This window comes from Dyella lipolytica (genome assembly GCF_030160075.1).
Lineage (GTDB): Bacteria > Pseudomonadota > Gammaproteobacteria > Xanthomonadales > Rhodanobacteraceae > Dyella_B > Dyella_B lipolytica.
This window is the reverse complement of record NZ_BSNQ01000003.1, coordinates 1-230,686: the sequence shown is the minus strand read 5'-3', so window position 1 is coordinate 230,686 and position 230,686 is coordinate 1. Positions and strand designations below refer to the sequence as shown.

Genomic DNA, 230,686 nt, shown 5'->3' with positions numbered 1-230,686 from the left:
CTTGTTTGTCTACGCCCGCGCTGAAAACGGACCGCCCATGCCGCTTGCCGTGACACGACTCGACGCCGGCCAGTTACCGGCCACGGTCACGTTGACCGATGCGATGAGCATGATGCCGTCGATGAAGCTATCGTCAGTGCCACGCGTATTCGTCGGCGCGCGAATTACCCACCATGGCGAGGCCATGGCACAGGCCGGCGATCTGGAAGGCAATGCCGGCGTGATCGACGTGAACAGCAAGACGCCGATCAGCATTCTGATCGACAAAGTGCACGACTAAGGAGCGGTAATGAGCGACGCACGTCAGTACTTCTCCCTGCCTTCACCTTTCGCGATGAAGCGCGGCGGTATGCTGCACGGCGCACACGTCGCTTATGAAACCTGGGGCACGCTGAACACGGCCCGCGACAACGCGATGCTGATTTTTACCGGCTTGTCACCCAGTGCGCACGCGGCGTCCAATCAGGATGATCCTGCACCGGGTTGGTGGGAAGGCATGCTGGGGCCCGGCAAGGCGATCGATACCACGCGCTGGTTCGTGATCTGCATGAACTCGCTAGGCAGCGACAAAGGCTCCACCTGCCCCGCGTCGATCGACGCCGCCACCGGCGAACCCTATCGCCTCAGCTTTCCCGATCTATCACTGGAAGACGTCGCCAACGCCGCCCATGCCTTGGTGACCCGTTTGCAGATCGAAAAGCTCGCCTGCCTGATCGGCTGCTCGATGGGCGGCATGAGCGCGCTGGCCTATATGCTGCTGCATCCCGGCAGCGTGCGTGCGCATATCAGCGTGGACACCGCGCCGCAGGCTCAGCCCTTCGCGATCGCCATTCGTTCGCTGCAACGCGAGGCGATTCGGCTCGATCCCCATTGGAACAACGGCGACTACGACATCCATGTCGAACACGGCGGACGCTACCCCGACATCGGTATGAGCATCGCGCGCAAGCTCGGCGTCATCACCTACCGCTCGGCGATGGAATGGAACGGCCGCTTCGCACGCATCCGGCTCGATCCGGAGGAACGCGAAGACCAACCGTTCGGTTTCGAATTCCAAGTGGAGTCCTACCTCGAAAGTCATGCGCAACGCTTCGTGCGCACCTTCGACCCCAACAGTTACCTTTATCTTTCCCGCGCCAGCGACTGGTTCGATATTTCCGAGTACGGTCAGGGCAGCGTGCTGGAAGGTTTGAAGCACATTCGCATCGAGCGGGCGCTGGTGATCGGGGTAAGCACCGACATCCTGTTTCCGCTGGAGCAGCAGGAACAGATCGCCGAAGGGCTGGAAGCGGCCGGCGCCCAGGTGGAGTTCGTCGCGCTGGACTCTCCGCAGGGGCACGATGCGTTTCTGGTCGATATCGAGAACTACAGCCGGGCCATCGGCGGCTTCCTCACTCGACTCTGAACGGCCGTCCGCAGACCGGCGTCCACACTGCTAAAATGCCGCCGGCACAACGATTTTCGAGAACACCCATGCTGACTATGGAATTTCCCGGCTGCGACAAGCTGATCGACGCGATCGATGCCGCCGTGTCCAAAAGCACCACACCGGCCATCACCGACAGCTTGCGCAACAGCCTATGCAAGTTGATCCGCAGCAAGGAAATCACCCTGCCCGAGTGCGTGTTCGAAACCGCCGAGAATCGCTACGCCCGCCGCGAGCTCTACCACAGCGACGACCACGGCTACTGCGTCGTGGCCATGACCTGGGGCCCCGGCCAAGGCACACCGATCCACGACCACTGCGGCATGTGGTGCGTCGAAGGCGTGTGGAGCGGCTCGCTGGAAGTCGTCCAATACGAGCGCCTGGCCGACAAGGGTGACCTGTGCCAGTTCCAGCCCGTCGGCTCGATCCAGGCCGGCCCCGGCTCCGCCGGCAGCCTGATTCCGCCCCACGAGTACCACACCATCCGCAACCCCAGCGACGACACCGTGGCCGTGAGCCTGCACATCTATTCCGGCAACATGACCCACTGCGCCACCTTCCAGCCCAAGGGCCAGGACGATTGCTACGAACGCACCGACCGCCAACTGAGTCTCGACCCGGTGCATTAAAATCGGCATAATGGGCGTTCGCTCACGGGCCGGTGTGGCGGAATGGTAGACGCGGTGGACTCAAAATCCACTGGCAGCGATGTCGTGTAGGTTCGAGTCCTATCACCGGTACCACTTTAGAAACCCGCACCTTGCGGGTTTTTATTTGCCCGAAGGGGTCGAAATCCAGCTCGCTATTTTGGATTTACTCCGCCACCGCATCGAAAGCTGGCTTGCGGCACCCAATGAGAATTCTGCAGAACCAGCAGTGAAAGACGATCGCATCGCGTGACGAGCGCACCGCCTTTCAAGATGCGCCGCTCAACCTCTTGCCCAACCAGCCGTGCCGTTTCGTCGCTTAACTTCCGGCCGATCGTGACGTGCGGTACGTATGGGCGTGGACGCTCCCGATCCTCACGGGTAAAGACCGCGCGAATCCTGCGCTCCAACTCGTGAAGTGGGAGTGCGGGCTCCGGCGAAAGATAGACCACTCCATGAAAGTAACCGACATGCCGCAGCGTGATGTCGATCGGTGCTGTCGTCGCTACCAACTCCGCCAGACAGGACAAATCAGCTTCCGAGACTTGATCCGCAGGCTTCCAGTCGAACCAGATCGTGATGTGCGCGCCTAGCGAGCGTCGCGCAGAGGGATCGTGTTTATCCCGCAGATCGCCGATGAGCAGATCTGCTTCGGGAAGGCGTAGCGCCAGCAGTGTGTGCGTGGTGTTCATGCTTCACAACGTGCCCATGAGCCATCCTGGCGTTTTGCCGACGTATAACAAGATGTTTTGCTCCAATACGGTACTCAACTGCAATCCCCGGCACCAGAAAGGCCACTCGTTGTAAGGTTGGCACACCGTCATTCGGGGGGCTTTCCGTGCGTCAAATCCTCGTACCCTTCTTCGCTCTGTTGCCAGCGCTTGCCTTCGCTAGTCATAGCGATAACCCCGTCGAACCCCTTGAACAACCTTCCCTGCATGCGCTCGCCAGCGCACCGAGCGAAGCCGAGTTGCATGCGACGATCGAGAAGCTGGTCAGCTTCGGCACACGTCACACGCTGTCTGATACGAAGTCTGATACGCGTGGCATCGGTGCCGCACGGCGCTGGGTGAAAGCTCGCTTCGAGGCGATCTCGCGCGACTGCGGCGGCTGTATCGAAGTCGTCACGCCATCGCAGATGGTCACCGGCAAGCGCATTCCGCAACCCACCGAAATCATGGATGTGGTTGCGATCAAACGCGGCAGCAGCGATCCCAAGCGCGTGATTGTGATGACCGGCCATATAGATTCGCGCGTCACCGACGTGATGAACGCGACCAGCGACGCTCCCGGCGCCAATGACGATGCTTCTGGCGTCGCTGCATTGATCGAGGCCGCGCGCCTACTGTCGAAACAGGATAACCGAGCCACGCTGGTGTTCGCCGCACTCTCGGGCGAGGAACAAGGTCTGTACGGCGGCAAGGTGCTGGCCGACTACGCCGCCGCACAGGGCTGGCAAGTTCAGGTCGATCTCAACAACGATATCATCGGTAATAGCCACGGTCAGAACGGCGTGCTCGACAACACGACGGTGCGAGTGTTCTCAGAAGGCACCAAGAGCAATGAGACCGCCGAGCAGGCGGCATACCGCCGCTATCACGGCGGCGAAGTCGACTCGCCCTCGCGCAATATCGCCCGCTACATGGCAAAGACGGCGGAACAATACCTGCCAGATTTGCGAGTGCGCATGGTTTATCGCACCGATCGCTACTCACGCGGCGGAGACCAGGTGCCCTTTCTCGAAGCCGGCTATCCTGCAGTGCGCGTCAGCGAGGGCCATGAGGACTACACGCACGAGCATCAGGATCTGCGCACTGAGCATGGCATCCACTACGGCGACACTATCGACGGTGTGGATTTCCGCTACCTCGCTCGCGTCACCGCACTGAACACCGTGACGATGGCCGCGCTCAGCCGCGCGCCCGTGCCGCCTACCGGCGTGGATACCGAAGGCGCGGTGGCTACCGATACTACCCTGCACTGGAAGAAAGTACCCGACGCGGCCGGCTATCGCGTGCATTGGCGCGACACCACCGCACCGCAATGGCAATTCAGCAACGCCGTTGGCGACGTCGACCACGCCGTGATCAAGGATGTGGTGATCGACGATTGGTTCTTTGGCGTCTCGTCCGTTTCTGCCGATGGTTATGAGAGCCCGGTGGTGTATCCGGGTGATGCTGGCAGTTTTCAGCGCACACCGCCGGGTAAAGAGGATGGTGGTAGATAGAGATCCCTCCCTCTTCGTGAAAGCGCGCATACATTCCCAAGGCGCAATGTGTATTAAGGTATTTCCAGCGTAAGTCAGGGGTCCTGCAGATATCATGACGGTGCTGCTTGCAATCGGGTTCATCCTCTTGCACGCCGTGCTCATTCTGCTTATGCCCACGCACGCCATGGCCGCATCGTATGCGTTCCTGGTCACCGCTCCACTGCTTGCGGCCGCCTCTGCACTGCGGCGTGGCCTGATAGCGGGTCTCTCGCCAGCCCATGGATGGAGCCTGGCAGCACTTAGCTTGCTGCTATGGACGCTGGGCATGATCAGCAGCCTTCGTCTAGATCTTTTCGCCGGCAATAGCAACGAAGCGCCCGGCGAAACCATGTTGCTTTACATCCTTTACGGCGTGCCTATTTCCTACGCCGTCGCGACAGTGGGTGCGGAGAGCAGCAGCCGCGTGCAACGTGGCATCGACGCCATTCTCGCGATATCGCTGGGTTATCTCTATTTCGCGCTGATGTTCTCGTGGACTACCTTGCACGGCGCATCGAGCGCTCGGTCCGCGGAAATGATCACCTATATGTTCGATATCGAGAACGCGTTCCTCGTTGTCGCCACAGCGATTCGCTTGCTCGCCGCCGACGCGTTAAAGACACGCCACTTATTCGGTGTGTTGACCGCCTTTACCATGCTGTACGCCCTGGCTGCGGCGTACTACAACCATCACGTCGCCATGGATGTCGCGCCCAATATCGGGAGCCTCTACGACCTGATCATCGACGTGCCGTTTCTGGTGTTCGTGATCCTGGCGTGGCGTGCGCCGCCACGTGTGGTGCAAGGCTTGAATCCGTCCGTCGCCCTGGTGCGTTTTGTTCGCATCGGCAGTCCGCTATTGCTGGCCTTGTCGGTGCTGGCTATCGCGTTGCTACTGCTTCGGCAACGCTTCAGTCTCGGTGTCGCAGGCGTGATTCTGGCGGTGATCGGATACGGTCTGCGCAGCATTCTGAGTCAAGTTCGCCAAATCGAGGCGCAGGACGTATTGCGCCATGACCGTACGGCGCTGACCGAGCTCGCCTTTCGCGACGATCTGACCGGCGTGCCGAATCGGCGCGCATTCGATGCGGCGATGGAGCGGGAATGGCGCATAGCGCAGCGTACGCAACGCGCCATCGCTTTGCTGCTGATCGATGTCGACATGTTCAAGTTGTTCAACGATCGCTACGGGCATCCCGCAGGCGACGCCTGTCTTCGCGAAGTGGCCACGGTGCTGCGCCAGGCCGTGCAACGCCCTGCCGATCTTCTTGCTCGCTATGGCGGCGAAGAATTCGCTTTGATTCTGCCTGACACACCTCTTGCCGGTGCATACGAAGTGGCCGCGCGACTATGTGCATCCGTCAGACACATAAACCTGCAACACGGCGACAGCCCTCTGGGTCGCGTCACCGTGAGCATCGGCGTGGCAAGCATCGTACCGACAATCGATACGACACCACAGAAACTTGTCGCCTCGGCCGATCGTGCGCTTTACGAGGCCAAACGCAACGGGCGCAATCGCGTGGAGCTGGCCGTCTGAATTGCTTTTCCTTGCCAGATGTTTTCGACGTATCCGTGCCGGAATTGCCAATCGATGATGCCCTGACGACGCGCTCAGGCCTGCGTCGGAGAGCGCAGACCGAACAGGATCAGCAACACCGCGCCCACGCAGATGGCGCAATCGGCCACGTTGAACGTGGGGTAATACCAATCGCGGTAATACACCTGGATAAAGTCGGTAACTTGCGACGCATGCAGGCGGTCGATGAGATTGCCCAGCGCACCGCCGATCACCAGCGCAAGCGGCAACGCCGTGCGCCATTCGCGCCGCGCGGTGCGTGCAAGCCACACTACCAGCGCCACACTGATCGCCACCGCAAGCAGCACGAAGAACCACCGCTGCCATCCGCCACCTTGGGCAAGAAAACTGAAAGCTGCGCCCGTGTTGAAGGCCAACGTCCAGTTGAGGAAGCCGGGAATCACTGGATGCGGCGTACCGACCGGCTGCAGCGCCGACAGCGCCCAGAGTTTGCTGAGCTGATCGAGTGCAATGACCAGCACCGAGACCAGCAACCAGGGCAACGCATTGGATGGATTTCGCATGGTCATGCTCAGAACCAGCGCCGGTTTTCGCCCGGCCCCTCCACGTTACTGACACAACGGCTGCAAAGCTCCGGATGTGCGGGGTTGCTACCCACGTCATCGCGGCGATGCCAGCAGCGAACGCATTTGGCGGCGTCGCTTACGCTGGCGGCAACATGCACTTCGCCGTCCTCCAAGGTCAGCGCGGCCACTTCATTCGGATCGGCCTGCAGCGGTGCGAAACTCAGTTCGGAAGTGATGAAAAAGAAACGCAGCTCATCCGCGGTCGCCGCGTAACGGGCGGTCGTTGCCGGATCGGCGTGCAGCACCAGCTTGGCTTCCAATGCCGCACCGATACGTTCGGCCTTGCGCATGTCTTCGAGCACGCGCGATGCGGTGTCGCGAATCGCCAGCAGATCGGCCCAGTAGCGGCGTTGTTCCGGTGCGCCTTGCGTATTCACCAGGCCGTCGTACCAGGTTTCGAACAGCACGGTTTCGCCGCGCTCGCCCGGCATGTGCTGCCAGATTTCTTCGGCAGTGAACGACAGCACCGGAGCCAACCAGCGCACCAGCGCTTCCAGGATGCGGTACATCGCACTCTGCGCGCTGCGCCGGCCGAGGCTTTCGGTCGGCATGGTGTAGAGGCGGTCCTTGGTGATGTCGAGGTACAAAGCACCCATTTCGTTGGTGCAGAAGTTCTGCACGCGCTGGATGATCTCGGGGAAGTCGTAGCGCTCATAGGCAGCGACTACCGCTTGCTGCACTTCGAACGCCTGCCCTACCGCCCACTGGTCGAGGAGCACGCTCTTATCAACGGGCACGAGATGCTTCACGGGATCGAAACCGTCGAGATTACCGAGCAGGAAGCGCGCGGTGTTGCGGATGCGCCGATACGCATCGGCCACACGCTTCAGGATCTCGTCGGATACCGACATCTCGTTGCGGTAATCGGCGGAAGACACCCACAGACGCAGAATGTCCGCACCCAGCGTATCCATCACCTTCTGCGGCGCGACCACGTTGCCCTGCGACTTGGACATCTTGCGGCCCTGCCCGTCCACGGTGAAGCCGTGCGTAAGCAGCGCTTTGTACGGCGGCTGACCATCGAGCATCGATGCAGTAAGCAGCGAAGAGTGGAACCAGCCGCGATGCTGGTCGGAACCTTCCAGATACAGGTCGGCAGGGAACGTGGATACGTCTACGTGCGAACCGCGCAATACGTGCCAATGCGTGGTGCCCGAATCGAACCACACGTCAAGCGTGTCGCGATTCTTCTCGTAGAGCGCGGCATCTTGCTCGCTCAGGAAATCACTGGGCTCGATGCTTTGCCACGCTTCGATACCATCCTTCTCGATGCGCTTGGCAACTTCCTCCAGCAACTCCGGCGTGCGCGGGTGCAGCTCGCCGGTTTCACGGTGGACGAAAAACGCCATCGGCACGCCCCACTGGCGCTGGCGTGACAGAGTCCAGTCCGGGCGATTGACGATCATCGAGTGCAGACGCTGCTTGCCCCACGCAGGATAGAAGCGCGTGGCTTCGATGCCATCCAGCGCGGTTTCGCGCAACGTCTTGCCGCCGTCTTTCGGTGTGATATCCATGCCCGCAAACCACTGCGACGTGGCGCGGTAGATGATCGGCGTCTTGTGTCGCCAGCAGTGCATGTAACTGTGCACGTACTTGTGATGGTGCAGCAGCGAGCCGGCCTGCTCCAGTGCTTCGACGATCTTGGGATTGGCCTTCCACAGGAACATGCCACCGAACAGCGGCAGTGTGGAGGCGTAGTGGCCGTCGCCCATCACCGGACTGATGATGTCGGCATCCTTCATGCCGTGCGCCTTGCACGACAGGAAATCTTCCACGCCATAGGCCGGTGAGGAATGGACGATGCCGGTACCGGTGTCGAGCGTCACGTAGTCGCCGAAATACACCGGCGCCAGGCGCCCGTAGCCCGGATCGACCGCGTAGAGCGGATGACGGAAGCTCAGCTCGCCCAGTGCAGTACCTGGTACGGACGCGATGATGTGGCCTTCCAAACCGTACGTCTTCAGGCACTCTTCCACGCGTTCGGTAGCGAGGATCAGCAAGCCCTTCGGCGTATCGACCAGGCTGTAGCTGAATTCCGGGTGCAGGTTGAGCGCCTGGTTGGCGGGAATCGTCCAGGGCGTGGTGGTCCAGATCACGATCTGGCCGTTGGGCTTGGGCAGCTTGTCGAGACCGAACGCTTTGGCCACAGCCGCGGGATCGTCGAAGGCGAAGCCCACGTCGATGGCGATGTCCGTCTTGTCTTCGTATTCGACCTCCGCTTCGGCCAGCGCCGAGCCGCAGTCGAAGCACCAGTTCACCGGTTTCAGGCCGCGATAGATGTAGCCCTTGCGCAGCATCTCCGACAGCGCGCGGATCTCGGATGCCTCGTTGGTGTGATCCATCGTGAGATACGGACGATCCCAATCGCCCAGCACACCGAGGCGCTTGAAGTCGGCCTTCTGCGTTTGGATCTGCTCGGCCGCATAGGCGCGCGCCTTGCGCTGCACTTCGGCGGGCGGCAGGTTCTTGCCGAACTGTTTTTCGACCTGGATTTCGATCGGCATGCCGTGGCAATCCCAGCCCGGCACGTAGGGCGCGTGGAAGCCGGACAGCAGCTTCGATTTGACGACGATGTCCTTGAGGATCTTATTGACCGCATGGCCGATATGGATGGCGCCGTTCGCATACGGCGGACCGTCGTGCAGCACGAACATCGGGCGGCCGGTCGTCTTGGCCTGGATCTGGTGGTAACGCCCCGCCTTTTCCCATTCGGCCAGCCAGCCCGGCTCGCGCTTGGGCAGGTCGCCGCGCATGGGGAAAGTGGTCTGCGGCAGGTTGATGGTGTTCTTGTAGTCCTGGGTCATCGCTCGGGTGCCGTCTGAGGGATGCCATCACTACGACGGCATCACCGGTTCGTTCCGCTTCGATGCCAGGGGGAACCGAAGCCTCGTGCTTGTTGCTCGCCGCGCGCGGCGGCAAGCGCACGCGCTTCGGCGGGTGCTTCAAATAATAATGATCGCCACGGCCGCTTTCGCGGACGTACTGCGGATGGCTGGCATGTAATGGGAACTCATGTCGTTGCCTTTCACGCGTTGATCAGGGCGGGGTTCATGCCCAGGATCTCCCGGGCCGAGCGCGCATCATGACTCATTTGGGCCTTTAATGCGTCCAAATCGTCGAATTTCATCTCCTCGCGCAGCTTGGCCACGAACTCGACCGCCATGCGCTGACCGTACAGATCGCCGTCGAAATCGAACAGGTGGACTTCCAGCAACGGCTCGGGGACTTCGTTGACGGTCGGCCGCGTACCCAGGCTGGCCACGCCCGGCCAGCTGCACGCGCTTTCACCCAGACCCACGCGCACGGCAAAGATGCCATGCACCGGCGTCGCCCGTTCGCGCAGGTGGATATTGGCGGTCGGGAACCCGAGCGTGCGGCCGAGCTGCTTGCCGTATTCCACCTTGCCTTCGATCACGAAGGGCCGTCCGAGCAGCGGCGCAGCGGCGCCGAAATTGCCAGCTGCCAGCAAGGCCCGCACCCGACTGGCGGAGACGCGTTCACCATCCAGCGAAACGGCAGGCATGGTATGCGCGGCAAATCCGCGTTCCGCGCCCATCCGTTCCAGCATGGCGACATCGCCGGCGCGCTTGTGGCCGAAGCGGAAATCCGCGCCCACCCAGACTTCGCGCACGTTGAGCCGCTCGATCAGCACGCGCTGCACGAAATCCTCGGCTGACATCGCCGTCAGTGCTTTGTTGAAACGCAACAGCAGCGCGTGTTGCATGCTCGCGGCTGCGAAGCCACGCAGCTTCTCGCGCACGCTGGACAGACGCGGTACCGGCTCGGTCGAGAAATAAGCGCGCGGCAGCGGCTCGAAGCTCACCACGACGGGCATGCAGCCGAGAGCCTGCGCACGTTCGCGCACTTCGCTCAGCAGGGCTTGGTGACCGCGGTGCAGGCCGTCGAAAGCACCGACCGCAATCACACTGCCGCCGGGGGCCACGCACGGCCCCGCAACGTCCCGGGACAGTTTCATCATCGGGCAAGTATAACGTTCAAGCGTGGTGCAATTCGCGTAGACGAAAGCCGGTGGCGAACAGGACGGCCACGTACGTCGCACCACCGGTGCAGACCAGCAGCGCCAGTCGCCACACGCGACCGATCACCTGCATCTGCGTCCAGTCCGGCCAGTACCAGCGCCCGCACAGCAGGACCGCCGTCATCGCCGCGCAAGCCACCGCCAGACGCGCAAGATGGCGGCCCCATCCCGGTTGGCGCTGGTAGATATCCGCCTGCCGCAACCAGCGCCATAGCAACAGTAGGTTGATGTAGCTGGCGAGCGCGCTGGCCATGCCCAAGGCCAGGTGCAATCCAGGCACCTTGGACAAACCATCCAGCAACGGCCCCGCTTTCAATTCGGATGGCGCCCACATCGCGTACAACATCAGCAGGAATACCGCGTTGAGCAGCATGTTGGTGAGCAGTGAAGCCACGCCAGCGCGGACCGGCGTACGCGTATCTTTTCGTGCGTAGAACGCGGGCAGCAGTACTTTCACCAGCGCATAGGCGGGTACGCCAAAACTCAATGCTGTGACAGACAGCGTCGCCATGCGCGTATCGAACGGTCGGAACTGGCCGTTCTGAAACAGCGTGGCCACCAGCGGTTCGGCCAGCAACATCAATCCGAACATCGCCGGCACGGCGATCAACAGCGTGGTGCGCAGACCCCAATCCAGCGCCTTGGAGAAACCCTCGTGGTCGGTGGCGACGTGATGCCGCGACAGTGATGGAAGAATCACCGTGCCAAGCGCAACACCGAATACGCCCAAGGGCAGTTCCAGAAAACGATCCGCTTGCGACAGCCACGTCTGCGAACCGGAAATCAGCAACGAGGCGATGACCGTGTCGAACAGCAGATTGATCTGCGATACCGACGAGCCGAACAAAGTCGGCACCATCTGGCGCATGATCCGGCGCACATCGGGATGGTTCCATCCCCAACGCGGCCATGCCAGCAGATCGAGCTGGCGCAACGCCGGCACTTGAAACAGCACCTGCAGAATGCCCGCGGCGAAGACCGCCCAGCCCAGCGCAAGGATCGGCGTCTGCAAACGCCTCGACAGCCACCATGCGCCGGCGATCATGCACAGATTGAGGATCACCGGCGTCAGCGCCGGCAGCCCGAAGCGATGGAAACTGTTGAGCGCGCCGCCGGACAGCGCCGTCAGCGAAACGAATAGCAGGAAGGGAAACGTAAGACGCAACAATTCGACGGTCAGTGCGAATTTGTGCGGCTCGCCCAGCGCGCCCGGCGTGAACAACGTTGCCACCTGCGGCGCGAACAGCACGCCGAGCGCAGCGACCACCAGCAAGACGCCGCCCAAGGTGCCGGAAACGCGAGCCATCAGCTCCTTCAGATCATCGTGGCTGCCCTTCTCCTTCACCTCGGTGAAGACCGGCACGAAGGCGGTAGCGAATGCGCCTTCCGCAAACATCCTGCGCATGAAGTTCGGAATGCGGAACGCGACCCAGAACGCGTCGGTGGCGACGTTGGCGCCGAACACGTGGCTGATCGAGATATCCCGCAGCAGCCCGAGCACGCGCGACACCATGGTCATGCTGCTGAACGAAAGCAGCCCGCGTAACATGCTGGGAGATTTCATGCCCTTGCCGACACCTGGATTGAGAAAAGCGGCGACTGGCGCCGGCACAGGGAAGGTAGTTTGACAGCCACCAGAGGCCTTGGGACAGCACGCCGGAGGCGGTGCGATGGCAAAAAGCCGATGTTCCTGGTCAAAACCTTGTAGAATCAGCGGCTCACACCGTCCAAAAACGGCCAACCGCTTGACCTAGCGGCAAATTGACGTCACAATTGTCGCCTTTTTCCAACCCAAGCAATTCATTTCCGGAGTTCTACCTTGGCTAACATCAAGTCCGCGAAGAAGCGTGCGCGCCAGTCCGAGCAGCGCCGCCTGCGCAATGTCAGCGCCCGTTCCATGGTGCGCAGCGCCCTGAAGAAGGTCGTCAAGGCCATTGAGGCCAAGGACAAGGCTGCCGCCACGGCCGCTTTCACAGCTGCCCAGCCGGTGATGGATCGTTACGCCGCCCGCGGCCTGATCCACAAGAACAAAGCCGCCCGTCACAAGAGCCGCCTGAACGCGAAGATTCGCGAACTGGCTTAAGCTCCAAACGTTCGATCGGGTTGGCGAGAAGCCGGCGGAAACGCCGGCTTTTTCGTTTGCACCCTTATCCCCCCGCTCCCTTGGGAAGATGAGCTAGCGCTTTGAGCCGCTCTTTCATCGCGCGCACTTCAGCGACGCTGGTCCGCTCCGTATCCGGCGACAAATCCTGCAGCGCCGGATTGCGATAGCGCATCAGCGAGCGATGGACCGCACGCGCCGAGCCGTGGACTTCATCCACTCCGCTACGCCTCACTACCTCGGCCAGATTCGTCGAGCGAATTCCCGCGCCGGCCATGATGGTGATGCGACCCGCCGCTTGCTGCACCAGACCGGCGATCACCTTGGAACCCTGCAAGGCATTCGCGCATCCGCCCGACGTCAACACGCGCTCGCACCCTATGGCGATCGCCTCGTCCAGCGCGCGGGGCAAGCTCGCGCTGGCATCAAAGGCGCGGTGAAACGTGACACCCAAGGTGCCTGCCGCGGACACCAGCTCTCGACAGCGCGGATCGACCGAACCATCGGCATTCAGCGCGCCGATGACCACGCCATCACAGCCCAGATGCACGCAGGTTTCGATATCGCGCTGCATGATCTCGAACTCGGCGTCTTCGTAAAGGAAGTCGCCGCCACGCGGCCTGATCAGCACGTAGATCGGTATACGAACACGATCGCGCACCAACGCAATCACGCCGCATGAAGGCGTGATGCCACCCTCGGCCAGACTCCCGCAAAGCTCCACGCGATCTGCGCCGCCTTCCTGCGCCGCCAGCGCCGACGCGAGCGAACCGGCCGCAACCTCGAGCAATGTTTGTCGTGGCATCAGGTAAACGTCGTCTGGTAGACGCTGGGCGAAGCCAGCAGGAGGTCCTGTTTGCGCACATCGCAAACGGCGTAGGTGAAACCCTTCTGGATGGCATAGGCGCCGCATTCGCCATCGCGGCGCAAGGCAAGGAAGCCGACCTGTATTTCCTTCGCACCGTCGGGATGCTTTTTCACGATGCGCCGCACGGCTTCCTCGCAAGCTTCCTGCGGACTGCGCCCCTGGCGCATCAGCTCGACGACTAGAAAACTGCCGGCATTGCGGATCACTTCTTCGCCTACGCCTGTGGAAGTCGCGCCGCCCACCTCGTTGTCGACGTACAAGCCCGCGCCGATGATCGGGCTGTCGCCCACGCGGCCGTGTAGCTTCCACGCCATGCCGCTGGTCGTGCAGGCACCGGCGAGGCGGCCGTTGGCATCGACGGCCAGCATGCCGATGGTGTCGTGATTGTTCTTGCCTCCGGGCATGCCGGGGGCCGGCAGGCTGCGGTGGTAGTCGAGATTCTCGCTGTTGGCTACCGGCTTGTACTTCGCTTGCTTGAGCCACTCGTGCCACGCTTTCTCGGACTCCGGCGTCAGCAGGTTTTCCCGGGTGAAGCCTTGCTGTAGCGCGAACTCCAGCGCACCGTCGCCGACCAGCAGCACGTGCGGCGTGTCTTCCATCACCTTGCGCGCCACCTTGATCGGGTGCCCGATGTGTTCGAGCGCCGCCACCGCGCCGCAACGGCCGTCACCGTCCATGATGCTGGCGTCGAGCGTGACCTTGCCGTCGCGGTCGGGATAACCGGCCCTCCCGACGCTGTGGTTAGACAGATCCGATTCGGGTATCTGCGCACCCGCCTCGACGGCGTCCAGCGGCTTCCCACCTTTGCCCAGTACGGCCCACGCCGCCTGATTCGCAGGTACGCCGAAATCCCAGGTGGAAACGACCCGCGCACCGGCACCGCCGGGAACACTGCCCGATAGCGACGCGGCGCTGCGCGATACGTTTGGCAAAGCCAGCGCGGATGTCGCCAGCAGCGTAGTCTTCAGAAAATCGCGGCGATTGCTCATCAAGGCCTCCGAACGGCGGCCCTCGGCCGCGAAGCCACAATGATGAACGATGGGCCGCGCTCACGCGACCCTGCTTGTCGACCTACGCCTGATCGTCGCCGCGCAGACGTACATCGCCCGGCAACATGTCGCTGCCTTCCTCGCGCGCCTGCCGCTGCGATTCGAAGAAGCGCTGCACTTGCTGGCATACCGAGAGAGTGTTTTCGCGCGCGATCGCGGAAACCAGAAACCAGGGCTGCGTCCAACCGAGACGCGTGACGATGTCTTCGGCAATCGCCTGACGTTCATCCTCGGGCAGCACGTCGGCCTTGTTCAACACCAACCAGCGCGGACGCTGCAGAAGTTCGGGGTTGAACTTCTCTAACTCGTGCTCGATCGCATGCACCTGCTCGACGACATCGGAGCCGTCGATCGGCGCGACGTCCACCAGATGCAGCAACAGGCGCGTGCGCGTCAGGTGGCGCAGGAATTGGATACCCAGACCCGCGCCTTCTGCCGCGCCTTCGATCAGGCCCGGGATATCGGCGATCACGAAGCTTTGATCGGTACCCAGACTTACCACGCCCAGATTCGGATGCAGCGTGGTGAACGGATAGTCGGCCACACGCGGAGTCGCAGCGGAAACGGCCCGGATAAAGGTGGACTTGCCTGCGTTGGGAAAGCCGAGCAGGCCCACATCGGCCAGCAATTTCAATTCAAGCTTCAGCTCGCGCACGTCGCCGGGTGTGCCGGGCGTGGACTTGCGCGGCGCACGGTTCACCGAACTCTTGAAGTGGATATTCCCCAAACCGCCTTTGCCGCCCTGCGCTACCAAAAGGCGCTGGCCGTGTACCGTGAGGTCGCCGATGGCTTCATCGGTATCGACGTTGGTGACCACGGTGCCGATCGGTACGCGAATGGTGGTGTCTTCGCCGCCCTTGCCATACATATCGCTGCCCATGCCGTTCTGGCCGCGCTGGGCTTTGAAATTGCGCTGGTGACGAAAATCGATCAGCGTATTGAGGCCTTCGTCGGCAATAAGCCAGACCGAGCCCCCGCTACCGCCGTCGCCGCCATCAGGACCGCCGAAGGGAATGAATTTCTCGCGGCGGAAACTGATACAGCCGTTGCCACCGTCCCCGGCCTGGACTTTGATGATCGCTTCGTCGACGAATTTCATGGGGTTAGAGCCAGAGTGAGGGGATCGTGGCGGATAAGCGATCTTGCCATACCGGAAAAAAGCAAAGGCCCCGCCAAGGCGGGGCCCTGCGCTACACCATCAGGAAGGGATCAACCCTTGATGACGTTGACGAACTTGCGGTTGTTCTCGCCGCGGGTCTTGAACTCGACGGTACCGTCGACCAGCGCGAACAGGGTGTGGTCACGGCCCAGACCCACGCCCGTACCGGCATGGAACTTGGTGCCGCGCTGACGCACGATGATGTTGCCGGCCTCGATGGCCTGGCCACCGTAGATCTTCACACCCAGGTATTTCGGGTTCGAATCGCGACCGTTGCGGGATGAACCTACGCCTTTTTTATGTGCCATGACTGTCTACTCCGGCTGAATCAGGCGTTGATGCCCGTGATCTCGACTTCGGTGAAATGCTGACGATGTCCCTGCTGCTTCTTGTGGTGCTTGCGGCGGCGGAACTTGATGATGCGGACCTTATCGGCGCGGCCATGCTTGCGCACGGTGGCGCTCACAGTGGCACCGGCCACGGTCGGTGCACCAACGGTGATCGACTCACCGGCGCCGACCAGCAGCACCTCGTCGAACTTCACGCTGGCGCCTTCTTCGGCGTTCAGCAGCTCCACGCGCAGGACATCGCCCTGCTGCACGCGGTACTGCTTGCCACCGGTTTTGATGACTGCATAACTCATGGGAAAGCCCTTCTGTCGTTATTCTCTTGGGTTCGCTGCCACCGATTCCGGCGCAGCGAACTGGGGATTATAACGATCGAGCAGTTTGCTGGTCAACAAGTGACCAGCCCGCCCGCGGTCCGCCGAATGGCCGCCCTATGACCCGTTTACTGGCCGGAACCGCCCCCGGGAGGCGTCGCGGCACCGCCACCGTCTGAACCGGTGCCCGGGCAACGGCCCTGGGAGTCCAGCTTGCCCTCTTTCTGCAGCGCCGAGAACATGTCCGTGGTGCGCTGGCGCCCCCACTGCTGGCCGCTCTGGGCGGCTTCGGCCATGGTCGCCGGCATCTCGGTGACCAGCCTCTGGCCCAGGGGGGAGCGGTAGAACTTGATCAGCCCGTCGACTTCGTCGGCGGTGAAATGGTGCTGATAGGCCGGAATCATGGCCTTGGTGAGCTGGTCCACGCCGTTCTTGTCGATGTAGGTCTGCCAGTAGCTGGCCGGCACGCAGGGCAGCTGCTGGCTCATCATGGCTGCCATCTGGTTATTCATGACGGCGAACTGGCCAGGCACATTCATTACTTGCATCAGTTCCCGCACCTGCGCCTCGCTCGGCTGGGCCGCGAAGGCGGAACCGGTCGCCAGCGCCACGCACACCCCTACGCATACCGCCCACTTGCCAACCGTCATGTCGCACCCTCCGCATTCGCCGGGAATCGGGAAATAGCAACCGAGCATATTCGTCCCGCTCGCCGCTGCCTAGATAGGCTGTTAACGCGGCTGCTGACACCACGTTGTCAGCAGGTTTTTGCGGGCACACCACAGACTTCCCGCGTCGGCTTGCTATAGTGAATGATTCCCCAAATATCAAAGCGTCATGGACACCATACGCATCCGCGGCGCACGCACGCACAATCTGAAGAACATCGACCTGGACCTGCCACGCGACCGGCTGATCGTGATCACCGGCTTGTCAGGTTCAGGCAAATCCTCGCTGGCGTTCGACACGATTTACGCCGAGGGGCAGCGCCGCTACGTCGAATCGCTGTCGGCGTATGCACGGCAATTCCTGTCGATGATGGAGAAGCCGGACGTCGACCACATCGAGGGTTTGTCGCCGGCGATCTCGATCGAACAGAAATCCACCTCGCACAACCCGCGCTCGACCGTGGGCACGATCACCGAGGTCTACGACTACCTGCGCCTGCTCTATGCGCGCGTCGGCACGCCGCGCTGCCCCGACCACGGTATTCCGCTGGAAGCGCAGACGGTCAGCCAGATGGTCGACAGCACGCTGGCGCTGGATCCGGAAAAGCGCTTCATGCTGTTGGCGCCGGTGATCCGCGAGCGCAAGGGCGAGCATGTGCAGGTGTTCGAGCAGCTGCGCGCGCAAGGCTTCGTGCGGGCTCGTGTCGATGGCGCGGTTTACGATCTCGATGCAGTGCCACCACTTACGCTGCGCCAGAAACACACCATCGAGGCGGTGATCGATCGCTTCCGCCCGCGCGATGACATCAAGCAGCGCTTGGCCGAGTCGTTCGAGACCGCGCTCCGCCTGGGCGACGGCTTGGTGATCGTCGTCGATATGGACGACCCGAAAGCGAACGAACAATTATTTTCCTCGCGCTATTCCTGCCCCGTCTGCGATTACTCGCTACCGGAACTGGAACCGCGCCTGTTCTCCTTCAACTCGCCGGTGGGTGCCTGTCCCGGCTGCGACGGCTTAGGCGTCACCCAGGTGTTCTCGCCCGATCGCGTAGTCGGCCATCCGGAACTATCCCTGGCGGGCGGTGCCGTGCGCGGATGGGATCGGCGCAATGCGCACTACTTCCAGCTGATCCTCTCGCTGGCCAACCATTACGGCTTCGATGTCGATACGCCGTGGCAGAAGTTGCCGAATGCCGTGCAACAAGCCGTGTTGTACGGCAGCGGCAAAGAGAAGATCGCTTTTCGCTATCTCACCGAACGCGGTGGCAAGGTTACGCGCGAGCATGCCTTCGAAGGCATCTTGCCGAATTTGGAACGACGCTACAAAGAAACCGAATCGCCAGCCGTACGCGAAGAACTGGCGAAATACATCAGCGATCATCCCTGCCCTGATTGCCGCGGCCAGCGCTTGAACCGTTCGGCGCGTAACGTGTTCGTGGCCGATCAAGCCTTGCCCGTACTCACGGTACGTGCCATCGACGATGCGCTCGCCTTCTTCGACACGTTAAAGCTTTCCGGCTGGCGTGGCGACATTGCGGTGAAGATCGTCAAGGAAATCCGCGAACGGCTGAGCTTCCTCAACGATGTGGGCTTGAATTACCTCACGCTCGACCGCCAAGCCGATAGCTTGTCCGGTGGCGAAGCGCAGCGTATTCGCCTGGCCTCGCAAATCGGCGCCGGCCTGGTCGGCGTGATGTACGTGCTGGACGAACCTTCGATTGGCTTGCATCAACGCGACAACGAACGCTTGCTTGGTACGCTCACCCGCCTGCGTGACCTGGGCAACACCGTGATCGTGGTCGAGCACGACGAAGATGCGATCCGCGCTGCCGACCATATCCTGGACATCGGTCCCGGCGCGGGCGTGCATGGTGGCGAGATCGTTGCGCAGGGCACATTGAAAGACGTCCTTTCCTCTTCGCGCTCGCTCACCGGTCAATACTTGTCCGGCAAACGCGAGATCAAGGTTCCTACGGAGCGCCGCGAGCAACTCGACAAGGATTCGTGGCTGCATCTGAAAGGCGCCAGCGGCAACAACCTCAAGCATGTGGATCTGGCCATACCGGCTGGGCTATTTACCTGCGTAACCGGTGTATCGGGATCGGGCAAATCCACCTTGATCAACGACACGCTGTTCTCGCTGGCCGCCGCCGAATTGAATGGCTCCAGCACACAGCCGGCACCGTACAAATCGATCGAAGGTCTGGATCTGTTCGACAAGGTCGTCGATATCGACCAATCGCCGATCGGACGCACGCCGCGTTCGAATCCCGCCACATACACCGGCCTGTTTACACCGCTGCGTGAACTGTTCGCACAGGTGCCGGAAGCGCGCTCGCGCGGCTACACGCCGGGCCGCTTCAGCTTCAATGTACGCGGTGGTCGATGCGAGGCCTGCGAAGGTGACGGCATGATCAAGGTGGAGATGCACTTTCTGCCGGACGTGTACGTGCCTTGCGACGTCTGCCAGGCCAAGCGCTACAACCGCGAGACGCTGGAAATTCTCTACAAGGGTCACACCATCGCCGATGTGCTCGGCATGACGGTGGAAGACGCATCCAAGCTGTTCGAGAACGTGCCGACCATCGCGCGCAAGCTCGATACGTTGCGTGCGGTAGGTCTCGATTACATCAAGCTCGGCCAGAGCGCGACCACGCTGTCCGGTGGCGAAGCGCAGCGCGTGAAGCTTTCCAAGGAATTGTCCAAGCGCGACACCGGACGCACGCTGTACATCCTCGACGAGCCGACCACCGGCCTGCACTTCCACGACATCGAACAGTTGCTGGACGTACTGCATCAGCTGGTCGAGCAGGGCAACACCGTCGTGGTGATCGAACATAATCTCGATGTGATCAAGACGGCCGATTGGATCGTCGATCTCGGTCCGGAAGGTGGTTCAGGCGGCGGCCGCATTCTAGTGACCGGCACACCCGAAACAGTCGCCGCTACGCCTGGCTCGCACACCGGTCACTTTCTCGCGCCGCATCTGAAACCCGCGAAAGCCGCACGCCCGAAAGCCGACAACGGCAAGATCAAACCCAAGCGTAAAGTGGCTTCATGACCATCGTTTCCACAGATTCTCAGCGCGACGCCGTGTCGCTTTATACCGCTTCGATCAGCGTGCGCTGGCGCGATCTCGACGCGTTCAACCACGTCAATAACTCGAACTACCTCACGTTCCTCGAAGAATCGCGTTTGCAATGGCTGCAGCAGATACCAGGCCCGTGGTTTACCGAGCAGGCCATGCCCGTGATGGCGGCGAGCGAACTCAACTATCGTCGACCGATCGCGTGGCCCTCGCAATTACATGTCGAGCTGTTCTGCGCGCGGCTGGGCAATAGCTCCATAACCATCGCCCACCGCATCGTCGATGCCGCGGACAGCGAACTGCTGTATTGCGACGGGCACGTCGTGCTGGTCTGGATGGACCCCGCCACCGGTAAATCGGTGCCGTTGCCGCAAGCCGTTCGTGACGCCGGAGAGGCAGCCTAACGGCGTTCACCTGCGCTCGTTATGATGGCGGCGAATCCCCGACGATGGAGCGCCCCATGACGATTCAGCACCGAACCGCCTTAGCCCTCGCCTGCGCCGTTTTTTGCAGCGCATCGCAAGTCGAGGCTGCCGACAACGCGTCGATAACGCTGTATCGCAGTGATAGTCCGGGGCTCTATGCGAGCAACGGCAACGGCGCGGACAATGAGGGCTATGCCGTCGTGCGCGAACAGCGCAGTGTCACTTTGCAGGCAGGCGTGCATGACGTGGTACTCGGCGACTTGCCGAACAATCTCGATGCCGAGGCCATGGCGCTAGGATTCCCTGGTGGGGAGGCCAAAGTCATTTCACAGCGACTGCTGCTCGGCCAAGGCGCCAATGCGGCACTAACCGGCCTGACTGACAGCACCATCAACGTCCTTGGCGAAAACGGCCAGCCTTTGGCCAGCGGTACCTTGCTGCGCGCTGGCGATGATGGCTTGGTTGTACGCGGCGGCAACGGCGGAACCACACTTATCCGCAACTACGCGGCGGTGAGCACCGAGAGCGGTCATTTTCCCACCGGATCCAGTTTGCGTTTGCGTGTCGATGCAGCGCGTGCGGGCGCCACCGACGCCGTATTGAGTTATCCCACCTCAGGTATCGGCTGGCGCGCAGCTTACGTGGCTACGCTGCAGCCCGGTAATGCGTGCAGCATGCAGTTCGAGTCGCGCGCCAGCATTGCCAACCGCAGCGGCCGCGATTGGCGCGACGCCAAAGTCAATTTGATCGCGGGAGAACCGAATTTCGCCAAATCCACTGGGCCGCGCCCCATGATGATGCGCGCCATGGCCGCACCCGCTGCCGCGGAGGCGACGCCCGTGCAATCGTCGCTTGCGGACTATCGCAGCTACGCCCTACCCGCGCCGGTCGACCTGCCCGACGGCAGCATTAGCCAGGTGCCTCTCTACGCTACCCATACGCTTGGCTGCGAACGCACCGCACTTTACGAAAACGGTGGCAACTGGCTACCGCCGCAACCGATGCTCAATACCGATTTCAATTCGGATGGCAATAGTTCCATCACCAGCACACTTCGCATGACTGCGTTCGACAGCCTGCCCGCCGGCTATCTGCGCGTGCTGACCATAGACCGCAACGGCGTACCGCAATTCATCGGTGAAGGCCGTATCAACGACACACCCAAAGGCAGCGACGCCACCATCACGCTGGGTACCGCGTTCGACCTGCGCGGCAGCCGCGAACGCACCAGTTTTCATGTGGACAAAGCTGGCCGCACCATGGACGAGGCTTTCCGCATCACACTGACCAATGCCGGCGACACCGCGCGCACGGTGACGGTACGCGAACATCCGAATCGCTGGCGGCAATGGACGGTAACCTCGTCGAGCGCAAAACCCAGCCACCAAACGACAGATACGCTCGAGTTTCGGATCGACGTACCTGCCAACGGCAAGGCCGTGCTCGACTACGGCGTGCATTACACCTGGACGGCCGACGACCAACCACAATCCTGACCTACTTTATGGAACCCGCCATGCTCAATCTCGTCAAGCACGACGCCATCACCGAAGTCCAGCTGGCGCGGCCACCGGTCAATGCGCTCAACCTGGAGTTACTGCGCGCATTGCAAGCCGCCCTCACGGACGCCGTAAAGGACGGAGCGCGCGGCATCGTACTGTCGGGCACGCAGGGCATGTTTTCCGCCGGTGTGGATGTGCCGGCCTTGCTCACTCGCGACCGCGCCGGCGTGCGTGAATACTGGCGCGAATTCTTTCTGACCTGCGCCGCGCTGGCGCATTCGACGGTGCCGGTAGTGGCCGCGATCACGGGTCACAGCCCCGCTGGCGGCGCCGTGCTTTCGCTGTTCTGCGATTACCGCATCATGGCGCAAGGGGCCTATCGCATTGGTTTGAATGAAGTGCAGGTGGGACTGATTGCGCCGGACTGCATCCAAATGGCGCTGCGCCGTGTGGTGGGTGCGTATCGCGCGGAACGTCTGCTGGTTTCCGGTGCGCTGATCGATGCAGAACAAGCCCTGGCATGCGGTTTCGTGGACGAGCTCACTACCGTCGAGCAGGTCACTACGCGCGCGCTGCACTGGCTGGGCGAAGTGCTGGCGCTGCCTGCACACGCCATGCTGGAAACTCGCCTGATCGCGCGTGCGGATCTGATCGATGCATACGCCGATGTCGATGCGTTGCCGATCGATACCTTTGTCGATGCGTTTTTTCATCCGCAGACGCAGGCTACGTTGCAACAGTTAGTCGCGCGCCTCAAGAAGAAAGACTGAAGCGGTTCGCGCCGCGATCACGAGTCGCCGGTTACCCCGGCGCTCGTTTCTACCGGGCGCGACGGATCGCTGACCCAACCGCTCCACGATGGCGCATAAAGACGCGAACCGGCGAGTCCGGCGTGCTCCATCGCCAACAAGTTATGACATGCGGTAACGCCCGACCCGCACATATGAACGACTTGGTTGGGTGCGTACTCGCCGATCACGGCCACAAACTCCTGCCGCAAAACAGCGGCAGGTTTGAATCGGCCATCGGCTTGCAGGTTTTCGGAAAACGGACGATTCGCTGCACCCGGCACATGGCCGGCGGCGCGATCGAGCGGCTCCACCTCGCCGCGATAGCGCGGCGTCGCGCGGGCGTCGAGCAGCAATTCGTGTTGCAGGTTACCGGCGGCAGCGTGATCGAGCAGAACCTGGCTAGCGTCGTAGTGCAACGTCACCTGCGTCGCTTTGCGCTGCGGCGCTTCTTGCGACACAGGCTGGGCCGCCGCTTTCCATGCTGCATAACCGCCGTCGAGTACAGCGACCTCGCGCACTCCGGTCAATCGCAACAGCCACCACAATCTCGCCGCAGCCAGCGCGCCATTGCCTGCGTCGTAGCAAACCACTTGCAGCCCGGGACGCCAGCCCCACTTGCCGAGTGCCGCCGAAAAAGCCTCTTCCGAAGGCAACGGATGCCGTCCCAGACCGAGATGTATGCGACTGAGATCCGACAAGTCGTGATCGAGGCTGGCGAAGACAGCTCCGGGAATATGTTCTGCAAGGTAATCGCGCTCGCCCTTGCCTGCGTCGGAGAGGTCATGGCGACAGTCGACAATCAGCACGTCATCCGGCGACAGTGCGGCCAACTCGGCGGCGGAAATCAGCGTGGTTTTCATGAGCGCTCCATCCTCTGCAACAGGTTCTGCAGCATCGCGGCCGTGGCGCCCCAGATGCGATGACCGTCATGCTCGAATTCCACCATTTCGCGTTGATGGCCACGGTATTCCATGACATAACGCTTCAGGTTGCCCGGTTCAAGGAAGAAAGCCAGCGGCACTTCGAACACTTCGGCCACTTCGTTGGGTGCCGGATGAAAACGTGCCTCGGATGCGATACGCGCGACCACTGGGGTAATGCAAAAGCCACTGACGGTTTCGAAACAATCCAGATAGCCCAGCGGCGTGACCAGCGATCGATCCAGGCCGATCTCTTCTTCGCTCTCGCGCAGCGCCGTGGTTAGCGCATTGCCATCTGCAGGATCCGTGCGACCGCCCGGGAAAGAAACCTGCCCCGCATGCGAGCTCAGATGATCGGTGCGCACCGTAAACACCATGCGCGGCTGCGCGTCATCGCGCAAACCGATCAGCACTGCGGCGGGAAGTCGCGGGGTGTCGCCAAGCAGCTCGGTCATCTGCATGTGGTTCCAGCCCGGCGCCGTCGGCGGCTGCGACAACGGACGCAGTGCGCGCTGCAAGGCCTCCATCGCCATCACGCGGACTCGCGTGCGGGAAGCACCACATCCATGAAATGGGAGCGCTCGGTCTCACTCATGCTGCGCCAGCGGGCGATTTCATCGCCCGTGCGATAACAGCCAAGACAATAGCCGTGCGGATCGAGTCGGCAAATGCCGACGCACGGGCTCAAAATAGCTTGAAGGGGAAGCTGGGAATCGTTCGACATGCACCTACCATGATAACGCAGGTAGGTCAGGGGCCGGCGGCCTGCGGATTCGGCGGTTTGATGTCCAGCAGCTCAATATCGAACACCAGTGCCTGATTCGGACCGATCCGCGGCAACGCCCCGTGCTCGCCGTAGGCCAGCTGGGGCGGAATCACCACTTTCCAGCGATCGCCGACGTGCATACGCGGAATCACGTATTGCCAGCCGCGGATGACCTTGTCCACGGTGAAGCTCACCGGTGCACCGTGCGCCCAGGTGCTGTCGAACTCAGTGCCGTCGATCAGCATGCCGCGGTAGTTCACCGTCACCAGGCTGTCGATACCTGGACTGGCAGTACCGTCGCCCTTCTTGAGCACCGAATACTGGATACCCGAGGGTAGTTGCACCACACCTGGCAGCGTAGCGTTGTGCGTCAGGTACTCGGCGCTCTTGCGTGCATTGTCGACGGCGATGCGGTTGTACTCGGCCATCGCCTGCTCGTGCATGCGCTCGCCCAGACTGACCAGTTGATCGACCATCTCTTCCTTAGGTACGGCGGGCGGGCGCTTGGCGTAGGCGTCCTCGATCGCCCGTTGCAGCACGGCCATGTCCACCGGGAAATCGCCTTCGGAGAACTGGGTGCCGATGCGATAGCCGATCGCGTAGGAAAGCTTGTGCTTATCCAGTTTGGCCGGCGGCGGTTGCGGCGGACTGGGTGCAGTCGGTCCCTGTGCCTGTGCCGCGAACACGGCAAGCAGCATCAATCCTGGGACCAGCCAACGCAGTTGTGCCATTCGTTTCTCCATGGCGGCAAGCATACGGCGAAAGCCGCCATCCTAAGCGGTCTGACCGTTTCGCGCAGCTGCCGACCATTCGACGTGTCGTAAGAGTCTGTTTGAGAACACCTGGGGCAGCAAAGGTTCCCACTGCTAAAATCGGTGCTTTATGTTCAATACGGAGTCCGCCATGGCGTACCGCAACCTTGAAATCGGCAATCGCGATGCTGTACGTACGATCACCGTCAACCGGCCGGACAAGCTCAACGCGCTGAATCGCGACACTTTGAACGAGCTGACGCTGGCTTTCACTCAGGCTGCACAGGACGACGCCGTTCGCGCGGTGGTACTGGCCGGTGCAGGCGAAAAAGCCTTCGTGGCCGGGGCGGATATCAGCGAAATGCACGGCTACACCTCGGTCCAGGCGCAAAACTTCTCGCGCACCGGGCAGCGGCTGATGAGCACCATCGAGCGGCTCGGAAAACCCGTGATCGCGCGCATTCAAGGGTTTGCATTGGGCGGCGGCATGGAGCTGGCCATGGCCTGCCATCTGCGCATCGCCAGCGAAAAAGCCAAGTTCGGCCAACCCGAGATCAATCTCGGTCTCGTCCCTGGTTTCGGCGGCACTCAGCGTTTGCTGCGCTTGGCCGGCCGTAGCGCGGCACTGGAGCTTTGCCTAACCGGCAGCCTGATCACGGCACAGCGTGCTTACGAACTGGGTGCGATCAATCGTGTCGTGGCACCGGAGGCACTGGACGAAACGGTCAACACGCTCGCCGATCAGCTGGCCCATGCTGCTCCGCTGGCCGCTGCCGGCATTCTTGACGCCGTGCTGCAGGGCGGCGAGATGTCCATTGATCAAGGCCTGGAATTTGAGACGCAGGCGTTTGCTTTAGCGTTTGCAACGGAGGACATGCAGGAAGGTACTAGCGCATTCCTGGAGAAGCGCAAAGCCGTCTTCAAAGGGAAATGAACATCCCATGGGCGGGCTACTCTTTCAGCTCGCCCGTTCCGATGTGCTCGTCAATGATCGCCGCGATACTTCTTCTCGCCCGCGGTGATACGCAGATCCAGTCGATTTTCCGGCGGTGCCAAAGGACAGGTCGCGAACGAAGTGAACGCGCAAGGCGGGTTATAGGCCTTGTTGAAATCCAGCACGACTTTACCGTTCACTGGCAGCGCGGCGTATAGGAATCGCGCCGCGCCATAGGTTTCATGGCCCGACGTGCGATCAGCAAGCACGAAGAACAGTTCACCGCCCGGTTCTTCCTGATACGGCAAGAGTTCGTAGGTGTGTCCGTCACGCACGAACACCGCCTTGCCTGGCACTTTCACTGTATCGATCGTGCCAATCACCGTGCCCATCTGCAGATCGTGCGGTGGGTTGAACGGTACCCAGTCGGCAACGATGTGCCAGGATGGATCGATCGGAAAATAGTCGATGCCGAGAAAATGCTGCCGGGTGGTGGCGGTTGTGTCCTTCACGCGCAAGCCCTTGCGGCCCTCGCGGTCGATCACATAGAAATTGGCCGTGCCGAAGGCAACGGTGGTTGGCGCCGCATCGCCGGTGACATGTACATCGTCGATCAGCACCGCTTCGTGTGCCGGCTTGCCGTCGACTGTCGCTCCACTTCCATCGGCGAGCGTGATATGCAGCTGCCCTGCTTTGTCGAGAGTTACGACGCCCAAATGCGCAGGCCCGGCCTGCAACACGACGTTGTTATCCGAGGCTGTGCCGATTTTATTGGAACCTTCCTGCAACCATTCCAGTCCGATCAAACTCAGCCAGCCGTCGGGCGCAGTCAACCGTGCGACGCGCTCAGCACGCCACTGCTCGATGCTTTGCTGGTAGGCGTCGGATGACGTGGCTTGTTTGGGGGTATCAGCATGCACGAGGGCTACTCCAGTACTCAGAATCAGTCCGGCCAGGACATTGCGCCACATGGGGTCCGCTCCGCTCGATGCAAGGAGGCCCAGTATGGACGTCTATTCGAAAGCGACACAAGCGCCGCTTAACGACCACGCAGAAATAGCTTATCCAGTTCGTTCATATTGATTTGCACCCAGGTCGGGCGGCCGTGGTTGCATTGACCGGAACGCTCAGTCGCTTCCATCTCGCGCAGCAACGCATTCATTTCCGGCAGCGTGAGGCGCCTTCCAGCGCGCACCGAACCGTGGCAAGCCATGGTGGACAGCAGTTCGTTTTCCAGTTCCTGCAATTGACGCGAACTGCCGTGCTGCGCCAGTTCGCCCAGGACGTTCCGCGTAAGTTCGGCGACATCCGCGCCTTCGAGCAGGGCCGGAATGCGCCGTACCACCACAGCAGATGGACCGCTGCGCGAAAGTTCCAACCCCCACTCGGCCAATGCCTCGCCGTGTTCCTCGGCGGCGGCGGCCTCTTTCGCGCTGACCGCTACCGACAGCGGCACGAGCAGGATTTGTGAACGAAGATTGCTGCAAACCCGTGCCGACTTGAGCTTTTCGTAAGTGATGCGCTCGTGCGCAGCGTGCATGTCGACTAGTACGAGGCCGTGTGTATTCTCGGCCAGAATATAAATCGTCTTCAGCTGTGCGATGGCATAACCCAGCGGTGGCGCATCGCCATCATTGACCGATGATGTGTGCGGCAGCAGATCGGTGTGGTTGCTGGCGACTTCGCCCATTAAGGCGGCGTATCCGGCCAACGGTTCCTCACGTACGCCGAGATGCAAACGGCTTTGGGCGAACCCGCTTTGCCAGCCTGTCGTCTGCCCGCCTATCGCGTGCGCAGCGGGCGACGCTACGCCGGGAGCGGCCGCCCATGCTGTGCTCTCCGGTTGCACGCTCTGCCCGGCGCGTGTTTCCGCCAGTGCTTCGTGCAATGTGCGAAACAGGAAATCGTGGACCAGCCGTTGCTCGCGAAAGCGCACTTCATGCTTGGCCGGATGTACGTTGACGTCCACACCGGCGGGATCCAGATCCAGATAGAGCACGAACGCCGGATATCGGCCATGGAACAGCACATCGGCGTAGGCCTGACGCACCGCGTGCGAGACCACTCGGTCGCGCACCAAACGACCGTTGACGTAGAAATATTGCGCATCCGCCTGCGAACGCGATGCGGTCGGCAAACCGACCCAACCCGACAGACGCATGCCGGCCGTGGCGTGATCGATACGCAGGCTTTGCTGAGGAAACTCGTCACCCAGCACTTCCGCCACACGCGTCAGCATCGCCTGCTCGTCGCGCGCTGCTTTCCACACGCGCACGGATTTGCCGTTGTGGCTCAAACGAAATTCGACGCCGCTGCGTGCGAGCGCGAGCGATTTGAGCAGGTCGTCGATATGCGCAAACTCGGTACGTTCGGCGCGGAGGAATTTGCGCCGCGCCGGAACGTTGTAGAAGAGATCACGCACTTCCACACTGGTACCTTGCGGATGCTGCGCGGGCCGCGCGGCCTGCATGCGGCCGCTATCGACCTCGATGCGGAACGCGCTATCCAATCCCTTCAGGCGCGATGTAATGGCAAACCGCGCCACCGACGACATCGACGCGAGCGCTTCGCCGCGGAAGCCCATGCTCGCCACGTGCTCTAGATCGTCGAAGCTGCCGATCTTGCTGGTTGCGTGCGAGGCGACTGCCAGCGGCAAATCGTCGGCCGCAATGCCATCGCCATCGTCACGCACGCGGATCAGCCGCGCTCCGCCGAGTTCGATATCGACTTCGATGCGCGTAGCACCAGCGTCAATGCTGTTTTCGACCAACTCCTTGACGACCGACGACGGCCGTTCGATCACTTCGCCGGCAGCAATCTGGTTGATGAGTTCGGGGGGAAGCGGGCGGATCCGGGACATAAGGCAAGCTTAACAGCGCTTGCCCAGAATCAACTATCCGGAATCTCCAGCATCATGCCGGCGTGGACGCTGTTGCTGCTAATGCCATTGATGCTTTTCAGCGAATCGACGCTCACACCGTATTGCTTGGCGATGCTGCGCAGGCTCTCGCCTTGGGTAACGCGGTGCATGTCGCGCACGTCTGAATCGGCCGGCGTCGGCGCGCTTGCCACGGCGACCTTGTTCGTCGATTTGACGGTGGCAGCCAGATCGCTGTCATTACCGATCATGACGCCCTTCCGGCGTGCAGCTTCAGCGGCGAACCATGTTCCAGGCGGCGGTTCATTCATGAAATAGCTTTTCACGCCATCCATGATCGCTGTCGCCAACTGTTCTTGATGATCGGAATCGCGCAGCTTGCGCTCTTCGACCGGATTGCTGATGAAGGCTGTCTCGACCAGGATCGAAGGCACATCCGGTGAGCGGAGCACCACGAAGTTGGCTTGTTCCACATATCCGCGGTGGGTCGGCCCAAGCGCCGACAAGGCATTGAGCACGTTTTGGGCGACCGTTTGGCTCGCCTGCACCGCCCAACCCTGCTGCATGTCCAGCAACACAGAGGCAAGACTGTCGTTTTCAGCGGCAAGCGACACGCCGCCGATCAGATCGGAACTGTTTTCGCGATCGGCCAGCATCTGCGCAGCCACCGAACTCTTGCCACGCGAGGACAACACCCAGACCGATGCCCCCTTGGCATCGCTGCCGGGATACGAGTCGGCGTGGATCGCGACGAACAGATCGGCCTGGTTCTGCCGGGCGATCTCGTAACGCTGCTTCAGCGGGATGAAGTAGTCGCCATCGCGGGTAAGGATGGCCTTCATGCCGGGCTGGCGGTTGATCTGGGCGGCCAGGTCGCGCGCGACCGCCAGGGTCACGTTCTTTTCCAACGTGCCGTCCGGGCCGTGGGCGCCTTGGTCCTTGCCACCATGACCTGCATCGACCGCCACGATGACCTGGCGCTGGCTGTTCAACAGCACCGCGGCCTGACGGGTCGTCACACCTTTGCGGGAGGTCAGTTTGCTGCTCGCATTGACGGTGACGGGGGCTGGAGGCGGCGCGTCCGCGGTGTCATCCGACGTCGTGGTGTCTGACGGGCTGTCCGCTGTCGCCGTGGCGACGGGGGTGGACTTGCCGGACGTCGATGCATTCGCCGTCGCAGGATAAAGATCCAGCACGAGCCGATAACCGGACTGTCCCGAGGGACCCAGCAGGAAGCTCTTGGGCTGGCTATGGGGCGCAACGGAAGCGGTGAGGCGCACGGAACTACCCTGGCGCGTGCTATCGAGGCCCTTGAAGAGCCCCTGCGCAGCCGGCGTATCAAACTGACCGGCAACGCGGCTATCGCTCAGATCCAGCACGATCCGGTCGCCTTGCTGGCTAAGCGTGTACTTCGTAGGGCCTGACAGGTCGAAAACGACCCGGGTGTATTCGGGACCGGCCCAGACTCGGGCGTTCTTCACGTCGGCGGCATGCAGCGCGCCATAGGGCACCGCGGTGATGATCGCGGTACCAGCCAGCCAGACAGCGCGAGTAAGGAGTCCCCTCATAGCGCGAATTGAAGCGCAGCGTCTTCCTGAATGCAAGAGTTTTTCCTTTGAATTTCCATAACCTGCAGGGTATTTGTCAGACAAGCTCAAGCTATTGCCCATAAGCCACGCATTTCGCAGGCAAGCTCACCCGGCCCGATCCGTTCAGTTTTCCCATACGGGACGAATACTTAGCGCAATCCAGAGACTTACCGGCGCCTCACCGCAAACGGGCCAGTACACGCTCCCCGCGTGGCGTGCGTGGTCGCAACCTTGCGCTGCGACCAGACCCTTCGTAGGCCAGTTCGAGTTCCAGATCGGGTGCCGGCAAGGCACCGCGCCCCCGCTCCGGCCATTCCACCAAGATCAGAGCCGCCGGATCGGATAGCGCATCCAGGCCAAGCCATTCGAGCTCGCCCGGATCGGCGATGCGGTAAAGATCCAGATGCCAAGCCGGCCGACCGTGCGCCTGATAACCCTCGACCAGGCTGTAGGTTGGACTCTTGATGCGCTCGCCGACACCTAGGGCGGTGAGCATGGCGCGCGCGAAGCTGGTCTTGCCGGCGCCTAACTCGCCGCGCAGATACACCACCAGTCCGCCATCCAGCGCTTCGGCGAGCCTGGCGCCGAATGCGCGCGTGGCGTCCTCGTCGGCAAGCTCCCACTGTTGCTCAGACATGCTCAAGTCCGTTGCCGAGAAGACGCAAGGGCTCCAGTAAATCACTCGCCAACAATCCACGCTCACCATGGCGCGCAGCCACATCGCCGGCACGCGCATGCAAGCCGACACCGAGGCGAGCCGCCTCCCACGCGGAGCAACCCTGCGCCAACAATGCGGCGATCACACCTGTCAGAAGATCGCCCATGCCGCCACTGGCCATGCCTGGATTCCCCCATATACAGACGTCTAGACGTCCATCGGGATTTGCAATAAGGCTGCCCGAACCTTTCAGGACTACAACCGCGCCGTAACGTTGTGCCAGCGCACGCGCTGCGTCGAATCGATCCAGCCCGATCTCTGCGACCGTCTTGTCGAGCAATCGTGCCGCCTCACCCGGGTGCGGCGTCAGTACGGCCGGCGTCGCAAAGCGGCGGGGTTCACGTGCGAGCAGATTGAGCCCATCGGCATCCAACACCAACGGTTTCCCGCTATCGAGCGCCGTCAGCCACAACGCATGCCCCCATGCGCCCTGCCCCAACCCGGGGCCCACCGCGAGTACATCGGCACGCTCCAACAACGGTTGCAGTTCCTGCGGGCCGTGGACGCCATGCGCCATCAGTTCCGGCCGTGCGCTGTTCAAAGCAAGCAGATGGTCGGCACGCGTCGCGACACTGACCAGACCTGCACCGCTGCGCAAGGTCGCCTCTCCGCACAAGCGGATGGCTCCTGCGGTGCCATGATCGCCACCGATGGCGAGCACGTGGCCGCAATCGCCCTTGTGCGCGTCGCGTGCGCGCGGCGGCAAATGGGTTGCTTCGAGCAAGGCCGAATCATGGGGCATACCCTGCCAGAGAATATCCGGCAGGCCGAGCGTATCGATATGCAACACGCCAACTTTAGAGAGCGCCTGCCCGGTGTACATCCCACGCTTGGCGGCGATGAAGCTGACCGTGAGCTGCGCATCTATGGCCGCACCCGGACAATGGCCCGTATCTGCATTCAGTCCTGAAGGCACGTCTAGCGCTAGTACCGGCACGCCAGACGCATTGATGCGTTCTATCAGCGCAGCCACGCTTGCCTCCGGCGCGCGATTCAAACCCGTGCCATAGAGCGCATCGACGTAGACATCCGCCGGTGGTAGCGATGACTCCTGCCTCCAGCGATGCGTGATGCCCGCGCCTCGCTGCCAGGTATCACGCGCGGCAGCGGCATCGCCGAGGGATGCATCACTCAGTTCGATCACTTCCACCGCCACGCCCGCACCATGCGCGAGGCGGGCAAGTAAATACCCATCACCACCGTTATTGCCTGGACCACAGAACACCACGATTCGCCGTGCCTGCGGCCAGTGTCGGCACAAACAGGCGAATGCGGCGGTGGCCGCCCGGCTCATCAGCTCGAAGCCGCTGATGCCGAGGTCGTCGATGGCCCGTCGATCGAGGGCGCGTACCTGCTCGACGGTGTAAAGATCGCGGTGATGCGTGGTCGCATGCATCGGCCGATTATAGGCAGCGATTACAATAGACGCATGTCCACACATGCGCAGCCGGATTACGCCTCGCTCGCCAGCGATATCAAACGCTGGGCGCGCGAGCTCGGCTTTGCCGAGACGGGCATCAGCGGCGTCGCGCTGGGTCAGGACGAACAGCACCTGCAGCGCTGGCTGGAAGACGGTTATCACGGCGAGATGGCCTACATGGCGCGCCACGGCAGCAAGCGCAGCCGGCCGGACGAACTCGAACCCGGCACACAACGAGTGATCTCGGTACGCATGGACTACATGCCGCCCGGCACACAGCATGCCTGGGACGTGATTCGCGATACCGAAACGGGATATGTGGCGCGTTACGCGCTGGGTCGCGATTACCACAAGCTGATGCGCAACCGTTTGCAGAAACTCGCCGAACGCATCCGCGATGCCGTCGGCAATTTCGGTTATCGCGCTTATGTCGATTCGGCGCCGGTGCTGGAGAAGGCGTTGGCACGCAATGCGGGGCTCGGTTGGATCGGCAAGCACACGGTGCTGATCAATCGTGATGCGGGTTCGTATTTCTTCCTTGGCGAGCTTTACACCGACCTGCCGCTGCCTGTCGACGAACCGGCAAGCGCGCACTGCGGCACGTGCCGTAAGTGCATCGATATATGCCCGACCCAAGCCATCGTCGGCCCTTACCGGCTCGATGCACGCCGCTGCATTTCCTATCTCACTATCGAGCTGAAAGGCTCGATTCCCGAAGAACTGCGCGTACCGATGGGCAACCGCATCTTCGGCTGCGACGACTGCCAGTTGATTTGTCCGTGGAACAAATTCGCGCAGGAAGCCGCCGAGCCGGATTTCGCGCCAAGGCATAGCCTCGATGGCGCGAAATTGGTGGAATTGTTCGGATGGAGCGAAGCCGAATTTCTTCAGCGCACCGAAGGCATGGCGATTCGCCGTACCGGTTACGAGGGCTGGTTACGCAACATCGCCGTGGCGCTGGGCAATGCGCCACACTCGGAACAGGTTCGTGACGCGCTTAGGGCACGCAGCGATCATCCATCGGAAGTCGTCCGCGAGCACGTCGCTTGGGCGCTGGCGCAACAGCAGGCGACCGCACCGGCCGCCTGAACGAACGACTTAGGCCACAGCCATCTGCTTGGGGATCGAGCGATTGGTGTGGGTCATGCGATTGTCCTTGTCCACATACACCATCGTCGGCTGGAACTGTTCCAGTTCGGCCTCGTTCAAATGTGCGAACGACGCGATGATGATGAGGTTGCCCGGCTGCGCACGGTGCGCGGCACTGCCGTTCACCGAGATGATGCCGGAACCTTCCTCAGCGCGCAGCGCATAGGTGACGAAGCGCTTACCGTTGTCGATATTCCACGCGTGGATCTGCTCGTACTCGCGGATGCCCGATGCATCGAGCAGCAAGCCGTCGATGGCGATCGAACCCTCGTAGTGCAGCTCCGCGTGGGTCACGGTGACGCGGTGGATCTTCGCCTTCAGCATGTTGAGTTGCATGACTTCACCCAGCAGGAACTGCCTGCATAGCACGCTATTATCGAACTGCCGGCGCTGCGTCGCAACATCGGCTCCGAGCCGGTAAATAGGGGTGGCTCAGTCGAATAGCAAGTTGTCGATCAGGCGGGTGGTGCCGAGCCGGGCGGCGATCAGGGCGACCAGGCCCTCGTGCTCGCTGTCGGCAGGTTCGGAAAGGTCCTCGGCACGCCGGATCGCGGCGTAATCGGGGACGAAGCCAGCACGTTCCAGCTTGGACGCGGCAGCCTGTTCCACCACCTTCCGGGCATGCCCCTTGGCGATCAGATCGCGCATCTGCTGCAGAGTCTGGTAGATCTGCACCGCTTCGGCCCGTTCAGCGGGCGAGAGGTATTGGTTGCGGGAGCTCAGGGCCAGGCCATCCTCGGCACGCAGGGTCGGCGCCCCCATCACTTTCACCGGCAGGGAGAGATCGCGCACCATCCGCTCGATCACCTTTAGCTGCTGGAAATCTTTTTGACCGAACAGGGCCGTATCGGGCTGCACCAGATTGAACAGCTTGCAGACCACGGTCGCGACACCATCGAAATGACCCGGGCGATGGGCGCCTTCCAGAGTGTCGGTGATGTCGGGGACATGCAGGCTCACGCTACTGACGGCACCGAACGGGTATACCGTCGCCACATCCGGCGCGAACAGGAGATCGCAACCGGATTCGGCCAGGCCGGCCTGATCCTGCGCAAGCGTGCGTGGGTAACGCTCGAAATCCTCATTCGGCCCGAACTGGGTCGGATTGACGAACACGCTGGCCACCACGCGATCCGTGCGCTCCCTCGCCAGTTTGACTAGCGAATAGTGGCCCGCGTGCAAATTGCCCAGGGTCGGCACGAAACCGACCGTATGCCCTTGCGAGCGCCAACCACGGATCGTGGCTCGCAGACTTGCTGCGTCTTGCACCGTTTGCATGAAAATCCGCTCTAGTTGAAACCGTGTTCTGCCGCGGGAAAGGTGCCGTTACGCACATCGGCTACATAGGCTTCGATCGCATCGCCGATCGAAGCACGCCCAGCGAGAAAATCCTTGCTGAACTTCGGACGCTTGCCAGGCGTAATACCAAGCATGTCATAGATCACCAGCACCTGGCCGTCGCAATGCGGGCCTGCGCCGATGCCGATCACCGGGATATGAAGCGCCTTGGTAACGCGTTCGCCCAGCGTCGTGGGAACACCTTCCAGCACCAGCAGATCGGCACCCGCCTGCTGCACCGCCAAGGCCTCGCTCACCACGCGATCGGCGGCATCCTGGGCACGACCCTGGATCTTGAAGCCGCCGAACTTGTGCACGGATTGCGGCGTCAGCCCAAGATGCGCACACACCGGTATCGCACGCTCGGTCAATGCGTGGATCGATTCGAGGATATGCGGCGCAGCACCTTCGATCTTGATCATCGCGGCGCCGGCCTCGCCCACCAGCCTCGCGCCTGCCTCCAGCGCATAGGCGACGTCGCGATCGGCCATGAACGGCATATCGGTTATCAGCAAAGTCGCCGACAAACCGCGCGCCACTGCGCTGGTGTGATAGGCCATCTGGTCGAGCGTCACCGGCAACGTGCTGCGATGACCCTGAATCACCATGCCGAGCGAATCGCCGACCAGCGCGATATCGACACCCGCCTGTTCGACCTGGACGGCGAAACTGGCGTCGTACGCGGTGAGCATGACGATCTTGCGCCCTTCGGCTTTCATCGTATGCAAACCCGGTACGGTGACCGGCTTGCGGGCGGAAGCCTTGGTGTTGTCCACGTACACGGCTATTCCTTCAATGCTGCGGTGAACAATTATCCGGCCTGGGGTGGCAAAGGCTCAAGCCAATACCTCGCAGCCTTGTGTATCAACGGCTCGCAGAAGATCAGCCACATTCCCCTGCCCTGGAATCTCCAGGTCAGGCGCCACGTCGCTCAACGGCAACAGCACGAAGGCGCGCTCGGCGATGTGCGGATGCGGCAAGGTCAGCCGCTCGTCGCTGACTGTTTTGCCGGCCACATGCAATAGGTCCAGATCGAGCGTGCGAGGGCCCCAGCGTTCGCCGCCGCGCTCGCGGCCGGCATGACGCTCGATCTCCAGTAACGCATCTAGCAGGTCGTGCGGCGGTAGCGGCGTTTCCAGCACGGCCACCGCGTTCAGAAAATCAGGCTGATCATGCATGCCCCAGGGCGGTGTGCGGTAAAACCGGGAATGCGCGAGCACACGGGTATCCGGCAAGCGCGCCAATGCTTCGAGGGCATGGAGCAGTTGCTGTCGGGAATCGCCAAGGTTGCTGCCCAGCGCAACGTATGCGCGCATCAGGTCGCCCCGGATTTACCGGCCGGTTTGCGTCGACGTTTGCGCTTGCGTGGTGCGGTACCGCTGCGAACGGGTTCGGCAACATCGATCGCCGTCCCTGCATGATGCAACGGCAGGGCAGCTGCCAGCGTTTCGTGCGGCAGCTGCTGGGCATGCTCCCACCATTGACCGAGTTCACCCATCGCCGGCGACTCGGCGGCGCGCAGCAAAAGGAAGTCGAAGGCCGCGCGGAAACGCGGATGCGTCAGCAAGCGGAACACCTTCTTGCGTTGAATCTGCTCGAAGCGCGGTTGCAACGACCAGATTTCTTCCATCGTGATCGTAAAGCGCCGCGGGATGGCCACGCGCTGGCATTGTTCGGCCACCACGTGGGTGGCCGCGCGCGCCCAGGATTCGTTGGCGTCTTTGCCTTGCGTCGTCCAGGTGTGGGCAAGATCGCGCACTTCACCCCATAGCAGCACGGCGAACAAGAAGGCTGGTGTAACCGACTTGCCTTCCGAAACACGGGCATCGGTATTTTCCAAGCCGCGTTCGATCAACGAGCGCAAAGCCTTGTCGCCGCGCTTGAGCGCACGCGCCGTGGCAGGAAATATGAACTTGAGCAGGCCGCATTGTTCCAGCATGCGGAAGCTTTTCAGGCCGTGCCCGGTCAGAAACATCTTGAGCGATTCGTCGAACAGACGCGCCGGCGCGACGCCGCTCAGCAACGGCCCCAACTCGGCGAACGGCGCGACGCCTGCCGGGTCGATGCGAAAATCGAGCTTCGCCGCCAGCCTTGCAGCGCGCAGCATGCGTACCGGATCCTCACGGTAACGCGTGACCGGATCGCCGATCAGGCGCAGCACGCGATCATGCAGGTCCTGCACACCGCCCACGTAATCGCGCACCGAGAAATCGCTGACGTCGTAGTACATCGCGTTGACGCGGAAATCGCGGCGCAGCGCATCTTCTTCGATGGTGCCCCATACGTTGTCGCGCACTATGCGTCCGTCCACGACATGGCGATCGCCGTCGCCCTCTTCCTCGCCGGTGCCGCGGAAGGTCGCTACCTCGATGATCTCGTCGCCGTACACCACGTGGGCAAGACGAAAACGGCGGCCGATCAGGCGGCAATTGCGGAACAGCTTCTTGACTTCATCGGGCGTCGCATTGGTCGCCACGTCGAAATCTTTCGGATGTCCGCCCAGCAGCAGATCGCGCACCGCCCCGCCGACGAGGTATGCGTTGTAGCCGGCCTCATTCAGGCGATAGAGCACGCGCAAGGCTGCCTTGCTGATGTTTTTGCGCGAGATCGTGTGCTGCTCACGCGGAATGATGCGCAGCACTGGCTTGGCGTCGTTCCTGGCTTTGGGATTCAAGCGATCGAAATCCTTGCGGGTATCCAACTTCCGATGGCACGTACGAATACTGCGAACATGCCCAGGCTCCATCAATATCGGCCAAAAGCACTGTCCTGCAAGCGTTTTGGCCCAGTAGGCTGCCGTCCGCGGGCGTTGCCGGACGAAGCAATTCAGCTATACTACCGCGCCTCGCAACAATACGCTCCCATCGTCTAGTGGCCTAGGACACCGCCCTCTCAAGGCGGGAACACGAGTTCGAACCTCGTTGGGAGCGCCATCACCCAGTATTATCGGCTCCCAATCCACAGCAGGCACACGACAGCATGACCTTTGTCGTCACCGATAACTGCATCAAATGCAAATACACCGATTGCGTTGAAGTCTGTCCCGTCGACGCATTCCACGAAGGCCCCAACTTCCTGGTGATCGATCCGGACGAGTGCATCGACTGCACCCTGTGCGAGCCCGAGTGCCCGATCAACGCGATCTATCCGGAAGACGATGTACCCGCCGGCCAGGAAGGCTTTACGCCGCTGAACAAGGAATTGGCCAAGGCGTGGCCGGTCATCACCGTGCGCAAAGACGCGCTGGCCGATGCGAAAGAATGGGAAAACAAGCCCGATAAGCTCAATCTGCTCGAACGCTGAGCAAGTCGGCCCAAACAAAAACGCCGCCCCATGGGCGGCGTTTTTGTTTGTTTGAGCCCTTGCGAGGCTGAGCAGTTGCTCAGCCCTTGCCGCCCAGGCGGGACTTCAGGCTGTCGACCACTTTCGCGACGGCAGCGGCTTCACCCTGCGCGCGCACTTCGCTCGAGCCCTGGCCACTCGTGTTGATGGTGACCAACACCTGGCGCGGCGCGACATTGGGGCCGCTCGAACTGCTGCTGCCGCGACCGAACATACGGCCCAGGAAACTCGCCTTTTCCACCGGTTGGTCGGAAGCAAGCACGTTGAGGGTGTAGGTGTGTGCGGCGTCGTCGTGGCCCTGCAGCGAACCGATCTCGCCATTGCTCAAGGCCTCGCCTACGCGACGATAGGTGTCGTCCACGCTATCGGCCAGGATAAAGCCATCGGTAATCATGCCCGGTGTGCTACCGACCCGTGCGGTGGCGCCATTCGGAGACGGCTGGTTGCTGCCGGGCGGCGGGATCACCAGCGCGGCGCTAGCCGAAGGCGTATCCAGGCCCGGCGGGATTTCCAGCGGCGACTGCTGCTTGGCGTTCTGCCACGCTCGCTCGGAACGGAACATGCCGCAGCCCGAAAGCAGCAGGCCAGAGAGAGCCAGGGCCGGCAGGGCAACGGCGAGGGAAGATTTCTTCATGTAGTGAGATTCCGTAGATGTTCCGAAGTTGAGTCGAGCCGTCGACCGGGTCAGGCGGCATCCGCCAAGGATGCCAGAGTCGCCAAGGCCTTGCGCAACTGCTCGCGCGCCGGCCCTTGTTCCAGTTCCACCAGCGGCAGCCGCGGCGTCGCCGTTCCCAACCCCAGTTCCGGCAGGCCTGCCTTTACTGCGATCGGGTTCGGCGCACAGTTGAGCGCCTGCACCAAGGGATCGAGCACCGCATGACAGCGTGCAGTGGCCCCGCGATCACCTGCGGTGGCCGCATCGCACAATGCACGAAAAGCCCTGGGTGCAAGGTTGGCCACCACCGAAATGACGCCAGCCGCACCTGCCAGCATGGCATCACCTCCGCTGGCATCGTCGCCGGACAGATAGACGAAATCCGGGCGCACAAGTTCCGCAGTGCGCCGAATACGCTCGGCATCGCCTCGCGCTTCCTTGATACCGACGATGGCAGGATGGTCGCGCAAGGCCGCCGTCGTCTCGGGCGCCAGGTCGCAGGCCGTGCGGGATGGCACGTTATACAGCAGCACCGGCAGGCCGCCGTGTTCGGCAACCTCGAGGAAATGCCGACGCAACCCTTCCTGTGTGGGCCGCACGTAATAAGGTGCGACGACCAGCGCGGCATCCGCGCCGAGAGATCGGGCACGCTTCGTAGCGGCTACCGTTTTGGCGGTGCCTGCCTCGCCCGTGCCGGCGATCACCGGAACGCGGCCAGCCACATGCTCGACCGCGTAGGCCAGCAAGCGATCGTACTCATCATGCTCAAGCATGTGCGCCTCACCGGTGGAGCCGGCAACGACCACAGCCTGGGTACCGCCCGCGATCTGGAAGTCGAGCAGGCGACCGAATGCCGCCACATCGAGCACCCCATCCGACCCGAACGGGGTAACCAGTGCGCAGATGCTTCCGCGAATGTCCATGACGCAACCCGCATAAAACCAAGCTTTGCATGTTACTTGCGGCCCTGCAGGACGGGCAAGTAAGCTGGCATATCGTTCGTCGTCATCCCGCACGACGCGGGATCGCCATCGTCCATGTCTACGACTCCCTTTTCCGCGCGATCCAGCACCGATCATCAGCTGCTGATCCAGACGCTGACACCTGCCGCGCGCACGCCACTGCTGGCGCTGGCCCGGCGCATTGCCGATGCGGGCTGCAATCTATCCGACGCGCGGGTCTCGACCATCGGCACGGATACGTCGCTGACCCTGCTCGCCACCGGCGCATGGGACGCCGTCGCCAAGCTCGAAACGGCGCTGACCAAACTGGCGCGTGAGGAAGAGCTTCGCCTGACCCACTACCGCACCAGCCCGCGTGAACCGAGCGGCCACCTGCTGCCCTATCTGGTGGAAGTGGTGTCGTCCGACCGCCCGGGCATCCTGGTCAAGATCGTGGACTTCTTCAGCCGCCACGACATCAGCGTGGAACAGCTCAGCTCGATGCGTTATCAGGCCATGCAGACCGGCGCCTCGATGTTCCAGGCGCAGTTCACGATCGGCGTGCCGGATAAATTGCACATCGCCGCTTTGCGCGACGACTTTCTGGAGTTCTGCGACGGGTTGAATCTCGACGCGATCATGGATCCGGTGAAGTTCTAGGATGCTCCGCCCGGAGTGATCTGACAAGGCTGTTTTCCACTGCCCGACACGCGCTAGTCTCCGCCCAGGCAAGCGCAAAACTCAGTCAGGCTTCCGGAGAACTCATGCCCGACCTCGGCAAGAAAGCCCCCAAGCTGCAAGGCATCACCGGCGACGGCAGCACGCTGAAACTCGATTCACTGAAGGGCCAATGGGTGGTCGTGTATTTCTACCCCAAGGACAGCACGCCCGGTTGCACCAACGAGGCGAACGACTTCCGCGACCTCTATCCGAAATTCCGCAAGCGCCATGCTGAAATCGTCGGCGTTTCGCGCGACTCCGCAAAATCCCACGCCAACTTCGCCAGCAAGCAGGAACTGCCCTTCCCGCTGGTTTCCGACGCCGACGAAACCTGGTGCAACGCCTTCGATGTGATCCATGAAAAGGTGTTGTACGGGAAACGTCACATGGGCGTGGTACGCAGTACCTTTCTGATCGACCCCGACGGCAAGCTCGCCGCGGAGTGGCGGGGCGTGAAAGTGCCCGGCCATGCCCAGGCGGTGCTCGACGCCATACTTGCTCGGTGATTTCCACGTCACACAACGTCGCAAACGTGCTCCGTCCCTTCCACCTCCTGCCTCATGAGGTTCCTTCCGCATGACCGGAAGCAAGCGCATCTACGCCCTCGATACCAACGTGCTGTTGCATGACCCCACCTCGCTGTTCCGTTTCGAGGAACACGACATCTTCATCCCGATGACTGTGCTGGAGGAGCTGGACGAAAAGAAGAAAGGCGCATCGGAAGTCTCGCGCAACGGCCGCCAGGTCAGCCGTTTTCTCAACGAATTGATCGAACGCGGCAACGGCCACGGCATCAGCAATGGTCTTGAGCTGACGAACCCCGAAGGTGTGACGCTCAAGCGCGGCGGCGCGGTAGGCCGGCTGTATTTCCAGCAGCGCACCAGCAACGGTCACGGCAAGGCGGACAACCAGATCCTCTCCTCGGTGATCGAACTGCGCGATCAGAATAAGGATCGCGCCGTCATCCTGGTCACCAAAGACATCAATCTGCGCATCAAGGCCAAAATCTACGGCATCGATGCGGAGGACTACGAAAACGATCGCGCCCTCGACGACTTCGCGCTGCTTTATACCGGCTCCACCGAGCTGCCCGAAACCTTCTGGGACAAGCACCCGGAAGTTCAATCGTGGAACGAGCGCGGCCGCACCTTCTACAAGCTCGATCGCCATGATGATGAAGACTGGTATCCCAACCAGTGTCTGTTCCTGCCCGGCGACAACAGCGTGGAGTTGCGTGTGCTGCATGTCGATGAGCAGCGTGCGACGCTGGTGCTGCTGGACGACCACAGCCACAGCAATCACGCCGTGTGGGGCATTGCCGCGCGCAACCGCGAGCAGAACTTCGCACTCAACGTGCTGATGGATCCGGATGTCGATTTCGTTACCCTGCTCGGCACTGCTGGCACCGGCAAGACGCTGCTGGCGCTCGCAGCAGGGCTTGCCCAGGTGATGGATCAGCAGCGTTATCGCGAAATCATCATGACGCGCGCCACGGTATCCGTCGGCGAAGACATCGGCTTCCTGCCCGGTACCGAGGAAGAAAAGATGACGCCGTGGATGGGCGCGCTCACCGACAATCTCGAAGTGCTCGCCAATCCGGAAGAAGGTGGTAGTTGGGGGCGTCAGGCCACCAATGATTTGCTGGCCTCGCGCATCAAGATCCGCTCGCTCAACTTTATGCGTGGACGCACCTTCCTCTCGCGCTATCTGATCATCGATGAAGCGCAAAACCTCACGCCAAAGCAGATGAAAACGCTGATCACGCGCGCCGGCCCCGGCACCAAGATCGTGTGTCTGGGCAACGTCGAGCAGATCGACACGCCTTACTTGACGGAAACGACCTCGGGTCTCACCTACGCCGTCGATCGCTTCAAGCATTGGTCGCATTCGGCGCATATCACGCTGCGTCGTGGCGAACGCTCGCGTTTGGCCGACTTTGCATCGGAGGCTTTGTAGCCTCCGCCGATATGCCGAGCAACCGCGTGGCGCAGCCGACTACGCCTCCTATCGCCCTCACCATCGCCGGTTCCGACTCCGGCGGTGGTGCCGGCGTCCAGGCGGACCTGAAAACGTTCCATGCACACGGTGTGCATGGACTATCGGTGATTGCGGCGGTGACTTCGCAAAACACGCGGGGAGTGAGCGCGATACATGCTGTACCGCTCACGCACATCCGCCGTCAGATCGAAGCGGTGTTCGATGATTTCCCGATCGCCGCCGTCAAAACAGGCATGCTCGGAAACGCCGCTACAGTGCGCCTGGTTGCGCGAGAGTTGCGCAAACGCAAGCCTGCGTGGCTGGTTGTCGACCCGGTGATGATTGCCACCAGCGGCGCGCGCCTGCTCGACGAGGACGCCATCGATGCCATGATCAACGAATTGATTCCGCTGGCCGATGTGCTGACGCCGAACCTGCCAGAAGCCGAAGCTTTGCTCGGCTGTCCGCTCAGAACATCCACGCGACTTGCCAGCGCTGGCGAAGCACTGCTCGCCCTCGGTGCCGGCAGCGTGCTGTTGAAAGGAGGGCATGCTCGCGGCGATGAAGTCGTGGACCGCTACTTCGACGATCGCGGCTCGATGGAGGTCCGTCATGTCCGCCTGCCGCGCGAAGGTCACGGCACCGGTTGCACCCTTGCGTCGGCCATCGCGGCAGAACTCGCCACGGGCCAAACGCCCCGCTCCGCCGTGCGCCGCGCCAGCGCCTACGTGCATCGCGCGCTGAAACAGGGTTATCGGCCAGGCGGCGGCTCCACGTACGTACTCCGTCACTGAGCCCGGAATAGCCGCAAAATCCTTGACTTGCGGCCATCCGGCCACATACTCCGGGATTGTCCCTGGCGCCATTCGAGCCGCTTTTTACGATGGATTTCCTCAGCCCCCGCTTCATTGCTCTCTACGTGCTGCTGGCCTTCGTGCTGTGCGTGCTGCTGGTGCATCTGCGCGGACGTGCGCGTCTGCGCTTCGATCGCCAACTGGTCGATCATTCGGCAATCTTCGCGCCATACAACTTGCTGATGTATGCCTTCTCGGCCGTTCCTGCCAAACCGATCCTCGATCGCCGCGGCTTCCCGCAACTGGATCTGCTGCAGGCGAACTGGAAGACCATTCGCGATGAAGCGCTGCAGTTGTTCGACGAAGGGCACATCCGCGCAGCGGAGAAACACAACGACGCAAGCTTCAATAGCTTCTTCAAGCAGGGCTGGAAACGCTTCTATCTGAAGTGGTACGGCGAGCCCCTGAGTTCGGCGGAAACCTTATGCCCGCAGACGGTCTCGTTGCTGAAATCCATTCCCAGCGTGAAGGCGGCGATGTTTGCCACGCTTGCGCCGCATAGCAAACTCAATCCGCACCGCGATCCGTTTGCCGGTTCGTTGCGTTACCACCTGGGCCTTATTACGCCCAACTCGCGCGATTGCCGCATCTTTGTCGATGGCGAGGAACACGCGTGGGGCGACGGCAAGGATGTCGTGTTCGACGAGACTTTTGTGCACTGGGTGGAAAACAAGACCGATCAGACCCGTGTCATCCTGTTCGCCGACGTCGAGCGTCCGCTGCGCACAGGCCTGATGAATGCCATCAACCATCGCGTAGGTGCTTTCATGGGCAAGATCACGGCTTCACCGAATACCGAATCACCGGAAGAGAAAACCGGTTTCGTCAATCGCATGTTCGCGCTGAACCAGCGCAGCCGCGAACGCAACCGTGCATTCAAAAAGAAATTTCCGAAGTTGTTCCGCACCGTGAAATACATCGGCATGCTCATCTTTATCTGGCTGGTGTTCCTGGCACCCTGGCCCTTCGTGCGCTAGGCACTGTCACGTTTCCGGTCATCCGCGCGTCCTGGCCACAAGCTCTCAACGGAAAGCGCTATGGACCCGCACACCGACCTCTTCCAGCGACACCGCTCCCGCCTGCTGGGACTCGCCTATCGCATGCTCGGCACCCCGGCGGATGCCGAGGACGTACTGCACGATGCCTGGCTGCGCTGGCATGCCCAGGACAAAACCTGCCTTGACGATCCGGAGGCATGGCTGGTTACCGTGACCACTCGGCTAGCACTAGATCGACTGCGCCACGCCAAGGTCGAACGCGAGCATTACACCGGCCCGTGGTTACCCGAGCCGCTGATCGAATCGGAAGATCAACCGGATACGCAAGCCGAACAGGCCGAAACGCTGACGATGTCCTTCTTGCTGATGCTCGAACGGCTCAGCGCGGAAGAACGTGCCGCCTTTCTTTTGCACGAAGTCTTCGACTACAGCCATGCCGAAGCCGCAACCATTCTCGACATCACTGAAGACGCCTGCCGCCAGCGCGTACATCGCGCCAAACAGCGCGTGCGCGACGAACGCACACGCTTCACCGTCAATGCGCAAACTCAACGCCGGCTGCTGGAACGCTTTGCACAGGCGCTGGATCAACCGACCAACGAAAACCTGCACGCACTGTTCGCCGAAGACGCCATGCACATCTCCGACGGCGGTGGCTTAGCCACAGCCACCCTGCGCCCGTTGCTAGGCGCCACGCGTATCACACATCTCTACCTGCAAGTTGCCAAGCACGAGCAAGACCATCACGTGCAACGGCGACTGCACACGCTCAACGACGCGCCCGTGCTGCTGACCTGGGTGGATGGTCAGCTAACCACCGCCACCTGGATCGAATGCGACGGTGAGCGCATTGTCGCGCTGCATGCCTTGCGCAACCCCGAAAAGCTGGCTCGGCTAGCCGCTGTCACGAAAGCGGAAGATGGGACGTCCTTGCATTGAACGGCCGATGCGGCCGCCCTGCACGAGGACCCTACCATGTCACCCCGTTTTTCTTACCAAAACTACCCTGAAGCCCTGAAACCACTATTCGCCATGAAGGCGCACATCGACCGCTCCGGACTCGAGAAGAGCCTGACCAACCTGGTCATGCTGCGTGCCTCGCAACTCAACGGCTGCGCGTACTGCATCGACATGCATAGCAAAGACGCACGTGCAGACGGTGAAACCGAGCAACGCCTTTACCTGCTTCAGGCATGGCGTGAAGCACCGCTCTACAGCGCACGCGAACGCGCAGCGCTGGCCTGGTGCGAAGCCGTCACGCGGCTCAATCCCGTACATGGCGTGCCGGATGAGATCTATGAGCAGACACGCGCCGAATTCAACGAACGCGAACTGCTGGACCTGAATCTGCTGGTGATCCTGATCAACAGCTGGAACCGCATCGCGGCACCTTCACGCACGGAAGCCGGCAACTATCAGCCCGCAGTGCATAAGGCCGCCTGAGTTAACGCGACCGGCAGATACAAAAAGGCCGCCTCGAAAGGCGGCCTTTTTTGAAACACTGCAGCGTTGTTAGGCCTTCACGCGCTTGGCGATCGCCTCGCCGAAGCTCTGGGTGTTGCCCTTGCCACCCAGATCCGGCGTCACGTGATCGCGATCGTTCGCCATCGTGTCGCGGATCGCATGGCGCAGCTTGGTGCCCTTCTCGACCATGCCGAGGTGATCGAGCATGTCGGCCGCGGCCAGCAGCAGAGCGCAAGGGTTGGCGACGCCTTTGCCTGCGATATCCGGTGCCGAACCGTGCACCGCTTCGAAGATCGCCGCGTGCTCGCCGATGTTGTCGCCCGGCGCCAGACCCAGACCGCCAACCAGGCCGGCGCACAGGTCGGAAAGAATGTCGCCGAACAGGTTGGTCGTGACGATCACGTCGAACTGCTCGGGGCGCATCACCAATTGCATGCAGGTGTTGTCCACGATCATCTCGTTGAACTCGATCTGCGGGTATTCCTTGGCGATTTCGCGCGCCACGTTGAGGAACAGGCCCGACGCGGTCTTGATGATGTTGGCCTTGTGCACCGCCGTGACTTTCTTGCGGCCTTTCTTCACCGCCATCTCGAACGCGTAACGCACAATGCGCGAGCTGCCCTTGCGGGTGTTGCGGATCATCGAAATAGCGATTTCACCATCTTCCGACAGCGTCTGGCCTTCGGCCAGGTACGCACCTTCGGTGTTCTCGCGAACGGTGATGATGTCGATATGTTCGTAACGCGCTTTCGTGCCCGGGAAACTGATCGCCGGACGCACGTTCGCGTACAGGTCGAAGTGACGGCGCAGCGTGACGTTGATGGACGTAAAGCCACCGCCTACCGGCGTCGTCAGCGGGCCTTTCAACGCCACCTTGTGCTTGGCGATGGTGTCGAGCGTGGCCTTGGGCAGCAGATCGCCGTGCTTCTCGAGCGCGATCATTCCGGCTTCGACCGTATCGTAAGTAAGGCCGCAATCCAGCGCGTCGAGCACGCGCAACGTGGCGGTCATGATCTCCGGGCCGATACCGTCGCCCGGGATCACCGCAATGGTCTTGCTCATGGGGAAACTCCTTGGATTGAAGCGGGGAGCCGGCGCGCGGGGGGAGGCGCCTGGCTGAAAGCCCGTCAATTATCCCCGACTGGCGTGTCGGCGAACAGTCCGAAACCGCCGCGGGACGTTGCAAATCCTCGCATGGAGCGTTGCAAGAACTCGCATAAGCGTGGCTCTTTGCATTCGCCCCTCCCCCTTTTGGGAGGGGGAGCAAAAGCAATCAAGCGTGATCTTTGCAGTTTTCGCTCTGGTCTGCAGTGTCGCCCGACTCAAGTCGATCCAGGAAATCCACCGCGCGGCGCAGATGCGGGATCACGATCGAACCGCCCACAACCAGTCCCACGCTGAACACCTCGAAGAACTCCTCGCGGCTGACGCCCGCTTCCTTGCACTGCGCCACGTGGTAGCTGATGCAGTCGTCACAACGCAGCACCATGGACGCCACCAGGCCGAGCAACTCCTTGGTCTTCACGTCCAGCGCGCCGGCTTTGTAGGTCTGCGTGTCCAGCGCGAAGAAGCGCCGTACGACCTGATTGTCTTCGGCCAAGATGCGCTCGTTCATGCGCTGACGGAACGCCGTGAATTCGGCAACGCGATCCTTTTCGTTGCTCATGCGGCTTCGCCGATCAGTTGCGCCAACTTGCCGCTGCGGTCGGCCGCGACCAGGTCGTCATAACCGCCGACGAGCTGATCGTTGACAAAGATCTGCGGCACCGTGCGGCGACCGCCGCTGCGCTGGAGCATCGCGTCGCGCTGCACAGGGTCGGTATCCACGCGCACCTCCTCCCACGTCAGGCCCTTGGCCTTCAGTAGGTTCTTGGCCGCCACGCAATAGGGGCATACCGCGGTGGAATAGACTTCGATCTTGGGCATTGCAAAACTCCGAAATTACCTGCGCAATAAATGGCGGTGACGACCATCGAAAACAAGCCGTTTGCTGCTGAACTGCAACGCCGCCGAAAGGTCTCAAGTGGTATTGTCATTCATCTATGACCATGGCACCACGACATCTCCATAAACGATGGCTGACCGCGCTGGTCATGGCCGGCGTAACCTTCGTCGCCGGTGCCCAGGATAAGCCCGACGATGTGCGCCTGCCGGACCTGGGCAGCTCGGCCAATGCGCTGATTTCGCCACAGGAAGCGCAGGATTACGGCGCGATGATGCTCCAGCAGATGCGCGCACTGGATATGGTGGTGGATGATCCGCTGGCGGACGACTACCTCAACAACCTCGGCTTCCGCCTGGTGGCCAACTCGGCCAAGCCCAAGGACCATTTCGCGTTTTTCATCGCCAAGGATCCGGTGATCAATGCGTTCTCGGCGCCTGGCGGTTATGTCGGCATCAATTCCGGGCTGATCATCATCACGCGCAGCGAAGACGAACTGGCGGCGGTGATGGCGCACGAAATCGGCCACATCACGCAAAACCATCTGCAGCGCGCCTACGAATCGGCGAAAAAGGACACGCCGTTGATGGCATTGGTCGCCCTTGGCGCGATTGCCGCTGGCGGCGCGGCGGGCGGCCAGGCTGCCGCGGCAGCGCTGCTGGGTGGCCAGGGCGTGCTGATGCAGAAGGAAATCAACTTCACCCGCAAGGACGAGGCGGAAGCCGACCGCACCGGCATCCAGACGCTCGCCAAGGCGGGCTACGATCCGAACGCCATGGCCGGCTTTTTCCAGCGCATGGAAGACGTGATGAGCACCGACGCCGGCGGCATCAACGTGCCCTCGCTCTTACTTGACCACCCGGTCACGGCGCAGCGCATCAGCGATGCCAAAGCACGCGCCACCACGTTGATCGCGGCACAGAAACAGCAGATCAGCGGCAACCCGCTCGACAAATCCAGCTGGATGCAGAAAACCGCACCTATCGCCTACGTGAAAGACCCCACTTCGTTGCTGGCCACGAATACGGATAATCAAGGTCCCAACACCTATCTGCTGATGCGCGAACGTGTGCGCGTGCTGTCTGACGACGCCTATCGCATGAGCAACTACTACGGCGCACTGATCGGCCATCAATCCGGTTATGACACGCCGGAAAATCGCTACGGCTACGCACTGGCGCTCACCCGCAGCGGCCAGGGCGGCAAGGCCATCACCCAGCTGCAGCCACTACTAGGCAAATACCCCGACAGCCTGATCCTGCGTTTGGCGATGGCCGACGCCCGCCTGCAGGCTGGCCAGCGCGCCGCGGCGCTGGATATCTACGTCGCACTCAATACCCAATCTCCGCGGAACCGGGCTATCGGCTTGGCTTACGCCAACGCGCTGACCCAGGGCGGCACCACCGCGCAGGCGGCGCAGGCCGCCGATATGCTGCGCCCTATGCTGGATAACACCGACGAGCCGGGTATCTTCACCGCCTATGCCCGCGCCAGTGAGAAAGCAGGCGACACGGTTCGTGCCGGCGAGGCCTATGCCCAGGCCAGCTATCTCTCGGGGCGTCCCTTCGACGCGATGGAGCAGCTGAAAACCCTGCTCAAGCGCACTGACCTGGATTATTACGCCAGAGCCCGCATTCAGGCCCGCGTCGCCGATCTGACCCCACTGGTGCTGGAGCTACGCAAGCGGCGTGTGTCTACGGATGACAATCCGGACGGTAATGATCAGACACAACAACAACTCGGAACCACCGCGCCTTGCAGCGGTAGGCTATGCTTCAGCATGGGCAACGGCCGACCCTAAATGCAGTCCGATTCTGGCCTTTGCGACAGTGTTTTCACACACTGTCATCGGCACGTAACATTGCACAGCTGCAATATTTGCGTCATAGGCCAACCCCAATCGGACTCAGCGTGCACAAACGCATCCTTATCGTCGAAGACGAAGCTTCCATCCGCGACATGGTCGCTTTCGCCCTGCGCAAAGCCGGTATGGACACCGCACAGGCCGCTGACGCACGCACGGCACAGATGTCCATCGCCGAGCAAGTTCCGGATCTGATCCTGCTCGACTGGATGCTTCCCGGCACCAGCGGCCTGGATCTGGCCCGTCGTCTGCGCAAGGAAGAACTCAGCCGCGAAGTGCCGATCATCATGCTCACCGCGCGCGGCGAGGAGATGGACCGCGTCAACGGCCTGGAAGCCGGCGTGGACGACTATGTGGTCAAGCCTTTCTCCACGCGCGAGCTGATCGCCCGCATCAAGGCCGTGCTTCGCCGTAGTCAGGGCGACGACGGTTCTGGCATGGTCGAGCTGGGCCGCCTGCGCATCGATGGCCCGGCGCACCGCGTCTTCGCCGTCGACGAACCGGTGCCGATCGGGCCCACCGAATACCGTCTGCTGTATTTCTTCATGACGCACCCGGAACGCGTCTATTCGCGCGCCCAGTTGCTCGATCACGTTTGGGGCGGCAGCGTGTACGTGGAAGAGCGTACCGTCGACGTGCACATCCGCCGCCTGCGCAAGACACTCGAGCCGTGGAAGCTTGAAGACATGGTGCAGACGGTGCGGGGCGCCGGCTATCGATTCTCGGCAAGCCCCTGACGCGCCCGCACCCATGAATCGCCCGTTCGACAGCGCCTGGAAACTCCCCCTCGCGCTGATCGGCGGGTTGGCCGTGGGTGGTTTGGTTGGCTGGTTTGCGGGCGGCCATGTGGCAACTGGCGTGGCCGTTGTCGCCATAGTAGAGATTGTCTTGCTCTTGACGCACTTGCGTCACATTGCTCAGCCCATGATGAGCTCGCTCTCCCCCACGTCCAACATCGACTCCGATCAACCCCGGCACGACCGATTCATGATGCGCTCCCGACGCCTAGCCGCCAATTTGCATGATCTGCGCCGTGCCGCTGGCAACTTGCCGGACGCCATCGTGCTGCTCGATCAAGACCAGCATGTGCGCTGGTTCAACCATGCAGCGGAAAGCCTGCTGGGCCTGCGTCGTCCGCAAGATCGCGGTGTCGTGCTGCGTGACAAACTGCACAATTCTGAGCTCGCCGGCTGGCTGGAAGAGCCCTCGCCGGAACCGCTGAACGATGTCAGCGCACCGGGTCAGCCCAGCCGCCATATCAACGTGACGCTGCTGCCGTTCGGTCAACGCCAACGCCTGCTGCTGGCGCGCGATATCAGTCACATGTCGCGGCTCGAACAGATCCGACGCGATTTCGTGGCCAATGTGTCGCACGAACTACGTACGCCGCTGACGGTGATCCACGGCTATCTTGAGCTGCTCGATCCGGAAGACGTGCCGCACTTGGCTCCTGTGCTCGGCGAAATGCGCGCGCAGTCCAAGCGCATGGGGCAGATCGTGGAAGACCTGCTCACCTTGTCCCGCCTAGAGACGCAGGACCACGTCAACGAGGAGCGCGTGCCGATGGCGCCGCTGCTCGCTACCCTGCGCAAGGAAGCCGAGGCGCTGAGCCAGGGACGCCACAGCATCACCGTCGAATCCACTGCCGAACTCGATTTACTCGGTTCCCCCAAGGATTTGCACAGCGCGCTATCCAACCTGGTGAGCAACGCGGTGCGGTATACACCCACCGGCGGGCGCATATCGGTGCGCTGGGAGCGCACTGCCGACGGCGCCAACTATTCGGTGACCGATACCGGCTACGGTATTCCGGCCGATCACCTCTCCCGTCTTACCGAACGCTTCTATCGCGTCTCCTCGAGCCGCTCGCGCGACAGCGGCGGCACGGGCCTGGGTCTGTCCATCGTCAAACACGTGCTGGGCCTGCACCAGGCACGCCTGGACATCCGCAGCACGCCGGGACAGGGTTCGACGTTCACGTGCTGCTTCGGCCCCGAGCGTCTGCTGACGCCCGAGGTGCACGACAGCAAAAGTCTTGACGGCAACTGAGCAGGTTTCAAAAGGCGCGTAGGCGCGACGCCGCTTCATGCGCCAGAATGTGCGGATGCCTCGTCGCCAAGCCACCCAGCCCGTCGTCAAAGAAACGCCCCAGCCCGAACTGTTCCTGAGTCGCGAGCTGGCTGCCCTCGAATTCAATTTCCGCGTGCTCTCGCAAGCGCGCGATACCGGCATACCGCTGCTGGAACGCCTGCGCTATCTCAGCATCGTCGCCAACAACCTCGACGAATTCTTCGAGGTTCGGGTGGCTATGCTCAAGCATCACCATCAGTTCGGGTCGGCCGCTCCGGGGCCCGACGGCATCGCTTCCGGTGAACTGCTGACGCGCATCCGCCAGCGCGTACTCGACCTCGTCAGCGCGCAATACACCACCTGGCAGGATGAGCTTGGACCGGCGCTTGCCGCCGAGGACATCCATTTCCTCACGCGCAAGCAATGGACGGCGCGCCAGCGCCGCTGGCTGCAAGGTTATTTCGAGAACGAAGTGCTGCCGGTGCTTTCGCCGCTGGGCCTCGATCCGGCGCACCCGTTCCCGCGCATCCTCAACAAGACCCTCAATATCGCGGTGGTATTGCAAGGTCGCGATGCGTTTGGCCATGAAGGCCATATGGCGCTGGTGCGCGCACCGCGCTCGCTGCCACGCATCATCCGCGTTCCTGACGAGGTAGCCGGCAAGGGTGATCACTACGTCTTCCTGGCCGAACTGTTGCAGGCCTTCGTCGACATGATGTTCCCCGGCTTCAAAGTCGCCGGCTCGTACCAGTTCCGCGTCACCCGCAACAGCGAGCTGGTCGTCGAAGAAGAAATCGAGAACCTTGCCCACGCGCTGACCGAGGAATTGATCGGCCGAGGCTATGCGCGCCCGGTACGGCTGGAGATCGGCAGTGATTGCCCGCCATCCATCGTGTCGATGCTGATCTCCAATTTCGAGCTGGAAGAGACCGACGTCTACCGTTGCAACGGCCCGGTCAACATCATCCGCGCGGGACTGGTATATGACGATCTCGATCGCCCTGCCCTGAAATTCCCGCGCTTCACGCCAGCCATGCCCGCCGCACTAGGTACGGCGAAAAAGATGTTCGATGTGCTCGGCCAGCGAGACATCTTGCTGCACCATCCTTACGAGTCGTTCAATGCCGTGATCGACCTGTTGCGCGAAGCCGTGCAAGACCCCGACGTGCTGGCGATCAAGCAGACGCTGTATCGCGCCGGCAAGGACACGCCCCTCGTCGATCTGCTGGTGGAGGCCGCGCGCAACGGCAAGGACGTCACGGTAGTTATCGAACTGCGGGCGCGTTTTGACGAAGAAGCAAACATCCGACTCGCCACTCGCTTGCAGGAAGCGGGCGTGCAAGTGGTGTACGGCGTCGTCGGCTTCAAGACCCACGCTAAAATGATGCTGATCGTGCGGCGCGAAAACGGCCATCTGCGCCGCTACGTGCATCTGTCGACCGGCAACTATCATCAGACTAACAGCCGGCTCTACACCGACATCGGCTTGATGACCTCTCACCCGGAAATCGCCGAAGACTTGCACAAGGTCTTCCAGCAGCTCTCGGGTTTGGGTCCCATGATTAACCTCAAGCGACTGTTGCATTCGCCGTTCACGCTGTACAAGAGCGTGGTCGAGAAGATCGAGCGCGAGACGGCCCATGCACGCAACGGCCGTCCGGCGCGCATCGTGGCAAAGCTCAATGCCCTGAACGAATCGCATGTGATCGAAGCGCTCTATGCCGCGGCGCAGGCGGGTGTCGAAATCGATCTGATCGTGCGCGGCGCGTGTACGCTGCGTCCAGGTTTGCCCGGCATTTCCGAACGCATTCGCGTGCGCTCCATCGTCGGGCGGTTCCTTGAGCACAGCCGTGTCTATTGGTTCGCCAACGACGGTGCGCCGGAGATCTATTGCGCCAGCGCCGACTGGATGGAACGCAACTTGATGCGGCGCATCGAGGTGGCGTTTCCGATCCTCGATCCGGAACTGGCCGCACGCGTCTATGACGAGACGCTAGCCAACTACCTTGCCGACAATACTCAAGCGTGGCTGCTGGACAGCGATGGGCACTACACTCGCGCCACGCCTGGAACCCATACACCGCACACGGCACAAGAGATGTTGCTGGAACGCCTATGCGGCACAGCTCCTTCCACCTGACACCGCAGCGCGTCTTGCTGGCAGCACACGCGACCATGCGAGAATCCCTTCAAGTCCCGATCAGGAGCCATGAGTGAGTCTCGGCGACCAGATGCAGATCAAGGATGGAGAGCTGATGGCAGCCGTCGATATTGGCTCCAATAGCTTTCACATGGTGGTAGCACGCATGGAGCACGGCGAGCCGCGCGTGATCGATCGCTTGCGTGACAGTGTGCGTATGGCCGCAGGCCTGCGCGCCGACGGCACATTGGATGCCGAGCACCGCGCCCGTGCGCTGAACTGCCTGGCCAAGTTCGGCCAGCGCATCGCCGGCATTCCCAGGGTTCGGGTGCGCGCTGTGGCGACCAATACGGTGCGGCGACTGGCTGCGCCGCAAGCCTTTCTTACCGCCGCGGAAGCGGCACTCGGGCACCCGGTGGAAGTCGTTTCGGGCCGCGAGGAAGGCCGATTGATCTTTCTCGGCGTGGCCCACGACCTGTCCGCCTCGCGCGAACCGCGCCTGGTGATCGACATCGGCGGCGGTAGTACCGAATTCATCATCGGCCGCGGGCTCGCGCCGCTACATACGGAGAGCGTGCAGGTCGGCTGCATTGCATCGACCGTGCGTTTCTTTCCGGGCGGCAAGCTCACCCGCAAGCGTTGGCAACGTGCGCGCGGCGAAATCGGCGTGCTGCTGCAGCAGTTCTCCGAGGAATATCTAGAGGCCGGCTGGACGGATGCCTACGGATCTTCCGGCAGCGCCAAAGCGATCGGCGCAGTGGTCCAGGCCATGAAATTGTCCGACCACGGGGTGACGCCCACATCACTGGCGTCACTGCGCGACGCCATGCTCGAACAGGGCCAGATCGGCACGCTCAAGCTGCCGGGATTGGCCGATGAACGCGCCCCAGTGTTTGCCGGTGCCGTGGTGATCTTCGAGGCAGCGTTCGCCGCGCTCGGCATCCAGCGCATGCAAGTATGCGAAAGCTCGATGCGCGAGGGATTGCTGTGGGATCTGATCGGCCGCGCTGGCGGTAGCGACCCGCGCACAGCCAGCATCGATGCCCTGGCCAACCGCTACGGCGTCGACCGCGCCCAGGCGCGCCGCGTGGAATCCACTGCACTGACGCTGTTCGATCAGGTCGCCGCCAGCTGGAAGCTCGACGCCGAAGCCCGCGAATGGCTCTCTTGGGCCGCCCGCGTGCATGAGATCGGACTGGCCATCGCGCATAGCCAGTACCATCATCATGGCGCCTATATCCTCCGCAACGCCGACCTGGCCGGCTTCTCGCGGCAGGAGCAGCACCTGCTCGCCGCCATCACCCAGGCGCATCGCCGTAAGCCGGACAAGACGACGTTCTCCGCCCTGCCCCAGCGTTATCGCCAGCTGGCAAAGCACATTACCGCCCTGTTGCGCCTGGCTGTGCTGTTCCGCCGCGCACGTCGAGCGGAATCCCTGCCGCCACTACGCCTCGCCGCCACCAGCCAACGTCTTAGCCTTCAGCTTCCTGCGGCATGGCTGGAGCAACATCCGCTGAGCGAAGCAGACCTGCAGCAGGAAATCACGCCGATGGCCGAGCTGGGGCTCACGCTGACGTTGTCGACATATTGAGCTCATTCTGATTCCTCGCCCCGGAGAGGAATCAGGCCATTCAGGACGATTGAGCCACAGCCGCTCGCAGCCGCGTATCATGGGGGAATATTTCTGCCGCCCCGATCGTCATGCCCAAGCATCTGCTGACAGCCCTCTTCCTGCTTGTTACTCCGCTCGCCCTAGCGCAGACGGCCAAACCGGCCGCCGCGACAGCCATTCCGCCGGCAGCCAGTCCGACCGTCGTGCTGCATACCTCGCAGGGCGATATCACCTTGGAACTGTTTGCGGACAAATCGCCCAAGAGCGTCGCCAATTTTCTGCGCTACGTGCATGAGGGCTTTTACGCGGGAACGGTTTTCCATCGCGCGATCCCCGGTTATCTGGTTCAAGGCGGGCTCTACACCAAAGAACTGCAGCCGCGCCGCACGCATTCGCCGGTGCCCAGCGAAGCAGATAATGGCCTCTCCAATCTGCGCGGCACGATTGCGGTAGCACGCGGCGCCGACCCGAACTCGGGCACCTCGCAGTTCTTCATCAACCTGGTCGACGATCGCCGTCTCGACTATGTCGGCAACCAGAGCGGGTTGACCTGGGGCTACACGGTGTTCGGCAAGGTAGTGAAAGGCATGGATGTGGTGGACAAGATCGCCAATCTGCCCACGCATGGCCAGGGGCCGTTCGCTGCCGATGTGCCCGATCCGCTGGTGCTGATCGAAGGCGCCAGCGTCGTGGGCGAAGAAGCGCCAGCCGCCTCCAGCTCTACGGCAGCATCGTCCGGTGGCGCCGCGCGCAAATCCAAATGAGCACGTTGTTCATTGCCGACCTGCATCTCGACGACAGTCGTCCGCAGATCACCTCGCTATTCGAACAGTACCTGGCCAGCGATGAAGTTCGCCGCGCCGATGCGCTGTATATCCTCGGCGACTTGGTCGAAGCGTGGATCGGCGACGATGACGATGCCGAACTTCCGCAACGCATCGCCCGCGCCACGCGCGCTGTGCGCGATGCAGGCGTGCCGGCGTACTTCATGGTTGGCAATCGCGACTTCCTGCTCGGCGAAGCCTTCGCCGAGCGTGCCGGCTTCACGCTACTGGAAGACGGTACGGTGCACGACCTCTACGGCACACCCACGTTGTTGATGCACGGCGATGTACTCTGCACGGACGATGTCGCGTATCAAGCCGTGCGTCGCAGCGTCCGCACGCCGGAGTGGAAAGCGCAGGTGCTAGCTATGCCGTTGGAAGCTCGCCGCGCGCTCGCCGCCAAAGCACGTGCGGAAAGTCGCGCACATACCAACAGTACGCAAGAAACCATCATGGATGTCAGCGCCGACACCGTGAGTCAGGTCATGCGCCATGCAGGTGTAACGCATCTGATTCATGGCCACACGCATCGTCCTGCAGTCCATCACTTCGAATTGGACAGCCATACAGCCGAGCGCATCGTATTGGGCGACTGGTACGAACAAGGGTCAGTGTTGCGCGTGACGTCCGACTCGCGCCAATTGCGCGCGCTGTAGAAATAGATCTTGCCAGAAATCACTGGCACTGATCGGCGCATCTGCGCCTGGTGAACTTCGTCGTGAGACGTAGCGAGTCACCCCAGTTTTCTCCACGATCTTTTTTACGTCGCGCAGGCGCAACGTAACCATCCAATCGTCGATGCAACGACTCCACTCCGCAACATAGTGTGGGAATGGGACGTCCGTTCTGAAGGTCCATTCGTCGCCTTTCTTCAGGCTTGCCTGATAGATCCGACTTTATTCACCTAATTAGCATACCGGCGAATTAACAGCATCCGAAAGCCGCCGATCATCGGTAACGAAACCATCTCATGGACGAGCTTTCCAGCATTTTTTCGACTCTCGCGGATCCCACGCGCCGCATGATTATCGCCGCCAGGTTCGTCCCCCTCACTTCCATGGCCCCTGAGACATCATGAAACTTTACTGTGTTGCAGCCTCTCCCAATGCCCGCAAAACCATCGCCATCGCCAAAGAACTCGGCGTGCCGCTGGAAATCGTTGCACTGAATGTGCCTGCTGGCGATACCAAGACGCCCCAATATCTGGCGATCAATCCGAACGGCAAGTTCCCCGCACTCACCGATGGCGATTTCGCGCTGTGGGAATCGAACGCCATCATGAAATACGTCGCCTCCAAGAAGCCCAACAACTTGTGGCCGAGCGATGCACGCATGCAGGCAGATGTCGATCGTTGGTTGTTCTGGGAATCGGCCCACCTGACGCCCGCATGCAACCCGCTCATCTTCGAGAACTTCGTCAAAGCCGTCATCTTCAATCGTGGCCCGGCCGATCCGGATGTGCTCGCCAAAGCGGAGCCCACCTTCCATCAGTATGTGCAGGTGCTGGAACACCACTTTGCCAAACACGATTACTTAGTGGGCAATAGCCTCACACTTGCAGATCTTGCTGTCTTTCCTGTGATGGACTATGCGGAGATGTGCAAGTATCCGATGGCTAACTATCCGAGCACGATGCGGTGGTTGAACCGCGTGCGCCAGACCTCGCTTTATGCGAACAGCAAGGCAGCGTAAGTCGGTACACGCCACGCTTATTGATTTTGTAAATACAAACGGCCATCCAAATGGATGGCCGTTTGCGCGCTTTCCAAAACCGATGGATTACTTTTTCGCGAACAAGTGCTCAACGCCAGCGCGCTCTTCGCGCAGTTCTTTCTCCGTGGCATCCATCCGACCGCGCGAGAAATCGTTGATATCCAAGCCTTGCACGATTTCGTACTTGCCGCCCTTCACCGTGACCGGATAGCCGTAGATCACACCCGGCTCGATGCCGTAGGAGCCGTCGGACGGAATACCCATCGACACCCAGTCGCCCTCGGCCGTACCCAGCGCCCAGGTGCGCATGTGATCGATCGCTGCAGAGGCAGCCGACGCGGCGGACGATGCGCCGCGCGCCTTGATGATCGCGGCGCCGCGCTGCTGCACGGTCGGGATGAAATCCTTCTCGTACCAGCTCTGATCGACCAGGCTTAGCGCAGCTTTGCCGCCTACCGTAGCGTGGTGCAGATCGGGATATTGCGTGGAGCTATGGTTGCCCCAGATGGTGACCTTCTTGATCTCGGTGGTGTGCTTGCCGGTCTTCTCGGCCAGCTGCGACAGCGCACGGTTGTGGTCCAGGCGCACCATCGCGGTGAAGCACTTCGGATCCAGGCTCGGCGCGTTCTGCTGCGCGATCAGCGCATTGGTGTTCGCAGGATTGCCGACTACCAGCACCTTCACGTCACGCTTGGCGTGATCGTTCAGCGCCTTGCCCTGCGGCGAGAAGATCGCGCCGTTGGCTTCCAGCAGATCCTTGCGCTCCATGCCCGGACCGCGCGGACGCGCGCCGACCAGCAGCGCGTAATCGACATCCTTGAAGGCCACGTTCACGTCGTCAGTGGCGACCACACCGGCCAACGTCGGGAACGCGCAATCGTTGAGTTCCATCACCACGCCCTGCAACGCAGGCAGCGCCGGGGTGATTTCGAGCAGGTGCAGGATCACCGGCTGGTCCGGACCGAGCATGTCGCCGGCAGCAATGCGGAACAGCAGGGCGTAACCAATCTGGCCGGCAGCGCCGGTCACGGCAACACGAACGGGGGCTTTCATCGTGGCAACTCCTTCAGGTGCATAAAACATGGCCCGCATCGTTCGACGCGGGCCGGTAAAGGGATCAACTCAGTTCGGCGAAGAACTCGGTGATGCGTGCGAGTCCAGGCTCGAGCTGAGCGGTGGGACAGGTGTAGGAAATGCGCATCGCGCGCGGCTCGCCAAAGGCCGAACCCGGAACACAGGCCACGCCCTTGGCGTTCAGCAGCGCCGCGCAGAAATCGATGTCGTTCTCGATGCGCGTGCCGTCGTGACTCTTGCCGAACGCGACCGAGATATCGGGGAACGCATAGAACGCGCCCTGCGGGCGCGGGCACACCACGCCGGGAATCGCCTTGAGCGCGGCGACCACGATGTCGCGCTTCGCAGCAAATTCCTTGCACTTGGCTTGCGGTACATCCTGCGGACCGCTGAAGGCAGCGATGGCCGCAGCAGTAATCACTTCCGGCACGCTGGTGATGTGATTGGAATTGAGCGTAGTGACCGCTTTCGCCACCGATTCCGGGCCAGCGATCAAACCAACGCGCCAACCCGGCATACCGTATGTCTTGGATACTGAGTCGACGAAAATCAGCCGCTCGCGCAATTCGGGCCGAGCGAACACGAAGTTGTGATAGCCGATACCGTCGAACACCATCGAGTTGTAGATGTCGTCGGTGACGATCCAGGTATCCGGATACCGCGCCAGCACGTCCGCCAGCGCGGCGATTTCCTCGCGCGTGTAGACCATGCCGGTAGGGTTCGAAGGATTGTTGAACAGAAACACCTTCGGCTTGCGCGCCAGCGCGGTGTCGAGCTGCGCGGGCGTGAGCTTGTAGTTCTGTACCGGGCCGCAATGCAGCACGTTGGCCTTGGCGCCGACGATATCCGCGATGTCGTGGTACGTAGTCCAGTACGGCGCCGCGAAGCAGATTTCGTCGCCTTCGTTGAGCAACGCCTCGGCCAGGTTGTACAGCACCTGCTTGGCGCCAATACCGATCGAAAGATTCATGCGCCCGTAGCCGGTAAAGCCGAGCGCTTCGATGTGCTTCAGGAACGCATCCAGCAAGGCATCGGAACCGCGGTTGCTGCCGTACTGGCCACTATCGTGCGACAGCGCCTCGCGGGCCGCGGCGTAAACGTGCTCGCCGGGCAGGAAGTTCGGTACGCCGATGGAGAAACTGATGATGTCGCGGCCGGCAGCCTTGAGCTGCTTTGCCTTCTCGGCAATGACCATGATCGCGCTGGGTTTGGCGCGGCCGACACGCTGGGCAAGCTGGGGCATGGCGTCCTCGGGTGGGGGGGCGAAAACAGCAAACCCGCGGATTTTAGCATGCGGCGGTGCGTCATCCAGGGGCGCCAGGGACGAAAAAACTCCTATTGCGTCGCCGCTGTCCGCTGGCATCATGCAGGGGCCGCCTCAAGACCGGGCGGAGAACGTCGTCCGACCAGCCAAGACACAGACTCACTCAAGGAGTTGATGCCTATGTTCAGTATCATCTGGTACATCATCGTTGGTTTCTTCGTCGGTCTCATCGCACGGTGGATCGTGCCGGGCGCCGCCCACTATGGGTTCATCATGACCACCGTGGTGGGTATCGTGGGCTCCATCGTCGGCGGATTCATCGCCACCCTGTTCAACAAGCCGGCGCCGGGCTCCAAATTCCATACGGCCGGTTTCCTGATGTCGATCGTGGGTGCTGTGATCTTGTTGTTCCTGATGCGCCTGATCGAGCACTGAGACAATCTGGTCGCTCCAGTACGCAAAAAAGCACGGCAGGTCGCCCCGCCGTGCTTTTTTGTGAATGCGAAACGCGTTTAGGCGGTCTTCGACGCCAGCAGCTTGCCGGCCAGACCTTCCAGCATAGAAAGATCAAAGCCACCGCCACCCGCGGGCACCTGGCCATTCGGCGTCAGATGATCCACTGCATGCGGCAACACCTGCGCCAGCTGGCCCAGCAATTGGTTCTGATCCACACCCAGTCTGCCCGCCGCATCGGCGACTACCGAACCGAGGCCACTGCCCTGCAGCGCCTGGCTGAGCTGACCACTGGAAATGGCCTGATTCGCGCCGCTGCCGATCCAGGACTGGACTGCATCGCCCAGGCCGTGCTGCTGCAGCGTGCTCGCTAATCCTTGCACGCCACCTGCCTGCTGGATCAATTGTCCTGCCACCGACACCAGCGAAGAGGCACCCGCCGCATCGTTCTGGCCACCACCGAACAGACTGCTCAAACTATCGAGTAAGGACATCACAGCACTCCTTTGAATGGGGGATCCAACCGTTTGATTCTATGTCGCCGTCGGCTACACGTAGGTAACAAAGTCGTGAAAAAAGCCGCCAGGGCATACCGTGGCGGCTTTGATTCAAGCATTTAGCAAGCAGCTCAGCCTTTTTGGTCGAGCACCTGGTTCCATTCCGTCACGCGCTCGGCCTGCTTGGCCAGCAGCGCATCCACATCGCCTTCCACGATGACTTTCTCGATCGTGTCGCCCTGCTTGATGGCATCGACCACGGCCTGATCGTCCGCCGACACCACTTCGCCGAACACGCTGTGCTTGCCGTCCAGCCACGGTGTCGCGCCGTGGGTGATGAAAAACTGGCTGCCATTGGTGCGCGGACCGGCGTTGGCCATCGACAGCACGCCCGGCTTGTCGTGGCGCAGCGAGCCGTGGAATTCGTCCTCGAAACGATAGCCCGGGCCGCCACGGCCGCTACCTTCCGGGCAACCGCCCTGGACCATGAAATCGGGGATCACGCGATGGAACGACAAACCATCGTAATAGCCGCGACGCGCCAGGTTGACGAAGCTCGCCACGGTGACGGGTGTCTTGTCGTCATGCAGGCGCAAATGGATCGGGCCGCGGTTGGTGGTGATCGTGACGTTGATGGCCATGGGTATTCCTTAGTCGGTATTCGAACGGGACGCCCGGGAGGCCGGGCGGCTAATCGGTAAGAATACCGCCATGAAAGGATCAATGCAGGCCCAGCATCTCCGGCCGTAGAGCGCCCGCGCCGCGTGGGGTGACGGCCGGGGTCGGCAAGTCGGTCGGCCAGGCTTGTCCCTGGTAGAGATGGGCCCAGAGCCGATCCAGCGCGACATAGCCGTAAGGCAGCAGCGGTAGATGCTTTTCGCCGAAGCCCGGCAAGGCCAGGAAGGCGTCGAAGTGCTGCGCGTGGGGCACTTTCCAGTACAAGGGCTGGCGTCCTTCGGTACGCAACCACGCCACATAAGGCTCGGAAGTCAAAGCCGTCGGCAACAGGCCGTCGTCGGCACCATGCAGCACCCATAGCGGAAGATCTTTGCGCGGCAATCGCGCGGCGAGTGCCCGGACGGACGCATGCAGTGCGCGGGCATCCGCATCGTCGCCCGTCCAGAGACGACGCAGGCATGCGATGCCGACGAGCTGCGGATCGGCGCTGCTGTCGGTACCGCCGAATAATCCAACACCATTGCCAGGGGGAATGCCCGACGCATCCGCCCACCAGCTCGCGCGCGTCGCATCATCGGCCACACCGGGTTTGCCATGGGTGCCGGTGGCTTGGTAACGGTAGCCGCAAGGCATGTCGTCAACACCTCGACGCAGATACGCCGAGGCATTCGCCGAACCGATGGCACGCCATAAATCGAACGCCGTAGACAATGCCGCGGCGGCCATCGCCTGCTCGGTCCAGCCGGTACTGCGCAGATGTTCGTAGGCTTCCACGGCTTGCCCATCGAGTGTGGTCGCCTTCAGTTGGCCTTGCGCATGGAGGCTTGCGCAGCGAGCGGTCCACGCCGCGTGAGGTGCTCCGTGCGCATCGCGCGCGAAGGGTGTGGAGGCGAAGCGTGCATCTACCAGAGCGCAGGGCAGCCACACCGCTCCTTCGGTCGCATAGTCGTACAAGGCACGACCGCTACCGGGCGTATGCACGTTCGGTTCGAGCGCCACCACGCCAGCCAGCATGTGCTGCTCATCGAGGCCCGCCGCCTGCAACACCGCGCCGCCGCCATTGGATAAACCGGTCGCAATGATTTTTGTATTCTGCGGCGTGAAAGGTGCCTGATCCGGAAATGCGCGATCCAGCATCGCCAACCCGAACTGCGCAGCCTGCAACACATGCCGACCCCAATCAGCCTCAGGGTTGTCGCCGGAATGCGCATGCTTGACCGCGATGCCTTCGCCTTTCGATGCCAAGGGTTCGAATTCCAGCATCGCGGTGCCGCGCTTTGCACGCCGCCCATCCAACGCCACGCCGCTGTCGTCGGAGACATCGAAGTAGCCTGATCCCATGCCCTTGTCCGTATAGGCGACCGCACAACCGCGCGGCAAACCCCACGCGCCAGCAAGCGCAATCGCGCCATAGATACCGCGCGAGCCAGACGATGCCGTTACCACCAGGCAACGTCGCGCCATGTCGAAGTGATCGGGCACTTGCAGCAACACACGATGCGGCGCGTGTGCATTGGGGATTTTCGCAAGCGCCTGGTATTCCCGTCCGGGCACATCCGGAACTGCACCGTAGACCGTACCGTAGCCACCGAGCGCCCCCAGATCGGCGATGCCCTTCCAGCTAGTTTGGATCGCTCGCCGGCGCAAGTCCTGCACGGTGGGATGCCGTGCGTCCACAAATGGCGCCGCCGCACCCTTTAATCCCGCCAGGCCCAGTCCTGCGCTGAGCAGGTCATCATGATCGCGATGCGCGGTGACGCTCACCTCGCCCTGCACGAAATCGATCCTTTGCATCGAAGACTCCGTCAAAGACGTCCGTACCGCACAGACGACCAGCACTAACGCACAACCCTATCGGACTTGTACGGATATTCATCACCTACCCTAGCAAGCCTGCTGCGCCGGGCTATCGTACGAAAGTACAACATACCCTTTTCAACCTCGTCGTTCTTTCATCGCGACGCAATGACCGACTGCCGCTATGGCCCACTCGATGACCCGCTTGCTGATCGCTGACGACCATCCCTTATTCCGCGCCGCGCTGCGCCAGGCCGCCAGCGAACATCTCGATGCCTGCGATGTGCTGGAAGCCAGCGACCTGCCTGGCGTACTCCACGCACTTTCCACCGATCCCGATATCGACCTGGTATTGCTGGACTTGCACATGCCCGGCAGCCATGGCCTTTCCGGTCTGGCCACACTGCGCGGACAGCATCCCGGCGTCGCCGTACTAGTGGTGTCGGCGCACGACGAACCGCAGGTAGTAAGGCGCGTACTTGATCACGGCGCTGCGGGTTTTATTCCGAAAAGCGCTGCTCCTGGCGAGATCAGCGAGGCGGTGGCCGCGGTACTGAACTGCGGCAACTGGTCGCCGCCAGCGCTGGCGCGCAGTATCGCCGCACCACCCAGCAATCCGGCCGATGCGGATCTCACGGCGCGACTCGCGCGACTGACTCAACAGCAATATCGTGTGCTCGGCCTGCTGGCCGAAGGCTTGATGAACAAGCAGATCGCCGATCGACTCAGCATCCAAGAACGCACGGTGAAGGCGCATGCCACCGCCATCTTCGAGAAACTCGAAGTACGTAACCGCACACAGGCTAGTGTGTTGTTGCGGTCACTGGACTTGAGCGAAGCGGGACGGATTCCATCGTTCCGCGCCGATTAGAACGCAGCGCTATAAATTGCCAACGCATCAGCCTCGGTAACAGACCGAGGGTTGTTCATCAGAAGCCGCGTCTGCAACATCGCGTCGCTCGCCATCCTTTTTAGCCCGCTACGTTCGATGCCGACATCGCGCAACCGAACCGGGATCTCGGTCGCGGCAATCATCAGTTCGAGCCGTTCGATTAACGTCAGCGTCTTGCTTCGGGCACTGCCCGTCATACCGGGCACGATCACGTCCGCGAGTTCCGCGTACAGGTGCGCCGCTGCCTCAGCGTTGAACCGCAACACATGCGGCAGCACGAGCGCATTTGAGAGGCCGTGCGGGACGTGATAAATGCCGCCGATCGGATACGCAAGCGCATGCACGGCGGCCACCGGCGAATTGGCGAACGCCTGGCCGGCGAACGCCGCGCCAAGCAACATCGCTTCGCGCGCCTCGCGATTCTGGCCGTTCTCGCACGCGGGCAACAAATTACGCCACAGCAGTTCCAGCGCCTTGACCGCCAGCATGTCGGACACGGGATTTTTCAAATGCGCGGACGTGTACGCCTCGATCGCGTGAACCATCGCGTCGATGCCGGTTGCCGCGGTCGCAACGACAGGCAGCCCGAGCGTGAGTTCCGCATCGAGAACCGCCAGATCGGCGACCAGTTGCGGCGCGACCACGCCCAACTTCTTCGCCTCGCCCACCGTTACGATCGACACGGCCGTGACTTCGGAGCCGGTGCCTGCAGTGGTCGGCATCTGCACGAGCGGCAGGCGTGACACGGTGACTTTGTTCACACCGTACATCTCGCTGAGTGCTTGCTGATCCTGTGGAGCCAGCACGGCGATCAGCTTCGCCACGTCCATCGACGAACCGCCGCCGAGTCCCAGCACGATCTCCGCACTGGCCTCACGCGCCCGCGATGTCGCGTCGAGCACGATGTGCTCGGGTGGATCGGCGACCACGTCGTCGATCACCGTGGCATTCCAGCCATGCGCCGAGAGATCGGCAAGCGCCTGATCCAACAGTCCACTCTTATGAAGAAAACCATCCGTCACCACACACAGGCGCGTGAGCGACGGAAATTGCGTGCGCAACAAAGCACCGAGACGGCGCGCAGCGCCAAACTCGACAACCATGGTGGGTACTGTTTGAAACCGGAATGCGTTCATCCTGCCAACTGCGAGTGAGCACTAGCCATCGATGACTCCAACAAGATCGGCACTTCGACACCGCTTGCTAGAACTGGTAACGCAAACCAGTCACCGTGGCGAGGGTTGACCTATTCAGGAATCCGCTTGCCAAGCCATTCGATACTTTCGAGTTCTGCAGGCCTGCGTAGACGTCGAAGCGCTTGGTAAAGCGGTAGTCCAGGCGCACCGAATAAACATTCTCCGCACCACTGCAATTGGCAGCGCTGTCATTCGAACATTTCACCACGCCATAAGCGTTCTGGTCGTAGTGGTACCAGGCGCCGGTGATATCGAAATCATTCGTGAAATTGTATTTCGCGCCTAGCCAGTACACCTGCAACACCTTGGGTTTCGGAAACGCGGTGTTGTTGGTGACGCCAACCCAATAGCCACCCAAACCGGCAAAACCCGCCGCAAGCGGATTCGATGGATTTTCGTACTTGATGTGCTCGTAACCTCCAGACACTTTGAAGGGGCCGGTGGCATAGCTTGCATCCAGCGTGTACGAGGTGTTGTCGGAAATCGTCGCCGCCAGTGAGTTGGTAGGCAGTGTCACGACCTGAGCCGCGCTGAGTGACGCCAATGATATGGCGGTGTTCTTGTGCCCATACACGGCGTCGGCCGAGAAGCCGCCGTAGTCAAGGCCAACGTTGGCTTGGTATGCCTTACCCGGACTGGTATCGGCGTTGCCGAACTGGTACAGCGCTCCGACGCGAAACATGTCGTACTTGTAGGTGTACTTGACCGAGTCGTCGAGGCGCGCATTTTCCGTGCTGCCCATACCCGACGTCACACCCGAATACCCGATGAGCGAAAGCGCGTAGGAACCGTTCATCGGGTCGTACTTGACGATATTGTCGAGGAGAACGGTGGTGTTGCGGCCGAATACGACGGTACCGTAATCCTTTGAACTGAACCCCGCGACCGCTTGACCATTGAAGATCTGACCGGCGCGACTCCCATCGCCCGCCGATCTCTGATTCTCCAGCGCCACGCCATTGTTTTTCGTCAAAGACCCAGGAGCATCGGCAAGTGCGCCTGACGTCGGGTCAAATCCCATTTCCACATTGAAAACGAACGAGAACTGGTCGTTCAACGGTTCGAGGCCGCGCAGACCAAGCCTCGATTGACTCATGGGGTTCGACACAATCGACGTGATCGACTTGTTGCTGTTCTTGGAGATCACCCACTCCGCGCTCGGATAAAATTCAGCGGTCGTTGGAGTGCCGTGGGTTTGGTGTGCCAATCCGACGTCGACAACGCCGTAAAGCGTGATGCCATTCCAGGTCAAGCTGGTGTCTTCGGCAGCCATGGCGTTACCGGCGAAGCCGGTTGCCGACAAGCCGGCAACGACAGCTAGCATCGCCTTGCACGTTGAAGAGATGGTGGGCTTGCCGGCGGAACAAGTCCGAGGCACATAGGAATGACTCATCGATCTCATCCTTGAGTTTGATGTTGGGATTAGAGATATGAAGCGACGCGTTGAACTCTCGCAATCGCACTAATCATCCAACGATGAAGCGTTATGCGTTGGTACGACGATAGTCATCGTACGGACTATTCCGCACAGTCCCTATTGGGCTTAAGTCCAATATCGCCCCCACCGGATTTGCATACCATCCGGCTAGCTGCCACTGGGTTACGAAAGAGTTGCTGGCATTTTTGGCGGCATGCCTTTTCACGTAAGCGACTACGTGCCCGAGCGCGCGGATTCTCGTGGCGTGCGCAACCACCTCTAATCTATTTCGAAGCGGGTACCCTTAATGAGTTTCCTGGTCTGCCTTGCCGCACTCGCTTTTCTCATGTTTGTGGCCTATCGCGGCTACAGTGTGATTCTGTTCGCGCCCCTTGCCGCTCTGCTCGCGGTGCTGTTAACCGACCCGTCCGCTGTGGCGCCGATTTTCTCCGGCCTGTTCATGGACAAGATGGTCGGCTTCGTCAAAAACTATTTCCCCGTCTTCTTGCTCGGCGCAGTGTTTGGCAAGGTGATCGAACTGTCGGGGTTCTCCAAATCGATCGTCTCGGCGGTCATCGGCCTGGTCGGCCGAAAGCGCGCGATCATCGCGACTGTCTTGGTTTGCGGTCTACTCACGTACGGCGGCGTTTCGCTATTCGTCGTCGTATTTGCGATGTATCCGGTCGCCTGCGAAATGTTCAAGCAAAGCGACATCCCGAAACGTCTGATACCGGGCACGCTTGCGCTCGGCGCGCTTACCTTCACCATGGATTCGCTGCCGGGCACCCCGCAGATCCAGAACATCATTCCAACCGTGCACTTCAAGACCACCGTATACGCGGCGCCATGGCTCGGTACGATCGGCGGCTTGTTTATCTTTATCGCCGGCACCGCCTATCTGGAATGGCGTCGGCGTCAAGCCATCGCCGCGAACGAAGGCTATGGCACCGGACACAGCAACGAGCCGGAGCCGAAGTCGCAAGAGCGTCCGGTCAATCCATGGATCGCGATCCTTCCGCTCGTGGCAGTGAGCGTGTTCAATTATCTTTTCACTGAATTGATCAAGGCCCACTACGGCAAAGAAAGTTACGACGTCGCGCTGCCGGGGCTCGCAAAACCCTTGAGTATCGACATGTCGCCAGTGATCGCCATCTGGGCGGTCGAAGGCGCCCTGCTCGTAGGCATTCTTCTGGTCTTTGTGTTCGGCTTCAACACACTCCGGACGAAGTTCGCCGAAGGTAGCAAGGCAGCGATCGCTGGTGCGCTGCTGGCCTCGATGAATACCGCATCCGAATACGGCTTCGGCGCCGTGATTGCCGCGTTACCCGGTTTTGTGGTGATTCGTGATGCGCTCAAGGCGATTCCCAATCCGCTCGTCAATGAGGCGGTTACGGTCACCACACTCGCTGGTATCACCGGCTCCGCTTCCGGCGGCTTGTCGATCGCGCTCGCGGCCATGGCGAACGATTTCATTGCGGCTGCTCACACCGCGGGCATCTCGCCCGAAGTGCTGCATCGTGTCGCCTCGATGGCGTCGGGCGGCATGGATACCTTGCCTCACAACGGTGCGGTCATCACCCTGCTTGCCGTCTGCGGACTTACACACAAACAATCGTATAAAGACATTTTTGCGATCACCTGTCTGAAGACGCTTGCGGTATTTTTGGTCATCGCGGTGTTCTATCTGACCGGAATCGTCTAATCGCTTGGGGGGCGCGATTCTGGTCCTCTCCCTGACCTTCCCCTGCTCCGTAGATGGGCGCAGGGTGAGCTTTTGCTAAGAGCCCCCTTCCCACGTCCCCCGCTTGCTGGTGGAACTGGGTCAAAAGTGCCCCCTCTGCTCGCCGGGGATAGGTAGAAAACCGACGGCCTGAGGCTTTCACGGTCTTAAGGACTGAACCGACTTAAGGCGACGTCAAGCAAGCTGTCACATAAGTCCGTATAATCTGCAGGTTAACCCTACCGAAATCTGCACGGCGGCCTTATAGCTCGCCCGAGCCTCTTACCTCATGTCCATCGAAAACCTGCGCAATATCGCCATCGTCGCCCACGTCGACCATGGCAAAACCACCCTCGTCGATCAGCTGCTGAAGCAGTCGGGCACCCTGTCCGAACGCACCGTGCTGGCCGAACGCGTGATGGACAGCAACGACCAGGAAAAGGAGCGCGGCATCACCATTCTGGCGAAGAACACCGCCATCAAATGGAAAGAAAACCGCATCAACATCGTCGACACCCCAGGCCACGCCGACTTCGGTGGCGAGGTGGAGCGCGTGCTGTCGATGGTCGATACCGTGCTGATCCTGGTCGACGCGATGGACGGCCCGATGCCGCAGACCCGCTTCGTGACGCAGAAGGCGTTCGCGATGGGTTTCAAGCCGATCGTCGTTATCAACAAGATCGACCGCCCGGGCGCCCGTCCGCAGTGGGTCGTCGACCAAGTGTGGGACCTGTTCGATCGCCTCGGCGCCACCGCCGAGCAGATGGACTTCCCGATCGTTTACGCCTCGGCGCTGAACGGCTATGCAAGCCTCGATGACTCGGCCCGCGAAGGTGACATGACGCCGCTATACCAGGCCATCATGGACCACGCGCCGAAGCCGGAAGTCGACCCCGACGGCCCGTTCCAGATGCGCATCAGCCAGCTGGACTACAACAACTTCGTCGGCGTGATCGGCATTGGCCGCATCCAGCGCGGCGCGTTGAAGAAGAACATGCCGGTCGCCGTGATCAACCGCGAAGGCAAGAAGCGCCAGGGCAAGGTGCTGCAGGTGCTCGGCTTCATGGGCCTGGAGCGCATCGAGCAAGACAGCGCCGAAGCGGGCGACATCGTCGCCATCTCCGGCATCCAGGATCTGACCATCTCCGACACCATCTGCGCGCTGGACACCCCGGAAGCGCTGCCAGCGCTGACCGTCGACGAGCCGATGATCAGCATGACCTTCCAGGTCAACAACTCGCCGTTCGCCGGCAGCAAGGATCTCTCGGGCGGCAAGTTCCTGACCAGCCGCCAGCTCAAGGATCGTCTGGACCGCGAACAGGTGCACAACGTGGCCCTGAAGGTCGAGCAAGGCTCCGATGCCGACAAATTCCTCGTCTCCGGTCGCGGTGAATTGCATCTGTCAGTGCTGATCGAGAACATGCGCCGCGAAGGCTACGAGCTCGCCGTGTCGCGTCCGGAAGTGATCATCAAAGAGATCGACGGCCAGAAGATGGAGCCGATCGAACAACTCGTGGTCGACGTCGAGGAAATTCACCAGGGACCGGTGATGGAGCGCCTTGGCATCCGCAAGGGCCAACTGAAGAACATGGAGTCGGACGGCAAGGGTCGCGTGCGCCTCGAATACCAGATCCCGGCGCGCGGCCTGATCGGCTTCCAGAACCAGTTCAAGACGCTCACCCAGGGCTCGGGCCTGCTGTTCCACGTGTTCGACCACTACGGTCCGAAGGAAGATGGCCAGATCGCCAAGCGCCTCAACGGCGTGATGATCGCCAACGCCGGCGGTACCACCCCGGCCTACTCGCTCGGCCCGCTGCAAGATCGCGGCAAGCTGTTCGCGGCGGAAGGCGACTCGGTCTATGAAGGCCAGCTGGTTGGCATCCATGCGAAGGACAACGATCTCACCGTCAACGCGATCAAGCCCAAGCCGCTGACCAACATGCGCGCCTCGGGCAAGGACGACGCGATCCAGCTGACCCCGGCGATCAAGTTCTCGCTGGAACAGGCGCTGGATTTCATCGACGACGACGAGCTGGTGGAGATCACGCCCAAGGAAATCCGCTTGCGCAAGAAGCATCTCACAGAGAACGATCGCAAGAAGGCCTCGCGCGGCGCCTGATGGCTTCTGCATGAAGAAATCGAAAGGCCACCGCAAGGTGGCCTTTTTATTGCCGCACGAAGCGCGGAAGGCGTTGACAGTTCGGCGTGCGGCCTGCAGCATCCTGTATGCACTGGCGATCGGGACGTCAATCCTTCCAACTCATGCGTAGTACGTCTCAACGCCGAATCTATCGCAAGATTTTGACGTGCTTGCTGATGACAGCACTGTCACCGATCGCTTACGCAGATAGCACTGATAGCGCGCCCCTGTTCGTGCCGCAGTGGCTCGGCGCGCAATACACCTTCGTCGACCAGAACCAGTCGCGCATCCATTCGCCGTATAGCGGGCCGCTCAGTCTCCATCCCGACGGCTCCACCGCGCGTTCGCACACGTTCGGCGCGTACTTCGGCGTCGCCTTGCCCTGGCATCTGCAGTACTACTTCGACGTGGAGATGTTCAAGGGCGAAGGCGTAAGCAATGCCACCGGACTCGCCGGCCTCACCAACGGCGACATCATTCGCTCGGGCGTCGCCAGTTTGGGAAAGCGGCCTTACGTAGCGCGCGACTATTTACGCTGGAGCTTTCCGCTCGGCGGTGATGTCGTTCCTGTCGAACGCGGACAAGACCAGCTACCCGGCGAAGAAGCTACGCGGCATATCGAAGTGAAGATCGGCTTCATGGCCGTCAACGACGACTTCGACAAGAACCGCTACGCCAACTCCACTCGCACGCAATTCATGAATTGGTCGTTGTGGAACAACACGACCTGGGATTTCGCCGCCGACACGCGCGGCTATACCGACGGCCTGATGATCGGCTGGATCATGTCCGGCTGGAGCTTGCGCTATGGCATCTATCGCATGCCCGTCGAGGCCAACGGTCAGGCGCTGGAAAAATCGTTGAGTGCTGCCAACGGCCAACAACTTGAATTGACCCTGCAACCCAAACCCGATGGTTGGGCCTTACGCTTCCTCAGTTTCTACAACACCGGAAACCTGGGCATCTACCAGCAGGCCATCGATATCGCCCAAGCCACAGGCCAACCGCCCGACATTCACGCCGACGACCAACCCGGCCGACATAAATTCGGCTTCGGCATCAATGGCGAACTGCCATTGGCCGACAACGGCGACACCGGCCTCTTCATGCGCGCCGGATGGAACGACGGTCACACCGAATCCTTCATCTTCACCGAGGTCGACCGCCTGCTGAGTGGCGGCTTCCAATTGTCCGGATCGCACTGGAATCGATCAGACGATCGACTTGGCGTGGGTATCGCTATCGACGGACTCTCGCGCATCCATAGTCAGTACCTAGCCATGGGCGGCGACGGTTTCCTGCTGGGCGACGGCACACTGCATTACGGACCGGAACAGATCGCCGAGGTGTACTACAGCATCGCAGTGATCAACCACCTCACCATCACGCCGGATCTGCAGTTCATTCGCAACCCCGGCTATAACCGCGATCGCGGTCCTGCGCGCTTTGCCGGGTTGCGTGCGCACGTCGAATTCTGATTAGCCAGCGTATCCAGCCCCAGCACTACATATCCTTGGCGCGCCGGCCGTCCGTGCCACTGGAGAAACCCAGGATTCGCCCGAAGCTGGAGATTTGAACGCCAGCTCTCCATGTGTTGAGCCTTACCGTGTCGGCGCCTGCTGCGCGTGCGCATTGACGTGCGCGCTCTGCGTCCGAATCTCGCTCATCCTCTGCGCCTTCTGCTGGTCGAACTGCTGCACGTGTTGCATGGTCTGCTGCACGGTTGGTGGGGGTTGCGTGGTGTCGATCGTGGCACTTAGGGCGAACAGCGAGTTGGACATGAACATGATCTTTTCGCCATTGCCGTAGATGTCTCCCAAATCGTCGGGCTGCTTGATTCCTGACATGTAGCAGGCGGCCGTGGCACAGGCGAGCCATGCCGGCGTCGTATCCGATGGAAATCCTGCTTTGAGGGTGTTGTACAGCGCGTTTTGCGGGTGGCTGGAGTCGCTGAAATCGCGCAGTTGCGGATTGGTATTGGTATCCGGCGCGATGCCTCTGCTCGCCTGCCCAGTGATAAGCATGTGGCTCTGCGTTGGGGATGGCGCCGGACCGGTGGGCGTGACTGTGGCGGCCGGTTCCGTCGCGTACACGCGGCTGAAGATGACCGAACCCTCCACTCGCGCACGTTGACGACCGTCCAGCTCCGGCGCCAAGGCAGAAATGTCGTTGATTAACTGGCGCTGCCCGTGAATAGCTTCGAGAGTGTGCCTGCCGGCAACGCCATCGCTGAGCAAGCCATGGTCGCTCTGGAATGCATAGACGGCAGCTCCGGTGTTGGGACCGTAGTGACCATCAGGCTGCAAAGCGTGGCCTCGGTTGTCGGTGTAACCAAGTGCCGCTAAGTCGGCTTGCATTGCGCGGACAGCATCTCCATGCGCACCTTGGCGGAGAGGGCCTGTTGAATGTTGCGGATTGGCTTGCGTTTGAGATGGCCCTGAGTCAGTAACTGCCTGCCACGCCGCGTCCGACGTCAAGCCGCGGTCGATACTAGCCTTGTACTGAGCTCGCATCTGATTCAATGCATCAGCAGATTGCTCTAACGTAATGCTCGATTTGTTGGGTGACGGATAGTGGCTATGTCCACTATTGTCCGGATCGCCAAAACTCCCCCATTCTTTCGCCATACCTCGTTGTGCATCCTCCAGCGTCACGCCTGGCTTTCCAATGATGTAGTCATGGACATCCGGACGCTTATCGACAATTAGGTAATCGGAAAAAATTTTGTCTTGTAGTTCCGGTGTAAATAGTTGGTCGCGATCTAGGTCCAGCTTATTGATTGCGTCATCCATTGTTTTCGGAATGACCTGGTACTTGCCTACGGCAAGCAACCTTTTCGGGTCATCGTGCCCGAGATGCTGCATATCCTGCACTTGTCCCAGCGTGAGGCTAGAAAAATCGATGGGCTCGTTTGCGGGCCGGATATGTGGCTTGCCTTGCGCATCGATATACGTGCCACGATTGTAGGCATTATAACCGTCGACTCCGGATTCACCGTGTGAGATCAGGTCCAACAACGGATTGCTCATAAAGGTTTCCTTTCCTATGAACTGTTATTCAGCGGGAAGCTGCCGGTGTAATGCTCCAGCCGGTAACTAAAATTCGTGACTCTCCTCCGTGAACGTTCCAATCATCAGTATCTCCGTAGGTGCCGACTTCCAGATTTTTGTTGTTGTTCGCATTGTGGAACCGCGTTAGGCAAACCCCGTCAGCACCGCATGAACTCAATTCAGGTATCACGTCGCATGCATTGCATGTGGAGTCTGGATGGGTTGCGCACGACGTTTTGTAATCCCCGCCGACCACATTCGCCTTGCATTGCTTGTCCACCACAGGCACCCAGCCCTGAGCAAGAAGCGCATTATGGAAGTCTGCGTAAGTCATGCCCTCCTTCAGCCCATCACCGAGCAGTGTCGATGCGGCTACGGAAGATGTTGTTTGTTGTGCAGGTTGTTGAACCAACGCCTGGATAGGCTGCGCCGAATCACCGGCACCGCATGCAGTAGACAATTGACACAACGCGATTAAGAAGGCGAGACGAATGCGATTCATTATGTTCCTATGCAAATAGATCGTTCCACAAATGAAACTTATACATTCCGAACGTTTGTCGACAATTGGATACTTAATCATTCTCCTGAATCACGGGTACTCAGTTGAGCCATATGTCGCAGCTCGAACTCGACGGGACTGAGTCGGCAATGAATCTTTCTTTGTCATCCATGACTCCATCTCCTTACGGGTTGTGATGCTGTGAAACATTTACAGAAAAACGAGAAGGCTCTTTTTTGGAGGCATTGTCTCTGTCGGAAATGAATTCATAGCGCCCCCTAACAACCAAGTCATTTCCATCGGGAAGAAAATTCTTATCTCCCTTCTCCACCCACGTCGTATGTGCTGCTGAAATATTCGGCACGTCGATGCTTTTCGAACCAAGAACCGCACCACTCTTCCTGTCCAACTCGACTACTTGCAGCAAGGTTTGCGACAAAGATTGCTGTGGTTGTGTGTCTGATTGAACAAGAACAAACAATGTTCGTGCTGATGCAACGCAGTGCGTTGCCCTTCCTTGGTAGGTATCAGTGGGTATCGACAAGGACACTTCCCACGAAAATCCTCCCTTCGCATTGCTCAGATAAGCCACGGGCTTTTCATTCATGCCATCTTCGTCGGTCCTGGCACCGACTATGCACCTCTGCCCGGCACCTACGTCTCTGGTTGCGTAGATTTCGACCTCGCGAGGAATTTCTGGGGAAGCAGCGGCACTTTTTGCTGGCCCAGCCGATGATGAAGCTTGCGCAGGCAACGCAGTCTTCTCTGACAACGTGCTAACGACATCGCTCGACGCTCCCCGTGATGTGCTCGTCTGACATACAACCAGCAACATAGCGGCGGCAAGCAGCCCTTTGGCCTTGCGCATTCGCAGATCTCCATCGAAGTTTTCGAACTTCGATGGATTGTCTTCAGGGGCACCCGGTGTTCGATGCCGGCTTACGCCGAATTGCTCGACCACTATGACCCTGAACTGCGTATGCCTGTGCCTACACGGCAGCGTGGCAGTGTTCTATATCGCCGTGGAGCACAAAATCGAAGGAATGACTCAACCTTTCAGGCGATCACTACTTCGAATAGGCGTCGCGCTTACGCGATGCATATCGAACACCATCAACTCGTTGTGACCGCGCACGAACCACGACGCCGGGCAATACAGCCGCTGTTGCGGCCCAATGCGCCAATAGCGTCCAAGCAATTGCCGGTTCACCCACAGATAGCCTTTGTCCCAGGCACTCATGTCGATGTAGCAATCGCCCAGTTCCTCCAACTTGATGGTGGCTTTGAAGAACATGCCGGGGCGGATCGTCGATGTATCCGTCATCGGAGGCAGACCGTCGAGATATTGCTCGTCCAGCGGCAGGCTGTGTGCCTGCCATTCCATCATTTCGTCCCCATCGAGCGTGGCCGCACCGACGATGCCTTTGAAGTCGTAGATGGCTTGTCCGTAACCGACATGACCGAAGCTGTCGACCAGAATATCCAGCACGGCTCCTGCGCCATTGGCCGGCGGGGGAATATCGACATGCTGTGTGACGTGCAAGCCGGGCTTGTTGACCCGTGACAGATAGTCGAGATACTTGCCGTTGCTGAATACCGTGCCGTAATCGCGCAGGCCTTCGATGTGCAGCATGCCACCGGTCTGCAAGGTCTTTCGATACATCACCATGCCGTGATCCTGTGCGAACAGGATCTCGTTGGGATCAGGTTTCTTCACCAACTTGGCGGGCGGCAAGTTGTCCCAGATCGACGCGTAGGGCTTTGCATCGACATCGGCGAAGCGCATCGTGGCTGGTGCAGGTGGCGGCTCGGGCAGGCGATGGGTTACATGCGGGGCTATCAGTGCCCTGAACGCGTAGTAATTCGGTGTTGCCTCACCACGCTCGTTGATCGGCGCGCCGTAGTCGTAGCTGGTGATGACCGGTTCGAAACCGGAATAGTCGTTGTTCGCATTGGCGCCCGCGGTGAAACCGAAATTGGTTCCGCCGTGCACTACGTACAGATTGAACGAACGCCCTTCGGCCAGCAGCCTTCGCAACGTAGCGGCGTAGTCGCCCGTCTGGAAATCCGGATCGCCCCAGTGCGTCAGCCAACCCGGATAACCCTCGCCTACCCATACCGGCGCTTCACCGGCAATCAGCTGGCCGCCGGCAAAATCGGTGTCGCCATCCAGACCTAGTGCCGCACCTGGCACGTAGGTCTTCTCTTTTTGAATTTGCGAAAGTCCATCGGAAATCGAAAACGGACCTTCGATGCCGTGCTGCTGCCACATCGCACGCAAGCGCAACAAGTAATCGAGATCATGACCGAATGACGCATATTCGTTTTCGATCTGCATCATCAGGATCGGGCCACCACGGCTGGCCATCAGCGGCGCCAGCTTTGGCGCCACCGCATCCATATAACGTTGGACGGCCTGCATGTAGCGCGGATCATCCTTGGTGCGAACACGGATGGACGGATCGCGCAACAAATAGGGCGGCAGGCCGCCGAAATCCCATTCCGCGCAAACATAAGGGCCGGGACGCAGATAGACCCACATGCCCTCCTGCTTGCACAGTTCGATAAAACGCGCGAAATCGCGACTCCCGGTGCTGAGATCGAATACGCCCGGTTCGCTCTCGAAGCTGTTCCACATCAGGTAGACCGCGATGGTGTTGAGGCCCATCGCCTTGGCCATGCGGATGCGATGGAGCCAATACTCGGCGGGGATGCGCGCGGGGTGCATCTCGCCGCTGCGGATCTGAAAAGGCGCGCCGTCAAGCAGAAACTGTCGATGGCTTAGCTCGAAACGGTGATGTTTACCGTCAGGTACGGGCTCAACGCTCGGGCCTTTTTCCGTCGCGCCGCGCGCCAACGGCGTCGCGGCGGCGATGGGAGTGAGGATTGCAAATCGAAGGAAATCTCGTCGCTGCATGATGCCATTCCCTTTAAAATCTCGTTCGGCGGATAGCGCGGCACGCGCTCCGCCCACCACCCCGGCGCAGGCCGGAGTGGCGGAACGTACCTCATGGCGTCAATTCAAGGGTCAAAACTTCAAATGGCGCGAGTGTGATCGTGCTCACATGATCGGCATCCAGATGCTGCGGGACATCGCCCCCGGTCTTCCACACATCGCGCACGCTGAAACGGCGCGATGCACCCTGGGGTAGCTCCAACTGTTGCTGCAAGTCGATCACCGCCGTCTGTGAATGGGAACCCGGATTGCGCAGAGTGATGATCGACTTGGTCGACGACCACGATGCCCAGCCGTAAACATCCAGCCTGCCCGGATCGCCGCCGATCCAATGCGTGTCGCGCAGTACGTCCGCATTCGCCTGCGACCACTTCGCCGCATCGGCCAGCGTGTTCCAATCGTCCTTGCTCAACAGCGACGGCGTGATGTACATCTCCTGCAACTGAGTTCCAGTGGCGAAGTACGAGTGCACCTCGTTGGCGAAGTCATGGCCCGGGTCGGTATTGAGGCGGTTGTTCTTCTGCGCGTAGATGATGCCGTGGAGCATCAGCGAGTTGATCGGGAACAACGGCCCCTGGATCACGATGTTCTCGTAGGTCTGCTGGTCGCGATAGGTGATCCATTGCTCGCGCTCGGTACCGACACCGGCATGCCAGTCGTCCTCGCCGCCGCGCCAGATCGAATCGGCATAACGCAGCCAGAATGGCGAAGCCCAGGTGCCGGTGGTGAGGTTGATATAGGTATCCGGCTTGGCTTTACGGATATCCTCGATCAGCTGAATCGCCGCGGCGAAGTCGCTGGTGAAACGGCTGCCGGGAAACACGCTGCTGACATTGCCGGTACCGTCGAACTTGAATTGATTGATGCCATCCTTGTCCAGCAGCTCCATCACGGCGTCATGGAAACGCTGGTAGTACTTGGGGCCGGACAACGCGAAGCCGCCGTCGATGATCTCGTAACCGGCCGCCTTGCCGTTCGTTATCCGTTCCTCTTTGGGCGAACTGTAGCCGCCCCACGGCGATAGCCATACGCCGGGCGCCGCACCGTACTTGGCCGCCGCCTCTCGCAATGGCACGAAGCCGTGCGGAAAGTCCTTGCTGAAATGCCAGCTGCCGCTGCGATCGTCCCAACCATCGTCGAACAGAAACGAATTGAGTTTCACACCGCGCTTCACGCTCAGCTCCTGGCCGAAGGCGTTGATGCGATCCACCGCTTCCGCTTCGGTGTACGGCGTAAAATAGCCAATGTCGTACCACGAGTTGTAATGCAGAAATGGCCGGTAGGGATGCGCCCGCTCGCGTTCAACGTAGGCCGCGAAGTCGCGCCGCAATTGATCGTCGTGGGTGACGCCAGCCACCGCGGAATAAGTCACGGACTGCCCTTTCGGCAAAGGCAGCCCCTCGTCCATCCACAAGTGGATCTGCGTGCCGCGCACTTCGCTGCTGGACAAGGGTTGCTCGAAACCGACATAGTCGTGCCCCGCAACCACCGGCGAACCCTGCACCGTGCCGATCACTTCAGCGTGATCCGCCCTGAGCTGCAGCAGGTCGATGCGCGAAATATCCTCGCTCTTCTTCAGTGCCGTGACAGTGACGATCTCGCGCATGTAGTCGCTGCCTTCACGCTGTACCCATTGCCAATCCACGCGGATGCGGCCGTCCGCGTCGCCGAAACTCGCCTTGATGGCGTGCCCAGGCAAGCGTTCGGCTTCGCGCGAAGCACGCGGATCGGCCTTCAGCACTACCTCCGTGACCGGGGTCAACAGTGACAATTGCGACGCATCCAATTTTTTGCCACTACGCAAGGCCAATGCGAATGGAGAGACGACTGGAATGTCGCGCTGATTGACATGATCCGTAAGCACCATGTTCTGCACGTGACCACCGACCCGTTGCCAGCGCACCGATATCGCTGCGTTGCCAAACGAATGGGAATCAGGAGCTGGCTCGGCGAACGAGCGCGGAACAATGGCCGCGACACCGGCCGATGCCGCGAACATGCCAAGGACAAACAACTTGCGTCGAACCGCGGCGCGATCGCGACGATGCAACTTCGATGGATTGGGCATATCACTAAGTCTCGAGGAGTTGATCCAACGCCCGAAGGCTGCGGCAGCTACCGCAGCCTTCGAACGTGGGAGCATGGGCAAGATCAATAATCGTACGTCACGCCGAATCGCACGTACCGCGGTGTCTGCAGCAGCATCGCCGTTCCATAGAGCGGATTCGGCGCGGCCGGCACAGTTCCCGTGTTGTATTCCGGGTATTCATTGAGCGGCACCTGGCCATTGAACAGGTTGACCACATCCAGACTGAAGCCCAGCTTGTGTGCGGCGAATGCCGGTCGATAGCGGACGCCCACATCGACCTGCTTCATCCACGGTAGACGACCGGCAGCACCGGGCGGTGACGGCTGACCGCCGCACCACTGATAAAGCGAACCGTAACCCACCGGGTCGGTTTGGTTCGGACCGTACAGACCCAGACAATACTTGGGACCGCCCGAGACCAAACTCAGATTTGCCGAGACCTGCCATTCCGGCGTGAGCTGGTAGTAGCCGTAGGCTTTCAGCTGGTGCGTGTGGTCTTCACCCTGTGGACCGATACCGTATTGCATCAACTGCGGGAAATCCCAGTACGTGTTCTGGGTTGCGGCAAGCGCCATGATGTCGGTTTCGCCCATGCCCTCGTTGTTGCCGTAGCTGCGCGAGAACACGTAATCGATCTTGCCGTACCAGTGCCCGTCGAACGGGTGCTCCAAGAAACCCTCCAGGCCATAGTACTTGCGCACCATCGCCGGGAAGCCCATTTCCGCATTGGTCAGCGTCACGTTATGGAAAGCGCCGGTGGGGTCCTCCACGGCAAATGTGTTGGCTTGACCAGGGTTGATGTAATAACAGCTGGCGTTGTTGACGTCGGTGATACCCAACGAGGCCGCTTTGTTGATGACTGTCTGGATATCGCAGTAATCGTCGATGTCGTGCCGCAGGATACGACGCGTCAGTTTGGCCCCGTAGATCCACGAAGAGCCCGCCGTTTTGGTGAAGCCCAGGATGAATTCATCCTGATCTTCGGCCTTCAGTTTCTGCACCGTAACTGTGCGCGGATCGGGCGTCTGCCCAAAGGCATTGTCTGCCGACACCGGCCCCGATACTTGCGTCAAACCCGTGGGCGTGCCGTCGCCGGCGATACCGCTATAGGTAAAGTACTGCTGCGTGCTGGTGTAACCGTTGGCCGGGCCGCCCGGTGCAAGCGGCGCACCGAGATAGTAACGACCCGCATTGCCATACACCTTGAAGCTGCCATCGCCGTTGACGTCCCAACTGAAGCCAAGACGCGGCGCCCACTGCGGCTTGGTCTGCGCCATGTACGACTGACCCGCGGCATTGGTGTTGTTGAAACCATCGTCACGCAGACCCAGCGACACCAACCAGCGATCGCTGACCTGCCACTGGTCTTCGATGTATTCCGCGCGTTGCTTGGTCACTAGATTCGCGCCACCGATGAACATGTTCTTGCTGACGTAATAGCCCGACGCGCCATTGGGATAGTTGGCCAGCGCGCCGACGCCAAGCGCCGGAATCAACGCCACGGTCGGATCGGGTGTATAGCCGTAGTTCCAGCCATAACCTGGGCCAGAGGTGTTATTGCCCTGATCGTAGGCACCGGAGGTCAAGTTATCGATACCTGCGGTGATCGTGTGATCGCCCAGCACGTAGCTCAGGCTGACGCGCAGGTTGCTGGTACGGTAGTAAGGATTGTAGAGAGAGCTGACGGTCTGGATGCCATTGTTCGGCACTCCATTATTGAGCGACGGATTCTGATACGTGGCGCCGGAGATGTAAGTAGCATCAGGGTTGTAGTCCACCGGCGTGCTGTAATTGAATGTCTTCATCTTGCCGTACAAGGCTGTGAAGGTCAGATTGTCCGTGATGTAGCTGGTGAACTTCGCCGACAGCAGATCGCCACCGCTCTTGGTGTCATTGGCGTAGCCCTTGAACGTGGTTTCCTGCAGCTTGTTGTAGTCGTAGTTGTAGATCGAGCCGAGCCCTTCCTCCTTGCTGGAGGCACCCGTTAGTTCGAGCAGGTTCTTGTCGGTGATGTTCCAGTTGATCTTGGCGTACCACTTCGGCAAACGCGTCTTGTAGTTTTCGGCAGTGCCCGGCGCGGTCGCGCTGCTGCCCTGCCCGTTGGCCACGCTACCCACCGTCTGGCCGCCGACGTCGCTCATTTCAGTCGAAACGAAGAAGAACAGCTTGTCCTTGATGATCGGACCGCCGACATAGGCGTCGTAAACGGACGTCCAGTGGTTGTTTTTGCTGTTGGGATCGAACAAATTCCCCGCCACAGGCGACGGCGGCAGTCCGTTCGCATAGTACGTATTGTCCTGGCTGCTGCGCAGACCTTCCGGCTCGTACAGCATTTGTCCGCCGAAGTGCCATTCGTTGGTGCCGCTCTTGCCGATCATGTTGAGCACACCACCGTCGGAACGGCCGTATTGGGCGCTGTAGCCGCCCGTATAGACTTCTTCCTGGTCGATCGAGCCATAAGGCAACGTGATGCCGCCCTGGCCAAGATAGGGATCGGTGGTGTTGAAACCGTTGATGTAATACGCGTTCTCTTGCACCGACGAGCCACCGAAGCTCACCAGCGGAACACCGGTGGTGCTGACGAATCCACCGCTATCGCCTACGGCGCCGGGTGCAAGCAGCGCAGCCGCTTCTGCCGTGCGCGGCAGAGGCAAGGCTGCCAACTGCTGGGCGGTGATCACCGTGCGCGAGTCCACCGAACTGACATCGATCGGCGGCGTGCTGTTGGCGGACACCGACACGCCCGACAGCTCCTTGGCATCCACCGGCTGGGTAAACGAAACGTTGACGCCGACACCGACGTTGAGCACCACGTGCTCGTGCGTCTGCAGCGCAGTACCGTTGCGCATCAGCGTGACCGTGTAGGTACCTACCGGCAATTGCGCGGCGTTGTATCGACCCGCGCTGTCGATGCCGATCTCACGGGTCAAACCCGTGTCGCTATGAATGACAACGCTAAGACCCTTCTCCGCCGTTACCTGACCGTAGATGTTGCTGGTCGTCGACTGGCCATAGGCGCCGGCCGATATCAACAAGGAGCCGATCACCATCACCAGGCATCTACGCTTCAACAAAACTCCGCATTTCATGGACCCACCCCTCTATCGAGTAGCTATTTTTAGAAAACCCTGCCAAAGCAGCCGTTGCTGACTTGTCGCAAACCTTTGCTCTACGCGATGGCCTCACTGGCCATCGCGATCGTGATGTCGTCACCGCTGGCTCCCCGCCGAACGGATCGCCCGTGATCAACCGGGCGCGCACGCATCGTGCGATCAACCACTCCATCGTGAATCGAACCTCTCCCGTTCGACCCGAACTTGCCCTGTGTCTATGTCACTCAACTGATAAACCTCGATATGAACTCGTAAGGCCTTCCACCAAACACTCGTCTCGGCGTTGGCCTTCTTAAAACACCACCGGCATGCCTTTACCGTGGTCGATCTTTCTTCCAAGCGGAATGAGCGGGTGCCGCCGACTGCTGTCGGCGCGGCACCCACTCCGCTCAACCGTTAGAACTTTTGCTGGTAGCGCATGTAGACGAAACGACCGATGTCATACGAGGCGTTGTAGTCGTTGTAGCTGTCCGTACCCGAATTGAAGCCGCCGCCGTAGATGTAAGGCCCCACATGGTTGAAGATGTTGTTGACGCCCAGTGAGAAGGTGCCGTTCCAAGGCGCTTTCCAATGCACCTGCAAATCGTTGAAGGTGGCTGACGCCTCTTGTGTCATCGGCGAGATGCCCACCCCCGGCGCGTAATAGTCAGGCAACGTGCACGGGAATGCCGTGGTCGTGGTCGGTGGCGGATAAGCGCAGGGACCCTTGATCGGCGAGAAGTAGCGCACCGTCCAGTCGGCACCGAAATTGCGCCAGTCCCAGCTCACGGTGAATGTGCCGCGCACGCGCCACACTGCGCCGTCGAGATTGCCCAATGCCGTGCCTGCCGTGTACTGCACCGCGGCGCCCACCGTCGGCTGCACATTGTTTGAGGCGATATACGTGCTCTGCAGGCCTAACTTGAAACGGCCGAAACTGAATTCGGGCAACGCATAGTTCACACCGAAATCCCAGCCGCGCTCCTTCAGCCAACCGGCATTGGTTTCCAGATTCATCAAGTTGATGATCTGACCAGCCAACGGTCCGGTGCCACCTTTGCGCTGGAACTGCGAGCACGCCGAAGTAATGTCGAATTCATAGCAATCGGCAAGCACCTGATCGTTGCTGATACCCGTGATCAGATTGCGAATGTTGTAGCTCCACCAATCGAGTGTGGTATTGAAGCCCGGCAACCAGGAGGGGCTGTAGACCAAACCGATATCGCCGTTGTACGCGGTTTCCGGTTTCAAGTTGGGATTGCCGCCGTTGTAGCTATTGGTAATGCCCCCGGCGCCGGGGCCTGTGACCGGTGTACCCGTAATATCCGTCTGTCGAAAATTGGCAGGCACGCCGGGAAGGCCGCCCACACCGGTGAGGCAACGCTGCGCTACCGCCGAGCTGTAGCCGTACTGCGACTGCCCGTACACCGCATCGCAAGGATCGGTGAAACCACCGGCCAGATAGAGTCCCTGATACAGATCGTTGATCGTCGGCGCACGGAAATTGGTGCTGTAGCTGGCACGCACCATGACGTCGTCAATCGGCTTCCACGCGAGCTTGAAGGAATTGTTACGCGTGCCACCGAAATTGCTGTAGTACGACCAGCGGCGCGCCACGTCGACCGAGAGGCTTTGTACGCCCGGCAGATCTTTCAGCAGCGGGGCATAAACCTCGAGATAGCCTTCGTTGAGACTGAAGCTGCCGTGATTGGGCTCGACCGAGTAGTCGCTGGAATACCCCGCTGTCGCAAAGGGATCGGTGTCGTCGTAACCTGCTTCGGTTCGATGTTGCACACCGGCTGCAATGGTGAGGTCGCCTCCAGGCAGCTCATAGACATCCCCGCTGATGTCGGCGACGGCAGCCTTTTCATCGTAGCCCGTGCGCTCGACATTGTTGATGGCAATGTAGTCGAGCATCTGTTGCGTGATGGTGCCGAGCGGATTCAAAGGCACACAACCGGCAATGATATTGCCCGGCGTACCGCAATGGACCGCACCATCGCTGCCCATGAAAGAAGGTCCCAGCGCCTGCGTCACATTGATCAGGTTGTACTGTCCGGGGCGAATGTCGACATCGCGGATCTTGCTGTCGTAGTAGTAAGCGTCCCAGTTGAAGACGTGATCGTCGAAACTGAAATCACCTTCCAGGCCGGCGCTATAACGATAGTTTTTGGAGGTGTTGTCGTTGGTATAGAGGTTCTGCGGAAACTGGCGTTCGAATTGCACGTCCTGCGGCGTCTGGCCCGGCGCGTTGTACGGGTTGTAGTAGCTCTGCGCGGAAAGCACGATCGGGAACTGCGGCAGATTCGGCGGATTGCTGGATTGGCCGCTGTACAAATAGCTCGGCCCACCGGCACCGCCGTTGTAGCTCTGGTTGTAACCGAACTCGATATGCGCAGTGATGTGGTCGGTGATCTTGTAGCGATCGGCCAGATACAGATTCTTGGTTTTGTTGGGACTGAGGATGGTGCTCAGATTGTTATAGTTGTAGATGTACGACCCTGCATTGGCGAGGCTGGAAACATTGCCGTTCGCGCTATAGGTTCGCGGCTGCCGAAAGGAGTAATCCGCAAGAATGGACGAATTGCCGCCCGGATTCAGAACCAGTGTGTTATCGCCGGGGATAAGCGGATTCGTCTGCGGCGAATTGAGAATGAAACCGCTGTTCGGTGGTAACGAGCTAAGTCCGAAATAGGGGTAATGATTGGTTTGGGGATAGGCCGACCATGGACGATCGCCACCCCAGACCGACCCTTGATATTGGTAAGAAACACTGCCGATCAGCGAGTTGCGCTCGGTGGAGGTGCCTGCCGTTACGCTGTACTGCGCCTGGGCACCGTCTTCATGCGGCATGTATTCGCCGGCATAGGTATCGATCTGCACACCTTTGAAGTTCTTGATCGTGACGATGTTGATCACGCCAGCAATGGCGTCGGAACCGTAGATCGCCGAAGCACCGCTACCCAGAATGTCGATATGGTCGACGATCGCGGCGGGGATCACGCTGATATCCGTGTAACCGCCATGCACGGCGCCGATGCGCTGACCGTCCACCAGCACCAACGTACGTTGCGCGCCGAGGCCGCGCAAATCGATGAAGGTTCCGCCCTGATTGGGGCCCAGCGACGCAGCGTCGCCGCGGCTCAAGTCCGGCGTTGCTGCGGAAGGAAGGTTTTGCAGCAGCTGGCCGACGGTGGCAAAGCCCTGACGCTCGATATCCTGCTTCGAGATGGTGATGGTCGGCAGCGCCGTTTCCATGTCGACGCCGCGAATATTCGTGCCGGTTACGGTGACCTGTTCCAGCTGCACCGCCTTCTTCGACGATGGCGACGACGTAGCGCTCGATGTCGACGTGGAACTCTGATTGGTCGAACTAGTGCTCTGGGCTGCGTTCGTAGCAGCCCCGCTAGTTGTTGCTGCGCTCGGGGTGTTGGTTTGTGCCCAAGCACTCCCGGCAAGCGCGAAACTTCCCGTCACGCAAACCACCTGCATTGCCGTCAGCGACTTGCGGATGGATATCGCCAACAACTTTCTGCTCTTGCCATCGACGGCAAGCCGACAACCGTTCACAGCACGCATGACTACCCTCTCCCTTTTTTATCGCCTGCGCAGATATGACCTCTCCCTCTGCTGCAGGCGGTTATGGATGCTCGTGGAAACGTCCCCATCCCACGAACCCGTTCACCCTCATCATTTTTTAAGCGCAAGCCTTCCCCGCCGGACGGATAGCCGTCCGGTTAATCTCTTCCTCGTTTGTCACGTCAGACGTTGCACCTTTACTTGAGGTAACAACGCCTCTACCGTCCGTCGCTCGACGAAACCGGTCTCCTCACCCAGCGCATTAGACGCACCACAAGCCACGCCCAATCGCAGGGTTTGTTCCAAACTCATATCGCGCGCTATACCCACCGCCATCCCGGCCAGTAGGCAATCGCCCGAACCAACGGTGTTGCGAACCTGAGGCAGCGATAGTCCGGCGTGCCAGATTCCACTGGGATCGCCGGTCGTTACACCCAGCGCACCCAACGTCACCACGGGCATAACCACGCCGTGCGCCTGCAACTCGCCCACAGCCTCGATCGCAGCATCAAGATCGGCGACAGGTTTCCCGCGCAACTCGCCGATCTCGTCACGATTGGGCTTGACCAAGAAAGGCTTCGCGTCCACCGCGTGCCGCATCGCGTCGCCACTCGCATCGACCAGGCAGCGTTTACCGCTGCTTTTGACGTAATCGACCAATTCGGCATACACGGTCGACGGAAAGCCGCGCGGCAAACTGCCGGACAGAATCACCAAATCGCTTTCGTCGACGCTGCGGCGAAAATCCAGCAGCAAGGCATCACATTCGGCGGGTGACAGCAGCGGCCCCTGCCCCAGCACTTCGGTGATGCTGCCGTCGGCCTCCTGCAAGGCCAGGCAATGGCGCAATTCGCCGGCGATCTCCACGCCATGGAACAACACGCCGCGCTCGCTCATGCGCTGGCAGATCAGATGGCGATGCATGGCATCGATCAGGCCCACCAGCTGCACGCGTTCACCAAGCGCGGCGATGGTCTGCGCCACATGCACACCTTTGCCGCCGGGATAAACCTGCTCCGCACGCACGCGGTGAACCTCGCCGGGTTTCAGCGCATCGAGATGGATGAAGCGATCGATGGCGGTATTGAATCCGGCGACGGTAATCATGATTTATCCGTCATCAATGCGAGCACTTCGCTCGTACTCGCCTGCCTAGTCGTACCGCCGATGCCGCGCGTCGACAAGCCGCCGCACGCGCTGCCCCAGCGCATGCAATCCAGCAAGGGCACGTCGCGCAGCCATGCATGCAGAAAACCGGCGTCGAAAGAATCGCCTGCACCTGTGCTGTCGATGGCGTCGACGGCATAGGCCGGTACGTTTAGCCATTGACCGTCGTGCACGCTGACGCAGCCTTGGCGTCCACGCTTGACGATCGTCTGTGTGCGCCCGTTCTGAACCAATGCAAGCGCTTCGCGCATGTCGCTGCGGCCCGTGATGGCCTGCAGCTCTTGTTCGTTGGGTAGGAAGACATCCACTTCGCGCAAGGTATCGAACAGATCGCTTTCCCATTGCTGTTCCGGATCGAAGCCGGGATCGAGCGACGTAGTCAGCCCTAACGATGCGGCACGCGCGAACAGCTCACGGCAACCGGGCCGCAACGCCTTCTGCAAGTAATACGAGGAGACATGCAGATGATCGGCTGCCCTCAACCATTCGTCTTCGATTTCCTCGGCCCGCAATTCAGCGATCGCACCGGCGAACGTCACCAAGGCGCGATCCTGCGGCGTAGACAGAGAAACGGTAACGCCCGTGCGCTGGGAACCGTCCGGCCGCAACGACGTAACATCGATACCGGCATCCTGCAATGCCTCTAGACAGAACTTGCCCGACGCATCCGTGCCCAATCTGCCGTGAAAGGCCACCTGATTGCCGAGCCGCGCCAGACCCATCGCACAGATCATCGACGAGCTGCCCGGCGTCATCACGAAATCGTCGGCCAATACTTCCTTGCCCGGCATGGGCAGCGCGTGACAACCCTTGAACACGAAGTCGACATTGATTTCGCCGACGACCAGGATGCGCACGGGATGGTGGGTGGGTTTCACGGCGTCGCTCCGTGAATCGCAAAATCTTCTACGACGCGCGTGAGCACCCCCTCGGAAGGCGTGTCGGGTTTGCCGCCAAGTTGCAGACAGCGGAAAAAGGCCAACAGCTGCATGGTGACGATGCCAGCGAGCACGGTAGGTATTTCCGTACCGCTCATCGACGTGGATGGCGTAACAAGAACGTCGTTGGCACCGAGCACATCATCGGGCACGTCATCGCCGATCACCAACTTCGCCATGCCGAGCTGCTTGCGCGACAACTCGCGCAGCACGTCGCACTCGTAGCGACGTACCGCCGGATCCGTCGAAAGCAGCGCCACAATCAGCGTGGAAGGATGGACGAAGGACATCGGCCCATGCCGCAGCCCAAGAAAGGTCTCGGCCATCGTGATGACTTGGCCACCCGTCATCTCCAGCATTTTCAGTGCACCTTCGCGTGCTGCACCAAACGCTGCGCCGCTACCGAGATAGACCACGGAAGTGAAGTCGCGCTGTGCGAGCGCCGCGACGGTATCGGATTGCGTATCGAAGATGTGCTGCGCGCCGGATGCCGCGCGAGTGATTGCGTTAGCGACGAGTTCCTCGCGCGTGCCTTGCAATAATCCACTGCCGCCTAGCAACAGATTGGTGAAGCTGCTGGTCATCACCAGGCTGCGGTCGTTGGTGCGCTCATCCAGCACCAGCACCGTGACGCGCGGATCGTTGCGGTAGTGCGTGGCGAGCTTGCCGTCAGCGTTGCACGTGATAACCAGGTGGCGCCACGCCGGTGCTTCGGCCAGCAGCGTACTCATCACGCCACCGCTTTCCGGGCTATCGCCCGAACGCGCCAGCGAGATCAGCAGCCCCGGCCCCGGCGGCAGTACGCTGCGCCAATGCGTAAGCAAGGTACCGGCAGCGATCGCCTGCACCGGGACACCAAGACCCGACTGCAATAGAGGCGCCAGGCATTCGCCGATATACATGGAGCTGCCCGAACCGGTCAGCACGATGTGACCCGGCTGCTGATTGAGCGCTTTCGCCAGTCGCTGTTGCACTACCGTGCTGTGCAATAGATCGAAAGTGTCCTGCCAGGTGGCGGGCTGCTGCAGAATTTCGCGCAACGTGTCCGCGTAACCCGCAGCCTGCTGCGCTTCAGCCGGCTGCGCCTGAAGTGCCTCCAGCCCTTCTTTTTCTTTCGTTTTCTTATGAAGTATTGACATTTTGCTCAATTCGCTCGAATGTGAAACCATCCGATGACGCTCACAGAGTATTCGAAATGAAAGATCAGTTACAACACCTTTCGAAAGCTTCCGAAAAGTTTTCGCAACTGTCCCTCTCCCACGGCAAGCGCACCCGCTTGTGGCGCCTGATGTACGGCCACGGTCCGCGCAATGGCAGTTTGCTCGTACTCCCGCTGGATCAGGGTCTAGAGCACGGCCCGACCGACTTTTTCCCCCATCCCCCTGCCGTCGATCCGGCCTACCAGTTCCGGCTCGCGGTGGAGGGGAATTTTTCGGCGATCGCGCTCGGTGTGGGGTTGGCAGAGAAATACATGGGCGAGTGGTGCGGGCGGATTCCGCTGATTCTCAAGCTCAATGGCAAGACCAATATTCCTAGTGATGCGGAGGCCACCTCGCCGCTGTTCGCTTCGGTGGAAGACGCCGTGCGGCTCGGCGCCGACGCCGTCGGCTACACCATGTATGTAGGTTCGCCGCGCCAGCATGACGAATTCCGCCAGTTCGAAAAAGTGCGGCAGGATTGCGAGCGCTTCGGCATGCCCCTGGTGTTGTGGTCGTATCCGCGCGGCGCGGCGATCGATGCCAAGGGTGGCAAGGGCAGTTTGTACGCGCAGGATTACGCCGCACGCGTAGCGCTGGAACTGGGCGCCGATATCGTGAAACTGCACGAGCCGGACGACAGCACCGCTCATTCCCCAGCGCCATACAACACGTTGCAGGAAGACGCATCGGCACGCACGGAGCGCGTGGTACGTTCGGCCGGACGTACCATGGTGCTGTTCTCCGGCGGCGAAAAGAACGACGACGATGCGGCGGTACTGCGCAAGGTGGAGTTCTACATGGCGTCGGGCGCACACGGTGTGATGTTTGGCCGCAATATGTGGCTGCGCCCGCTCGACAAAGCGATTGCGTTGGTGCAGCAAGTGCATCAGATCATGGCCAAGTATCCGCGCTAAGCTGCCCTACTCCCTCTCCCCTCCGGGGAGAGGGCTGGGGTGAGGGGACAATCTTGCGCAATTGGTGAATCGAAGCAGGCTTTGATATAGGTCATCGCAAGATTGGCCCCTCACCTCAATCCTCTCCCCGCAGGGGAGAGGAGGCAAAAGCAAAGAGCTTTCTTAATTTGATGCCACACAGCAAACGCAAACCCCCAAACCAACGTTGGTCGTTCCGCACGCAAACGCGTGCCGGCTGCTTTTGCTGCGCACCTCCCAGCGGTACCGGCACGATCCAAGCCGGCAACGGCAAAAATCCGTTGCAAACCGCGCCCGACCGAAGCAAAGCGGATCTGCGGCTAAACGATTTCAAACCCCGCAGCATGTTGCGCGTACCGAAGACGCGCATTGAGCAGCCGCGTTTTCCAGTGATCGACGCACATACGCATCTCACGTGGTCGAGCAAGGTGCGCAACGGTGTTTCGGTGGGCGAAGACATCATCGTTTTTGCAAAGCCGGAAGATCTATTGCCGGTGATGGACCGCAAAGGCGTCCGCACCTTGGTCAACCTCACCGGTGGCGTCGGCGCCGGCCTCGAACAAACCATCCGCCTGTTCGACCAAGCTGCCCCGGGGCGCTTCCTCACGCTCACTGAACCGTCGTACGAATATTTCCCCGAGCCGAACTTCGCGCAGCTGCAGGCGGACGCGATCACTCATGCCCATCGGGTCGGCGCGCGCGGACTGAAGTTGCTGAAGACATTGGGCCTGTATCTGCGTGAGCACGTCGATTCAGGGCCGCTGGTCGCGGTGGATGACCCGCGCTTCGATCCCATGTGGGAAGCCTGCGCGGCGTACAACATGCCGGTGTTCCTGCACGTATCCGACCCGGAGGCGTTCTTTCTGCCGACCGACGAATACAACGAGCGCTACGAGGAACTGGCCAAGCACCCGGACTGGTCGTTCTACGGCCCGGAGTTTCCCAGCAATGCAGAAATCCTCGCCGCCCGCGACCGTCTGATCGCCCGCCATCCAAAGACCACCTTTGCCCTGATGCACGTGGGCAACTGGGCCGAAAACCTCGAGGCCGTCGCGGACTGCCTGGATCGCTTTCCCAATACTCTTGTGGATATCAGCGCGCGTATCGGCGAACTGGGTCGCCAGCCGCGCACCGCGCAGCGCTTTTTCGACCGCTATCAGGACCGCATCCTGTTTGGTACGGATGCCGTGCCCTCCCCCTACGGCGACGATGTCCCCCAGCAGCTGTTCGGCGACGAGCTTTACGAAATCTATTACCGCTTCCTCGAAACCGAGGACGAGTACTTCGACTACGCCCCGGCTGAAACGCCCCCGCAAGGTCGCTGGTCGATCTACGGCCTGGGCCTGACAGACACGATTCTGCGCAAGATATACCATGACAATGCCGCCCGACTTTTAAGCATTGACCATGAGTGAAGCCCACGCCTCCGTTCCCGTACATCGCCTATTGGTCGAGGAGCGCCGACGCCTGATCGTCGATTACGTGGAAACCCATGGTCGCGCTACGGTTGAAGAGTTGGCCGCCCGCTTCGGTACGTCATCCGTCACCATTCGCAACGACTTGGAAATGCTCGCGCGCGGCGCGATGATCGCGCGTTCGCACGGCGGCGCACTGCCGGTCACCCAGCCCACGACCAATGACATACCGCTCAACATCAAGGAGACGCGCTCGCATCCGCAGAAGCTGCGCATCGGTCAGGCGGCGGCAAAACTGATCCAGAACGGCGAAACGATCATCCTCGACTCCGGCTCCACGACTGCAGAGATCGCCCGTCAGATCCGTCAGATGAAATTCGAGTCGCTGACGGTGGTGACCAACGCGTTGAACATCGCGCTGGAATTGTCGGGCCTGCCGAATATCCGCGTGATGATGCTCGGCGGCCTGTTGCGGCAGACGTCGTATTCGCTGGTGGGCCCTGACGCGGAACAGGCGTTGTCGCGCATCTCCGCCGATCGCTTATTCCTCGGCGTGGACGGTCTCGATCCGGTGGTTGGCGTCACCACACCCGATCCGTTGGAAGCCTCGCTCAATGCGCTGATGATCCGCGTATCCCGCGAAACCATCGCCGTGTTCGACGCCAGCAAGCTGGGGCAACGCAGCCTCTCGGTCATCACGCCAGTGCGGAATCTGCATACCGTCATTACCGATAGCAGCGCCGCACCGGACATGGTCGAGGCGCTGCGCCATGCGGGCGTCGAGGTGATGCTGGTCTGACCTTACGTGTGGAGCTGCGCCCGCTCCAACGCCGCAATATGCCGCTCCAATCGCGGCCCCAGATAACACTGCGAACCGCACGGCAACAAACCCACTTCATGGAACGCGCGCAGATACCAGGCGGGTGAGCGCAGCTGCAGATCCTGATGATCGCCATCCGGGTCATCGCGGTTGGTGAATACTTCCAGAAAGGCAACGCCCTCCAGCATCTCGCCGATACCGATGAGCCCCGCGCGTATTTCCGCAGGCTTGAGGTAGTGCAATACGTCCGTGCACACGATCAGATCGAAACGCGTGTCGAAACGCAGCTCAGCCAATTGGCTGAAACGCGCCAAGCCAATGTTGCGGCTACGACCGAAACGCCGCACCACATATTCGCTGGAGTCGAGGCCGCGATAATGGATATCCGGCCGCAAGGCACGCAGCGGCGCCCGCCACACACCTTCGCCGCAGCCCACGTCGAGCACATTGCTGATCGGCCGGCCTAGGTAGTACTCCGCTTGCGCCACTACCATGGCCACCTTGCGCTTCAAGGCGGCGGTCGAGCTCACGGCATGCTTCGGGTCGCGGTACCACTTGTCGAAATACGCCTGGTCGTAAGTTTTGGGCATGGTTCGGCTCCATTACAAGCATGTGATAGTAACTCCGGGTTAACGATACGGCCCGGATTTTGTGAATCGCAGCGGAATATTCTTTATCTCGGGCCAACTTCGAGTCAGCGCCCTGCTCGACCACGCGTTGAGTCAGTTAGACATTCAACAGGGGAACCCAGCCATGCAAGTCGACTCCATCCCACACTACCGCTGGCGATCTTCGACATGGCTGGGCCTGTTGCTGATAGTCGCCCCCCTCGCCTGCTCCACTCCGGTCGAAGCGGCCGGACCGGCAAAGTTGAGTGCGGACGATATCGCGTGGCTGCGTCGCGACACCTTCGGCCTGGATAGCGCCACCCTCGAACGCTACCGCGAACTCGGCCGAACCCGCTTTCTGGATGAGCAGCTGGCCGGCGGTGACGATCCTCTGCCACCCGCCGTCGCTCCGCTAATCAATAGCTACGAAGTCTTCCATACCGCGCCCGCACAGCTGATCGCCGAATACCGGGATGAGGCGCAAAAGGTAAAGAGCGTCGACGCGGCAGACACCAACGCCAAGGAGATGGCCAAGAAAGATTTCCAGATGTATCGCCGCGATCTGATTCGGCAAAGCGCGGAGGTCGAGTTGCTGCGCGCCATCTACGGCGGCAACCAGCTGAAGGAACAAATGGTGTGGTTCTGGCTCAACCACTTCAGCATCTATGCGGCCAAGGGCGGCGTCGGCCTCTTCGCCACCGACTACGAAGAAAACGTGATCCGCCCGAATGCGTTGGGCAAGTTCAAGGATCTGGTGATGGCCACGCTGAAAAGCCCGGCCATGCAGCTCTACCTGGACAACGCTCATAACGTGCGCGGCAAAACCAACGAGAACTACGCGCGCGAACTGATGGAGTTGCATACGCTCGGCGTGAATTCGGGTTACACCCAGCAGGATGTGCAGCAGTTGTCGCTCATTCTTACCGGCGCCGGTATCGTTCCGCAGCGTGGCCCCGGCGTCGTGAATGGGGTCGACGACAGCTTCTTCCGTCAACGGCCTGGTTTCGTGCATGACGGATTGTTCGTGTTCTATCCGGGCAGGCACGACTTCTCCGACAAACAGTTGCTCGGCCAGGACATCAAGGGCAGCGGCTTTGGGGAGATCGAGCAAGCGGTGGACCTGATCGTGCAGCAGCCCGCCTGCGCGAAGTTCGTGTCGCGCCAGATCGCGCAGTATTTCGTCTCCGACGATCCGCCGCCGGCGCTGGTCGACGCGATGGCGCAAACGTTCCAGCGCACCGATGGCGATATCGCCGCTGTGTTGCGCACCATGTTCCTGTCCAAATATCTCACCACCAGCTACGGCAAGAAATTCAAGGATCCCACCCAGTTCCTGGTTTCGGCGATGCGGCTGAGTTATGACGGCAAACCCATCACCAATGCCGACCCGCTGGTGAACTGGCTCAATCAGATGACGGAATTGGTCTACGCCCACATTACGCCCGACGGCTGGGCGACGGACAACGCCAGTTGGACCAGCTCGGGCCAGATGGCCAAGCGCTTCGACGTGGCGCGCGCCATCGGCAGCGGTCGCAACCGGCTGTTCGCGGGCACCGATGACACCATAACGCAAGCCGATCCGCCGATGCTCAACTCCACGCTTTACCAACAGACTATCGAACCGACGCTGTCCGACGCTACGCGCGAAGCGCTCAGCAAAGCCACATCGCAGGTGGAATGGAATACCTTCCTGCTGTCCTCGCCAGACTTCAATTATCGTTGAGGTAACGACCATGAATCGCCGCGAATTTCTGCTTGCCACTGCTAGCGCTGCCGCTCTTCCTGCGCTGTCTTTCTCCGGGCGGCTGTTTGCCGCACCGGCCAACTCGCCACGCTTCCTGTTCGTGTTCCTGCGCGGCGGCTACGACTGCAACAACTTTCTGGTGCCCTACAGCAGCGATTTCTACTACGAATCGCGCCCAACCATCGCTATCGCCAAGCCAGATAGCGCCAATCCCAACACCACGATTCCGCTGGATACGAATTGGGGCATGAATCCGGTGCTGCGCGATTCGATCTACCCGCTGTGGCAAAAAAAGCAGGTGGCGTTCATTCCGTTCGCCGGCACCGACGATCTTTCGCGCAGCCACTTCGAAACGCAAGACAACATCGAACGCGGGGAACCGATGGATCAGGGTGGCAATTACCGCTCCGGCTTCATGGCGCGCCTGTCGAGCGTGCTTACCGGCGTACCCGCCATCTCGTTCACCAACAGTCTGCCGCTGAGCTTCCAAGGTGCGAGCAGCGATATTCCGAATATTTCGCTGCGCGGCAATACCAAGGCGAATTTCGACGAGCGCCAGTCGGCCATCCTTGCGGGCATGTACAAGAACACCGCGCTCGCCTCCGCAGCTGCGGACGGCCTCAGCCTGCGCTCGACGGTGTCGATGGATCTGCAGAACGAAATGGTTGCCGCCAGCCGCGGCGCACCGAATGCATCGGGCTTCGCCCAGGAAACGCAACGCATCGCTACGTTGATGCGCGATCGGTACCGGCTCGGTTTCGTCGACGTCGGCGGCTGGGATACGCACGTGAATCAGGGCAACGTCACCGGCGGCCTGGCCAACAACTTGCGCAATCTCGGCGACGGCCTGGCGGCCTACGCCACGACTCTGGGCGACGAGTGGAACAACACTACCGTCGTAGTCGTTTCCGAATTCGGCCGCACCTTCCGTGAGAACGGCGATCGCGGCACCGACCACGGCCACGGCACCGTGCACTGGGTGCTTGGCGGCAAGGTCAACGGCGGTCGCATCGCCGGCGAACAAGTTGCGGTGAATCAGCAGAACTTGTTACAGAACCGCGACTACAAGGTGCTCAACAATTACCGCGACGTGTACAGCGGTTTGCTTGGCCGTGTGTGGGGCCTGCATGGGAATCAGTTGCAGACCGTCTTCCCACAAGCGAAGCCGCGCGATCTGCAACTGGTCTAAGCCGCTCTCCCTTTGGGAGAGGGGTCAAAGATTCGATACCATTCACAACACAACTTATCCGGACACAGCAACATCCGTTCGAACGTTACCCGCGCTCAGTGGAAACCGCCGCATGCGTCCAATCACTCTTACCGTTCTGTCGCTGTCGATAACCTTACTGTTCATTCCTTCGCTTTCGCACGCATCCAGCTCCACCAGCCTCAGCCAGAGCGACGCCGCATGGCTGCGCCGCGACAGCTTCGGCCTGAATACCGCGACAGTGACTCAATACCGCACGCTCGGCCGCAAAGCGCTGTTGGAAGAACAGCTCGACGATCGCCTCAGCGACACGTTGCCACCGCTGATCACGGCGCAGATCGCCTCCTACGAATCGTTCTACACGCCCGTCGATCAACTGCTGATGTCGATCCAGCAAGAACAGCAGCAGATCAAGACCATGCCGGATAGCCCCAACAAGGTCGCCGCAAACAAGGCCCTGCAAACGCGGGGCAACCAGCTGGGCCAGGAAGCACAACAGGCGGAACTGCTGCACGCAATCTACGGCCCCAACCAGCTCAAGGAACAGCTGGTGTGGTTCTGGCTCAATCACTTCAGCGTTTACGCAGCCAAAGGACGCGTGCGTTGGGAACTGGCCGATTACGAACAGAACGTGATTCGCCCGCATGCGCTGGGCAAATTCCGCGACCTGGTCATGGCCACGCTGCAAAGTCCGGCGATGCTGGAGTTTCTCGATAATGCCCAAAACGCCAAGGGTCATGTCAACGAAAACTATGCGCGCGAGCTGATGGAGCTGCATACGCTTGGCGTCAACTCCGGCTACACCCAACAAGATGTCCAGCAGCTCGCGCTGATCCTGACCGGCGTCGGCATCGCGCCCACTGATGGCAGACCGGAGCATATCAACCCGCAGTTCGCGCCGCTGATGGTGCGAAGCGGCCTGTTCGAATTCAATCCGCAACGGCACGATTTCAGCGACAAGGTCTTGCTCGGCAAACCGATCAAAGGCAGCGGCTTCGACGAAGTGAAACAGGCGGTCGACCTGATCGTGCGACAACCGGCCTGCGCGCAATTCGTCTCGCGCAAACTGGCCGAATACTTCGTTTCCGATAACCCGTCACCGGCGCTGGTACAAAAAATGGCCAGCACTTTCCGGCGTACCGATGGCGATATCGCGCAAGTGGTGCGCACCATGTTCGAGTCGCGCGACCTGCTCGCCGCCACCGGCAAGAAATTCAAAGACCCGACGCAATTCGTCGTGTCGTCAGTACGTCTGGCTTTCGATGGCACGCCCGTGGCCAATGCGCAACCGCTGGTGGGATGGCTCAACCAGCTCGATGAACCACTGTTCGGGCGTATCACTCCCGATGGCTGGCCGCTCGACAATGCAAGCTGGTCCAGCTCCGGGCAGATGGCGAAGCGTTTCGATATTGCTCACGCCATCGGCACCGGGAACAACCAACTGTTCACTCCCGCCGGCAGCACCGCGCGCGGCGCGGGCTTCCCGATGCTGACGACACGCCTGTATTACGACGCCATCGAGCCTTACCTATCACCCGCCACCCACGATGCGCTGACCAAGGCGACGTCGCAGCAGGAGTGGAACACGTTCCTGCTTTCGTCGCCTGATCTCAATTATCGCTGAGCGAAACACGCATCGATGTGCGAGGTTGGGAGCCATGAATGGCTCCCGCTCTGCAAAGACTCATCGGCCTTCAATCCCTCGCTGTTCCCGTCACCAGCAAGTGCTTTGCCATCTGTCCATGCAGATGCCCGAGCGCGCGCACCATATGCAGCGTGACGAATAGCAGCAGCACACCGATCACGCACAGCATAAAGGCTGCGCCCCAGCCGTGTAGCCACATGACCCAATCGCACACCCACGCCGGACCGTCGCAGGTGTCCTGGAATCCGGACATATTCGCTATCAGCTTGACAATGGGCGCGCCGGTGAACGCCAGCGACACACTCAGCAGCGTCACCGCCAACGTGAAATAAATGATGCCCAACGGCAGCATCATCACCATGTAGAACAAGGTGCTCCAACTGCGCGGATCGCTGAACATCGCACCAATCCGCTGCCACAGCGACATGCCGCGCGTGGAGAATAAGGGCCGGCGCGGCATCCGCACACCCAGCATCGACTCCACCATGCGTCCCTCCACCAGCGAGAGTACGCGCACCGAACCGAAGAACAACACGATAAACGGGATGCCGATAATCAACACCGCCAGACCAAGCGACAACGAAATCCCCGTCACCGCCCAGGTGAAATAGAAAATGCCGGTCGCGAGCGACAGCAACATATAGAACAGCGCGGCGTACGTACGCGGATCGGCTGCCACGCCGAAGAACCGGCCAGCCTGCGAGCGCCGTTTCGGCGGCAGCGGCGGACGCAGCGCGCGCTGAATCTTGATCTCCTGATCGCGATAGAGCTCCGCTACCTCTTCCGGCGCGCCGTAACTGCCAACCACTTTGGCCAGCATGTCCGCTTCGCTGCGCCCAGGCTGTTCGGCCAGCTCAGCGCGCAAATGTTCTTCTGCGTCGTACAACGCATCCTGGACCAGGGCTGGATCGGCACCGCGTAGCGCGGTCCGCAACTGATCCAGATAGTCCGCAATCGTTCGCGGTGTGCCTGTCATCGCAACTCTCCTTGCAGAACCCTATCGACCGAATCGCGCGTGCCTTCCCACGCGGCGATCCACTCACGCAACACTTCGCGTCCAAACTTGGTAATGCGGTAATAACGGCGCGGCGGCCCACTCACCGATGGCTCCACTTCGCTAGCCAGGAGGCCGTTGGTCTCGAGGTTGCGAAGCACCGGATAAAGCGCACTCTGCTTGCCAGCCAGCACCCCTTCCCCCAGCTCCTCCAGCCGCTTGGCAATCTGGTAGCCATACAACGCCTGCCGCGACTGCCCAAGCACCGCCAACAGCACCAGGGACACCGTGCCGGTGGAGAGCTCTTTCTGGAATTTCTTGAGTTGGCCCGCGCTATCGTCCATGGCTGACCCGCTCTTCAGCTTATGTTGGAGTGCACTGTAGTGTGAAGTAAACAGTAGTGCATGGGTAGGAAGTCACGGCCTCACACCAAGGGCATCCTTAGGTCACCCTTTCAGCGGACGCAACCGAGCTAACCGTGACCACACGCGGCTCGTGATCGGTCGCGATAGCCTTCATTCATAGGAAAAGTCCTACACAACAGAAAGCCGAAGCCCTACGCCAATCACGCCTCGGCGTCACGGAGTCATCACTAATGTGAATGCAGCATGCGCAAAGGCAGGGGTTGCATGCATATCCATTATTGGATGCCCATCTTCGGCACCCGAAAACGCCCTAAAGCGTTTTCAGTTTTTGGATTAAACACGGCCAGGCGTGAGTAAGCGAACCTATCGAACAACTCGGCAGGCTACGCCTTCCTACGCCGTAGTGATGCATGCTGCCTATGAAGGCAACGAGTTGCTCTATTCGCTTTTGTCATTATTTGTAGGTACTCGAGCAAGGGGATCTTTATGACTAAAGCACGGAAAAAGCGTTGGCCCACGCTACTTGCCCTCGCGCTATCGGCACTCTGGCTTATATCTCCTTCGCGCGTGAGGGCGGAAGATGTCGTGAATGGCAGCTTTGAAATTCCGGTACTGGGAAGCAATTTTAAAACTGATCCCACGGGCACTGGTGTTGGCTGGACATTTGTCGGTACCAGTGGCATTCAAGGCAACGGTAGCGCGTTCGGCGCGACCAGTGCGCCAGATGGCGTGCAAACCGGTTACATACAGAATCTCGGTACGATATCGCAAACGATTAATTTCAATGCCGGTAGCCACACACTTTCCCTGCAAGCAGCAAGACGGCTCCATAGCGTCCCTGCCGGTAGCGTGCAACCCATCAAAGTCAGCATCGATGGGCAACAAATTGGAAATTTGATTTCGCCAGCAAGCACGAGTTTTAGCCTGTTCACTATCCCGTTCTCCATTGCCACCAGTGGTGTACATACGCTCAGTTTCGCCGGCACCATTGGTGCCACTGGCGACGACCTGTCAACTTTCATCGACGCGGTCGTCATTACGGGTCCACCTCAGATCACATTCGGGCCGACGGACCTTTCCCCGAACAGTTTTTTCTACGTACTTGGAACGGACTTCGGGGATCAGGCGGGCACAATCAACATCCACTTTCCGAAAGGCCCGTCAACCACTGATTTGAGCGTACCGATAGGTCAACCCAGCTCCCAGTGGTGGTATCCCGGCCTCACCGGCGGTACGGTGAATAGCGCGTTAGCCGGTGTCGTCGAGCAGACCGTGGACATCACCATCACAACAAAAGACGGTAAGAAATCCAACGCGTGGCAGGCCACATTTCATCCGCGGTTGGTGGCGGCGCACTTGCCGCAGAGTCGCGTAGTGGTTGTGTCGTGTAGCGATGGCGCTCACATGAATTCGTGCAATCACATAGGCGATGAATCCGGGGAATGCCCCTTTGGATTCGCTACTGAGGGTATACCCCCGACTGCAAGCGACAGTTTCGGCGGTCATCACCACGGCTGTTTCGGCATTTCCAGTGACACCGGAACCGATACGTTCTCGGCCGCCCTTAAGAACGGCTGGACGTTCGAGTCTTTGGGTTTTTCTTCTACGACCCTAAGCGCCAGTAACGGTACCGCTCAAACGCCGCAAACAGTTCCGGCGTTATCTGGTGCGAGCTCCATCAAAATTCCCGTCAGCTGGCACATTGGTGCGACGGGCGGATTTGTGGGATATGAGGGAAATCTGACCATCACCGGCCCCAAAGGCGTGTCCTTCTAAGCGCAGTCGCTACACGGGAGAAAAATCATGCTGAAAAGACTAGCGTTGAGCATGGCTGCGTTGAGCGTCGTAAGCGTGGCTGTGGCTGCACAGACGACCATAGTGGCCGACAAATTGAGCCAGCCACAAATCATGGCGGCGGTAAAGAACGCATCCGACGATACGGTGATCGAGTTTCAGGGAGTAAAGAAGACGAAAGCCCAATGGCGCGCCGAGGAGATGGCGAGGTCAAAACCAACGGATACGGCCAAGGTGAAGGAACTTGAGCGCGAGCGCAATGCCCAACTCGAAGCCCGGAACATTCAATTGGATAAGGAACAGGATTCCCGTATTGAGGCAGAGAACACCGCGGCAACGGCAAAATTCAAGGAGCTCGCGCGGCGTCAGCGCGAAACGAAGAGCCAGATTAAGGACACGCGCCCATAATAGGGCGTTGCGATCCAGTTATCCGCGAGCGACGAAGCCTATCGCCGCAAGGGCGTTCACGCATTCGGGCATAGTCGCTTTCCCGTGCTCTAACGCACTTGGACATTTGAAGGTTCTGCCGGCGCCGGTCCGACCGGTTCGCCATCGTGCGGTGGGCTAGCAATCGTAAATGGATGAGATACGGATGGTCTTTTCAGGCGGCTAAACGCGCGGACAAACTCAGCATATTCCGCCTCAGCCTTTGCGATGATTTCCTCGTTCCGCGCCGGCACTTCAGCGTCGTTCATTTGCTCGAAATGGGAGACATAGTCATCAATGTGTTGTTGGTTGCCTGGTGAAATATTGATCATGACTGTTCCCTAGCGACCGTGACGACGGCTGCGGTGACATGATCTTTCTGGCACACACTTTGGTTGTCAAAGGGTGCACTTTGACGAAAATGACTCGATCGTAACTGTTTGTTTTATATAGGTGTACACATACTTTGCCATCCGGCGACAAGCAAAGTACGTACATTACGTAGCCCTACGCCACACACTTTGGTTTTCAAAAGTGCACAGACTTAGGTGTCATGCCCACCATATGGGCATGGGCGCTTCAGGTACGCCAGCACCACGAGAAGCGACGCAGTTTCTGCCCATGGCCCACGTTTAGCGAGTTGCCGATACGCTCTTGCTGTCTTGGAACAAATGCATCCGCTTGCGAAAGTAGATGACCTGTGCCGTCAGACCTGTGATGAGGAGGACGCCGAGTGCAGCCATTACACCAAGGAGAATCGGTGATTTCGGGTCCGTAACGAACGGATGACCGTCCGGAACGCGACGCAACGTCTCAGAGAGGGTCGGCAGCGCGAGTAGAAAAGCAGTTAGCGTGAGGCTGATTGTCTCGACATATCCTTTTGGAGTCTGCGGCCAAGGGAGCCGCCCGACGCCATAGCCCACCAATAACAACGCGAGTGTGACGAAGGCAATGATGTAGCTAACCGACTGATGGGCGATGAGGAAAATAGTGATCCCCCCAATCAGCATTGAAACAAAATAGATGGTGCCTGCGGACGAGCGTGGCACGATCCGGCCGAAACGGCTAAACATGTAAGCGGCGGCAGGAATGGCCGGTAGGCTACCGAGTGTGTGTATCCAGCCAAGCGGTGAAATTCCAAACATGTCGATGTTCCTTCAAGAATGGAGGGAAGAGTGAGCAAATTTGCCGCAGGATTCTTCTGCGATAGCACGTGCGTCTACAGCGGTTGCGGCGCAGGCGGCGGCGTTCGATTTCGCTGGTTATGACTTTCTCGCCAGCTATTCGGAACAATCATCCTGCTTGATAACGATCTAGCTTGAGATGATCGCGTCTGCTGGCCGTTGTTCCTGGTTTGTTGTGCGCCGAATTGCTCAGGTGGCTGAATCAAAAGCCAGGCAGCGGGCGCGCTGAGCACAATTGCCCAAATGACAAACCAGAAAATCTCGCGCACCCGAATCTGCGTATTCACAAAGCGAGCGTCACGACATGACGCGTGCTACGCGGTTTTTTCTGAAGGTCAGCCACAACGCTGCAGCCAAAAAGTAAAAGGCGCCAAACGCGGCATAGCCAGTCAGCTGAACGAGACCGGGCGCGACACGGAAGGATTGGTAGATAAAGACGATGCCCGCGAGCGCTGATTGCACACCGCTGATCATCATGAAGACTTGGCCACCGAGTTTTCGGCGCGAGATGCCCACGGCCAACTGAAAGATGCCCGCAAGAAGTGCCCAGCTACCAAACACCAGAACGCCGCCCGCATTGCCGTGCAGACCCACAGCAATGCCCATACAAATGGCGGTAATTGCACTGACGATCATGTTGAACGTTTGGCCTTTGTTGAACGCAAGGCCGCCGCTTTGCTGTGCGTCCAGCCAGTTCGCGAAGGCGTCCCACGCCGGATAGAGCACTAGCAACACGGCTGCGAGCACCAATGACGCAGGCGCCGTGATCACGACCAGCGAAATCCATGCAGCGGCTACGCCGGCCCGAAGAAAATAGAACTGCTGTAACCAGGTCATGGCGAGGTTTCCCGAGGAAGTTATATCACCCTACTAGAAGGTAGGTAACGTTGTCAATGATCTCCAATGAATGCTATAAAATGGCATGCATCGACGAATATACCTACCTAATGGTAGGGTGAGCCATGAGCACCCATCAAAAACTAATCGATTCGGCCCGCCACCTCATCCAGACCCGCGGATACAACGGCTTTAGCTACGCCGATGTCGCCGAAGAGGTTCAGGTGCGCAAGGCAAGCATCCATCATCACTTTCCGGCCAAATCCGATTTGGCGAGGGCGGTGGTCGAACAGTCCCGTGCGGTCATCGTGGAGCAGACGCGCACGCTCGGCGGTGGTGCCTTCGATCCTGTGGAGCAGCTCCGCATGTACACCGGCTACTGGGAAAAGTGCATTGCCGATGCCTCCGCGCCATTTTGCGTGGCCGGCATGCTCGCCAGCGAATTGCCAACACTGCCAACGGACTTGGCCCAGGAAGTGCGTGCCCACTTTCGCGATTTGTCGAATTGGTTAGAGATCGTGATGACCAGAGGCGCGCAGCTGGGGCGCTTTGAGTTGCAGGGATCAGCTCGCCAGGAGGCGGAGGCGTTCATGGCCATGGTGTATGGCGCGATGTTGGCGGCACGAGCCTATGGCGATCCAACGGTCTTCAGCGACATCGTGGCGAGTGGGCTTAAAAGGCTTGCGCCTGCCGGCGCGAGCTAGTCTGCGCGAAACGCGTCCCGACCTGCGACGGATAGTCTTCTTCGGTAACGGCTAGAAGAAGTGAACGGCTGGATCAGGATGCGCGTCGTGCGCATCCTGATCTTTCATATGACCACCGCTACCACAAAAATTGCTCGAACGTTTGAATCCCGAGTCAGTGCCGACTCTGACTCGTTCAAGCGCGAGCCGGATGCGTTTGACCGGGGCTTTCTACCGGTGCTTTGTGCGGAATGAAAGCCAATACCAGCCATGCCGTCAGCGCGATCAAGTCCAACCATGCCAACCAGTCTCCCCATTGTGCATAAAACGTGTGCGTTTCGTGCAGCGGAAGATCACCCACCAATTCGGCATCGCCAGCTTCGCTGGAAGCTTCCGCCATGACACGACCGCGGTCGTCGCTGAGCGTGAGCCGGCCGGCATGCGCGGCGCGTGCGACGGCGAAGCCGCTTTCCACGCCACGCATGATCGCAATGCGACTGTGTAGCCAGCCGTCCACGGTAAAATCCGAAGCAGGCACCAGCAATAGTTGCGCACGACGCGCGGCATAAGCATCGCCAATGTCATGGAAATCCATGTCCTTGCAGATCGCCAATCCGATGCGCGGGTCACCTTGAAGCATGGTGTAGTTGTCGCCCGGTATAAAAGGATCCATGCCGGGGAGCAAATGGTGTTTGTTGTAGGTGGCCGGAGACGTGGCGCCAGGTTGAAACACCATCAGCACGTTGCGATGTCCGTGCGGATCGCCGTAGAAGTCAATGCCGGAAGCTACGATCATATCGCGCTGTTTCGCCATTTGGGAAAACGCGGGAATGCTCGTATCCGCGGCGGCGAATGTCGTTTCCGGAGCCAGCACGATATGTGCGCCGTCGTTGGCGAGACGACCGAATGCTTCCATGTAACGTGCTTCGAGAGCTTGCCCCTTCGGCTCGCTCAATGTGGCGTCGGCCGGCTTTTGCAGCGATACCAGGCCAATGCGCATCGTTCCGGTCGCCGGAGCCTGAAGTCGCCAGCCGCCATACGCCACAGTGCCGGCCACCAAAGTAGCCGTAAGTACAGCCACCGTGACACGGCTGCGTTTGGAAGCGCGCGGCGTCGCCTGCAACGCGATGGCCGTGGGCACTAGCAGCAACAGAAAACCAATGCCCCAAATGCCGGTTATCGCCGCAATTTGAATGACGGCCAGCGCATCCATTTGCGTGTAGCTGATATTGGAAAACGTGGCGTGCGGCGAAAGCAGATTAGTGACGTATTCGATGGCGACCCATATCGTCGGCACCGCCAGTGCGGCGGCCAGCGTATGGCCGCGCAGCAGCAATCGCCGATACAGCAGCACGCACAGCATCAACATGACGCCCGATGCGCTAATCGCATATACATCGAAAAACCAAGGCAAGCCGATATACGTGTGGAGATAAGTCCAGACGCTAAACGAGCCTGCGGTATACGCGATAAAAGCCGACAAGGCGGCCCAGCGCGCTTGAACCCGTGGCGCGAGCCATAGCACGGGCAACGGTGCGAGCCATGTCAGCCACCACTCCGGATGTATACCGCTACCGAACCACCAGCACAGCGCAGAGAGGACGGTCGCTGCAAACCAAGTCTGCAGCGCGGAATAATCATGCTTCGATGCCATCGAGCAACCTCCTCAAGGATTGCAAGTAGAAGGCGCGAAACTGCGCCTCGTCATAGCTGAAACGTCCGGCCGATAGAGCGCGATCAAGCCGTGCTGATGCGCCCAGATCGTCATCGTGACGTCGTGCGGATCGTCTTGCTTCAACAAGCCTTGGGCCATGCCTTCGATCACGGCGTCGAGTGCGACATTGAAGGTGAGCGAAAGGCGCGCCGCGTCGGTGCCTTCGCGCTCAAACAGCGCGTGCGCGGCCTTGAGAATCTTTTCGGGAGTCGTCAGGCAGTTCATGTATACACTGTACACATGGTGGCCGCGACGCGGCAAGGCTTACTAATGGGCTAGTCGGGTCGGGTCACAAAGCGACCACCGGGGAGACGAGCCGTGGCGGCCCTAATCGGCGTCAGGCAGTAGGAACCGATGGAATCGGTCCTGCGTTGAAATCAGCCGAATGACTGATATCCCGCCAGCGCTTGGCTTCACTGGAGCGATGAGCCTCCACCATCGCGTAATATTCGCAAGCACTAGTGCCGATGAGGAGATGCGCAGGTACCTGCTCGGCATCGATGAGGCACAGCAGAATTTGCGCGACGCGCGCGGGATCGATGGGTTCGTTACCCCACAGACCCTCCATGGACTTGATGGCCGCCCCAACCGATGGTTCATAGTCCGGCATGATCGCCGGCCGCTGCTGTGTCGCACGCGTACCCCAGTTTGTTCGAATGGCCGCTGGCTCCAGTGCAACCACCTTGACTCCGAAGGGTGCGGTCTCCTGCGCCAGACTCTCGGTGAATCCACTGACCGCCCATTTCGCCGCGTGATACGACGCCGAGCCGGCGGTGGCGAGGCGCCCACCCACGGAGGAGATCTGGATGATCGTTCCGCTACGTTGTGTGCGCATGATCGGCAGCGCAGCACGCGTCAGATTGACGACGCCATAGAAGACGGTGTCGACCAGGGTTTTGAAATCCGCCGAACTGGTTTCCTCAAAGGGGCGGACATCACCGTAGCCTGCGTTGTTCACCAGAACATCAAGACGTCCAAAGCGCTCAACCGCCAAGGCGACGGCCGCCTGCGCCTGGGTTTCATTCGTGACGTCGAGTTGCGTGGTAAAGATGTTCTCCCCGTATTGCTCGCACAACTCAGCGAGCGGGCCCGTGTTTCGCGCGGTGGCGAGAACCTTGTGGCCGCTCGCGCAGGCCGCCCCGACGATGTCACGACCCAAGCCGCTTGCGCTTCCTGTTACCAACCAAACTTTCGACATGAAATACTCCACTACAGACTGACTGGGCAGTCATTTGATGATGTTTTTTAAAAAAGCCATTCGCTGATGGCTTTAGCCACGCTCCTACTTTTCAAGAAGCGCTTCCCTGTGCACATAGGAAACCGCGGCGACGTATCCCGACTATGTCCGGGAGGGGCCAAAAGCCATCAGAACGTGTCTCAGGCGGCCTCTGAAACATTTCGATACAAAACTCACAGCCGGAGTTACGGACACCGCTTGCCTGGACTGCCTGTTCAGCCCGACCGGAATCCGCAGCAGTCATACCGAAGACCATCAGCGACACGTTTCTAAAACAAGCATTGCGCGGCCATCGGCCACCTCGGCTGTCTTGGCGACATACCTAGCAAATGGCTTGCAAGATCTAAAGTATTCTTCATCTGTGCGAAGTGCTACGCGCAGTATTGCCGATGGCACTCGAAGCAACCGACGTGCCACACAAGGACTGTCCGAAAGATTTATACAGTTTCGTGCCAAACCGTCAGCGTTCAACTTGAACGCCATCCTGATGTTCGTATAGTCGCTAAGAGTGGGGTCTTAGGATCGGCGTTGGCCCGGCCAGCCACCATCGACATTGGATTGATCCAATGATGAAAGTCGTCAGCAATAACGGCGATTTTCTCGGAGTTACCCCGATACGCCGATGGCTCGGTAAGTCACCGATACCTTCGTGCAGGGAATTCCCCCGGCCCGCGGCCCAATTTTCGCCGCATTCCTTCAACGGCCCAGGAGTCCCCCATGGCAAGCAACATCCAACGAATGAAAATCGGCGATTTCCTTCTTCGCCGTCTTGAAGAGGCCGGCATTCGGCATCTGTTCGGCCTTCCTGGGGACTACAACCTCACCGTGCTGCAGCAACTGCACGACGCGGGGAGAATGAAATGGATCGGTACCACCGGCGAGCTGACTGCCTCGTATGCGGCGGATGGTTATGCACGATTGAACGGATTGGGTGCGCTCCTCGTCACGAATGGGGTCGGCCCCTTAAGCGCGATCAACGGGGTGGGTGGTGCTTACGCCGAACACGTTCCAGTGATTTGCATCGCCGGCTCGATACCGTTGAGATCCATCGATCGCGGATTGGGGATGCACCACACCATGGCGGATGGAAATTTTGATCACTTTCTCAATGCGTACAAACCGGTGACGGTGGCGCAGGCGCGGATCACTCCACGCAATGCGGTCACCGAGATCGATCGCCTTATCCTCACTGCATGGCGAGAGAAGCTTCCGGTGTACATGGAGTTTCCGTCCGATATCGCTTATCTCGATATCGAAGTGCCCGCAGCACCGCTTGTGCTCGCCGAGCCGCCGAGCGATCCGGAACGGTTGCGTTCGTGCGTCGCTGCGGTCGCGGAACGCCTGTCTGCGGCAAAGTCGCCGGCGATCTTGGTTGATACGGATGCGGATCGGTTCGGTGTTGCTTCCGAACTCATGGATCTGGCCAACAAGCTGCAGGCTCCGGTCGCAGTGATCAACGCGGCCAAAGGTGTAATTGATGAATCGTTCTCGCATTACGTTGGCATGTACGCCGGCAAGGCCAGCGAGCCGGGTGTGTGCGAGACGATCGAGAGCAGTGATTGTCTGCTCGCTATCGCTTACCGACCGATCGAAGTAACTACGGGTGATTTCTCGGCTTCGCTCCCTGCCAACACGATCCATGCCCGTGCGCACTCGTTGGATATTGGCCATGACAATTATCAAGCGGTGACGCTCAAGGAAGTACTCCGTGGCGTCATCGAGGCCGTTCCCCAGGTCAGTCATCGCGCGCCGCAACATGTTGTGGCAGCCGCAATGTCGAGCACAGACATCGACGCCAATGCCAAGCTGACTCAGGCTTTTTACTGGCCGGTTATTCAACGCTACTTGCGCCCGGGTGATGTTCTGTATGTCGACAACGGTACGTCATTTTCTCTTCTCGGCCTCAAGCTTCCGCCGGGGTGCACATTCATAGGCTCGATCAACTGGGGTTCGATTGGCTATTCGGTCGGAGCGTTGCTTGGTGCGCTGACTGCGGCGCCGGAACGTCGCCATATCCTGTTGATCGGCGACGGTTCATTCCAGGTGACAGCGCAGGAGCTATCGACCATTCTGCGACATGATCACAAGCCGGTGATCCTGTTGATCAACAACGGCGGATACACCATCGAACGTGGCTACCTCGGCAAGACTGAGCCGTACAACGACGTTGCCAATTGGTCCTACGCCAGTTTGCCGAAAGTGCTACGTCCTGACACCTCGGCGCGATCGTTCGTAGTCAGAACCGGTGCGGATCTACAAAACGCCCTCGGCACGCCGAACGACACGCTGATCTTCGTCGAATCGATCATGGATTCCTGCGACGCCCCCGCCCTGGTCACTCGAAGCAGCAACCTGGGCGCCGAGCTGGACTACGGTCCTACCGGTCCGCAACACCGTGAAGGTGTGCAGCTCCGGCCTGCGACATCGCAATTGACGGCATGAAGGTCGGTGTCACACCCCGCTATCCGGGAAACGTGACACCGACCCGCGGCATCAAACAACACCGGCACCAGGGTTCGGGGATATGCGTTAAGTGCCAGGCGTCGCATGCGACCCTACCAGTTGAAATCGCTGTCCGGGCGAACGATGGCGATGCCATTCGTCGCTGCGCTATTGATGGTGGCCTGTGCTTTCAAAGTGAAACTGCCACTGCCATCGACGTTGAAGATCGACACGTGCGAGACACTACCATTGGCGTCGATGACTGCAGCTAGGTCACTGCGATAGGTGATATCTGTCGGATTACCACTGAAGGTGGTTACCACCGCTGCGTCCTGGACGATCTTGTCGCCGTAGACGGCATACCGTGACACGGAATGGCTGGGCGAATTGGCGGAGAACAGGAACGGTCCGTCCAGGGTCACCCAGCACGGCGCCGATTGAGTGCCCGAACTGGTGACGATCTGCACTGCATCGTTTCGCACCAGACTGACCTCGTTCGCATGGGCGATCGTCACGTAAGCATCGTTGCCGCGCGTGGCAAGGCCAAATGGAGTATTGACGTTGGAAGGAATGTTAGCCACCAGCTTGGTCGATCCGCTCACCGCACCCTGCTCATTCACATCGATGGTCTCGATCGCATTACTCTTTTCGCTGATGATCAGTTGACCACGGAGAACGCCCACCTGCGCGGCAGAGCCATCACCGATCACGAGCCGCGCTTCGCCGTCCGCTTGCGATTCCACGCCGTTACTGTCGATGCGATGCGACTCGATGTTGGTGGCGGTGAGGATGTAAAGATGATCGCGACCAAACGCTACGCTGATCGGGTTGGTGATGGCAGGAACCAGCTTCTCGAGCTGCAAGCCAGTGTGTTGGAGGTCCTTGCCGAATACAGAAACGTTACCGGAGCCAAAATTGACGACGGCGAGCCGGTCGCGATCCTGCGCGATACCGCCGGCGTTGCCGCTGACGCCACCTTCACCGCCAGTGGGGATCTGTTCGAGCAGCGCACCGGTTGTGTCGTAGACCAGCAATGTATTTTTCGTCGTATTCGACGCGGTGACGATCAGCGCATGATCGTCCCTCGATGATGTGTTGCTCTGTGCGGCGACGGTGCCGGCGATGAGCAACGTTAGTAAACCCAAACCACATACTGCCTTCTTCATGTGTGTATCCTCGACTGTAGCGATGAGAAAGTGACGACTTCGTGGGAAGTCACCTTCGGTACTTCCGGGCGACCGATTGCATCGGCCATCCTTTTTTTCGCTTCGCTACAAGAAGAGTTACCCTCGAAGTGTGACTTTCACGAAAAGTGATAACTCGCGCACATTGTCGCCGTGTGGCATACAGGAGGCATTCGACAGAATCCAAGCAATGCGATCGCGCACATCTATGCGTGGAGCTCCGAGGGTGCTCCACGCCTGTCCTTGCATCGCGACGTTGGATTTCCGATTCCGAAGTCGCAACCTAATCAGGAGACGCGTTCTGGATCGATGCACTCAGAATGTCGCCGCCCGCATGTACCTGGACCAGCGCAGAGGTCTGCAACCCGGATAAGGACGAAGGCGGAATTGAAAAGGAACGCTCTTCTCCCTCCCACGTTCCCAAGTGGATGAGTTCACGCACGACATTCTTCTGTGGCAACGTACGACCGCCGTTTTCGCCGCCACCAATGGCTACATGCAATGTACGCGGGTCATAACGCACCAACCACACATCGCATGCGGCGTCAGGTGAGCGCGCAGCGTGGATAACGAGTTTCCCATCGCTCCATGCGATGGATGGTCCATCACTCGTTGCGCGCGCAATCGCCTCATCAAGCTGCGTACGATCCGTACCCACCAGATCGGTATGCCCATTCACGTAGACCTGCGGCGTCCAGACTGTCTCGCGCCCACGATAGTGCGCATAGTTCCATTGTCGCTCGGTGTAAGCAGGCATGGCGAAAGTGTCTTTCCAGCCCAACTCGTCCCAATAGGTGACACCAAATGAAAGCGCCAGCACGCCGGGCCCTTCCGCAAGTGCGTTGATATTGGACTCCGCCGGCGGGCACGACGAACAGCCTTGGCTTTGGAAAAGCTCCACAACCACCAGCTTGCCTGTGGGTGGCGCAGATGGGTCATGCGCCCAAACCGTGGCCGAGAGACTCAACGAGCCTAATACCACCCATAGAACGTTCAAGAATGCGCGGCGCATCAGGATGATCCTTTTTTTCTAACGGCGTTAAGGAGACGCAGCGACATGCAGCACCGCCCTCTTCTCCTATCCTTCGCCTTTCCCGACACGTTGGTTACATCGGGCCTGAACGATCAGATCCTCCGCGATTACCGATGGTGGGCAATGACCATCCGATCGCCAGGACACTCAACAACACTCCCTCCGACGTCCCCTCGTTCACGCGCCCCGAGGAACAAATCCGGGCACTCCCGTTTCCACCACTGCGTTCAATCGGATGCTTGTCGTGATGCGATCTTTCATCTCCTGCATGGCGTCTTGCGGCAGCAAGGAAATGTCGAAGTTCTCCCTGATGTGAACAGGATTGGTCGACGTGGTCAGGAGTGCCGTCCCGCGCTGCACAGCCCAAGCCAGCGCGACTTGCGCTGGGCTTTTGCCGACACGCTGGGCGATGGCCTTGATCACCGGATCGCCCGTTATTCTTGGTTCCATGCCATGACCCAATGGCGCGAAGGCGAGCAGCACGATTCCATGTTGCTGACAGAACTCGAGTAGTTCCCATTCGGGAAGATAAGGATGGCACTCGACCTGAACCACCGCGGGCTTGATGCGTGCGACCGCGACGATCTCTTTTAGCTTGTCCAGAGTGATGTCGGACAGTCCAATGCACCTGCACCTTCCCTCATCCACGAGACGCTCCATCGCCTGCCACGTTTGAACCAGCGTTACTCCCGAGTCATAGATCGGCTCATCATGTTCGTTCATCGGATACTGTTCGTCGCCGGGCTGGAAGGCAAAGGGCGTATGGATCAAATAGCAATCAAGGTAGTCGAGCTGAAGACGACGAAGGCTTGCTTCGAACGCAAGCTTGACTCGCTCGGGGCGATGATTGTTGTTCCATAGCTTCGTGGTGACGAAGAGCTCCTCTCGGCTGACCGTCCCGGCATCAAAAGCCTCCCGCATCGCTTCGCCGACCACGTCTTCGTTGCGATAGACCTCTGCGCCATCGATGTGACGAAATCCGACCTCCAACGCGACTTTGACGGCTTGCTTGGTCGCGATGGCATTGGGAATCAACGTGCCGAATCCGACGGCAGGGATCGCTCCAGCGCCATGGGCAAGTGGAATGCTCGTATTACAAAAACATTCAAGGCGATGCATATGTGTTCTCTCTTGCCGTAAGCCATCCACGGCACTGGCGACATGTGACGCAGCCGGTCGAGATGCTGGATGAAAGGTACTCAGGCAGGCGTTCATTGTTTCTCACGGTAAGCTACTCTCTTCGCAAAAGCGCCGCTGGAATGGCACACCATGGCCATCCGTGCTCTTTCCGGCAGTTCGCGGGCCGACCCGAGAAAGCGTGCGCAGGGAGAACTCGAGTGGTTCAAAAAGAAACTGCGCTGATCAGCTGGCCAGGCACCCCGTTGTCACGTGCGTTCTTCGATCGGCCCGCTCCCACGGTGGCGCCACAATTGCTCAACAAAATCCTGGCAGCAGCGGATGGCCGGGCGGGTCGCATTGTGGAAGTCGAGGCCTATGTCGGTGCTATCGACCCAGCGGCGCATACGTACCGGGGAAAGACGCCACGGAATGCGACCATGTTTGGACCACCGGGACATATGTATGTCTATTTCACCTACGGTATGCACTGGTGCTGCAACTGCGTGTGTGGCCATGAGGGCGATGGTTGCGGTGTGCTCATCCGTGCGCTGGAACCCCTCCACGGGCTTGAGCAAATGCGCGCGGCACGCCCACGGGCGGCGCGTGATCGTGATTTATGCCGTGGACCAGGTCGCTTGACTCAGGCGATGGGTATCAGCGGTACCCAAGATGGGATTGATCTGGTTGGCGCCCATGATGGCTTTACCGTCGTCAGCGATGGCATGGCTCCTCCCGAAGATCTAGCGGGCGGGCCTCGTATTGGCATCAGACTCGGCAAGGATCTCCCATGGCGATGGCGTGTGCCTGGCAATCGTTATGTATCAGGTGCATAGCCTCTCGCTCTGGTTTCCAAACTTGCACAAACAGTCGCGTCACCGGCCGTCAACGTGAACTCGATTTTTGTTGGCGTTCGAGCGGCTCTTCACATGATCGATGAAAGCTCGCAGCTTCGGCATGATTTGCCGGCGGCTGGGATAGTAGAGAAACACACCCGGTGCCATCGGCGCGAACGGCTCCAGCACGCTTACCAGTTTTCCCGCTCTCACTGATTCGGCGGCAATCGGCTCAGGCACTTGGGCAAGACCCACACCTTCGACGGCCGCACTGAGCATGGTGGGAAAGTCGTTAGCGATGAAAGGGCCCGATACGGCCATCTCGATCGCGTGGTCGCCATCCTTGAGCGACCATGGTGCAAGCGCGCCGTTGGATCGTCGCAATCTCAAGCATGCGTGCTGGCGCAAATCGTCCGGGCACTCGGGCCGGTCTCTGCGGGCGAAATAGGCGGGGCTACCGACAATCACGAAGCGAAACGGCAGCGTCATCGGCACCGCGACCATGTCGGCGTCGATGAACTGGCCCATTCGAATGCCGGCATCAAACCCTTCGGTTGCGAGATCGACTAGCTTTTCGCTCGCGGCGATTTCCACCTCGATCTCGGGATAGGCCTGGCAGAAGGATGCGATCAGCGGCTCCAGCAAGATCGGCACCACCGAGCGCGGCACCGTGAGGCGCAACAATCCGGCCGGCCGCTGTCCGAGTTCACGCGCAATCTCGCTTGCGGCGACCAGCTCCTCGAAGGCGGGCTTTGCGCGCGAAAGGAATCGTTCGCCCGCTTCGGTCAGGCCAACACTACGCGTTGTGCGTATGAAGAGCGTTGCGCCAACGCGTGCTTCGAGTACACGTATCGACTGACTAATCGCCGACGTACTCACCCCAAGTTCCGCGGCCGCTTTGCGAAAACTTCGGTGCTGGGCAACGCTTAGGAACGCCTCGACACCGTCGAGCGCGCCTTGCCTGACTGTGAAGTTCTGCTTCATGGCTCATCAACATTATCGCGAATAGTCGCTCACTGAAAGCGATGGTACGTTTGATTCGCAAATCAGGAGTCCTGCCGATATCGAGACCCATGATCCGCATAACTACTTGAGGCCCTAGAGGAATCTTGCAATGACCGACGTACTTGATGGCGTGCGCGACCACTATCGCGCGCTCGGTCTGACCGAGCGCCTGAAGACGGTGCTTACTGCCCTAGGGCCTGAGGATCAACGGCTCACGCCCCAGCAACTGGGTGCTCTCGATCAGTTTCACACCCGCGGACTCGCCGCGACTGCCGAACTTGCCACATTGGCTGGGATCACCGCTGACATGTCGATTCTGGATGTCGGCTCGGGCGTCGGCGGACCGGCGCGCTTTCTGGCTGAGACCTACAACTGCCTGGTTACGGGCGTCGACTTAAGCGAACCATTTGTCGATGCCGCGCGCTATCTGACCGAGCGCACAGGACAGAGCAAGCAGGTGTCGTTCCAGACCGCCAGCGCGTTGAAGCTTCCCTTTGACGACCACCGTTTCGACGTCGTGCTGCTGCAGCATGTGGCGATGAACATCGCCGACCGGGCGCAGCTCTACCGTGAGATTCGACGCGTGCTGAAGTCAGGCGGAAAGCTTGCGACCTTCGACGTCGTTTTGAACAGCGGCGAACCACATTATCCCGTTCCCTGGGCGCGAACGCCGGCAACGAGTTTTCTTCTAACAGCGGCCGCAACGCAAGACGTGATCGAACGTGCCGGTTTCCGCACACGGGTTTGGCAAGACGACACTGAGACCGCCAAGGCCTGGATCACCCAACTGCGCACGTCGGGACCACCACCTTCGCCCAATCTCGGTGTGGTGATGGGGCCGGACTTTGCGCAGCTTGCCAGCAACTTGGGGCGAAACCTCATGGAGGGACGGCTCGGCGTCCTAACCGCCGTGTTCGAGGCTGCGTGAACTAACAACAGATAGGAGGCAATATGTCGCCGGAAACGATCTTTCGATTGCATCTCGTTTTAGGCTATGTCGCGTGGCTGCTTTGCTTCGGCGCGTACGTCAGACCCAAACTTATGTCGATGGACCGAGTCGACGCGCTACGAGCCATTGCTACGGTGCACAGCTTCCGCTTCTTCGGGCTCGTCTTCATCCTTCCAGGCGTCGTCAGCCCCAACCTGCCCGCTAGCTTCGCTACATTCGCCGCCTACGGCGACTTCGCAACCGGTGTGTTGGCCATCCTGGCGCTTCTCACGGTAAGGATACGCCCGCTCTTTTGGCTGTTCGTCGCCGCCTTCAATCTGATGGGGATAACTGACCTCATCCTCGACTATTACCACGCTATACAAGTCGATCTTCCTGCGCGTGCGGGAGACTTAGGCGCCACATACGCGATTCCGATCATCTATGTGCCTGTGCTGATGATCACGCATGTCGTCGCATTCTATTTGTTGGTACGTCCTCAGCCCAAGACGATGCGGAGCCTCGCCAACGATGCAGCGGCATCTTAGATCGGCGGGCAGATTGGAGCGCGCATCGGATTGCACGAGGTCTTCTTTGCAACGGGTTTCTTGCTGGTGCTGTGTGCCGGACTCAATCAGTGGGCTCTCTCTCGGGCCACCGGAAAATCGGGCGCATAAGCGCCCGATAGTCAAAGCAACCTCCGACTGATGGCTGTATTGCAGATCAGTCGTGAGGCAACCGATTCTTGACACCCAGTACGTCAATCGATTCGATCGTTGGATTTGTCGCGAGCAAATCTCCGGCCTTCGCCATCAAAGCCTGTGCAATGGGGCCATTAAGGTGTGCCTGCCGGTCCTGCTCGCTTGCGAACGCGTCGAAGATGCCGAAGGTGGAGGACGAGAGCTGCAGCGCAAACCAGATCGGTGTGGTGGCCTCTTCATTTGCCATGGCCAGACCGGCAGCGAGGAATTGCGCTACGGCCTGCTCTTTTCCCGGCTTCGCTTCGAGCCGGACGAACAATGCATGCTTGATCATCTTGTTTCTCCAAGGGCTGCGTGGAGGTCTCCCCGCAATGGAGGCCACTGTACAAACGCGCTCCCGCGGCAAATACTGACAAGATTGACAATATCGATATCAATCGAGCCATGAAAGTTACCGTTCTTGCTTTGGAGCACGTGTTCGATACGGGTCTCGCTACGGTGTTGGATACCCTCGACACCGCCAACGAGCTGGCGCAGGTAACGGGCATGCCCACCCCACGCTTCGAAGTCACCATCGTGGGTGTACGGCCACAGGTGCATAGCGCGCGCGGGCTACAAGTACCAGTGCATGACATCTGCGACGCACCCACTCCTGAATGGGTCATCGTTCCTGCTCTCGGCTTCAAGATGCCTGATCAGCTCGTTCCTGGGCTTAGTAGCGACGATGTTGTCGACGCACTGCCCGTGCTGCGTGCGTGGGCGAAAGGCGGCGCCCGTATCGCTGCCGCGTGCACTGGCACTTTTGTACTCGCTGAAAGCGGCCTGCTTGACGGACATGAAGCCACGACGACGTGGTGGCTCTCGCCGTTGTTTCGCCAACGTTATTCCGACGTGCGACTCGATGCGCATCGTATCGTCGTACCCAGTGGCGCTGTCTTGACGGCAGGCGCGGCGCTCAGTCATCTCGACCTGGTACTTTGGCTCATTCGTCAAAACAGCCCTGAACTTGCCATGCTGACGGCAAAGTATCTGGTATTCGATACGCGCCCATCGCAGTCCGCTTATGCCATTACCGACCACCTCGCGCATGCCGACCCGCTAGTGGAACGTTTCGATCGCTGGGTGCGTGAACGGCTCGATACGTCGATTACGCTCGACGCCGCCGCCGATGCCCTGGCAACCAGCAAGCGCACCTTGTCGCGACGTTTGAGCGATGTGCTTGGCAAAACACCTATCGAGTACATCCAGGATCTACGCATTGAACGTGCCATCCACCTGCTCAAAACGAGTAAGCACAGCGTAGATCAGATCGCCGAGCAAGTTGGCTACGCGGACGGCGTTACGCTCCGAACGCTACTGCGTCGACGGATTGGTAAAGGCGTACGCGAAATACGAATGCTATGAACAATGCCGTTTCCCTTCCAGCGAGTCCGTGGCGACAGGGCTCGCGTCGCGGCTATCAAGTAAATCGCTATCAGTAGTCACTTTGGACTAGATATGAAAGCATTCTTGCATAGGTTAGCGATAACTGGCGCAGGCATCGACAGCGCCGCGCGGAACAGATCCCCGCGCCATCCTTCGCTATCTAGAGCCTTCGCGGTCATCATGCTGATACTGGCTACGGCGCTATGCATGGCACCGGCACACGCCGAAGATGGATACGAGCTATGGCTGCGTTATCACCCACTCGCCGCCGAACAGGCAACTATCTATCGGAGCCACGCCACACAACTGATCATAGGCTCCGCGACGCCGACGCAGACCGTCACTCGAGAGGAATTGCAACGCGGTCTGGGTGGGATGCTCGGACGTGCTCCGCCATTGTCGGATGCTGTAACGAGCGATGGCGCGATCGTCGTCGGTACGCCAGCTTCGTCGCCACTCATCGCACGCTTGCGGCTGGATACCAAGAGTCTCGGTAACGAAGGCTATTTGATTCGCAGTATCGTCGTGAATGGTCGCGCAGCGACCGTCATCGTCGGCAATAACGATATCGGAGTGCTATACGGCGCGTTCCATTTTCTACGTCTATTGCAGACCAATCATCCTGTTGATCATCTGGACCTGCACGACTCGCCACGTGTGAAGGTGCGCGTACTCGACCACTGGGACAATCTCGACGGCAGCGTCGAACGCGGCTATGCCGGCGCCTCGATCTGGGATTGGTTCAAGCTTCCGGACTGGCCCGCTCCGCGCTACACCGATTACGCGCGCACCAATGCCTCGATCGGCATCAACGGTGTGGTTCTCAACAACGCCAACGCCAATTCCCAGATTCTGACGCCAACGTATCTGGAAAAGGTAGCGGCACTCGCCAACGTTTTTCGTCCTTATGGCATTCGCGTTTATCTCAGTGCTCGCTTCAGCGCGCCGATCGAGCTTGGTGGACTGAAGACCGCCGACCCCTTCGATCCACAAGTACAACGTTGGTGGCGCACGAAAGCCGACGAGATCTACAAACTCATCCCGGACTTCGGCGGCTTCCTCGTCAAAGCGAATTCGGAAGGCCAACCGGGTCCGCGGGATTACGGGCGCACCCATGCGGATGGAGCGAACATGCTCGCCGATGTGCTCGCCCCGCGCGGCGGCATTGTCATGTGGCGCACATTCGTTTATTCACAAGCGAATCCGGATGACCGCGCCAAGCAGGCTTACGACGAGTTCAAGCCGCTCGACGGCCACTTCCGCGCCAACGTGCTGTTGCAAGTCAAGAACGGGCCGATCGACTTCCAGCCAAGAGAGCCTTTCAGCCCGCTGTTCGGCGCCATGCCAAAGACCTCGCTGATGATGGAGTTTCAGATCACCAAGGAGTATCTCGGCTTTGCCACACATCTGGTCTATCTGGGCCCTTTGTACGAGGAAGTGCTGTCAGCGGACACGATGGCGCATGGCAAAGGATCTACCGTGGCAAAAGTGATCGACGGCTCGTTGGATAACCACGCCTTGACTGGCGTGGCGGGTGACGCGAACGTCGGCTCCGATCAAAACTGGTGCGGTTCGGATTTCAACCAGGCCAATTGGTATGTCTTGGGTCGAATGGCATGGAACCCCACGCAGTCGTCGCGCCTCATCGCCGAAGATTGGGTAAGAATGACCTTTACCAACGACCAAGCCTTCGTCAAACCCGTCGTCGACATGATGATGGGCTCTCGTGAGGCTGCGGTGGATTACATGACACCGCTTGGCCTGCATCATCAGATGGGCCCCGGCCATCACTACGGCCCGGCGCCCTGGGATGCCAGCGAGTCGGAGGCCGATTGGCGGCCCGTTTACTATAACCGCGCTGACAGCGATGGCATCGGCTTCGACCGCAGCAGCACCGGCAGCGATGCCGTTGCCCAATACGCACCACCCATCGCTGCGCAATTCAACGATGTTAAGCAGACGCCCGAGGAACTCTTGCTCTGGTTCCATCACGTCCCCTGGGACTATCGCATGCGTTCCGGCCAGACGCTGTGGTACGAGTTGGTGGCGCATTACACGCACGGTGTCGATGACGTGCAGCAGATGCGCGAAACATGGCGTCATCTCAATGGCTATATCGACCCCGAGCGCTACCAGCAGGCCGCGGCTTTCCTGGCGATCCAGGAAAAAGAAGCGCAGTGGTGGCGCGATGCCTGCATCGCCTACTTCCAAAGCCTATCCCAACGCCCACTACCGCCGGGCTTCTCGCCGCCACAGCACTCGCTGAAGTACTACGAGTCCCTTTCATTTCGCTACGTGCCCGGTTTCTCATCATGGTGATCTCTCTTGCAAACGGTGTAACGCACCTGCGTTCCACCAAGATGGCTGAACTACACTACGACGAACGTGGCAACATCGAGAGCCTTCATCCGCATGCAAAGTAATCCCGGTCAAACCGTGTTGCCACGCGACGATGCGCAAAGCCCATTCGCACCCGGCCCGCTATTGCGAATCGCACATGGTGCGCTCGCCGTCGATATCGCGCCCTTGGCGGGCGGACGTATTGCGCAGATCTTCGTTGACCGTGTTGCATGGTTGATCGGGCACGATCACGCCAATGAAGCGATGATCGCGTGGGGCAGCTATCCGATGCTCCCGTGGGCGGGACGCATTCGTCATGGTCGCTTCCGGTTCCGCGGGCACCGTTACCAGCTCCCGCTCAACCTGGGCGATCACGCGATACACGGCGTGGCATTCGGGATGCCGTGGGAAGTCGCCGAACAATCAAGCAACCACGTAGCGCTCTCACTGTCATTGCCGGAGGACGAGCGCTGGCCATTTGGCGGCAACGCCACTCAGCACATCGAAGTAGGCGAGAACCAATTGCGGATGGCACTGACATTGACGGCCGGCGAGCATCCGATGCCTGCATCCATCGGATGGCATCCGTGGTTCCAGAAACCCGACCGACTGGATTTCGAGCCAAGCGGTTTCTACCCGCGCGATGCCGAGGGCATCGCCACCCTCCCCTTGGCGGAACCACCGTCAGCGCCGTGGGATGACTGCTTCATCAATAACAAGCCCGTACTCGTCCATCGACACGGACAATGCGTTCGACTTACATCCGATTGCAGCCACTGGGTGGTTTACGACGAAACATCGCATGCCACCTGCGTAGAACCGCAAAGCGGTCCACCCGACGCATTCAACCTTGCCCCGGAACACTATCTCGCGCCGGGATCGTCCATCTCCGCCTGGTTTCTGCTGGAGTGGAAGAAGGCGTAAGCGGAGGCTTCATCCGATTCTTGCCGCTAGCGCAATAAGCAGCAGCCCTGCCGCGACGATGATGGCTCCGATGGCTTGCGCAATGCGCTCACCGGCCGGCGCGAGACGTTCGATGGTGATGGCTGCCGTCACGACAGCCATCGCTCGCAAGTTCATCACGCCGGTGACAAAAAGGATCATCGTGGGGCCGGCACAGCAATAGCTGCAGTGCAGACCGAGTTGCAGGCCGTGTCGCAAGGCCGCGCTGACACCCGCCGGCAATCTAGCGCAGCATGTCGGTGCCTCTCGGCAACAGGCAAGGTGATGGGCCTTCCACTTGGTGAACTGGAGCGCGCCAGCAACCAGTACAACCACACCGACTGCGAACGGAACGGAACGCGCCAGCGCCGGCAGCTCCGTCTCCATCGTCGCCAGCGCGACACCCAGCACAAAGACGACCATACCGAGCACGGTCCAAACGAAGAAGTAACCCATGGCCACGAGCGCGGTCAGCCGAGCGAGGCGCGTCTCACTTGTTCTGCTGACGGCCTGGCGATAGCGCGACAGCATCGGCACCAACGATGGCAGCATCATCGCTGCCATCATCGCCACCCACATCCCGAGGAACGAGATCGCAGCGCCCGGCCATGCCTGTCCGGGCATCCGCATCCACGTCATCGACATCGTCCAGCCGCCGGGCATCGGCATGTCGCCCATCGACGACATGGACGCGCACCCTGCGATCGTCGCCGCCGCGCTGGCAGCAAAGAGCAACGCGGAGACACCGAAAAATGCCTGCTGGGAAATTCGCTCGGAAGTCATGCGCGTGAAATCTCCAGATCCTCGGTTGCATTACGACAACGACGACGGCGCTCAGCTCTTGTTGTACTCGTCGTGACGACGCCACCAGACGCCCGGCTCGTTGCGCCCCAAAGGCGCGCGGTCGAGCCACTGGTACATGCCCCAGACGCCGTCCAGGCCGCGCGCATAGGCGGAATAGGTGTGGTACACGACGCCGTCCTTGAGCGTGAATGCACTTATGCCAGGCTTCTCACGCGTGTAAGTATTGACATCGGTTTCGCATGCGGCTGCGAACTGGACGACAGGCTCGGCTCCGCATGTGGCTGCGGATGGGGCGACGGGCTCCGGGACCGATGTTTCATCCATCGCGTGGCCCCCACGCCGGTAGTTGTATTCGATGCGTCCTTCGCGCTGCTCGTCCTCCGTGAACGAGACATTGAAGTCGAAGTTGAAGTCGCCAGCGCTCGACGATACCCATGGAAACGTCCATCCCATCCGCCGTTTGTACGCTTTCAGTTTTGCAAGCGGCGCTCGCGACACCGCTGAAAATGCGACATCGTGGTTTTCCAGGTGGACAACGATGCCGTTGAAACTGTCAGCGATCGACGAACAGGACGGACATCCCGCTTTGTAGTCAGGCCCGAACATGAAGTGATAAACAAGCAGCTGCGAGCGCCCTTTGAAGAGGTCTACCAGCGAAGCGCTTCCGTCGTCGGTGTCGAATCGATACGTCTTGTCGATCCGAACCCACGGCAACTCCTGCCGCTGCAGCGCCAGCTCGTCGCCGCGCCGCGTAAACTCTTTCTCGGCCTGAAGCAGCTTGACCCGAGCTGCCAGCCATTCTTCGCGTGTTCCGGTTCTGTGATTTGTCATCGCTTCTCTCCTTCTCAAACTCAGGCGGCGACTGGCGCGTTGCGCACGTAGTCGGTCATCTGGTCGCGCAAGGCAGCTCGGAATGCAGGCCGAGCCTCGCAACGCTTGACGTAGGCATCGAGCAATGGGAATTCGGCCACCAGATCCGTATGCCGGATGAACCTCAGCGCGGTTGTCATCAGAATGTCGGCTGCCGTGAAACGACCCAGCAGATAGTCGCGATCGTCGAGCCATTCGGAAAGCGCGGCCAAGCGAAGCTTCACTTCTTCGACCGCCCCAGCACGTCGCAGCTTTGTCCATTCCTCGCCCTGATGCAGCTGATCCAGCACGAAAAGATTCCAAAGCGGCGGTTCGACGGTATTGAGCGCACCGAACATCCAGGTGAGCGTTTCGATGCGCAGACCGGGATGCATAAGCTTGTCGCATTGTTCGGCAATGGCATAGACGATGGCGCCCGATTCGATCAAGGTTCCTTCACTGGATTCGAGAACGGGCACCATGCCAAAAGGATGTTTGCGCCGATAGGCTTCGGTGTTTCGCTCCTCGATACCGACCCACCGGCTTTCATAGGGAAGCCCCGCCTCTTCGAGCGCCCAACGCACGCGCAGATCGCGCACAAGCCCTTGGGCAAAAGGCGGCACCCAACTAAAGCCCCACACAGCAATCTTTTCCATGTCGTTTCTCCTCACATTCACGTCTGGTCGGTGCCGGTTGTCTCCGGCGCGTTGGTTGGTGTTCGTGAGATAGACTGCGACCGGACCATCGAAGGGTGGGAGTGACAAGTGTGGCGCGATTGAAATGAGCTCGCCTAAATGGACTCGCTGATCACGGCCGCGGCACGCGCACTCGCGGCAGGTGACCCCCTCGGCGCATTGAAGCGGGTCGCCTTGCGCGACGACGCGCCCGCGCTCGCGCTTCGTGGCATCGCGATGGCGCAGCTCGGCGATTTCGTTCGGGCGAAGGCGCTTGTGCGAAGTGCGGCGCGTGCCTTCGGTCCGAAAGAAGCGGTAGCTCGCGCAAGGTGCGTCGTCGCCGAGGCCGAGATCGCACTGGTGTCGCGCGACCTCGGCTGGCCGGCGAAGGCACTCGACGCCGCGCAGGCGACGCTCGAAGCGCACGGCGACCGTGCGAACGCCGCGCATGCGCGATATCTACAGGTTCGGCGCCTTCTCCTGATCGGGCGCCTCGACGAGGCCGAACGCACGCTCGCCGAACTCGACCCCACGCCCTTCCCGCCTGCATTAAGAGCCTCGCACGAGCTCGTTGTTGCGGGAATCGCGATGCGACGTATCCGCGCGAAGACGGCGCGCGCAGCACTCGTTCGGGCGGAGTACGCCGCGCATCAGGCCGCTATCCCTGCACTGACGGCGGAGGTCGAAAGCGCATCTCTCATACTAGACACGCCCGCGGCGCGCCTGATCGTACGCGGCGAGGAACGCCTTCTCCAGCTTGAGGAAGTTGAAGCGTTACTGGCGTCCAAAGCGCTTGTCGTCGACGCGTGCCGTCATGTCGTGCGCGAAGCACGCACGGTAGTTCCTCTCACGACGCGCCCGGTGCTGTTCACGCTCGCACGCGCGTTGAGCGAAGCATGGCCCGGAGAGGTACCTAGGGATGTACTCGTTGCGCGAGCATTCCGCGCGAAGCACGCCGACGAATCGCATCGCGCCCGATTACGCGTCGAAATCGGGCGGCTTCGCACGCTGCTTCGCACGCTCGCCGACGTGAGCGCGACGAAGCAAGGGTTTGCGTTGGTGCCGCATCGCGCACGCGACGTGGTCGTGCTCGCGCAGCCCGTCGAAGAGAAAAACGCGGCCGTATTCGCCTGCCTCGCTGACGGTGAATCGTGGTCGAGCTCGGCCTTGGCGCTTGCGCTTGGCGCCAGTCAGCGTACCGTGCAGCGGACACTCGATGCGCTTGCAGCCGCAGGCAAGGTGCAGTCGCTGGGTCGCGGGCGGGCACGCCGTTGGATGACTCCGCCCGTGCTGGGATTCACGACGACCTTGTTACTCCCCGCTCCATTGCCAAGTGACTAGGATGGACGCATGAAACGAACAAAAGCCGAAGTCGTCCGCGAATATGGCCCCTTTCCGGGTATCGACCGCGTGGGTGGGGTGACCTACGACGGACAGCGAGTCTGGTTTGCGGCCGGAAGCAAGCTGCAAGCGCTCGATCCAGCGAGCGGTAAAACGCTGCGCTCGATGGATGTCGCCGCGCACGCAGGAACGGCCTTCGACGGCCAGCACCTGTTTCAAATCGCCGAGGATCGCATCCAGAAGATCGATCCGGAGACCGGCCGTGTGCTCGCCACGATCCCGGCGCCCGGCGGCGGCGGTGACTCGGGTCTGGCATGGGCTGAAGGTGCGCTTTGGGTAGGGCAGTATCGGGAACGAAAGATCCATCAAATCGATCCCGAGACAGGGACGATTCTCCGCACTATCGAATCCAACCGCTTCGTCACCGGAGTCACTTGGGTTGAAGGAGAACTCTGGCACGCTACCTGGGAAGGCGAGCAGAGCGAGCTGAGGCACCTCGATGCTCGAACGGGAGAAGTATTGGAGACGCTCGAGATGCCGCCGGGAATCCTCGTATCGGGACTCGAGTTCGACGGTCGCGACCAGTTCTTCTGCGGTAGCGGCACCAGCGGGAAGGTAAGAGCCGTCCGGCGCCCTAAGCGAGACTCCGCGAGCAAGTAATCGAAGCGGCCCTCGCGGGCGAGCTGCTTCCCACCAGACATCATCGCACCCAGGCACAGAGGCGACACTTTGAGCGCGCTGCGTCCCAAACAATGGTAATCCGCGAGTGTTCGCCGTCTAGGCTTGTACTTCTTCAAAGACACGCCGGGCAATCGATACGGCAGAGCTGGCCGTGGGCCAGCCCGAATAGAACGCGAGATGAGTCATCAGCTCGATGAGTTCTTCTCGGCGGACACCATTCTCAAGTGCCTTCTTCAGATGGAAAGGTAGCTCGTTGGTGCGATAAAGCGCGACCAGACTCGCCACAGTGACCAAACTTCGGTCACGCGGCGAAAGCTCCGGTCGCTGCCAGACATCCCCAAACAGAATCTTGTCGGTGTAATTTGCCAGCGCCGGAGCGATGTCGCCGAACGCGCCGCGCGCGACAGTGGGTTCGTTAGCCATGATGCAGTCTCCGTGCAGGATGGAAGGACGTATCGTCAGAGTTCTTGCTTGGTCGGACGGAACAGTATCTCGTTCACATCGACGTCTTCCGGCTGGCTCATGGCGAAAACCACCATGCGCGCGAAGGATTCGGCAGGGATCGCATACCGTTCATAGAACGCTGCGACACCCTTGGCGACGTCAGGCTCAGTGACGCTGGTGGTTAGTTCCGACGCTACTGCACCAGGCGAAATAACCGTGGTGCGAATGTTGTACGGCTTCACCTCCTGGCGTAGTCCCTCGGAAATCACGCGAACTGCGGTCTTGGTGGCTGCGTACACCGCACTTGCCGGCCCCACCTTGTGGCCTGCCACCGATGAGACATTGATGATGTGGCCGCTCTTCTGCTCTTTCATGTATGGAAGTGCGGCAGCGATGCCATAAAGAACACCCTTGATGTTCACATCGATCGTGCGGTTCCAATCTTCAACCTTGCCGCGCTCGAGTGGCGAATGCGGCATCAGGCCGGCATTGTTGAGGATGACGTCGACACGTCCATAGGTTTGCACGGCGGCATCGACCAGCCGTTTGACTTGCTCGACATCGGTGACGTCGGTCTGGACGGCCAATGCCTTGGCGCCGCTGGCGGACAATTCGGCGGCCAGCGCCTGGATGCGATCGGCTCGCCGTGCGCCGAGCACAATGCTGGCGCCTTGCGATGCCAGCATTCGGGCTGTCGCCTCGCCGAGGCCGCTGCTTGCGCCGGTGATGACAACTACTTTGTTCTCGATACCTTGTGTCATGACTTTGCTGTCCTGAATGTTTTTCCGAAGCGTGTTGCCGGATCTGTTGAATCGCGACAACGACGCTGATCTTTACTGCTTAGCGATTCGTCATTTGCTCGAGCCGCTCGGGATACCGATCGCCCAGCACCGTGATCTTTGACGCGGCGTCGTGGATCTCCCGCATATCGTCGGGCGTGAGTTCGACGACCGTCGACTTGATGTTTTCGTCCAGGCGTCCGAGTTTCCGCGTGCCTGGAATCGGCACGATCCACGGTTTCCGGGCCAGCAACCAGGCGAGCGCAATTTGCGCAGGTGTTGCGTGCTTGCGCTTCCCAATCACGCCGAGCAGGTCGACCAGCGCCTGGTTGGCTTTACGCGCTTCCGGCGAAAAGCGCGGGATGGTGTTGCGGAAATCAGTACTGTCGAACTGGGTGTTTTCGTCGATCTTGCCGGTGAGAAAGCCCTTGCCCAGCGGGCTGTAGGGCACGAAGCCGATGCCGAGTTCTTCAAGTGTCGGCAGCACTTCCGCTTCGGGGCGCCGCCACCACAACGAGTACTCACTCTGCACGGCGGTGATCGGTTGAACGGCGTGCGCGCGGCGGATGGTCTGCACGCCGGCTTCGGAAAGACCGAAGTGTTTCACCTTGCCTTCCTGGATCAAATCCTTCACCGCACCCGCCACGTCCTCGATCGGCACATTCGGGTCGACACGATGCTGATAAAACAAATCGATGGCATCGATCTTCAGGCGCTTGAGCGACGCCTCGGCCACTTTTTTGATCTGCTCCGGCCGGCTATTCAGGCCTATCCACGGCGGGCCGGCGCTGGGGTCGAGATTGAAACCGAACTTGGTGGCGATGACTACGTGATCGCGAAGCGGCGATAGCGCCTCGCCCACCAGTTCTTCGTTGGTATACGGACCGTAGACTTCGGCGGTGTCGAAGAACGTAACGCCGTGTTCGACCGCTGCGCGCAGGAGCGCGATCATCTCTTTCTTATCTGCCGGCGGGCCATAGGAAAAGCTCATACCCATGCAGCCCAGGCCGATGGCCGAGACTTCCAGATGGCTGTTGCCCAGTGTTCGCTTTTGCATGATGACGTCATCCTCGAAAGGCAGTGATAGCTCTGCTGTGCGGAGACCTTAGCGCCGCGGCGCTATGCGATTAAGTGGTATAAAGCGCATGGACCTATGAATTGGGCTCATCAATGCCCCGCGAAAACTTTAGCGATCTACTGGCCTTCCTTGCCGTTGCGCGCGAGCGAAGCTTCACCAAGGCCGCTGCGAAGCTTGGCGTGTCGCAGTCCGCGCTCAGCCACACGATCCGGGCACTGGAAGAGCGCCTTGGCATCCGACTGTTGACCCGCACCACGCGCAGCGTCGCGCCAACCGAGGCGGGCGAACGTCTGCGCGCTGCCATTACTCCACGTTTCGAGGAGATCGAAGCCGAACTCTCGGCGTTGAGTGAGCTTAGGGATAAACCCGCCGGCAACATCCGCATCACGGCAGGCGAGCACTCAGCGAGTGCGATTCTTTGGCCTGCACTAGAGAAACTGTTGCCGGACTACCCGGACATTCATGTGGAAGTCGTCGTCGACTACGGACTGACCGACATCGTCGCCGAACGCTATGACGCCGGTATTCGACTCGGTGAGCAGGTGGCGAAGGACATGATCGCCGTGCGTATCGGCCCCGACATGCGTATGGCCGTGGTCGGCGCGCCTTCCTACTTCGCAAGGCGAAAGCGCCCCAAGGCGCCACAGGAATTGACTCACTACGACTGCATCAACCTGCGCTTGCCAACTTACGGGGGAATCTACCCGTGGGAATTTGAAAAGAACGAACGCGAATTGCGCGTGCGTGTCGAAGGGCCATTGGTGTTCAACAACCTCGCCCTAAGACTGCAAGCCGTTCTGGCCGGATCGGGCCTGGCTTATCTGCCCGAAGACCAGGTGCGGACACACATCGACGATGGACGGCTCATCCGCGTGCTTGCCGACTGGTGCCCGCCCTTCCCGGGTTATCACCTCTACTACCCGAGCCGCCGGCAGCCTTCGCCAGCATTTACTCTGCTGGTCGATACGCTGCGCTATCGCGCTTGATGCGCTGACGTGCGGTGTGGCTGGGCTTTGATGCCATCGGGCGATCAAACCTTGGGCTTTGTGTAGATTCGGGTGGCTCAAAGCCACCCGAATGAACCAAAATGCCCGCGCAGGGTATGGACGTATACGCGAAGGGCACGGAGCCCCGGGAGCGGCCATGCACGACAGGCAGGCGGATACGGCAAAGCGCGGCGATGGTGCCTCGTCTGAGGAAGAGGCTGCCCTGCTTAGCCGCGTGGCTGCGGAAGAAATGGATGCCTTCGACAAGCTCTATCGCATCTACCAGCCGCGCCTGCAGCGCTTTGTGCGCGGCATGACGAAGCAACCGGCGCTGGTCGAGGAAATTATCGACGACACCATGATGGTGGTCTGGCGCAAGGCGTATACCTTCAATCACACCGCGAAGGTATCCACCTGGATTCTGGCGATTGCTTATCGCCAATCACTGAAAGCGCTCAAACGATTCGGTGAACCGGCGGATGTCGATTCCAGCGAGCACATCGACACCACCACCGTCGGCCCCGACGACGCATTGCAGCAGCAGGAATTGCGCAAGCATCTGGACGACGCGCTCGGCACGCTCTCGGCCGAACAGCGCGCGGTGATGGAGCTTACCTACTACTTTGGCTACGGCTGTCGTGAAATCGCCCAGATCATGGGTTGCCCGGTCGACACCGTAAAGACGCGAATGTTTTATGCGCGGCGCAAGCTTAAAGCGTGCTTGGCGTCGCGCCGGGAGGCCATATGAATGGTCGGATCATCAAGTTTGAAGGTTCGGTGCACGCAGAAGCCGATCGCCTCTTGCCATGGTGGGTCAATGGAACCCTGCCGGAAGACGAGCGCATACAGGTGGAGCAACACCTGACCGAATGCGCGCAATGCCAACGCGAAGCATCATGGCTGCGCACGTTACAGGATGAGTACATCGGCAATGAGGCGACGTCGGGCGACGTAGCGCCGACGATGCATCGTTTGCGTCGTCGAATGAAAGCGGAAAATGCCAAAACTGTCTTGCCGTCGCCCTCTCCTTCCGTGTGGATGCGTCACGGCCGACGACTTGCGTGGCTGGCTGCTGCGCAAGCGGCGCTGATCCTCGTGCTTGGCGTAGCACTGTTTCAGAATCGGCAACCCGTCTATCACACGCTGAGCGCGCCGAGCAGTGGGGGCGCGTTGTTAGTCGTGGTGTTCGACCCGCACATCAGCGAAGCGCAATTGCGTCAGCTGGTGCGCGCCAGCGATGCACGCATCGTGGGCGGCCCGACCGAAGCCGGCGCCTATCTGCTCAGGGTACCCGGTGAACGCGCGAGCGCCGCGCAAAAAATGCTGCATGGCTCCACTGAAGTCACCATGGTGGAAAACCTGGAAGCGGGCGGGAGCGAATGATCAGATCCTGGCCATCGGTCATCGTGCTGTGCGTGCTTGGCCTAAGCGGCTGCGCGTCGGTGAGATCGACAGCGCCCGTAGCCCGGTACGAAACGGGTGCGGAACAATCGCAAGTTCTGGTCATGTTGCGCGTTGCGCCGCCTCACTTGCGTGCGGCGGATGGCTACGTCGGCAACTACGCGGCGACGCCCGATGAAACGGCGCGAAAACACGTTGCGCGGCAACTGGCGCATGAATACGGCTTGCAGCTCGTCAGCGGCTGGCCGATGCCTGCGCTTGGGCTCGATTGTTTTGTCATGCGTGCAGCTCCAGGATTGTCGACGCAGCAAATAACTCAGACGCTGTCGCAGGATTCACGGGTGGAGTCGGTCGAACCCATGCAGCTGTTTCACGTGCTGGGGAAAGGCGACCCGCTTTATCGGCTGCAGCCAACGGCCACGCAATGGCACCTGGCCGAACTTCATGCAACCACCACGGGCAGGAACGTCACCATCGCCGAGCTCGACAGTGGCGTGGACACATCGAATCCGGATCTGACAGGTCAGGTAACGCAGACGCGAAACTTTGTCGACGATGGTGTTTACCGTGCCGAGATGCACGGCACGGAAGTCGCGGGCATTATCGTCGCCCGTGAAGGTAACGGCGTGGGCATTGCGGGCGTTGCACCCGATGCACGCTTGCTCGCCCTGCGTGCCTGTTGGCAATCATCGCCAGACAACGCTGCGGCAACATGCAGCAGCTTCACGTTGGCGAAGGCCTTGCAGTACGCCTTGGATAGTCGCGCAAAGATATTCAACCTGAGTCTTGCCGGCCCGCATGACCGCTTGCTCGAACGTCTCCTGGATATCGCGTTGTCACGCGACATCACGGTGGTCGGTGCGGTCGATGAGGCAGCGACCGACGGCGGCTTCCCGGCATCCTATCCCGGCGTATTGGCGGTCGCTGATGAGCGCGCCCAGTCATTGGTTATCAGCGACGCGCTGCGCGCGCCTGGCGAAGACATCCCCACGACTCAGCCCGGCGCGCGGTGGAACTTCGTCACGGGTTCGTCGTTCTCGGCGGCCGAAGTCAGCGGATTGGTTGCCCTGGTTCGGCAGCTTTCGCCCGATATCACACCAGCACAGCTCCGCGACAGCTTGAATGCAAAAACTGCGCTAGGCTTGGTCGCAATGCGGCCAGCCATGATCGATGCATGCGCGGCCGTAGCGCGAGTAAGCGGAAGTTGTACGTGCAACTGCGCTACGGCCAATGCTTCCATCTCGGTGCCGCGCCGATGAGAACGCCCCGTGTTACGAGCTGTCGTGGCAGTCGCTCTCACCTTGTTCGTGATGCAGGCCAGGGCGCAGGTCACGGGCAGCGCGACGCTGGTTTCCGATTACCGTTTTCGCGGGGTTTCTCTCAGCGATGACCGGCCATCCGCTCAATTGGCATTTGACTACGACCTGCCGGCAAGCGGTTGGTATGCGGGAGGTGTGATGTCCACCGTGCGACTCGATCCGACTCAAGCGGCACAGCTTCTCGGTTACGCGGGATTCGCGCAGCGCCTGCTGCCCGATCTGAGTTGGGAAGCGGGGGTGCGATACACGGGATTCACGGGGCATGAATCTTATGCGTATGCGGAAACCTACGTTGGCCTCACCTACAAGCAGCTGGTCGGCCGCGTGTATTACGCGCCGGATTACTTCAACGCCGGCTATCCCGCGCTGTATGCGGAACTCAACGACAGCCACACGCTCTCGGGGCCGTGGTACGTGTTCGGACACGTGGGCTATCTACGCCGTGGCGGCGATGTAGCGGACGACCACGTCAGCCGCTTTCGTTCCGACATCCGCATGGGCGTCGGCCTGGCGCTTGCGCCGTGCGACATGCAACTGAGTTGGTCGACGGTTTATGGCGCAAACAACTATGTCTTTGGCTATCCGGCAAGCGCGGGTGTAACTCGCAACGCCTGGATCGTCAGCATTTCCTATGCGTGGTGACGATATCGACACTTGCGCCTGTGACAGGCATCACTCGTAACGCTACTTGAGCAACACACCCCATCGATCTGGTGAAGATGGGGATTGGCAAACCCGTAAGGACAGGGAGCTGCGCGCGCGGCTAGGTCTCGCTCGTCCGCGAAAAAGCTTCCTACAAACTCGCGCCGTTCTGCGATGCGTGTTTTGCGTACCGCTCGCGACGCCGATGGACTTGCTTCCTCACAACCCGCATGGAGGAGTTTCCGATGGCACGCACCCTGTTACAAAAACCAATCGTTCGACACATGCTGACTGCGATGGCCGTGGCCGGCGTAGCCGCCAGTGTGCTGTATGCACACCCGGTGGCTGCACAAAACGACAATGGCCATATCTTGATTGCCGACCAGTTCAACAACCGCGTCGTGGAGGTCGATCGCAAGACGCATCAGGTGGTATGGCATTTCGGCAATGGCTCCGATCTTCCCGGCCCGCACAGCGTGGTGGGCACCAACGATGCCGAACGGTTTGGCCCACTCACCTTGATTTCGGGCACCGGTACGCCGCCGGGATTTCCGGGCTGTTCCGATACCGTCAACGGCTGTCCCGACAACCGGGTGTTTATCGTCGATCCCAATGGAGACATCATTTGGCAATACGGCCAGGCAGGCGTCGCAGGATCGGGCCCGAATCAATTGAATACACCTGTGCAGGCTCTGTTTACGATCGACTTTCCGTATCACCCAGGGCCGGCGGTGCTGATTGCGGATCAAGCCAATGAACGCATCATCGTCGTCAACCTCAATCATCAAATTGTGTGGCAGTACGGCACTACAGGTGTAGCCGGCAGTGGTCCCAACCAGCTCAACAATCCCAACAGCGGCGAGGTGCTGGAAAACGGCCACATCCTGATTGCAGATGAAAGCAACAACCGCGTCATCGAGGTCAAACCTGATCTGCAGATCGTCAAACAATTCACGGCGCAAGGCACAGTGAACGGCGCGGCCTTTGCCAGTCGCCTTCCCAACGGCGATACGCTCATCAGCGACTCGAACAACAACCGCATCGTGGAAGTCGACGGCACTGACCACGTAGTGTGGCAATACCTGACCAATACCCAGGCCGGCAGCAACCCGACACCGCTACCGACGCGGGCGGTTCGATTGCACAACGGCGATACCTTGATCAGCGATCAATTCAACGATCGTGTCATTGAAGTCAACAAAGCAGGAAAAATCGTGTTCCAGCAAGGTGCGCTCAACTCGCCCGGCGACGGGTTCAACGAGCTCAACGGTCCCTACGATGCCAAGCAGATCGGCGATTTCACGGGACTGACACCGCCGTTCGGCTTCTAGCGCCATCTAATGGCCTGGACCTGAGGCCCAAAGCCCCACTTCAGCAGTGGGGCTTTGCTTTTTGGCGTAACCGTGGGGGCCTGCTTAAGCCAGCAGAACCCCTTCAAACAGGCCGATCTGGGCGCTCCCCCGGCCACCATGAGCTATTATGAGAAGGCGACAGGCCGCTAAGTACCCACTAAGCCGGGCGCGCCAGACTCAGCGCTTGCGCCGCGAAGGACGTGCTGCCGCCTGCATCGCAAAAACGTTGCGAACGTCGACCGGTTATGTCGGAAACGCAATAGTGTCTGCCAGCTCGTAACGGTGAATCTTGAACGCCTCTCCTACGAACGTCCCATCGGAGGCCATTCCCAGGAATGGCATTTATCGCATCCTGATTTGCCGGCCGAATCATCGGCTGGGAAATATGGTGCTGATGACGCCTTTGATCGCCGAGCTGGAGCGCCTGTACAAAGGCGCTGAAATCGATTTCGTCGCGGAGGGCGATTTGGCGGCCGATGTCTTTGCGACGTTCTTTAGCGTGAAGAATATCTATTGCCTGCCCCGGCGCGGATTCAAGCACCCAATCCGCTTTCTCTCGCTGATATCCCGTATCCGCAAGACGCATTACGACTTGATCGTCGATCCGTGTGTCGGGTCGGGTTTCAGCCGCACCTTGACTCGCATTTTCAAAGGGCGGCGCAAGGTCGGCTTCGATCGTTCGGAACACGCCGCCGGCCTGACCCACGTCGTATCCGATGCCATGGCTCCGCAACACATGGCCAAACGGCCGGTCAGTCTTGTGCGCTGGTACTCGCCGCTCGAACAGGGGGAATTTCTCGGATTTCCATCACTGGATATTCGACTGACCGACGTCGAGCGAGCCAACGGCAAGACGGTTATCCAGCAGTTGCTTTCGGCGTTGCCGCCGCACCATGCGACGTGCACGATCGGCATCTTTGCCGACGCCACAGGTAACAAGCGTTACCCCAAAGAATGGTGGGACGACTTTATCAAGACGATGAAGGAGCTTGCGCCGCAGTGTGATCTGGTGGAAATCGTGCCGATGCACGGTAGGTCGATGCTCGGTGCGAAGTGGCCCAGTTATTACTCGACCAGCATCCGCCGGATGGGAGCGGTGATGTCGGCGGTTGACCTGATGATCAGCGCCGATTGCGGTGTGATGCATCTGTCCGTGGCATCGCGCGTTCCCACGGTGGGTCTGTTCTCCGTCACCGACGCGAATGTCTATGGCCCCTACGGCGACGGGAATAGCGCATTGGTGACGCAGGGGCTTTCGGCATCGGAGGCTGCGACGCGCGTTGTCGAAGCCTGGCCGAAGCTGTTTACGGCGTCCGCCGCATCGCCAAAGCCGATGAATCGCGCCGAGGCGACGTCTGCCCTACCCGCCTCGTCCATTACAAATTAATAACATTTCGCTAAGCAACGCCCGAGAACCACCCCCAGACTTGCTTCGGTAAGTTCGTGAAACCTCCTGTTTATAAGCCTTTGAGCGGCTTCGGCTGGCGGCGTGCATGGTTGGGTCGGGGGTGGGTCCCGCCTCGTTTAGGGCACTGCTTCGGCGTCATATCGACCGACATTTGCTACGCTTGACGCGATAGTTACCGTGCAAACGACGTCACGGCGGCAGGGGAAGCCTGCGCCGACGTGAAAAACACACCTCAAGAGAGCCTAGATGGAAACGTCAGAAAGCGGCTGGCTTGCGTTGGGATTGATCGGCCAGACCGTTTTTTCCGCACGCTTCCTGCTCCAGTGGATTTATAGCGAATACAAACGGCACAGTGTCATACCGATGGTCTTTTGGTACATGAGCATCATCGGCGGCGCACTCTTGCTCGGCTATGCCGTGTACAAGCGGGATCCCGTGTTCATCGCCGGGCAGTCCTGCGGCGTGCTGATCTATGCACGCAATCTCCAATTGCGGCTGCGCGAACGTGCCGCAACTCCCATCGAGGATGCGCCGTAATGACGCTGGATTCGCAGACCCTTTGGCTGGGCGCAGGCTTTGCCGGCCAGGCCTTCTTCGCCGCCAGGTTCCTGGTGCAATGGCTCTATAGCGAAGCGCGCGGGAAGAGTCGTGTCCCCGGCGTATTCTGGTATCTGAGCGTGGCCGGGGGCGTGCTGGTGCTCAGTTACGCCATCCATCGGCAGGAGCTGGTTTTCGTGATCGGCGAGACGGTGACCTTGCTGGTTTTTTTGCGCAATCTGCAACTTCTGCACAAATCTCCTCAGAAACCTTGATGGCCGGTTTTGCGCGCAGGCACCCACGTGCCGTGCGCTCCCTTTTGCTTCGCTAGCGCTTTGAAGGAAATTCGCGTGCCATCAACGACCTCTGCTTCTCGCACACGATGGCCGCTGATCGGGCTGATTTGCCTGGGGCTCCTCCTCGGCTTTGCGTTCCAGGGCACGCGGGGGCTGTGGAGCCCTGACGAAGGGCGCTATGTCGACGCCGCCGTCATGATGCTCGATTCGGGCGACTATCTGGCGCCCGGCTACAGTCCCGACGAGGTGAATTTCTCGAAGCCGCCGACCACCTACTGGATGATTGCCGCATCCCTGAAGGTCTTCGGCCGCAACACGTGGGCAGCGCGCATACCCCATGCGCTGGCGTTCCTGCTCACGCTGTTGGCGCTTTATGCGATGGGCAAGCGGCTAGTACCCGAAAAACCGTGGCTGCCGGGCCTGGTGTACGGCTGCTCGCTGGCTCCCTTTCTCGCCGGCAACATCATCAGCACGGATGCGTTCCTGACACTGTGCGAAGCCCTGGCCATGTTCGGCTTTGTGGCCGCGGCGTTCGGCGATGACGAGTCGCATCGGAAGCGCTACGTCTTGCTGATGTGGCTGGGCTGGGGGCTGGCGTTCCTGACCAAAGGTCCGCCAGGGCTGATTCCGTTGCTGGCGGTGATCCCCTTCATCGTGAGTCGGGACGGCTGGCGCGGACTTCGCCGCCTGTGCCCGCTTACAGGCATTTTGCTGTTTCTGGCGGTGGGTCTGTCCTGGTACCTGATCGTTATCCTGCGTTTCCCGGGACTGCTGCACTACTTCCTCCATGAGGAGGTCTACAACCGCCTGTTCACGGCCGCCCACCATCGTCATGCCGGCGTGCTGGGCTGGGTAGTCGTTTATGTTCCGACGCTGGTCTTGGGATCGCTCCCCTGGTGGCCTGCTTTAATCCGCGGCCTGCGCAGCGCTCTGTCTGCCGATAAGTGGAGAGCATGGAAGAGCCAGCATTCGGTCGAGCTTTTCCTGCTGATGTGGTTTCTGATTCCGTTTATCGTGTTCTGCCTGGCACAGTCGCGGCTGCCGCTGTATATGCTGCCGCTGTTTTTGCCCCTATCGCTGATGCTGGCGCTGGCATTGCGCGACCGCGTCGATCTGACCAAAACGAGCCAGCGAGCATGGCTTGCTGCATGGATCGTCATCCTGTTGGCATGCAAGGCCATCGGCGCTTACTACGTGCATCCCGCCGTGGATAACCGTCTGGCCGCACAGGAGTTGCGCACCATCACGAAGCCGGACACGTATGCGGCGGTGGTATTCGTGGAAAACACGGATCAGAGCTACTCGATCGAGGAGCAAACGCCGTGGGGGCTCCGCATGTACCTGGACAAATCCATCTACGGCGTTCCCTGGCATTCGCCTCAAGGCGCACAAGCGCTATGTAACGCCTTGCACAGAGAGCGTTCTACACTGGTGATTATCGATGCCGACATCAAACCTGAGGATTTGCAGCCGGCGTTGACAAGCTGCGGGGTCCGCCAGGCCACTCGCCTGGGCACCTGGCGGGACCAGGCGCTCGAACTGATCCAGATCTGATAAAGGCATGTTTTGAGATGTGTGGAATTTGCGGCCTACTGAATCGCGATGCAGCCCATCCGATTCAGGATCTCGACAAAAAGAGCAGAACGATGCTCCGGGCGATGACGCACCGGGGGCCGCACGGCGACGCATTCGCCGCGCGCCCTCACCTGGCCATCGCCAGCAACCGCCTCGCTATCCGCGGCGTGGATCAACAACAGCCACCGCTGATCGAGCACGAGTCCGGCATCATCGTCGCGTGCAATGGCGAAATCGACAATCATCGCGAATTGCGGCGTTCGCTCGCCGCCGCCGGGCATGACATCACGCTCAGCACCGATGTAGCGGTGATCGCTCCGCTTTATCTGGAAAAGGGACTCGCCTTTCTGGAACACCTGCAAGGCGTGTTCGCACTCGCCTTGTGGGATCCGCGCCATCAGCGACTGATTCTTGCGCGTGACCGCGCCGGCGAACGCCATCTCTACTACACCGCGTCGGATCACGCGGTTCGGTTCGCGTCGGAAATGGCGGCGCTTTTGACGGCGCAGGACAGCACTCCGCAGATCGATGAAGCCGGCCTCGCTCAATATTTACGCTCCGGCTATTGCCCCTCGCCGCGAAGCCCAGTGAAAGACATAAACAAAGTGAGCCCTGGCGAGATGATCATCGTCGAGCCTTCGGGTATACGTCGCCAGGACTATTGGACGTTCCCTACCGGCAAGGTCACGGCGACCGCGCCGTCGCCTAAGACCTTCGATCCGGTGTTTCGTCACGCGGTAACGCGACAAACCGATATCGATGTCGACTACGGCGTGCTGCTGAGCGGCGGCGTCGATTCGGCACTGGTAACGGCCGTAGCGCGCAGCGTGCGACCTGAAAAGAAGCTCTCCGCCTACTGCATCCGTTTTTCGGAAGCCTCGTTCGACGAGGGTGAACCCGCCGCGCAACTCGCTCATGATCTCGGCTGCGATTTCGTTCCGGTGAATGTCGCTGCACACGAATTTCCCGGCATGTTGCGCGAGTTGATCGAGGCCACCGGGGAGCCTTTGGCCGACCCTGCATGGCTACCGCTTTCGCTGGTGACCAAGCGCGCCTCCCGGGATGTGCGCGTGCTGCTCGCTGGCGAAGGCGCGGACGAGTTGTTCGGTGGCTATCCCACCTACCTCGGTGCCCGCTGGGCAAGTCAGTACGCGCGCCTGCCAAAAACCATGAAGGCCTGGTCGGAACGACTCATCGAGGAATTCCCCACCAGCGATAAGAAGGTCACACTTTCGTTCTTGCTGAAGCGCTTTATTCGCGGCCAGGAGCTCGATGGACTCGCGCGTCACTTGCTGTGGACCGCTAGCATCTCCCCGGATTGGCTTCGCCGACTGGGCGTCAATCCGCCCTCGGACGATACGCGCCACGATCCATCGGCATTGATCGACACCATTCAGCGTTACGACTTTGGGCATTCGCTGCCGGATGCCTTGATGGCGAAGGCGGATCGCGGCGGCATGTTGCACGGCGTGGAGATTCGCGCTCCGTTTCTGGATCAATCTGTCATCGAGTTCGCCGCCACCCTGCCGGTGCGGGCACGCATCCGCGGCCTGACCACCAAGGTATTCCTCAAGCGCTATGCCTTGGAGTATTTGCCGAAATCGGTGGTAACCCGTCGCAAGCGCGGCCTGTCTGTGCCCTTGGCCGCATGGTTGCGAGGGCCGCTGCGCGACTGGGCAGAATCTCAATTGTCCAGCGCGGCGCTTTTGAATGCCGGCATCAACGTTCGAGCCGCAAGGGATCTGTTCGATGAACACCAGGCGCGGACCAGTGATCACGCTCGCGCGATTTGGACGCTTATCGTGCTGAGTGAGTGGCTGGGTTGGCTCGATAGTCAGGCGCGTTCATCGGTGGGTGACACTCGCACTGAAGCAACGGCCAGTTTTGTGAGTCAAGCTAGCTAACGATCTCCGATATGCGGGTTTCCGGTGTCTCTGATACCGTGCTAAGTCACTACATCTTCCAGGGGAAGTTCATGCATCTGCGCCATCTTCCGATCGCACTGGCCATCGTGATCAGCCTGCTGGCTCTACCGACCGCGGCAGATACAACGAAGCCGACGCCGACCGCCAAGGAACTGATCGCGAAGTCGAAGCCGGAAGAATGGCGCACGCCGGATCCCGCCAACCTGCTCTATATGCAATTGCCGCAGGGTCGCGTGGTGATCGAACTGGCGCCCGACTTTACCCCGCTGCATGCCGCGAACATCCGCACTCTGGTGCACGAACATTACTTCGACGGGCTGGCGATCATCCGCGTGCAGGATAATTTCGTCACCCAGTGGGGCGACCCCAACGATGACGACAACGGCGACAAGAGCAAGATCAAACCGTTGGGCAGCGCCAAGGCCAAGTTACCGCCGGAATACACGCGGGCGATCGATTCCAAGCTGCCTTGGACACCGCTACCCGATGGCGATGTCTACGCACCGCAAGTGGGTTTCACCGAGGGCTTTCCGGCCGCGCGCGATCCCGCCACCGGCCGCGAGTGGCTGACGCATTGTTATGGCATGGTAGGCGTGGCGCGCGATATTGCCCCCGATAGCGGCAATGGCAATTCGTTGTACGCAGTGATAGGTCAGGCGCCGCGCGGACTCGACCGCAACTTGGCTATCGCCGGTCGCGTGATCGAAGGCATGCCGTATCTTTCCGGACTTCCACGCGGCACCGGCCCGCTCGGCTTCTACACGCAGGCAGCACAACGTCTGCCGATTATCTCGGTGACATTGGCTTCCGACCTGCCCCCTGCCGAACGCGAGAAGCTGCAGGTGCTGCGCACCGATAGCTCGACCTTTGCCGCGATCATCGAAGCGAAGCGCAATCGCCGCGATGCGTTCTACACCCTGCCCGCGGGCAAGATCGATGTGTGCAACATCGATATTCCGGTTCGCACTAATCCGCCCTGATCGTCAGCCGAGATCAGGGTCAACGCCCAGCTACCGATAGCCAGCCGCCTGCAGTTCGAACAGCTCGGCGTAGTGTCCGCCTGCTGCGACCAGCTGTTCGTGACTGCCCATCTCGCTGATCTGACCGTGACGCATCACGATAATGCGATCTGCCATGCGCACTGTGGAGAAACGGTGCGAGATGATCACGGCGCTGCGCCCATGCGAGAGTTCCTTGAAGCGCTGAAACACTTCGAATTCCGAACGTGCATCCAGCGCGGCTGTGGGCTCATCCAACACCAGTAACTGCGCATCGCGCATGTACGCGCGCGCGATGGCGATCTTCTGCCATTCGCCACCGGACAAATCGACGCCTTCTTTGAACAGCTTGCCCAGCATCTGCTTATAGCCCTTGGGTAACCTCGCGATCACTGCGTCGGCGATGCTTCGTCGTGCGGCATCGGTGATGCGCACCTCGTCATCGCGGGCTTCGATGCGACCCACCGCAATGTTGTCGGATGCAGTGAAGTAATAGCGCACGTAATCCTGGAAGATCACGCCGATATTGGCGCGCAATTCCGCCAGGCTGTAGTCGGACAGCGGATGACCGTCGAGCAGGATGCGCCCTTCGTCCGGGTCGTAAAGACGCGATAGCAATTTCACCAACGTCGTCTTGCCGGCGCCGTTCTCACCCACCAGCGCCAACACTTCACCCGCGCGCAGGGTGAAGTTGAGATGACGCACAGCCCAGCGCTCGGCGCCGGGATAACGGAAACCTACGTCTTCAAACATAATCCCTTCGCGGATGGGATTCGGAAATGGATGCGGGTTTTCTGGTGAAAGAATCTCTGGTTCGATGCGGAAGAACGAGAACAGGTCGTCCAGGTAGAGTGCCTGCCCCGCCACCTGCGAGAAGCCGCTCAGCAAACTATCCAACAACGTGCGCAGTCGTCGGAACGAACCGGACAGGAAGGTAAGATCGCCGATGCTGAAATCACCGCGCACGGTACGAAAGGCGATGATGGCATAGGCCGTGTAATAGCCGATCGTGCCGATCGTCGTAAACACGCCACCCCAACCCGCGCGGCGAAATGCGACGCGACGATTGGCGCGATAAATCGATTGCGACAGCTCGGCATAACGGTCGATCAGGAAGCGGTTGAGGCCGAAGCTCTTCACTTCCTTCGCCGTTTGCGCACTCGCACCGACCATGCGCAGATAATCCAGTTCACGCCGCTCCGGCGTCCACTGGAAATTCACCGCGTAGCTTTGCGCGTTGAAATGCATCTCGCCCACGAACGACGGCACCAGTGCGACCAGCAACAGCACGATCAGCCACGGCGCATAGACCAGCAGGCCGATCGCGAAACTGATGATGGTGATCGCGTCCTGCGCCTGCCCCAGCAGTTGCGACAGCAACACGCTGCGACCAGCGACCTGGCGACGTGCGCGGTCGAGTCTGTCCTGCAAGTCGGCGTCTTCGAAGTCTTCCAGATCCAAGGACGCCGCATGTTCCATCAGCCTCACGCTGGTGCTGTTGGAGTACAGCTCGGTCAGCAGCGAATCGCACATGGCGGCGACACGGCCGAGCAGATCGGCGCTTACCGCCAACGTGAATTCCAACGCCAGCAACATCCACAAGTGATGCAGCATGCCGTTGCTGAGCCATCCCGACATATCAGGATGGGGGCCGCTGGTGCGTAGCAGGTGCATCACCTCGTCGATAATCAGCTTGCCGACATACAGGGTCGCCACCGGCAACACGGCGCGCACCAACCGCAGCACCACGCTGCAAAGCGTCAGCCAATGGCTGGTGTGCCAGATGCTGAGCAGGAACGGCGGCACGTTGCGCAGGGCGGCCAGGCGCTCGCGAAGACTCGATGACTCAGGCCGCGGTTCGACCCGGCGGGGACGCGCTGACGCTTTGTAATGGCGTGACATGGCCGCTCCATGGACTGAACCCGATTAGCATGCCACGCCCACACGACGAGGGGGCGTCATAGAGCGATCGGCCTTGAGAGACAGCTAGAATGACCGACCATCCCCTACTAGCGCTTTCATCATCATGCAGCCCGTCAGCAAGGCCCGCCTGCAAATCCACTTTTGCGTGCTGCTATGGGGCTTCACCGCCATCCTCGGCAAACTGATCACGCTGCCTGCTTTACAGCTGGTGTGGTGGCGCACGCTGCTGGTGGCCGGCGCCTTGCTGTTGATCCCCAGGGTATGGCGCGGCCTGCGCGCGATGACGATGCGGCTGCGGCTGGCCTATGCAGGTATCGGCGTGTTGGTGTCGTTGCATTGGCTGACGTTCTACGCATCGATCAAACTCGCCAATGCGTCGGTGGGCGCCACCTGCATCGCGTTAGGGCCGGTCTTTCTCGCTTTTATCGAACCCTGGGTGGCGCGTCGTCGCTTCGATCCGCGTGAACTGCTGATCGCCGTCGCTGTCGTACCGGGCGTGGCGATGGTTGTCGGCGGCGTGCCGGCCGGCATGCGCATAGGTATCGCAGTGGGCGTTCTTTCGGCCTTGTTCGTGGCGCTGTTCGGCTCTTTCAACAAGCGTCTGGTCGAACATGGCGATCCGCTTACTGTCACGTGCATCGAGTTGGGTACCGGCGCGATGTTCCTCACCGTGATGGGGCCGCTCATGCCGCATACCGGACCGGCATTCCAAGTACCGCATGTGCACGACGCGGTATTGCTGCTGGCATTGGCTTTTGGCTGTACGTTGCTGCCGTTTACGCTGGCGCTCGTGGCACTACGCCACATCAGCGCATTCGCCACCCAGATGATCACCAATCTGGAACCGGTTTACGCCATCGTGCTGGCCATTCTCCTGCTGGGTGAGCAACGCCAGCTCGATGCCTGGTTCTATGCCGGTGTGGTGGTGATTTTGATGGCTGTTTTTGCGCACCCGCTGCTGCACCGTGGCGATCGCCAACCCGCGCAAGCCGAACTGTTGGGTACCGCCGAAAGCCACAACATAGTTGATTGAAGCCGCGGCTTAGCGTTTGGCCAAACGGTCGCGCATAAAGTCGATAAACGCACGCACCTTCGCGGGTGGCTGCGGATCGGGATACACCGCGTGGATGCCGCCTTCGGGCAAACGGTATTGCGCCAGCAGCACCTGCAGACGTCCGGCCTGGATATCGTCCTCGACGAGATAGTCGGGCAATACCGATACACCCGCACCGCTCAGCACCAGAGCGCGAATCGCTGCAGCGTTGTTGGCCTGCATCGCCTGGCGCATACGTACCACGCGACGAGTGCCGCTGCCGCGTGTGAAAGTCCAACGTAACGGGGCCGTCAATGCCGACATGGCAATCCACGGATGCGTGGAAAGATCCTCCGGCCGCCGCGGTACACCGTGCTCGGCAACATAGGCTGGTGTTGCCATCACCAGCTGACGAAAGCTGCCCAACCGCGCTGCACGTAGGCTCGAATCGCGTAGCCAGCCGATGCGGATGGCCAGATCGAAGCGCTCGGTAATCAGATCGCTAATCTGATCGTTGATGACCAGATCGATCTGCAGCGACGGATGCAAACGCCGGAACTCGGCCAGTGCGGGAGCGACCACCGACATGCCGTAGTCCGTCGACGTCGTCAAACGCAATGTGCCCGTCGGTGTATTACGGCGATTACCGATTCGCTCGATGGCGGCCTCGGTCTGTTCGAGCAACCGCACGCAATCGGTATGGAAAGCCGCGCCCGCCTCGGTGAGTGCCATGCGCCGCGTACTGCGTACGATCAGTGTGACGCCCAGTTCACGCTCTAGCCGCAGCAAATGCTGACTGACCATCGCCTTGGTCATGCCCAATTGCCCCGCGGCGGCGGTAAACGAACCGGCACGCACCAACGCAACGAATATGGCAAGCCGGTTGAGATTGACGTCGCGCTGCATGCACGCATCATTGTAAATAAAATATTTACAGTCAATTACCTATTGATCCGTTTATCCGACCAATACAAGGCGCGCATGCTGTGCACCATCGATTCCCCTGACGGAGATAGGTCATGAAACTGGTTCTATTCGGCGCCACCGGCCATATCGGCCACGCGATCCTTGACGAAGCGCTTGCACGCGGTCACGACGTTACGGCGATCGTGCGCGATGCCGGTCGGCTTACGCAGCGCCATGACCGCTTGCACGTGGTGGTCGGCGACATCAGCCAGCCCGCCGGCTGGTTGGCCTCAGTGAAGGGTACCGATGCGGTGATTGCCAGCGTGTCCGCGCGTCGCAACGGCGATAACGACACCATTCCTGCGGCCGCCAAAACCTTGTTGGATACGCTTCCCGGTGCCGGCGTGAAGCGCCTGCTATGGGTGGGCGGCGCCAGCAGTCTGGAGATGGCGCCGGGCGTGAAGGTGATCGACGACCCGCATTTCCCGGAGGCCTGGAAGCCAGAGGCTGCAGCCCAGATCCGCGCGCTGGATGTGTTTCGCACCAGCAAGGCCGATATCGACTGGACGTATATCAGCCCGGCCGCCTTGCTCGAGGATGGAGCACGCACTGGGACATACCGCGTCGGTGGCGACCGGCTGCTGACCGATGCCAGCGGCGCCAGCCGCATCAGCGTGCCGGATTACGCGATCGCCCTGCTCGACCGCCTGGACAAGCATGACGCCCTGCGCCAGCGGATTACCGTAGCGTATTGAAGAGCCTGTTTAAGCGGTTCGCGGCAGGCCAGGGATCTATACTCTGCAGCCCAGCCTGCCGCGACCGCCATGAATTACCGTCACGCCTACCACGCGGGCAATTTCGCCGATGTACTGAAGCACAGCGTATTGTTCGCGCTGATCCAGGCGCTGCGCGCGAAAGACACGCCTTTCGCGCTGATCGACACGCATGCCGGCAGCGGCTGCTACGCATTGGATAGCGAAGAAGCCGGCAAGACCGGCGAATATCGCGACGGCATCGCACGACTGCTGTTTCCCGATCTGCATCAAGCCGACAAGGCCGCAAGCAGTGCGCTTCCATCGTTATTGCGCCATTGGCTCGATGCGATCCTCGCACTGCCCGGCAACGAAAACGGATTGAAGCTTTACCCTGGATCGCCCTTGCAGGTCGCCCGCGCGATGCGCGATATCGACAGCGCACAGCTGTGCGAGCTGCATCCCGAAGAAGCGACGCACCTGCGCGAACTGTTTCGCAACGATCACCGTGTGCACGTGCATAACCGCGACGGTTACGAAGCACTGAAAGCCTTGGTTCCACCCAAGGAAAAGCGCGGCTTGGTGCTGATCGATCCGCCCTACGAAGCGCAAGAAGCAGAGTATCGACTGATCGAAGCGGCATTGAAGGCCGCGCTGCAGCGCTGGCCCACCGGTATCTATGCGATTTGGTACCCGATCAAGCAGCGCAGCCAAGTGCAACCGTTCTTGCGCGGTTTACAGCATGGTTTCGCCCGCCGTGTGCTGCGCGCGGAACTCTTGGTGCATCCCGACGATTCGCCATTGCGTTTGAACGGTTCGGGCATGGTCATTCTCAATGCACCGTGGAATTTCGACCAGGTACTGCGCGAACCCTTGCAGGCGATGGCGCGGCTGCTATCGAAAGAGCGTGCGGCCGAATGGCGGCTCGACTGGCTGGCGCAAGACAACGAGACAACGGCTACATCGCCAACGCGTCCAAGCCGGCTACCACCGCCGAAGCGAGCCCGCTAAGCTCGATGCTTGACCGGCAACAGCGTTGCCATGCAAGGAGCTCGTCATGTCGATACGTCACCTGTTTCCGTTGCTGCGCAGGCTTGGCCCGGTTGCCGCGCTGACCTTGGCCGCTTGCGCACCGGCTCCCATCTACAAAGCCGCACCGGGCACGCTGGCGGCACTTCCGGCCCAGGTGGCGCAGTCGCCGGAGCAATACGGGCAAGGCGATGTGATCTGGGGCGGCAGCGTGATCAGCGTGCACAACTTCCCCGATCACAGTGAGGTCGAAATTCTGGCTTATCCGCTGGATACCTCACAGCGGCCGCTGCCCAATACGCATGGTGCGGGGCGTTTTATCGCGGTCTATCCCGGCTATGTCGAGTCGTTCAACTTTCCGGGCGGCGCCTTGATCACGGTCAGCGGGAAACTCAACGGCAACCGCGCCGGTATGGTGGATCAGGCTGCATACGTCTATCCGCTGGTTAGCGTGGCGCAATCGCATGTGTGGACTGCCGCCGAATTACGCCAGGGGCATCCGGATGTGCACTTTGGCATCGGCGTGGGCGTCGGTATCCGTTGAGGTTTTCCGTTGATCTTCGGATCACGGCTCGCAACAAGGAGTGATGCATGTCCGGCCATGCCAATTCGCTCAAGGCCATCCTGCTGGCGCTGGGCGCCAACTTCGCGATCTTTGTCGCCAAGCTGGTAGCCGCTGTCATCACCGGCTCCGGCGCCATGCTGGCCGAGGCCGTACATTCGCTGGCCGATTGCGGCAACCAGGGTCTGCTGTTGCTGGGCATGCAGCAGGCGAAAAAACCGCCATCGGAAGACTATCCGCTCGGTTGGGGACGCGCGCTGTATTTCTGGTCGTTCGTGGTGGCGATGCTGCTCTTCGCCGTCGGCGGACTGTTCTCGATCTACGAAGGCACGCACAAGCTCAGCCAACCCGAGCCGCTGAAGTGGCCGTGGCTGGCGCTGGGCGTGCTGCTGTTCGGCATCGTGGCGGAAAGCATCTCGATGCGCGGCTGCATGCTCGAGGTGAATCGCGCGCGCGGCGAGCAGAACCTCTGGCGGTGGTTCCGCGAGACGCGTTCGAGCGAGTTGCTGGTGATCTTCGGCGAAGACCTCGCCGCCCTGATCGGCTTGTGCCTGGCCGCGCTGGCCATCGGCGCCACCATGCTCACCGGCAATCTGTTGTTCGATGCGGTGGGTACCATTGCCATCGGCGTGCTGCTGGTGGTCGTGGCGGTCGCGTTGGCGATCGAGGTAAAGGCGCTGCTGATCGGCCAGGGCGTGGAACCGCGCCGCCGCGCCGAGCTGCTGGCCTTTCTCACCGGGCGCGAGGAAGTGGCCGAGGTGCTCAACCTGATTACGCTGCAGATGGGCCCGGATGTGATGGTGGCGGTCAAGGCGCGCATGGCGCCAACAGCCGACAATCTCAGCCTGATCGACGCGATCAACACGGTGGAACGCGCCATGAAGGCGGAATTTGCCGAGGTGCGCTGGAGCTTTTTCGAGCCGGACGTGGCCGACTAGGCTGGGCAGACCCAGAGTTGCTGCTTATTCATGTTGCAGTGCACACAATACGCTAAAGTATGGGCATGCTTATGACCCCTGCCCGCGATTCTGGATCCCCCTCCCGGCACGCCCAACCGCCGCCGCGCAGCCGCGAGCGTTTCGCCAGCCCGCGCATCGTCACGACGGCCCGAGGCGAACATGTACACACGGCCGACGGTCGCGAACTCGTGTTACGCGATATTGAGCCGGGCGATGTCGCTGCCATGGAGCGTTGCTTCAAGCGGCTGTCGCCGCAGGATGTGCGTCGCCGCTTTATGCACGCGATGTCGGAGTTGCCGCCGCCGATGGCGCAGCGCCTGTGCCGTATCGATCCCGCGCTGGAAGCAGCTTTCGCTTTGATGGACGAAACGGTCAAGCCCGCCGAGTTGCGCGGCGTAGGCCGCATCTACGTCGATGAAGCCAGCAATAGCGCCGAGTTCTCTGTACTGGTAGAACTCGAGTGGACGCGCATCGGCCTGGGCGCCTTGCTGATGCAGCGACTGGTCGACGAATCCCGTCGCCGCGGCATCAGCGAACTGTGGGGTTATGTGCTGATGGAAAACCGCCCGATGCTGCAGCTGTGCAAAGAGCTGGGCTTCGTCGCCAAGATGCTGCCCGGCGAAGCCGGCACGGCGCAGATCAGCCTAACGCTCTGAAAGCCCCTCTCCCTCCGGGAGAGGGGTTGGGGTGAGGGTACGGGCTCGCGCGAAATTAAACTTTCCCGCTTCAACGCTCCGCTCGCACCCTCATCCGCCCTTCGGGCACCTTCTCCCAAAGGGAGAAGGGCATGCCGCACGCGCTACACTTGCGCGCTTGATCAGCGCGGCACACAGGCTGCGCCCTCCACGCAGCGTCCCCATGCCCAATCCGATCAGTCACCCGCCCCTTCCCACCTCCCCTAAGCAACGCCGCTTCTGGACCCCGCCACACGGTTCAGCGCGGGCCTTGCTGGTTGCCGAAGCCGCGCAATCGCATAGTGGGTTGTTGGTGGTGGTGGCCCGCGATACCCAGCGCGCCCATGCGTTGGAGGATGAGCTGCGCATCTTTGCCGGCTCGCTGCCGGTGCTGCATTTCCCGGATTGGGAAACGCTGCCCTACGACGTATTCAGCCCGCACCCGGAAATCGTCTCCCAGCGCATCGCCACACTCTATCAGCTACCCAACGTAAAACGCGGCGTACTGGTGGTGTCGGCAGCGACCCTGATGCAGCGGATCGCGCCGCGCTCGCACATCACCGGTTCGGGCTTGATGCTGGCCAAGGGTCAGAAGCTCGACCTCGCTGCCGAACAGCGGCGCCTGGAGGCTTCCGGCTATCGCCATGTTCCGCAGGTGGCGGAGCCAGGCGATTTCGCCGTGCGTGGCGCCTTGATCGATATCTTTCCGATGGGCGCAGCGGAACCGTATCGCATCGAACTGTTCGATGACGAAGTGGAATCGATCCGTAGTTTCGATCCGGAAACCCAGCGCTCGCAGCATCAGGTCGAGAAGGTGGAATTGCTGCCCGCGCGCGAATTTCCAGTAACGGACGACGCGGCCAAGGCGTTTCGCAGCCGCCTGCGCGAACGTTTTCCGATCGATGTGCGTCGCTGTCCGCTTTACCAGGACATGAAGGAAGGCGTGACGCCCGGCGGCATCGAGTACTACCTGCCGCTGTTCTTCGATCAGACCGCCACACTGTTCGATTACCTCGCCGATGACGCGCTGTTCGTGCTTGGCGAAGGTACGGGCGACGCGGCCGAACAGTTCTGGGTGCAGACCGCCGAACGCTACGACCAGCGCGCGCACGATATCGAACGCCCTGTGCTGCCGCCGGCAGAGCTCTACATACCGCCCGAACAACTGCGCGAGCAACTCAACAAGCGCTTGCGCGTGGAAGTGGTCGAAAGCGGTCACGAACATGCCGTTGCAGCAGGAACACAACCGGCGCCGGAACTACCGCTCAATCGCAAGGGCGAAGAGCCGGGTACGTCGCTGCGTCACTTCGTGCAGAGTTATCCAGGCCGCGTGTTGATCGCCGCAGATTCGGCGGGACGTCGCGAAGCCTTGCTTGAGCAGCTCGCCACCACCGGCCTGCGGCCGCAAAACGTCGACGGCTGGCAAGCCTTCCTTGACGATGCAAACAGGCTTGCCATCACCATCGCCCCGATGGAACAAGGCTTCGCCCTGACGAAGCCTGCGATCACGGTGCTCACCGAGCGCGAGCTGTTCGGCGAACGTGTGCGCACCGAACGGCGACGCCGGCGCGGCGCGGCGCGCGATCCGGAAACGATCATCCGCGATCTGACCGAGCTGTCCATCGGCTCGCCGATCGTGCACATCGACCACGGTGTGGGCCGCTATCAGGGCCTGGTCTCGATGGAACTGGGCGGCATGGAAGGCGAGTTCCTCACCATCGAATACGCCAAAGGCGACAAGCTCTATGTCCCCGTGGCGCAGCTGGGCTTGGTCAGCCGCTACTCCGGCACCGCACCGGAGCTGGCGCCGCTGCATTCGCTGGGCGGCGATGCGTGGGAGCGTGCGCGCAAGAAAGCGGCTGAAAAAGTGCGCGACGTCGCCGCCGAATTGCTCGCGATCTACGCGCAACGCGAAGCGCGCGGCGGTGAATCACTGCCGATCGATCGCCAGCTGGTCGAAGAATTCGGCAGTAGTTTTCCGTTCGAGGAAACGCCGGACCAGCTGCACGCGATCGATGCGGTACTGGGCGACCTCGCTGCTCCGCGTGCGATGGATCGGGTGATCTGCGGCGACGTCGGTTTCGGCAAAACGGAAGTCGCCTTAAGGGCCGCCTTTGCTGCCGCTACCGCAGGCAAACAGGTGGCGGTGCTGGTGCCGACTACGTTGCTCGCGCAGCAGCACTACCGCAATTTTGCGGATCGTTTTGCGGATTGGCCGGTACGCGTGGATGTGTTGTCACGCTTCCGCTCCACCAAAGAAGTGAACGAGGCGCTCAAGCGCCTGGCCGATGGCCAGATCGACGTGATCGTAGGTACGCATAAGCTGCTGCAGCCGGATATCAAGTTCAAACAGCTCGGCCTTGTCATCGTCGACGAAGAACAACGCTTCGGCGTGCGCCAGAAAGAGCAGCTGAAAAAGCTGCGCGCCGAAGTGGATCTGCTGACCATGACCGCGACACCGATCCCGCGCACATTGAATATGGCGATGAGCGGCCTGCGCGACCTGTCGCTGATCGCCACGCCGCCGGCGCATCGCATGGCCGTGCGCACGTTTATTTCCGCCTGGGAAGCGGCGCTGATCCGTGAAGCCTTCCAGCGCGAGCTGCAACGCGGCGGCCAGGTATATTTCCTGCACAACGAAGTGGACAGCATTGAACGCACCGCCCACGAATTGCAGGAACTGATACCCGATGCACGCATTGGCATCGCCCACGGTCAGATGCCCGAGCGCGAGCTGGAACAGGTGATGGCGGATTTCCACCGCCAGCGTTTCAACGTGCTGGTGTGCACCACGATCATCGAAACCGGTATCGATGTCCCCACCGCCAACACCATCGTCATCAACCGCGCGGATCGCTTCGGCCTGGCGCAGCTGCACCAGCTGCGCGGACGCGTGGGGCGTTCGCATCATCGCGCTTATGCGTATCTGATCGTGCCGGATCGCAAGTCGATTACCGCCGATGCGGAGAAGCGTCTGGAAGCGTTGGCGTCGCTGGAAGAACTCGGCGCAGGTTTTACGCTGGCCACGCACGATCTGGAAATTCGCGGTGCGGGCGAGCTGCTAGGCGATGAGCAATCGGGCCAGATTCAGGAGATCGGCTTCGGCCTTTATACCGAATTGCTGGAACGCGCCGTGCGCGCGCTGAAGTCCGGCAAAGTGCCCGATTTCGACTTGACCAGCGAGCACGAAACCGAGGTGGAGCTGCATTTGCCTGCATTGATTCCCGACGACTATCTGCCCGACGTGCACGCACGCCTGACGCTATACAAGCGCATCACCAGCGCGCGCGACGAAGATGCCTTGCGCGAATTGCAGGTGGAAATGATCGATCGCTTCGGCTTGCTTCCGGATGCCGTCAAGCACCTGTTCGCCGTCGCCGGTCTGAAACTGATGGCGACGCCGTTGGGCGTTCGCAAACTCGATTTCGGGGCGAACGGTGGCCGCGTAACTTTCCGCGACAAGCCCGATATCGACCCGATGGCTATTATCCGCCTGATCCAGAATTACCCGCGCATCTACAAGTTGGACGGCCAGGACAAGTTGAAGGTGAATCTGGAGCTACCCGGTTCCAGCGAACGCATTCGCAGCGCCGAGGAAATCCTGATCCGATTGGGCGCCCGCAAGGTGGCATGAGAACCACCTGTTAGCCGGCGTTGCTTCTTGTCAGATATTGCAGGCTGAACATGCCTGCGGAATCTGTCCAGACATGCTGCACAGCTAAACCCGCGGTGGCGGCGAGCGCGGCAAAATCCTCGAGCGAATACTTGCAGCTGTATTCCACCAGCATAGCCTCGTCTTCGCGGAACAAGACCTGCAGTCGACCGACACGTACACGTTGTTCCCGCTTGCTCACGATATACGTTTCGATGCGCCCCGCCATCGCGTTGTAGCGCGAGCGGTGGCGGAAAGCACCAAGCTCGAAGTTGCAGCCCAGTTCGCGGTTCAGACGCGTCAGCATGTTGAGCGTAAACGCCTCGGTGACGCCGGCACGATCGTTGTAGGCCGCCTCGATGGTGGCCCGATCTTTCTTCAGATCCGCGCCGACCAGGATGCCGCCGTTGTCGCCCATTTCGCCGCGCATCTTGCGCAGCAACTGCGCCGCTTCGCGTTCTTCGAAATTACCGATCGTCGAGCCGGGAAAATAGAGCACGGTGCGGCGTGGTGCGCGCGGTGGAACCGGCAGCCGCAGGGGACGCGTGAAATCGACCGACAGCGGCTGGATAGGCAATTCCGGAAAATGTTGCGCCATGCGCTGCATGCCCAACCGCAACGGTTCGGACGAAAGCTCCACCGGCACCCACGCCACTGGCGTCGCCAGATGTTCAAGCAGCAGGCGTGTCTTGATCGCGTGACCACTGCCGTATTCAACCAGACGAACATCGGGTCCGAGTACCTCGGCGATGTTGGCCGCGTGTTCGCTCAACAACGCGATCTCGGCACGCGTTAGGTAATACTCCGGCTGTTCGCAAATCTGCTCGAACAAGGCGGAACCCTGCTCGTCGTAGAACAACCACGACGGCAATCGCTTGGGTTGCGAACGCAACCCGCGCTGGACAACTTGCAACAGTGCATTATCGGGAGGACGCTGTTCGTCCCGTACAACATAAGCTTGCACACTCATCGGTCCTGTCCCAAGCGGATGCCCGCGAATTGCCAGCGGGCATGGGGCGGAAAGAAATTGCGGTAACTGGCGCGAATGTGTTCGCGCGGTGTTGCGCAGGAGCCACCGCGCAACACCCACTGACCGTTCATGAATTTGCCGTTGTATTCGCCCAGGGCACCGGGCAGAGGTTTGAAACCGGGGTAGCTCACATAAGGTGAGGCTGTCCATTCCCACACGTCGCCATACATTTGCTGCAGACCATCGTCGTGGGCTGCAGCGGCGGGATGGAAGCGGTGGCGTTCCTGGAAATTGCCTGTGACTTGCAGGCCAGCCGCGGCATTTTCCCACTCGGCTTCAGTAGGCAAACGCGCGCCGGCCCAGCGTGCGAACGCATCGGCTTCGAAATAGCTGATGTGGCACACCGGCGCCTCGGGCTCCAGCGTGCGAATACCCGCAAGCGTGAATTCGCTCGACAGGTCTTCTTGCCAATAAAGCGGCCGCTGCCAGCCTTCGCGTTGTACGGTCGCCCAGCCGTCGGAAAGCCACAGATTGGCCTCGCGGTAACCACCCTCGCGCACGAAGGCGAGGTATTCGCTGTTGGTTACCAGGCGGTTGCCGAGCGCGTGCGGAGCAAGCCACGTTCGATGACGAGGCGTCTCGTTGTCGTAGGCAAAACCATCGCCATCGCGATGACCGATCTCGACCGGCCCTTCCCGACATGCCAGGAAGCGCATGGGCAACGATTTGCTCTCGTCCACCACGCTCGGTAAATCACGATAAACAGGGCGCAATGGATTGCACCAGAACGCATGCTTGAGGTCGGTAAGCAAAAGCTCCTGATGCTGTTGCTCGTGATGCAGGCCTAGTTCGATCCGTGCAGCAAGCGCAGCATCAGGACCGGCCGCGATAAGCTCGCCTACCGCTTCGTCGATACGTGACCGGTAATCGCGAATGTCGTCCAGCGTCGGCCGCGACAGCAGACCGCGCTGCGGACGCGCGTGCATCGGACCTACCGATTCGTAATATGAGTTAAACAAGTAATGCCACGCAGGATTAAGCGAACGGTAAGCCGGATCGTGTCCCAGTACGAACTGCTCGAAAAACCAAGTGGTATGCGCCAGGTGCCATTTGCCTGGACTGGCGTCGGGCATCGATTGGACCATCAGATCTTCGGGACCCAACCCGGCGCAGAGCGCCAGCGTCTGTCGACGAATGCGCATGAACCGCGCAACGCTATCCTCGGTATGTACTGGGAACGTGGAGACATTCATGGCACAGGCACGATCTGGACGGACTTGCTGCGATACACCTTGTGTGGGGTGGACCAAGGGGCGATCATAATCTCTACCATGCCGCAAACATCGTTCATATTGTGTGATGCGTGTATGGCGGGAATATGGCCGCGGCGATAGTTCAAGCGATTGCTGCACATCCACACAGCATCGAGGTGACTTTTATGAAACCCGTCATTTCTGTACTGCTGACTTTGACCGTTGCAATAAGTGCGGGATCGCTACTGGCCCAATCGGCCCCGGCAAGAAGCACTTTGGCCTACGGGGACTGCATTCGCATCGATCAGATCAACGAGTGGCATGTGGTGGATTCAAGAACGGCCATCGTGCGCACAGGCCCCTACCAGCGCTATCTGCTGACCCTGCAAGCCGATTGCCAGAAACTAGGTATTGGCAACCCCGGTTTGGTTTTAGTACCGAGCAGGTCCGACAAAGCTACGGGTAGCCGTATGTGCGGCGGAGTAGGTGAAAAGGTGCGCGCCAGAAATCAACCTGATTGCGCGATTCAGTCGATTAGGCTGATCGGCGAAGACCAGTTCAATAGCTATCGCGCAAAAGCCCAATACCATAGCGTGAAGACGCAACAGCCCAGCAAGAATCCCTGAGCGGATCATCGGGACAAAAGACAAAGAGCCCGGCATGGCCGGGCTCTTTGTTTCTACGCGATCAAGCACCGATCAGTAACCGGGGGCGGGACCGATATAGCGCGTCTCGTAACCGGGGGACGTCACCACCGTGGTGACCACCGGCGCGCTCTGGTAAACCACGGTACCCGGTGCGTACACCACGGCCGGCGGTGCGGCGTAGTACACCGGCGGACCAGCAACCGCACCGGCCACCAGGCCAGCCACGGCACCGCCGACGATGGCGCCTGCGATCCAGCGACCGCCGCTCCAGTAACCGCCACGGTAGCCATAGCCGCCGTGGTAATAACCACCGTGATAGCCATAACCACCACCGTGCCAACCGGGACCACCCCAGCCGTGCGCAGATGCGCCAACCGGCAGAGCCACAGCCGAGGCAAGAGCCAGGCCGATTGCAACGAACTTGCCGACACTACGTTTGGACATGACACATCTCCGTCAAGATGGCTCAATGTTCGGGCCGGCGCGCTTAATCTGTACTGAAGCGTTTCATTTCTTTACACGGGCGCCATCCCAGGGATTTACCTCGCCCTCAGCTGGGCGCAGCCGCAGCAGCCAGCAATCGTGAATATTTGCGCGCCGCGAAAAATCGAACGGGATACTGCCGCCTCCCCAGTTCTCGATCGTCAGGCGTTCTTCCAGCCCGGCGTGATCGAGTGTGAAACGACGGAAGTTGTTCGAAAACACGATGACGCCATCGCTGCTAAGCCGGTCCGCGCAAGCCAGCAGCAGCTTGACGTGATCTCGCTGCACATCGAAATCATCGGCACGTTTGGAATTTGAAAAAGTCGGCGGATCGACGTAGATCAGACCGTAGTGGTCGCGCGAGTGCTGTAGGAAGCCGGTGGCATCCGATTGCACCAGACGATGTTTCGCACCGGAAAATCCATTCAGCGCAAGATTGCGCGATGCCCATTCGAGGTACGTGCCTGACAAGTCCACACTGGTGGTATCACGAGCATTGCCGGCGGCGGCGTAAACGCTAGCGGTGGCGGTATAGGCGAAGAGGTTGAGAAAGCGCCGACCCGCAGCGAGCTCACGCAGCTTCGCGCGGACCAGCCGGTGATCGAGAAACAGACCAGTGTCCAGATAGTCGTAAAGATTGACCAGGAACTTCAGGCCGCCCTCTTCCACCTCGATGAATTCACCGCGCTGATCGAACTGGCCGTATTTGGAACCGCCCTTGCCGCGCTCGCGGGTTTTGAGCGCGATGCGTGCACGGGGTGTCTCAAACACTTCGCCGGCAACACGGGCGATCTCGCGCATGCGCGTCTTCGCCACCTCGACGGGAACGTCGGCAGGTGCCCGGTATTCCTGGATATGCAAATGCGTTGCGCCGGCGGTATCGGCATACACGTCGATGGCTGCCGCGTACTCAGGCAGATCCTGATCGTAGGCGCGCCATGCATGAATACCTTCGCGCTCCAACCGCTTGCTCAGATGTTTGACGTTCTTCTCGAGCCGGTTCTTCAGCATCTGCGCGCCGGATGAAAGCGGCGCCCTTTCGCGCGGCGTGTCGTCGCGCGGATGGAGTTCGAAGATCAGCAGTACGGTTTCGAGTGCACCGTTATACAGCGCGTACTTCTTTTCAGCACGCAAGGTGGTGGCACGCCCCAGTTCGGCATCGCCTGCGAGAATGGCCGCACGCCAACCGGTGAAGCGATCGCGCAATGTTTCGCCGAGCATGCGATAGAGCTTCGGCATGCTTTCGCGATCGCCGAGCCGTTCGCCATACGGCGGATTGGTGATGACCAGGCCGTTGGTCAATCCGGGCGGCGGCGCGACGTGTTGCGCATCATGGCGATCCAAAGTGAAGAAGCCCGCCACACCGGCTTCCTGCGCGTTCCGCTTGACCGTCTGCACCATGCGCGAATCGGCATCGGAACCAAAGAAACAACTGCGCAACGCAGGCATTCCGGCTTCCGCACGCTTGCGCGCCTCGTCGAGCAGGCCGCGCCACAGCGGAATGTCGTGCTGCTTCCAGCCGAGGAATCCGTAATACGAACGACGTAGACCCGGCGCGACGTCGGCCACCATCAGTGCGCCTTCGATGAGCAAGGTGCCCGATCCGCACATGGGATCGAGCAGCGCGCCGCCTTGCGCATAGATCGCCGGCCAACCCGCGCGCAGCAACATGGCCGCGGCAAGGTTTTCCTTCAGCGGCGCCTCGCCTTGCTGCTCGCGCCAGCCGCGGCGGTGCAAGGGGGCGCCGGCCAGATCGATGGACACGGTGGCGCGATCGCGCCGCAGTCTCAGATTGATGCGAACGTCAGGCTCTTCCGTATCTACGCCGGGACGTTCCTGGCCGCGCTGCCGGAATTGATCGACTACGGCATCCTTTACTCGCTGCGCGAGAAACTGACTGTGTGAGATCTTGCTTTGCGTCGTATTGGCATCCACGGCCAGCGTGGCGTGCGGCGCCAAGTGTTCCGACCAGTCGATGGCCTGCACACCGGCATACAACGCTTCGTCGGAAGCGGCGTCGAATTCAGCCAACGGCAGCAGGATGCGGCTGGCCAGGCGCGACCACAGGCAGGCGCGATAGGCCGTCTCGAGGGTGCCGGAAAACCGCACGCCAGCGAGCGCTTCGTGCACGTCCGTTCCACCTAGAGCCATCAGCTCGTCGCGCAACAGGTATTCCAGCCCTTTGGGGCAAGTTGCAAAAAAAGGACTCAAGCGCGTTTCGCCAGCTGTTCCAGGAAGAGGCCGAACTGTCGGCCGATGGCATCGATATGGGCGCCCAGGCGATGGTCGTCCTCCAGCACCAGCAAGGGTAGCTGACGCCGGCCGGCGAACTCGTAGATCTCGTCGAGCGGACAAACGTCATCCTGCCAGCCATGAATCAATAGCGTAGGGACATCCAGGCGCACATCGAACGCCAGATCGTTACCCGGGATCAGCGCCGGCGTGGCCAGCAGGAACAGGCCGGCTACCGGCAGCTCCAGCGACACCAACCCGGAGACAAACGAACCCATGCTCGAGCCCACCAGCACCGGCGGCGCGCTGCACGCGGCGATTCGCTCATGCAGCCGCGCGATACGCGGCGCCACCGAGCCTGCATGCCCCAACGCATCGTCGGCGCGGTAGTCCGGGCGTTCGCTGCTCCATCCCATCGATTCGGCGATCTTCGCCAGCACGCTGACCTTGGTGGCATCCGGACCGGCGTCCGAGCCGTGGGAAAGTATGACGTGTCCGGGCATGACGGCCTCCATGAATGTCGCTCAATAAGACGCGCATGATAGCCCTCTGGATGTATTCAATGTCTCCACACCTCGCTTAAATGCGCGCCACGCGTTGAACGACCTGCCTATGCGAGACTGTCTGCATGCCTATGCTGACCATTCACGACCAGCTCCTGCCCTATGTCGCCAAACTGCCCGGGCGCCCGGCCAGCGCGGTCACACTGGTGGTGATTCACTGCACGGAATTGCCCGACCTGGCGACGGCCCGCGAATACGGTGAAAAGGTGCTGTACGAAGACGGTACCGGCAACAGCGGCCACTACTACATCGACCGCGACGGCGCGGTATATCGCTATGTACCCGGCACGCGCGTGGCCCATCAGGTGCGCGGCTACAACCCATCATCGATCGGTATCGAATTGGTCAACCGTGGGCGTTATCCGAACTGGTTCGATTCGCAGCAACAACGCATGACCGAACCCTACACGGCAGCACAGGTCGTCTCGCTGCGAGCCCTGCTTGCGCAGTTGCGCACGGACTACCCGAACCTGCACGAGATCGCCGGCCATGAAGATCTGGACATCGCCCGCGTGACGGCTAGCGATGATCCCAGCAAGGAAGTGCCCCGCAAGCTGGATCCCGGCCCGCTGTTTCCCTGGGCCGAGGTACTGGCGGGCAGCGGTCTGAAGCGGATTGGGACGGGCCAATAGTCCAGCGGTATCGGACGCCCCCTATAATCGCGGGCCACTCTTACACCATCCTGGGTCGGTCACATGCGGGACGCACACGTCAATGAACTGGTCGAGCTACTGCAGCTCGAACGGCTGGAGGACAACCTTTTCCGCGGCCAGAGCCGGGATATCGGTACGCGCTTCGTCTTTGGCGGCCAGGTGCTGGGTCAGGCGCTCTCGGCGGCACAACAAACGGTTGACCCCTCTCGCGAGGCGCACTCGCTGCATGCGTATTTCTTGCGTGCCGGCGATGTCGACGCACCGATCGTCTATAGCGTCGAGCGGGCTCGCGATGGCGGCTCGTTTTCCTCCCGCCGGGTGGTGGCGATCCAGCACGGCCAGCCTATTCTCAATGGCGCCATCTCATTCCAGGTTCCTGAGAAGGGTGTCGAACACCAGTCCTCGATGCCGGAAGTGCCGGCGCCAGAGGATCTGGAGCCGATGCACCGCGTGCCGCCGCAGGAGCTGGCACGGCTGCCGGTGAAGCTGCAACGCTGGCTGGGCAGCGACGGCCCGTTCGAGTTCCGCCAAGTGTGGCCACGCGATGAGTTACATCCGGCTAAACGGCCTGCCATCCAGCACATCTGGTTTCGCTTGACCGCACCTATCAGCGATTCGGCCATTCTGCATCGCGCCTTGCTCGCCTATGCCTCGGACTTCCATCTGATCGGCACCGCCACCCTGCCGCACGGCATCTCCTACCTCACGCACAACATCCAGATGGCCAGCCTCGACCATGCGTTGTGGTTCCACCGCCCGTTCAGGGTGGACGAATGGCTGCTTTATTCGTTCGACAGCCCGACGGCGCAAGGTAGCCGCGGGCTCGCACGGGGGCAGATCTTCAGCCGCGATGGCCGGCTGATCGCCTCCACCGCGCAAGAAGGCCTGATCCGGCTGCGTGGCGATTGACTACACTTGGAGACCTTAGACAGGCTCTAACATGCGACTTCTTTACACATCACCCCGCCAGGAAAACATTGATCGCGTTATCGCGCTCATGACCGAAAACGGCGTCGAGACCACCGTCACCAACCGTTCCAACTGGAACCGGCCCAGCTATCAACGCTTCAGCTATTCCCAACGCAACGAGAATCGCGACAGCTGGCCGCAGGTGTGGATCAGCCGCGCGGACGATTACACGCGGGCGCGCGAACTGCTGCGCCAGCTGGGTATCGAACCGGTGATCCGCCATGGCGAGATGCTGCAGGCCGAGCGTAACCCCGCCGAATCGATCTACACCCGCCGCGAACATACCGTGACCCGTGTCCGGCGCATCGTGCTGCTGGCCATCCTGGGCATCTTTATGGTGTTGGCGCTGCGTTACCTGCATGTGCTCTGAGAGGCTGCTGAACTAAAAGCGCTTGCCACGGCGACCCGCGAGGGTCATAGAATCAGCCATGCGCTCCGATCATGTCCGTCTGTTCCAGACCCTGCCGCACACCTGCGGCTATTTCGTTGGGCGGACGGCGCAGAATCTGGTGATCGACCCGGCGGCTCCGCAGCTGGATCGGCTGTACGGCGCCGCGCTGGATCACGGCTTTCGTCGAGCGGGCGGTCATCTGTACTTTCCGCATTGCCCAACGTGCCACGCCTGCACACCCTGTCGCATCGATGTGGCGCATTTCACGCTGGACCGCTCGCAACGTCGCTGCCTGAAGCGCAATGCGGACCTCACCGTCACCGAACGCATGGCCGGCTACAACAGCGAACGGCACGTGCTCTATTCGCGCTATCTGCGCACCCGCCATCCCGGTGGCGGCATGGACGACGCCGAAGCCAGCGACTTCCGGCGCTTCCTCACCGCACCGTGGAGCCCCACGGTGTTTCTCGAATTGCATCGGGACGACCGTCTGCTAGCCGTCGCTGTCACGGATGTATGCGCTACCGGCGTATCGGCGGTTTATACGTTCTACGATCCGGACGAACAGGCGCGTGGCCTAGGTACTTTCGCGATCCTGCAGCAGGTGGAACTCGCGCGGCGCCGAGGCATCCCGTGGGTATACCTCGGTTTCTGGATCGACGGTCATCCGAAGATGGACTACAAACGCCGCTTCAAACCGTTGCAAGTGCGTACGGCTGAAGGCTGGGTGGAACTCCGTCGCAGTTGAGCACGCTTTAACTGCTCAAGCTTTCTTGTCCGGAAGTCTGCGGATACGGAAACAGCTTGATAAGCGGTATGGAGATACCGTCATCGCCCACCACACGGCAATGCGTGCGATCGAGCTGGCGCGGATCATCCACCCCGCAACTATGCGCGATGATGCCTACTTCATGCATGACGTTCTTTGCATAGTGCGCAACACGTTCGCTCTTGTCCGTCACCACGAGTCCGCGCTGCAGGCGCGGGTTCTGCGTGGTAATGCCGGTGGGACACGTGTTGCGGTTGCACTGCAAGGACTGGATACATCCCAGCGCCAGCATGAAACCGCGCGCGGAATTGACGAAATCCGCGCCCATGGAAAGCGCCCACGCCACGTCATACGCGGTGATGCATTTGCCTGAGCAGATCACCTTGATGCGTTCGCGCAGACCTTTCACGATCAGCGTATCGACCAGACCCGGCAATGCCTCGTGCAACGGCAGGCCTACGCCTTCCATCAAGGTCTGCGGGGCCGCACCGGTACCGCCTTCGGAACCATCGACAATGATGAAGTCCGGCGCGCTCTCGATACCGCGCTTATGAACTTCGTCGCACAGCTCGTCGATCCACTCCATGCCGCCAAACACCGCCTTGAAACCGGTGGGTTTGCCGGTGAGATCGCGAATATGTGCAATCGCATCCATCAGCTGCTGCACATTGGCGATATCCAGGTGCCGGTTGGGACTTTGCGAATCCTGCCCGACCGGAATGCCACGAATCGCCGCGATTTCCGGCGTCACCTTCGCCGCCGGCAGCAAACCGCCCATACCCGGTTTGGCGCCCTGTCCCAGCTTGATGCTGATCATCTTCACCTGCTTGTGTGCAGCGATCGCCAGCAGTTTCTGATCGTCCAGCTTGCCCTCGGGTGTGCGTACACCGTACTTGGCGGTGCCGATCTCGAACACGACGTCGCAGCCGCCTTCGAGGTGATACGGCGCCAGGCCGCCTTCGCCGGTATCCATCCAGATACCCGCTTTGGCTGCGCCGATAGACAGTGCGCGAACTGCCGGCGCAGACAGCGCACCAAAGCTCATCGCGGAAATGTTGAAGAACGAGGCGTGGTCATATGGCTCGCGCGCATACGGCCCAAGGCGTACCGGCTTGGATTTGACGTGATGATCGCCCAGCGACGGAAAAGCCGCGTTGACGAAGAACGGCACACCTTCTCCGCGCAGATCGCGGGTCGAACCGAAGGCATTGGTATTTTCTGAATTTTTCGCTGCGCGATAGACCCACATACGCTGTGCGCGGTTGAACGGTAATTCCTCGCGATCGCTGGAGTACAAGTACTGACGAAAGAATTCGCCCAGATGCAGAAACCAATAACGGAAATGCCCAATCACCGGATAATTGCGCAACACGGAATTGTGCGTCTGGTTGCGATCGATCACCCAGACCACCGCCACGAACAAGATGGCGATGACCACTAGCATCACAAAGAGCAGTGCAAAGGTCTCTACCAGCACGATCAGCCAATGCGCAAAACCCGTCGATTCCATCCTTGCTCTCCCATCGGCAACGACTGTCGCCGTCGTGATCTCGATACATCGCCGCCGCGCGTCACCTGCGGATCTCTTCGAATTCTACAACTCCATCCGTATCGCTTTCGCGGCACGAATCGCCTTGGCTTTGGCCGCATCGATATCGGTATCGCGCGCCAACGTTACCGCCATGCGACGGCGGCCTTTCACCTCAGGCTTGCCGAAGATGCGCAGCTGGGTATCCGGCTCCGCCAGAGCGTCGGTGATGCCGTGATATCGCGGTGCGCGGCCCTCGCCTTCCAGCAACACCGCGCACGAGGCGGATGGACCGTTCTGGTGGATTACCGGAATGGGCAGCCCAAGGATCGCCCGCGCATGCAAGGCGAATTCGGATAGCTCCTGGGAGATCAGCGTCACCAACCCAGTATCGTGCGGGCGCGGGCTGACTTCCGAGAAAATGACCGCGTCGCCCTTCACAAAGAATTCGACGCCGAACACACCCCAGCCGCCCAATGCGCTGGCAATGGCCTCCGCCTGCCGCTGCGCCTCGGCCAAGGCGATCGGACTCATGGGTTGCGGTTGCCAGGATTCGCGATAGTCGCCGTCTTCCTGGCGATGTCCGATCGGCGCACAGAAGCTGATGCCGTTCTTGTGGCTTACCGTCAACAGCGTGATTTCGTAATCGAATGGCACGAAACCTTCGACGATCACTCGGCCCTTGCCGGCGCGACCACCGGCTTGGGCGTAATCCCAAGCCTCCTGCGCACCCGATGCGTCACGAACAATGCTCTGGCCTTTCCCCGATGAACTCATCACCGGCTTGATCACGAAGGGATAGCCGATCGCCGCCACCGCTTCGCGGTATTCGTCCTCGCTGTCGCAGAATCGGTAGGGCGACGTCGGCAAACCCAGTTCCTCTGCCGCCAGTCGGCGGATGCCTTCACGGTTCATCGTCAACCAGGCCGCGCGTGCGGTCGGGATCACGTGCAGCCCTTCCTTTTCCAGATCCATCAGGGTCGGCGTATGGATGGCCTCGATTTCGGGCACCACCAGATCGGGCTTCTCCTGCGCAATCAGGGCACGCAACGCGGCGCCGTCCAGCATGTCGATCACATGGCTGCGATGCGCCACCTGCATCGCCGGCGCATTGGCGTAACGGTCTACCGCGATGACCTCCACGGCGTAACGTTGCAATTCGATCGCCACTTCCTTGCCCAGCTCGCCTGACCCCAGCAACAGCACCTTCAGAGCATGGTTGGAATGCGGCGTGCCAAACGGCTTCATAGCGATCTCCGGCAAATAGGTCATTGTACCGCCGGGGTTCGGTAGTGCGGCGAAGTAGAGATTTTCAGCGCATCGTTCGATCGCCTTGCGTCTGCACCGCAAACCCAAGCGCGATCCACCCGGCCAAGAACGCCAGACCGCCGATGGGCGTGACAATACCGACCCATCGCATGGCGCCAAGCGCCAAGGCATACAAGCTGCCACTGAACATCACGATGCCAAGTGTGAATGCCAACACAGCGACACGGGATGCCTTTTGTCGACCGAATAGCACGGCAACTGCCAATGCCAAGGCATGCCAGAAGTGGTACTCCACCGCCGTATGCCAGAGCTCGTAATGAGCAGCGTCAAGCGTCGCTCGCAAAGCGTGGGCGCCGAAGGCTCCCAGCAGCACCGCGCTGGCACCGGCGAGTCCAACGAGCACGCCATCGACATGAAGGACAAGTTGTCGCATGAAAGCCGTTCCCCGTCGTGAAAAAGCAATGGAAAGTCGCACGTGGCGTATGCTGATCGGATCTGACTTGGGATTTTTGCATGAAGCCGCCGCGTCTCGCCCACCTGGCCTGCCTCTCGATCGTGTTCATCGCCAGCCTGCTGCTCGCCGCTTGCCACCACGATGAGCCGCCGCCGTGGCAACTCGCGGACATTTCCGGGCATATGCCGGACCTGTCTTTTCAGCTAACCGATGATCAAGGCAAAGCCGTCAGCGGAGCCGACTATCGCGGCAAGGTGACCGTACTCTACTTCGGTTATACGCACTGCCCCGATGTATGTCCTCTGACGCTGGCACATTTGCACGTGGTGATGCAGCGCCTCGGCAAACTGTCTGACGGAGTGCGCATCCTTTTTGTCAGCGTCGACCCGACACGCGATACCCCTGCCGTGCTGCACGACTATGTCTCGGCCTTCGATTCGCATGCTGTCGGACTTACCGGCTCACCCGCCGACATCGAGGCGTTGAGCAAGCGCTACCGTGCTGCGTTTACCCGAGAGCCGGGCAAGACCGATGGCAGCTACGATGTCAGCCACAGCTCGGGCATCTATATTTTCGATGGCAATGGCAAGGTGCGCCTGCTCGCCACACCCGCCGATTCGCAAGACAAACTGGTACACGATCTGCATTTGCTGTTGAGTCCTGGAGATGCAACGTGACACCTCGCGCCCTAGGTTTTCTACTGGCCACCAGTTTGCTTCCGACCGCTGGCTTGCACGCCGCACAGGCCGATCATGTCACCGCCAGTCATGCGTGGATCCGCCTGCTTCCAGGCGACTTGCCGGCTGGTGGCTACGTGACCTTGCAGAACAACGGCGCCACCGCCGCAACGCTCGTCGCCGCGCAAAGTGCAGCGTATGCATCCGTGATGATTCATCAGAGCCTGCAGGAAACAGACGGCACGAGTCGCATGGCGATGATCGGGCGCCTGATGATCCCGGCTCATGGCGACATGTCGTTGGTGCCGGCGAGCTACCATCTGATGCTGCAGCAGGCTTCTCATCCATTGAAGGTTGGCGACAGCGTCGACATCACACTTGATTTTGCGGATGGCAGCCGGTTGCCGGTGCACTTTCTGGTTCGTCCGGCCAACGCCGTCGATACAAACTAAGCGGGCACTCGGCGCACCCTGTATAAGGCAGACCGTTGATGCGTGTATTTGCCGTCTCTGATCTGCATCTGGACTATGCGCCAAATCGCGAGTGGCTGGAGCAGCTGTCTCTGCGTGAGTACCGCGGGGATGTCCTGATACTTGCCGGGGATATCTCCGACAAGCTCCCTCTTCTGGCAGAAGGCTTCAACACACTGATGCGACGTTTCGCGTCCGTGCTTTACGTGCCCGGCAATCACGATTTATGGATTTCTACCGATGGGTTGCGCGACTCATTCGAAAAATTCGCGGCCGTGCGCGAAACCGCAACCCAATACGGCGTTCGCATGACGCCATTTCGTCACGATGATCTGGCCATCGTGCCGTTGCTTGGCTGGTACGACTACTCGTTCGGCGAGCCCGATGGTTTTCTCAAAAGCGCCTGGGTTGACTACCGCGCCTGCCGATGGCCGGATGGCTACGACGATGCGGCCGTGACGCGCTTTTTCACCGAACGCAATCCCGACGCGTCGTCGCCGGAGCTGGAAGGGGCAAGCAAGGTCATCACCTTCTCGCACTTTTTACCGCGCATCGATCTTATGCCGGATCGTATCCCCAGCCGGCACCGCAAGATCTATCCGGTCCTAGGCACGACCATTTTGGAAACGCAAATACGGCAGCTGGGATCCAGCATGCATGTCTACGGGCATAGCCACGTGAATCGGCATATCACGCTGGACGGTGTTACCTACATCAACAATGCGTTCGGTTATCCGGCGGAAGCGCACTTTACGGGGCGCCGGCTTGTCCACATCCACACGGTACCCTAAGAGCCGCCAGCAGCTGCGGTATCGATCAGCGTTTGCGATGTGCGCGCCTGACGCCGAATACGGCCACTGCGCGAGAGCCGCAGCCATTGCCGCATCGCCAACAAACCACCGATGGTCTCGATGGTCGCCGCCGGCACCCAAATGATGATGCCGCCGATCAACTGACCGGTGAATACGTTGAAATTGAAGGCGCGACCGCAGATCTCGAAGATCGGATAAAGATCGGCCTTGGAAAACGTAATGATGGCGCCTGCCAGAATCTGCGGCGCCATGGTGATCCCCGGCGATAGCACCCGTAGGCCGGGAATCATGCGCCCTGGCGGGCGTGGTCGATGATCGAGCACCAGCCACCAGTAGACGAACCCGCTAACGATCATCGACCAGTTCATGAAGCGATAGATCCGCCAATCGAGCATCGCCATGGTCTGCATCGACGGCACCAGCCAGATCAGGACGAACGCCACGAACAGGATGGTCGCCACCACCGGATTGAGCAGCACCGCTCTCACCACGCGCCACGGCCATGAGCGCCATGCGGGACGCAAGAGATGAACGCGCCAGCTTAGCGGCACCCCCGCTCGCAATACCGAGCCGGGATAGGACGCCATGATCACCAAGGGCGCAATGTGATGCAGCAGCAATTGCTGGATGCGATGCATGAAGAATTCATGCTCGGCGTAGAAATCGAAATACGTTTGCAAGCTCAGATAGACAATCGCCATGCCCACCCAGAACGCCAAGCGACGTCCAGTACTGACGTGCAACGTGCGACTGCCGCGCCAGTACAGCACGCAGGCGCCCAGGAACGTCGCGAGAAACACCCACGAGAATTCCCAGGGAACGATCCATTTCAGCAAGCCAGCTATCATCGACCCGACCTACACCGCCCATCGACGGCCATAGTCCAGCTTAAATCACGGCATATTCCGTCCGGTGGCCGCGTATTGCGACATATTGCCACCTTCACGTGCGCTGGCGCCGGTTGCGCCGCGTGCGGCGCCAGCCATACAACAAACCTAATAGGGTGATCATCATCGGCAGCAGCACGATATTGATTACCTTGAGCCGCGTTCCCAAGGCATCGATCTCGGCATTGAGCTGGTGCTGCACATTGCGCAATTCTTTGCTTATTTCCAGCTCGCGCTGCAAGAACTGCTCGATCTCGTGCTTCTGTTCCGTACTGGTCGACGCCTCGCTCGCGCCCTTTGCCGGCTGCAGTTCACCGAGTCGTTGTTTGGTGTCGGCTAGTTCGCTTTCCAGCTCCTGCTTCTTCTGCAGAAACTTTCGGTCGGCGGCGCGCTGCAGCGCCAGTACGCGGGTAAACGGACGCTGCGAGCTGGAGCGGCTGCGGATGGAAAGTAACGCTGAAGAACCGCTGAGGTTATCAACCAGATTAGTGATGAACTCGCCGTTGTCGGCGAATGCAGTGAACATGGGCTGACCCAGGAACGACTGGGTCTCCACCCATAGACGGTCAGTCAACAGATCGGTATCAGCAACCAGAATCACTTCGGCATTGTTTGGCGATGCCGCCAGGTGACCCGGCCGCTTGGCCAGTTCCGGAAAGGCGCTGACGAACGGACCGCGCAAACGCGCCGCAATCACGTAGTTCTGATTTTGTGGCTGATAGTTCTGCAGCAAACTGGAAGGATTGTTGCTCGCCTCGACGACGCGCTGGGTCGGTACGACCTCGGCATCGGCACTGCTCTGTAACAGCGGCACCAATCGAGTATCCGCATTGGGCAGAAGATCGAAATGACCGGCCGAGGAAACGTTGATGCGCTGCAAACTGGCAGTCACGACATCGTCGCGATTGAGTTCCTGCGCCCCCAAACCGAGCATCGCCGGATGAGCAAGGTTCGCGCCGGCGAGTTCGATCTGCAGCGCACGTGCGCGGTCCAGCACAATCTGGTCGGGATTGTAGGCAACACCCCAATCAGCAAATAGGCGCGGCAGATTGGAGCTATGGTTATTCGTGGCGCTCGTTACATCATCCAGCAGGGGCGTCGGATCGGACTCCGCGAAGGGGTCGACGAAAACCGCAAGATGCCCTCCGCCAAGCACGTACTGATCCAGCGCATATTGCGCATCGGTCGGCATGTTCTTGGGATGGATCAGCAGCAAGACCTCGATGCTCTTGTCGATGCGCTTGAGTTTGCCCTGATCAAGCATTTCCACATCGAACAGCTGCTGCAACTGACGCATCACCGTCCACGGCTGCGTGCCCTGTACGGGATCACCCATGACGGGAAGACTGCTGATCACGCCGATATGCGGCTTTTCCGGCTCGCTCAGCTGATACAGCAGCTTGGCAATATCGTATTCGAGGAAAGTCTCCCGAAGCGGATCGAAGAACGGAATGGGCAGTGTGCGATCGACAGGCTTTCCATTGGTATCGTCCGGCAGGTCGGCCATCAGATCCAATGCCGTGTCCCCGCCCGACGGCGGACGTGTGGTTCCGACCACGCCGAAAAAAATACGCTCGCCATTGGTGCCGCCGTTTATCGGCGTCAAGCCGTTGCCCTCAGCGCTCGCTTCGTCGTCGGAATAAGGCACCGGATCGACGACCTGCAGGTGGATGCGCCCGTGCGAACGAGCGACCATCTCCTGCAGCATTTCATTGACGCGTTGCTCGTAACTGCGCAGCTGCGGCAGATCGCGGGTGGCATGCTGGGAGAAATACAGCGTGAGCCAAAGCGGACGGTGTGCGCTGTCGATGATCTGCCGGGTTCCCGGCGAGAGCGTGTAGAGACCATCCGCGGTGAGGTCGAATCGCTCCGGCACGAGCCAGCGGCTGGCAACTAGTGTGATGGCGCCATAAGACACGATCAGCACGATCAACGCACTGAGCAGAAGGGTGCGGCGGCGCAAGAACGAATGAGCCATGATTCAGTGGCTCCGCTTCAGATCGAGCACCAGTACACCGGCGGTCAGCCATGCGGCGATGGTGAGCACGAAATACAACAAGTCGCGTACATCCAGCACACCGCGTGCGATCGCCTCGTAATGTCGCAACATAGACAAGTGAGCGACGCCGTTCACCAACTTGCGCGGCAACGCGCCCTGGAAGAAATCCAGCACTTGCGATTGACCGGCCAGTATCAGCAGCACGCACACCACGGCGGTGAGAATGAATGCCACGACCTGACTGCTGGTGAGCGTGGACAGGCAGGCGCCAATGGCAAGGAAAGCACCCGCCATCAGCCAGCTGCCGATGTAGCCGGCGATGATGATGCCGTTGTCCGGTGAGCCGAGATAGTTGACGGTAATCCAGATCGGAAAGGTCAGTAGCAGCGCGAGCCCCACGAAAAACCATGCCGCCAGAAATTTGCCGAGCATGGCCTGCCACAGGGTCACGGGCAATGTCATCAACAGTTCCAGGGTTCCCGACTTGGCTTCTTCGGCCCACATACGCATCGACACTGCAGGCACCAAGATCAGATAAAGCCAGGGATGCATCGCGAAAAACGGCTGCAGATCGGCGATGCCGCGGTCGTAGAAATCGCCGACATAGAAAGTCAGGATGCTCGACAGCACCAGAAAGATCACCAGAAATACGTAAGCAACGGGCGTCACGAAGTAGCTGCGCAGCTCGCGACGCATCACGGCCATCGTGGTGCTCATGACGACACCTCCGCTTCCGCGCCCAAAGTGATCTGACGAAACACCTCATCCAGACGTCCGCGCTCCAGCTGGATCTCGGATACTTCCAAACCCTGCTGCCGCAGCAGTGTTTCCACCGGCTCCAGGATCCGCTCGCCAGGCATGGGGAAAACCGTGACGCGACCATCCAGGGGATCCACTTCGATCCCGGCGACTTGCGGCAATCGCCCGAGCATTTCTTGCGAAATCCCGCTGCCGGCGGCGCTGAACGACACCGCGCCGTGATAGCGCGAGCGTGCTTCCAGCTCTGCGGGTGTCGCATCCGCCCGCAATCGTCCGCCTGCAATGATCACCACGCGATTGCACAGCGCGTGCACCTCCTCAAGCAGATGCGTGGAAATCAGAATGGTGCGCTCTCGCGCCATCGCGTCGATCAGCTGGCGTACGGTGTGTTTCTGGTTGGGATCGAGGCCGTCGGTGGGTTCGTCGAGCATCAGCACCGGCGGATCGTGCAGGATGGCTTGCGCCAGACCGACACGTCTGCGTAACCCCTTGGACAAGGTATCGACGCTGACATTCAGCGCACCTTCCAGCTGCAAATGGCTAACGACTTCGTCGAAGCGGCGCCGGCCGACGTCAGAGCGCAATCCGCGCATGCGCATGATGAACACTAGAAATTCGCGCACCGTCATTTCGCCATAGCTCGGTGCGCCTTCGGGCAGGTAGCCGAGTGCGCGCTTGGCTTTGAGCGGCTCCTTGCGCACATCGTGACCACAGACGCGCGCGGTGCCAGCGGTGGGAGCCAGGAAGCCGGCAATCATGCGCATCGCCGTGGTCTTGCCGGCACCGTTGGGACCCAGCAGGCCGAGTACCTGGCCGGGTTCGGCGTAGATGCTAAGCGCATCCACCGCAGTCAGATAGCCATAGCGCTTGGTGAGCTTGTCGGTTTCGATCATGTCTGGTGGTGTAAAGCCCTGCTCGCGCACGATGCTGCGCGGTTCGCATGGCAATGTACCGCAAGCACGGGGCAAAGTTCGCCGAGCACGGCAACTGACTGCATCACATACGGACATAAAAAAAGCCCTCCCCGAAGGGAGGGCTTTGGATATCGATGCAAGCCTGCTGCTTAGTGGGCCGGCGCGGCGCTGGTGCTGGCCGGTGCAGGAGCAGTACTGCTCGAAGCCGGTTGACCGTTTGCATTGATCACGCCCGGCTGCTTGATGCCGGCCTGCTGATCAGGTGTCTGCTGCGGCAACGTACCGCCGTCGGCGGAATCGCTGACCGGCAAGTACACGGCGTACTGGGCGTACGTGGTGATCGCACCGCTTGCGTCCTTCACTTCCGGCTGGGCCAGAATGTCGTACAGGCGATTGGTCACTTCGTCGTACTTGTAACCATGCGTCTGAGCGTATGCCTTGAGCATGTCGCGGGTCTGCGGCACGCCGGCGGCGGTACCGTTCCACGGTGCTTCCAGAGCCGGACCACCGAACGCCAGAGTCGCACGCACATTGTTGTCGATGATCAGGCGGCCATAACGATCCTTGCTGCCGGGCTGATTGTTGTCGGCATTCGCCGGCGCAGCGGCGGTGCTGCTCGAAGCCGGAGCACCGTTATCCAGCGCCGGCGGCGTCGGAGCGGTCAGCTGAACGCTCTGGCCGGCCACCGTAAGGCTGCCAGAATCGATCGGCTCGGCCACATCGAAGGTGTAGGTCTGGTCGCCGTAGTTGGTGGTGAAGATGATGCGCTCACCGGTGGTGTGCACACCCAGCTTCTTGGCGGCGTCCTGGATTTGCTTGATCGCAGCGTCAGTCGCTTCGTTCAGGCCATCCAGACCATCCTTGCGCTTCATGGAGGTGGAGACGATCAACACAGGCGTCGGCTTGGTCTGCACGATGTACGGAACAAGTGCGCTGTAGTCGACGTTCTGTACACCCGCCAACACGTTCTGCAGATTGTTCAGGCTGTACTGGATGAAAGCATCCGGCGCGCCGTGGATGTACATGTTGGAGTAACGGTCGAGGATGTTGAAACCGTAGCTCACGTCATACGACCAGGTGATCTTGGTCAGCTTGCCGGTGTTGCCCTGGCGAAGCAGGTCCAGCGTGAAGTGTTTGTCGCTACCGCGCCAATCGTTGTCGACGTTCCAGATGACCTGGGCGCTGTTGACCGTGGTATCGATCTTGTCGAATTCCGGCTGTGCGCTGGCGATGGTCAGCTTGCCGGTGCCGACTTTGAGATCGTCACTGCTCCAGCTGATCTCGGAACCGGGGCCATAGGCGTTGCCGGAGATGGTGTACTGGGTCTTCGGATCGTACGCGCGCAGCACGCCGTAATCGGGGAAGGTACGGAAATTGGCCACCACGTCATAGACCTGGCGCAGATCTTTGCTAACCACCAACGAGCGCTCAACGTGGCCGCTGCCAGGCATGATGACGCCCACCACGACGCCAACGACGGCGACGATGATCAGGGCAACGATGAATTCCAGAACACGCGTCATTCCAGGGGTCTCCGAGACGTCTCTCTAATGCAGTAGAAAGCGCAGGTCAGAACTAGACCGTCAGGGATGGCTTTCCCTTCGGGGAAACCGCATCAGACGGGGGTTCGGCCGGCGCCTAAGCTGCCGATGGTACTTGCTCGCGGGCAGGAACGCTACGGGCCGCGGAACCCCGCGGCCACGCTGCTGCGCAGCATTCCCGAATCAGCTGCACGAAACGGATAGTTGCTAGACGATGCCCAATTCCAGCGCCTTGAGAACGGCCCGGGTGCGATCGCGCACACCGAGCTTGGAGAGGATGTTGGACACGTGATTTTTCACGGTGCCCTCCGCCACCTTCAGCGAATTGGCAATTTCCTTATTGCTATAACCGCCGGACAGCAGGCGTAGGATCTCGGTCTCGCGCTCGGTCAGCGGATCGGGCTGCTCCAGGCTGGTGAACTGGTTATGGATGCGTCCAACGCCCGCCAATAGACGCTGGGTCACCATCGGCGCCACGAGCGAGCCGCCGCTTGAGACGGTGCGCACGGCTTCCACCAGCTGCTCCAGCGACACATCTTTGAGCAGATAACCGCGCGCACCGGCCTTCAGGCCCTGCAGCACGAGCTGGTCGTCATCGAAGGTAGTCAGGATGATGGTCGGCGGCAGTTCGTTGCGCGCCGAGAGCGCCTGCAACACCTCGAGGCCGCTCATGTTGGGCATGCGTAGATCCAGCAATACGACGTCCGGCTTGATCCGCGGAATATCCTGCACAGCCTGTACGCCGTCGGCACATTCGGCCACGACACGGATGTCCTCGGCCAGATCAAGCAGGGAACGCACACCCTGGCGAACCAGGTTCTGGTCGTCGACGAGACAAACGGAAATCATTGCGGATCCTCGCAGCGTGAGTGGCTCATCGCAGGCCACATGCGTACAACGAACAAAGCATTCTTGCAGGCCATCATGTGAGGCTCAAAGCGGGTGGCTCGAAACGTGACGGGGTATGCGCCAACACGGAAGGTTCGCCCAAAGGCAAACATACGTCGAGGATGAAACCCTGCCCCACCCCGCTGTTCATCGACACGTCGCCGCCGAACTCGGCCAGCCGCTCGCGCATACCGGACAGGCCGTTGCCAGGCAGGATAGCGGTCGTGCCGCGACCGTCGTCGCGCGCATTCAGGCTCAGCAGGTTTTCGTCGTTATAGGTAAAGCTCAGCCATAGGTTGCGCGCGCCGGCGTGTTTTGCCGTATTGGTGATGATCTCCTGCACGCAGCGCAGCAGCACCTGCGCCCGGCGCGGATCTTCCACGCTGAAGCGGGGTGGAATGGCCAAGTGCACCCGCAAGCTGGGCACGCCGTCAATCAGGCTCTGCAAGGCTTGGGTGAGGTCGATTGCGTCGTCCTGTCGCAACTCGCTGACGGCTTCTCGCACGTCGGCCAGCAACAGACGCGCGGTGCTCTGCGCCTTGCGCACGTGCACGGAAGCCGCTTCGTTGCTGAGATGGCTGGCCACCTCAAGATTGAGGCTGAGCGCGGTGAGATGGTGACCGATCAGATCGTGCAGTTCGCGCGCAATGCGCATGCGTTCGGCAATGCGCGTCGATTCGGCAAGCAACGCGCGCGTGGCTCGCAGCTCGGAATTCAGTCGCCGCTGCACCTCGCGCTCATCGGCTTGCTGGCTGGCGACGGTCGATGCCACGAAGCCGAGCAGCGCGTAAGCCGTGTAGATGATCGCCTGCAACAGCGCCAGCGTAATGCTGTACTTCAGCTCTGGGAACGTAGCGAACACCACGGCAAGGCATAACGTCTGCAGCACCATCCACGCCACGCCGATCCAGAACGGCACCAGCCACGGCAACACCACCGACACCACCACCATCAGAATGGCCGAGAGCCCGCTATGGCTGTACCAGCCCACGATCAGCGCTGCTGCAGTCATCAGCAGCAGGCCGAACAGGCGGGCGCCGACGTGGGTGCGCGACCCTAGGTTGTTGGTCACCAGCAGATACAGCACGCCAAAGACCAGATAGAAAAGCGTAAACAGCAACAGGGCAAAATTGGGCCGGTGCAGCAAATCCAGCCGCTCGGTCGCCCAGGTGGTGAACAACGGCGTGCCGTCGCACAAGTAGGCGATCAGCCCCGTGATGCGCAACAGCCGGATGTGATTGAAATTGGTCATCGCCATGCCACGCATGATAGGCCCGCGCCGATGCCGTGTAATGCGCGGGAAGTCATCCCTTTCCAAATATCTGCAGAAGCGGCCGCTCCGTTCGTTACGCCTGATCCTGGCCCTCAACCTCCGGCTTTACAAAGCTTTTACATGCCGCAATACGGGATGTACCGCCTGATGGCACATGCCATAATGCGCCTCGAGCTGGGCCGTCAGTCGGTCTCAATCTAGCCACCACTCACTGCGGAGCAACGAATGGCCCTTGCCATCCGCGACGTGCGCGAGCACGACCTGGACGCCGTACTGGCACTCAACAACACCGCCGGTCGTTCCATTCTGGTCCTGGATGCGGTGCAGTTGCGCTACTTCTACGACCACGCCGATTACTTCCGGGTAGCCGAGATCGACGGCCAACTTGCCGGTTTCCTGATCGCCCTGCGCGATGGCAGCGACTACGCCAGCCCCAACTACCGGTGGTTCAGCGAGCACTACCCGTCTTTCGTCTACATCGACCGTATCGTCATCGCCAATGCCTATCGCCGGCATGGCCTGGGCCGCATCTTCTATTGCGACGTGAACAGCTTCGCCGAAGTGCGTGTGCCGCTACTGACCTGCGAAGTGTTTCTGGAGCCCTGCGACGATGTGGTCGTGCTGTTCCACGGCACCTACGGCTTTCAGGAAGTCGGTCAGCAGCGCATGGGCGAACACGGTCCGCAGGTGAGCCTGCTGGCCAAGGATCTGCCCAGCTACGCCTTTGTGCGCGACACCTATCTGGAACACGGCGGCCTGCCCGACCTGCCTTGGCTGGCTGGCCGCAAACCTCACTTAGCCGATCATCACTCCACATCGCGCCGCCTCGCCGGAGAGCGGCGCTCATGAATGCAAAAATGGATGCTTCCGACGCTTGTGACCTGCGCTTCGGGCAGGTTGGTATTGCCTGCGTGCGCGTACGACGGCCCGATGCGGCGGCTCTGTGCGAGGAGCTGGAACGCCGCGTGCGTGCTGCCCCGCAGCTGTTCTCGCGTGCGGCGGTCGTCCTTGATCTAAGCCATCTGATCAATCTGCCTGATGACGGTATCGTGGACGCACTGCTGGAGGCCGTGCGCAGCGCTGGCATGCTGCCAGTGGGCCTCGCTTACGGCACCAGCGCGACCGAAGCGCTGGCGCAACGTATGGGCTTGCCGTTGATCGCCAAGTTCCGCGCGGCCTACGAGCCCGCCGATGGCGGCAGCATCGCGCCGCTCACGCCAAGCGCCACGCCAGCAGCCGAGCCAAAGCCGGCGCCTGCACCTGTGCGCGAACCCGTGCTTGCTCCGTCGACAGGCATTACCGGTGCGCAGCATCACGATGGCACGGTGCGCTCGGGCCAACAGATTTATGCACGCGACCGGGATCTCGTGGTGACAGGGACCATCGCCAACGCGGCGGAAGTGATCGCCGACGGCAGCATCCATATCTATGGTGGCCTGAAAGGCCGCGCCATGGCCGGTGCGCAAGGCGATGTGAAGGCACGTATCTTTGTCTCGGACTTCCGTGCCGAACTCGTTGCCATCGCCGGTCATTACCGGGTGTTCGAACAGATTCCCAAAGACCTGGAGGGCCAGTCTGTGCAATGCTGGCTCGAAGGCGACAAGCTGCTGATCGCGCGGCTTTGAATTACATAATGACCAAGACTAGAAGAACACTAGCGGAGATGAAGCCTTGAGTGCTGAGATTATCGTTGTAACGTCCGGCAAGGGCGGAGTCGGCAAGACCACCACCAGCGCATCACTCGCCACCGGCCTGGCCATGTCCGGCAAGAAGGTGGCGGTTATCGACTTCGACGTCGGCCTGCGCAATCTCGACCTGATCATGGGCTGCGAACGGCGAGTGGTGTACGACTTCGTCAATGTTGTGAACGGCGAGGCCACGATCAAGCAGTCGCTGATCAAGGACAAGCGCTACGACAATCTCTATGTACTCGCCGCCAGCCAGACGCGCGACAAAGACGCACTGACGCAGGAAGGCGTGGAGAAAGTGCTCGACGATCTGTCCAAGGAAGAGTTCGAGTACGTCATCTGCGACTCGCCGGCCGGCATCGAAAAGGGCGCGCACCTGGCAATGTACTTCGCCGATCACGCGGTGGTCGTAGTGAATCCGGAAGTTTCCTCGGTGCGTGATTCGGACCGCATCCTGGGCCTGCTGGCCAGCAAGACGCGACGCGCCGAACGCGGCGACGGCGCCATCACCCAGCACTTGCTTCTGACCCGCTACAACCCCGCGCGCGTCGAGCAGGGCGAAATGCTCAGCGTGAAAGACGTGGAAGAAATCCTCGGCATCAATGTCGTGGGCGTGATTCCGGAGTCGGAAAACGTACTTGCCGCCTCCAACTCGGGCGTGCCGGTGATCCTGGACGAAAACTCGCTCGCCGGGCAGGCCTATCGCGACACCGTGGCCCGTATCCTCGGCGAAACCCGCCCGATGCGCTTTCTCGACGCACCCAAGAAGGGCTTCTTCCAGCGCGTATTCGGAGGTTGACCGCGATGGGTATCCTCGATTTCCTCAAGCGCAAGCCGGAACCGACTGCCGTCGTCGCGAAAGAGCGTCTACGCATCATCGTCGCGCAGGAGCGCTCCACCCGGGGCGCACCCGATTACCTGCCGCTGCTGCGCAATGAATTGCTCGAAGTGATCAAGAAATACGTGAATGTCGATCTTGAAGCGATCAACATCAACGTCGAACGCGACAGCGGTCACGAAATATTGGAGCTATCGGTCGCCCTGCCCGACGGCAAGCCGGCCGGCAGCGCCGCGACCTGACGCCGTCGTTCCTGGCCCCTCTCCCAAGAGGGGAGAGGGAGCTTGATGACCGCCGCCATCCTTCGCTTCGCGGATAGTGACCACGCCGCTATCGAATCCCTGCTCGCTCACTACGGTTTGAGCCTGGTGCGGGTGGCCGATGGCGCGGATATCCCCGGCAGTTTCTGGGGAGAGGAAGAGGCCGGCATCATCGGCCAAACGGTTTACGCCCGCGGCGACACGCCCGTCCACTCGCTATTGCATGAAGCCGGGCACCTGATCGTGCTGCCACCGGAACGCCGTGCGGACGTCCATACCGACGCCACCGATTCGATCGAGGAAGAAGACGCCGTCTGCTACCTGCAGATCGTGCTCGCCGGTACGCTGGTCGGCGTGGGTCGCGAACGCCTGATGGCAGACATGGACGCCTGGGGTTATTCCTTTCGGCTCGGTTCGACCCGCGCATGGTTCGAGCACGATGCGGGCAACGCTCAGGCATGGCTGATTGCGCACGGCTTGCTTACGCCGGGCGACGAACCGGTATAGTCGCCGTCGCCCATTTGTCGCGAAGCCACCTGTGCTCAAGAACACGCGTTACTACGATCCCATCAACGACCTGCGCCGCCGCGTGGCGCGCCGGCTGATGCATATGGTTTTCGGTAGCCACGGTCAGCCGAGCTCGGAGCCGCTTCCGGCCAAGGGCATTTATCGCATCCTGGTTTGCCATATCAGCCACAGCCTCGGCAACACGCTGCTGCTGACGCCCTTGCTGTCAGAACTGGAAAAGATCTATCCAGCTGCGGAAATCGACATCCTCACGCGCAGCCCGATCGCAAACGATGTGTACGGCCGATTCTTCAGCGTGCAGCGCATCTTCCGTCTGCCGGCGCATGGCGTGGGACATCCGCTGCAATTCTTCGGCACCTTGCGGCGCATGCGCAAAATTCGCTACGACCTGGCGATCGATGCCGATCCGTTGTCCCAGACCGGCCGCCTATTGATGTTGCTGTCGAACTCGACTTACACGCTGGGTTTCAGCAGCCCGAAAAAGCACGGCGAAATCACCCACGCGGTGCCGTTGCCGGACAATCTGGAGAGCAAGGGGCGCCGCCCGGTCTACCTGCTGCGCAGCGCGATGGGGCGCGATACCGGCGCCGATTATCCAGTGCCTGATATCCGCCTCAACGCCGGTGAACGCGAACAAGGCCGCGCCGCGCTGACCCGCTCGCTCGCTGCGCAAGGCATAACCTCCCAAGGTCGCGGCGTCATTGGCATCTTTGCCAATGCCACCGGACCCAAGCTGCTCGGCGAAGCGTGGTGGACGCGCTTCATCCAGGTGCTGGAGACGCTGCATCCGGAACATCGGATCGTGGAGATCATTCCTGCATCCGGCGAATCGATGCTCAGCTCGAACTATCCCGCCTACTATTCCAGCGATTTAAGAAAACTCGCTGGCGTGCTCTCGAGTTTGGCCGTCTATATCAGCGCCGATTGCGGGATCATGCATTTGGCGTGCGCATCCGACGTACCGACGATGGGTATCTTCACCGCCACCAGCTCCGCCGAGTGGGGACCCTACGGCCCCGGCCGTCATGTCATTGCAGCATATGGCACCGCGCCTGAAGATGTTGCACGCGCCATCGCAGCCATGCCCGAACTCACCTCCGGCACCAGCATTTGACCTGACCCTACCAGCATCGGCTAGCATGCCGGTCATGTGGGAGATGGCATGCCTCCCGTTCCTTACGGGAACGAACCACCGAAAGGTTGATGATGCCTGCACCACCGGATTCCGGCGGCGCAGGCGTGCCTGTTGCCGTGGAATAGGTCCATGGCAATCAGGAGACAACACAACGTGAGCATGAGCGGATTCTTCGCAGTCGGTCTGGGTGGCGCCTTGGGGTGCTGGTTGCGCTGGATACTCGGCGTGATGCTCAACCCGATCTTTCCAACCCTGCCCATGGGCACGCTTGCAGCGAATCTCAGCGGCGGCCTGGTGATGGGTTGCATGATGGGTGTCTTCGAACACTTCCAGGCGCTTCCGCCGGAGATGCGACTTTTCATCATGACCGGCTTTCTCGGGGGGCTGACCACCTTTTCGACCTTCTCCGCCGAGGCTGATACGTTGCTTTTGCGCGGACAATATCTGTGGTTCGGCACACATGTGGCTGTCCATCTTTTCGGCAGTCTCGCCATGACTATTCTCGGTATCTTCCTGACACGCGGCCTGCTGCGCCACTGAACCGGAGTCGGCATCGTCATGAGCAACGAAACCCCGTTCGACAACAACGCGACCAACGGCATCTTCCTGCGCTTCTACACGCATGTGCACGCCCGGCACGACGGTCTGCTGGTTTCGGAATGGCTGCTGGAACTGGCCAAACGGCACAAGCTAGGCGGCGGCTCGGTATTTCGCGCCACGGCCGGCTTCGGCCGGCACGGTGTGCTGCATCACGAAGCTTTTTTCGAACTTGCCGACGACCTTCCGCAGAAGATCGAGTTTTTGCTGAGCAACGCCAACGCGCAGAGCCTGCTGCGATTGGTACGCGAAGCGGGTGTTGAACTGGTCTACGCATGGTCGCCGGTACACTTCGGCATATTGGGCAAGGATTGAGACGGATGAGTCAGGATTCATTGCAGCAGCGCGCTGCCGAATTGCTGAAAACTGCTGGCGTGCATATCGACGGTTCGGATGCCACGGATATTCGTGTTCACGACGAGCAACTCTATTCGCGCGTTTTCGCGCACGGCTCGCTTGGACTGGGCGAGGCGTATATGGATGGCTGGTGGGATGCCGATGATCTCGCCGGCTTCTTCACACGAGTCCTTCGCAGCCATTTGGATGATCACCTCAAGACGTTGGACACGCTGATCGCGCATCTCAAGGCGCGCTTCTTCAACATGCAGCGCGGCGAGCACGCTTTCGAGATCGGCAAGGTGCACTACGACCTGGGCAATGATCTGTTCAAGGCCATGCTGGGCAAATACATGGTGTATTCCTGCGGCTACTGGGCGCAGGCAACCAACCTTGACGATGCACAGGAGGCGAAGCTCGACCTGATCTGCCGCAAGTTGCAGCTGAAACCCGGCATGCGCGTGCTCGACATCGGCTGCGGCTGGGGCGAAGCGTTGAAGTTCGCGGCGGAACGTTATGGCGCGAGCGGCGTCGGCATCACCGTCTCGCACGAACAGGCCGCACTGGCACGCGAACTGTGCAAGGGTTTGCCGATCGAGATCCGGTTGCAGGACTACCGAGAACTCGACGAGCCGTTCGACGCCATCATGTCGATCGGCATGTTCGAGCATGTCGGCGGAAAAAATTACCGGGAATATTTTGAAGTCGCACGCCGCTGCCTGAAAGACGATGGATTGTTTCTGCAGCACAGTATTGGCACCAATCACGCGCCTGGGCGTCCCGATCCGTGGATCGAGAAGTACATCTTTCCGAACTCGATGATTCCTGCAGCCAGTCAAGTGGCGGCGACGCTGGAAGGCTTGTTCGTGGTCGAGGACTGGCACAATTTCGGCGCCGACTACGATCGCACCTTGACCGCGTGGCGTGCGAATTTCGAAGCGGCGTGGCCGACGCTTTCCGAGCGCTACGACGAACGTTTCCACCGCATGTGGCGTTTCTATCTGGCGGTGTCCGCCGCCGTCTTCCGCAGCCGGCGCGATCAGCTCTGGCAAATCACTCTCAGTCCGCACGGCGTGGCCGGCGGCTATCGCGTTCCTCGCTGAGCCATCATGCATAAACAACGACGCTTTGCCGTATTCCTGTTATCGCTGCTTTTTCTGCTGTGCGACAACGCCTTCGCACATCCCGCTCTATGGCAGGTACAAAGCAACAGCAGCACGGTCTATCTGTTCGGCACCGTGCATCTGCTGCCGAACGACACTGACTGGCGTTTCCCTGCGCTGAAGCAGGCGCTTGCGCAAAGCCAGGCGCTCTATATCGAGCTTACGGACGATGACCAGGCCAGCGTGACTCCGCTAGTGCTGCGTTACGGACTCGACACAGAACATCCGCTTTCCACGCAACTGAGCGAAGGCGATAACGCAGCCTTGACCAAGGCGGCACAACTGGCCGGATTACCAGGCGGCGCTGCGACACTGCAACCGATGAAGCCGTGGCTGGCCGCCCTTACGCTGTCTGTCGCGCCATTGTTGAAAGCCGGCCTCGATCCTGCCGAAGGTGTAGACAAACAGCTGAAAACGCAGATGACCAACGCGGGGAAGCCCGTGCGTGGGCTCGAAACTGCGGAACAGCAGATCCAATTTCTCGCCGATCTGCCTTCGCCTATTCAACTTGCCTTCCTACGCGACACGCTGCGCGATGTAGACAAGGACACCGCCGAATTGCTGTCACTGATCGATGCCTGGAAGCAGGGCAATGTCGCGGCCATTGCCAAGCTCGAAAACGATGAACTGAAAACACGCGAGCCCGCGCTTTACCAGGAGCTGATTGTCCAGCGGAACGCCAACTGGGCCGGCAAGATCAAGGACATGCTGAAACAACCCGGCGTCACGGTGTTCGTTGCCGTCGGTGCGGCGCATCTCGCCGGCCCCGACAGCGTGCAGGCGCAGCTGGCCAAACTAGGCATCACCGTGCAACAGGATTGATCCGCCACCGTCAGAAGTGCGCGGTAACCGGTTTGGGCGACAGCGGCAAACGCTTGATGTGGATCGTATACGAATCCATCTTGCCGAGATCCGTATACATGGCCGTCAGCGCCGTGCCATTGAAGGCGACATCGACGCGATAGACATGCCCAGCCTGCACACCATCGATTTTCACCCACGGGCGATTGATGATGTGCGAGTTCGACAGCGTGAGCTTGACCACCCGATTGCCAGGCAGCACGCGCACCCATGGGGTCTTGCCACCGTCGTATCGGGTCCAGGTGCTCGTGTCGTCGACACCGGTGATGCCGCAGATGTAATCGGCTTGTTCAGCGCAAGCGACAATGGCGGTATCCGATGACGGGTGATTCTTATCCGAATAACCGCGAATGGGATGTCTGCCCGCGACTAGCGCGCACCCGCCAATCAGAAGGCAAGCCATCGCAACTGCGACTTTGCGTTGAAATTGCATGGGTTCCCACTCGCTTAAGAATGCTTGCGCCGCGGGCATTCTAGCCTAAGGCGCTCGGCATCTGGCACCATCCCTCTGCTATGGCGCCCTCTCGCGCCCCAAGAACGACATCCCCATGAATCTGCAAGCCAACTACGAACAAATCCCGCTCAAGGAATACGCCGAGCGGGCGTATCTCGACTATTCGATGTACGTGGTACTGGACCGCGCCCTGCCCTTCGTGGGTGACGGCCTGAAGCCGGTGCAGCGACGCATCATCTACGCGATGAGCGAGCTGGGCCTGGCCGCCAGCGCCAAGCCGAAAAAGTCCGCCCGCACCGTCGGCGACGTGATCGGTAAATTCCATCCTCACGGCGACAGCGCCTGTTACGAGGCGATGGTGCTGATGGCGCAGCCGTTCTCGTACCGTTATCCGCTGATCGACGGCCAGGGCAACTTCGGTTCGCCGGACGACCCGAAGAGCTTCGCGGCGATGCGCTACACCGAGTCCAAGCTCAACCCGATCGCCGATGTGCTGCTGGGCGAGCTGGGCCAGGGCACGGCGGACTGGGTGCCGAACTTCGACGGCACGCTGGAAGAACCCAGCTGGCTGCCTTCGCGCGTGCCGCACGTGCTGCTCAACGGCTCGATGGGCATCGCGGTAGGCATGGCCACCGATATCCCGCCGCACAACCTGCGCGAGATCGTCAGTGCCTGCATCCGGCTGCTGGAAGATCCGGACGCCACCCTCGCCGATCTTTGCGAACACGTGCGCGGCCCGGACTATCCGACCGAGGCAGAAATCATCACGCCGCGTAGCGAACTGCGCGCCATGTACGAGAACGGCGTCGGTTCCATCCGCGCACGCGCTATCTACCAGCGCGAAGACAGCAATATCGTCATCACCGCGCTGCCGCACCAGGTCAGCCCGTCGAAGATCCTCGAGCAAATCGCCGCACAAATGCGCGCGAAGAAATTGCCGATGATCGAAGACCTGCGCGACGAATCCGATCACGAAAACCCGATCCGCCTGGTGATCGTGCCGCGCTCGAACCGCGTCGATGCGGACGAGATGATGCAGCACTTGTTCGCCACCACGGATCTGGAAAAGAGCTTCCGCGTCAATCTCAACATGATCGGCCTGGATGGCCGGCCGCAGGTGAAGAATCTCAAGCGCATCCTCACCGAGTGGCTGGGCTTCCGCATCGACACGGTGACGCGCCGACTCAATCACCGCCTCGCCAAGGTAGAACGCCGGCTGCACTTGCTGGAAGGCTTGCGTATCGCCTACCTCAATCTCGACGAGGTGATCCGCATCGTCCGCACCGAGGACGAGCCCAAGCCTGTGCTGATGGCGCGCTTCAAGCTTAGCGAAGAACAAACCGACTACATCCTCGAAACCAAGCTGCGCCAACTGGCCCGCCTCGAGGAAATGAAGATCAACGCCGAGCGTGACCAGCTCGAGGAAGAACGCGCAAAGATCAACGTACTGCTGAAATCGCCGACCAAACTCAAAGGCCTGATCAAGGAAGAGCTGCGCGCCGACGCCGCCAAATACGGCGACGACCGCCGCTCACCGCTGGTGCAGCGCGAAGCCGCGCAAGCGCTGGACGAAAGCGCGCTGGTCGTTAGCGAGCCGGTCACCGCGGTATTGAGCCAGAAAGGTTGGATCCGCGCCGCCAAGGGGCACGATATCGACGCGGAAGGTCTCTCATACCGTGAAGGCGACAGTCTGCTTGCCGTGGTGAAAACGCGCACCACACAGCAAATTGCGGTGATCGACTCCACGGGCCGCAGCTATTCCACACCGGCGCATACCCTGCCCTCGGCGCGCGGCAACGGTGAGCCGTTGACCGGTCGCTTCACGCTGCCGGCCGGTGCGCATTTCGACGCCATTACCGCGGGCGACAACGACACGCGTCTGGTGCTGGCCACCGATTTCGGCTACGGCTTCGTCACTCGCTTCGAGGCGCTCACCGGACGCAACAAAGCCGGCAAGCAGATCATCAGCCTGAGCGACGACTCGCGTGTGCTGGCACCGCAAGTCAGCGCCGATCCGGCACGCGACCGCATCGTGGTCGTCACCACCGAAGGCCATCTGCTGATGTTCTCGGTGGCCGAATTGCCCGAGCTCGACAAAGGCAAGGGCAACAAGCTGATCGAAATTCCGAAGGCAAAGCTGAGCAGCGGCGACGAACGTGTGGCCGGTGTTGCCGTCGTCACCGAGGGCAAGGGCGAAGTCACCCTGTTCGCCGGGCAGCGCAAGCTGACGCTGAAGTGGTCTGATCTGGTCGAATACGGCGGCACCCGTGCTACGCGTGGTGGTTTGTTGCCTCGCGGTCTGCGTCGCGTGGAGCGGATCGAAACCACCGCCTAACGGCTTGAAAGGAACTTCACCGGACCGCAAGTCGTCCAATGGACATGTGCACGGCAGGCCCTTGCCGTGCGTTATGTGCGTTGTGAACCCCGGAGCACCCATGAACAGACGCGCCATCACTGCCCTGGCTGCAAGCCTGCTGGTTACTGCTGCGTGGGCGCAAACGGCCAGTCAGCAGCCGCTGAACCTCAAGCTGCCTCCCAGCAGCGGTAGCGGTACGCCGGCCCCAAGCTCCACCGCGGCCCAGCCGGCCCACGCGTCCACGAGCCAGCCCAACCCTAGCGCCGTGACTATCAACGGCGCTCGCCCATCCACCAGCCCCGCTCCAGGCGTCTATTACGGTGATACCAGCGGCGCCCGGGGTGGCGACCAAACCGCCTTGCCGCCATGCGATGACTCCACCTACAACAAAGCACAGGTTCATGGCGATGTCGGCGTGGGCGTGGTCAGCGGCAGCCACATCGGCACCGGCAGCTACCAATCGGGCGTGGTCAGCGTGACCCAGAACACGGGCAGCTGCGATCACCCCACGGGTACCCTGGGCATTTCTATCGGGGTTAGCCGCTTCGGCGGCTTTAACGGGCACTGATCCGACCCGAAAGCACCTGGAAAGCCTCTCCCCACACACTGTCGGGATAACCACGCATGTCCGCCTGCGGTAGAGATCCTTTCTGTGATTCAAAATGTTGAGTTCCGCTTCGAAGGCGGCCGTTGTGGCGTCCTGCTGATCCATGGACTGACTGGCACTCCCACCGAGATGCGCCTGGTCGGCAAGGGTCTGAACAACGCCGGCTTCAGCGTCTACGGCATGCAGCTGGCCGGTCACTGCGGCGATGTGCCGGATCTGCTTGCCACCGGCTGGAAGGATTGGTACGCCAGCGTGGAAGCCGCGGCGGAAAAGTTTCGCCATGAAGTCGATCACCTGTTCGTGGCCGGCCTGTCGATGGGCGCCATCCTCGCGCTCAAGCTCGCGGCGGAGCGCCCCGAGTGGGTGCGCGGCGTAGGTGTCTACGGCGCTACGTTCCGCTATGACGGTTGGGCCATACCGCGGGTTAGTAGGCTCTCGTTCCTGCTTCCTTTGATTCTGCGGTTGGGATTTTGCAGGAACCGCATGACCCATGAGAACGAACCCTACGGCTTGCGCGACGAGCGTCTGCGCGCGCAGATCAGCAATCTGATGTTGTCCGGCGACAGCACCGCGGCCGGACTGCCGGGCAACCCCTGGCCTTCGCTGGCGGAAATGGGCGCCATGGCGGCGACCGTGCGGCGCGAGTTGCCCAAGGTGACGGCGCCCTGTCTGATCGCCCATGCCACCGAAGACGATGTCGCCAGCGTGGAGAATGCCTATCTCGTCGCACGTTCGGTCTCCGGCCCGGTGGACATGCTGCTGCTCGAAGATAGCTATCACATGATCACCATCGATCGCGAGCGTCGTACCCTGATCCATCGCTCCGCCGAATTTTTCTCGAAGATTGCTTCGAGCTGCACGCCCAGCGCGCGCGCCGTGGCGTAAAACGTGTCTCCTCTCGTCGCCACGCTGTGGCTGGTCAACGTGACGCTCGACACCGGTGGCCAGCTTGCCTTCAAGGCCGCCGCCAGCGATCCGCGCGCAGGCGACGGTGTAGCGCGCTGGCGCTACATGGCAAGCCGGCCGTGGATATGGCTGGGCATCCTCGCGTATGTCGTGCATCTGCTGTCCTGGATCGCCTTTCTTTCCTTGGTGGACCTGTCGCAAGGCGTGCTGCTGGCTTCGATCAACATCGTGGCGATCATGATCGCCGGCCGCCTGTTGTTTCGCGAAAAACTGACGCCGCTGCGCGTTACCGGCATCCTGCTGGTTAGCGCCGGCGTGGCCATCGTGGGGATGGGCGGATGAACACGCGTGCGCGCACCTGGCGCTTCTATCTGTCCGGCTTCGCCTTGCTGCTGGCCTTCGACACCATCGTGCAGCTGAGCTTCAAATGCGCCGGCGAGCATGCGTTTCCACCCGAAGCAAACTGGGCCTGGGTGGTGCGTATCTTCGGTCATCCTTGGATCTACATCGCGCTGATCGGCTACGTCGGCAACTTCTTCACCTGGATGAGCCTGCTCAAGCATGCGCCGATCGGACCGGCTTTCGCCGCCACGCATCTGGACGTGGTCAGCGTGATGCTCGCTTCGGCCTGGCTGTTTCACGAAGCGCTGACGACCACGCGACTGTTTGGAGTTGCAGTCATCCTGCTCGGCATCATGTGCCTGGCCTTTGCCGAAAGCGGCGCACACCCGGAACACGATGCGCCTACTGAAGCCAAGGGTGCGTTGGGTGTCGTCGCCGGAGATTGAGTACGCGACAACAGACATACTCATCAGTTTGGTAATAAATGACGGCCACATCCTTCTGGACAATACGCAGGCTCTTCGTCACGCTTGTGGCGAGGACCCACCGGGGAGCGATACATGAGCAACGTGCAACAAGAAGTCTTCGAGATCATCGCCAAGCAGGCCAAGATCGACGTGGCCACGATCAAGACCGAGTCCACGCTCAAGGATCTTGGCGTTGCTTCGCTGGATGCCATCGAAGTGATCTTCGATATCGAAGAACATTTCAATATCAACTTGCCCAACGAGGACACGGATTTCGAAGCCGGTACGGTCGGTCATCTGGTCGCGGCCGTCGAGCGGCAGATTGCACAGAAATCCGGCAACGGCTGAATTCATGCGTCGCATCGTGATCACCGGCATGGGCGGCATCTGCACGCTCGGCCACAACGCCAGCGACATCTGGCAAGCCATGACCGAAGGCCGCAGCGGTATAGGCCCTATTCGTCACTTCGATACCAGCTCGCTCCGCAGCGATCCTATTGCTGCCGAGGTCACCGATTTCGAACCGCGCGCCTATATCGATGAAGCGCGCCTGCCGTTTCTTGATCCGCTGAGCCAATACGCCCTGGTTGCGGCGAATGAGGCGATCCGCCAATCCGGCCTGAATTTCCGGAACGAACGCGCTACGCGCACCGCCGTGCTGGTCGGTGTGGGCGTCGGCGGCGAGGAAACCCGCGAGGGTCTCTACCAGAAGCTCTACGGCGAACACGCCGGTCGCTTCCATCCGCTGGGCATCGTGCGCATCATGACCAACGCGCCGGCCAGCCAGATCAGCATGGCGCACGGTATTACCGGCCCGACCTTCGCGATTGCCAGCGCCTGTGCGTCGTCCAACCACGCCTTCGCTCAGGCAGCATTGATGATACGCGCCGGTCTCGTCGACGCCGCTGTCGTGGGCGGTGCCGAAGCCTGCATCACACTCGGCTTGATGCGCGCATGGGAAGCGATGCGCGTGCTGGCACCCGACACCTGCCGCCCTTTCAGCGCCAACCGGCGCGGCCTCGTGCTGGGCGAAGGTTCGGCGATGTTCGTATTGGAAACGCTGGAAAGTGCGCAAGCACGCGGCGCCACCATTCTTGCCGAACTGGCCGGCGTGGGCATGAGCGCCGATGCCGGCGATATCGCTGCACCATCCGATGTCGGCGCGGCCTCAGCGATGAATGCGGCGCTGCAGGATGCTGGCATGCAACCCTCCGACATCGACTACATCAATGCACACGGCACGGGTACCGTCGCCAACGACAGCACCGAAACCCGCGCCATCCACAAAGTGTTTGGTGAGCGCGCACCTCAGCTGGCGATTTCATCAACCAAACCGATGCATGGTCACGCCTTGGGTGCGGCGGGTGCACTGGAGTTGATCGCCGTGATCGGTGCGTTACGCCACGGCATTGTACCGGCGACGCTGAATTATCTCGGTCCCGATCCGGCCTGCGATCTCGATTACGTGCCGCACGAAGCACGCCACATGTCAGTACGCGCGGCGTTGAACAATTCGTTCGCGTTCGGCGGGCTCAATGCCGTGGTGGCGGTGCGCAAAGCACCTTAGAGCCTGGCTTCTTACAACCGCGTAAACGACCACGAATGCATCCGGCCGTCCTTGTATGGCATCACGCCGTGAAACGGTCGTGGATCGCGGTCGAAGACTAGCGGCAGGAAGTGGCGATCGCCTTCCCACATTGGCAGTTCCATGATCCGGTCGACGTCGACCCATTCCAGAGTACCTTCGGGGTTCTGCGTGTATGGCTCGCCGTTGAAAGTATCGATGATGAAGATGAAGCCCAGCCAGTCTTCACCCTGTTTGCCGAAGCCGGGCCAGTTGAGCGTGCCTCGCAGGTGCATGGTTTCACATTCGATGCCCGCCTCTTCGCGAATCTCGCGGCGCATGCATTCGGCAATATCTTCGCCCGGCTCCATTTTGCCGCCGAGCCCGTTGTATTTGCCCAGGTGCTGATCGTCCGGCCGCGCATTGCGGTGAATCATCAAGACCTTGCGCCGATCCGGCGAGAGTACATAACCAAGCGTGGCAACGATGGGCGTGTAAGGCATGAGGCAGCGCACAAGTGAGCAAAACCGGAGTTTAAGCGCTAAACGCAAAAAATGGTCTTGCATCCATGGCCATCGGGCGGCGACCATCGTTGCATGCACCCCGTCATGCTCGCCAAACGGTTGCTACGCGACCTGATGCCTCGTTCGCCCGCCCTGCTTGGGCTTGCTCTATCGGGGGTGCTCGTGTCGTTGGCCGGCTGCAACCAGATCCAGCCGATGGAAAGTCGCGAAATGGCTTTCCAGGACCAGGACTTCTCTGTCGTCAAACTGGATCTGCATCGCGAATCGCTCCGTCTGCACTGGCGCAATCCGGACACTGGCCAGGCATTCGGCGATATTCAAACATTGCGCGAATGGGGCGCCTCGAACGGCAAGCGCTTGATGTTCGCAGCCAACGCTGGCATCTACGATCAATCGTTTGCGCCGCTTGGGCTATACGTGGAAAACGGCAAGACCCTGGTGCCGTTGAATCTGTTCCATGGCAATCCCGCTGCGGGCAACTTTTCGATCCGTCCCAACGGCGTGTTCGCGATCTATCCGGATGGCCATGCCGCAGTGCGCACCAGCACGGACTTCAAGACCGACAGCAAGCCCGTCGACTGGGCCACACAATCGGGGCCGATGCTGGTGGTCGATGGGGAAATCAATAACCAATTCGTCGATGACTCCAGCAGCACGAAATGGCGCAGCGGCGTGTGCGTGCATAGTCCTTACCAAGTCATCTTCGTAGTAAGCGAATCGCCGGTGAACTTTCACACCTTCGCCTCGCTGTTTCGCGACAAACTCGGCTGTCGCGATGCGCTATATCTGGACGGCAGCATCTCTCAGTTTTATATCGACGGCACCGGCTACACGGGTGCTCCCACCTTTATGGTCAAGCCCTACGCGGGCATCTTCGCGGTATTTGCCGATCAATGACTACGAAACCTCGCTTTCGCTGGCTTCGCGCGCTGCTGATGTTGCTTGTGATCGTACTGATCGGTGTCTTCGCTACAGGCTGGTGGCTGCTTGCATGCAGCCGCGCCCAGCTTGACGGCGAGCGACGATTGGCTGGTCTGGGCCACGCCGTCACGATCAAACGCGATGCACTCGGTACGGCGACATTGACCGCCCAGTCACGCGATGACATCGACTTCGCGCTTGGCTACGTGCATGCGCAGGAACGCTTCTTCGGGATGGATCTGATGCGCCGCGTTTCGGCCGGCGAACTGTCCGAACTGGTCGGCCCCGCAGCGCTGGATACGGATATCAACCATCGGCGCCATCGCCTGCGCGCTGTGGCCGAAGCCGCTTATGCCGCGTTGCCACCGGATCAAAAGCACACGCTGGATCTTTACCGCGACGGCGTCAACGCGGGACTGGCCAATTTGCGCAAGCAGCCGTGGGAATACCTGCTGTTAGGCACCAAGCCGCAAGCGTGGCGCTCGGAAGACAGTCTGCTGGTGATCGCCGCGATGTATCTGGACCTCAACGGCGACGGTCGCGACGAACGCGAATTGCATATCGCACAAATGCATGCGGTACTGCCGGACACACTGGACAGCTTCCTGCTTGCCGCCGACCCGAACTGGGAAGCACCCTTGAAGGATGCGGCTGCACAGTCGCCCGTGATTCCCGGCGCAGATGTCTACGATCTGCACCACCTGGGTGCCAGCACCGGGAACGCAAAACTCGCCGACGTATCCGCCATGAAAGTGGACGAAGCCTTTCCTGGCAGTAACAGCTTCGCCATCGCCGGCAATCTCTCGCGCACCGGTTCGGCCATGGTGGCCAACGACATGCATCTGAGCCTGCGCGTACCCGATATCTGGTTCCGCGCACGCTTGCGCTATCCCGATCCGACCGCACCCAACGGACAGCGCGATGCCGTCGGCGTCACCCTTCCCGGCACACCGGCGCTGGTGGTCGGTTCGAACGGCCAAATCGCCTGGGGCTTCACCAACAGCTACGGCGACTGGCTGGATTGGGTTCGCGTGCAGCGCGATCCGCATGACTCGAGCCGCTACAAAGTACCGGAGGGTTGGGCAACGATCGACAAACACGAGGAAGCGATTCGCATCAAAGGCGCTCCGCCCCACATCCTGGAAGTAGAAGACACGCGCTGGGGACCGATTCTGGCAAAGGACACCGACGGTGCCCCGCTTGCACTGGCGTGGATTGGCGGCCTGCCCCGCGGCTACAACGTTGCCTTGATGCAGTTGGAACGCACCACCAGCGCATCGGCCGCGCTGGATCTCGCACCGACGCTGGGCATGCCGCCTCAGAACTTCGTCGTCGCCGACAGCGCCGGCCATATCGGTTGGACCATCGCCGGCAACAGCATTCCGCTGCGCACAGGATTCGACCCACAGCGTCCGGCCGACTGGTCGCAAGCGAACACCGGCTGGACTGGCTGGGCCGCGCCATCGCAATACCCGCGCATCGAGAACCCCGCCGATGGACGGCTTTGGACCGCCAACAATCGCACGGTCGGCGGCGATGACCTGAGCTTGCTCGGCGATGGCGGACACGACCTCGGCGCACGCGCTCAGCAGATCCGCGACGATCTGCATGCACGCGCCGATTTTGGCGCTGGCAACCTGCTCGACATCCAGCTCGACGATCACGCCGTCTTCCTCACTCGCTGGCAGCAGTTGCTGCAACAGACGCTGGCGAGCACACAAAACCCGACGCTCGATCAAATGCGCCAGCTCACTGCTAGTTGGCGCGACGAAGCGGCGGTCGATAGCGTGGACTACCGACTGGTGCATGCGTTCCGCGACGAAGTGCACAAACTGGTGCTGGCGCCTTTCGCCGCGCAGATCCAGCAACGCTTCCCGGATTTCGAGTGGCCAGGCCCCGGCGATCAGGAAGCCGCGGTGTGGGCGATGATCCAGCAACAGCCGGCCAATCTGCTCGATCCGACCTATCACGATTGGCATGCGCTGCTGCTGCAGGCCGCACAGAATGTGGCCGACACCTTGAGCAAACAACCGGGAGGATTCGCCGCGCGCACCTGGGGCGAGGTCAATCACGCGCAGGTCAATCATCCCCTTTCGCGCGCCCTGCCTCGCTTCATCGCAGGCTGGCTAAACATGCCGGACGACGAACTACCGGGTGACCACAACATGCCGCGTGTTGCCGCCCCTGGCTTCGGTGCTTCCGAGCGATTCGACGTGGCGCCAGGTCATGAGGACCAAGGCATTCTGGAAATGCCGGGCGGCCAAAGCGATAACCCGCTATCGCCGTTCTACGGCGCCGGTCACGAGGATTGGGTCAAAGGTCGGCCGACACCGTTGCTGCCAGGAAGCGACCAGCACACGCTGACGCTGCAGCCCGCTTCATAACGCACTACGCCAGCAACATCCGCTCGCAAATGGCCTGATACAAGTCCGGAAGACGTTCGAGTTCAGCCACATCGACACATTCATCCACTTTGTGGATGGTGGCGTTGACGGGACCCAACTCGACGACTTCCGCACCCAAGGGTGCAATGAACCGCCCATCCGACGTGCCGCCTCCCGTACTTTGTTCCGGCTCGAGCCCACAAAGATCGCGGCACACCGCTACGACCACTTCGCGCAGATGACCGCCCGGCGGCGTCAAGAACGATTCACCGGAAAGATTCCATTCGAGCGTGTAATCCAATCCGTGAGCGGCGAGGATCGCCTCGGTGCGCTGACGTAGATCCGCAGCCGTGCTTGCGGTGCTGTAGCGGAAGTTGATCAACGCCGTGAGCGAGCCAGGTATCACGTTGTTGGCACCGGTGCCGGCGTTGAGATTGGAGACCTGGAACGAGGTCGGTGGAAAATCGGCGTTGCCATTGTCCCAGCGTTCGGTCGCCAGGGCGGTGAGTGCGGGCGCAAACGCATGGATCGGATTGAGTGCTTTCTCGGGATAAGCGACATGCCCTTGCACACCGCGCACGGTCAAGGTCGCAGACAACGAGCCGCGACGGCCGACGCGAATCAGGTCGCCGAGTTTCTGCTTCGCCGAGGGTTCGCCTACGACGCACCAATCGATGCGCTCGCCGGTCGCGCGGAAGTGTTCGGCGACGCGCCGCACACCGTCGAGATTGGTTGGGCCTTCTTCGTCGCTAGTCAGCAGCAAACCTACGCGACCCGCGTGATCGGGATGCTCAGCAACAAAACGCTCAAGCGCCACCACCATCGCCGCCACCGAGCCTTTCATGTCGGCAGCACCACGGCCATACAGACGTCCATCGCGCACAGTCGGTTCGAACGGCGGGCTTTGCCACGCGTCTTCCGGACCGCTGGGCACGACATCAGTGTGGCCGAGAAAGACGAGTAGCGGCCGTTGCCCCGGCGCGTTATCCGCACCGTGCGTGGCCCACAGGTTGTCCACTTCGCCGTAGCGCAAGTGTTTGACATGAAAGCCTAGCCGGCGCAGGCGATCGCCGATCAGCGGCAAACAGCCGGCGTCTTCGGGTGTCACCGAGCGGCGACGGATCAGGTCGGTGGCGAGATCACATACCTCGGACATAACGGTCAACGCCCGAACAGTTTCTTGAAGCCATTGTCGGTGAACCCGACGCTGACTGCGCCATCAGGCTGCACCACGACCGGGCGGCGAATTAGTGCGGGGTATTCCTTCAACAGCAACGTCCATTCCGGATCGCTGCCGGGGTTCTTACGCTGCGGCAACAGATTGCGCCAGGTGGTACCGGCCTTGTTGATCAGCTTCTCCCAGCCGCCGAGTTGCTGCGCCCAGTTTTTCAACGTCGCCGCGGGTACTGGATTCGCGCGGTAATCGACGAATTCATGCGCCACTTCGAAGCGTGCCAGCCAGTTGCGCGCCTTCTTGCAGGTGTCGCAGTTCGGGAGACCGTAGAGCGTTGGGATAGTCATGGATTGAGATCCGTCTTGCGTTGTTGCCGTTGCAGCATGCGCAGAATGAAGTAAAAAGTGGCCGCCGCAGCCAGATGCTTGATCGTGTGCCCGCTGATGACGCCTGCCGTCAGCCGGAAGATCGCCAAATCAAACTTTTCACAGACAAACGCCACCGCATAACACGCCAGCGCTGGCAGCAGCATACGGCGTTCGGTCCATGATGTCGGCAACAAGGCCAGTGCAAGCAAGATCAGGAGAATCGCACCGCCTTGCGCGATCAGATAAGGCATCAGGTTATCGCTGAGCTTCCAATACACCACGCTGCCTACACCGAGCAGCGTCAGCACCAGCAACGGCAAGTCCGAACGCCAGCGCAGCCGTTCGGCATAGATCGCGGCGAGCAGCGGCATGAACACCACGGTCATCGGCAACCGATCCCACACCAATCGCGCATCCGAGGGTGCCCAGTGGTAGTAGCCGGAGCCGAAGGCGGTGAACACCAGACCAAGGAACATCCATGCGTAGGCATGCCGTGGCGTGGATTCCATCGCACGCACCGAAGGTGTGCGCATCGCCGCCAGGCCAACCAGTCCGACCACGAGGAACATCACATTCGACGCAATGTTCCCATAGTTGGGAATGCCCAGCCATGCACGTTGATCCGCAAAATCGTGATAACCCTGCGGCTGCGCGAAGGGCGGCAGCGCAAACGCGAGTATCAACAGCACCACACCCAACATGGCCAATGCGCAAGCACGGCCTCGCACGCGTTGAGCTGGGGCTGCGATGGGCACTCCGCTCACTCGCCGCTGCGCAGAAGTTCGTTGATGCCGGTCTTGCTGCGTGTCTTCTCGTCCACCTGCTTGACGATGATCGCCGCATACAGACTGTGGCTGCCGTCCTTCGCGGGCAGATTGCCGGCGACGACCACACTGCCAGCCGGTACACGACCGTAGCTGATCTCGCCCGTTGCACGGTTGTAGATGCGGGTGGACTGGCCAAGGAAAACACCCATGCCGATGACGCTGCCCTTCTCCACCACCACGCCTTCGACCACTTCGGAGCGCGCGCCGATAAAGCAGTTGTCTTCGATGATGGTGGGATTGGCCTGCAGCGGTTCCAGCACGCCGCCGATGCCGACACCACCCGACAGGTGCACACCGGCACCGATCTGCGCACAGGAACCCACGGTGGCCCACGTATCCACCATCGTGCCGGCGCCGACATGCGCGCCGATGTTGACGTAGCTAGGCATCAACACCGCATCTTTCGCCACATGCGCACCGCGACGCACTAGCGCGCCAGGCACGACGCGCGCGCCAAGGCCTTGCAGCTCCGCATCGTTGCCATGCGCGAAACGCAGCGGCACCTTGTCGAATGCCAACGCCGCACCGCCGTCGACCACACGATTGCTGTTGATGCGGAAATACAGCAGCACCGCCTTCTTCAACCACTGGTTAACGGTCCAGCCACCTTTGCCATCCGGCGCAGCAACGCGCTGTTCGCCCGACTCAAGCAAATCGAGCACATGACCCAGCGCAGGACGCAGATGAGTTTCGATTTCGCTCTGGCTGAGTTCGTTGCGACGTTCGAAGGCGTCGTTGATTAGGCTTTCGATGGACTGCATGGGAGTGACTCGTGTTCGGATCGATGGTGAAGATTACATCCACGCGCCAGGCGGCGACGTGTCGTCGGCGTAGCCTTTACTCAGATCAGTGCAAGTACGACAGGCAATACGATACCCGCCACCAGTACAACGCTAATCAGAACAGGTTGACGTGTATAGCGATAAGCCATGTACACGCCAATGAGGGTCGACACAAACAAACCCAGCGCGACGAAGGCGAAGAATATTTTCAGAGGCAGCGGATTTCCCGCCTCAGCCTTCGGGGCATCGGGCTTGATCTGTACCGGCGCCACAGGATTGACGACCGGCGTGGAAGCGGAAGCCGCCGGAGCCAGGCGATGTTCGTCAGCGTCGACCGGGTGTGGCTTACGCGCCGGAACCGTCATGGTCTGTTTCTTGTGCAACTGGGCTAGTGTCATCAGCCAGGACGGCGGCTTGTAATCGCTGCCACGGGTCGTTTCGTGCAGGCTAAACACCTGCAGGCCGCCGCTGAGCGCGAAAAACAGCAAGGTCGGCGCGATAAATACGCCGACGTAAAGATGGATCTGCCGCACGAGTTTGAGAAATGCGTGGGATACGGACATGGATACACGGCCTTCTTGGCTGGTCAACCAAACGGGAAAAGGGGATTCACGATGACGGGCCGCATGCGCGGCCCCGCGGGAATCATCCCTTGGCTGGTCCGATCCGCTCCGCCAAAGCCTGCCACAGACGCTGTTGCTGTGTCTCGCTCAACGGTGCATTGCGGCGGTCGGTGAGCTGGAAAAAGTCCTCCACCCGCTCACCGAAAGTGGCAATGCGTGCATCGTGCACGCGTACCTCGCAGGCCATCATGACCTGCGTCACCGCCGCCAGCAGGCCTGGCCGGTCGCTGCATACCAGAGCCATCTGGGTGCGCCCCCCGGAGTGTTTGAAGTCGATGCGCGGGGTCATCTGGAAATGCTTCAGATGCCGCGACATGCTGCGCCGAGGCGGCATGATCGGCGCCGATTGCGCCAGCGCGCGTTGCAGGCGCTGATGCAGCTCTTCGGCACGATCTGCGCTGGCCGGTTTTTGATTTTCCGCCTCCAGCAGCAGGAACGTGTCCATCGCCTTGCCGTCGGGCGACACAAGCACACGTGCTTCCATCACCGAAAAGTGCAGACGGTCGAGCATCGCCGTGACGTTGGCGAACAAGCCATCGCGATCAGGCGCGCAGACGAAGAGTTCGGTACTACCGCGCACGGATAGCGGATGCACGGCGATCAGCGGCAGCTTGCCGCCAGACTGCAAAATCGCGGCGGTCTGCCAGGCAACCTGCTGCGGATGGTGACGTAGAAAGCTCAGGGCGGGGAACCCTGCCCAGACCTGCTCGACGGCAGCGGGATCGTAGCCTTCGGCTTTCAACAGTGCCAGGGACTGCTCGCGGCAGGCGGCGATGCGCGCCGCTGCGTTCGGCGAGGGCTTTGCATCGCGTCGCAGGGCATAACGTGTCGCTGTGTAAAGGTCGGCCAGCAGGCGATCTTTCCATGCATTCCATAAACGCGGACTGGTACCGATGATGTCGGCAATGGTCAGCAGATAAAGCTGGCCGAGCCGCTCCCGGCCACCGACGGTTTCGGCAAAGCGATGCACGACATCCGGATCGGTGATGTCCTGCCGCTGCGCGGTAGTACTCATCAACAGATGCCAGCGCACCAACCACGCTACACGCTCGGTGTCGTCTTCCGGCAGACCTAGTTTGTGACAGAACGCTCGCGCGTCCTCTTCGCCCAACACAGAGTGATCGCCACCGCGTCCCTTCGCGATGTCATGAAACAGTGCCGCGAGCAACAGCACTTCCGGCTTAGGCAACGTCGGCCACACTTCGCATGCAAGCGGAAATTCGGCCTGTGTCGCGGGCTCGGCAAAACGCGCCATGTTGCGCAATACACGCAAGGTGTGTTCGTCCACGGTGTAGACGTGGAACAAGTCGTACTGCATGCGGCCGAACACCTTGCCGAATGCAGGCAGGATCGCCGCCAGCAGACCGTGGCGGTTCATGCGCCACAGCGCATCGACCGCGGGCGCACCGCGGCGCAACAGTTGCAGGAAAGACACCAGCACCTGCGGATCGTCGGCAAGTGCGATGCCTTGCCCAGCGGTCGCTTGATGGATGCGACGCATGGTGTCGGCAGTGAAGCCGATCAAGCCCTGCTCGTCGAGTCGTGCGATGAAGATATCGACGAGCGCAGCCGGCCGATGCATGAAAAGATCGGGATCGCGCACCGCCAGCCGCGCGCCGTAGCGAACGAAGTCCCTACCTACCGACTGGGGGGCGCTGGGTGGCTCGAGCATTTCCTGGAAGCGGTCGGAAATCTGTACGCCTAGACGCTCCACCTGGCTCGCTGCGCGGTAGTAGCCCTGCATGAACTGTTCGACGCCAAGGTTCTTTTCGTGTTCGTCCTCGAACCCGAGACGCGCTGCGAGTGCGCGTTGATGATCGAACAGCAACCGCTCCTCCGGTCTGCCCGCCTCCAGATGCAGGGCGAAGCGGTAGCGGCGCAAAGTTGCCTCGGCCTGCAGCAGGGTGTCGCATTCGGCAGGATCGAGCAGACCTTCGGCGACCATGTGAGGAAAATCGCCCGCATGAGCCAACCGTTGTCCCAGCCAACGCAGTGAATCAAGCGTGCGCAAACCACCGGGACCGTCTTTGAGATTGGGTTCAAGGTTGTAGGCGGTGTCGTCGAAACGCGCGTGACGCGCATCGCGCTCGGCGAGGCGCGCGCGCAGATACTCGCGCGGCGGCCACAAACCCGGTGCATCGACGATCACGCGTAGGCTCGCGTCGAGCGCCGGATCACCGACCAGACGCCGCGCATCGAGCAGGCTGGTGAAAACGCTAGCATCCGCCGCTGCGAGTGTCTGGCATTGCGCTGGATCGCGCACGGCATGCCCGACTTTCAGCCCAATGTCCCACAGCGTGGCGAAGCATTGTTCGAGCGCGCGCAAGCGTGTCGTGTCGGGTTGCTCAACCAACGCCAGCAGGTCGATATCCGAATAAGGAAACAGCAGCCCACGCCCAAAACCGCCGATGGCAAATAGTGCTGCGTTGCTGACTTCGCCGAGGCAGGCCGTCCATACGTGCACCACGATGCGCGTGACGGATTCGCCGCGCCGGCGCGCCAGCGCGGTCGCATCGGCACCGTCGCGGAAGGCCAACGCGATGGCGCGGTCCAGGTCGCCGAGCAACTGCCGCAATGCGCGGCGCGCTTCGCCGGACACACCCGAGCGCGGCACGGCGACCGGCAAGCGCGGGAGTGGCGGCAGATGGAGAGCAGCGACCTCGGTCATGGATCCACAGCATCCAAGGAATCAGGCAACGAGCGTAGCCCTCTGCTCAAGCAGCGAGGGAACATGATGCGTGTCGTTGAGGCGAACCCGAACTGGCGGTTACGCATCCGGCCAGGGCGTGAGGATCTCGTAGCCATCGTCGGTGACGGCGATCGTGTGCTCCCACTGCGCCGATAGCGAGTGATCCTTGGTCACCACCGTCCATCCATCCGGCAACTGCTTGGTTTGCGGTTTGCCGGCATTGATCATCGGCTCGACGGTGAACGTCATGCCCTTCTGCAGCACCACGCCAGTACCCGGCTTGCCGTAATGCAGAACCTGCGGCTCGTCGTGATACACCTTGCCGATGCCATGTCCGCAATACTCGCGCACTACCGAGAAACCCGCCGCTTCGGCATGCTTCTGGATGGCGTGGCCGACATCGCCCAGCGTCGCGCCGGGACGCACCGTCTCGATGCCACGCATCATCGCTTCATGGGTGGTTTCTACCAGGCGTTTTGCGAGCACGCCGGGCGTGCCCACGTAATACATGCGGCTCGTATCGCCGTGCCAGCCATCTTTGATGACGGTGACATCGAGATTGATGATGTCGCCGTCCTTGAGCACTTTGCCCGGGCTGGGAATGCCGTGGCAGATCACATGGTTGACCGAGGTGCACAGGGTCTTGGGGAAGCCGTGGTAACCCACATTGGCAGGGACCGCCTTCTGCACGTTCACGATGTGCTCGTAGGCGAGCCGATCCAGCTCTTCGGTGGTGACGCCGGGCTTGACGTGCTCCTTGAGCATGGCCAGCACTTCGGCCGCCAGCTGGCCGGCGACGCGCATGCCTTGGAGGTCTTGGGCGGTTTTCAGGGTAATGGCCATAGTTCCACTGTGATATGGCGGCAAAGTCTCTAAAAACCAGTGACTTGCCGCGAAGTCTCGGCCCCGGCTATACTTTCCGGGTTTTGCAGACCGCTTCCGGCCAATCGATGGCCAGCACGGCGCAAAGCGAAGCGGGATTGTAACCGCCCTGCGGTACAAGCCCAACCAATGCCACACACGTATCGGCACCGTCTTCGGGGTGCTGCGATGTCCTCCTAACCATGGGCATTGCGGTCGAAGCTGGGGATACGTGGAGGTCCCAACCCCCGGGCCACCTGAAAAGGCCCACTGCTGGAGTAACACCATGGCTCAAGTCACCATGCGTCAGATGCTGGAAGCTGGCGTGCATTTCGGTCACCAGACCCGCTACTGGAACCCGAAGATGGCTCCGTACATCTTTGGCGCCCGCGGCAAGATCCACATCATCAACCTCGAAAAGACCCTGCCGCTGTTCACCGACGCGATGAACTTCCTGTCGGGTCTTGCGCAGAAGCGCGGCACCGTGCTGTTCGTCGGCACCAAGCGCTCCGCCCGCGAAGCCCTGGCTGAAGAAGCCGCGCGCGCCGGCATGCCCTTCGTCACCGCCCGCTGGCTCGGCGGCATGCTCACCAACTTCCGCACGGTGAAGCAGTCGGTCGCCCGCTTGAAGGAACTGGAAGCAGCCGAAACCGATGGCAGCTTCGACAAGCTGGTCAAGCACGAAGTGCTGGCCCGCCGCCGCGAGCGCGCCAAGCTGGAAAACTCGCTGGGCGGCATCAAGAACATGAACCGCCTGCCCGACGCGCTGTTCGTGGTCGATATCGGCCATGAAAACATCGCCGTGCAGGAAGCCAAGAAGCTCGGCATCCCGGTGATCGCCGTGGTCGACACCAACTACAACCCGGAGCTGGTCGATTACGCCATCCCGGGCAACGACGACGCCATCCGCGCCATCCAGCTGTACGCCCGTGCCGCCGCCGACTCGATCCTCGAAGGCAAGGCTGCCGCACCGGCTGCCGCCCAGGGCGACGCCAACGAGTTCGTCGAGCTGGACGGTGAAGGCAACCCGGTCGCCAAGGACGACGAGCGCAAGGCTGCCGCACCGCGTCGCAATGCGCCGGCCAAGAAGGGCGCCCCGCGCGGCGGCGATCGTGACAACCGCGGTGGTCGCGGCGGTCGCGGCGGCCGTTCGCACGACGCCGCTCCGGACGCCGAGTAAGCCTTACCCGCTGCCGTGGCGGCGTGTCCGCCACGGCACATTCAAGATTCCCGAGGAACCCTGATGAGCACTATTTCCGCCCAACTGGTCAAGGAACTGCGTGAGCGTTCCGGCGCCGGCATGATGGAATGCAAGAAGGCGCTGGTCGAAAACAACGGTGACATCGACGTCGCCATGGAATGGCTGCGCAAGTCCGGCCTGGCCAAGGCCGATAAGAAGGCCGGCCGCGTGGCCGCCGAAGGCCGCGTTGTGTCCGCTCAGGCCGCCGGCAGCGCCGTGCTGGTCGAAGTGAACAGCGAAACCGACTTCGTCGCCAAGGACGACAGCTTCGTGAAGTTCAGCGACAACGTCGCCGACGTGGCGCTGAAGTCCGGCGCCAGCGATGTCGACGCGCTGAAGGCCGCCGCCTACCCGGGCGGCAGCACTGTGGAAGAAGCCGCCAAGACCCTGGTCGCCACCATCGGCGAGAACATCCAGGTGCGTCGTATGGCGCGCGTCTCTCATAGCGGCACCATCGGCAGCTACATCCACGGTGGTCGCATTGGCGTGCTGGTCGCGCTCAAGGGCGGCTCCGAAGATCTCGCCAAGGGCATCGCCATGCATGTGGCCGCGATGAACCCGGCCTACGTGCGTGCCGAGGACGTCCCGGCCGACTTCCTGGCCAAAGAAAAGGAAATCGCGCTGAGCCAGATGTCGGACAAGGAAAAGGCCAAACCGGCCGAGATCCTCGAAAAGATCGTCGGCGGCAAGGTCAACAAGATCATTTCCGAAGTCACCCTGCTCGGCCAGCCCTACGTGTTGGATACCAACACCACGGTCGGCGACGTGCTGAAGAAGGAAGGCGCCGATGTGATCTCGGTGGCCCGCCTGGCTGTCGGCGAAGGTATCGAAAAGGTGCAGGACGATTTCGCTGCCGAAGTGATGAAGCAAGCGGGTCTGGCGTAAGCCTGATCGACTTACCAAAAAAGCCGCGGCAAGCCGCGGCTTTTTTTATGCCCGAAACACGAACGAGAGGACCATAGCGCGCAGATTCGGGCTGATGCGCTGACGTTTCACGCCGGCCTCCGCTACAATGCCCGCGTTTTGCATCACACAATCCGGAGCCTCCATGAGCGAACAGCTAAAGTACCGACGCATCTTGCTCAAGCTCTCTGGTGAAGCATTGATGGGCGATGCCGACTACGGTATCGATCCGAAGATGATCGGCCGACTGGCCGACGAAATTATCGAAATACAAAAGGCCGGTGTACAGATCGGCGTGGTGATCGGCGGCGGCAACATCTTCCGCGGCGCCGGGCTGGCCGCGGCAGGCATGGACCGCGTTACTGGCGATCACATGGGCATGCTGGCCACCGTGATGAATGCACTAGCCATGCAGGACGCCATCGAAAAGCGCGGCGGTTTCGCACGCGTGATGAGCGCGATCCAGATCCACGACGTGGCCGAGGACTTCATCCGCCGACGCGCCATCCGCCATATCGAAAAAGGCCGCATCGTGCTGTTTGCGGCAGGCACCGGCAACCCGTTCTTCACCACCGATTCGGCAGCTGCGCTACGCGCGGTGGAAATGGGCGCAGACCTGTTGCTCAAGGCCACCAAGGTCGATGGCGTCTACAGCGCCGATCCGGCCAAGCATAGCGACGCCAAACGCTTCGAGCAGCTGAGCTACGACCAGGTGATCGAGCGCAAGCTGGCGGTGATGGACACTGCCGCCATCGCGCTGTGCCGCGACCATCGCATGCCACTACGCATCTATGACATGACCGGGCCAGGCAACCTGATGCGCATCATGCGCGGCGAGGCCATCGGCACGCTGGTGGACGCAAACTGAAGAAAAGCGGGGACGGGGCCACCCATTCCCGCTTTTTGCCCCCCTGCTATACTTAGCGGCTTGCACGCCAACGGGTGATTTCCTCATGCTCAACGACATCAAACGCGATGCCCAGACCCGCATGGGCAAGAGTATCGATGCCCTCAAGCACGACTTGTCCCGCCTGCGCACCGGTCGCGCGAGTACCACGCTGGTGGACAACCTCAAGGTGCCCTATTACGGCTCGGACATGCCTCTGAATCAGGTGGCGTCGATCTCCTTGGCCGATGCCCGCTCGATCGTCATTACACCGTTCGAAAAGAACATGGTCGGCCCGATCGAGAAGGCTCTGCTGGCTTCCGATGTGGGTATCACGCCTACCACCGCCGGCACCGTGATCCGTCTCAACATGCCGCCGCTCACTGAAGAGCGCCGCAGGGAACTGGCCAAGCACGTATCGCACGAAGGCGAGAACGCGAAGATCGCGATTCGCAACGTGCGCCGCGACGCCCTGCAGCACGTCAAGGATCTGCTCAAAGAAAAGAAGATCACCGAAGACGAAGAACGCAAGGCTGACGACGAGATCCAGAAGCTCACCGACCGCTTCGTCAAGGAAGTCGATACCGTAGCGAAGGCGAAGGAAGAGGAATTGATGGCCATGTAAAGGCCATCGGCGGCTGCGCCATCGGGGTTGGGGAACGTCCTCTCTCTATCGAGAGAGGCAACAGATTCGCGGGCTCATATCCTTCGCCGCGATCCTCTCGTCAAAGAGGCAATGAAGCGATCGCACATGGCTATTTTCTGACGATCGCTTCTCGTGCATCCGCTCCAGCGAGGCAACCATCGCGTCAGCGCTACTCTCCATCCATGACCACGACCCTGCAAAAATACGTACCCCGCCATATCGGCATCGTGATGGATGGCAATGGACGCTGGGCGAAAGCGCGCCACCGTCCGCGCAGTTTCGGCCATAACGCCGGCCGCAAGGCCGTGCGTGAAGTGGTGGAAGGCTGCCTGCGCCAGGGTGTAGAAGCGCTGACCTTGTTCGCGTTTTCCAGTGAAAACTGGCAGCGACCGCAAGATGAAGTCGGCGCGCTGATGGATTTGTTCGTGCGCGCCCTGGACAAAGAAGTCGATGAGTTGCACAGCAACGGTGTTCGCCTGCGCTTTATCGGCGATTTGACCGCTTTCGAAGCTCCGCTTCAGCAACGCATGCTCGCCGCGATGCAGCGCACCGCGGGCAATGACAAGCTGCATATGAACGTGGCCGTCAACTACGGCGGCCGCTGGGACATCGTGCAGGCCGCTCGCAAGGCTGCCACGGCCGTGGCCCGCGGCGATCTGCCGGTGGAAGCCATCGACGAAACCGCATTCGAACGCTGGACCTGCCTGGCCGACGTACCGCCGTTGGATCTATTTATCCGCACCGGCGGCGACCGCCGCATCAGTAACTTTCTGCTGTGGCAACTGGCCTATGCGGAGCTGTATTTCACCGATACGCTGTGGCCGGATTTCAACCAGGATTCGCTACAGCATGCCATTGATGACTTTGCCCGCCGCGAACGCCGTTTTGGCCGCACCGGCGATCAGGTCGCCCAAGCCTGATCGCTAAGGAACGCCTCATGTTGCGCCAGCGCGTCCTAACCGCCCTGCTACTCGCTCCGCTAGTCATCCTGCTAATCCTGTTGTTGCCGACAGGTGTCTTCGCCTTGTTGCTGGCCCTGGCCTTCCTCGCAGCGACATGGGAATGGGCACGGTTGGCCGGCATGAAGAGCCATGCCACTCGCGGCGTGCTGCTTGCGTTCGCCGCCGCCCTATTTGCGGTGCTGTGGTCGCTGCGCGCGTCGGGCTGGCTGTGGCCGGCGTTGATCGTCGCTGGGGTGGCGTGGTGGCTGCTGGTGTGCGTGTGGCTTCGCCATTTCGCATTCGGCGCGGCGCCCACGCCCGAAAACCGTAACCTGAAATTGCTGGCCGGGGCTTTCGTGGTGTTTCCGGCCTGGGTCGCAGGCGTGAGCATCCATGGCAGCGAGCCGCATGGCCACGTCTGGACGTTTCTCGCGATGCTGCTGGTGTGGGCGGCCGATACGGGCGCTTACTTCTCCGGCCGTTTCTTCGGTAAGCGCAAACTCGCACCGCAGATCAGCCCGGGCAAGACCTGGGCCGGCGTGTATGGCGCCTTCGCGACCAGTGCGCTGGTGATCGTCGTAGGCGGCTGGCTGCTCGGCGTGCGCGATGCGCGGCTGATCGGACTGATTGCCGTAACGATCCTGACCGTCGCCAGCTCCATCGTGGGCGATTTGCTGGAAAGCCTGATGAAGCGTCACGCGAACGTCAAAGATTCAGGCGTCCTGTTCCCGGGCCATGGCGGCCTGCTGGACCGCCTCGACAGCGTGTTCGCCGCGCTGCCGGTGTTCGCGCTCGGCATGTTGCTGCTGAAGCTGCTGAGTCCTTGAAAGGGTAGGCATGACTCGCAACGTCGCCGTCTTCGGAGCCACTGGTTCGGTCGGCGCGAATACGCTCGATGTCATCAGCCGTCACCCGGACCGCTTTCGTGCCAGCGTGCTGGTCGCCCACCGCAATGTCGAAGCACTGACGGCATTGTGCGTTCGACATCGGCCCGACCTGGCGATCATCGCCGAGACGTCGCTTGAAGCCGAGCTCGCTCGCCGACTGGCCAACGCAGGGGTTCGATGCGATATCGCCAGCGGTCATGACGCGATCACCCAGGCCGCTGCGTCGACGCGCTGCGATACCGTGGTCGCAGCTATCGCCGGCACCGCCGCGATCGATTCCACCCTGGCCACGGCACGCGCCGGCAAACGGCTGCTGCTAGCCAACAAGGAATCGACCGTGATGGCCGGCCCGCTCCTGCAGCGGGCACTGGCCGAAGGCGGCAGTGAGCTGATCCCGGTGGATTCGGAGCACAACGCCATCTTTCAATGCCTGCAAGGAGGTCGCCCGAACCTCAAGAGCAGCGGCGTGAAGCGGTTGATCCTCACGACCTCGGGCGGCCCATTCCGTGGTCGCCGTCGCCCCGACCTGATGACCGTGACCCCGGAACAGGTCTGCAAACATCCGAACTCGGTCATGGGCCGCAAGACTTCCGTCGATTCGGCCACGCTGATGAACAAAGGTCTGGAAGTGATCGAGGCCCACCACCTGTTCCAAGCCTCCGCCGACCAGATCGACGTGCTGGTGCACCCACAGAACCTGGTCCATTCGCTGGTGGAATACGTCGACGGCGCGGTGCTGGCTCAGCTCGGCAATCCGGACATGCGTACCGCGATTTCCTACGCACTGGCCTGGCCCGAGCGCATCGAAGCCGGCGTAAGCGCGCTGGATCTAGCCACCGGCGCGCCGCTGGCCTTCGAGAAGCCGGACCTGAATACCTTCCGCTGCCTGGCCCTCGCTTTTCAGGCCCTGAAGGAAGGCGGCGACGCGCCGGCCATCCTCAATGCGGCCAACGAGGTCGCGGTGAGCGCGTTTCTGGCCGGCTCCCTGCCCTTCCTGTCCATCGCCGACCTCATCGAGCAGGTTCTGACGGAACTGCCGGCACAAGCTGTGGTCGATATTCAGACCCTGAGCGAACGCGACCGGACAGCCCGAGAGGCCGCCCGACGGGTACTTCGCAACGCTTGCTGATAAGCTTTGAGCTTCCCTTGAGACGTACCTGATTGATGAATCCCTTTTTCGGCTCCGTGTTCTGGTTGGCAGTCACGCTCGGCGTGCTGGTGACCTTTCACGAATTTGGACACTACTGGGTCGCTCGCCGTTGCGGCGTGAAGGTGTTGCGCTTCTCTATCGGCTTCGGCAACGCCATTTGGAAGCGCATCGGTCGTGACGGCACTGAGTATCAAATCGCTGCGATTCCGCTCGGCGGTTACGTCAAGATGCTCGATGCGCGTGAAGGTGAGGTCGACCCCGCGCTACGTCATCAGGAATTCACCGCGCAGCCGATCTGGAAGCGCGTCGCTATCGTGGCCGCCGGCCCTGGCTTCAATATCATCTTCACCATCGTTGCGTTCTGGTTGATGTTCGTGATGGGGCGTACCGATTTCGCACCGGTAGTGACTGCCGCGCCGCAAAGCATGGCGGCCCAGGCGGGTATACGACCCGGCGATCGACTGCTTAGCGTGGGTGGCACGCCCGTCACCACCTGGAGCGGTTCGTTCGATGTCATTGCCAACGCCATGCTGGGTCGCACACCCCTGCCAGTCACGGTGCGCGGCAGTGATGGTGCGGAACGTTCGCTGGTGTTGCCGCTCAATCAGCTGCCCGCCGATGAGGACGTCGGCCAATACATGGACAAGCTGGGGTTGATGCCTGCACCGGCACCGGCGGTTGCCGCCATCGTTGAGCCAAGCGAACCCGCTGCGCTAGCGGGATTGCAAGGCGGCGACCGTATCGTCAGCGTTAATGGTGTTGCGGTAGCGAATTTCGATGATCTCAGCAAGCAGATCGTGGCCGCTGCGGCCAAGTCGCCTGCGCTATCGCTGGGAGTGGAGCGCAACGGCAAGCCGATGCACTTTACGGTCACGGCTCGCATGGAATCGCGCAATGGCGAAGCACCCCACTGGATGATCGGGATCGGTCATTCCGCCGCTGAAACGGCCATTCAACATTACGGACCGGTCAAGGCACTGGTCGCTTCGCTCGATCTTACGTGGGAGCGCACTACCGAGACTTTCGGGATGGTCGGCAAGATGATCATGGGCGAAGCTTCCACCCGCAATATTTCGGGTGTGATCGGCATCGCCCAGGTGGCCAATGCGGCGGCCCAGATGGGCCTCGACCGGTTTCTTGAATTCCTCGGTCTGGTGTCGCTCAGTCTGGCGATCATCAACCTGCTGCCCATTCCAATCTTGGACGGCGGGCATCTGCTGTATTACCTTATCGAGCTGATCAAGGGCAGCCCGGTCAGCGAGCGGACCATGATCGCGGGCCAATATGTGGGTATTGCCTTGCTGTTCACGCTGATGGGGTTGGCGTTCTACAACGACATCCACCACATCATCCTGCCTTCGTGAGACGGATGCGCGCCGCCGACAACCCAGTGTTGCCTGCTGGCCGCGGCATCCTCATCACGCGGCAAACCACCCGCAACGCGCAGCACCCGGAGTTTTCTCGCCGGTCATGCCCAGCGTGAGTGGGGATAAAAAAACGGGGTCGGGATCGTTCCGGCTTCAGAAAAAATGTAGCGAGGCGGTCGGATCGACCGCCTCGTCCGAATAACACAACGGAATCGACGATGAAGCGTATCGCCGCCCTGATCCTGCTTGCCTCTCTCTCTACGAGTGCCTTCGCACTCGAGCCATTCGTCGTTTCCGATATCCGCATCGAGGGCCTGAGCCGTATTTCGGCCGGTACGGTGTTCAACTATCTGTCGATCAACAAGGGCGACCGCCTCACCAACGAGGAGGCCCAACAGGCCATCCGCGCGTTGTACAACACCAAGTTCTTCAGCGATGTCGAACTCGAGCGTGACGGCAGCATCCTGGTGGTCAAGGTGGTCGAACGGCCGTCGATCGCCAAGCTCACCATTCGCGGCAACAACGACATCAAGACCGACGACCTCAAGAAAGGCTTGAAGGACATCGGACTGACCGAGGGCGAGACCTTCGATCGCCTCGCGATCGATCGCGTCCAGCAAGAGCTGATTCGTCAGTATTACAACCGCGGCAAATACAACGTGTCGGTGATCCCGCACGTGACCGAACTCGATCGCAACCGCGTCTCCATCGATATCGAAATTCGCGAAGGCAAGGTCGCCAAGGTCAAGGAAGTGAACATCGTCGGCAACACGGCGTTCACCGACAAGGAAATCGAGAAAGATTTCGAAACCGGCACCACCAACTGGCTGTCGTGGTATTCGAAGAACGATCAGTATTCGCAGGACAAGCTCTCGGGCGACCTGAAGAAACTGCAGTCGTACTACATGGACCGCGGCTACGCCGACTTCGGCCTGGATTCCTCGCAGGTCACCATCGCGCCGGACAAGCGCGCGATGTACATCACGGCCGACGTTGTTCAAGGCGACATCTACCACATTTCCGATACTCATCTGCTGGGTCAGCTGATCCTGCCGGAAGACACGCTGCGCAAGCTGGTGTTCGTGAAGAACGGCGATCTCTTCAGTCGTCGTGCGATCGAGGCCACATCGGACTCCATCAAGGCCCTGCTGGCCAACATCGGTTATGCCTTCGCCAAGGTCAACTCGGTGCCCAAGCTGGACAAGGACAAGCACACCGTCGACGTCACGTGGTACATCCAGCCGGGTCCGCGCGTTTATGTGCGCCGCGTGATCTTCCAGGGCAACACCCGCACCGAAGACGACGTGCTGCGCCGCGAAATGCGCCAGCTGGAAGGCTCCTGGTACTCGCAGGCGGCGATCGACCGCTCGAAGATCCGTCTGCAGCAGCTAGGTTTCTTCAAGACCGTCACCATCGACAAGCAAGTGGTGCCGGGCAGCGACGACGAAGTCGACCTGACGGTGAAGGTGGAAGAACAATCCGCCGGCAGCCTGACCTTCGGCGTAGGTTATTCGCAGTACTCCGGCATCATCCTGTCGAGCTCGGTGTCGCAGAACAACTTCCTCGGCACCGGCGACCGTTTCAGCGTCAGTGCCGAACGTAGCGACTACCTCACGCAGATCAATGCCGGCTACTACAACCCGTTCCTCACCGAAAACGGTGTCGGCATCGGTTACAACGCCACGTTCTCGCGCGCCGATTACAGCAACCTCGGCAGCCAGTACGCCAGCTATTCGAACAGCACCAAATCGTTCTCCACCACGCTGGGTATCCCGGTTACCGACTTCGACCGCATCAGCGGCAGCCTCGGCATCGGCAGCACCAAGATCAACACGTATGAGGGCTATACCCCTCAGCCGCTGGTCGACTACATCAATGCGTTGGGTCACCAGACCATCCACAGTTGGACGGGTTCGCTCAGCTGGGTGCACGACACCCGCAACTCGTACTGGGCACCGACACACGGTGGACAGCTCACGGCTACGGTTAGCACCGCACTGCCGGGTTCAACCGTGCAGTACTGGATCTTCAACGGCGAGGCCAACCACTATTGGCCGATCGGCAAAGGCTTCGTGTTGTATGTCGACGGCAAGGTTGCGTACGGCGACACGTACGGCAATCAGAAGTACGCCAACACCACGTCAGACTACACACCGGCCGGTGGTGGCAACGCACAGGTCGGCTACAAGGCAGGCCAGACAGTCGCCTTCCCATTCTGGATGAATTTCTACGCCGGCGGCGTGACCGACGTGCGCGGCTTCCAGGACAACACGCTCGGCCCGCGCGTATGCGCAGGCGTCGATACGAACGGCGCTCCCATCAAAGCGCAGTCGAACGGCTACTGCCCGAACAGCACCTACTCCTACGCACAGCCGGTCGGCGGTGCGTTCAAGGTGCTGGGTACCACGGAGCTCTATCTGCCGCTGCCGTTCCTGAAGGACATCAACACAGCACGCGTCTCCTTGTTTGTCGACGTCGGTCAGGCATACACGAATCTGCAGAGCTTCAAGTTCGGCGGTCTCGACGCTTCTGCCGGTATCTCCCTGCACTGGCAGGCGCCGATCGGTCCGCTGATCATCAGCCTTGGCTTCCCGTTCCGCACCCAGCCGGGCGACAGCCAATACCTGGAACGCATCCAGTTCACCTTCGGCAGCCAGTTCTAAGGCCGTAAGCCCTGATCTGTCCGCAAGGGCACGTTTCAAGAAAGCGCGGCTATGCCGCGCTTTCTTTTAGATCCGCAAAATAGTGCGCGCAGCCAGGATTCACCCCCTACAATGCGCCGCATGCCGGGGAACCTTGCATGAGCACGATCCAATTCAGCGTGGCCGAACTCGCCGAACGCTTCGCCCTTGAGTTCAAGGGTGACGGCGCACGCCTCATCGACGGTGTCGGCACACTGGCCGGTGCGGGCCCCAGCCAGCTGAGCTTTCTGGCCAACAGCAAATACGCCGCACAACTGGCGAGCACGCACGCCGGCGTAGTGGTGCTGGGCGCCGATGCGCTGGCCAGCTGCCCTACTTCCGCGCTGATCGCGCATGATCCGTACGTGACTTATGCGCGCATCGCTGCACTGTTCGAGCGTCTGCCAGCCGCCGCACAGGGCGTGCATCCCAGCGCAGTCATCGCTCCCGGTGCACGGGTGAGCGCCACTGCAAGCGTAGGCCCTTGTTGCGTGATCGAAGACGGTGCCATCGTCGAAGACGGTGCCGTACTCGGTCCACATTGCATCATCGGCTCCGAATGCATCGTCGGCGCACAGTCGCGACTGGTCGCCCGCGTCACCCTGGTCACGCGCGTGACCTTGGGCAAACGCGTGCTCGTGCATCCCGGCGCGGTGATCGGCTCAGACGGCTTCGGCCTGGCTTTTGACCGCGACCATTGGGTAAAACTGCCGCAACTCGGTGGCGTGCGCATCGGCGACGATTGTGAAGTCGGTGCCAATACCACCATCGACCGCGGTGCACTGGACGACACCGTGTTGGAAGAAGACGTGCGGCTGGACAACCAGATTCAGATCGCCCATAACGTCTATATCGGCGCGCATACCGCCATGGCAGGCTGTGCAGCGGTGGCCGGCAGTGCGAAAATTGGCCGCTACTGCATGATCGGCGGCAACGCCGGCGTGCTGGGGCATCTGGAAGTGGCCGACCGCGTTACCATTACGGCCAAGAGTCTGGTGACACATTCGATTCGGGAGGCCGGTGAGTATTCCTCCGGCGTGCCGCTGCAGGAAAACCGTCAGTGGCGCCGCAATGCTGCGCGCTTCAAGCACCTGGACGAGTACGCGCGCCGATTGTCGGCGCTGGAAAAGGATAATAACGATGACTGACAACACCGCTTCGATCACGCTGCCGGTGAACGTGGAGCAGATTCAGCAGCTGCTGCCGCATCGCTTTCCGTTCCTGCTGGTCGACCGCGTGATCGAGATCGTGCCGGAACAGAGCGTGGTGACGCTGAAGAACGTGACCATCAACGAACCGTTCTTCAACGGACATTTTCCGGGCCATCCGGTCATGCCGGGCGTACTGATCGTCGAAGCCATGGCGCAGTCGGCCGGCTTGTTGACGCAAATCAGCGCACGCATGAAGGGCAACTCAGCCAGCGCGCTGTTCTATCTGGCCAAGGTCGATAACGCGCGTTTCAATGCACCCGTCGTGCCGGGCGACCAGTTGCGCATGGAAGTGCGCCTAAAGCGCCTGTTCCGCAGCATGGGCCTGTTTGAGGCACGCACCCTGGTCGACGGCAAGGAAGTGGCGAGCTGCGAGTTGATGTGCGCCGCGAGGTCCGAGAAATGATTCATCCGACTGCGCAGATCGATCCATCTGCCGTCATCGGTGCCAATGTCCGCATTGGCGCCTTCACTGTGATCGGTGCCGACGTGCATATCGGCGATGGCACCATCATCGGACCCCACGTCGTCATCGAAGGGCCGGCGCGGATCGGACGCGACAATCGCATCGCGCAATTCGCCTCGCTGGGCGGCGACCCGCAAGACATGAAGTTCGACGGCGAACGTACCGAGTTGGTCATCGGCGATCGCAACCTGATTCGCGAATTCGTTACCGTCAATCGCGGCACGGGCGACGGCGGCGGTGTAACGAGCATCGGCAACGACAACTGGCTGCTGGCCTATGTGCACGTCGCGCACGACTGCAAGATCGGCAATCACACCATCTTCTCCAATTATTCGGCCCTGGCCGGCCACGTGGAAGTCGGCGACTGGACGGTATTCTCCGGTTACTCCGGCGCTCATCAGTTCTGCAAGATCGGCGAGCACGCATTCATCGCGATGGGTTGCCTGCTCGGGGCGGACGTGCCTCCGTTCCTGATGATGGCCAACGACCAGAGCGGACGTCCGCGCGGCTTGAACACCACCGGCCTCAAGCGCCGCGGCTTCGAGCCGGAACGCATCACGGCCATCAAGCGCGCCTACCGCACGCTCTACACCTCGGGCCTGCCGCTGGCTGAGGCACGCGAGCAATTGGTGGAACAAGCGAAGGAAAGCGAGGACGTGCGCGCCATGCTCGAATTCCTCGACCGCAGTGAACGGGGGTTGGCGCGTTGATATGCGCCCCGCATATCAACAAATCAAACACGGGCTTTGCTTGACATGTCTAACGACTCCAACAGCCCCTTGATAGCCATCATCGCCGGAGAAGACTCCGGCGACCAACTCGGCGCAGACCTCATCGTCGCGCTACGCCGCCACTATCCGCACGCCCGCTTCGCCGGCATCGGCGGCCCCCGCATGCAACAGCAGGGCTTCGAGTCGTGGCACGACATGCGCGAGCTGTCGTTATTCGGTTTCGCCGAAGTGGTCAGCCACCTGCCGCGTCTGTTCGCGTTGCGCAAAGAACTGGTCGCACGACTCATGGCCGAAAAACCCATCGTCGTGATCGGCATCGATGCGCCCGATTTCAATCTCGGCGTCGAGCGTCGCTTGAAACAAGCCGGCTTGCGCACCGTGCATTACGTCAGCCCGTCGATCTGGGCCTGGCGCGAAAACCGCGCGGAAAAAATCGGCCAAAGCGCGAACCGGGTACTGTGCCTGTTCCCGATGGAACCACCGATCTACGGCAAGCACGGCATCGACGCTCGCTTCGTCGGTCATCCGTTGGCCGACCGCTTCCCGCTCGTCTCCGACCGTATTCCCGCGCGCCGCGCCTTGCAGCTGCCGCTGGATGTACCTGTTCTCGCCGTGCTGCCTGGCAGCCGTCATTCCGAGCTGGAACGGTTGGGCGCACCTTTCCTGGATGCAGCGCGACGCGTCGCCGCCGCATTGCCTGGTTTGCGCGTCGTCATCCCCGCCGCCAATCCGCGCGCACTCGCAACGCTCAAGACCATGCTTGCACGTGGCCCCCACGACGAGATGATGCCCATGCTGCTCGACGGCCAAGCGCACGACGCGATGCTCGCCGCCGATGTCGTGTTGCTCGCCTCCGGCACGGCCACGCTGGAAGCGATGCTCGCCAAACGTCCGATGGTCGTGGGCTATCGTGTTTCGCCTGTGAGTTATCGCATTGCGCGCATGCTCAACATGCTCAAGACCGATGTCTACGCGCTACCCAATATCCTCGCTCGCGCCTGCGGCATGGGCGCCGATGCGATGCTGGTACCCGAACTGATGCAGGACAACTGCACGGCAGCGAAGCTGGCCGACGCCACGCTCGAACTCTTCCATGACAGCGAAAGGCGCGGCGCGATCGTCGCCGCATTCGAACAGCTGCACGAGAGCTTGCGCGGCAATCTGCATGGCCGCGCCGGTGATCATGCGGCGGCGGCGATTGTGGAACTGCTCGACAAACCTGCCACCGCAAGCCGGTGATACACATGCTCCATGACGTTGATGGCTAGCCCGGTCCCCACGCCTCGATCCGCTGGAGAGAACGACACAACGCGCGTATTCGTCGCCGGTGTCGACGAAGCGGGACGCGGCCCTTTGGCGGGACCCGTGGTCGTTGCAGCAGTCGTACTCAATCCGCTCGAACCCATCGACGGACTGGACGATTCCAAGAAGCTCAGCGAAGTCCGCCGCGAACGCCTCTATCCGCTGATCATGGAACACGCGCTAGCTTATTGCGTGGTGGTAATCGAGCCGGAAGAAATCGATCGCCTCAATATTTTCCAAGCCACCATGACCGGCATGAGCCGCGCCGTCGCCGGTTTGACTCTCACTGCCACCGAGGCGCTTATCGACGGCAACCGCCTGCCCAAGGATCTGCCTTGCCCAGGGCGCGCCATCGTTGGAGGCGATGCGCTTGAACCAGCCATCAGCGCGGCATCCATCCTGGCCAAAGTAAGCCGCGACCGATTGATGGTCGCGATGGAAACGCAACATCCAGGTTACGGTTTCGCTGTTCACAAGGGTTATCCCACACCTGCTCACTTGGCCGCACTGGAGCGCCTAGGCCCGTGCAGTCAGCACCGCCGCAGCTTTGCGCCCGTGAAGCGCTTGTTGGACCAGGGGCAGTTGTTCTGAATCGAACGCCGGTCCGCTTTCATCGTCGCTTGCGTTCATCCAACCATGCCACCTTTCCTATTGCGCGCACATCCAAGCAGGCATAGGAATAGAACCGCAAGGCCGCTGCGACAGACCGCATGCACTGACCCGGCGACCACTCCGCACGGACGCTACCGTCAGCCGCCCGATGCCGCGATGCTCGTGGAAGAACCACCGTGCGTCACGCGCAACGGATTTTCTGGAGAGTGTCATGATGCTTGCTTTCCGCCGCCGCCCTACATCGGAAAAACAGTCAGCCAACGACGCACCCGCCGAAGCCCCGGACGCGCCACCGAATCATGCCGATGTCAGCCCGCACCACCTGGACTACGACCATCGGCCGCTAAGTGTGGAAGGTCTTTCGCACTACACCCAACCGGTTGTCGATGAACGGTTCCGCGTGCACTAAAGGTGCGCCGCTCTCTGCGTTAGCCCCTTCCCCCCTTTGGGGTACGCGGGGAGAGCACATGGATATGCTCGGCTTTGAGGAGCGAGGAGAAGGTTGGGATGAGGGGCCAATCTTGCCTAACGGATGATTCAGAGCATGCTCTGATGAAGGTTCATCGCAAGATTGGCCCCTCACCTCAATCCTCTCCCCAAAAGGGGAGAGGAGGCTGAGCATCTGGCAAGCGCCTGCTTGTCAATTCTTGCCCGCACCCGACCACACCGCTAGGCTGAGACATTGCTTCGCGTGCGAGCCATGCCCCTCCGTTTCGCTCATCTGCATCTGCACAGCGAGTACTCGCTGGTCGACTCGACCATCCGCATCAAGGCGCTGGTGGAGGCCTGCGTGCGCGACAAGGCTCCGGCGATAGCGCTCACCGACGAATGCAACATGTTCGCGCTGGTGAAGTTCTATAAGGCATGCAGCGCCGCTGGCATCAAGCCGATCAGCGGATGCGACCTGTGGATCAGCGCGCCGGACGATCCACGCCCTTGGCGTCTTACCGTGCTGTGTCAGAACCACGAGGGTTATCTCAACCTCTCGCGGCTGGTATCGCGTGCGTGGCGGGAAGGTCAGCATGGCGGGCGGGCACTGGTCGATGCAGGGTGGCTCACCGCCGATACGTCGTCGGGACTGATCGCCCTGCTTGGGCGCGAAAGCGAGATCGGACGCATGGCGGTCAATCAGGGCACCGAAGCCGCCGAGTCTCGTCTGCAGGCGCTGGCAAGGCTTTTCCCCGATCGCCTGTACCTGGAGTTGACCCGCAGCGGCCGCGAGGGTGAGGAAAACTGGAACAACGCCGCGCTCGCGCTGGCCTCCACGCTGTATTTGCCGGTGATCGCCAGCAACGACGTGCGCTTCCTCAAGCAGGACGATTTCGAGGCGCACGAAGCACGCGTGTGCATCAACCAAGGCCGCGTGCTGGCCGATCCCAAACGTCCGCGCGACTACAGCGACCAGCAATACCTGAAGTCCCAGGCCGAGATGGCCGAACTCTTCGCGGATATCCCCGAAGCACTCGAAAACGCCGTCGAGCTGGCCAAGCGCTGCAATCTCGAACTCACCTTCGGTACCTACTATCTCCCCAATTTTCCGGTGCCGCCGGGTCACGATCTGGCCAGCTACATCCGCGAAATCGCTCGCGAAGGACTGAAAGAACGCCTCACAACTGCACCGCTCGCGTCGGGCTTTACGTTGGCCGACTACCAAGCGCGCCTGGAACGCGAGCTGGACGTCATCATCGAGATGGGCTTTCCAGGCTACTTCCTGATCGTGGCCGACTTCATCAATTGGGGTAAACAGAACGGTATCCCGGTGGGGCCTGGCCGCGGTTCGGGCGCGGGCTCGCTGGTGGCCTGGGTGCTGAAGATCACCGACCTGGACCCGCTGCAATTCAACCTGCTGTTCGAGCGCTTCCTCAACCCCGAGCGCGTGTCGATGCCGGACTTCGACATCGACTTCTGCATGGATCGCCGCGACGAGGTCATCGACTACGTGGCGCGCAAATACGGCCGCGACCACGTCAGCCAGATCATCACCTACGGCTCCATGGCAGCCAAGGCCGTGTTGCGCGATTCCGGTCGCGTGCTGGGCATGGGCTACAACGCGGTCGATCGCATCGCGAAACTGATTCCGCCGCGCCCGCTCGATCTCACCCTGTCCGACGCGCTCGGCCGCTCGGAGAAATCGCAGAAAGAACCCGACCGTGTGGTGAAGGAATTCTGCGAGCTCTACGCGCAGGATGACGAAGCAAAATCGCTGATCGACCTGGCGCTGAAACTGGAAAGCCTCACCCGCAATGCCGGCAAGCACGCAGGCGGCGTGGTGATCGGGCCGCGGCCGCTCACCGAGTTCGCGCCGCTGTACTGCGAACCGGGCGGCGCCGGCGTCGTCACGCAATACGACAAGGACGACGTGGAAGCGGTCGGCCTGGTGAAGTTCGACTTCCTCGGTTTGCGCACGCTCACCATCATCGACTGGGCAGTGAAGGCGATCAACGCGCGCCGCGCGAAAAGCGGCGAAGCGCCGCTGGATATCGCCGCATTGCCGCTGGACGATGCACCCACGTACGAGCTGCTGAAAAAAGCGCAGACCGTCGCCGTCTTCCAGCTCGAATCCTCCGGCATGCAGCGCATGATGAAAGATGCGAAGCCGGACCGCTTCGAAGACATCATCGCGCTGGTGGCGCTGTACCGCCCTGGTCCGATGGACCTGATTCCCAGCTTCGTGGCGCGTAAACACGGCCGCGAGGAAGTGGTGTATCCCGACCCGCGCGTCGAACCGATCCTGCAAGAGACCTACGGCATCATGGTCTATCAGGAGCAGGTGATGCAGATGGCGCAGATCGTCGGCGGTTACTCGCTCGGCGGCGCCGACTTGCTGCGCCGCGCGATGGGCAAGAAAAAACTCGAGGAGATGGCGAAGGAACGCGCCAAGTTCCGCGAGGGCGCCGCCAAAGACGGTCTTTCCGGCGACAAGGCCGACTCCATCTTCGACTTGATGGAAAAATTCGCCGGCTACGGCTTCAACAAATCGCATGCTGCCGCCTACGCACTGGTGTCGTACCAAACCGCGTGGCTGAAAACGCATTACCCCGCCGAGTTCATGGCCGCCACCATCTCGTCGGACATGGACAACACCGACAAGGCGGTGACCTTCCTCGACGAAGCGCGCGCCATTGGCCTCACCGTGCTGCCGCCGGATGTAAACGCATCGAACTTCATGTTCGTGGCGGACGAGCCCAAGGTGATTCGCTACGGCCTCGGCGCCATCAAAGGCGTGGGCCACGGCGCGTGCGAATCAATCGCCGAGGAACGGCGCAAAGGTGGGCCGTACAAGGATCTCGCCGACTTCTGCCGCCGCGTCGATCCCAGCAAACTCAACCGCCGCGTGCTGGAAGCGCTGATCCTTTCCGGCGCGCTCGATGCGCTGGCACCCACGCGCGCCAGCCTGATGCTGCAATTACCGGACGCGATCAAGGCCGCCGAGCAACATTTGCGCGACCGCCAGTCCGGTCAGAACGACATGTTCGGCGCCTCGACGGGCGCCGCCGCTCCCGTCGTGCATGTGGAACTGCCCACCGCACCCGAATGGCCGCTGGAGCAGAAGCTACAAGGCGAGCGCGACACGCTTGGGCACTACCTCTCAGGCCATCCCACCGACCCGTGGCGCGAAGAACTGGCGCAACTGGCCACCTGCCCGCTGGGCGAAATCGCCGACCGCTACCAGCCACCCCGGCCGCGTAAAAATGACGGTGACGACGGCAACCGCTTCCGCCGCGGTCCCGACACGCCCTGGACGGTCGCCGGCATGGTCACGGCGGTACGCAAGCGTGGCGAAAGCGACGCCTTCGTGCGCCTGGAAGACGGCACAGGCGTCATCGAGGTGAGTTTCTTCGGCGAGCTCTATCAGCAGGTCGCCCCCCTGCTCACTCGCGACGAAATGCTGGTGGTCGAAGGCGGCCTACGCATCGACGACTTCTCCGGCGGCGGTTTCCAGGTGCGCGCCCGCAGCGCCTACACCCTCGGCGACGCCTGCCGCCGCTATGCGCGCCTGCTGCGGGTGAAGATCAACGGCATCGGCCCCGACTTCATCGCGCAACTGCGGCAAGCCCTGGCCGGCCATCGCGGCGGCCGGGCCAGTGTGGTGCTCAGCGGTTACCACAACGCCACGGCGCAGGCCGATTTAGAACTAGGCGAGGACTGGCAGGTGAATGCCATTCCCGAGTTGCTGCGCACCGTGCGCGGCATGCCCGGCGTACTGGCCGCGGGAGTACGGCTCGTCAAAAGCGGCCACGGGGAATAAGGGTCACAAAAGGGGCCACCATGCCGTTGCCACCCCACCTATCCCATACGCCCCCGTTCCCGCCTTTTTGGCCGCCCCGGTATACTGCCCCGCTTCCGTGCCACCCCGTGCCCGAATGAATCCCAACTTCCTCGATTTCGAACAACCGATTGCCGATCTCGAAGCCAAGATCGAGGAACTGCGCCACGCCAGCAGTGGCCAGGCCGTCAACATCGACGACGAAATTCGCCGCCTGCGCGAGAAAATGAAGATCAAGACGGCGGACATCTTCCGCAATCTGGATTCGTGGCAGACCACTCAGCTTTCGCGCCATCCCGCACGCCCCTATACGCTCGATTACATCAGCGTGATGTGCGAGGAGTTTCATGAATTGGCCGGCGATCGCGCCTATGCCGACGACGGCGCCATCGTCGGCGGCCTGGGCCGCATCAATGGCCGCTCGGTCGTGATCATCGGCCACCAGAAAGCGCGCGATACGAAGGGCAAGCTCAAGCGCAACTTCGGCATGCCCCGCCCTGAGGGCTACCGCAAGGCGTTGCGCCTGATGAAGATGGCCGAGCGTTTCAAACTGCCGCTGCTCACCTTCATCGACACCATGGGTGCCTACCCCGGCATCGGCGCCGAAGAGCGCGGCCAGAGCGAAGCCATCGCCCGTAACTTGCTTGAAATGGCGGAGCTGAAAACGCCGATCGTCTGCACCGTCATCGGCGAAGGTGGTTCCGGTGGCGCGCTGGCCATCGGCGTCGGCGACCGCACCCTGATGCTGCAGTACTCCACCTATTCCGTCATTACCCCCGAAGGCTGCGCCTCCATCCTTTGGAAGAGCGGCGAAAAAACCAAGGACGCCGCCGAAGCGCTGGGCATGACCGCGCCACGTCTGTTCGAGCTTGGCCTGATCGACAAGATCGTGCGCGAACCATTGGGCGGCGCGCATCGCAATCCGCATTCGATGGCGGTGCGCCTGAAAGCCGTGTTGCTCAATCAGCTGGATGAGCTGGAAGCCCTGCCGATACCTGAGCTTCTGGAACAGCGTTATCACCGTTTGCGCGGCTACGGCGCGTATCAGGAATAACGCCACGCACCGCTCCCTCTCCCCTCCGGGGTACGCGGAGAGAGCACATGGATGTGCTCGGCTTTGGGGAGCGAGGAGAGGAAGATGTAGCCTGCGCGCGACATCCAAGGAATCCCCCCATGGCCAACGATCAAGCAACCAAACTCGCCGTGCTGATCGACGCCGACAATGCCCAGCCGGCGATCGCCGAAGGGCTATTGGCCGAGGTGGCCAAATACGGCACCGCGCACGTAAAGCGCGCGTATGGCGACTGGACCAGCAATCATCTGAAGGGTTGGAAAGATCAGCTACTCACGCAGTCGATCCAACCGATCCAGCAATTCGGCTACACCAGCGGCAAGAACGCCACCGATTCGGCGATGATCATCGATGCGATGGATCTGCTTTATTCGGGTCGCTTCGATGGTTTCTGCATCGTATCCAGCGACAGCGATTTCACTCGGCTGGCGGCGCGCATCCGCGAATCGGGATTGATTGTCTACGGCTTCGGCGAGCGCAAGACACCGGAACCCTTCCTCGCCGCGTGCGACAAATTCATCTACACCGAAATCCTTGCGGCAAAAGCGGATGAGGAGCAACCGCTCAAACCACGCACACGTGCGCAGCTGAAACAGGACAGCAATCTGATCAATCTGCTGCGCAACGCTATCGATGCCGCGTCCGACGATGAGGGCTGGGCTGGGCTCGGCGGCGTCGGTTCGATCATCACCAAGCAGCGCCCGAACTTCGACTCGCGCAGTTGGGGCTACGGCAAGCTAAGCGAATTGATCGACGCCATCGACCTGTTCGAACTGGATCGGCGCAGCCCTGGCGAGGGTCGCCCCAAAGTGATCTATGTGCGCAACAGGCAAAAGCCGGCGACGCGTGAATAACAACGTTCCACTGCTGGAAACCTTGCAGCTGGCGCTGCGCACCCAACAACCGGGCGCACTGTGCGTGGCCTACAGCGGCGGGCCGGATTCCACCGCGCTGCTGCATGCGCTCGCCAGCTTGCCGGAGGCCCATGCGCGTGGCCTGCGTGCTCTGCATGTGGATCATGGACTGCACACGGAAAGCGCTCGCTGGGCAGCACATTGCCGCGCATTCTGCGCAACGCTTGGCGTTGCCTGCGATGTACGCCTCGCCAAAGTGGATCGCCTCGCCGGCATCGGACTGGAAGCCGCGGCCCGTCATGCACGTTACGCGATCTTCGCCGAACACCTGCATGCCAACGAATGTTTGTTGCTGGGCCATCACCAGGATGACCAAGTAGAAACAGTGCTGCTGAAATTGCTGCGCGGCGCCGGACCGGAAGGACTCGGCGGTATGCGCGCGCAGCGTCCGCTAGGTCGCGGCATGCTATGGCGGCCGCTGCTGACCCTGCCGCGACAGGTGCTCTGCGACTATGTCGATGTGCACCAACTGCCCTGTATTCACGATCCTTCCAACGACGACACGCGGCTCGCACGCAATCACTTGCGCCATGACATCCTGCCCCGGCTGAAAGCGCACTGGCCGCAAGCGGTGGTGTCTATAACGCACAGCGCATTGCTATGCCGTGCAGCTGCAGACACCTTGCAGCAGGATTGGCTCGTCGCGCTTGAAGTCTTGCGTGATGACACTACCAACAGTCTCGACGCATGCGGATGGCTCGCCTTGCCATCCGCCTTGCGTGATCCGCTGCTGGCGCACTGGCTGCATGCTCAAGGTTTGCCGGCACCGACCACAGCGCAGCGCCAACAGATCGAACGTCAGTGCACGGCGCAAGACGGCCAGTTGCCCTGCATTCAATGGCCCGGCGCCGAAGTACATGTATGGAAGCATCGCCTGTGGGCGATGGCGCCACGCCGTGCTGCGCAAACGCATGCGGAGCTGCAGTGGCAAGGCGAGGCGTTGCAACTGCCTGATGGCGGTCTGCTGACTCTGGAACCCACCGCGCAACTTCCGGTCATGTTGAACGTACGATGGCGCGGTGGCGGCGAAAGGATCAAGCCTACGGGTGATCGCTACACACGCGACCTTCGTTCACTGTTCCAGACCGGCGCTATCCCACCGTGGCAGCGCGATGCATGTCCGCTGCTCTATGAGGGCGACGAGCTGATTGCGGTGGCTGATCGTTGGTTGAGCGCCCGTGCCGAAGCCATTTTCAGCGAAGCAGAGGCGCAACCGTGCTGGATGCCCGGGCGCTAGAGCTTACGGTTTTTCACCCTCCAATCGCTGCGGCACAGGCGCTACCGCTGCCCCCATCACCCTGCGATTGACAAAATACATCAGTACGAACGATGCCAGCGTGGTGAACACCAACACATCGCCCAGCACGTCGAAGTGCACCAACCGACCGTCGCCGGTCTGAACCACAACCATGCCACCCAGCATCGCAGCAAGGCCGCCGGACATCTGCTGTAAGGAAGAGCTGATCGACATGTATGCGCCGCGATCGGAAGGCTTCGGCAAACCGGACATCAAAGCGGACGAGGAAATGATGCGCGAGAAAATGCCGACCTGCAGCAGCGCGCTCACCGTGATCAGCGTCCACAGCGACACGTTAGAAAGCCGCGTGTAGATCAGCACCATCACGATCGTCACCGCGCAGCCGAAGGCGAATACACGGAACTTGCCGAAGGTGTCGCTGGCCCTACCGAGCAACGGCCCCATCACTGCCGACACCAGGCCCGTAATCAGATACACCACCGACAGCATCTCAATCGAAATACCGACGTTGTGCACCACAAACAAAGTGGAGTACGGCATCAGCATGAAGCCGCCCATCGTCAGCAACGCCGTGGTGATGAACCCGATCAAATAGGCGCGCGTGGTCAAGGTATGCAGCAAGTGATGCAGTGGATTCTTGTCCGGACGCAGTGCCAAGTGCGCGTTGACCGGACGCAGACGTCCGATGATCGCGCCACCCACCACGGTGCAAACCACCACGATCAGGAAAAACGGCGCATTCCAGCCCCAATGGCTGGACAAGTACAGGCTCAACGGCAAGCCCAACACCGTGCTGGCCGCGAACGCGGACTGGATGAAGCCCATCACGCGTCCGCGCATCGACAGCGGAAACAGATCGGTGACGATGGCCATCGATGCCGCACCCACCACGCCGGCGAACATGCCGGTCACCATGCGCGCCAGCAGCAGCAACGTGTAGGTGTGAGCAAGCGCGCAGAACAACGTACCGAGCATGAAACCGCTGTAGAAGATCACCAGCAGCTTCTTCCGGTCGAAACGATCGGCATAGCCCGCCGCGAGAATGCCCGACACGCCTGCGGCGAACGCATAGGCCGATACGACACGACCGAATTGCGCGGGCGTGACGTGCAAGGCGGGCACCACCAGCGCGCCCAACGGCGCTAGCAGCATGAAATCCAGCACGATGGTGAACTGCAGAAAAGCCAGCACCGCCACGACGAATTTCTGATAGCCGGAAAAACCCGTGCCGCCCGGTTCGGCGGCATCCAACGACGTATGGGTCACAAAAACTCCTAGGGCGAATCGCTGCCGAGTGTCGAGCGGCTGGGGACAGTATCGCAAGATAGTGTTTAGATATATCGAAATCAAGCGCCCACCCATGAACTGGAGGGGCTGCGCCAGCGAACCTTACCTCGCAAACATGTCCCAGCTGCGTCACCTTGACTCGCCGCAGCGATTGATTCCGCCCTAGCGCTGCGCTAGCGTTGCCGGCCATGGTCAAGCCCACTTCTGCACCCGCCGAAACCGCACCACCGGTCGCCGATTTCGAGCATTCGCTCGACGAGCTCGAACAACTGGTAGCGCGCATGGAAGGCGGCGATATGAGCCTCGACGAATCGCTCAGCGCCTTCGAGCGCGGCATCGGCCTCTACCGCCACTGCCAGCAAGCCCTGGACCAGGCCGAGCTGCGCGTGCGCCTGCTGCTCGACCCCGATGCACCCGACACCGCCGAACCGTTTGAACCCGAAGCCTGAATTAAGTCCGGCTCTGCGGGCGTTGATAGCCCGCGCCGAACACGCGCTCGGCGAAGCACTGCCGTCGGAAGACCTGCCCCCCATCGAACTGCACCGCGCCATGCGTTACGCCGTGCTCGGCGGCGGCAAGCGTCTGCGCCCTTTGCTCACCTATGCCACCGGCCACGCACTCGGTAACGACGGCCCCGAATTGGACGCACCCGCCTGCGCGGTAGAACTAATCCACGCCTACTCCTTGGTGCACGACGATCTACCCGCCATGGACGACGACGCCATGCGCCGCGGCCGCCCCACCTGCCATATCGTCTTCGGCGAAGCGATGGCGATTCTTGCCGGCGACGCCCTGCAGGCGCTGGCCTTTGAAATCCTCGCCCGCGGTAACCGTGCTCGCGGCATGGACATGCTGAGCACGCTAGGCCACGCCTGCGGTGCCGAAGGCATGGCCGGCGGGCAAGCGCTCGATCTGACGGCCGTCGGCCGCTCGCTGACCGTGACCGAACTGGAACACATGCACGCCTGCAAGACCGGCGCGTTGATTCGCGCGTCCGTGCAACTCGGCGCATTGACGGCGGGTGCCGATGCACAGGCCATCGAGGGGCTGAATCGCTATGCCACGGCAGTCGGGCTGGCCTTTCAGGTGCGCGATGACATTCTCGACGTCGAAGGCGAATCGGCAGTGATCGGCAAGACCGCCGGCAAGGATGCTGCCGCGGGCAAACCCACCTTCCCCTCAATCATCGGCCTTGACGCATCGCGTGCGCGCCTTGCCGAACTCATCGACACCGCGCTCGGTGCGATTGCGCCGTTCGGCGAACGCGGCGTACTGCTGCGCGAACTCGCGCATTACGCCGCCAACCGCGTTCACTGACGGCGAAGACCACAGCACACATAAAAAACCCGCGATGTCGCGGGTTTTTCGTTTTGGCAGTGGGACGAAACAGCGTTCGCTCAAGTCACCAGTCGCAACGTCCACGGATAGCGATAGTGCCCATCGGAACTGACCTTGACCGCGGCCACGATGCAGAAAATTAGATTCACCAACCACAACACCCCCATCAGGATGAAACCGATCAGGATGATTTGCAGTATCCAGGCAATCACCCACGCAATCAGCATGGTGATCTGGAAGTTCAACGCTTCCTTGGCCTCGCCCGCCAGATACGCCTTGTCGGAACGGTCCTTGTGAATCAACCACACGATCAACGGCACGATAATGTAGAGAACAAAACCGGAAAGATGCGTAATCATCGCCAGATTGCGGTCATTGCTGGACGATGAAACCGGTTCGGACGGCGGTGTGACCTGGTCGGACGGCGTGCTCATAAAGCTCCCTCCTTAGGTGGCTATACCTTTCCCATCACTGTTGGTTTGCGCACGCTTGCGTGTCAAGTGCCGTCTGGCAGCGCCAGCGCCAAGCGTTGCTCAACCAGTTACTTGATCAATCGCAGCGCGAACGGATAGCGATACCGCACGCCTTCATTGGCTTTCACCGCGGCGATGATGGTGAGCACCAACCAGCCGATACCGATAACCACCCACATGGGGATGGCAATGATCAAGCCGATGCCGAACGTGAGGGCCGATAACAACACCAGCGCCAATGTCGCGATAGCCACACTGATATTGAAGTTCAGCGCCTCTTTGGCCTGATCGTTGACGAAGGGCATGCTGTCCTTCTTGATCAGCCAAACAATCAGCGGGCCAACAAAGCAGGCGAAGCCCCCGCCATGCGAAGAAGTGACTAACGCGCCGAGCAGCGCCGACAGGTGGGCGATCATGGCCCACGTGCGCTCCTGGGCAGGAACGTCGCTGGTGGTCGACGACTCACTCGGCGGCGGTACAGCAGACTCAGGCGGAACGCTCATGCGTATCTCCTTCAAGTCGTGCAAACACCGGCCCCTTCCCGGTGTGGGGCATCCTATCAAAGCCCGCAGGATCTTGCCGAAGCCTAATACCGCTTATTCGCCAGCGACTGTCATAGGTTTCAGCAGAATCGAACCGGTCAGCAGATGCGAACGCTTGTCCACGTCGCTGCCCACCGCCGTGATACCGGCGAGCATGTCGCGCAGATTGGCGGCGATGGTGATTTCTTCCACCGGATAGGCGATCTCGCCGTTTTCCACCCAGAATCCGGCCGCACCGCGCGAGTAGTCGCCGGTAATGATGTTCACGCCCTGCCCCATCACCTCGGTCACCAGCAGGCCGGTGCCCAAACGCTTCAGCATGCCGCGGAAATCGTCTGCCGCACCGCCGTCGCCGTGACCCGGTTCGACGATCAGGTTATGAATGCCGCCGGCATTGCCCGTCGATTCAAGCCCGAGTTTGCGTGCGGAATAACTGCCTAAGACATAACGCGCAAGCACGCCGTTTTCGATCAAGGCGCTATCGCGTGTCGCCACACCTTCGGCATCGAACGCGCCGGAGCCTTGCCCACGCAGCAAAAAGGGACGCTCAACAATATTCAGCCACGCCGGCATGACCTGCTTGCCCGCATGATCGAGCAGGAAGCTGGCCTGGCGGTACAACGAGCCACCGCTCACCGCACCGATCAAGTGACCGATCAAACCGCGCGCGATTTCCGGCGCAAACAGCACCGGGCATTGCCGCGTCGATAAACGCCGCGCACCGACGCGCGATAGCGTGCGCTCCGCGGCCTTGTTGCCGAGCGCTTGCGCGCTCATGAAATCGCTCGCACTGCGCACGCTGTCGTACCAGTAGTCGCGTTGCATGCCCGCTTCGTCGCCGGCGATCAGCGACAGCGACAGCGAATGCCGCGTGCCGCGCTCGCTGCCCACAAAGCCGTGCGAGTTGGCATAGACCGACAGACTTTCGCCCATCTGCACGCTGGCACCTTCGGAGTTGGTGATACCGGCATGCGCGCGCCCGGCCGCTTCAATGTCTTGACCCAGCGCAATCGCGTCCGCGGTGTCGATCATCCAGGGATGCCACAGATCCAGTTCCGGGAATTGCGTCGCCATGCGCGAGGCATCGGCCAGCCCGGCAGCGGGATCCTCTTCGGTAAAACGGGCGATGGCGCAGGCCTGGTCCAGCGTGGCCTGGATCGAATCCGCGTTCAGATCGGCCGTGCTCGCCGAGCCCTTGCGCTGCCCGAAATACACAGTGAGGCCGAAGCCGCGGTCGCGCGTGTGCTCTACCGTCTCCACCTCGCCCAAACGCACGTTGACGCTAAGGCCGGTCTCGATACTGGCCGACACCTCGGCCTGGCTGGCACCCGCGGCGCGGGCGCGGCGGATCACATCCCCGGCCAGTTCGGCCAATCGGTCGAGTTCGCGCCGGCTGGCGTCCTGATTGATCGCAACTTCGCTCACGTAAGGTTTCCTGAGGGGCTCACGGGTACAATAGGCAGACATGGGGCCGCCTAGACTCATTGCCAATACTTAGCCCATCAAGGTTGCCACAGGAGCGGCCATGTCCATAGCCACCGGCATCTATCGTCACTACAAAGGCCAGAGCTACCGCGTACTGGGCACCGCCCGGCACAGCGAGACGATGGAAGAGCTGGTCGTGTACCAGGCCTTGTACGGCGACCACGGCCTATGGGTGCGGCCAGCCGCGATGTTCGCCGAATCCGTCGAACTGGATGGCGAACCCATCCCGCGCTTCGCCCTGATCGATGCCATCCCCGGCCAAACCAACCCGGGCCCCTGACCGGAAAATGACGTGAACCGCACTTACACCGACGACCCCGAACACGACTACGGCCCCACCCGCACGCAACAGCGGCGCGATGCGCTGGCCGTGCTGGCGCTCGCCACGCAATTGGTAGAGCTGCCGCCCAGCAAACTCGCCCGCGCAAACCTGCCGGAAGACGTACTGCGCGAAGTCGAAAATACCCGCCGCATCACCGCCCACATCGCCCGCAAGCGCCAGCTGGGTTTTCTCGCCAAAGTGATGCGCCGCCACGAAGACGACGCCTTCGATGGCGTACGTACCCTGCTGGGTGAAAACCGCGAGCAGCTGCGCAAGGAAACCGCCGCGATGCATCGGCTGGAAGCGCTGCGCGATCGGTTGCTGGACGATGACAACGCGTTGCAGGAGTTGATCGATCAATATCCGGATATCGATCGTCAGCATTTGCGTTCACTGGTTCGCCAGGCGCGCATCGAGCGTGACTCGAGCAAACCGCCGCGTGCTTATCGTGAAGTGTTCCAGTTACTGAAGCAGCTCACTACTGCGACCGACGAGGACGCGTAAACACGCGCACGTAGTGGTCGCGTGTCAGCAGTCCAGGGTTGGGCCAGACTACTTTTACGCGAGCGAATGAAAGCCTTGAACACCCGCAGCCTTATCGACTCGGCTTGCCTATCGCCTGCATTTGCGCAACTAACGCCTGCTGACTAGGGTCGTTGCCAAATCGCGCAACAAAATCTGAAATGGTTTGGTTAAGGCCATCACGTGGCTCGTCTTTTTGGATGCTGGCCCGAAGTAACCAGCCTTGTGGGTTATCCGGGCTCATTTGAATGAGCCGATTAGCAATGGCCCAGCCACCATCCCAATTGCGAGTTGAATGCACGTAGAGATTGCCGAGCTCAACCAATGTCCACGTGTCATCGGGGTTCAGGCGCAGTGCTTCCGCGTAGTCTTGCTCTGCGTGATCCACGTCACCCCTCGCCTCATAGGCAAGGCCGCGCACATCGAACGCGTTTTCATCCTGGGGAACTAGCGCCACAAGCGCGTTTCCCTCTGCGAGCGCCCAATCCGATTGACCCAAAGGCGGTAAATCGAATGCGCGGCCCTCGCGGTGATCGATCTTACTTGGATCAAATCGAATCACTTCCGAGCGATAGATCACGGATAGCGCGGTAGAGCTACGATTTTTCGCGGCCCATCCGCCACTCATCAACATACTGACAGGTGCCGCCTCGGCGTAAACATTCCTGTAAAGATCCATCTCGGTGATGGGATTGCAATCGCAGTTTTCGACGTAAGACTCGCCCCCGCTATTTTCCGATAGCAGCAGCCTTAGCAAGGGGTTTTCTTTGGCATGACGCTGAGCACCGGCAATAATGCCTTGCATCTCTTGAACCGTTCCGCCCCACTTGGGCTGCGCCATCCAGACGAGGCGCGCATAAATGGTGTAGTTGGCCGGATCAACCGCCAGTCCACGTTTGGCAGCGTTCACTGCGTACGCACCATCGCTTTCCAGAGCCGCGGCGTAGATCATCGCACCGTAAGCAGGAGTGACTTGCGGATCGAGCTCGACCGCCTTGTCGAGATCGGCGCGTGCCCGCTCTAACAATCGCCCCATCGACTCGAAGGAACTCTGCGGCGTTTTCTTCGCGTAATCGGAGCCGCGGACTTGCTGCGCCATTTGCACATAAGCCGTACCACTGGCAGCCCACGCAAACGCGCTTGTGGGAGACTGGCGCTTCCACGCGTCCATAAGCGCACGGGTTGCTTCCGATCCATCTTTGAAATCGATCATATAGGTGCGATCGAGCGCACCTTGCGCGTCGGGCTTTGACAACTGAGCACGCATGACGTCGGCAAGACGCGCATCCAGTTTCGCCGCATGTCCGGTCAGGATGAGTCGGCGCGCTTCATCCGGCTTCACCATCGGATCAAATTGATAGTGACAATAGGCGGTTGTTACCGCCTCCGACCAATCAAGACCCGGTGGATTTGGGTAAGCGAGACATCTTTGAAGTAGATCCGCGACAGTCTCCGCCTTCCGGGCAGCAACCAGGAACTGATTGAACTGAGCCTCGGTAAATGGCGGCGGCATGAACGGTTGCGCATGCGTCAATCGCACGACGGGTGGATGTTGAACTGCGGCGACAGGCGCCTGAGTCCAGAGCGGTAGCCCAAAGCACAAAGTGCTTGCAATGCCAACTATGACTACCCCGGCCAATAATAGCCAACGCACACGTGACGTCATGTTTTGATTTCCCCTGTCGGCACTTATAGAAAAGGGCTCTGACCCCTTTTTCCCTTCGAAACTCTCCGCTTCCAGAAGGCCATCGAAGCGGAGCTTGGGCGCATTGCGAAGATTCGATCGCAAGGTCGGCCTAGAAAAGAGCTCTGCCCCCCTTTTCCTCAATCACGTCGCTTTACTGGGCAACCCCACCCATCGTATTCAACCCCAAATAACGCACCCAGGCAGGACATAAAGCCCGAGACCGAGAGGATGACGTGTTGCTGTATTGGCATAGTGATCGTCACCAGCACTCGATACTCATTCTCAGGCTGTTCAAGACGCGCGAGACCGTACTGATAGTCATTGATGAATCCAATAACGGTTTCGGCCTTTTCCTTGATGGGTGTACGCAACACAAAGTCCACGTCGCGAGCTATGGAAAAGTCATCGCCATGCTTGTCCAACGAACGAAGAACATCGACGTCCGCCGTTGCCCCAGACATCAAAATTTCGATAACCGACATCTCGAATACCCCAATTGAAAAGGCTGACCCACGTAGCGCCAGCCCCTTTTCTTAATGCGCCAGCATCGCCTTGATGCCGAGGGCCGCTAAGCCAATGACCATAAGCG

219 protein-coding genes, 2 tRNA genes and 1 riboswitch (1 of these 222 cut by a window edge) are annotated in these 230,686 nt (G+C 60.8%); of the genes, 122 read left to right on the top strand and 99 right to left on the bottom strand.

Features of this window, described 5'->3' with window-relative positions; all coding sequences use genetic code 11:
- The 4 genes from QQL64_RS02555 to QQL64_RS02540 all read left to right on the top strand — a co-directional run.
- Positions 1–280 carry the 3' portion of a tetratricopeptide repeat protein gene (locus tag QQL64_RS02555; protein WP_284395648.1) on the top strand. It extends 782 nt beyond the left edge of the window, so the window shows 280 of its 1,062 coding nt (coding positions 783–1,062); the start codon falls outside the window, past its left edge; the stop codon is at positions 278–280.
- A gap of 9 nt (positions 281–289) precedes the next feature.
- Positions 290–1,405, top strand: a complete 1,116-nt coding sequence (metX, locus tag QQL64_RS02550) for a homoserine O-acetyltransferase MetX (RefSeq protein WP_284395647.1) — start codon at positions 290–292, stop codon at positions 1,403–1,405.
- Positions 1,406–1,473: 68 nt separating this feature from the next.
- Positions 1,474–2,055 carry a cysteine dioxygenase family protein gene (locus QQL64_RS02545; RefSeq protein ID WP_284395645.1) on the top strand — a complete coding sequence of 194 codons (582 nt, stop codon included), beginning with the start codon at positions 1,474–1,476 and terminating at the stop codon, positions 2,053–2,055.
- A 28-nt stretch (positions 2,056–2,083) separates the two neighbouring features.
- Positions 2,084–2,169, top strand: a tRNA-Leu gene (locus QQL64_RS02540).
- A 59-nt stretch (positions 2,170–2,228) separates the two neighbouring features.
- On the opposite strand, the gene QQL64_RS02535 is transcribed toward QQL64_RS02540, so the two are convergent.
- Positions 2,229–2,765: a 2'-5' RNA ligase family protein gene (locus tag QQL64_RS02535; protein ID WP_284395643.1), complete on the bottom strand. Its 537-nt coding sequence runs from the start codon at positions 2,763–2,765 to the stop codon at positions 2,229–2,231.
- Between the two features lie 146 nt (positions 2,766–2,911).
- Between QQL64_RS02535 and QQL64_RS02530 the strand changes: the two genes are divergently transcribed.
- Complete coding sequence (locus QQL64_RS02530; protein ID WP_284395641.1) at positions 2,912–4,300, top strand: M20/M25/M40 family metallo-hydrolase; 1,389 nt, start codon at positions 2,912–2,914, stop codon at positions 4,298–4,300.
- A gap of 94 nt (positions 4,301–4,394) precedes the next feature.
- Entirely contained in the window at positions 4,395–5,861 is a 1,467-nt protein-coding gene (locus tag QQL64_RS02525) for a GGDEF domain-containing protein (RefSeq protein ID WP_284395640.1), read from the top strand.
- Positions 5,862–5,935: 74 nt separating this feature from the next.
- Here QQL64_RS02525 and lspA read toward each other — a convergent pair whose 3' ends face one another.
- From lspA to murJ, 4 genes are all read right to left on the bottom strand, one after another.
- Complete coding sequence (lspA, locus tag QQL64_RS02520; protein ID WP_284399607.1) at positions 5,936–6,424, bottom strand: signal peptidase II; 489 nt, start codon at positions 6,422–6,424, stop codon at positions 5,936–5,938.
- An 8-nt stretch (positions 6,425–6,432) separates the two neighbouring features.
- A complete protein-coding gene (gene ileS, locus QQL64_RS02515) occupies positions 6,433–9,291 on the bottom strand; it encodes an isoleucine--tRNA ligase (protein ID WP_284395636.1) in 2,859 nt (952 codons plus the stop codon).
- 221 nt (positions 9,292–9,512) lie between these two features.
- A complete protein-coding gene (locus QQL64_RS02510) occupies positions 9,513–10,466 on the bottom strand; it encodes a bifunctional riboflavin kinase/FAD synthetase (protein WP_284395635.1) in 954 nt (317 codons plus the stop codon).
- Positions 10,467–10,482: 16 nt separating this feature from the next.
- Positions 10,483–12,075 carry a murein biosynthesis integral membrane protein MurJ gene (murJ, locus tag QQL64_RS02505; RefSeq protein ID WP_284399604.1) on the bottom strand — a complete coding sequence of 531 codons (1,593 nt, stop codon included), beginning with the start codon at positions 12,073–12,075 and terminating at the stop codon, positions 10,483–10,485.
- A gap of 270 nt (positions 12,076–12,345) precedes the next feature.
- On the opposite strand from murJ, the gene rpsT reads away from it, so the two are divergent.
- Entirely contained in the window at positions 12,346–12,609 is a 264-nt protein-coding gene (rpsT, locus tag QQL64_RS02500) for a 30S ribosomal protein S20 (protein WP_284395633.1), read from the top strand.
- 64 nt (positions 12,610–12,673) lie between these two features.
- On the opposite strand, the gene QQL64_RS02495 is transcribed toward rpsT, so the two are convergent.
- The 6 genes from QQL64_RS02495 to QQL64_RS02470 all read right to left on the bottom strand — a co-directional run bounded on the left by QQL64_RS02495 (position 12,674) and on the right by QQL64_RS02470 (position 17,014).
- Positions 12,674–13,432, bottom strand: a complete 759-nt coding sequence (locus QQL64_RS02495; RefSeq protein ID WP_284395631.1) for a copper homeostasis protein CutC — start codon at positions 13,430–13,432, stop codon at positions 12,674–12,676.
- Entirely contained in the window at positions 13,432–14,484 is a 1,053-nt protein-coding gene (locus QQL64_RS02490) for a glycosylasparaginase (protein ID WP_284395630.1), read from the bottom strand. The genes QQL64_RS02495 and QQL64_RS02490 overlap by 1 nt, the downstream gene beginning before the upstream one ends.
- A gap of 82 nt (positions 14,485–14,566) precedes the next feature.
- Entirely contained in the window at positions 14,567–15,643 is a 1,077-nt protein-coding gene (cgtA, locus tag QQL64_RS02485; RefSeq protein ID WP_284395629.1) for an Obg family GTPase CgtA, read from the bottom strand.
- 110 nt (positions 15,644–15,753) lie between these two features.
- Positions 15,754–16,011, bottom strand: coding sequence for a 50S ribosomal protein L27 (rpmA, locus tag QQL64_RS02480; protein ID WP_284395627.1), 258 nt, complete (start codon positions 16,009–16,011; stop codon positions 15,754–15,756).
- 20 nt (positions 16,012–16,031) lie between these two features.
- On the bottom strand, positions 16,032–16,346 hold the full coding sequence (rplU, locus tag QQL64_RS02475; protein ID WP_284395625.1) for a 50S ribosomal protein L21: 315 nt from the start codon (positions 16,344–16,346) through the stop codon (positions 16,032–16,034).
- A gap of 146 nt (positions 16,347–16,492) precedes the next feature.
- Positions 16,493–17,014 (bottom strand): DUF2059 domain-containing protein, encoded by a 522-nt coding sequence (locus QQL64_RS02470; RefSeq protein ID WP_284395623.1) that lies wholly within the window; start codon positions 17,012–17,014, stop codon positions 16,493–16,495.
- Between the two features lie 187 nt (positions 17,015–17,201).
- Between QQL64_RS02470 and uvrA the strand changes: the two genes are divergently transcribed.
- From uvrA to QQL64_RS02450, 4 genes are read left to right on the top strand one after another with little or no spacing between them, the layout of a single operon-like run.
- Positions 17,202–20,093, top strand: a complete 2,892-nt coding sequence (gene uvrA, locus QQL64_RS02465) for an excinuclease ABC subunit UvrA (protein WP_284395621.1) — start codon at positions 17,202–17,204, stop codon at positions 20,091–20,093.
- Entirely contained in the window at positions 20,090–20,524 is a 435-nt protein-coding gene (locus tag QQL64_RS02460; RefSeq protein ID WP_284395620.1) for an acyl-CoA thioesterase, read from the top strand. The genes uvrA and QQL64_RS02460 overlap by 4 nt, the downstream gene beginning before the upstream one ends.
- 56 nt (positions 20,525–20,580) lie before the next feature.
- Positions 20,581–22,041, top strand: a complete 1,461-nt coding sequence (locus QQL64_RS02455; protein WP_284395619.1) for a DUF4139 domain-containing protein — start codon at positions 20,581–20,583, stop codon at positions 22,039–22,041.
- Between the two features lie 20 nt (positions 22,042–22,061).
- On the top strand, positions 22,062–22,817 hold the full coding sequence (locus tag QQL64_RS02450; protein ID WP_284395618.1) for an enoyl-CoA hydratase/isomerase family protein: 756 nt from the start codon (positions 22,062–22,064) through the stop codon (positions 22,815–22,817).
- Positions 22,818–22,834: 17 nt separating this feature from the next.
- Here the strand turns inward: QQL64_RS02450 and QQL64_RS02445 are convergent, their stop codons facing one another.
- From QQL64_RS02445 to bamJ, 4 genes are read right to left on the bottom strand one after another with little or no spacing between them, the layout of a single operon-like run.
- Positions 22,835–23,698: a sulfurtransferase gene (locus tag QQL64_RS02445; RefSeq protein WP_284395616.1), complete on the bottom strand. Its 864-nt coding sequence runs from the start codon at positions 23,696–23,698 to the stop codon at positions 22,835–22,837.
- Positions 23,695–24,291 (bottom strand): CoA pyrophosphatase, encoded by a 597-nt coding sequence (locus QQL64_RS02440; RefSeq protein WP_284395614.1) that lies wholly within the window; start codon positions 24,289–24,291, stop codon positions 23,695–23,697. The genes QQL64_RS02445 and QQL64_RS02440 overlap by 4 nt, the downstream gene beginning before the upstream one ends.
- On the bottom strand, positions 24,291–24,482 hold the full coding sequence (locus QQL64_RS18230; RefSeq protein ID WP_284395613.1) for a DUF1289 domain-containing protein: 192 nt from the start codon (positions 24,480–24,482) through the stop codon (positions 24,291–24,293). The genes QQL64_RS02440 and QQL64_RS18230 overlap by 1 nt, the downstream gene beginning before the upstream one ends.
- 26 nt (positions 24,483–24,508) lie before the next feature.
- Positions 24,509–25,255, bottom strand: a complete 747-nt coding sequence (gene bamJ, locus QQL64_RS02430; RefSeq protein WP_284395612.1) for a BamJ family beta-barrel-assembly machinery protein — start codon at positions 25,253–25,255, stop codon at positions 24,509–24,511.
- 172 nt (positions 25,256–25,427) lie between these two features.
- Here bamJ and QQL64_RS02425 point away from each other — a divergent pair, with 172 nt between their 5' ends.
- Positions 25,428–26,210: an enoyl-CoA hydratase/isomerase family protein gene (locus QQL64_RS02425; RefSeq protein WP_284395611.1), complete on the top strand. Its 783-nt coding sequence runs from the start codon at positions 25,428–25,430 to the stop codon at positions 26,208–26,210.
- Between the two features lie 50 nt (positions 26,211–26,260).
- Here the strand turns inward: QQL64_RS02425 and QQL64_RS02420 are convergent, their stop codons facing one another.
- The 5 genes from QQL64_RS02420 to QQL64_RS02400 form a co-directional block, all read right to left on the bottom strand.
- Entirely contained in the window at positions 26,261–27,181 is a 921-nt protein-coding gene (locus tag QQL64_RS02420; protein ID WP_284395610.1) for a DUF1684 domain-containing protein, read from the bottom strand.
- Positions 27,182–27,249: 68 nt separating this feature from the next.
- Entirely contained in the window at positions 27,250–29,070 is a 1,821-nt protein-coding gene (mutL, locus tag QQL64_RS02415) for a DNA mismatch repair endonuclease MutL (RefSeq protein ID WP_284395608.1), read from the bottom strand.
- Positions 29,071–29,099: 29 nt separating this feature from the next.
- A complete protein-coding gene (locus tag QQL64_RS02410) occupies positions 29,100–30,656 on the bottom strand; it encodes an N-acetylmuramoyl-L-alanine amidase (protein ID WP_284395606.1) in 1,557 nt (518 codons plus the stop codon).
- A 199-nt stretch (positions 30,657–30,855) separates the two neighbouring features.
- Positions 30,856–31,314 (bottom strand): tRNA (adenosine(37)-N6)-threonylcarbamoyltransferase complex ATPase subunit type 1 TsaE, encoded by a 459-nt coding sequence (tsaE, locus tag QQL64_RS02405; protein ID WP_284395604.1) that lies wholly within the window; start codon positions 31,312–31,314, stop codon positions 30,856–30,858.
- Positions 31,307–32,791 (bottom strand): NAD(P)H-hydrate dehydratase, encoded by a 1,485-nt coding sequence (locus QQL64_RS02400; protein WP_284395603.1) that lies wholly within the window; start codon positions 32,789–32,791, stop codon positions 31,307–31,309. Before QQL64_RS02400 ends, tsaE begins: the two co-directional genes overlap by 8 nt.
- A 33-nt stretch (positions 32,792–32,824) precedes the next feature.
- Here QQL64_RS02400 and queG point away from each other — a divergent pair, with 33 nt between their 5' ends.
- The gene (queG, locus tag QQL64_RS02395) at positions 32,825–33,904 is read left to right on the top strand and encodes a tRNA epoxyqueuosine(34) reductase QueG (protein ID WP_284395601.1); all 1,080 of its coding nucleotides are present in this window, start codon (positions 32,825–32,827) and stop codon (positions 33,902–33,904) included.
- Between the two features lie 9 nt (positions 33,905–33,913).
- Here queG and panD read toward each other — a convergent pair whose 3' ends face one another.
- The 5 genes from panD to pcnB form a co-directional block, all read right to left on the bottom strand.
- A complete protein-coding gene (gene panD, locus QQL64_RS02390) occupies positions 33,914–34,300 on the bottom strand; it encodes an aspartate 1-decarboxylase (RefSeq protein WP_284395599.1) in 387 nt (128 codons plus the stop codon).
- A gap of 96 nt (positions 34,301–34,396) precedes the next feature.
- Positions 34,397–35,242: a pantoate--beta-alanine ligase gene (gene panC / locus QQL64_RS02385; RefSeq protein WP_284395597.1), complete on the bottom strand. Its 846-nt coding sequence runs from the start codon at positions 35,240–35,242 to the stop codon at positions 34,397–34,399.
- An 11-nt stretch (positions 35,243–35,253) separates the two neighbouring features.
- Entirely contained in the window at positions 35,254–36,084 is an 831-nt protein-coding gene (gene panB / locus QQL64_RS02380) for a 3-methyl-2-oxobutanoate hydroxymethyltransferase (RefSeq protein ID WP_284395593.1), read from the bottom strand.
- A 54-nt stretch (positions 36,085–36,138) separates the two neighbouring features.
- Complete coding sequence (gene folK, locus QQL64_RS02375) at positions 36,139–36,621, bottom strand: 2-amino-4-hydroxy-6-hydroxymethyldihydropteridine diphosphokinase (RefSeq protein WP_284399602.1); 483 nt, start codon at positions 36,619–36,621, stop codon at positions 36,139–36,141.
- Complete coding sequence (pcnB, locus tag QQL64_RS02370) at positions 36,618–37,976, bottom strand: polynucleotide adenylyltransferase PcnB (RefSeq protein ID WP_284395591.1); 1,359 nt, start codon at positions 37,974–37,976, stop codon at positions 36,618–36,620. Before pcnB ends, folK begins: the two co-directional genes overlap by 4 nt.
- Before the next feature lie 183 nt (positions 37,977–38,159).
- Between pcnB and QQL64_RS02365 the strand changes: the two genes are divergently transcribed.
- Positions 38,160–38,235 (top strand) — tRNA-Glu (locus QQL64_RS02365).
- A gap of 46 nt (positions 38,236–38,281) precedes the next feature.
- Positions 38,282–38,605 carry a ferredoxin FdxA gene (gene fdxA / locus QQL64_RS02360; RefSeq protein ID WP_284395588.1) on the top strand — a complete coding sequence of 108 codons (324 nt, stop codon included), beginning with the start codon at positions 38,282–38,284 and terminating at the stop codon, positions 38,603–38,605.
- 79 nt (positions 38,606–38,684) lie between these two features.
- On the opposite strand, the gene QQL64_RS02355 is transcribed toward fdxA, so the two are convergent.
- Together QQL64_RS02355 and dapA are read right to left on the bottom strand one after the other, a co-directional pair.
- Positions 38,685–39,278 carry a hypothetical protein gene (locus QQL64_RS02355; RefSeq protein ID WP_284395587.1) on the bottom strand — a complete coding sequence of 198 codons (594 nt, stop codon included), beginning with the start codon at positions 39,276–39,278 and terminating at the stop codon, positions 38,685–38,687.
- Between the two features lie 50 nt (positions 39,279–39,328).
- Complete coding sequence (gene dapA / locus QQL64_RS02350; RefSeq protein WP_284395585.1) at positions 39,329–40,222, bottom strand: 4-hydroxy-tetrahydrodipicolinate synthase; 894 nt, start codon at positions 40,220–40,222, stop codon at positions 39,329–39,331.
- Between the two features lie 114 nt (positions 40,223–40,336).
- Here dapA and QQL64_RS02345 point away from each other — a divergent pair, with 114 nt between their 5' ends.
- The 7 genes from QQL64_RS02345 (at position 40,337) to QQL64_RS02315 (ending at position 46,232) form a co-directional block, all read left to right on the top strand.
- Complete coding sequence (locus QQL64_RS02345; protein ID WP_284395583.1) at positions 40,337–40,900, top strand: glycine cleavage system transcriptional repressor; 564 nt, start codon at positions 40,337–40,339, stop codon at positions 40,898–40,900.
- A 104-nt stretch (positions 40,901–41,004) separates the two neighbouring features.
- Positions 41,005–41,466, top strand: coding sequence for a peroxiredoxin (locus QQL64_RS02340; protein WP_284395582.1), 462 nt, complete (start codon positions 41,005–41,007; stop codon positions 41,464–41,466).
- A gap of 70 nt (positions 41,467–41,536) precedes the next feature.
- Positions 41,537–42,916: a PhoH family protein gene (locus tag QQL64_RS02335; RefSeq protein ID WP_284395581.1), complete on the top strand. Its 1,380-nt coding sequence runs from the start codon at positions 41,537–41,539 to the stop codon at positions 42,914–42,916.
- 11 nt (positions 42,917–42,927) lie between these two features.
- Positions 42,928–43,731 (top strand): bifunctional hydroxymethylpyrimidine kinase/phosphomethylpyrimidine kinase, encoded by an 804-nt coding sequence (gene thiD / locus QQL64_RS02330; RefSeq protein WP_425603845.1) that lies wholly within the window; start codon positions 42,928–42,930, stop codon positions 43,729–43,731.
- A gap of 113 nt (positions 43,732–43,844) precedes the next feature.
- Positions 43,845–44,768, top strand: a complete 924-nt coding sequence (locus tag QQL64_RS02325; protein ID WP_284399600.1) for an aspartyl/asparaginyl beta-hydroxylase domain-containing protein — start codon at positions 43,845–43,847, stop codon at positions 44,766–44,768.
- Positions 44,769–44,828: 60 nt separating this feature from the next.
- Positions 44,829–45,728, top strand: coding sequence for an RNA polymerase sigma factor SigJ (sigJ, locus tag QQL64_RS02320; RefSeq protein WP_284395579.1), 900 nt, complete (start codon positions 44,829–44,831; stop codon positions 45,726–45,728).
- A gap of 36 nt (positions 45,729–45,764) precedes the next feature.
- Entirely contained in the window at positions 45,765–46,232 is a 468-nt protein-coding gene (locus QQL64_RS02315; RefSeq protein WP_284395578.1) for a carboxymuconolactone decarboxylase family protein, read from the top strand.
- A gap of 69 nt (positions 46,233–46,301) precedes the next feature.
- Here the strand turns inward: QQL64_RS02315 and QQL64_RS02310 are convergent, their stop codons facing one another.
- From QQL64_RS02310 to grxC, 3 genes are all read right to left on the bottom strand, one after another.
- The gene (locus tag QQL64_RS02310; protein WP_284395577.1) at positions 46,302–47,315 is read right to left on the bottom strand and encodes an isocitrate dehydrogenase; all 1,014 of its coding nucleotides are present in this window, start codon (positions 47,313–47,315) and stop codon (positions 46,302–46,304) included.
- A 211-nt stretch (positions 47,316–47,526) separates the two neighbouring features.
- Positions 47,527–47,919 carry a carboxymuconolactone decarboxylase family protein gene (locus QQL64_RS02305; protein WP_284395576.1) on the bottom strand — a complete coding sequence of 131 codons (393 nt, stop codon included), beginning with the start codon at positions 47,917–47,919 and terminating at the stop codon, positions 47,527–47,529.
- A complete protein-coding gene (gene grxC, locus QQL64_RS02300) occupies positions 47,916–48,179 on the bottom strand; it encodes a glutaredoxin 3 (protein WP_284395575.1) in 264 nt (87 codons plus the stop codon). Before grxC ends, QQL64_RS02305 begins: the two co-directional genes overlap by 4 nt.
- 167 nt (positions 48,180–48,346) lie before the next feature.
- On the opposite strand from grxC, the gene QQL64_RS02295 reads away from it, so the two are divergent.
- The 8 genes from QQL64_RS02295 to QQL64_RS02260 all read left to right on the top strand — a co-directional run bounded on the left by QQL64_RS02295 (position 48,347) and on the right by QQL64_RS02260 (position 58,397).
- Positions 48,347–49,996, top strand: coding sequence for a M48 family metalloprotease (locus QQL64_RS02295; protein WP_284395574.1), 1,650 nt, complete (start codon positions 48,347–48,349; stop codon positions 49,994–49,996).
- A gap of 110 nt (positions 49,997–50,106) precedes the next feature.
- Positions 50,107–50,796: a phosphate regulon transcriptional regulator PhoB gene (gene phoB, locus QQL64_RS02290; protein ID WP_284395573.1), complete on the top strand. Its 690-nt coding sequence runs from the start codon at positions 50,107–50,109 to the stop codon at positions 50,794–50,796.
- 13 nt (positions 50,797–50,809) lie between these two features.
- Positions 50,810–52,108: a phosphate regulon sensor histidine kinase PhoR gene (gene phoR, locus QQL64_RS02285; protein WP_284395572.1), complete on the top strand. Its 1,299-nt coding sequence runs from the start codon at positions 50,810–50,812 to the stop codon at positions 52,106–52,108.
- Positions 52,109–52,163: 55 nt separating this feature from the next.
- Positions 52,164–54,269: a polyphosphate kinase 1 gene (gene ppk1 / locus QQL64_RS02280; protein WP_284395571.1), complete on the top strand. Its 2,106-nt coding sequence runs from the start codon at positions 52,164–52,166 to the stop codon at positions 54,267–54,269.
- 91 nt (positions 54,270–54,360) lie between these two features.
- A complete protein-coding gene (locus QQL64_RS02275) occupies positions 54,361–55,860 on the top strand; it encodes a Ppx/GppA phosphatase family protein (protein WP_404601100.1) in 1,500 nt (499 codons plus the stop codon).
- Between the two features lie 110 nt (positions 55,861–55,970).
- Entirely contained in the window at positions 55,971–56,645 is a 675-nt protein-coding gene (locus QQL64_RS02270; RefSeq protein ID WP_284395569.1) for a peptidylprolyl isomerase, read from the top strand.
- Complete coding sequence (lpxH, locus tag QQL64_RS02265) at positions 56,642–57,361, top strand: UDP-2,3-diacylglucosamine diphosphatase (RefSeq protein ID WP_284395568.1); 720 nt, start codon at positions 56,642–56,644, stop codon at positions 57,359–57,361. Before QQL64_RS02270 ends, lpxH begins: the two co-directional genes overlap by 4 nt.
- Before the next feature lie 418 nt (positions 57,362–57,779).
- Complete coding sequence (locus QQL64_RS02260) at positions 57,780–58,397, top strand: glutathione S-transferase family protein (RefSeq protein WP_284395567.1); 618 nt, start codon at positions 57,780–57,782, stop codon at positions 58,395–58,397.
- An 87-nt stretch (positions 58,398–58,484) separates the two neighbouring features.
- Here QQL64_RS02260 and QQL64_RS02255 read toward each other — a convergent pair whose 3' ends face one another.
- Together QQL64_RS02255 and QQL64_RS02250 are read right to left on the bottom strand one after the other, a co-directional pair.
- The gene (locus tag QQL64_RS02255) at positions 58,485–59,471 is read right to left on the bottom strand and encodes a malate dehydrogenase (RefSeq protein WP_284395566.1); all 987 of its coding nucleotides are present in this window, start codon (positions 59,469–59,471) and stop codon (positions 58,485–58,487) included.
- A gap of 64 nt (positions 59,472–59,535) precedes the next feature.
- Positions 59,536–60,735 carry an aminotransferase class I/II-fold pyridoxal phosphate-dependent enzyme gene (locus tag QQL64_RS02250; RefSeq protein WP_284395565.1) on the bottom strand — a complete coding sequence of 400 codons (1,200 nt, stop codon included), beginning with the start codon at positions 60,733–60,735 and terminating at the stop codon, positions 59,536–59,538.
- Positions 60,736–60,936: 201 nt separating this feature from the next.
- Here QQL64_RS02250 and QQL64_RS02245 point away from each other — a divergent pair, with 201 nt between their 5' ends.
- Positions 60,937–61,191, top strand: coding sequence for a GlsB/YeaQ/YmgE family stress response membrane protein (locus QQL64_RS02245; protein ID WP_284395564.1), 255 nt, complete (start codon positions 60,937–60,939; stop codon positions 61,189–61,191).
- A 77-nt stretch (positions 61,192–61,268) separates the two neighbouring features.
- Here the strand turns inward: QQL64_RS02245 and QQL64_RS02240 are convergent, their stop codons facing one another.
- The 3 genes from QQL64_RS02240 to QQL64_RS02230 all read right to left on the bottom strand — a co-directional run bounded on the left by QQL64_RS02240 (position 61,269) and on the right by QQL64_RS02230 (position 64,178).
- Entirely contained in the window at positions 61,269–61,703 is a 435-nt protein-coding gene (locus tag QQL64_RS02240) for a YidB family protein (protein WP_284395563.1), read from the bottom strand.
- A gap of 134 nt (positions 61,704–61,837) precedes the next feature.
- Positions 61,838–62,347 carry a peptidylprolyl isomerase gene (locus QQL64_RS02235; RefSeq protein WP_284395562.1) on the bottom strand — a complete coding sequence of 170 codons (510 nt, stop codon included), beginning with the start codon at positions 62,345–62,347 and terminating at the stop codon, positions 61,838–61,840.
- Positions 62,348–62,426: 79 nt separating this feature from the next.
- The gene (locus QQL64_RS02230; protein WP_404601093.1) at positions 62,427–64,178 is read right to left on the bottom strand and encodes a 3-hydroxybutyrate oligomer hydrolase family protein; all 1,752 of its coding nucleotides are present in this window, start codon (positions 64,176–64,178) and stop codon (positions 62,427–62,429) included.
- Positions 64,179–64,377: 199 nt separating this feature from the next.
- Between QQL64_RS02230 and QQL64_RS02225 the strand changes: the two genes are divergently transcribed.
- Positions 64,378–65,052, top strand: coding sequence for a response regulator transcription factor (locus tag QQL64_RS02225; protein ID WP_284395560.1), 675 nt, complete (start codon positions 64,378–64,380; stop codon positions 65,050–65,052).
- Here the strand turns inward: QQL64_RS02225 and QQL64_RS02220 are convergent.
- Together QQL64_RS02220 and QQL64_RS02215 are read right to left on the bottom strand one after the other, a co-directional pair.
- Positions 65,049–66,176, bottom strand: a complete 1,128-nt coding sequence (locus tag QQL64_RS02220) for an iron-containing alcohol dehydrogenase (protein WP_284395559.1) — start codon at positions 66,174–66,176, stop codon at positions 65,049–65,051. The two genes, QQL64_RS02225 and QQL64_RS02220, sit on opposite strands and share 4 nt — an antisense overlap.
- Before the next feature lie 100 nt (positions 66,177–66,276).
- Positions 66,277–67,662: a porin gene (locus QQL64_RS02215; protein ID WP_284395558.1), complete on the bottom strand. Its 1,386-nt coding sequence runs from the start codon at positions 67,660–67,662 to the stop codon at positions 66,277–66,279.
- A 331-nt stretch (positions 67,663–67,993) separates the two neighbouring features.
- On the opposite strand from QQL64_RS02215, the gene QQL64_RS02210 reads away from it, so the two are divergent.
- The 3 genes from QQL64_RS02210 to QQL64_RS02200 all read left to right on the top strand — a co-directional run bounded on the left by QQL64_RS02210 (position 67,994) and on the right by QQL64_RS02200 (position 73,024).
- A complete protein-coding gene (locus QQL64_RS02210) occupies positions 67,994–69,388 on the top strand; it encodes a GntP family permease (protein WP_284395557.1) in 1,395 nt (464 codons plus the stop codon).
- Between the two features lie 307 nt (positions 69,389–69,695).
- A complete protein-coding gene (gene typA, locus QQL64_RS02205; protein ID WP_284395556.1) occupies positions 69,696–71,525 on the top strand; it encodes a translational GTPase TypA in 1,830 nt (609 codons plus the stop codon).
- Between the two features lie 197 nt (positions 71,526–71,722).
- Positions 71,723–73,024 carry a carbohydrate porin gene (locus QQL64_RS02200; RefSeq protein WP_284395555.1) on the top strand — a complete coding sequence of 434 codons (1,302 nt, stop codon included), beginning with the start codon at positions 71,723–71,725 and terminating at the stop codon, positions 73,022–73,024.
- Positions 73,025–73,147: 123 nt separating this feature from the next.
- Here the strand turns inward: QQL64_RS02200 and QQL64_RS02195 are convergent, their stop codons facing one another.
- The 10 genes from QQL64_RS02195 to QQL64_RS02150 all read right to left on the bottom strand — a co-directional run bounded on the left by QQL64_RS02195 (position 73,148) and on the right by QQL64_RS02150 (position 90,058).
- A complete protein-coding gene (locus QQL64_RS02195) occupies positions 73,148–74,575 on the bottom strand; it encodes a peptidoglycan-binding domain-containing protein (RefSeq protein WP_284395554.1) in 1,428 nt (475 codons plus the stop codon).
- Positions 74,576–74,603: 28 nt separating this feature from the next.
- Positions 74,604–75,098 carry a hypothetical protein gene (locus tag QQL64_RS02190; protein WP_284395553.1) on the bottom strand — a complete coding sequence of 165 codons (495 nt, stop codon included), beginning with the start codon at positions 75,096–75,098 and terminating at the stop codon, positions 74,604–74,606.
- A gap of 184 nt (positions 75,099–75,282) precedes the next feature.
- The gene (locus QQL64_RS02185; RefSeq protein WP_284395552.1) at positions 75,283–75,966 is read right to left on the bottom strand and encodes a hypothetical protein; all 684 of its coding nucleotides are present in this window, start codon (positions 75,964–75,966) and stop codon (positions 75,283–75,285) included.
- 180 nt (positions 75,967–76,146) lie between these two features.
- Positions 76,147–78,015 carry a beta-galactosidase gene (locus tag QQL64_RS02180; protein ID WP_284395551.1) on the bottom strand — a complete coding sequence of 623 codons (1,869 nt, stop codon included), beginning with the start codon at positions 78,013–78,015 and terminating at the stop codon, positions 76,147–76,149.
- 91 nt (positions 78,016–78,106) lie between these two features.
- On the bottom strand, positions 78,107–80,197 hold the full coding sequence (locus tag QQL64_RS02175; RefSeq protein WP_284395550.1) for an alpha-galactosidase: 2,091 nt from the start codon (positions 80,195–80,197) through the stop codon (positions 78,107–78,109).
- Between the two features lie 8 nt (positions 80,198–80,205).
- Positions 80,206–83,214 carry a TonB-dependent receptor gene (locus QQL64_RS02170; RefSeq protein ID WP_284395549.1) on the bottom strand — a complete coding sequence of 1,003 codons (3,009 nt, stop codon included), beginning with the start codon at positions 83,212–83,214 and terminating at the stop codon, positions 80,206–80,208.
- 438 nt (positions 83,215–83,652) lie between these two features.
- Complete coding sequence (locus QQL64_RS02165) at positions 83,653–86,814, bottom strand: TonB-dependent receptor domain-containing protein (protein ID WP_284395548.1); 3,162 nt, start codon at positions 86,812–86,814, stop codon at positions 83,653–83,655.
- A 177-nt stretch (positions 86,815–86,991) separates the two neighbouring features.
- The gene (locus QQL64_RS02160) at positions 86,992–87,921 is read right to left on the bottom strand and encodes a 1-phosphofructokinase family hexose kinase (protein WP_284395547.1); all 930 of its coding nucleotides are present in this window, start codon (positions 87,919–87,921) and stop codon (positions 86,992–86,994) included.
- Complete coding sequence (locus tag QQL64_RS02155; RefSeq protein ID WP_284395546.1) at positions 87,918–88,859, bottom strand: carbohydrate kinase family protein; 942 nt, start codon at positions 88,857–88,859, stop codon at positions 87,918–87,920. Before QQL64_RS02155 ends, QQL64_RS02160 begins: the two co-directional genes overlap by 4 nt.
- The gene (locus QQL64_RS02150) at positions 88,856–90,058 is read right to left on the bottom strand and encodes an SIS domain-containing protein (RefSeq protein WP_284395545.1); all 1,203 of its coding nucleotides are present in this window, start codon (positions 90,056–90,058) and stop codon (positions 88,856–88,858) included. The genes QQL64_RS02155 and QQL64_RS02150 overlap by 4 nt, the downstream gene beginning before the upstream one ends.
- 56 nt (positions 90,059–90,114) lie before the next feature.
- Here QQL64_RS02150 and QQL64_RS02145 point away from each other — a divergent pair, with 56 nt between their 5' ends.
- The 3 genes from QQL64_RS02145 to agaR all read left to right on the top strand — a co-directional run bounded on the left by QQL64_RS02145 (position 90,115) and on the right by agaR (position 93,264).
- Entirely contained in the window at positions 90,115–91,032 is a 918-nt protein-coding gene (locus QQL64_RS02145; RefSeq protein ID WP_284395544.1) for a class I fructose-bisphosphate aldolase, read from the top strand.
- A 407-nt stretch (positions 91,033–91,439) separates the two neighbouring features.
- Positions 91,440–92,465, top strand: coding sequence for an amidohydrolase family protein (locus QQL64_RS02140; protein WP_284395541.1), 1,026 nt, complete (start codon positions 91,440–91,442; stop codon positions 92,463–92,465).
- Positions 92,458–93,264: a transcriptional repressor AgaR gene (gene agaR / locus QQL64_RS02135; RefSeq protein ID WP_284395539.1), complete on the top strand. Its 807-nt coding sequence runs from the start codon at positions 92,458–92,460 to the stop codon at positions 93,262–93,264. The genes QQL64_RS02140 and agaR overlap by 8 nt, the downstream gene beginning before the upstream one ends.
- 2 nt (positions 93,265–93,266) lie before the next feature.
- Here the strand turns inward: agaR and QQL64_RS02130 are convergent, their stop codons facing one another.
- Positions 93,267–93,875, bottom strand: a complete 609-nt coding sequence (locus QQL64_RS02130; RefSeq protein ID WP_284395537.1) for a class I SAM-dependent DNA methyltransferase — start codon at positions 93,873–93,875, stop codon at positions 93,267–93,269.
- Between the two features lie 163 nt (positions 93,876–94,038).
- On the opposite strand from QQL64_RS02130, the gene QQL64_RS02125 reads away from it, so the two are divergent.
- The 3 genes from QQL64_RS02125 to QQL64_RS02115 all read left to right on the top strand — a co-directional run bounded on the left by QQL64_RS02125 (position 94,039) and on the right by QQL64_RS02115 (position 98,468).
- On the top strand, positions 94,039–95,616 hold the full coding sequence (locus tag QQL64_RS02125) for a DUF1800 domain-containing protein (protein WP_284395536.1): 1,578 nt from the start codon (positions 94,039–94,041) through the stop codon (positions 95,614–95,616).
- Positions 95,617–95,626: 10 nt separating this feature from the next.
- Positions 95,627–96,826, top strand: a complete 1,200-nt coding sequence (locus QQL64_RS02120) for a DUF1501 domain-containing protein (protein WP_284395534.1) — start codon at positions 95,627–95,629, stop codon at positions 96,824–96,826.
- Positions 96,827–96,938: 112 nt separating this feature from the next.
- Positions 96,939–98,468, top strand: coding sequence for a DUF1800 domain-containing protein (locus tag QQL64_RS02115; RefSeq protein ID WP_284395532.1), 1,530 nt, complete (start codon positions 96,939–96,941; stop codon positions 98,466–98,468).
- Between the two features lie 70 nt (positions 98,469–98,538).
- On the opposite strand, the gene QQL64_RS02110 is transcribed toward QQL64_RS02115, so the two are convergent.
- Both QQL64_RS02110 and QQL64_RS02105 read right to left on the bottom strand, forming a co-directional pair.
- Positions 98,539–99,465: a sensor domain-containing protein gene (locus tag QQL64_RS02110; RefSeq protein ID WP_284395531.1), complete on the bottom strand. Its 927-nt coding sequence runs from the start codon at positions 99,463–99,465 to the stop codon at positions 98,539–98,541.
- Complete coding sequence (locus QQL64_RS02105; RefSeq protein ID WP_284395530.1) at positions 99,462–99,827, bottom strand: PadR family transcriptional regulator; 366 nt, start codon at positions 99,825–99,827, stop codon at positions 99,462–99,464. The genes QQL64_RS02110 and QQL64_RS02105 overlap by 4 nt, the downstream gene beginning before the upstream one ends.
- A 606-nt stretch (positions 99,828–100,433) precedes the next feature.
- Here QQL64_RS02105 and QQL64_RS02100 point away from each other — a divergent pair.
- Together QQL64_RS02100 and QQL64_RS02095 are read left to right on the top strand one after the other, a co-directional pair.
- Positions 100,434–101,624, top strand: coding sequence for a hypothetical protein (locus tag QQL64_RS02100; protein ID WP_284395529.1), 1,191 nt, complete (start codon positions 100,434–100,436; stop codon positions 101,622–101,624).
- Between the two features lie 27 nt (positions 101,625–101,651).
- Positions 101,652–102,050 (top strand): hypothetical protein, encoded by a 399-nt coding sequence (locus tag QQL64_RS02095; RefSeq protein ID WP_284395528.1) that lies wholly within the window; start codon positions 101,652–101,654, stop codon positions 102,048–102,050.
- An 89-nt stretch (positions 102,051–102,139) separates the two neighbouring features.
- On the opposite strand, the gene QQL64_RS02090 is transcribed toward QQL64_RS02095, so the two are convergent.
- From QQL64_RS02090 to QQL64_RS02080, 3 genes are all read right to left on the bottom strand, one after another.
- Positions 102,140–102,400, bottom strand: a complete 261-nt coding sequence (locus tag QQL64_RS02090) for a hypothetical protein (RefSeq protein WP_284395526.1) — start codon at positions 102,398–102,400, stop codon at positions 102,140–102,142.
- A gap of 300 nt (positions 102,401–102,700) precedes the next feature.
- Positions 102,701–103,213 carry a hypothetical protein gene (locus tag QQL64_RS02085; RefSeq protein WP_284395525.1) on the bottom strand — a complete coding sequence of 171 codons (513 nt, stop codon included), beginning with the start codon at positions 103,211–103,213 and terminating at the stop codon, positions 102,701–102,703.
- A 336-nt stretch (positions 103,214–103,549) separates the two neighbouring features.
- Positions 103,550–104,089, bottom strand: coding sequence for a hypothetical protein (locus QQL64_RS02080; protein WP_284395523.1), 540 nt, complete (start codon positions 104,087–104,089; stop codon positions 103,550–103,552).
- A 125-nt stretch (positions 104,090–104,214) separates the two neighbouring features.
- On the opposite strand from QQL64_RS02080, the gene QQL64_RS02075 reads away from it, so the two are divergent.
- Complete coding sequence (locus tag QQL64_RS02075) at positions 104,215–104,793, top strand: TetR/AcrR family transcriptional regulator (RefSeq protein ID WP_284395522.1); 579 nt, start codon at positions 104,215–104,217, stop codon at positions 104,791–104,793.
- A 175-nt stretch (positions 104,794–104,968) separates the two neighbouring features.
- On the opposite strand, the gene QQL64_RS02070 is transcribed toward QQL64_RS02075, so the two are convergent.
- The 3 genes from QQL64_RS02070 to QQL64_RS02060 form a co-directional block, all read right to left on the bottom strand.
- Positions 104,969–106,426, bottom strand: a complete 1,458-nt coding sequence (locus QQL64_RS02070; RefSeq protein WP_284395521.1) for a nitrilase-related carbon-nitrogen hydrolase — start codon at positions 106,424–106,426, stop codon at positions 104,969–104,971.
- Positions 106,427–106,438: 12 nt separating this feature from the next.
- Positions 106,439–106,711, bottom strand: coding sequence for a hypothetical protein (locus QQL64_RS02065; RefSeq protein ID WP_284395520.1), 273 nt, complete (start codon positions 106,709–106,711; stop codon positions 106,439–106,441).
- Between the two features lie 112 nt (positions 106,712–106,823).
- On the bottom strand, positions 106,824–107,684 hold the full coding sequence (locus QQL64_RS02060) for an SDR family NAD(P)-dependent oxidoreductase (RefSeq protein ID WP_284395519.1): 861 nt from the start codon (positions 107,682–107,684) through the stop codon (positions 106,824–106,826).
- A gap of 756 nt (positions 107,685–108,440) precedes the next feature.
- Between QQL64_RS02060 and QQL64_RS02055 the strand changes: the two genes are divergently transcribed.
- Positions 108,441–110,165, top strand: coding sequence for an alpha-keto acid decarboxylase family protein (locus QQL64_RS02055; protein WP_284395517.1), 1,725 nt, complete (start codon positions 108,441–108,443; stop codon positions 110,163–110,165).
- A 113-nt stretch (positions 110,166–110,278) separates the two neighbouring features.
- On the opposite strand, the gene QQL64_RS02050 is transcribed toward QQL64_RS02055, so the two are convergent.
- The 3 genes from QQL64_RS02050 to QQL64_RS02040 all read right to left on the bottom strand — a co-directional run bounded on the left by QQL64_RS02050 (position 110,279) and on the right by QQL64_RS02040 (position 113,501).
- A complete protein-coding gene (locus QQL64_RS02050) occupies positions 110,279–111,331 on the bottom strand; it encodes a lactonase family protein (protein ID WP_284395516.1) in 1,053 nt (350 codons plus the stop codon).
- 301 nt (positions 111,332–111,632) lie between these two features.
- The gene (locus tag QQL64_RS02045) at positions 111,633–112,361 is read right to left on the bottom strand and encodes a DUF1223 domain-containing protein (protein WP_284395514.1); all 729 of its coding nucleotides are present in this window, start codon (positions 112,359–112,361) and stop codon (positions 111,633–111,635) included.
- A gap of 198 nt (positions 112,362–112,559) precedes the next feature.
- The gene (locus QQL64_RS02040) at positions 112,560–113,501 is read right to left on the bottom strand and encodes an aldo/keto reductase (RefSeq protein ID WP_284395513.1); all 942 of its coding nucleotides are present in this window, start codon (positions 113,499–113,501) and stop codon (positions 112,560–112,562) included.
- Positions 113,502–113,719: 218 nt separating this feature from the next.
- On the opposite strand from QQL64_RS02040, the gene QQL64_RS02035 reads away from it, so the two are divergent.
- Complete coding sequence (locus QQL64_RS02035; protein ID WP_284395512.1) at positions 113,720–114,334, top strand: DNA-3-methyladenine glycosylase; 615 nt, start codon at positions 113,720–113,722, stop codon at positions 114,332–114,334.
- A 39-nt stretch (positions 114,335–114,373) separates the two neighbouring features.
- Here the strand turns inward: QQL64_RS02035 and QQL64_RS02030 are convergent, their stop codons facing one another.
- Complete coding sequence (locus QQL64_RS02030; protein WP_284395510.1) at positions 114,374–115,318, bottom strand: LysR family transcriptional regulator; 945 nt, start codon at positions 115,316–115,318, stop codon at positions 114,374–114,376.
- Positions 115,319–115,448: 130 nt separating this feature from the next.
- Between QQL64_RS02030 and QQL64_RS02025 the strand changes: the two genes are divergently transcribed.
- Positions 115,449–116,267: a class I SAM-dependent methyltransferase gene (locus tag QQL64_RS02025; RefSeq protein ID WP_284395508.1), complete on the top strand. Its 819-nt coding sequence runs from the start codon at positions 115,449–115,451 to the stop codon at positions 116,265–116,267.
- A gap of 23 nt (positions 116,268–116,290) precedes the next feature.
- The gene (locus tag QQL64_RS02020) at positions 116,291–116,815 is read left to right on the top strand and encodes a hypothetical protein (protein ID WP_284395507.1); all 525 of its coding nucleotides are present in this window, start codon (positions 116,291–116,293) and stop codon (positions 116,813–116,815) included.
- 175 nt (positions 116,816–116,990) lie between these two features.
- Here the strand turns inward: QQL64_RS02020 and QQL64_RS02015 are convergent, their stop codons facing one another.
- A complete protein-coding gene (locus QQL64_RS02015; protein ID WP_284395505.1) occupies positions 116,991–117,302 on the bottom strand; it encodes a putative quinol monooxygenase in 312 nt (103 codons plus the stop codon).
- Between the two features lie 110 nt (positions 117,303–117,412).
- Here QQL64_RS02015 and QQL64_RS02010 point away from each other — a divergent pair, with 110 nt between their 5' ends.
- The 3 genes from QQL64_RS02010 to QQL64_RS02000 all read left to right on the top strand — a co-directional run bounded on the left by QQL64_RS02010 (position 117,413) and on the right by QQL64_RS02000 (position 121,657).
- Entirely contained in the window at positions 117,413–118,372 is a 960-nt protein-coding gene (locus QQL64_RS02010; protein WP_284395503.1) for a GlxA family transcriptional regulator, read from the top strand.
- A gap of 201 nt (positions 118,373–118,573) precedes the next feature.
- Positions 118,574–120,712: an alpha-glucuronidase family glycosyl hydrolase gene (locus QQL64_RS02005; RefSeq protein WP_284395501.1), complete on the top strand. Its 2,139-nt coding sequence runs from the start codon at positions 118,574–118,576 to the stop codon at positions 120,710–120,712.
- A gap of 93 nt (positions 120,713–120,805) precedes the next feature.
- A complete protein-coding gene (locus QQL64_RS02000) occupies positions 120,806–121,657 on the top strand; it encodes an aldose 1-epimerase (RefSeq protein ID WP_284395499.1) in 852 nt (283 codons plus the stop codon).
- Between the two features lie 9 nt (positions 121,658–121,666).
- Here the strand turns inward: QQL64_RS02000 and QQL64_RS01995 are convergent, their stop codons facing one another.
- From QQL64_RS01995 to QQL64_RS01985, 3 genes are read right to left on the bottom strand one after another with little or no spacing between them, the layout of a single operon-like run.
- The gene (locus QQL64_RS01995) at positions 121,667–122,458 is read right to left on the bottom strand and encodes a DUF2182 domain-containing protein (protein ID WP_284395497.1); all 792 of its coding nucleotides are present in this window, start codon (positions 122,456–122,458) and stop codon (positions 121,667–121,669) included.
- A 51-nt stretch (positions 122,459–122,509) separates the two neighbouring features.
- Positions 122,510–123,310, bottom strand: a complete 801-nt coding sequence (locus QQL64_RS01990; RefSeq protein WP_284395495.1) for a DUF899 domain-containing protein — start codon at positions 123,308–123,310, stop codon at positions 122,510–122,512.
- 20 nt (positions 123,311–123,330) lie between these two features.
- Positions 123,331–123,984, bottom strand: coding sequence for a glutathione S-transferase family protein (locus QQL64_RS01985; RefSeq protein WP_284395493.1), 654 nt, complete (start codon positions 123,982–123,984; stop codon positions 123,331–123,333).
- A gap of 138 nt (positions 123,985–124,122) precedes the next feature.
- Between QQL64_RS01985 and QQL64_RS01980 the strand changes: the two genes are divergently transcribed.
- Together QQL64_RS01980 and QQL64_RS01975 are read left to right on the top strand one after the other, a co-directional pair.
- Positions 124,123–125,343: a helix-turn-helix domain-containing protein gene (locus QQL64_RS01980; RefSeq protein WP_284395491.1), complete on the top strand. Its 1,221-nt coding sequence runs from the start codon at positions 124,123–124,125 to the stop codon at positions 125,341–125,343.
- A gap of 9 nt (positions 125,344–125,352) precedes the next feature.
- Positions 125,353–126,003 (top strand): Vgb family protein, encoded by a 651-nt coding sequence (locus QQL64_RS01975; protein WP_284395490.1) that lies wholly within the window; start codon positions 125,353–125,355, stop codon positions 126,001–126,003.
- A 117-nt stretch (positions 126,004–126,120) separates the two neighbouring features.
- On the opposite strand, the gene QQL64_RS01970 is transcribed toward QQL64_RS01975, so the two are convergent.
- The 3 genes from QQL64_RS01970 to QQL64_RS01960 form a co-directional block, all read right to left on the bottom strand.
- Positions 126,121–126,447: a carboxymuconolactone decarboxylase family protein gene (locus tag QQL64_RS01970; protein ID WP_284395489.1), complete on the bottom strand. Its 327-nt coding sequence runs from the start codon at positions 126,445–126,447 to the stop codon at positions 126,121–126,123.
- A 35-nt stretch (positions 126,448–126,482) separates the two neighbouring features.
- Positions 126,483–127,229 (bottom strand): SDR family oxidoreductase, encoded by a 747-nt coding sequence (locus tag QQL64_RS01965; RefSeq protein WP_284395487.1) that lies wholly within the window; start codon positions 127,227–127,229, stop codon positions 126,483–126,485.
- Positions 127,230–127,308: 79 nt separating this feature from the next.
- On the bottom strand, positions 127,309–128,304 hold the full coding sequence (locus tag QQL64_RS01960) for an aldo/keto reductase (RefSeq protein WP_284395486.1): 996 nt from the start codon (positions 128,302–128,304) through the stop codon (positions 127,309–127,311).
- 113 nt (positions 128,305–128,417) lie between these two features.
- Here QQL64_RS01960 and QQL64_RS01955 point away from each other — a divergent pair, with 113 nt between their 5' ends.
- From QQL64_RS01955 to QQL64_RS01900, 12 genes are all read left to right on the top strand, one after another.
- A complete protein-coding gene (locus tag QQL64_RS01955) occupies positions 128,418–129,311 on the top strand; it encodes a LysR family transcriptional regulator (RefSeq protein ID WP_284395484.1) in 894 nt (297 codons plus the stop codon).
- A 157-nt stretch (positions 129,312–129,468) separates the two neighbouring features.
- On the top strand, positions 129,469–130,059 hold the full coding sequence (locus tag QQL64_RS01950; protein WP_284395483.1) for an RNA polymerase sigma factor: 591 nt from the start codon (positions 129,469–129,471) through the stop codon (positions 130,057–130,059).
- Positions 130,056–130,694, top strand: a complete 639-nt coding sequence (locus tag QQL64_RS01945) for a zf-HC2 domain-containing protein (RefSeq protein ID WP_284395481.1) — start codon at positions 130,056–130,058, stop codon at positions 130,692–130,694. The genes QQL64_RS01950 and QQL64_RS01945 overlap by 4 nt, the downstream gene beginning before the upstream one ends.
- A complete protein-coding gene (locus QQL64_RS01940; RefSeq protein ID WP_284395479.1) occupies positions 130,691–131,971 on the top strand; it encodes a S8 family peptidase in 1,281 nt (426 codons plus the stop codon). The genes QQL64_RS01945 and QQL64_RS01940 overlap by 4 nt, the downstream gene beginning before the upstream one ends.
- Positions 131,972–131,995: 24 nt before the next feature.
- A complete protein-coding gene (locus QQL64_RS01935) occupies positions 131,996–132,673 on the top strand; it encodes a TorF family putative porin (protein WP_284395477.1) in 678 nt (225 codons plus the stop codon).
- A 245-nt stretch (positions 132,674–132,918) separates the two neighbouring features.
- Positions 132,919–134,004, top strand: coding sequence for an NHL repeat-containing protein (locus tag QQL64_RS01930; protein ID WP_284395474.1), 1,086 nt, complete (start codon positions 132,919–132,921; stop codon positions 134,002–134,004).
- A gap of 415 nt (positions 134,005–134,419) precedes the next feature.
- Entirely contained in the window at positions 134,420–135,412 is a 993-nt protein-coding gene (locus tag QQL64_RS01925) for a glycosyltransferase family 9 protein (protein WP_284395472.1), read from the top strand.
- Positions 135,413–135,679: 267 nt separating this feature from the next.
- A complete protein-coding gene (locus QQL64_RS01920) occupies positions 135,680–135,970 on the top strand; it encodes a lipid-A-disaccharide synthase N-terminal domain-containing protein (RefSeq protein ID WP_284395470.1) in 291 nt (96 codons plus the stop codon).
- Positions 135,970–136,245, top strand: a complete 276-nt coding sequence (locus QQL64_RS01915; RefSeq protein ID WP_284395468.1) for a lipid-A-disaccharide synthase N-terminal domain-containing protein — start codon at positions 135,970–135,972, stop codon at positions 136,243–136,245. Before QQL64_RS01920 ends, QQL64_RS01915 begins: the two co-directional genes overlap by 1 nt.
- A 75-nt stretch (positions 136,246–136,320) precedes the next feature.
- A complete protein-coding gene (locus tag QQL64_RS01910; protein WP_284395462.1) occupies positions 136,321–137,820 on the top strand; it encodes a glycosyltransferase family 39 protein in 1,500 nt (499 codons plus the stop codon).
- Positions 137,821–137,837: 17 nt separating this feature from the next.
- Complete coding sequence (gene asnB, locus QQL64_RS01905) at positions 137,838–139,745, top strand: asparagine synthase (glutamine-hydrolyzing) (protein ID WP_284395460.1); 1,908 nt, start codon at positions 137,838–137,840, stop codon at positions 139,743–139,745.
- Between the two features lie 71 nt (positions 139,746–139,816).
- Complete coding sequence (locus QQL64_RS01900; RefSeq protein WP_284395457.1) at positions 139,817–140,746, top strand: peptidylprolyl isomerase; 930 nt, start codon at positions 139,817–139,819, stop codon at positions 140,744–140,746.
- A gap of 30 nt (positions 140,747–140,776) precedes the next feature.
- Here QQL64_RS01900 and QQL64_RS01895 read toward each other — a convergent pair whose 3' ends face one another.
- Complete coding sequence (locus QQL64_RS01895; protein ID WP_284395455.1) at positions 140,777–142,666, bottom strand: ABC transporter ATP-binding protein; 1,890 nt, start codon at positions 142,664–142,666, stop codon at positions 140,777–140,779.
- Between the two features lie 124 nt (positions 142,667–142,790).
- Between QQL64_RS01895 and QQL64_RS01890 the strand changes: the two genes are divergently transcribed.
- Positions 142,791–143,720, top strand: coding sequence for an EamA family transporter (locus QQL64_RS01890; RefSeq protein WP_284395454.1), 930 nt, complete (start codon positions 142,791–142,793; stop codon positions 143,718–143,720).
- Between the two features lie 9 nt (positions 143,721–143,729).
- Here the strand turns inward: QQL64_RS01890 and QQL64_RS01885 are convergent, their stop codons facing one another.
- Complete coding sequence (locus tag QQL64_RS01885; protein WP_284395452.1) at positions 143,730–144,626, bottom strand: LysR family transcriptional regulator; 897 nt, start codon at positions 144,624–144,626, stop codon at positions 143,730–143,732.
- Positions 144,627–144,739: 113 nt separating this feature from the next.
- Here QQL64_RS01885 and QQL64_RS01880 point away from each other — a divergent pair, with 113 nt between their 5' ends.
- The 6 genes from QQL64_RS01880 (at position 144,740) to mfd (ending at position 152,236) form a co-directional block, all read left to right on the top strand.
- Positions 144,740–145,381 carry an NAD(P)-dependent oxidoreductase gene (locus QQL64_RS01880; protein ID WP_284395451.1) on the top strand — a complete coding sequence of 214 codons (642 nt, stop codon included), beginning with the start codon at positions 144,740–144,742 and terminating at the stop codon, positions 145,379–145,381.
- 69 nt (positions 145,382–145,450) lie between these two features.
- Positions 145,451–146,389: a 23S rRNA (adenine(2030)-N(6))-methyltransferase RlmJ gene (locus QQL64_RS01875; protein WP_284395449.1), complete on the top strand. Its 939-nt coding sequence runs from the start codon at positions 145,451–145,453 to the stop codon at positions 146,387–146,389.
- A gap of 46 nt (positions 146,390–146,435) precedes the next feature.
- Positions 146,436–146,951, top strand: coding sequence for a Slp family lipoprotein (locus QQL64_RS01870; RefSeq protein WP_284395448.1), 516 nt, complete (start codon positions 146,436–146,438; stop codon positions 146,949–146,951).
- 47 nt (positions 146,952–146,998) lie between these two features.
- Positions 146,999–147,907, top strand: a complete 909-nt coding sequence (locus QQL64_RS01865) for a cation diffusion facilitator family transporter (protein ID WP_284395447.1) — start codon at positions 146,999–147,001, stop codon at positions 147,905–147,907.
- Positions 147,908–147,978: 71 nt separating this feature from the next.
- Positions 147,979–148,584: a GNAT family N-acetyltransferase gene (locus QQL64_RS01860; RefSeq protein WP_284395444.1), complete on the top strand. Its 606-nt coding sequence runs from the start codon at positions 147,979–147,981 to the stop codon at positions 148,582–148,584.
- 202 nt (positions 148,585–148,786) lie between these two features.
- Entirely contained in the window at positions 148,787–152,236 is a 3,450-nt protein-coding gene (gene mfd, locus QQL64_RS01855) for a transcription-repair coupling factor (RefSeq protein ID WP_284395443.1), read from the top strand.
- A 10-nt stretch (positions 152,237–152,246) separates the two neighbouring features.
- Here mfd and egtD read toward each other — a convergent pair whose 3' ends face one another.
- A complete protein-coding gene (egtD, locus tag QQL64_RS01850) occupies positions 152,247–153,224 on the bottom strand; it encodes an L-histidine N(alpha)-methyltransferase (protein ID WP_284395442.1) in 978 nt (325 codons plus the stop codon).
- Positions 153,221–154,477, bottom strand: a complete 1,257-nt coding sequence (gene egtB / locus QQL64_RS01845) for an ergothioneine biosynthesis protein EgtB (protein WP_425603841.1) — start codon at positions 154,475–154,477, stop codon at positions 153,221–153,223. The genes egtD and egtB overlap by 4 nt, the downstream gene beginning before the upstream one ends.
- Positions 154,478–154,662: 185 nt before the next feature.
- Here egtB and QQL64_RS01840 point away from each other — a divergent pair, with 185 nt between their 5' ends.
- Positions 154,663–155,103 carry a DUF6491 family protein gene (locus QQL64_RS01840; protein ID WP_284395441.1) on the top strand — a complete coding sequence of 147 codons (441 nt, stop codon included), beginning with the start codon at positions 154,663–154,665 and terminating at the stop codon, positions 155,101–155,103.
- A gap of 72 nt (positions 155,104–155,175) precedes the next feature.
- Here the strand turns inward: QQL64_RS01840 and QQL64_RS01835 are convergent, their stop codons facing one another.
- The 3 genes from QQL64_RS01835 to QQL64_RS01825 all read right to left on the bottom strand — a co-directional run bounded on the left by QQL64_RS01835 (position 155,176) and on the right by QQL64_RS01825 (position 158,342).
- Positions 155,176–155,568: a hypothetical protein gene (locus QQL64_RS01835; RefSeq protein WP_284395440.1), complete on the bottom strand. Its 393-nt coding sequence runs from the start codon at positions 155,566–155,568 to the stop codon at positions 155,176–155,178.
- 63 nt (positions 155,569–155,631) lie between these two features.
- Positions 155,632–157,818, bottom strand: a complete 2,187-nt coding sequence (gene rlmKL / locus QQL64_RS01830; RefSeq protein WP_284395439.1) for a bifunctional 23S rRNA (guanine(2069)-N(7))-methyltransferase RlmK/23S rRNA (guanine(2445)-N(2))-methyltransferase RlmL — start codon at positions 157,816–157,818, stop codon at positions 155,632–155,634.
- Entirely contained in the window at positions 157,815–158,342 is a 528-nt protein-coding gene (locus QQL64_RS01825) for an alpha/beta hydrolase (RefSeq protein ID WP_284395438.1), read from the bottom strand. The genes rlmKL and QQL64_RS01825 overlap by 4 nt, the downstream gene beginning before the upstream one ends.
- Before the next feature lie 125 nt (positions 158,343–158,467).
- Here QQL64_RS01825 and QQL64_RS01820 point away from each other — a divergent pair, with 125 nt between their 5' ends.
- The 4 genes from QQL64_RS01820 to QQL64_RS01805 all read left to right on the top strand — a co-directional run bounded on the left by QQL64_RS01820 (position 158,468) and on the right by QQL64_RS01805 (position 161,163).
- Entirely contained in the window at positions 158,468–159,034 is a 567-nt protein-coding gene (locus tag QQL64_RS01820; RefSeq protein WP_284395436.1) for an N-acetylmuramoyl-L-alanine amidase, read from the top strand.
- 63 nt (positions 159,035–159,097) lie between these two features.
- A complete protein-coding gene (tesB, locus tag QQL64_RS01815) occupies positions 159,098–159,964 on the top strand; it encodes an acyl-CoA thioesterase II (RefSeq protein ID WP_284395433.1) in 867 nt (288 codons plus the stop codon).
- A gap of 31 nt (positions 159,965–159,995) precedes the next feature.
- Positions 159,996–160,394, top strand: a complete 399-nt coding sequence (locus QQL64_RS01810; protein WP_284395431.1) for a hypothetical protein — start codon at positions 159,996–159,998, stop codon at positions 160,392–160,394.
- Between the two features lie 58 nt (positions 160,395–160,452).
- Positions 160,453–161,163, top strand: coding sequence for an arginyltransferase (locus QQL64_RS01805; protein ID WP_284395429.1), 711 nt, complete (start codon positions 160,453–160,455; stop codon positions 161,161–161,163).
- Positions 161,164–161,170: 7 nt separating this feature from the next.
- On the opposite strand, the gene QQL64_RS01800 is transcribed toward QQL64_RS01805, so the two are convergent.
- The 3 genes from QQL64_RS01800 to QQL64_RS01790 all read right to left on the bottom strand — a co-directional run bounded on the left by QQL64_RS01800 (position 161,171) and on the right by QQL64_RS01790 (position 164,414).
- On the bottom strand, positions 161,171–162,694 hold the full coding sequence (locus QQL64_RS01800) for an FMN-binding glutamate synthase family protein (protein WP_284395427.1): 1,524 nt from the start codon (positions 162,692–162,694) through the stop codon (positions 161,171–161,173).
- 84 nt (positions 162,695–162,778) lie between these two features.
- A complete protein-coding gene (gene purT, locus QQL64_RS01795; RefSeq protein WP_284395425.1) occupies positions 162,779–163,960 on the bottom strand; it encodes a formate-dependent phosphoribosylglycinamide formyltransferase in 1,182 nt (393 codons plus the stop codon).
- A gap of 64 nt (positions 163,961–164,024) precedes the next feature.
- Positions 164,025–164,414, bottom strand: coding sequence for a DUF423 domain-containing protein (locus QQL64_RS01790; RefSeq protein WP_284395424.1), 390 nt, complete (start codon positions 164,412–164,414; stop codon positions 164,025–164,027).
- Positions 164,415–164,494: 80 nt separating this feature from the next.
- On the opposite strand from QQL64_RS01790, the gene QQL64_RS01785 reads away from it, so the two are divergent.
- Genes QQL64_RS01785 through QQL64_RS01775 form a run of 3 tightly spaced genes read left to right on the top strand, consistent with a single transcriptional unit; the run spans position 164,495 to position 166,373 of the window.
- Complete coding sequence (locus QQL64_RS01785) at positions 164,495–165,112, top strand: SCO family protein (protein WP_284395423.1); 618 nt, start codon at positions 164,495–164,497, stop codon at positions 165,110–165,112.
- Positions 165,109–165,564, top strand: coding sequence for a copper chaperone PCu(A)C (locus tag QQL64_RS01780; RefSeq protein WP_284395421.1), 456 nt, complete (start codon positions 165,109–165,111; stop codon positions 165,562–165,564). The genes QQL64_RS01785 and QQL64_RS01780 overlap by 4 nt, the downstream gene beginning before the upstream one ends.
- A 38-nt stretch (positions 165,565–165,602) precedes the next feature.
- Positions 165,603–166,373 carry a metallophosphoesterase gene (locus QQL64_RS01775; protein ID WP_284395420.1) on the top strand — a complete coding sequence of 257 codons (771 nt, stop codon included), beginning with the start codon at positions 165,603–165,605 and terminating at the stop codon, positions 166,371–166,373.
- Here the strand turns inward: QQL64_RS01775 and QQL64_RS01770 are convergent.
- The 7 genes from QQL64_RS01770 to QQL64_RS01740 form a co-directional block, all read right to left on the bottom strand.
- Complete coding sequence (locus QQL64_RS01770) at positions 166,370–167,242, bottom strand: cytochrome c oxidase assembly protein (protein ID WP_284395419.1); 873 nt, start codon at positions 167,240–167,242, stop codon at positions 166,370–166,372. The two genes, QQL64_RS01775 and QQL64_RS01770, sit on opposite strands and share 4 nt — an antisense overlap.
- A 94-nt stretch (positions 167,243–167,336) precedes the next feature.
- Positions 167,337–169,259 carry a GldG family protein gene (locus QQL64_RS01765; protein ID WP_284395417.1) on the bottom strand — a complete coding sequence of 641 codons (1,923 nt, stop codon included), beginning with the start codon at positions 169,257–169,259 and terminating at the stop codon, positions 167,337–167,339.
- Between the two features lie 3 nt (positions 169,260–169,262).
- Positions 169,263–169,997: an ABC transporter permease subunit gene (locus QQL64_RS01760; RefSeq protein WP_284395416.1), complete on the bottom strand. Its 735-nt coding sequence runs from the start codon at positions 169,995–169,997 to the stop codon at positions 169,263–169,265.
- Positions 169,994–170,932: an ABC transporter ATP-binding protein gene (locus QQL64_RS01755; protein WP_284399592.1), complete on the bottom strand. Its 939-nt coding sequence runs from the start codon at positions 170,930–170,932 to the stop codon at positions 169,994–169,996. The genes QQL64_RS01760 and QQL64_RS01755 overlap by 4 nt, the downstream gene beginning before the upstream one ends.
- Positions 170,933–171,102: 170 nt before the next feature.
- Positions 171,103–172,476 carry an SRPBCC family protein gene (locus QQL64_RS01750; RefSeq protein WP_284395414.1) on the bottom strand — a complete coding sequence of 458 codons (1,374 nt, stop codon included), beginning with the start codon at positions 172,474–172,476 and terminating at the stop codon, positions 171,103–171,105.
- Between the two features lie 225 nt (positions 172,477–172,701).
- Positions 172,702–173,343 (bottom strand): response regulator, encoded by a 642-nt coding sequence (locus tag QQL64_RS01745; RefSeq protein ID WP_284395412.1) that lies wholly within the window; start codon positions 173,341–173,343, stop codon positions 172,702–172,704.
- 73 nt (positions 173,344–173,416) lie between these two features.
- Positions 173,417–174,640, bottom strand: a complete 1,224-nt coding sequence (locus QQL64_RS01740; RefSeq protein ID WP_284399589.1) for a sensor histidine kinase — start codon at positions 174,638–174,640, stop codon at positions 173,417–173,419.
- Between the two features lie 240 nt (positions 174,641–174,880).
- Between QQL64_RS01740 and QQL64_RS01735 the strand changes: the two genes are divergently transcribed.
- The 10 genes from QQL64_RS01735 (at position 174,881) to QQL64_RS01690 (ending at position 182,022) form a co-directional block, all read left to right on the top strand.
- Positions 174,881–175,504 (top strand): GNAT family N-acetyltransferase, encoded by a 624-nt coding sequence (locus QQL64_RS01735; RefSeq protein WP_284395411.1) that lies wholly within the window; start codon positions 174,881–174,883, stop codon positions 175,502–175,504.
- Positions 175,501–176,280, top strand: coding sequence for a septum site-determining protein MinC (gene minC, locus QQL64_RS01730; RefSeq protein WP_284395409.1), 780 nt, complete (start codon positions 175,501–175,503; stop codon positions 176,278–176,280). The genes QQL64_RS01735 and minC overlap by 4 nt, the downstream gene beginning before the upstream one ends.
- 46 nt (positions 176,281–176,326) lie before the next feature.
- A complete protein-coding gene (gene minD, locus QQL64_RS01725; protein ID WP_284395406.1) occupies positions 176,327–177,142 on the top strand; it encodes a septum site-determining protein MinD in 816 nt (271 codons plus the stop codon).
- Positions 177,143–177,147: 5 nt separating this feature from the next.
- Positions 177,148–177,423, top strand: a complete 276-nt coding sequence (minE, locus tag QQL64_RS01720; RefSeq protein ID WP_284395405.1) for a cell division topological specificity factor MinE — start codon at positions 177,148–177,150, stop codon at positions 177,421–177,423.
- A 45-nt stretch (positions 177,424–177,468) separates the two neighbouring features.
- Complete coding sequence (locus QQL64_RS01715) at positions 177,469–177,948, top strand: hypothetical protein (protein ID WP_284395404.1); 480 nt, start codon at positions 177,469–177,471, stop codon at positions 177,946–177,948.
- A 31-nt stretch (positions 177,949–177,979) separates the two neighbouring features.
- Positions 177,980–179,083: a glycosyltransferase family 9 protein gene (locus tag QQL64_RS01710; RefSeq protein ID WP_284395402.1), complete on the top strand. Its 1,104-nt coding sequence runs from the start codon at positions 177,980–177,982 to the stop codon at positions 179,081–179,083.
- Positions 179,084–179,113: 30 nt separating this feature from the next.
- A riboswitch (Fluoride riboswitch) is annotated at positions 179,114–179,189 on the top strand.
- Between the two features lie 44 nt (positions 179,190–179,233).
- Positions 179,234–179,644: a fluoride efflux transporter CrcB gene (gene crcB, locus QQL64_RS01705; protein ID WP_425603840.1), complete on the top strand. Its 411-nt coding sequence runs from the start codon at positions 179,234–179,236 to the stop codon at positions 179,642–179,644.
- An 18-nt stretch (positions 179,645–179,662) separates the two neighbouring features.
- A complete protein-coding gene (locus QQL64_RS01700) occupies positions 179,663–180,016 on the top strand; it encodes a DUF190 domain-containing protein (RefSeq protein WP_284395401.1) in 354 nt (117 codons plus the stop codon).
- 5 nt (positions 180,017–180,021) lie between these two features.
- Positions 180,022–181,140 carry a cyclopropane fatty acyl phospholipid synthase gene (cfa, locus tag QQL64_RS01695; RefSeq protein WP_284395400.1) on the top strand — a complete coding sequence of 373 codons (1,119 nt, stop codon included), beginning with the start codon at positions 180,022–180,024 and terminating at the stop codon, positions 181,138–181,140.
- Positions 181,141–181,146: 6 nt separating this feature from the next.
- Positions 181,147–182,022 (top strand): TraB/GumN family protein, encoded by an 876-nt coding sequence (locus QQL64_RS01690; protein ID WP_284395398.1) that lies wholly within the window; start codon positions 181,147–181,149, stop codon positions 182,020–182,022.
- A gap of 10 nt (positions 182,023–182,032) precedes the next feature.
- Here the strand turns inward: QQL64_RS01690 and QQL64_RS01685 are convergent, their stop codons facing one another.
- Positions 182,033–182,494: a hypothetical protein gene (locus tag QQL64_RS01685; RefSeq protein WP_284395397.1), complete on the bottom strand. Its 462-nt coding sequence runs from the start codon at positions 182,492–182,494 to the stop codon at positions 182,033–182,035.
- A gap of 115 nt (positions 182,495–182,609) precedes the next feature.
- Between QQL64_RS01685 and parC the strand changes: the two genes are divergently transcribed.
- The 7 genes from parC to QQL64_RS01650 all read left to right on the top strand — a co-directional run bounded on the left by parC (position 182,610) and on the right by QQL64_RS01650 (position 188,760).
- A complete protein-coding gene (parC, locus tag QQL64_RS01680) occupies positions 182,610–184,850 on the top strand; it encodes a DNA topoisomerase IV subunit A (protein ID WP_284395395.1) in 2,241 nt (746 codons plus the stop codon).
- A 100-nt stretch (positions 184,851–184,950) separates the two neighbouring features.
- Positions 184,951–185,439 (top strand): hypothetical protein, encoded by a 489-nt coding sequence (locus tag QQL64_RS01675; RefSeq protein WP_284395393.1) that lies wholly within the window; start codon positions 184,951–184,953, stop codon positions 185,437–185,439.
- Between the two features lie 84 nt (positions 185,440–185,523).
- Entirely contained in the window at positions 185,524–186,363 is an 840-nt protein-coding gene (locus tag QQL64_RS01670) for an alpha/beta hydrolase (RefSeq protein ID WP_284395391.1), read from the top strand.
- Positions 186,364–186,366: 3 nt separating this feature from the next.
- Entirely contained in the window at positions 186,367–186,726 is a 360-nt protein-coding gene (locus tag QQL64_RS01665; RefSeq protein WP_284395389.1) for an EamA family transporter, read from the top strand.
- The gene (locus QQL64_RS01660) at positions 186,723–187,172 is read left to right on the top strand and encodes an EamA family transporter (RefSeq protein ID WP_284395387.1); all 450 of its coding nucleotides are present in this window, start codon (positions 186,723–186,725) and stop codon (positions 187,170–187,172) included. The genes QQL64_RS01665 and QQL64_RS01660 overlap by 4 nt, the downstream gene beginning before the upstream one ends.
- Positions 187,173–187,286: 114 nt before the next feature.
- Positions 187,287–187,541 carry an acyl carrier protein gene (locus tag QQL64_RS01655; protein ID WP_284395384.1) on the top strand — a complete coding sequence of 85 codons (255 nt, stop codon included), beginning with the start codon at positions 187,287–187,289 and terminating at the stop codon, positions 187,539–187,541.
- Between the two features lie 4 nt (positions 187,542–187,545).
- Positions 187,546–188,760, top strand: coding sequence for a beta-ketoacyl-[acyl-carrier-protein] synthase family protein (locus tag QQL64_RS01650; protein ID WP_284395383.1), 1,215 nt, complete (start codon positions 187,546–187,548; stop codon positions 188,758–188,760).
- Between the two features lie 11 nt (positions 188,761–188,771).
- Here the strand turns inward: QQL64_RS01650 and QQL64_RS01645 are convergent, their stop codons facing one another.
- The gene (locus QQL64_RS01645) at positions 188,772–189,260 is read right to left on the bottom strand and encodes an NUDIX hydrolase (protein WP_284395380.1); all 489 of its coding nucleotides are present in this window, start codon (positions 189,258–189,260) and stop codon (positions 188,772–188,774) included.
- 93 nt (positions 189,261–189,353) lie between these two features.
- Here QQL64_RS01645 and QQL64_RS01640 point away from each other — a divergent pair, with 93 nt between their 5' ends.
- A complete protein-coding gene (locus tag QQL64_RS01640; RefSeq protein WP_284395378.1) occupies positions 189,354–190,178 on the top strand; it encodes a phosphodiester glycosidase family protein in 825 nt (274 codons plus the stop codon).
- Positions 190,175–192,586: a penicillin acylase family protein gene (locus tag QQL64_RS01635; RefSeq protein ID WP_284395376.1), complete on the top strand. Its 2,412-nt coding sequence runs from the start codon at positions 190,175–190,177 to the stop codon at positions 192,584–192,586. Before QQL64_RS01640 ends, QQL64_RS01635 begins: the two co-directional genes overlap by 4 nt.
- Positions 192,587–192,590: 4 nt before the next feature.
- Here the strand turns inward: QQL64_RS01635 and dapE are convergent, their stop codons facing one another.
- From dapE to map, 7 genes are all read right to left on the bottom strand, one after another.
- Positions 192,591–193,742: a succinyl-diaminopimelate desuccinylase gene (gene dapE / locus QQL64_RS01630; protein WP_284395373.1), complete on the bottom strand. Its 1,152-nt coding sequence runs from the start codon at positions 193,740–193,742 to the stop codon at positions 192,591–192,593.
- Between the two features lie 5 nt (positions 193,743–193,747).
- Positions 193,748–194,107 carry a Spx/MgsR family RNA polymerase-binding regulatory protein gene (locus QQL64_RS01625; protein ID WP_284395371.1) on the bottom strand — a complete coding sequence of 120 codons (360 nt, stop codon included), beginning with the start codon at positions 194,105–194,107 and terminating at the stop codon, positions 193,748–193,750.
- Positions 194,104–194,883, bottom strand: a complete 780-nt coding sequence (locus QQL64_RS01620; protein WP_284395369.1) for a hypothetical protein — start codon at positions 194,881–194,883, stop codon at positions 194,104–194,106. Before QQL64_RS01620 ends, QQL64_RS01625 begins: the two co-directional genes overlap by 4 nt.
- A 5-nt stretch (positions 194,884–194,888) precedes the next feature.
- Positions 194,889–195,716, bottom strand: a complete 828-nt coding sequence (dapD, locus tag QQL64_RS01615; RefSeq protein WP_284395367.1) for a 2,3,4,5-tetrahydropyridine-2,6-dicarboxylate N-succinyltransferase — start codon at positions 195,714–195,716, stop codon at positions 194,889–194,891.
- Between the two features lie 80 nt (positions 195,717–195,796).
- Complete coding sequence (locus QQL64_RS01610; protein ID WP_284395365.1) at positions 195,797–196,300, bottom strand: PepSY domain-containing protein; 504 nt, start codon at positions 196,298–196,300, stop codon at positions 195,797–195,799.
- 82 nt (positions 196,301–196,382) lie between these two features.
- Entirely contained in the window at positions 196,383–199,028 is a 2,646-nt protein-coding gene (glnD, locus tag QQL64_RS01605; RefSeq protein WP_284395362.1) for a [protein-PII] uridylyltransferase, read from the bottom strand.
- A 99-nt stretch (positions 199,029–199,127) separates the two neighbouring features.
- Positions 199,128–199,892 carry a type I methionyl aminopeptidase gene (map, locus tag QQL64_RS01600; protein ID WP_284395360.1) on the bottom strand — a complete coding sequence of 255 codons (765 nt, stop codon included), beginning with the start codon at positions 199,890–199,892 and terminating at the stop codon, positions 199,128–199,130.
- Positions 199,893–200,196: 304 nt separating this feature from the next.
- On the opposite strand from map, the gene rpsB reads away from it, so the two are divergent.
- The 19 genes from rpsB (at position 200,197) to tilS (ending at position 222,420) form a co-directional block, all read left to right on the top strand.
- Positions 200,197–201,090 (top strand): 30S ribosomal protein S2, encoded by an 894-nt coding sequence (rpsB, locus tag QQL64_RS01595; protein ID WP_284395358.1) that lies wholly within the window; start codon positions 200,197–200,199, stop codon positions 201,088–201,090.
- 63 nt (positions 201,091–201,153) lie between these two features.
- Complete coding sequence (gene tsf / locus QQL64_RS01590; protein WP_284395357.1) at positions 201,154–202,035, top strand: translation elongation factor Ts; 882 nt, start codon at positions 201,154–201,156, stop codon at positions 202,033–202,035.
- Between the two features lie 163 nt (positions 202,036–202,198).
- Entirely contained in the window at positions 202,199–202,921 is a 723-nt protein-coding gene (gene pyrH, locus QQL64_RS01585; RefSeq protein ID WP_284395356.1) for a UMP kinase, read from the top strand.
- Positions 202,922–203,006: 85 nt separating this feature from the next.
- Entirely contained in the window at positions 203,007–203,564 is a 558-nt protein-coding gene (gene frr, locus QQL64_RS01580; RefSeq protein WP_284395355.1) for a ribosome recycling factor, read from the top strand.
- A gap of 203 nt (positions 203,565–203,767) precedes the next feature.
- Positions 203,768–204,505 carry a polyprenyl diphosphate synthase gene (gene uppS, locus QQL64_RS01575; RefSeq protein WP_284395353.1) on the top strand — a complete coding sequence of 246 codons (738 nt, stop codon included), beginning with the start codon at positions 203,768–203,770 and terminating at the stop codon, positions 204,503–204,505.
- Between the two features lie 17 nt (positions 204,506–204,522).
- Positions 204,523–205,353 (top strand): phosphatidate cytidylyltransferase, encoded by an 831-nt coding sequence (locus tag QQL64_RS01570; RefSeq protein ID WP_284395352.1) that lies wholly within the window; start codon positions 204,523–204,525, stop codon positions 205,351–205,353.
- Between the two features lie 10 nt (positions 205,354–205,363).
- Positions 205,364–206,542, top strand: a complete 1,179-nt coding sequence (gene dxr / locus QQL64_RS01565; protein ID WP_284395351.1) for a 1-deoxy-D-xylulose-5-phosphate reductoisomerase — start codon at positions 205,364–205,366, stop codon at positions 206,540–206,542.
- Positions 206,543–206,577: 35 nt separating this feature from the next.
- Positions 206,578–207,927 carry an RIP metalloprotease RseP gene (rseP, locus tag QQL64_RS01560; RefSeq protein WP_284395350.1) on the top strand — a complete coding sequence of 450 codons (1,350 nt, stop codon included), beginning with the start codon at positions 206,578–206,580 and terminating at the stop codon, positions 207,925–207,927.
- Between the two features lie 221 nt (positions 207,928–208,148).
- Positions 208,149–210,593 (top strand): outer membrane protein assembly factor BamA, encoded by a 2,445-nt coding sequence (gene bamA, locus QQL64_RS01555; RefSeq protein WP_284395349.1) that lies wholly within the window; start codon positions 208,149–208,151, stop codon positions 210,591–210,593.
- Between the two features lie 137 nt (positions 210,594–210,730).
- Positions 210,731–211,759, top strand: a complete 1,029-nt coding sequence (gene lpxD, locus QQL64_RS01550) for a UDP-3-O-(3-hydroxymyristoyl)glucosamine N-acyltransferase (RefSeq protein ID WP_284395347.1) — start codon at positions 210,731–210,733, stop codon at positions 211,757–211,759.
- The gene (gene fabZ, locus QQL64_RS01545; RefSeq protein WP_284395345.1) at positions 211,752–212,225 is read left to right on the top strand and encodes a 3-hydroxyacyl-ACP dehydratase FabZ; all 474 of its coding nucleotides are present in this window, start codon (positions 211,752–211,754) and stop codon (positions 212,223–212,225) included. The genes lpxD and fabZ overlap by 8 nt, the downstream gene beginning before the upstream one ends.
- Positions 212,222–212,995, top strand: a complete 774-nt coding sequence (gene lpxA / locus QQL64_RS01540) for an acyl-ACP--UDP-N-acetylglucosamine O-acyltransferase (protein ID WP_284395344.1) — start codon at positions 212,222–212,224, stop codon at positions 212,993–212,995. Before fabZ ends, lpxA begins: the two co-directional genes overlap by 4 nt.
- Positions 212,996–213,040: 45 nt before the next feature.
- On the top strand, positions 213,041–214,255 hold the full coding sequence (gene lpxB / locus QQL64_RS01535) for a lipid-A-disaccharide synthase (RefSeq protein ID WP_284395342.1): 1,215 nt from the start codon (positions 213,041–213,043) through the stop codon (positions 214,253–214,255).
- 21 nt (positions 214,256–214,276) lie between these two features.
- On the top strand, positions 214,277–214,909 hold the full coding sequence (gene rnhB / locus QQL64_RS01530) for a ribonuclease HII (protein ID WP_284395341.1): 633 nt from the start codon (positions 214,277–214,279) through the stop codon (positions 214,907–214,909).
- A 232-nt stretch (positions 214,910–215,141) separates the two neighbouring features.
- The gene (locus QQL64_RS01525; RefSeq protein ID WP_284395340.1) at positions 215,142–215,339 is read left to right on the top strand and encodes a hypothetical protein; all 198 of its coding nucleotides are present in this window, start codon (positions 215,142–215,144) and stop codon (positions 215,337–215,339) included.
- Between the two features lie 291 nt (positions 215,340–215,630).
- A complete protein-coding gene (gene dnaE / locus QQL64_RS01520; RefSeq protein ID WP_284395339.1) occupies positions 215,631–219,179 on the top strand; it encodes a DNA polymerase III subunit alpha in 3,549 nt (1,182 codons plus the stop codon).
- Between the two features lie 115 nt (positions 219,180–219,294).
- Positions 219,295–220,251 (top strand): acetyl-CoA carboxylase carboxyltransferase subunit alpha, encoded by a 957-nt coding sequence (locus QQL64_RS01515; RefSeq protein ID WP_284395338.1) that lies wholly within the window; start codon positions 219,295–219,297, stop codon positions 220,249–220,251.
- A gap of 119 nt (positions 220,252–220,370) precedes the next feature.
- Complete coding sequence (locus tag QQL64_RS01510) at positions 220,371–221,123, top strand: NYN domain-containing protein (RefSeq protein WP_284395337.1); 753 nt, start codon at positions 220,371–220,373, stop codon at positions 221,121–221,123.
- Positions 221,116–222,420, top strand: coding sequence for a tRNA lysidine(34) synthetase TilS (gene tilS / locus QQL64_RS01505; RefSeq protein ID WP_284395335.1), 1,305 nt, complete (start codon positions 221,116–221,118; stop codon positions 222,418–222,420). The genes QQL64_RS01510 and tilS overlap by 8 nt, the downstream gene beginning before the upstream one ends.
- A gap of 3 nt (positions 222,421–222,423) precedes the next feature.
- Here the strand turns inward: tilS and QQL64_RS01500 are convergent, their stop codons facing one another.
- Positions 222,424–223,707: an MFS transporter gene (locus QQL64_RS01500; RefSeq protein ID WP_284395334.1), complete on the bottom strand. Its 1,284-nt coding sequence runs from the start codon at positions 223,705–223,707 to the stop codon at positions 222,424–222,426.
- Positions 223,708–223,916: 209 nt separating this feature from the next.
- On the opposite strand from QQL64_RS01500, the gene QQL64_RS01495 reads away from it, so the two are divergent.
- Positions 223,917–224,177, top strand: coding sequence for an exodeoxyribonuclease VII small subunit (locus QQL64_RS01495; protein ID WP_284395332.1), 261 nt, complete (start codon positions 223,917–223,919; stop codon positions 224,175–224,177).
- Positions 224,161–225,045 carry a polyprenyl synthetase family protein gene (locus tag QQL64_RS01490; RefSeq protein ID WP_284395330.1) on the top strand — a complete coding sequence of 295 codons (885 nt, stop codon included), beginning with the start codon at positions 224,161–224,163 and terminating at the stop codon, positions 225,043–225,045. The genes QQL64_RS01495 and QQL64_RS01490 overlap by 17 nt, the downstream gene beginning before the upstream one ends.
- Positions 225,046–225,125: 80 nt before the next feature.
- Here the strand turns inward: QQL64_RS01490 and QQL64_RS01485 are convergent, their stop codons facing one another.
- From QQL64_RS01485 to pmbA, 3 genes are all read right to left on the bottom strand, one after another.
- Positions 225,126–225,500, bottom strand: a complete 375-nt coding sequence (locus QQL64_RS01485) for a DUF4870 domain-containing protein (protein ID WP_284395327.1) — start codon at positions 225,498–225,500, stop codon at positions 225,126–225,128.
- A 107-nt stretch (positions 225,501–225,607) separates the two neighbouring features.
- Positions 225,608–226,042, bottom strand: a complete 435-nt coding sequence (locus QQL64_RS01480; RefSeq protein ID WP_284395325.1) for a DUF4870 domain-containing protein — start codon at positions 226,040–226,042, stop codon at positions 225,608–225,610.
- A gap of 93 nt (positions 226,043–226,135) precedes the next feature.
- Entirely contained in the window at positions 226,136–227,506 is a 1,371-nt protein-coding gene (gene pmbA / locus QQL64_RS01475) for a metalloprotease PmbA (RefSeq protein ID WP_284395322.1), read from the bottom strand.
- Positions 227,507–227,606: 100 nt separating this feature from the next.
- Between pmbA and QQL64_RS01470 the strand changes: the two genes are divergently transcribed.
- Both QQL64_RS01470 and yjgA read left to right on the top strand, forming a co-directional pair.
- Positions 227,607–227,846 (top strand): DUF1653 domain-containing protein, encoded by a 240-nt coding sequence (locus tag QQL64_RS01470; protein WP_284395321.1) that lies wholly within the window; start codon positions 227,607–227,609, stop codon positions 227,844–227,846.
- Between the two features lie 12 nt (positions 227,847–227,858).
- Positions 227,859–228,392 (top strand): ribosome biogenesis factor YjgA, encoded by a 534-nt coding sequence (yjgA, locus tag QQL64_RS01465; protein WP_284395319.1) that lies wholly within the window; start codon positions 227,859–227,861, stop codon positions 228,390–228,392.
- Positions 228,393–228,483: 91 nt separating this feature from the next.
- Here the strand turns inward: yjgA and QQL64_RS01460 are convergent, their stop codons facing one another.
- Positions 228,484–229,923 carry a tetratricopeptide repeat protein gene (locus QQL64_RS01460; protein WP_284395317.1) on the bottom strand — a complete coding sequence of 480 codons (1,440 nt, stop codon included), beginning with the start codon at positions 229,921–229,923 and terminating at the stop codon, positions 228,484–228,486.
- Between the two features lie 311 nt (positions 229,924–230,234).
- Positions 230,235–230,579, bottom strand: coding sequence for a ribonuclease E inhibitor RraB (locus QQL64_RS01455; RefSeq protein WP_284395315.1), 345 nt, complete (start codon positions 230,577–230,579; stop codon positions 230,235–230,237).
- Positions 230,580–230,686 lie beyond the last annotated feature (107 nt).

Coding starts and splice junctions, on each gene's coding strand:
- metX (WP_284395647.1), top strand. CDS start 290: ATGAGCGACGCACGTCAGTACTTCTCCCTGCCTTCACCTTTCGCGATG.
- QQL64_RS02545 (WP_284395645.1), top strand. CDS start 1,474: ATGCTGACTATGGAATTTCCCGGCTGCGACAAGCTGATCGACGCGATC.
- QQL64_RS02535 (WP_284395643.1), bottom strand. CDS start 2,765: ATGAACACCACGCACACACTGCTGGCGCTACGCCTTCCCGAAGCAGAT.
- QQL64_RS02525 (WP_284395640.1), top strand. CDS start 4,395: ATGACGGTGCTGCTTGCAATCGGGTTCATCCTCTTGCACGCCGTGCTC.
- lspA (WP_284399607.1), bottom strand. CDS start 6,424: ATGCGAAATCCATCCAATGCGTTGCCCTGGTTGCTGGTCTCGGTGCTG.
- ileS (WP_284395636.1), bottom strand. CDS start 9,291: ATGACCCAGGACTACAAGAACACCATCAACCTGCCGCAGACCACTTTC.
- QQL64_RS02510 (WP_284395635.1), bottom strand. CDS start 10,466: ATGATGAAACTGTCCCGGGACGTTGCGGGGCCGTGCGTGGCCCCCGGC.
- murJ (WP_284399604.1), bottom strand. CDS start 12,075: ATGTTACGCGGGCTGCTTTCGTTCAGCAGCATGACCATGGTGTCGCGC.
- QQL64_RS02495 (WP_284395631.1), bottom strand. CDS start 13,432: ATGCCACGACAAACATTGCTCGAGGTTGCGGCCGGTTCGCTCGCGTCG.
- QQL64_RS02490 (WP_284395630.1), bottom strand. CDS start 14,484: ATGAGCAATCGCCGCGATTTTCTGAAGACTACGCTGCTGGCGACATCC.
- cgtA (WP_284395629.1), bottom strand. CDS start 15,643: ATGAAATTCGTCGACGAAGCGATCATCAAAGTCCAGGCCGGGGACGGT.
- rpmA (WP_284395627.1), bottom strand. CDS start 16,011: ATGGCACATAAAAAAGGCGTAGGTTCATCCCGCAACGGTCGCGATTCG.
- rplU (WP_284395625.1), bottom strand. CDS start 16,346: ATGAGTTATGCAGTCATCAAAACCGGTGGCAAGCAGTACCGCGTGCAG.
- QQL64_RS02470 (WP_284395623.1), bottom strand. CDS start 17,014: ATGACGGTTGGCAAGTGGGCGGTATGCGTAGGGGTGTGCGTGGCGCTG.
- uvrA (WP_284395621.1), top strand. CDS start 17,202: ATGGACACCATACGCATCCGCGGCGCACGCACGCACAATCTGAAGAAC.
- QQL64_RS02460 (WP_284395620.1), top strand. CDS start 20,090: ATGACCATCGTTTCCACAGATTCTCAGCGCGACGCCGTGTCGCTTTAT.
- QQL64_RS02455 (WP_284395619.1), top strand. CDS start 20,581: ATGACGATTCAGCACCGAACCGCCTTAGCCCTCGCCTGCGCCGTTTTT.
- QQL64_RS02450 (WP_284395618.1), top strand. CDS start 22,062: ATGCTCAATCTCGTCAAGCACGACGCCATCACCGAAGTCCAGCTGGCG.
- QQL64_RS02445 (WP_284395616.1), bottom strand. CDS start 23,698: ATGAAAACCACGCTGATTTCCGCCGCCGAGTTGGCCGCACTGTCGCCG.
- QQL64_RS02440 (WP_284395614.1), bottom strand. CDS start 24,291: ATGGCGATGGAGGCCTTGCAGCGCGCACTGCGTCCGTTGTCGCAGCCG.
- QQL64_RS18230 (WP_284395613.1), bottom strand. CDS start 24,482: ATGTCGAACGATTCCCAGCTTCCCCTTCAAGCTATTTTGAGCCCGTGC.
- bamJ (WP_284395612.1), bottom strand. CDS start 25,255: ATGGCACAACTGCGTTGGCTGGTCCCAGGATTGATGCTGCTTGCCGTG.
- QQL64_RS02425 (WP_284395611.1), top strand. CDS start 25,428: ATGGCGTACCGCAACCTTGAAATCGGCAATCGCGATGCTGTACGTACG.
- QQL64_RS02420 (WP_284395610.1), bottom strand. CDS start 27,181: ATGTGGCGCAATGTCCTGGCCGGACTGATTCTGAGTACTGGAGTAGCC.
- mutL (WP_284395608.1), bottom strand. CDS start 29,070: ATGTCCCGGATCCGCCCGCTTCCCCCCGAACTCATCAACCAGATTGCT.
- QQL64_RS02410 (WP_284395606.1), bottom strand. CDS start 30,656: ATGAGGGGACTCCTTACTCGCGCTGTCTGGCTGGCTGGTACCGCGATC.
- tsaE (WP_284395604.1), bottom strand. CDS start 31,314: ATGTCTGAGCAACAGTGGGAGCTTGCCGACGAGGACGCCACGCGCGCA.
- QQL64_RS02400 (WP_284395603.1), bottom strand. CDS start 32,791: ATGCATGCGACCACGCATCACCGCGATCTTTACACCGTCGAGCAGGTA.
- queG (WP_284395601.1), top strand. CDS start 32,825: ATGTCCACACATGCGCAGCCGGATTACGCCTCGCTCGCCAGCGATATC.
- panD (WP_284395599.1), bottom strand. CDS start 34,300: ATGCAACTCAACATGCTGAAGGCGAAGATCCACCGCGTCACCGTGACC.
- panC (WP_284395597.1), bottom strand. CDS start 35,242: ATGCAAACGGTGCAAGACGCAGCAAGTCTGCGAGCCACGATCCGTGGT.
- fdxA (WP_284395588.1), top strand. CDS start 38,282: ATGACCTTTGTCGTCACCGATAACTGCATCAAATGCAAATACACCGAT.
- QQL64_RS02355 (WP_284395587.1), bottom strand. CDS start 39,278: ATGAAGAAATCTTCCCTCGCCGTTGCCCTGCCGGCCCTGGCTCTCTCT.
- dapA (WP_284395585.1), bottom strand. CDS start 40,222: ATGGACATTCGCGGAAGCATCTGCGCACTGGTTACCCCGTTCGGGTCG.
- QQL64_RS02345 (WP_284395583.1), top strand. CDS start 40,337: ATGTCTACGACTCCCTTTTCCGCGCGATCCAGCACCGATCATCAGCTG.
- QQL64_RS02340 (WP_284395582.1), top strand. CDS start 41,005: ATGCCCGACCTCGGCAAGAAAGCCCCCAAGCTGCAAGGCATCACCGGC.
- QQL64_RS02335 (WP_284395581.1), top strand. CDS start 41,537: ATGACCGGAAGCAAGCGCATCTACGCCCTCGATACCAACGTGCTGTTG.
- thiD (WP_425603845.1), top strand. CDS start 42,928: ATGCCGAGCAACCGCGTGGCGCAGCCGACTACGCCTCCTATCGCCCTC.
- sigJ (WP_284395579.1), top strand. CDS start 44,829: ATGGACCCGCACACCGACCTCTTCCAGCGACACCGCTCCCGCCTGCTG.
- QQL64_RS02315 (WP_284395578.1), top strand. CDS start 45,765: ATGTCACCCCGTTTTTCTTACCAAAACTACCCTGAAGCCCTGAAACCA.
- QQL64_RS02310 (WP_284395577.1), bottom strand. CDS start 47,315: ATGAGCAAGACCATTGCGGTGATCCCGGGCGACGGTATCGGCCCGGAG.
- QQL64_RS02305 (WP_284395576.1), bottom strand. CDS start 47,919: ATGAGCAACGAAAAGGATCGCGTTGCCGAATTCACGGCGTTCCGTCAG.
- grxC (WP_284395575.1), bottom strand. CDS start 48,179: ATGCCCAAGATCGAAGTCTATTCCACCGCGGTATGCCCCTATTGCGTG.
- QQL64_RS02295 (WP_284395574.1), top strand. CDS start 48,347: ATGGCCGGCGTAACCTTCGTCGCCGGTGCCCAGGATAAGCCCGACGAT.
- phoR (WP_284395572.1), top strand. CDS start 50,810: ATGAATCGCCCGTTCGACAGCGCCTGGAAACTCCCCCTCGCGCTGATC.
- ppk1 (WP_284395571.1), top strand. CDS start 52,164: ATGCCTCGTCGCCAAGCCACCCAGCCCGTCGTCAAAGAAACGCCCCAG.
- QQL64_RS02275 (WP_404601100.1), top strand. CDS start 54,361: ATGCAGATCAAGGATGGAGAGCTGATGGCAGCCGTCGATATTGGCTCC.
- QQL64_RS02270 (WP_284395569.1), top strand. CDS start 55,971: ATGCCCAAGCATCTGCTGACAGCCCTCTTCCTGCTTGTTACTCCGCTC.
- lpxH (WP_284395568.1), top strand. CDS start 56,642: ATGAGCACGTTGTTCATTGCCGACCTGCATCTCGACGACAGTCGTCCG.
- QQL64_RS02260 (WP_284395567.1), top strand. CDS start 57,780: ATGAAACTTTACTGTGTTGCAGCCTCTCCCAATGCCCGCAAAACCATC.
- QQL64_RS02255 (WP_284395566.1), bottom strand. CDS start 59,471: ATGAAAGCCCCCGTTCGTGTTGCCGTGACCGGCGCTGCCGGCCAGATT.
- QQL64_RS02250 (WP_284395565.1), bottom strand. CDS start 60,735: ATGCCCCAGCTTGCCCAGCGTGTCGGCCGCGCCAAACCCAGCGCGATC.
- QQL64_RS02245 (WP_284395564.1), top strand. CDS start 60,937: ATGTTCAGTATCATCTGGTACATCATCGTTGGTTTCTTCGTCGGTCTC.
- QQL64_RS02240 (WP_284395563.1), bottom strand. CDS start 61,703: ATGTCCTTACTCGATAGTTTGAGCAGTCTGTTCGGTGGTGGCCAGAAC.
- QQL64_RS02235 (WP_284395562.1), bottom strand. CDS start 62,347: ATGGCCATCAACGTCACGATCACCACCAACCGCGGCCCGATCCATTTG.
- QQL64_RS02230 (WP_404601093.1), bottom strand. CDS start 64,178: ATGCAAAGGATCGATTTCGTGCAGGGCGAGGTGAGCGTCACCGCGCAT.
- QQL64_RS02225 (WP_284395560.1), top strand. CDS start 64,378: ATGACCCGCTTGCTGATCGCTGACGACCATCCCTTATTCCGCGCCGCG.
- QQL64_RS02220 (WP_284395559.1), bottom strand. CDS start 66,176: ATGGTTGTCGAGTTTGGCGCTGCGCGCCGTCTCGGTGCTTTGTTGCGC.
- QQL64_RS02215 (WP_284395558.1), bottom strand. CDS start 67,662: ATGAGTCATTCCTATGTGCCTCGGACTTGTTCCGCCGGCAAGCCCACC.
- QQL64_RS02210 (WP_284395557.1), top strand. CDS start 67,994: ATGAGTTTCCTGGTCTGCCTTGCCGCACTCGCTTTTCTCATGTTTGTG.
- typA (WP_284395556.1), top strand. CDS start 69,696: ATGTCCATCGAAAACCTGCGCAATATCGCCATCGTCGCCCACGTCGAC.
- QQL64_RS02200 (WP_284395555.1), top strand. CDS start 71,723: ATGACAGCACTGTCACCGATCGCTTACGCAGATAGCACTGATAGCGCG.
- QQL64_RS02195 (WP_284395554.1), bottom strand. CDS start 74,575: ATGAGCAATCCGTTGTTGGACCTGATCTCACACGGTGAATCCGGAGTC.
- QQL64_RS02190 (WP_284395553.1), bottom strand. CDS start 75,098: ATGAATCGCATTCGTCTCGCCTTCTTAATCGCGTTGTGTCAATTGTCT.
- QQL64_RS02185 (WP_284395552.1), bottom strand. CDS start 75,966: ATGCGCAAGGCCAAAGGGCTGCTTGCCGCCGCTATGTTGCTGGTTGTA.
- QQL64_RS02180 (WP_284395551.1), bottom strand. CDS start 78,015: ATGCAGCGACGAGATTTCCTTCGATTTGCAATCCTCACTCCCATCGCC.
- QQL64_RS02175 (WP_284395550.1), bottom strand. CDS start 80,197: ATGCTCCCACGTTCGAAGGCTGCGGTAGCTGCCGCAGCCTTCGGGCGT.
- QQL64_RS02165 (WP_284395548.1), bottom strand. CDS start 86,814: ATGCGTGCTGTGAACGGTTGTCGGCTTGCCGTCGATGGCAAGAGCAGA.
- QQL64_RS02160 (WP_284395547.1), bottom strand. CDS start 87,921: ATGATTACCGTCGCCGGATTCAATACCGCCATCGATCGCTTCATCCAT.
- QQL64_RS02150 (WP_284395545.1), bottom strand. CDS start 90,058: ATGTCAATACTTCATAAGAAAACGAAAGAAAAAGAAGGGCTGGAGGCA.
- QQL64_RS02145 (WP_284395544.1), top strand. CDS start 90,115: ATGAAAGATCAGTTACAACACCTTTCGAAAGCTTCCGAAAAGTTTTCG.
- agaR (WP_284395539.1), top strand. CDS start 92,458: ATGAGTGAAGCCCACGCCTCCGTTCCCGTACATCGCCTATTGGTCGAG.
- QQL64_RS02130 (WP_284395537.1), bottom strand. CDS start 93,875: ATGCCCAAAACTTACGACCAGGCGTATTTCGACAAGTGGTACCGCGAC.
- QQL64_RS02125 (WP_284395536.1), top strand. CDS start 94,039: ATGCAAGTCGACTCCATCCCACACTACCGCTGGCGATCTTCGACATGG.
- QQL64_RS02120 (WP_284395534.1), top strand. CDS start 95,627: ATGAATCGCCGCGAATTTCTGCTTGCCACTGCTAGCGCTGCCGCTCTT.
- QQL64_RS02115 (WP_284395532.1), top strand. CDS start 96,939: ATGCGTCCAATCACTCTTACCGTTCTGTCGCTGTCGATAACCTTACTG.
- QQL64_RS02110 (WP_284395531.1), bottom strand. CDS start 99,465: ATGACAGGCACACCGCGAACGATTGCGGACTATCTGGATCAGTTGCGG.
- QQL64_RS02105 (WP_284395530.1), bottom strand. CDS start 99,827: ATGGACGATAGCGCGGGCCAACTCAAGAAATTCCAGAAAGAGCTCTCC.
- QQL64_RS02095 (WP_284395528.1), top strand. CDS start 101,652: ATGCTGAAAAGACTAGCGTTGAGCATGGCTGCGTTGAGCGTCGTAAGC.
- QQL64_RS02090 (WP_284395526.1), bottom strand. CDS start 102,400: ATGATCAATATTTCACCAGGCAACCAACAACACATTGATGACTATGTC.
- QQL64_RS02085 (WP_284395525.1), bottom strand. CDS start 103,213: ATGTTTGGAATTTCACCGCTTGGCTGGATACACACACTCGGTAGCCTA.
- QQL64_RS02080 (WP_284395523.1), bottom strand. CDS start 104,089: ATGACCTGGTTACAGCAGTTCTATTTTCTTCGGGCCGGCGTAGCCGCT.
- QQL64_RS02075 (WP_284395522.1), top strand. CDS start 104,215: ATGAGCACCCATCAAAAACTAATCGATTCGGCCCGCCACCTCATCCAG.
- QQL64_RS02070 (WP_284395521.1), bottom strand. CDS start 106,426: ATGGCATCGAAGCATGATTATTCCGCGCTGCAGACTTGGTTTGCAGCG.
- QQL64_RS02065 (WP_284395520.1), bottom strand. CDS start 106,711: ATGAACTGCCTGACGACTCCCGAAAAGATTCTCAAGGCCGCGCACGCG.
- QQL64_RS02060 (WP_284395519.1), bottom strand. CDS start 107,684: ATGTCGAAAGTTTGGTTGGTAACAGGAAGCGCAAGCGGCTTGGGTCGT.
- QQL64_RS02055 (WP_284395517.1), top strand. CDS start 108,441: ATGGCAAGCAACATCCAACGAATGAAAATCGGCGATTTCCTTCTTCGC.
- QQL64_RS02050 (WP_284395516.1), bottom strand. CDS start 111,331: ATGAAGAAGGCAGTATGTGGTTTGGGTTTACTAACGTTGCTCATCGCC.
- QQL64_RS02045 (WP_284395514.1), bottom strand. CDS start 112,361: ATGCGCCGCGCATTCTTGAACGTTCTATGGGTGGTATTAGGCTCGTTG.
- QQL64_RS02040 (WP_284395513.1), bottom strand. CDS start 113,501: ATGCATCGCCTTGAATGTTTTTGTAATACGAGCATTCCACTTGCCCAT.
- QQL64_RS02030 (WP_284395510.1), bottom strand. CDS start 115,318: ATGAAGCAGAACTTCACAGTCAGGCAAGGCGCGCTCGACGGTGTCGAG.
- QQL64_RS02025 (WP_284395508.1), top strand. CDS start 115,449: ATGACCGACGTACTTGATGGCGTGCGCGACCACTATCGCGCGCTCGGT.
- QQL64_RS02020 (WP_284395507.1), top strand. CDS start 116,291: ATGTCGCCGGAAACGATCTTTCGATTGCATCTCGTTTTAGGCTATGTC.
- QQL64_RS02015 (WP_284395505.1), bottom strand. CDS start 117,302: ATGATCAAGCATGCATTGTTCGTCCGGCTCGAAGCGAAGCCGGGAAAA.
- QQL64_RS02010 (WP_284395503.1), top strand. CDS start 117,413: ATGAAAGTTACCGTTCTTGCTTTGGAGCACGTGTTCGATACGGGTCTC.
- QQL64_RS02005 (WP_284395501.1), top strand. CDS start 118,574: ATGCTGATACTGGCTACGGCGCTATGCATGGCACCGGCACACGCCGAA.
- QQL64_RS02000 (WP_284395499.1), top strand. CDS start 120,806: ATGCAAAGTAATCCCGGTCAAACCGTGTTGCCACGCGACGATGCGCAA.
- QQL64_RS01995 (WP_284395497.1), bottom strand. CDS start 122,458: ATGACTTCCGAGCGAATTTCCCAGCAGGCATTTTTCGGTGTCTCCGCG.
- QQL64_RS01990 (WP_284395495.1), bottom strand. CDS start 123,310: ATGACAAATCACAGAACCGGAACACGCGAAGAATGGCTGGCAGCTCGG.
- QQL64_RS01985 (WP_284395493.1), bottom strand. CDS start 123,984: ATGGAAAAGATTGCTGTGTGGGGCTTTAGTTGGGTGCCGCCTTTTGCC.
- QQL64_RS01980 (WP_284395491.1), top strand. CDS start 124,123: ATGGACTCGCTGATCACGGCCGCGGCACGCGCACTCGCGGCAGGTGAC.
- QQL64_RS01975 (WP_284395490.1), top strand. CDS start 125,353: ATGAAACGAACAAAAGCCGAAGTCGTCCGCGAATATGGCCCCTTTCCG.
- QQL64_RS01970 (WP_284395489.1), bottom strand. CDS start 126,447: ATGGCTAACGAACCCACTGTCGCGCGCGGCGCGTTCGGCGACATCGCT.
- QQL64_RS01965 (WP_284395487.1), bottom strand. CDS start 127,229: ATGACACAAGGTATCGAGAACAAAGTAGTTGTCATCACCGGCGCAAGC.
- QQL64_RS01960 (WP_284395486.1), bottom strand. CDS start 128,304: ATGCAAAAGCGAACACTGGGCAACAGCCATCTGGAAGTCTCGGCCATC.
- QQL64_RS01955 (WP_284395484.1), top strand. CDS start 128,418: ATGCCCCGCGAAAACTTTAGCGATCTACTGGCCTTCCTTGCCGTTGCG.
- QQL64_RS01950 (WP_284395483.1), top strand. CDS start 129,469: ATGCACGACAGGCAGGCGGATACGGCAAAGCGCGGCGATGGTGCCTCG.
- QQL64_RS01945 (WP_284395481.1), top strand. CDS start 130,056: ATGAATGGTCGGATCATCAAGTTTGAAGGTTCGGTGCACGCAGAAGCC.
- QQL64_RS01940 (WP_284395479.1), top strand. CDS start 130,691: ATGATCAGATCCTGGCCATCGGTCATCGTGCTGTGCGTGCTTGGCCTA.
- QQL64_RS01930 (WP_284395474.1), top strand. CDS start 132,919: ATGGCACGCACCCTGTTACAAAAACCAATCGTTCGACACATGCTGACT.
- QQL64_RS01925 (WP_284395472.1), top strand. CDS start 134,420: ATGACGCCTTTGATCGCCGAGCTGGAGCGCCTGTACAAAGGCGCTGAA.
- QQL64_RS01920 (WP_284395470.1), top strand. CDS start 135,680: ATGGAAACGTCAGAAAGCGGCTGGCTTGCGTTGGGATTGATCGGCCAG.
- QQL64_RS01915 (WP_284395468.1), top strand. CDS start 135,970: ATGACGCTGGATTCGCAGACCCTTTGGCTGGGCGCAGGCTTTGCCGGC.
- asnB (WP_284395460.1), top strand. CDS start 137,838: ATGTGTGGAATTTGCGGCCTACTGAATCGCGATGCAGCCCATCCGATT.
- QQL64_RS01900 (WP_284395457.1), top strand. CDS start 139,817: ATGCATCTGCGCCATCTTCCGATCGCACTGGCCATCGTGATCAGCCTG.
- QQL64_RS01895 (WP_284395455.1), bottom strand. CDS start 142,666: ATGTCACGCCATTACAAAGCGTCAGCGCGTCCCCGCCGGGTCGAACCG.
- QQL64_RS01890 (WP_284395454.1), top strand. CDS start 142,791: ATGCAGCCCGTCAGCAAGGCCCGCCTGCAAATCCACTTTTGCGTGCTG.
- QQL64_RS01885 (WP_284395452.1), bottom strand. CDS start 144,626: ATGCAGCGCGACGTCAATCTCAACCGGCTTGCCATATTCGTTGCGTTG.
- QQL64_RS01880 (WP_284395451.1), top strand. CDS start 144,740: ATGAAACTGGTTCTATTCGGCGCCACCGGCCATATCGGCCACGCGATC.
- QQL64_RS01875 (WP_284395449.1), top strand. CDS start 145,451: ATGAATTACCGTCACGCCTACCACGCGGGCAATTTCGCCGATGTACTG.
- QQL64_RS01870 (WP_284395448.1), top strand. CDS start 146,436: ATGTCGATACGTCACCTGTTTCCGTTGCTGCGCAGGCTTGGCCCGGTT.
- QQL64_RS01865 (WP_284395447.1), top strand. CDS start 146,999: ATGTCCGGCCATGCCAATTCGCTCAAGGCCATCCTGCTGGCGCTGGGC.
- QQL64_RS01860 (WP_284395444.1), top strand. CDS start 147,979: ATGACCCCTGCCCGCGATTCTGGATCCCCCTCCCGGCACGCCCAACCG.
- mfd (WP_284395443.1), top strand. CDS start 148,787: ATGCCCAATCCGATCAGTCACCCGCCCCTTCCCACCTCCCCTAAGCAA.
- egtD (WP_284395442.1), bottom strand. CDS start 153,224: ATGAGTGTGCAAGCTTATGTTGTACGGGACGAACAGCGTCCTCCCGAT.
- egtB (WP_425603841.1), bottom strand. CDS start 154,477: ATGAATGTCTCCACGTTCCCAGTACATACCGAGGATAGCGTTGCGCGG.
- QQL64_RS01840 (WP_284395441.1), top strand. CDS start 154,663: ATGAAACCCGTCATTTCTGTACTGCTGACTTTGACCGTTGCAATAAGT.
- QQL64_RS01835 (WP_284395440.1), bottom strand. CDS start 155,568: ATGTCCAAACGTAGTGTCGGCAAGTTCGTTGCAATCGGCCTGGCTCTT.
- QQL64_RS01825 (WP_284395438.1), bottom strand. CDS start 158,342: ATGCCCGGACACGTCATACTTTCCCACGGCTCGGACGCCGGTCCGGAT.
- QQL64_RS01820 (WP_284395436.1), top strand. CDS start 158,468: ATGCCTATGCTGACCATTCACGACCAGCTCCTGCCCTATGTCGCCAAA.
- tesB (WP_284395433.1), top strand. CDS start 159,098: ATGCGGGACGCACACGTCAATGAACTGGTCGAGCTACTGCAGCTCGAA.
- QQL64_RS01810 (WP_284395431.1), top strand. CDS start 159,996: ATGCGACTTCTTTACACATCACCCCGCCAGGAAAACATTGATCGCGTT.
- QQL64_RS01805 (WP_284395429.1), top strand. CDS start 160,453: ATGCGCTCCGATCATGTCCGTCTGTTCCAGACCCTGCCGCACACCTGC.
- QQL64_RS01800 (WP_284395427.1), bottom strand. CDS start 162,694: ATGGAATCGACGGGTTTTGCGCATTGGCTGATCGTGCTGGTAGAGACC.
- purT (WP_284395425.1), bottom strand. CDS start 163,960: ATGAAGCCGTTTGGCACGCCGCATTCCAACCATGCTCTGAAGGTGCTG.
- QQL64_RS01790 (WP_284395424.1), bottom strand. CDS start 164,414: ATGCGACAACTTGTCCTTCATGTCGATGGCGTGCTCGTTGGACTCGCC.
- QQL64_RS01785 (WP_284395423.1), top strand. CDS start 164,495: ATGAAGCCGCCGCGTCTCGCCCACCTGGCCTGCCTCTCGATCGTGTTC.
- QQL64_RS01775 (WP_284395420.1), top strand. CDS start 165,603: ATGCGTGTATTTGCCGTCTCTGATCTGCATCTGGACTATGCGCCAAAT.
- QQL64_RS01770 (WP_284395419.1), bottom strand. CDS start 167,242: ATGATAGCTGGCTTGCTGAAATGGATCGTTCCCTGGGAATTCTCGTGG.
- QQL64_RS01765 (WP_284395417.1), bottom strand. CDS start 169,259: ATGGCTCATTCGTTCTTGCGCCGCCGCACCCTTCTGCTCAGTGCGTTG.
- QQL64_RS01760 (WP_284395416.1), bottom strand. CDS start 169,997: ATGAGCACCACGATGGCCGTGATGCGTCGCGAGCTGCGCAGCTACTTC.
- QQL64_RS01755 (WP_284399592.1), bottom strand. CDS start 170,932: ATGATCGAAACCGACAAGCTCACCAAGCGCTATGGCTATCTGACTGCG.
- QQL64_RS01750 (WP_284395414.1), bottom strand. CDS start 172,476: ATGACGCGTGTTCTGGAATTCATCGTTGCCCTGATCATCGTCGCCGTC.
- QQL64_RS01745 (WP_284395412.1), bottom strand. CDS start 173,343: ATGATTTCCGTTTGTCTCGTCGACGACCAGAACCTGGTTCGCCAGGGT.
- QQL64_RS01740 (WP_284399589.1), bottom strand. CDS start 174,640: ATGGCGATGACCAATTTCAATCACATCCGGCTGTTGCGCATCACGGGG.
- QQL64_RS01735 (WP_284395411.1), top strand. CDS start 174,881: ATGGCCCTTGCCATCCGCGACGTGCGCGAGCACGACCTGGACGCCGTA.
- minC (WP_284395409.1), top strand. CDS start 175,501: ATGAATGCAAAAATGGATGCTTCCGACGCTTGTGACCTGCGCTTCGGG.
- minE (WP_284395405.1), top strand. CDS start 177,148: ATGGGTATCCTCGATTTCCTCAAGCGCAAGCCGGAACCGACTGCCGTC.
- QQL64_RS01715 (WP_284395404.1), top strand. CDS start 177,469: ATGACCGCCGCCATCCTTCGCTTCGCGGATAGTGACCACGCCGCTATC.
- crcB (WP_425603840.1), top strand. CDS start 179,234: ATGGCAATCAGGAGACAACACAACGTGAGCATGAGCGGATTCTTCGCA.
- QQL64_RS01700 (WP_284395401.1), top strand. CDS start 179,663: ATGAGCAACGAAACCCCGTTCGACAACAACGCGACCAACGGCATCTTC.
- cfa (WP_284395400.1), top strand. CDS start 180,022: ATGAGTCAGGATTCATTGCAGCAGCGCGCTGCCGAATTGCTGAAAACT.
- QQL64_RS01690 (WP_284395398.1), top strand. CDS start 181,147: ATGCATAAACAACGACGCTTTGCCGTATTCCTGTTATCGCTGCTTTTT.
- QQL64_RS01685 (WP_284395397.1), bottom strand. CDS start 182,494: ATGCAATTTCAACGCAAAGTCGCAGTTGCGATGGCTTGCCTTCTGATT.
- parC (WP_284395395.1), top strand. CDS start 182,610: ATGAATCTGCAAGCCAACTACGAACAAATCCCGCTCAAGGAATACGCC.
- QQL64_RS01675 (WP_284395393.1), top strand. CDS start 184,951: ATGAACAGACGCGCCATCACTGCCCTGGCTGCAAGCCTGCTGGTTACT.
- QQL64_RS01660 (WP_284395387.1), top strand. CDS start 186,723: ATGAACACGCGTGCGCGCACCTGGCGCTTCTATCTGTCCGGCTTCGCC.
- QQL64_RS01655 (WP_284395384.1), top strand. CDS start 187,287: ATGAGCAACGTGCAACAAGAAGTCTTCGAGATCATCGCCAAGCAGGCC.
- QQL64_RS01650 (WP_284395383.1), top strand. CDS start 187,546: ATGCGTCGCATCGTGATCACCGGCATGGGCGGCATCTGCACGCTCGGC.
- QQL64_RS01645 (WP_284395380.1), bottom strand. CDS start 189,260: ATGCCTTACACGCCCATCGTTGCCACGCTTGGTTATGTACTCTCGCCG.
- QQL64_RS01640 (WP_284395378.1), top strand. CDS start 189,354: ATGCACCCCGTCATGCTCGCCAAACGGTTGCTACGCGACCTGATGCCT.
- QQL64_RS01635 (WP_284395376.1), top strand. CDS start 190,175: ATGACTACGAAACCTCGCTTTCGCTGGCTTCGCGCGCTGCTGATGTTG.
- dapE (WP_284395373.1), bottom strand. CDS start 193,742: ATGTCCGAGGTATGTGATCTCGCCACCGACCTGATCCGTCGCCGCTCG.
- QQL64_RS01625 (WP_284395371.1), bottom strand. CDS start 194,107: ATGACTATCCCAACGCTCTACGGTCTCCCGAACTGCGACACCTGCAAG.
- dapD (WP_284395367.1), bottom strand. CDS start 195,716: ATGCAGTCCATCGAAAGCCTAATCAACGACGCCTTCGAACGTCGCAAC.
- QQL64_RS01610 (WP_284395365.1), bottom strand. CDS start 196,300: ATGTCCGTATCCCACGCATTTCTCAAACTCGTGCGGCAGATCCATCTT.
- glnD (WP_284395362.1), bottom strand. CDS start 199,028: ATGACCGAGGTCGCTGCTCTCCATCTGCCGCCACTCCCGCGCTTGCCG.
- map (WP_284395360.1), bottom strand. CDS start 199,892: ATGGCCATTACCCTGAAAACCGCCCAAGACCTCCAAGGCATGCGCGTC.
- rpsB (WP_284395358.1), top strand. CDS start 200,197: ATGGCTCAAGTCACCATGCGTCAGATGCTGGAAGCTGGCGTGCATTTC.
- tsf (WP_284395357.1), top strand. CDS start 201,154: ATGAGCACTATTTCCGCCCAACTGGTCAAGGAACTGCGTGAGCGTTCC.
- pyrH (WP_284395356.1), top strand. CDS start 202,199: ATGAGCGAACAGCTAAAGTACCGACGCATCTTGCTCAAGCTCTCTGGT.
- frr (WP_284395355.1), top strand. CDS start 203,007: ATGCTCAACGACATCAAACGCGATGCCCAGACCCGCATGGGCAAGAGT.
- uppS (WP_284395353.1), top strand. CDS start 203,768: ATGACCACGACCCTGCAAAAATACGTACCCCGCCATATCGGCATCGTG.
- QQL64_RS01570 (WP_284395352.1), top strand. CDS start 204,523: ATGTTGCGCCAGCGCGTCCTAACCGCCCTGCTACTCGCTCCGCTAGTC.
- dxr (WP_284395351.1), top strand. CDS start 205,364: ATGACTCGCAACGTCGCCGTCTTCGGAGCCACTGGTTCGGTCGGCGCG.
- rseP (WP_284395350.1), top strand. CDS start 206,578: ATGAATCCCTTTTTCGGCTCCGTGTTCTGGTTGGCAGTCACGCTCGGC.
- bamA (WP_284395349.1), top strand. CDS start 208,149: ATGAAGCGTATCGCCGCCCTGATCCTGCTTGCCTCTCTCTCTACGAGT.
- lpxD (WP_284395347.1), top strand. CDS start 210,731: ATGAGCACGATCCAATTCAGCGTGGCCGAACTCGCCGAACGCTTCGCC.
- fabZ (WP_284395345.1), top strand. CDS start 211,752: ATGACTGACAACACCGCTTCGATCACGCTGCCGGTGAACGTGGAGCAG.
- lpxA (WP_284395344.1), top strand. CDS start 212,222: ATGATTCATCCGACTGCGCAGATCGATCCATCTGCCGTCATCGGTGCC.
- lpxB (WP_284395342.1), top strand. CDS start 213,041: ATGTCTAACGACTCCAACAGCCCCTTGATAGCCATCATCGCCGGAGAA.
- rnhB (WP_284395341.1), top strand. CDS start 214,277: ATGGCTAGCCCGGTCCCCACGCCTCGATCCGCTGGAGAGAACGACACA.
- QQL64_RS01525 (WP_284395340.1), top strand. CDS start 215,142: ATGATGCTTGCTTTCCGCCGCCGCCCTACATCGGAAAAACAGTCAGCC.
- dnaE (WP_284395339.1), top strand. CDS start 215,631: ATGCCCCTCCGTTTCGCTCATCTGCATCTGCACAGCGAGTACTCGCTG.
- QQL64_RS01515 (WP_284395338.1), top strand. CDS start 219,295: ATGAATCCCAACTTCCTCGATTTCGAACAACCGATTGCCGATCTCGAA.
- QQL64_RS01510 (WP_284395337.1), top strand. CDS start 220,371: ATGGCCAACGATCAAGCAACCAAACTCGCCGTGCTGATCGACGCCGAC.
- QQL64_RS01495 (WP_284395332.1), top strand. CDS start 223,917: ATGGTCAAGCCCACTTCTGCACCCGCCGAAACCGCACCACCGGTCGCC.
- QQL64_RS01485 (WP_284395327.1), bottom strand. CDS start 225,500: ATGAGCACGCCGTCCGACCAGGTCACACCGCCGTCCGAACCGGTTTCA.
- QQL64_RS01480 (WP_284395325.1), bottom strand. CDS start 226,042: ATGAGCGTTCCGCCTGAGTCTGCTGTACCGCCGCCGAGTGAGTCGTCG.
- QQL64_RS01470 (WP_284395321.1), top strand. CDS start 227,607: ATGTCCATAGCCACCGGCATCTATCGTCACTACAAAGGCCAGAGCTAC.
- QQL64_RS01460 (WP_284395317.1), bottom strand. CDS start 229,923: ATGCCGCCGCCATTTACCGAGGCTCAGTTCAATCAGTTCCTGGTTGCT.
- QQL64_RS01455 (WP_284395315.1), bottom strand. CDS start 230,579: ATGTCGGTTATCGAAATTTTGATGTCTGGGGCAACGGCGGACGTCGAT.